Annotated in this window: 214 protein-coding genes, 2 tRNA genes and 1 pseudogene (2 of these 217 running past the window's edge); 139 read left to right on the top strand and 78 right to left on the bottom strand. The window is 67.4% G+C overall.

What is annotated here, in order from left to right; all coding sequences use genetic code 11:
- Window positions 1-62, bottom strand: partial view of a hypothetical protein gene (locus tag AC07OC_RS01720; RefSeq protein WP_218341057.1) — the beginning only. 853 nt of this gene lie to the left of the window's left edge; the window shows 62 of its 915 coding nt (coding positions 1-62); the start codon lies at window positions 60-62; its stop codon lies off the left edge, out of view.
- Complete coding sequence (locus tag AC07OC_RS01725; protein ID WP_218341058.1) at window positions 59-289, bottom strand: hypothetical protein; 231 nt, start codon at window positions 287-289, stop codon at window positions 59-61. The genes AC07OC_RS01720 and AC07OC_RS01725 overlap by 4 nt, the downstream gene beginning before the upstream one ends.
- On the opposite strand from AC07OC_RS01725, the gene AC07OC_RS01730 reads away from it, so the two are divergent.
- The 8 genes from AC07OC_RS01730 (at window position 288) to AC07OC_RS01765 (ending at window position 7378) form a co-directional block, all read left to right on the top strand.
- A complete protein-coding gene (locus AC07OC_RS01730; protein WP_218341059.1) occupies window positions 288-1016 on the top strand; it encodes an AAA family ATPase in 729 nt (242 codons plus the stop codon). The two genes, AC07OC_RS01725 and AC07OC_RS01730, sit on opposite strands and share 2 nt — an antisense overlap.
- A 113-nt stretch (window positions 1017-1129) precedes the next feature.
- Entirely contained in the window at window positions 1130-1771 is a 642-nt protein-coding gene (locus AC07OC_RS01735) for a peroxiredoxin (protein ID WP_494600340.1), read from the top strand.
- 66 nt (window positions 1772-1837) lie between these two features.
- Window positions 1838-2422 carry an RBBP9/YdeN family alpha/beta hydrolase gene (locus AC07OC_RS01740; protein WP_218294701.1) on the top strand — a complete coding sequence of 195 codons (585 nt, stop codon included), beginning with the start codon at window positions 1838-1840 and terminating at the stop codon, window positions 2420-2422.
- Window positions 2423-2651: 229 nt separating this feature from the next.
- Window positions 2652-3656 carry a sulfate ABC transporter substrate-binding protein gene (locus tag AC07OC_RS01745; protein ID WP_494600341.1) on the top strand — a complete coding sequence of 335 codons (1005 nt, stop codon included), beginning with the start codon at window positions 2652-2654 and terminating at the stop codon, window positions 3654-3656.
- A 157-nt stretch (window positions 3657-3813) separates the two neighbouring features.
- Window positions 3814-4665 (top strand): sulfate ABC transporter permease subunit CysT, encoded by an 852-nt coding sequence (gene cysT / locus AC07OC_RS01750; protein WP_494600342.1) that lies wholly within the window; start codon window positions 3814-3816, stop codon window positions 4663-4665.
- On the top strand, window positions 4662-5570 hold the full coding sequence (cysW, locus tag AC07OC_RS01755) for a sulfate ABC transporter permease subunit CysW (RefSeq protein ID WP_218295297.1): 909 nt from the start codon (window positions 4662-4664) through the stop codon (window positions 5568-5570). The genes cysT and cysW overlap by 4 nt, the downstream gene beginning before the upstream one ends.
- A gap of 12 nt (window positions 5571-5582) precedes the next feature.
- Complete coding sequence (locus AC07OC_RS01760; RefSeq protein WP_218341063.1) at window positions 5583-6707, top strand: sulfate/molybdate ABC transporter ATP-binding protein; 1125 nt, start codon at window positions 5583-5585, stop codon at window positions 6705-6707.
- A 143-nt stretch (window positions 6708-6850) separates the two neighbouring features.
- Complete coding sequence (locus tag AC07OC_RS01765; protein ID WP_218294705.1) at window positions 6851-7378, top strand: disulfide bond formation protein B; 528 nt, start codon at window positions 6851-6853, stop codon at window positions 7376-7378.
- Window positions 7379-7458: 80 nt separating this feature from the next.
- Here AC07OC_RS01765 and AC07OC_RS01770 read toward each other — a convergent pair whose 3' ends face one another.
- Together AC07OC_RS01770 and trhO are read right to left on the bottom strand one after the other, a co-directional pair.
- Complete coding sequence (locus AC07OC_RS01770; protein ID WP_492244998.1) at window positions 7459-8079, bottom strand: glutathione S-transferase; 621 nt, start codon at window positions 8077-8079, stop codon at window positions 7459-7461.
- A gap of 53 nt (window positions 8080-8132) precedes the next feature.
- The gene (trhO, locus tag AC07OC_RS01775; RefSeq protein ID WP_494600343.1) at window positions 8133-9137 is read right to left on the bottom strand and encodes an oxygen-dependent tRNA uridine(34) hydroxylase TrhO; all 1005 of its coding nucleotides are present in this window, start codon (window positions 9135-9137) and stop codon (window positions 8133-8135) included.
- Between the two features lie 92 nt (window positions 9138-9229).
- Here trhO and AC07OC_RS01780 point away from each other — a divergent pair, with 92 nt between their 5' ends.
- A complete protein-coding gene (locus tag AC07OC_RS01780) occupies window positions 9230-10861 on the top strand; it encodes an HD domain-containing phosphohydrolase (protein WP_492244864.1) in 1632 nt (543 codons plus the stop codon).
- Between the two features lie 175 nt (window positions 10862-11036).
- Here the strand turns inward: AC07OC_RS01780 and AC07OC_RS01785 are convergent, their stop codons facing one another.
- Complete coding sequence (locus AC07OC_RS01785; RefSeq protein WP_494600344.1) at window positions 11037-11768, bottom strand: Crp/Fnr family transcriptional regulator; 732 nt, start codon at window positions 11766-11768, stop codon at window positions 11037-11039.
- A 257-nt stretch (window positions 11769-12025) separates the two neighbouring features.
- Between AC07OC_RS01785 and AC07OC_RS01790 the strand changes: the two genes are divergently transcribed.
- From AC07OC_RS01790 to AC07OC_RS01805, 4 genes are read left to right on the top strand one after another with little or no spacing between them, the layout of a single operon-like run.
- Entirely contained in the window at window positions 12026-12592 is a 567-nt protein-coding gene (locus AC07OC_RS01790; RefSeq protein WP_218294709.1) for an ester cyclase, read from the top strand.
- Window positions 12589-13374, top strand: a complete 786-nt coding sequence (locus tag AC07OC_RS01795; protein ID WP_218294710.1) for an SDR family NAD(P)-dependent oxidoreductase — start codon at window positions 12589-12591, stop codon at window positions 13372-13374. Before AC07OC_RS01790 ends, AC07OC_RS01795 begins: the two co-directional genes overlap by 4 nt.
- A 26-nt stretch (window positions 13375-13400) precedes the next feature.
- Window positions 13401-14474 carry an MBL fold metallo-hydrolase gene (locus AC07OC_RS01800; RefSeq protein ID WP_218294711.1) on the top strand — a complete coding sequence of 358 codons (1074 nt, stop codon included), beginning with the start codon at window positions 13401-13403 and terminating at the stop codon, window positions 14472-14474.
- 54 nt (window positions 14475-14528) lie between these two features.
- Window positions 14529-15851 carry an MFS transporter gene (locus AC07OC_RS01805; protein ID WP_218341070.1) on the top strand — a complete coding sequence of 441 codons (1323 nt, stop codon included), beginning with the start codon at window positions 14529-14531 and terminating at the stop codon, window positions 15849-15851.
- Window positions 15852-15920: 69 nt separating this feature from the next.
- Here the strand turns inward: AC07OC_RS01805 and AC07OC_RS01810 are convergent, their stop codons facing one another.
- Window positions 15921-16796, bottom strand: a complete 876-nt coding sequence (locus AC07OC_RS01810) for a LysR family transcriptional regulator (protein WP_218341071.1) — start codon at window positions 16794-16796, stop codon at window positions 15921-15923.
- Window positions 16797-16894: 98 nt separating this feature from the next.
- On the opposite strand from AC07OC_RS01810, the gene blaACA reads away from it, so the two are divergent.
- Entirely contained in the window at window positions 16895-17809 is a 915-nt protein-coding gene (gene blaACA / locus AC07OC_RS01815) for an ACA family class A beta-lactamase (RefSeq protein ID WP_494600345.1), read from the top strand.
- Here the strand turns inward: blaACA and argA are convergent.
- The 4 genes from argA to AC07OC_RS01835 form a co-directional block, all read right to left on the bottom strand.
- The gene (gene argA, locus AC07OC_RS01820) at window positions 17796-19142 is read right to left on the bottom strand and encodes an amino-acid N-acetyltransferase (protein WP_218294715.1); all 1347 of its coding nucleotides are present in this window, start codon (window positions 19140-19142) and stop codon (window positions 17796-17798) included. The two genes, blaACA and argA, sit on opposite strands and share 14 nt — an antisense overlap.
- Window positions 19143-19227: 85 nt before the next feature.
- Window positions 19228-21258 (bottom strand): AAA family ATPase, encoded by a 2031-nt coding sequence (locus AC07OC_RS01825; RefSeq protein ID WP_255591472.1) that lies wholly within the window; start codon window positions 21256-21258, stop codon window positions 19228-19230.
- Between the two features lie 22 nt (window positions 21259-21280).
- Window positions 21281-21532 (bottom strand): hypothetical protein, encoded by a 252-nt coding sequence (locus AC07OC_RS01830; RefSeq protein WP_218294716.1) that lies wholly within the window; start codon window positions 21530-21532, stop codon window positions 21281-21283.
- A 360-nt stretch (window positions 21533-21892) separates the two neighbouring features.
- Window positions 21893-23761: a serine hydrolase domain-containing protein gene (locus tag AC07OC_RS01835; protein WP_218341073.1), complete on the bottom strand. Its 1869-nt coding sequence runs from the start codon at window positions 23759-23761 to the stop codon at window positions 21893-21895.
- A 198-nt stretch (window positions 23762-23959) separates the two neighbouring features.
- On the opposite strand from AC07OC_RS01835, the gene hrpA reads away from it, so the two are divergent.
- Window positions 23960-28042, top strand: a complete 4083-nt coding sequence (gene hrpA / locus AC07OC_RS01840; protein ID WP_494600346.1) for an ATP-dependent RNA helicase HrpA — start codon at window positions 23960-23962, stop codon at window positions 28040-28042.
- 66 nt (window positions 28043-28108) lie between these two features.
- On the opposite strand, the gene AC07OC_RS01845 is transcribed toward hrpA, so the two are convergent.
- Window positions 28109-28465, bottom strand: coding sequence for a hypothetical protein (locus tag AC07OC_RS01845; RefSeq protein WP_218341075.1), 357 nt, complete (start codon window positions 28463-28465; stop codon window positions 28109-28111).
- A 236-nt stretch (window positions 28466-28701) separates the two neighbouring features.
- Here AC07OC_RS01845 and AC07OC_RS01850 point away from each other — a divergent pair, with 236 nt between their 5' ends.
- The 25 genes from AC07OC_RS01850 to AC07OC_RS01970 all read left to right on the top strand — a co-directional run bounded on the left by AC07OC_RS01850 (window position 28702) and on the right by AC07OC_RS01970 (window position 51419).
- Window positions 28702-30387, top strand: coding sequence for a long-chain fatty acid--CoA ligase (locus AC07OC_RS01850; RefSeq protein ID WP_218341076.1), 1686 nt, complete (start codon window positions 28702-28704; stop codon window positions 30385-30387).
- Between the two features lie 625 nt (window positions 30388-31012).
- Window positions 31013-31273 carry a hypothetical protein gene (locus tag AC07OC_RS01855; RefSeq protein ID WP_218341077.1) on the top strand — a complete coding sequence of 87 codons (261 nt, stop codon included), beginning with the start codon at window positions 31013-31015 and terminating at the stop codon, window positions 31271-31273.
- A gap of 153 nt (window positions 31274-31426) precedes the next feature.
- A complete protein-coding gene (locus AC07OC_RS01860) occupies window positions 31427-31738 on the top strand; it encodes a hypothetical protein (RefSeq protein WP_218341078.1) in 312 nt (103 codons plus the stop codon).
- A 157-nt stretch (window positions 31739-31895) separates the two neighbouring features.
- On the top strand, window positions 31896-32096 hold the full coding sequence (locus AC07OC_RS01865; protein ID WP_494600347.1) for a hypothetical protein: 201 nt from the start codon (window positions 31896-31898) through the stop codon (window positions 32094-32096).
- Window positions 32097-32137: 41 nt separating this feature from the next.
- Entirely contained in the window at window positions 32138-32413 is a 276-nt protein-coding gene (locus AC07OC_RS01870) for a hypothetical protein (protein WP_218341079.1), read from the top strand.
- 197 nt (window positions 32414-32610) lie between these two features.
- Window positions 32611-33078 carry a Spy/CpxP family protein refolding chaperone gene (locus AC07OC_RS01875; RefSeq protein WP_218294725.1) on the top strand — a complete coding sequence of 156 codons (468 nt, stop codon included), beginning with the start codon at window positions 32611-32613 and terminating at the stop codon, window positions 33076-33078.
- A gap of 16 nt (window positions 33079-33094) precedes the next feature.
- Window positions 33095-33412 (top strand): hypothetical protein, encoded by a 318-nt coding sequence (locus tag AC07OC_RS01880; protein WP_218294726.1) that lies wholly within the window; start codon window positions 33095-33097, stop codon window positions 33410-33412.
- Window positions 33413-33421: 9 nt separating this feature from the next.
- Window positions 33422-34108: a response regulator transcription factor gene (locus tag AC07OC_RS01885; RefSeq protein ID WP_218341080.1), complete on the top strand. Its 687-nt coding sequence runs from the start codon at window positions 33422-33424 to the stop codon at window positions 34106-34108.
- A complete protein-coding gene (locus tag AC07OC_RS01890; protein ID WP_218341081.1) occupies window positions 34105-35511 on the top strand; it encodes a sensor histidine kinase in 1407 nt (468 codons plus the stop codon). The genes AC07OC_RS01885 and AC07OC_RS01890 overlap by 4 nt, the downstream gene beginning before the upstream one ends.
- A gap of 363 nt (window positions 35512-35874) precedes the next feature.
- A complete protein-coding gene (locus tag AC07OC_RS01895) occupies window positions 35875-36840 on the top strand; it encodes an ABC transporter substrate-binding protein (protein ID WP_218294729.1) in 966 nt (321 codons plus the stop codon).
- A 35-nt stretch (window positions 36841-36875) separates the two neighbouring features.
- Complete coding sequence (locus tag AC07OC_RS01900; RefSeq protein WP_218341082.1) at window positions 36876-37712, top strand: ABC transporter permease; 837 nt, start codon at window positions 36876-36878, stop codon at window positions 37710-37712.
- Entirely contained in the window at window positions 37709-38488 is a 780-nt protein-coding gene (locus tag AC07OC_RS01905; protein WP_218294731.1) for an ABC transporter ATP-binding protein, read from the top strand. The genes AC07OC_RS01900 and AC07OC_RS01905 overlap by 4 nt, the downstream gene beginning before the upstream one ends.
- A gap of 13 nt (window positions 38489-38501) precedes the next feature.
- Complete coding sequence (gene hutC, locus AC07OC_RS01910) at window positions 38502-39323, top strand: histidine utilization transcriptional repressor HutC (protein WP_218341083.1); 822 nt, start codon at window positions 38502-38504, stop codon at window positions 39321-39323.
- A 63-nt stretch (window positions 39324-39386) separates the two neighbouring features.
- The gene (gene hutH / locus AC07OC_RS01915; protein ID WP_218341084.1) at window positions 39387-40928 is read left to right on the top strand and encodes a histidine ammonia-lyase; all 1542 of its coding nucleotides are present in this window, start codon (window positions 39387-39389) and stop codon (window positions 40926-40928) included.
- A gap of 52 nt (window positions 40929-40980) precedes the next feature.
- Window positions 40981-42705, top strand: coding sequence for a urocanate hydratase (gene hutU, locus AC07OC_RS01920; RefSeq protein ID WP_218341085.1), 1725 nt, complete (start codon window positions 40981-40983; stop codon window positions 42703-42705).
- A 109-nt stretch (window positions 42706-42814) separates the two neighbouring features.
- Complete coding sequence (locus AC07OC_RS01925) at window positions 42815-43561, top strand: IclR family transcriptional regulator (protein ID WP_255591476.1); 747 nt, start codon at window positions 42815-42817, stop codon at window positions 43559-43561.
- A gap of 31 nt (window positions 43562-43592) precedes the next feature.
- The gene (locus AC07OC_RS01930) at window positions 43593-44342 is read left to right on the top strand and encodes a transporter substrate-binding domain-containing protein (RefSeq protein WP_218341087.1); all 750 of its coding nucleotides are present in this window, start codon (window positions 43593-43595) and stop codon (window positions 44340-44342) included.
- Between the two features lie 26 nt (window positions 44343-44368).
- On the top strand, window positions 44369-45037 hold the full coding sequence (locus AC07OC_RS01935) for an amino acid ABC transporter permease (protein ID WP_218341088.1): 669 nt from the start codon (window positions 44369-44371) through the stop codon (window positions 45035-45037).
- On the top strand, window positions 45034-45828 hold the full coding sequence (locus AC07OC_RS01940) for an amino acid ABC transporter ATP-binding protein (protein WP_255591477.1): 795 nt from the start codon (window positions 45034-45036) through the stop codon (window positions 45826-45828). The genes AC07OC_RS01935 and AC07OC_RS01940 overlap by 4 nt, the downstream gene beginning before the upstream one ends.
- A 55-nt stretch (window positions 45829-45883) precedes the next feature.
- On the top strand, window positions 45884-46753 hold the full coding sequence (locus tag AC07OC_RS01945; RefSeq protein WP_218341089.1) for a phytanoyl-CoA dioxygenase family protein: 870 nt from the start codon (window positions 45884-45886) through the stop codon (window positions 46751-46753).
- A 17-nt stretch (window positions 46754-46770) separates the two neighbouring features.
- Window positions 46771-47388, top strand: a complete 618-nt coding sequence (locus AC07OC_RS01950) for a HutD/Ves family protein (RefSeq protein WP_218341090.1) — start codon at window positions 46771-46773, stop codon at window positions 47386-47388.
- Between the two features lie 90 nt (window positions 47389-47478).
- Window positions 47479-48777, top strand: coding sequence for an imidazolonepropionase (hutI, locus tag AC07OC_RS01955; RefSeq protein ID WP_218341180.1), 1299 nt, complete (start codon window positions 47479-47481; stop codon window positions 48775-48777).
- Window positions 48767-50164, top strand: coding sequence for a formimidoylglutamate deiminase (locus AC07OC_RS01960; RefSeq protein WP_218341091.1), 1398 nt, complete (start codon window positions 48767-48769; stop codon window positions 50162-50164). The genes hutI and AC07OC_RS01960 overlap by 11 nt, the downstream gene beginning before the upstream one ends.
- Window positions 50165-50194: 30 nt before the next feature.
- Complete coding sequence (hutG, locus tag AC07OC_RS01965; protein WP_218341092.1) at window positions 50195-51016, top strand: N-formylglutamate deformylase; 822 nt, start codon at window positions 50195-50197, stop codon at window positions 51014-51016.
- 193 nt (window positions 51017-51209) lie between these two features.
- Complete coding sequence (locus tag AC07OC_RS01970) at window positions 51210-51419, top strand: hypothetical protein (RefSeq protein WP_218294742.1); 210 nt, start codon at window positions 51210-51212, stop codon at window positions 51417-51419.
- A 39-nt stretch (window positions 51420-51458) separates the two neighbouring features.
- On the opposite strand, the gene asd is transcribed toward AC07OC_RS01970, so the two are convergent.
- The 7 genes from asd to AC07OC_RS02005 form a co-directional block, all read right to left on the bottom strand.
- A complete protein-coding gene (asd, locus tag AC07OC_RS01975) occupies window positions 51459-52310 on the bottom strand; it encodes an archaetidylserine decarboxylase (protein ID WP_218294743.1) in 852 nt (283 codons plus the stop codon).
- A 64-nt stretch (window positions 52311-52374) separates the two neighbouring features.
- Window positions 52375-53088, bottom strand: a complete 714-nt coding sequence (locus AC07OC_RS01980) for an ABC transporter ATP-binding protein (RefSeq protein WP_218341093.1) — start codon at window positions 53086-53088, stop codon at window positions 52375-52377.
- 1 nt (window position 53089) lies between these two features.
- Complete coding sequence (locus AC07OC_RS01985) at window positions 53090-53866, bottom strand: ABC transporter ATP-binding protein (protein WP_218341094.1); 777 nt, start codon at window positions 53864-53866, stop codon at window positions 53090-53092.
- A complete protein-coding gene (locus tag AC07OC_RS01990) occupies window positions 53856-54860 on the bottom strand; it encodes a branched-chain amino acid ABC transporter permease (protein WP_218294746.1) in 1005 nt (334 codons plus the stop codon). The genes AC07OC_RS01985 and AC07OC_RS01990 overlap by 11 nt, the downstream gene beginning before the upstream one ends.
- 64 nt (window positions 54861-54924) lie before the next feature.
- Window positions 54925-55788: a branched-chain amino acid ABC transporter permease gene (locus AC07OC_RS01995; protein WP_218294747.1), complete on the bottom strand. Its 864-nt coding sequence runs from the start codon at window positions 55786-55788 to the stop codon at window positions 54925-54927.
- A gap of 18 nt (window positions 55789-55806) precedes the next feature.
- Window positions 55807-56448, bottom strand: coding sequence for a LysE family translocator (locus tag AC07OC_RS02000; RefSeq protein ID WP_369642641.1), 642 nt, complete (start codon window positions 56446-56448; stop codon window positions 55807-55809).
- A 155-nt stretch (window positions 56449-56603) separates the two neighbouring features.
- The gene (locus AC07OC_RS02005; protein ID WP_218294749.1) at window positions 56604-57791 is read right to left on the bottom strand and encodes an ABC transporter substrate-binding protein; all 1188 of its coding nucleotides are present in this window, start codon (window positions 57789-57791) and stop codon (window positions 56604-56606) included.
- Window positions 57792-58042: 251 nt separating this feature from the next.
- Between AC07OC_RS02005 and AC07OC_RS02010 the strand changes: the two genes are divergently transcribed.
- The 4 genes from AC07OC_RS02010 to AC07OC_RS02025 all read left to right on the top strand — a co-directional run bounded on the left by AC07OC_RS02010 (window position 58043) and on the right by AC07OC_RS02025 (window position 61007).
- Window positions 58043-59299: an HPP family protein gene (locus AC07OC_RS02010; RefSeq protein WP_494600348.1), complete on the top strand. Its 1257-nt coding sequence runs from the start codon at window positions 58043-58045 to the stop codon at window positions 59297-59299.
- A 224-nt stretch (window positions 59300-59523) separates the two neighbouring features.
- Entirely contained in the window at window positions 59524-59775 is a 252-nt protein-coding gene (gene infA, locus AC07OC_RS02015) for a translation initiation factor IF-1 (protein WP_218294751.1), read from the top strand.
- Between the two features lie 172 nt (window positions 59776-59947).
- Window positions 59948-60024 (top strand) — tRNA-Pro (locus tag AC07OC_RS02020).
- Window positions 60025-60209: 185 nt separating this feature from the next.
- Window positions 60210-61007, top strand: a complete 798-nt coding sequence (locus AC07OC_RS02025; RefSeq protein WP_369642640.1) for an acetyltransferase domain-containing protein — start codon at window positions 60210-60212, stop codon at window positions 61005-61007.
- A 144-nt stretch (window positions 61008-61151) separates the two neighbouring features.
- Here AC07OC_RS02025 and AC07OC_RS02030 read toward each other — a convergent pair whose 3' ends face one another.
- The 6 genes from AC07OC_RS02030 to AC07OC_RS02055 all read right to left on the bottom strand — a co-directional run bounded on the left by AC07OC_RS02030 (window position 61152) and on the right by AC07OC_RS02055 (window position 65908).
- Window positions 61152-61937 carry a foldase protein PrsA gene (locus AC07OC_RS02030; RefSeq protein ID WP_494600349.1) on the bottom strand — a complete coding sequence of 262 codons (786 nt, stop codon included), beginning with the start codon at window positions 61935-61937 and terminating at the stop codon, window positions 61152-61154.
- A gap of 67 nt (window positions 61938-62004) precedes the next feature.
- Window positions 62005-62265, bottom strand: a complete 261-nt coding sequence (locus AC07OC_RS02035; protein WP_492245375.1) for a BolA family protein — start codon at window positions 62263-62265, stop codon at window positions 62005-62007.
- A 13-nt stretch (window positions 62266-62278) separates the two neighbouring features.
- Window positions 62279-62827 (bottom strand): septation protein A, encoded by a 549-nt coding sequence (locus AC07OC_RS02040; protein WP_218294755.1) that lies wholly within the window; start codon window positions 62825-62827, stop codon window positions 62279-62281.
- Between the two features lie 24 nt (window positions 62828-62851).
- Entirely contained in the window at window positions 62852-63265 is a 414-nt protein-coding gene (gene msrB, locus AC07OC_RS02045; protein WP_492804946.1) for a peptide-methionine (R)-S-oxide reductase MsrB, read from the bottom strand.
- Window positions 63262-64743: a protein adenylyltransferase SelO gene (locus AC07OC_RS02050; RefSeq protein WP_492804948.1), complete on the bottom strand. Its 1482-nt coding sequence runs from the start codon at window positions 64741-64743 to the stop codon at window positions 63262-63264. Before AC07OC_RS02050 ends, msrB begins: the two co-directional genes overlap by 4 nt.
- A gap of 121 nt (window positions 64744-64864) precedes the next feature.
- Window positions 64865-65908, bottom strand: coding sequence for an AraC family transcriptional regulator (locus tag AC07OC_RS02055; RefSeq protein WP_218341100.1), 1044 nt, complete (start codon window positions 65906-65908; stop codon window positions 64865-64867).
- A 183-nt stretch (window positions 65909-66091) separates the two neighbouring features.
- Between AC07OC_RS02055 and AC07OC_RS02060 the strand changes: the two genes are divergently transcribed.
- On the top strand, window positions 66092-67798 hold the full coding sequence (locus tag AC07OC_RS02060) for a carboxylesterase/lipase family protein (protein ID WP_218294759.1): 1707 nt from the start codon (window positions 66092-66094) through the stop codon (window positions 67796-67798).
- Between the two features lie 30 nt (window positions 67799-67828).
- Here the strand turns inward: AC07OC_RS02060 and AC07OC_RS02065 are convergent, their stop codons facing one another.
- Window positions 67829-68515, bottom strand: a complete 687-nt coding sequence (locus AC07OC_RS02065; RefSeq protein WP_218341101.1) for a Crp/Fnr family transcriptional regulator — start codon at window positions 68513-68515, stop codon at window positions 67829-67831.
- 216 nt (window positions 68516-68731) lie between these two features.
- Between AC07OC_RS02065 and AC07OC_RS02070 the strand changes: the two genes are divergently transcribed.
- The 20 genes from AC07OC_RS02070 (at window position 68732) to AC07OC_RS02165 (ending at window position 89865) form a co-directional block, all read left to right on the top strand.
- Window positions 68732-70375, top strand: coding sequence for a 3-(methylthio)propionyl-CoA ligase (locus AC07OC_RS02070; protein ID WP_218341102.1), 1644 nt, complete (start codon window positions 68732-68734; stop codon window positions 70373-70375).
- Window positions 70376-70656: 281 nt separating this feature from the next.
- The gene (locus tag AC07OC_RS02075) at window positions 70657-71889 is read left to right on the top strand and encodes a branched-chain amino acid ABC transporter substrate-binding protein (RefSeq protein ID WP_218294762.1); all 1233 of its coding nucleotides are present in this window, start codon (window positions 70657-70659) and stop codon (window positions 71887-71889) included.
- Window positions 71890-71957: 68 nt separating this feature from the next.
- Window positions 71958-72911: a branched-chain amino acid ABC transporter permease gene (locus AC07OC_RS02080; RefSeq protein WP_218294763.1), complete on the top strand. Its 954-nt coding sequence runs from the start codon at window positions 71958-71960 to the stop codon at window positions 72909-72911.
- Window positions 72912-72915: 4 nt separating this feature from the next.
- A complete protein-coding gene (locus AC07OC_RS02085; RefSeq protein ID WP_218294764.1) occupies window positions 72916-74247 on the top strand; it encodes a branched-chain amino acid ABC transporter permease in 1332 nt (443 codons plus the stop codon).
- A gap of 2 nt (window positions 74248-74249) precedes the next feature.
- The gene (locus AC07OC_RS02090) at window positions 74250-75041 is read left to right on the top strand and encodes an ABC transporter ATP-binding protein (RefSeq protein WP_218294765.1); all 792 of its coding nucleotides are present in this window, start codon (window positions 74250-74252) and stop codon (window positions 75039-75041) included.
- Window positions 75042-75044: 3 nt separating this feature from the next.
- Window positions 75045-75740: an ABC transporter ATP-binding protein gene (locus tag AC07OC_RS02095; protein ID WP_218294766.1), complete on the top strand. Its 696-nt coding sequence runs from the start codon at window positions 75045-75047 to the stop codon at window positions 75738-75740.
- A gap of 309 nt (window positions 75741-76049) precedes the next feature.
- Complete coding sequence (locus AC07OC_RS02100; RefSeq protein WP_494600350.1) at window positions 76050-78149, top strand: 3-hydroxyacyl-CoA dehydrogenase NAD-binding domain-containing protein; 2100 nt, start codon at window positions 76050-76052, stop codon at window positions 78147-78149.
- 77 nt (window positions 78150-78226) lie between these two features.
- Complete coding sequence (locus tag AC07OC_RS02105; protein WP_218294768.1) at window positions 78227-79402, top strand: acetyl-CoA C-acyltransferase; 1176 nt, start codon at window positions 78227-78229, stop codon at window positions 79400-79402.
- Window positions 79403-79405: 3 nt separating this feature from the next.
- Entirely contained in the window at window positions 79406-79909 is a 504-nt protein-coding gene (locus tag AC07OC_RS02110) for a PaaI family thioesterase (RefSeq protein WP_255591479.1), read from the top strand.
- Window positions 79910-80053: 144 nt separating this feature from the next.
- Window positions 80054-80530 carry a hypothetical protein gene (locus AC07OC_RS02115; protein WP_218341104.1) on the top strand — a complete coding sequence of 159 codons (477 nt, stop codon included), beginning with the start codon at window positions 80054-80056 and terminating at the stop codon, window positions 80528-80530.
- 54 nt (window positions 80531-80584) lie between these two features.
- Window positions 80585-82438 carry an acyl-CoA dehydrogenase gene (locus AC07OC_RS02120; RefSeq protein ID WP_218341105.1) on the top strand — a complete coding sequence of 618 codons (1854 nt, stop codon included), beginning with the start codon at window positions 80585-80587 and terminating at the stop codon, window positions 82436-82438.
- Window positions 82438-82638, top strand: coding sequence for a hypothetical protein (locus AC07OC_RS02125; RefSeq protein ID WP_218294771.1), 201 nt, complete (start codon window positions 82438-82440; stop codon window positions 82636-82638). Before AC07OC_RS02120 ends, AC07OC_RS02125 begins: the two co-directional genes overlap by 1 nt.
- Before the next feature lie 145 nt (window positions 82639-82783).
- Window positions 82784-83575 (top strand): SDR family oxidoreductase, encoded by a 792-nt coding sequence (locus tag AC07OC_RS02130; protein ID WP_218294772.1) that lies wholly within the window; start codon window positions 82784-82786, stop codon window positions 83573-83575.
- Between the two features lie 153 nt (window positions 83576-83728).
- Window positions 83729-84160 carry a PaaI family thioesterase gene (locus AC07OC_RS02135; protein ID WP_218294773.1) on the top strand — a complete coding sequence of 144 codons (432 nt, stop codon included), beginning with the start codon at window positions 83729-83731 and terminating at the stop codon, window positions 84158-84160.
- Window positions 84161-84253: 93 nt separating this feature from the next.
- Window positions 84254-85270: an NADP-dependent oxidoreductase gene (locus AC07OC_RS02140; protein WP_218341106.1), complete on the top strand. Its 1017-nt coding sequence runs from the start codon at window positions 84254-84256 to the stop codon at window positions 85268-85270.
- Window positions 85270-85722 (top strand): GNAT family N-acetyltransferase, encoded by a 453-nt coding sequence (locus tag AC07OC_RS02145; protein WP_218341107.1) that lies wholly within the window; start codon window positions 85270-85272, stop codon window positions 85720-85722. The genes AC07OC_RS02140 and AC07OC_RS02145 overlap by 1 nt, the downstream gene beginning before the upstream one ends.
- Window positions 85719-87410, top strand: a complete 1692-nt coding sequence (locus AC07OC_RS02150; RefSeq protein WP_494600351.1) for an isovaleryl-CoA dehydrogenase — start codon at window positions 85719-85721, stop codon at window positions 87408-87410. The genes AC07OC_RS02145 and AC07OC_RS02150 overlap by 4 nt, the downstream gene beginning before the upstream one ends.
- 40 nt (window positions 87411-87450) lie before the next feature.
- Window positions 87451-88395: a glutathione S-transferase family protein gene (locus AC07OC_RS02155; protein ID WP_218294777.1), complete on the top strand. Its 945-nt coding sequence runs from the start codon at window positions 87451-87453 to the stop codon at window positions 88393-88395.
- Window positions 88392-89297 carry an SDR family oxidoreductase gene (locus tag AC07OC_RS02160; protein WP_218294778.1) on the top strand — a complete coding sequence of 302 codons (906 nt, stop codon included), beginning with the start codon at window positions 88392-88394 and terminating at the stop codon, window positions 89295-89297. Before AC07OC_RS02155 ends, AC07OC_RS02160 begins: the two co-directional genes overlap by 4 nt.
- Window positions 89287-89865, top strand: a complete 579-nt coding sequence (locus AC07OC_RS02165; protein WP_218294779.1) for a methylated-DNA--[protein]-cysteine S-methyltransferase — start codon at window positions 89287-89289, stop codon at window positions 89863-89865. Before AC07OC_RS02160 ends, AC07OC_RS02165 begins: the two co-directional genes overlap by 11 nt.
- Window positions 89866-89880: 15 nt before the next feature.
- Here the strand turns inward: AC07OC_RS02165 and AC07OC_RS02170 are convergent, their stop codons facing one another.
- Window positions 89881-90666, bottom strand: coding sequence for an IclR family transcriptional regulator (locus tag AC07OC_RS02170; protein ID WP_218341109.1), 786 nt, complete (start codon window positions 90664-90666; stop codon window positions 89881-89883).
- Between the two features lie 200 nt (window positions 90667-90866).
- On the opposite strand from AC07OC_RS02170, the gene AC07OC_RS02175 reads away from it, so the two are divergent.
- The 6 genes from AC07OC_RS02175 (at window position 90867) to AC07OC_RS02200 (ending at window position 97003) form a co-directional block, all read left to right on the top strand.
- Window positions 90867-91868 carry a TRAP transporter substrate-binding protein gene (locus AC07OC_RS02175; RefSeq protein WP_218341110.1) on the top strand — a complete coding sequence of 334 codons (1002 nt, stop codon included), beginning with the start codon at window positions 90867-90869 and terminating at the stop codon, window positions 91866-91868.
- 129 nt (window positions 91869-91997) lie between these two features.
- Window positions 91998-92447, top strand: a complete 450-nt coding sequence (locus AC07OC_RS02180; RefSeq protein WP_218294782.1) for a type II 3-dehydroquinate dehydratase — start codon at window positions 91998-92000, stop codon at window positions 92445-92447.
- A 189-nt stretch (window positions 92448-92636) separates the two neighbouring features.
- Window positions 92637-93215: a TRAP transporter small permease gene (locus tag AC07OC_RS02185; protein WP_218341111.1), complete on the top strand. Its 579-nt coding sequence runs from the start codon at window positions 92637-92639 to the stop codon at window positions 93213-93215.
- On the top strand, window positions 93212-94492 hold the full coding sequence (locus tag AC07OC_RS02190) for a TRAP transporter large permease (RefSeq protein ID WP_218341112.1): 1281 nt from the start codon (window positions 93212-93214) through the stop codon (window positions 94490-94492). The genes AC07OC_RS02185 and AC07OC_RS02190 overlap by 4 nt, the downstream gene beginning before the upstream one ends.
- A gap of 133 nt (window positions 94493-94625) precedes the next feature.
- Complete coding sequence (locus tag AC07OC_RS02195) at window positions 94626-95669, top strand: diguanylate cyclase (RefSeq protein WP_494600352.1); 1044 nt, start codon at window positions 94626-94628, stop codon at window positions 95667-95669.
- Between the two features lie 116 nt (window positions 95670-95785).
- Window positions 95786-97003: a multidrug effflux MFS transporter gene (locus AC07OC_RS02200; protein ID WP_494600353.1), complete on the top strand. Its 1218-nt coding sequence runs from the start codon at window positions 95786-95788 to the stop codon at window positions 97001-97003.
- Window positions 97004-97097: 94 nt separating this feature from the next.
- Here AC07OC_RS02200 and AC07OC_RS02205 read toward each other — a convergent pair whose 3' ends face one another.
- The 6 genes from AC07OC_RS02205 to AC07OC_RS02230 all read right to left on the bottom strand — a co-directional run bounded on the left by AC07OC_RS02205 (window position 97098) and on the right by AC07OC_RS02230 (window position 102775).
- Window positions 97098-98021 carry an NAD(P)H-hydrate dehydratase gene (locus tag AC07OC_RS02205; RefSeq protein ID WP_494600354.1) on the bottom strand — a complete coding sequence of 308 codons (924 nt, stop codon included), beginning with the start codon at window positions 98019-98021 and terminating at the stop codon, window positions 97098-97100.
- A gap of 9 nt (window positions 98022-98030) precedes the next feature.
- Complete coding sequence (locus tag AC07OC_RS02210) at window positions 98031-98798, bottom strand: histidine phosphatase family protein (RefSeq protein WP_218341116.1); 768 nt, start codon at window positions 98796-98798, stop codon at window positions 98031-98033.
- Between the two features lie 9 nt (window positions 98799-98807).
- A complete protein-coding gene (locus AC07OC_RS02215) occupies window positions 98808-99092 on the bottom strand; it encodes a hypothetical protein (RefSeq protein ID WP_218294788.1) in 285 nt (94 codons plus the stop codon).
- Between the two features lie 95 nt (window positions 99093-99187).
- Window positions 99188-100297 carry a DUF72 domain-containing protein gene (locus tag AC07OC_RS02220; protein ID WP_218341117.1) on the bottom strand — a complete coding sequence of 370 codons (1110 nt, stop codon included), beginning with the start codon at window positions 100295-100297 and terminating at the stop codon, window positions 99188-99190.
- Window positions 100298-100354: 57 nt separating this feature from the next.
- On the bottom strand, window positions 100355-100765 hold the full coding sequence (locus AC07OC_RS02225; protein WP_218294790.1) for a hypothetical protein: 411 nt from the start codon (window positions 100763-100765) through the stop codon (window positions 100355-100357).
- 285 nt (window positions 100766-101050) lie between these two features.
- Complete coding sequence (locus tag AC07OC_RS02230; RefSeq protein WP_218341118.1) at window positions 101051-102775, bottom strand: IPTL-CTERM sorting domain-containing protein; 1725 nt, start codon at window positions 102773-102775, stop codon at window positions 101051-101053.
- A gap of 405 nt (window positions 102776-103180) precedes the next feature.
- On the opposite strand from AC07OC_RS02230, the gene AC07OC_RS02235 reads away from it, so the two are divergent.
- The 3 genes from AC07OC_RS02235 to AC07OC_RS02245 all read left to right on the top strand — a co-directional run bounded on the left by AC07OC_RS02235 (window position 103181) and on the right by AC07OC_RS02245 (window position 107726).
- Window positions 103181-105550, top strand: a complete 2370-nt coding sequence (locus AC07OC_RS02235) for a Tex family protein (RefSeq protein ID WP_218341119.1) — start codon at window positions 103181-103183, stop codon at window positions 105548-105550.
- A 60-nt stretch (window positions 105551-105610) separates the two neighbouring features.
- Window positions 105611-106438 carry an HDOD domain-containing protein gene (locus AC07OC_RS02240; protein WP_218294793.1) on the top strand — a complete coding sequence of 276 codons (828 nt, stop codon included), beginning with the start codon at window positions 105611-105613 and terminating at the stop codon, window positions 106436-106438.
- 88 nt (window positions 106439-106526) lie between these two features.
- Window positions 106527-107726, top strand: coding sequence for a patatin-like phospholipase family protein (locus AC07OC_RS02245; RefSeq protein WP_218341120.1), 1200 nt, complete (start codon window positions 106527-106529; stop codon window positions 107724-107726).
- Between the two features lie 7 nt (window positions 107727-107733).
- On the opposite strand, the gene AC07OC_RS02250 is transcribed toward AC07OC_RS02245, so the two are convergent.
- Window positions 107734-110565, bottom strand: a complete 2832-nt coding sequence (locus tag AC07OC_RS02250; protein ID WP_218341121.1) for a bifunctional diguanylate cyclase/phosphodiesterase — start codon at window positions 110563-110565, stop codon at window positions 107734-107736.
- Between the two features lie 261 nt (window positions 110566-110826).
- A complete protein-coding gene (gene gbd / locus AC07OC_RS02255; protein WP_218294796.1) occupies window positions 110827-111963 on the bottom strand; it encodes a 4-hydroxybutyrate dehydrogenase in 1137 nt (378 codons plus the stop codon).
- A 59-nt stretch (window positions 111964-112022) separates the two neighbouring features.
- Between gbd and AC07OC_RS02260 the strand changes: the two genes are divergently transcribed.
- The 3 genes from AC07OC_RS02260 to AC07OC_RS02270 all read left to right on the top strand — a co-directional run bounded on the left by AC07OC_RS02260 (window position 112023) and on the right by AC07OC_RS02270 (window position 114807).
- A complete protein-coding gene (locus AC07OC_RS02260; protein WP_218341122.1) occupies window positions 112023-112901 on the top strand; it encodes a 2-keto-4-pentenoate hydratase in 879 nt (292 codons plus the stop codon).
- Between the two features lie 71 nt (window positions 112902-112972).
- The gene (locus tag AC07OC_RS02265; protein WP_218341123.1) at window positions 112973-113941 is read left to right on the top strand and encodes an alpha/beta hydrolase; all 969 of its coding nucleotides are present in this window, start codon (window positions 112973-112975) and stop codon (window positions 113939-113941) included.
- Between the two features lie 8 nt (window positions 113942-113949).
- On the top strand, window positions 113950-114807 hold the full coding sequence (locus AC07OC_RS02270; protein WP_218294799.1) for a YbgC/FadM family acyl-CoA thioesterase: 858 nt from the start codon (window positions 113950-113952) through the stop codon (window positions 114805-114807).
- A gap of 152 nt (window positions 114808-114959) precedes the next feature.
- Here the strand turns inward: AC07OC_RS02270 and ygfZ are convergent, their stop codons facing one another.
- On the bottom strand, window positions 114960-115868 hold the full coding sequence (gene ygfZ, locus AC07OC_RS02275; protein ID WP_218294800.1) for a CAF17-like 4Fe-4S cluster assembly/insertion protein YgfZ: 909 nt from the start codon (window positions 115866-115868) through the stop codon (window positions 114960-114962).
- 45 nt (window positions 115869-115913) lie between these two features.
- On the opposite strand from ygfZ, the gene mltG reads away from it, so the two are divergent.
- The 6 genes from mltG (at window position 115914) to AC07OC_RS02305 (ending at window position 120672) form a co-directional block, all read left to right on the top strand.
- Entirely contained in the window at window positions 115914-116897 is a 984-nt protein-coding gene (mltG, locus tag AC07OC_RS02280) for an endolytic transglycosylase MltG (protein ID WP_370627848.1), read from the top strand.
- A 74-nt stretch (window positions 116898-116971) separates the two neighbouring features.
- Entirely contained in the window at window positions 116972-117649 is a 678-nt protein-coding gene (gene tmk, locus AC07OC_RS02285; RefSeq protein ID WP_218294802.1) for a dTMP kinase, read from the top strand.
- Entirely contained in the window at window positions 117646-118668 is a 1023-nt protein-coding gene (locus AC07OC_RS02290) for a DNA polymerase III delta subunit-related protein (protein ID WP_218341125.1), read from the top strand. Before tmk ends, AC07OC_RS02290 begins: the two co-directional genes overlap by 4 nt.
- A 17-nt stretch (window positions 118669-118685) precedes the next feature.
- Window positions 118686-119045: a PilZ domain-containing protein gene (locus AC07OC_RS02295; protein ID WP_015013859.1), complete on the top strand. Its 360-nt coding sequence runs from the start codon at window positions 118686-118688 to the stop codon at window positions 119043-119045.
- Between the two features lie 149 nt (window positions 119046-119194).
- Window positions 119195-120001 carry a TatD family hydrolase gene (locus tag AC07OC_RS02300; RefSeq protein ID WP_218341126.1) on the top strand — a complete coding sequence of 269 codons (807 nt, stop codon included), beginning with the start codon at window positions 119195-119197 and terminating at the stop codon, window positions 119999-120001.
- Window positions 119998-120672 (top strand): ankyrin repeat domain-containing protein, encoded by a 675-nt coding sequence (locus AC07OC_RS02305; protein ID WP_218341127.1) that lies wholly within the window; start codon window positions 119998-120000, stop codon window positions 120670-120672. The genes AC07OC_RS02300 and AC07OC_RS02305 overlap by 4 nt, the downstream gene beginning before the upstream one ends.
- Before the next feature lie 38 nt (window positions 120673-120710).
- Here AC07OC_RS02305 and msbA read toward each other — a convergent pair whose 3' ends face one another.
- The gene (gene msbA / locus AC07OC_RS02310; protein WP_494600355.1) at window positions 120711-122519 is read right to left on the bottom strand and encodes a lipid A export permease/ATP-binding protein MsbA; all 1809 of its coding nucleotides are present in this window, start codon (window positions 122517-122519) and stop codon (window positions 120711-120713) included.
- 240 nt (window positions 122520-122759) lie between these two features.
- On the opposite strand from msbA, the gene tolB reads away from it, so the two are divergent.
- The 6 genes from tolB to AC07OC_RS02340 all read left to right on the top strand — a co-directional run bounded on the left by tolB (window position 122760) and on the right by AC07OC_RS02340 (window position 127382).
- On the top strand, window positions 122760-124079 hold the full coding sequence (tolB, locus tag AC07OC_RS02315) for a Tol-Pal system beta propeller repeat protein TolB (RefSeq protein WP_218341129.1): 1320 nt from the start codon (window positions 122760-122762) through the stop codon (window positions 124077-124079).
- Window positions 124080-124123: 44 nt separating this feature from the next.
- Entirely contained in the window at window positions 124124-124663 is a 540-nt protein-coding gene (pal, locus tag AC07OC_RS02320; RefSeq protein WP_218294808.1) for a peptidoglycan-associated lipoprotein Pal, read from the top strand.
- Between the two features lie 8 nt (window positions 124664-124671).
- Entirely contained in the window at window positions 124672-125460 is a 789-nt protein-coding gene (gene ybgF, locus AC07OC_RS02325) for a tol-pal system protein YbgF (RefSeq protein ID WP_370627849.1), read from the top strand.
- Window positions 125460-126290, top strand: a complete 831-nt coding sequence (locus tag AC07OC_RS02330) for a tRNA threonylcarbamoyladenosine dehydratase (RefSeq protein ID WP_218341131.1) — start codon at window positions 125460-125462, stop codon at window positions 126288-126290. The genes ybgF and AC07OC_RS02330 overlap by 1 nt, the downstream gene beginning before the upstream one ends.
- A 43-nt stretch (window positions 126291-126333) precedes the next feature.
- Window positions 126334-126409: transfer RNA gene (locus AC07OC_RS02335), tRNA-Lys, on the top strand.
- Window positions 126410-126779: 370 nt separating this feature from the next.
- Window positions 126780-127382 carry an IPTL-CTERM sorting domain-containing protein gene (locus AC07OC_RS02340; protein ID WP_218341132.1) on the top strand — a complete coding sequence of 201 codons (603 nt, stop codon included), beginning with the start codon at window positions 126780-126782 and terminating at the stop codon, window positions 127380-127382.
- A 296-nt stretch (window positions 127383-127678) separates the two neighbouring features.
- On the opposite strand, the gene AC07OC_RS02345 is transcribed toward AC07OC_RS02340, so the two are convergent.
- The 5 genes from AC07OC_RS02345 to AC07OC_RS02365 form a co-directional block, all read right to left on the bottom strand.
- Window positions 127679-128944 (bottom strand): DMP19 family protein, encoded by a 1266-nt coding sequence (locus AC07OC_RS02345; RefSeq protein ID WP_218341133.1) that lies wholly within the window; start codon window positions 128942-128944, stop codon window positions 127679-127681.
- The gene (locus AC07OC_RS02350) at window positions 128941-129276 is read right to left on the bottom strand and encodes a DUF4303 domain-containing protein (protein ID WP_218294813.1); all 336 of its coding nucleotides are present in this window, start codon (window positions 129274-129276) and stop codon (window positions 128941-128943) included. Before AC07OC_RS02350 ends, AC07OC_RS02345 begins: the two co-directional genes overlap by 4 nt.
- Window positions 129277-129873: a hypothetical protein gene (locus AC07OC_RS02355; RefSeq protein ID WP_218294814.1), complete on the bottom strand. Its 597-nt coding sequence runs from the start codon at window positions 129871-129873 to the stop codon at window positions 129277-129279. It abuts the gene before it with no gap.
- Window positions 129874-129997: 124 nt separating this feature from the next.
- Window positions 129998-130396 carry an SMI1/KNR4 family protein gene (locus AC07OC_RS02360; RefSeq protein ID WP_494600452.1) on the bottom strand — a complete coding sequence of 133 codons (399 nt, stop codon included), beginning with the start codon at window positions 130394-130396 and terminating at the stop codon, window positions 129998-130000.
- 12 nt (window positions 130397-130408) lie between these two features.
- Entirely contained in the window at window positions 130409-130537 is a 129-nt protein-coding gene (locus AC07OC_RS02365; RefSeq protein WP_255591499.1) for a hypothetical protein, read from the bottom strand.
- Between the two features lie 62 nt (window positions 130538-130599).
- Between AC07OC_RS02365 and AC07OC_RS02370 the strand changes: the two are divergent.
- A pseudogene (locus tag AC07OC_RS02370) lies at window positions 130600-131013 on the top strand (methyl-accepting chemotaxis protein); the annotation flags it as partial.
- 136 nt (window positions 131014-131149) lie between these two features.
- Here AC07OC_RS02370 and AC07OC_RS02375 read toward each other — a convergent pair.
- Window positions 131150-133126: an alkyl/aryl-sulfatase gene (locus AC07OC_RS02375; protein WP_494600356.1), complete on the bottom strand. Its 1977-nt coding sequence runs from the start codon at window positions 133124-133126 to the stop codon at window positions 131150-131152.
- A gap of 80 nt (window positions 133127-133206) precedes the next feature.
- Between AC07OC_RS02375 and AC07OC_RS02380 the strand changes: the two genes are divergently transcribed.
- On the top strand, window positions 133207-134130 hold the full coding sequence (locus AC07OC_RS02380) for a LysR family transcriptional regulator (protein ID WP_494600357.1): 924 nt from the start codon (window positions 133207-133209) through the stop codon (window positions 134128-134130).
- A 209-nt stretch (window positions 134131-134339) separates the two neighbouring features.
- On the top strand, window positions 134340-134558 hold the full coding sequence (locus AC07OC_RS02385; RefSeq protein WP_218294817.1) for a hypothetical protein: 219 nt from the start codon (window positions 134340-134342) through the stop codon (window positions 134556-134558).
- A gap of 158 nt (window positions 134559-134716) precedes the next feature.
- On the opposite strand, the gene AC07OC_RS02390 is transcribed toward AC07OC_RS02385, so the two are convergent.
- Window positions 134717-135781 carry an AI-2E family transporter gene (locus AC07OC_RS02390; RefSeq protein ID WP_218294818.1) on the bottom strand — a complete coding sequence of 355 codons (1065 nt, stop codon included), beginning with the start codon at window positions 135779-135781 and terminating at the stop codon, window positions 134717-134719.
- 233 nt (window positions 135782-136014) lie between these two features.
- Here AC07OC_RS02390 and AC07OC_RS02395 point away from each other — a divergent pair, with 233 nt between their 5' ends.
- The 5 genes from AC07OC_RS02395 (at window position 136015) to AC07OC_RS02415 (ending at window position 143604) form a co-directional block, all read left to right on the top strand.
- On the top strand, window positions 136015-138894 hold the full coding sequence (locus AC07OC_RS02395; protein ID WP_218341135.1) for a 2-oxoglutarate dehydrogenase E1 component: 2880 nt from the start codon (window positions 136015-136017) through the stop codon (window positions 138892-138894).
- 55 nt (window positions 138895-138949) lie between these two features.
- A complete protein-coding gene (gene odhB / locus AC07OC_RS02400) occupies window positions 138950-140212 on the top strand; it encodes a 2-oxoglutarate dehydrogenase complex dihydrolipoyllysine-residue succinyltransferase (RefSeq protein ID WP_218294820.1) in 1263 nt (420 codons plus the stop codon).
- Window positions 140213-140302: 90 nt separating this feature from the next.
- Window positions 140303-141730 (top strand): dihydrolipoyl dehydrogenase, encoded by a 1428-nt coding sequence (gene lpdA / locus AC07OC_RS02405; RefSeq protein ID WP_218341136.1) that lies wholly within the window; start codon window positions 140303-140305, stop codon window positions 141728-141730.
- A gap of 81 nt (window positions 141731-141811) precedes the next feature.
- Window positions 141812-142909 (top strand): cell division protein ZapE, encoded by a 1098-nt coding sequence (gene zapE, locus AC07OC_RS02410; protein ID WP_218294822.1) that lies wholly within the window; start codon window positions 141812-141814, stop codon window positions 142907-142909.
- Window positions 142906-143604 carry a hypothetical protein gene (locus tag AC07OC_RS02415; protein WP_218294823.1) on the top strand — a complete coding sequence of 233 codons (699 nt, stop codon included), beginning with the start codon at window positions 142906-142908 and terminating at the stop codon, window positions 143602-143604. Before zapE ends, AC07OC_RS02415 begins: the two co-directional genes overlap by 4 nt.
- Before the next feature lie 96 nt (window positions 143605-143700).
- Here the strand turns inward: AC07OC_RS02415 and AC07OC_RS02420 are convergent, their stop codons facing one another.
- Window positions 143701-144507, bottom strand: a complete 807-nt coding sequence (locus AC07OC_RS02420; protein ID WP_218294824.1) for a PP2C family protein-serine/threonine phosphatase — start codon at window positions 144505-144507, stop codon at window positions 143701-143703.
- A 107-nt stretch (window positions 144508-144614) separates the two neighbouring features.
- Here AC07OC_RS02420 and AC07OC_RS02425 point away from each other — a divergent pair, with 107 nt between their 5' ends.
- Together AC07OC_RS02425 and yoaA are read left to right on the top strand one after the other, a co-directional pair.
- Complete coding sequence (locus tag AC07OC_RS02425) at window positions 144615-144818, top strand: YdcH family protein (protein ID WP_218341137.1); 204 nt, start codon at window positions 144615-144617, stop codon at window positions 144816-144818.
- On the top strand, window positions 144818-146866 hold the full coding sequence (gene yoaA / locus AC07OC_RS02430) for a DNA repair helicase YoaA (protein ID WP_218341138.1): 2049 nt from the start codon (window positions 144818-144820) through the stop codon (window positions 146864-146866). The genes AC07OC_RS02425 and yoaA overlap by 1 nt, the downstream gene beginning before the upstream one ends.
- Here yoaA and AC07OC_RS02435 read toward each other — a convergent pair.
- The gene (locus AC07OC_RS02435) at window positions 146829-147626 is read right to left on the bottom strand and encodes an outer membrane protein assembly factor BamD (RefSeq protein ID WP_218294827.1); all 798 of its coding nucleotides are present in this window, start codon (window positions 147624-147626) and stop codon (window positions 146829-146831) included. The two genes, yoaA and AC07OC_RS02435, sit on opposite strands and share 38 nt — an antisense overlap.
- 181 nt (window positions 147627-147807) lie before the next feature.
- Between AC07OC_RS02435 and dnaE the strand changes: the two genes are divergently transcribed.
- The 3 genes from dnaE (at window position 147808) to clpA (ending at window position 154223) form a co-directional block, all read left to right on the top strand.
- Window positions 147808-151341, top strand: a complete 3534-nt coding sequence (gene dnaE / locus AC07OC_RS02440; RefSeq protein WP_218341139.1) for a DNA polymerase III subunit alpha — start codon at window positions 147808-147810, stop codon at window positions 151339-151341.
- Between the two features lie 107 nt (window positions 151342-151448).
- Window positions 151449-151817 (top strand): ATP-dependent Clp protease adapter ClpS, encoded by a 369-nt coding sequence (gene clpS, locus AC07OC_RS02445; protein WP_029414237.1) that lies wholly within the window; start codon window positions 151449-151451, stop codon window positions 151815-151817.
- Between the two features lie 57 nt (window positions 151818-151874).
- Window positions 151875-154223, top strand: a complete 2349-nt coding sequence (gene clpA / locus AC07OC_RS02450; protein WP_218294829.1) for an ATP-dependent Clp protease ATP-binding subunit ClpA — start codon at window positions 151875-151877, stop codon at window positions 154221-154223.
- Between the two features lie 151 nt (window positions 154224-154374).
- Here the strand turns inward: clpA and AC07OC_RS02455 are convergent, their stop codons facing one another.
- Window positions 154375-155754: a lytic murein transglycosylase gene (locus tag AC07OC_RS02455; protein WP_218294830.1), complete on the bottom strand. Its 1380-nt coding sequence runs from the start codon at window positions 155752-155754 to the stop codon at window positions 154375-154377.
- A 213-nt stretch (window positions 155755-155967) separates the two neighbouring features.
- Here AC07OC_RS02455 and sbcB point away from each other — a divergent pair, with 213 nt between their 5' ends.
- The 3 genes from sbcB (at window position 155968) to AC07OC_RS02470 (ending at window position 160151) form a co-directional block, all read left to right on the top strand.
- The gene (sbcB, locus tag AC07OC_RS02460; protein WP_218294831.1) at window positions 155968-157413 is read left to right on the top strand and encodes an exodeoxyribonuclease I; all 1446 of its coding nucleotides are present in this window, start codon (window positions 155968-155970) and stop codon (window positions 157411-157413) included.
- Window positions 157414-157554: 141 nt separating this feature from the next.
- Window positions 157555-158802 (top strand): cystathionine gamma-synthase family protein, encoded by a 1248-nt coding sequence (locus AC07OC_RS02465; RefSeq protein ID WP_218294832.1) that lies wholly within the window; start codon window positions 157555-157557, stop codon window positions 158800-158802.
- 29 nt (window positions 158803-158831) lie between these two features.
- Window positions 158832-160151: a protein kinase domain-containing protein gene (locus tag AC07OC_RS02470; protein ID WP_218341140.1), complete on the top strand. Its 1320-nt coding sequence runs from the start codon at window positions 158832-158834 to the stop codon at window positions 160149-160151.
- A gap of 9 nt (window positions 160152-160160) precedes the next feature.
- Here the strand turns inward: AC07OC_RS02470 and AC07OC_RS02475 are convergent, their stop codons facing one another.
- The gene (locus AC07OC_RS02475; protein WP_218341141.1) at window positions 160161-160868 is read right to left on the bottom strand and encodes a hypothetical protein; all 708 of its coding nucleotides are present in this window, start codon (window positions 160866-160868) and stop codon (window positions 160161-160163) included.
- A 247-nt stretch (window positions 160869-161115) separates the two neighbouring features.
- Here AC07OC_RS02475 and AC07OC_RS02480 point away from each other — a divergent pair, with 247 nt between their 5' ends.
- The 3 genes from AC07OC_RS02480 (at window position 161116) to AC07OC_RS02490 (ending at window position 163336) form a co-directional block, all read left to right on the top strand.
- Entirely contained in the window at window positions 161116-161607 is a 492-nt protein-coding gene (locus AC07OC_RS02480) for a DUF2753 family protein (RefSeq protein ID WP_218341142.1), read from the top strand.
- Between the two features lie 93 nt (window positions 161608-161700).
- On the top strand, window positions 161701-162324 hold the full coding sequence (locus tag AC07OC_RS02485) for a superoxide dismutase (RefSeq protein WP_218341143.1): 624 nt from the start codon (window positions 161701-161703) through the stop codon (window positions 162322-162324).
- Between the two features lie 67 nt (window positions 162325-162391).
- On the top strand, window positions 162392-163336 hold the full coding sequence (locus AC07OC_RS02490; RefSeq protein WP_218341144.1) for a ZIP family metal transporter: 945 nt from the start codon (window positions 162392-162394) through the stop codon (window positions 163334-163336).
- A gap of 188 nt (window positions 163337-163524) precedes the next feature.
- Here AC07OC_RS02490 and AC07OC_RS02495 read toward each other — a convergent pair whose 3' ends face one another.
- Window positions 163525-164754 (bottom strand): nucleoside recognition domain-containing protein, encoded by a 1230-nt coding sequence (locus AC07OC_RS02495; protein ID WP_218341145.1) that lies wholly within the window; start codon window positions 164752-164754, stop codon window positions 163525-163527.
- Between the two features lie 239 nt (window positions 164755-164993).
- Between AC07OC_RS02495 and AC07OC_RS02500 the strand changes: the two genes are divergently transcribed.
- From AC07OC_RS02500 to AC07OC_RS02530, 7 genes are all read left to right on the top strand, one after another.
- Complete coding sequence (locus tag AC07OC_RS02500) at window positions 164994-165707, top strand: YebC/PmpR family DNA-binding transcriptional regulator (protein ID WP_218294839.1); 714 nt, start codon at window positions 164994-164996, stop codon at window positions 165705-165707.
- Window positions 165708-165770: 63 nt separating this feature from the next.
- A complete protein-coding gene (locus AC07OC_RS02505; protein WP_218294840.1) occupies window positions 165771-166070 on the top strand; it encodes a DnaJ domain-containing protein in 300 nt (99 codons plus the stop codon).
- The gene (locus tag AC07OC_RS02510) at window positions 166067-166645 is read left to right on the top strand and encodes a hypothetical protein (RefSeq protein ID WP_218341146.1); all 579 of its coding nucleotides are present in this window, start codon (window positions 166067-166069) and stop codon (window positions 166643-166645) included. Before AC07OC_RS02505 ends, AC07OC_RS02510 begins: the two co-directional genes overlap by 4 nt.
- Window positions 166646-166795: 150 nt before the next feature.
- Entirely contained in the window at window positions 166796-167560 is a 765-nt protein-coding gene (locus AC07OC_RS02515) for a hypothetical protein (RefSeq protein ID WP_218294842.1), read from the top strand.
- 169 nt (window positions 167561-167729) lie between these two features.
- Window positions 167730-169025, top strand: a complete 1296-nt coding sequence (locus AC07OC_RS02520; protein WP_218341147.1) for a hypothetical protein — start codon at window positions 167730-167732, stop codon at window positions 169023-169025.
- A 158-nt stretch (window positions 169026-169183) separates the two neighbouring features.
- Window positions 169184-170452 (top strand): GGDEF domain-containing protein, encoded by a 1269-nt coding sequence (locus tag AC07OC_RS02525; protein ID WP_218294844.1) that lies wholly within the window; start codon window positions 169184-169186, stop codon window positions 170450-170452.
- Between the two features lie 176 nt (window positions 170453-170628).
- Window positions 170629-171276, top strand: a complete 648-nt coding sequence (locus AC07OC_RS02530; RefSeq protein WP_218341148.1) for a DUF1569 domain-containing protein — start codon at window positions 170629-170631, stop codon at window positions 171274-171276.
- Window positions 171277-171406: 130 nt separating this feature from the next.
- Here AC07OC_RS02530 and AC07OC_RS02535 read toward each other — a convergent pair whose 3' ends face one another.
- The gene (locus AC07OC_RS02535; protein ID WP_218341149.1) at window positions 171407-172063 is read right to left on the bottom strand and encodes a hypothetical protein; all 657 of its coding nucleotides are present in this window, start codon (window positions 172061-172063) and stop codon (window positions 171407-171409) included.
- Between the two features lie 157 nt (window positions 172064-172220).
- On the opposite strand from AC07OC_RS02535, the gene AC07OC_RS02540 reads away from it, so the two are divergent.
- From AC07OC_RS02540 to AC07OC_RS02550, 3 genes are read left to right on the top strand one after another with little or no spacing between them, the layout of a single operon-like run.
- On the top strand, window positions 172221-173288 hold the full coding sequence (locus AC07OC_RS02540; protein WP_218341150.1) for an HlyD family secretion protein: 1068 nt from the start codon (window positions 172221-172223) through the stop codon (window positions 173286-173288).
- Window positions 173285-176056 (top strand): ribosome-associated ATPase/putative transporter RbbA, encoded by a 2772-nt coding sequence (gene rbbA, locus AC07OC_RS02545; protein ID WP_494600358.1) that lies wholly within the window; start codon window positions 173285-173287, stop codon window positions 176054-176056. Before AC07OC_RS02540 ends, rbbA begins: the two co-directional genes overlap by 4 nt.
- Before the next feature lies 1 nt (window position 176057).
- Window positions 176058-177191 (top strand): ABC transporter permease, encoded by a 1134-nt coding sequence (locus tag AC07OC_RS02550; RefSeq protein ID WP_494600359.1) that lies wholly within the window; start codon window positions 176058-176060, stop codon window positions 177189-177191.
- Window positions 177192-177249: 58 nt separating this feature from the next.
- Here AC07OC_RS02550 and AC07OC_RS02555 read toward each other — a convergent pair whose 3' ends face one another.
- The gene (locus AC07OC_RS02555) at window positions 177250-178524 is read right to left on the bottom strand and encodes an amidohydrolase family protein (protein ID WP_494600360.1); all 1275 of its coding nucleotides are present in this window, start codon (window positions 178522-178524) and stop codon (window positions 177250-177252) included.
- A gap of 119 nt (window positions 178525-178643) precedes the next feature.
- On the opposite strand from AC07OC_RS02555, the gene AC07OC_RS02560 reads away from it, so the two are divergent.
- A complete protein-coding gene (locus AC07OC_RS02560) occupies window positions 178644-179036 on the top strand; it encodes a VOC family protein (RefSeq protein ID WP_218294851.1) in 393 nt (130 codons plus the stop codon).
- Window positions 179037-179100: 64 nt separating this feature from the next.
- On the opposite strand, the gene AC07OC_RS02565 is transcribed toward AC07OC_RS02560, so the two are convergent.
- From AC07OC_RS02565 to AC07OC_RS02580, 4 genes are all read right to left on the bottom strand, one after another.
- Window positions 179101-179835: an AraC family transcriptional regulator gene (locus AC07OC_RS02565; RefSeq protein WP_494600361.1), complete on the bottom strand. Its 735-nt coding sequence runs from the start codon at window positions 179833-179835 to the stop codon at window positions 179101-179103.
- Window positions 179836-179848: 13 nt separating this feature from the next.
- A complete protein-coding gene (locus AC07OC_RS02570; RefSeq protein WP_494600362.1) occupies window positions 179849-180235 on the bottom strand; it encodes a hypothetical protein in 387 nt (128 codons plus the stop codon).
- A gap of 83 nt (window positions 180236-180318) precedes the next feature.
- Window positions 180319-181242 (bottom strand): ABC transporter permease, encoded by a 924-nt coding sequence (locus tag AC07OC_RS02575; RefSeq protein WP_218341156.1) that lies wholly within the window; start codon window positions 181240-181242, stop codon window positions 180319-180321.
- On the bottom strand, window positions 181239-182300 hold the full coding sequence (locus tag AC07OC_RS02580; RefSeq protein ID WP_218341157.1) for an ABC transporter permease: 1062 nt from the start codon (window positions 182298-182300) through the stop codon (window positions 181239-181241). Before AC07OC_RS02580 ends, AC07OC_RS02575 begins: the two co-directional genes overlap by 4 nt.
- Before the next feature lie 101 nt (window positions 182301-182401).
- On the opposite strand from AC07OC_RS02580, the gene AC07OC_RS02585 reads away from it, so the two are divergent.
- Window positions 182402-182950, top strand: coding sequence for a hypothetical protein (locus AC07OC_RS02585; RefSeq protein ID WP_218341158.1), 549 nt, complete (start codon window positions 182402-182404; stop codon window positions 182948-182950).
- A 31-nt stretch (window positions 182951-182981) separates the two neighbouring features.
- Here the strand turns inward: AC07OC_RS02585 and AC07OC_RS02590 are convergent, their stop codons facing one another.
- The 8 genes from AC07OC_RS02590 to AC07OC_RS02625 all read right to left on the bottom strand — a co-directional run bounded on the left by AC07OC_RS02590 (window position 182982) and on the right by AC07OC_RS02625 (window position 192318).
- Window positions 182982-184553, bottom strand: coding sequence for an ABC transporter ATP-binding protein (locus AC07OC_RS02590; RefSeq protein WP_494600363.1), 1572 nt, complete (start codon window positions 184551-184553; stop codon window positions 182982-182984).
- Window positions 184550-185521, bottom strand: a complete 972-nt coding sequence (locus tag AC07OC_RS02595) for a 5'-methylthioadenosine/S-adenosylhomocysteine nucleosidase (RefSeq protein ID WP_369642549.1) — start codon at window positions 185519-185521, stop codon at window positions 184550-184552. Before AC07OC_RS02595 ends, AC07OC_RS02590 begins: the two co-directional genes overlap by 4 nt.
- Before the next feature lie 99 nt (window positions 185522-185620).
- Complete coding sequence (locus AC07OC_RS02600) at window positions 185621-186631, bottom strand: BMP family protein (RefSeq protein ID WP_218294858.1); 1011 nt, start codon at window positions 186629-186631, stop codon at window positions 185621-185623.
- Window positions 186632-186837: 206 nt separating this feature from the next.
- Entirely contained in the window at window positions 186838-187467 is a 630-nt protein-coding gene (gene upp, locus AC07OC_RS02605; protein WP_218294859.1) for a uracil phosphoribosyltransferase, read from the bottom strand.
- A gap of 177 nt (window positions 187468-187644) precedes the next feature.
- Window positions 187645-188637 carry a threo-3-hydroxy-L-aspartate ammonia-lyase gene (locus AC07OC_RS02610; RefSeq protein ID WP_218294860.1) on the bottom strand — a complete coding sequence of 331 codons (993 nt, stop codon included), beginning with the start codon at window positions 188635-188637 and terminating at the stop codon, window positions 187645-187647.
- A gap of 163 nt (window positions 188638-188800) precedes the next feature.
- Complete coding sequence (locus AC07OC_RS02615) at window positions 188801-189646, bottom strand: enoyl-CoA hydratase-related protein (protein ID WP_218294861.1); 846 nt, start codon at window positions 189644-189646, stop codon at window positions 188801-188803.
- Window positions 189647-189797: 151 nt separating this feature from the next.
- Window positions 189798-190604, bottom strand: a complete 807-nt coding sequence (locus tag AC07OC_RS02620; RefSeq protein WP_494600364.1) for a glycine-rich domain-containing protein — start codon at window positions 190602-190604, stop codon at window positions 189798-189800.
- A gap of 190 nt (window positions 190605-190794) precedes the next feature.
- A complete protein-coding gene (locus AC07OC_RS02625; RefSeq protein ID WP_492805030.1) occupies window positions 190795-192318 on the bottom strand; it encodes a helicase HerA-like C-terminal domain-containing protein in 1524 nt (507 codons plus the stop codon).
- An 80-nt stretch (window positions 192319-192398) separates the two neighbouring features.
- Here AC07OC_RS02625 and AC07OC_RS02630 point away from each other — a divergent pair, with 80 nt between their 5' ends.
- From AC07OC_RS02630 to rng, 7 genes are all read left to right on the top strand, one after another.
- Window positions 192399-193118, top strand: coding sequence for a YebC/PmpR family DNA-binding transcriptional regulator (locus tag AC07OC_RS02630; protein ID WP_218294864.1), 720 nt, complete (start codon window positions 192399-192401; stop codon window positions 193116-193118).
- 115 nt (window positions 193119-193233) lie between these two features.
- Window positions 193234-194511, top strand: coding sequence for a phosphoribosylamine--glycine ligase (gene purD / locus AC07OC_RS02635; protein ID WP_218294865.1), 1278 nt, complete (start codon window positions 193234-193236; stop codon window positions 194509-194511).
- Between the two features lie 139 nt (window positions 194512-194650).
- Window positions 194651-195619: an oxygen-dependent coproporphyrinogen oxidase gene (hemF, locus tag AC07OC_RS02640; protein ID WP_218338490.1), complete on the top strand. Its 969-nt coding sequence runs from the start codon at window positions 194651-194653 to the stop codon at window positions 195617-195619.
- Window positions 195620-195824: 205 nt separating this feature from the next.
- Complete coding sequence (rsfS, locus tag AC07OC_RS02645; RefSeq protein WP_218338491.1) at window positions 195825-196706, top strand: ribosome silencing factor; 882 nt, start codon at window positions 195825-195827, stop codon at window positions 196704-196706.
- Between the two features lie 73 nt (window positions 196707-196779).
- Window positions 196780-197247, top strand: coding sequence for a 23S rRNA (pseudouridine(1915)-N(3))-methyltransferase RlmH (gene rlmH / locus AC07OC_RS02650; protein WP_005798500.1), 468 nt, complete (start codon window positions 196780-196782; stop codon window positions 197245-197247).
- Between the two features lie 97 nt (window positions 197248-197344).
- Complete coding sequence (locus AC07OC_RS02655) at window positions 197345-197959, top strand: Maf family protein (protein ID WP_218294868.1); 615 nt, start codon at window positions 197345-197347, stop codon at window positions 197957-197959.
- 144 nt (window positions 197960-198103) lie between these two features.
- Window positions 198104-199591 (top strand): ribonuclease G, encoded by a 1488-nt coding sequence (gene rng, locus AC07OC_RS02660; RefSeq protein WP_218294869.1) that lies wholly within the window; start codon window positions 198104-198106, stop codon window positions 199589-199591.
- 26 nt (window positions 199592-199617) lie between these two features.
- Here rng and AC07OC_RS02665 read toward each other — a convergent pair whose 3' ends face one another.
- Complete coding sequence (locus AC07OC_RS02665; RefSeq protein WP_218294870.1) at window positions 199618-200226, bottom strand: glutathione S-transferase family protein; 609 nt, start codon at window positions 200224-200226, stop codon at window positions 199618-199620.
- 94 nt (window positions 200227-200320) lie between these two features.
- Here AC07OC_RS02665 and AC07OC_RS02670 point away from each other — a divergent pair, with 94 nt between their 5' ends.
- From AC07OC_RS02670 to AC07OC_RS02685, 4 genes are all read left to right on the top strand, one after another.
- On the top strand, window positions 200321-201274 hold the full coding sequence (locus tag AC07OC_RS02670; protein ID WP_218294871.1) for a helix-turn-helix transcriptional regulator: 954 nt from the start codon (window positions 200321-200323) through the stop codon (window positions 201272-201274).
- A 175-nt stretch (window positions 201275-201449) separates the two neighbouring features.
- Complete coding sequence (locus tag AC07OC_RS02675) at window positions 201450-202424, top strand: quinone oxidoreductase family protein (protein ID WP_218339044.1); 975 nt, start codon at window positions 201450-201452, stop codon at window positions 202422-202424.
- Between the two features lie 32 nt (window positions 202425-202456).
- The gene (locus AC07OC_RS02680) at window positions 202457-203404 is read left to right on the top strand and encodes a LysR family transcriptional regulator (protein ID WP_218338492.1); all 948 of its coding nucleotides are present in this window, start codon (window positions 202457-202459) and stop codon (window positions 203402-203404) included.
- A gap of 79 nt (window positions 203405-203483) precedes the next feature.
- On the top strand, window positions 203484-204398 hold the full coding sequence (locus tag AC07OC_RS02685) for a DMT family transporter (protein WP_494600365.1): 915 nt from the start codon (window positions 203484-203486) through the stop codon (window positions 204396-204398).
- 20 nt (window positions 204399-204418) lie between these two features.
- On the opposite strand, the gene AC07OC_RS02690 is transcribed toward AC07OC_RS02685, so the two are convergent.
- The 5 genes from AC07OC_RS02690 to lptF form a co-directional block, all read right to left on the bottom strand.
- Window positions 204419-205591, bottom strand: a complete 1173-nt coding sequence (locus AC07OC_RS02690; protein WP_218338494.1) for a pyridoxal phosphate-dependent aminotransferase — start codon at window positions 205589-205591, stop codon at window positions 204419-204421.
- Window positions 205592-205661: 70 nt separating this feature from the next.
- Complete coding sequence (locus tag AC07OC_RS02695) at window positions 205662-206603, bottom strand: CysB family HTH-type transcriptional regulator (protein WP_218338495.1); 942 nt, start codon at window positions 206601-206603, stop codon at window positions 205662-205664.
- Between the two features lie 43 nt (window positions 206604-206646).
- Window positions 206647-207030 carry a sirohydrochlorin chelatase gene (locus AC07OC_RS02700; protein WP_218338496.1) on the bottom strand — a complete coding sequence of 128 codons (384 nt, stop codon included), beginning with the start codon at window positions 207028-207030 and terminating at the stop codon, window positions 206647-206649.
- A 33-nt stretch (window positions 207031-207063) separates the two neighbouring features.
- A complete protein-coding gene (lptG, locus tag AC07OC_RS02705; RefSeq protein WP_218294877.1) occupies window positions 207064-208170 on the bottom strand; it encodes an LPS export ABC transporter permease LptG in 1107 nt (368 codons plus the stop codon).
- Complete coding sequence (lptF, locus tag AC07OC_RS02710; RefSeq protein ID WP_218294878.1) at window positions 208167-209270, bottom strand: LPS export ABC transporter permease LptF; 1104 nt, start codon at window positions 209268-209270, stop codon at window positions 208167-208169. Before lptF ends, lptG begins: the two co-directional genes overlap by 4 nt.
- A 73-nt stretch (window positions 209271-209343) precedes the next feature.
- On the opposite strand from lptF, the gene AC07OC_RS02715 reads away from it, so the two are divergent.
- The 4 genes from AC07OC_RS02715 (at window position 209344) to AC07OC_RS02730 (ending at window position 213145) form a co-directional block, all read left to right on the top strand.
- Window positions 209344-210873, top strand: a complete 1530-nt coding sequence (locus AC07OC_RS02715) for a leucyl aminopeptidase (protein ID WP_218338497.1) — start codon at window positions 209344-209346, stop codon at window positions 210871-210873.
- A gap of 7 nt (window positions 210874-210880) precedes the next feature.
- Window positions 210881-211315, top strand: a complete 435-nt coding sequence (locus tag AC07OC_RS02720; RefSeq protein ID WP_218294880.1) for a DNA polymerase III subunit chi — start codon at window positions 210881-210883, stop codon at window positions 211313-211315.
- Window positions 211315-211887 (top strand): hypothetical protein, encoded by a 573-nt coding sequence (locus AC07OC_RS02725; protein WP_494600366.1) that lies wholly within the window; start codon window positions 211315-211317, stop codon window positions 211885-211887. The genes AC07OC_RS02720 and AC07OC_RS02725 overlap by 1 nt, the downstream gene beginning before the upstream one ends.
- 130 nt (window positions 211888-212017) lie before the next feature.
- Window positions 212018-213145: a branched-chain amino acid ABC transporter substrate-binding protein gene (locus tag AC07OC_RS02730; protein ID WP_218294882.1), complete on the top strand. Its 1128-nt coding sequence runs from the start codon at window positions 212018-212020 to the stop codon at window positions 213143-213145.
- Window positions 213146-213277: 132 nt separating this feature from the next.
- Here AC07OC_RS02730 and AC07OC_RS02735 read toward each other — a convergent pair whose 3' ends face one another.
- From AC07OC_RS02735 to lexA, 3 genes are all read right to left on the bottom strand, one after another.
- Window positions 213278-214285 carry a D-2-hydroxyacid dehydrogenase family protein gene (locus tag AC07OC_RS02735; protein WP_218294883.1) on the bottom strand — a complete coding sequence of 336 codons (1008 nt, stop codon included), beginning with the start codon at window positions 214283-214285 and terminating at the stop codon, window positions 213278-213280.
- Window positions 214286-214539: 254 nt separating this feature from the next.
- Window positions 214540-215037, bottom strand: a complete 498-nt coding sequence (locus tag AC07OC_RS02740) for a hypothetical protein (protein ID WP_218338499.1) — start codon at window positions 215035-215037, stop codon at window positions 214540-214542.
- 156 nt (window positions 215038-215193) lie between these two features.
- Window positions 215194-215868: a transcriptional repressor LexA gene (lexA, locus tag AC07OC_RS02745; protein WP_218294885.1), complete on the bottom strand. Its 675-nt coding sequence runs from the start codon at window positions 215866-215868 to the stop codon at window positions 215194-215196.
- An 83-nt stretch (window positions 215869-215951) separates the two neighbouring features.
- Here lexA and AC07OC_RS02750 point away from each other — a divergent pair, with 83 nt between their 5' ends.
- The 3 genes from AC07OC_RS02750 to AC07OC_RS02760 are packed head-to-tail and all read left to right on the top strand — an operon-like array spanning window position 215952 to window position 217837.
- The gene (locus AC07OC_RS02750; protein ID WP_218338500.1) at window positions 215952-216908 is read left to right on the top strand and encodes an asparaginase; all 957 of its coding nucleotides are present in this window, start codon (window positions 215952-215954) and stop codon (window positions 216906-216908) included.
- A gap of 19 nt (window positions 216909-216927) precedes the next feature.
- The gene (locus tag AC07OC_RS02755) at window positions 216928-217347 is read left to right on the top strand and encodes a hypothetical protein (protein ID WP_218295306.1); all 420 of its coding nucleotides are present in this window, start codon (window positions 216928-216930) and stop codon (window positions 217345-217347) included.
- A gap of 19 nt (window positions 217348-217366) precedes the next feature.
- Window positions 217367-217837 carry a DUF6152 family protein gene (locus tag AC07OC_RS02760; RefSeq protein WP_218294887.1) on the top strand — a complete coding sequence of 157 codons (471 nt, stop codon included), beginning with the start codon at window positions 217367-217369 and terminating at the stop codon, window positions 217835-217837.
- Between the two features lie 151 nt (window positions 217838-217988).
- On the opposite strand, the gene adk is transcribed toward AC07OC_RS02760, so the two are convergent.
- The 7 genes from adk to AC07OC_RS02795 form a co-directional block, all read right to left on the bottom strand.
- Window positions 217989-218645: an adenylate kinase gene (gene adk / locus AC07OC_RS02765; RefSeq protein WP_218338501.1), complete on the bottom strand. Its 657-nt coding sequence runs from the start codon at window positions 218643-218645 to the stop codon at window positions 217989-217991.
- A gap of 237 nt (window positions 218646-218882) precedes the next feature.
- A complete protein-coding gene (gene kdsB, locus AC07OC_RS02770) occupies window positions 218883-219710 on the bottom strand; it encodes a 3-deoxy-manno-octulosonate cytidylyltransferase (protein WP_370627702.1) in 828 nt (275 codons plus the stop codon).
- Window positions 219707-219889 (bottom strand): Trm112 family protein, encoded by a 183-nt coding sequence (locus AC07OC_RS02775; RefSeq protein WP_056062396.1) that lies wholly within the window; start codon window positions 219887-219889, stop codon window positions 219707-219709. Before AC07OC_RS02775 ends, kdsB begins: the two co-directional genes overlap by 4 nt.
- Window positions 219890-219969: 80 nt before the next feature.
- The gene (lpxK, locus tag AC07OC_RS02780) at window positions 219970-221016 is read right to left on the bottom strand and encodes a tetraacyldisaccharide 4'-kinase (RefSeq protein WP_218338502.1); all 1047 of its coding nucleotides are present in this window, start codon (window positions 221014-221016) and stop codon (window positions 219970-219972) included.
- 6 nt (window positions 221017-221022) lie between these two features.
- A complete protein-coding gene (locus AC07OC_RS02785; protein WP_218294890.1) occupies window positions 221023-221457 on the bottom strand; it encodes an ExbD/TolR family protein in 435 nt (144 codons plus the stop codon).
- Window positions 221458-221629: 172 nt separating this feature from the next.
- Complete coding sequence (locus tag AC07OC_RS02790) at window positions 221630-222274, bottom strand: MotA/TolQ/ExbB proton channel family protein (RefSeq protein ID WP_218294891.1); 645 nt, start codon at window positions 222272-222274, stop codon at window positions 221630-221632.
- Between the two features lie 62 nt (window positions 222275-222336).
- Window positions 222337-222513: a hypothetical protein gene (locus AC07OC_RS02795; protein ID WP_494600367.1), complete on the bottom strand. Its 177-nt coding sequence runs from the start codon at window positions 222511-222513 to the stop codon at window positions 222337-222339.
- Between the two features lie 113 nt (window positions 222514-222626).
- Here AC07OC_RS02795 and xseA point away from each other — a divergent pair, with 113 nt between their 5' ends.
- A protein-coding gene (gene xseA / locus AC07OC_RS02800; RefSeq protein ID WP_218338503.1) for an exodeoxyribonuclease VII large subunit crosses the window boundary here: on the top strand, window positions 222627-223018 show its 5' portion. It continues 934 nt past the right edge of the window; the window shows 392 of its 1326 coding nt (coding positions 1-392); it begins with the start codon at window positions 222627-222629; its stop codon lies off the right edge, out of view.

The following is a 223018-nucleotide window of genomic DNA, read 5'->3' on the forward strand; positions in this document are numbered from 1 at the left end:
GCCAGTGCCAGCAAGGTGGCCAGCGCGGTGACTGCGGGAAGGGTGAATGAACCGGGTTTCATGGCAGCTCCATCAAAGTGTTGTTGGTGCTGAGTGAAACGAACGGGGCGGGTGAATGGGGTTGAAGCGCAGCAAAAATAATGGAAATATTTTTGAAGATCGCTAGAGACCCATTTCTGCAACGGGTTGCAGGGCCGACTCGGCCTGCCGGGACCGCCGGATAGAACGCCGCCTGCGGCGCTTTAGCAGTCTGCCGCTTGGCCATGCCACCCGTTAGCATGGCGCTCATGCTGTCTGCCAAACCCTACCTCCAGAGCGCCTGCGTCCGTCCGGATGCGGAGATCGACTACGACACCTACCCGTACAACATCCCCGCCATCCGCGAGTTAGGCCGGCTGGAGTTTCACTCGGACGTGACGTTCTTCGTGGGCGAGAACGGATCTGGAAAGTCCACACTGTTGGAAGGCATTGCCCTGGCCCTTGGCTACAGCCCCGAGGGTGGCACCCGTAACTTCCAATTGGCTACGGCAGGGTCGGAATCGTCCCTGCACGAGGTGCTGCGGCTGGCGCGCAGCTACCGCTCGCCGCGCGATGGCTACTTTCTGCGGGCCGAGAGCTTCTTCAACGTGGCGACCTACATGGACGAGGTGGGCTACCTGGACTCCTATGGCGGCAAATCGCTCCATGCCCGCTCGCATGGCGAAGCGTTCATGGCCCTGCTCACGCACAAATTCCAGGGCAAGGGCCTGTACCTGCTGGACGAACCCGAATCCGCGCTGTCCCCCAATCGGCAGCTGGCTGCGCTGTCGGCCATCCACCAGTTGGTAGAGGACAAGTCGCAGTTCATCATCGCTACGCACTCGCCCATTCTGCTGTCTTACCCGAACGCCAAGATCATCCAGTTCGACGGTGGCGGATTGTCCGAAGTGGCGTTCGAGGACACCGAGCACTATGTCGTGACGCAGGATTTCCTCAACAACTACCCGGAGCGGCTGAAACGCCTCTTGGAGGTGTGACGGGTCGTCTTGTTTTATAGACGTTTTGGCGATTAAGTAAGAGCAATATATTCGTTTGGGTTTTAAAGGCCGGATCGCAGAATGCCCCCTCAGACATTGAAGGAGCGTTTCACATGGTCACCTTGCGACTCGGCGACACCGCCCCCGACTTCACCCAGGAATCCACCGCCGGCACCATCCGTTTCCACGAATGGGCCGGTGATTCGTGGGTCGTGCTGTTCTCGCACCCCGCCGATTTCACGCCCGTCTGCACCACCGAACTGGGCAAAACGGCTGCCCTGGGCGGCGAATTTGCAAAGCGCAACGTCAAGCCCATCGCCGTGAGCGTGGACCCTGTCGATTCGCACAACCGCTGGGTGGGCGACATCAACGACACGCAGAACACCACCGTCAACTTCCCCATCCTGGCCGATGCGGACAAGAAGGTGGCCGACCTCTACGACATGATCCACCCCAACGCATCGACCACGGTCACGGTGCGCAGTGTGTTCATCATCGATCCCAAGAAGGTCATCCGCACCACCTTCACCTACCCCGCCAGCACGGGGCGCAATTTCGACGAGATCCTGCGCGTGATCGACTCGCTGCAACTCACCGACAGCCACAAGGTGGCCACTCCCGCCAATTGGAGGGACGGCGACGACGTGATCATCGTGCCCAGCCTGCAGGACCCGGCCGAGATCGCGCAGCGCTTTCCCAAGGGCTTCAAGGCGGTGCGCCCCTACCTGCGCATCACGCCCCAGCCCAACAAGTAAGCAGAAGAAGCAAGACACAACAGGGCAGGGCCGCGGCGCGAGGCTGTGGCGGGCCCTCTGATTTCCGTGAGCACCTCCACCTCCATCATCATCGTTCCCGGCTGGCGCGACTCCGGTCCCGGTCACTGGCAAAGCCTGTGGGCCGAGCGCATCCCGCACGCCCGCCGCGTGGTGCAGGACGACTGGATCACGCCCACGCGGTCTGCCTGGGTGGGCCAGCTTGAAAAGACCGTGCTCGCGGCGCCCGGCCCGGTGGTGATCGTGGCGCACAGCCTGGGCTGCATCGCCACGGCCCACATCGGCCCCGAAGCGGCTGCCCGTGTGTGCGGCGCGCTGCTGGTGGCCCCGGCCGACCCCGAGCGCCGGGCCGTGCTGAGCGACTTCGCGCCGGTGCCCTATGCCGCGCTGCCGTACCGCAGCATCGTGGTGGCCAGCAGCAACGATCCGTATTGCCCCATTCGCCTGGCGGGCGCCTATGCCCGTGCCTGGGGCAGCGAGTTCGTGCGCATGCAGAACGCCGGGCACATCAACATCGAGTCCGGCCATGGAGAGTGGCCCCTGGGCTGGGCGCTGCTGCAGTCGCTGGAGGGCGAACACGGCGCCCTGCCGCCATCCGCCGCCCATCCACACGCCACGTCGGCAGCATTCTGATTGCTATATTTTTAATAGCTTCCTGCGCTTGATCATCAAGCGCTGCGGGCCATTTTTTCTTGAAATCCGTCGCCAGGACGCTTGCCAGGCCCGCTGGCAATCACCGGCCGGCCCGCCATTGAAGATCTATATTCCAATAGCTGATTATTTAACAAGAATATATTCTTTTGAGTTTTAAGCACGGCTCCGCACAATGGAGCATCTCCAGTACTTTTCGGGCGAAGGCACCATGACCTCTTTGAAACTCAAGACCCTTCTGGCCACCGTGGCCCTGGCTGCCAGCGGCATGGCCGCTGCACAGAATTCGCTGCTCAACGTGTCGTACGACGTGGCCCGCGAGTTCTACAAGGACTACAACGTGGCCTTCGCTGCGCACTACAAGAAGACCACCGGCCAGGACGTGAAGATCGACCAGTCGCACGCCGGCTCCAGCGCCCAGGCGCGCGCCGTGAACGACGGCCTGGCGGCCGACGTGGTGACCATGAATACGACGACCGACGTGCAGTTCCTCGCCGACAGCGGCGTGGTCGCCAAGGACTGGGCCAAGAAATTCCCGCACGACGCATCGCCCACCACCTCGACCATGCTGTTCCTGGTGCGCAACGGCAACCCCAAGGGCATCAAGGACTGGGAAGACCTGATCAAGCCCGGTGTGCAGGTGATCGTGGTGAACCCCAAGACCGGCGGCAACGGCCGCTATGCCTACCTGGCCGCCTGGGGCGCCGTGCGCGAAAAGGGTGGCACCGAGGCGCAGGCCGCCGAATTCGTGGGCAAGCTCTACAAGAACGTGCCCATCCTGGCCAAGGGTGGCCGCGATGCCACCGCCACCTTCCTGCAGCGCAACCAGGGCGACGTGCTGATCACCTTCGAATCCGAAGTGGTCTCCATCGACCGCGAATTCGGCGCCGGCAAGGTCGATGCGATCTACCCGTCGGTGAGCGTGGTGGCCGAGAACCCCGTGGCAGTGGTGGAGCGCACCGTGGCCAAGAAGGGCACCGCCCAGCTGGCCAAGGCATACCTGGACTACCTGTACTCCGAGGAAGCCCAGGAAATCGCCGCCAAGCACGCGATCCGCCCGCGTTCTGAAACGGTGCTCAAGAAGTACGCCGATACCTTCAAGCCGCTCAAGCAGTTCACGGTGGCCAAGTACTTCGGTTCGCTGACCGAAGCGCAGAAGGTGCACTTCAACGACGGCGGCCAGTTCGACAAGCTCTACACGCCCGGCGCCAAGTAGTAGTGGACAACCCCCTGAGCCGCTGTGCGGCTTCCCCCTTCTCTGGGCTATCGCCGGGAAGGGGGACGACGCCAGCGCCGCGGGGCGGCCCTTGCGCGGCGTCTGCTGGCTTGGGTCGCGCCGGTTCCTACCGACGATGCGCAATGGATAACAACATATGAACGGTAAAAAAAGCGCACCAAGAAGCGCTAGGAGGGTATTGCCCGGCTTTGGGCTGACCCTGGGCTACACGCTTTTCTATTTGAGCATCATCGTGCTGATCCCGCTGTCGGCACTGATCTTCAAGACCTTCACGCTCACCTGGGACCAGTTCTGGGCGGCCATCAGCGCGCCGCGCGTGATGGCGTCGTACCGGCTGACCTTTGGCGCATCGTTTCTCGCGGCGCTGGTCAATCTGGTGTTTGGCCTGCTGATCGCGTGGGTGCTGGTGCGCTACAAGTTCCCGGGCAAGAAGATCGTCGATGCGCTGGTGGACCTGCCGTTCGCCCTGCCCACGGCGGTGGCCGGCATCTCGCTGACCGCCTTGCTGGCCGGCAACGGCTGGGTCGGCAGCATCCTGGAACCCCTGGGCATTCAGCTCGCGTTCAAGCCCGCGGGCATCGTGATCGCGCTCATCTTCATCGGCCTGCCGTTCGTGGTGCGCACCGTGCAGCCCGTGCTGGAAGACGCCGAAAAAGAGCTGGAAGAGGCCGCCACCTGCCTGGGCGCCACGCGTCTGCAGACCTTCACCAAGGTCATCCTGCCCTCCATCACGCCCGCGCTGCTCACCGGCTTTGCCATGGCATTCGCGCGGGCGGTGGGGGAATACGGCTCGGTGATCTTCATCGCTGGCAACATGCCCATGGTGTCTGAAATCACGCCGCTGATCATCATCGGCAAGCTCGAGCAGTACGACTACGCCGGCGCCACCGCCGTGGCCGTGGTCATGCTGGTCATCTCGTTCATCCTGCTGCTCATCATCAACGCACTACAGGCATGGCAGCGACGCCACGCGGGGGCTCCAGCATGAGCGGCAACAACTCCCGGACTATCCGCCGCGCACAGGCGGGCACGACTGAAGCGCCCTGGGTCCGCTACACGCTGATCACCATCGCGCTGGCCTTCATGCTGCTGTTCCTGGTGCTGCCGCTGGCCGCCGTGTTCGCCGAGGCGTTGCGCAAGGGCTTCGGGGCCTACCTCGAAGGCCTGCGCGAGCCGGATGCCTGGGCGGCCATCAAGCTCACGCTGATCACCGCTGTCATTGCCGTGCCGCTGAACCTCGTGTTCGGCGTCGCGGCCGCCTGGTGCATCGCCAAGTACGAGTTCAGGGGCAAGGCGTTCCTGACCACGCTGGTGGACCTGCCGTTTTCCGTCTCTCCCGTGGTGGCGGGCCTGATCTACGTGCTGATGTTCGGCGCGCAGGGCTGGTTCGGCCCCTGGCTGCAGGCGCATGACATCAAGATCATCTTCGCCGTGCCGGGCATCGTGCTGGCCACGGTGTTCGTGACCTTCCCGTTCATCGCGCGCGAACTGATTCCGCTGATGCAGGCGCAGGGCAACGACGAAGAGCAGGCCGCCATCGTGCTGGGCGCCACCGGCTGGCAGACCTTCTGGTACGTGACGCTGCCCAACATCAAGTGGGGCCTGCTGTACGGCGTGATCCTGTGCAATGCGCGGGCCATGGGCGAGTTCGGCGCGGTGTCCGTCGTGTCCGGCCACATCCGTGGGCAGACCAACACCATTCCGCTGCACGTCGAAATTCTCTACAACGAGTACCAGTCCGTGGCCGCGTTCGCCGCTGCATCGCTGCTGGCCTTGCTGGCCCTGGTCACGCTGGTCATCAAGACCATTGCCGAACACCGCAACGAGCAGGCCTTGAAAGCCGCCGCCGATTTGCCCCCCGAGCGGCCCGCACCCGCGCCAGCCGCCCGCTGAAGGAAGAAGACCATGAGCATTGAAATCCGTAACGTCAGCAAGCAGTTCGGCGACTTCCAGGCGCTGCGCGACGTGAGCCTGGACATCGCATCGGGCGAACTCATCGCGCTGCTCGGCCCCTCGGGCTGCGGCAAGACCACGCTCTTGCGCATCATCGCGGGGCTGGAGACGGCTGACGTCGGCACCATCCACTTCAGCGGCGAGGACACCACCGACGTGCACGTGCGCGAGCGCAACGTGGGCTTCGTGTTCCAGCACTACGCGCTGTTCCGCCACATGACCGTGTTCGAGAACGTGGCCTTCGGCCTGCGCGTGAAGCCCCGTGGCGAGCGCCCGAGCGAGGCGCAGATCAAGCAGAAGGTGACCGACCTGCTCAAGCTCGTGCAGCTCGACTGGCTGGCCGACCGCTACCCCTCGCAGCTCTCGGGCGGCCAGCGCCAGCGCATCGCGCTGGCCCGCGCCCTGGCGGTGGAGCCCAAGGTGCTGCTGCTGGACGAGCCCTTCGGCGCGCTGGACGCCAAGGTGCGCAAGGAACTGCGCCGCTGGCTGCGCCGCCTGCACGACGAGCTGCACGTGACCAGCATCTTCGTCACGCACGACCAGGAAGAGGCACTGGAGGTGGCCGACCGGGTGGTCGTGATCAACCAGGGCCGCATCGAGCAAAGCGGCTCGCCCCAGCAGGTGTGGGACCAGCCCGCGAGCCCGTTCGTCTACGGCTTCCTGGGCGACGTGAACCTGTTCCACGGCCGGGCGCACGAGGGCCTGGTGCACCTGGAGGGCATGCAGATCGATTCGCCCGAGCACCAGGGCGCGCAGAACGCCAAGGCTTTTGCCTATGTGCGCCCCCACGACCTGGATGTGGAGCGCTACTCCCCGGGCGCCGGGCTCGACGCCCAGGGCCGCCCGCGCGGCATCGTGGCGCAGTTGAGCCGTGCCATCGTGGTGGGCCCGATCGCGCGCCTGGAACTTATTCCATCCCAGGATCACAAACCAGCGGACAATGCGTCCCCGGAACACTTGATCGAAGCGCAGATACCTGCGCAGCAGTTCAAGGAGATGGGGTTCAAGGAGGGCGAAACGCTGGTGGTGACGCCGCGCCGCGCCCGTGTTTTTCTGGACCACGCCGCCGGGATCTGATTCCCCCCGAGCCGCTGCGCGTCTTCCCCCTGGGGGGACGTACCCGGTGGACTGGCGGGGCCAGATCCACGGGTGCACTGGTGCGGGGCACGCCCGTTTTACCGGCGGCACCGTTTGCAACGGCTATTGAAGAGGGATAAGAAATGAACTGGTTGACTGCGGCCCCGCGCCGTGTGCTGGCGCTGATCAGCGTGGCGTGTGTGGCGATGCTCGCCTTCGGCATGTACCTGCAGCATGTGGTGGGCCTGGAGCCTTGCCCCATGTGCATCGTGCAGCGTTATGCTCTCATTGGTGTAGCAATCTTCGCAGGTCTGGCAAGCGCCAGGGACGCTAAAGGCTGGTGGATGGGCTGGGGCGTGCTGGCCCTGGTGGCCTCGGGCTTTGGCGCCTTCGTGGCGGCCCGCCAGAGCTGGCTGCAGTGGTACCCGCCCGAGGTCGCCACCTGCGGCCGCGACTTCTACGGAATGATCGAGAACTACCCCATCAGCCGCGCCATTCCCATGATCTTCCGGGGCTCGGGCGACTGCGCGGCGGTGGACTGGACCTTCCTGGGGGGCTCGATCGCCAACTGGTCGTTTGTCTGCTTCGTGGGTTTCGCGGTGGTGCTGCTGGCGCTGCTGGTGCGCGGCATGCGCGGTGGCCGCCGTGGCGGCGGGCTGTCCATGGCCTGAGTTTTCCAGGCTTCGTTTCAAGGCAAAGGCGCCCCTCGGGGCGCCTTTTTTGTGGCTAGACCGCGTGGGCCCGCCCGGGCTCAGGCGAAATCTGCTTCGGCAAACGGAAACGCCACACCTTCCGTGCCATCCACCCACGCCGGCAGCTTCGGCATCACGCTGGCCAGCAGTGGTGATGACTGCCAATCAGCCAGCCAGGCCTGTAAATGCGGCCAGGGCTGGGCCGCCCACCAGCCCATGTCGATGCCCGCGAACTGGCGCACGAACGGGGCGATCGCCATGTCGGCCAGCGCTGCATGTGCGCCGAACAGGTGGGGCTGGGCGGACAGGCGCGCATCCAGCGTGCCCAGCCAGGCGGTGGCCGCCGCGCGTTCGGCCCCGATGTCCGCACCCGGGTGGCGGCTGGGGTACTTGCAGCGGTCCAGGGCCTGCTTGAAGGGGCCGTCGCATTCGGCAATCAGCGCCAGCATCTCTGGCACCGTGCCCCCGGCGGGCGCGAGCCAGCCTTGGGGGTCGTGCTGCTGCAGCGCCCACAGCATGATGTCCAGGCTCTGCTCCAGCACGCGGCCATCGGGCAGGATGAGCACCGGCACGGTGCCCTTGGGCGAGGCCTGCAGCAGGCCCTGGGGCTTGTTCTTGAGCACCACCTCGCGCAGTTCGCAGTCCTGGCCGCTCACGGCCAGGGCCAGCCGGGCGCGCATCGCATAGGGACAGCGGCGGAACGAATACAGAACGGGCAGGGCGGTGGCGGTGCTCACGCGGTGTCGTCCTTTTGGGGGGCGCCTTCCGGGGCTCCGCCGTGCACGCGCACTGGCGTGCCGGGCTGGCGCGCGCCGATGTGTTCCTGGCCGCGCCGGGCGGCCAGCTGCATCTGCCGCTCGCGCTCGGCCAGGGCGCGTTCCTGCTCGGGCGTGCGGGTGCCGTGGCAATAGGGGCAGCTCACGCCCGCCACGTAGTGCGGCGACTGCAGCTCCGCCGCGCCCAGGGGCATGCGGCACGAGCGGCACAGCTGGTGGTGCCCGGGCACCAGGCCGTGGCCCACCGACACGCGCTCGTCGAACACAAAACAGTCGCCATGCCAGCGGCTGGTTTCCTCGGGCACGGTCTCCAGGTACTTGAGGATGCCGCCTTCGAGGTGGAAGACCTCCTCGAACCCCTGCGATTTGAGGAACGCGGTGGATTTTTCGCAGCGGATGCCGCCCGTGCAGAACATGGCCACGCGGGGTTTGCCCGCCAGCACGCCGCCGGGCCCCGATTGCGCGGCCACCCAGGCCGGAAACTCCGCAAAGCTCCTGGTGTGCGGGTTGACGGCGCGCTCGAACGTGCCGATGCCCACCTCATAGTCGTTGCGTGTGTCCACCACCACCACGCCGGGGTCGTCGATGAGCGCGTTCCAGTCCTCGGGTTTCACGTACGTGCCCGCGTTGCGGGCCGGGTTCAGGCCCGGTACGCCCAGGGTGACGATCTCGCGCTTGAGCCGCACGCGCATGCGGTAGAACGGCATGCGCTGCGCGTGCGCCTCCTTGTGCTGCAGTGCTGCAAAGCGCGGATCGCTGCGCAGCCAGGCCAGCACGGCCAGCACATCGGCTGGCTCGCCCGCGATGGTGCCGTTGATGCCCTCGGGCGCCAGCAGCAGCATGCCGCGCACGCCAGGCTCGTCGCACAGGGCCTGCAGCGGCGCGCGCAGCGCGGCGCAGTCGGGCAGATCGACAAACTGGTAGAGGGCGACGGTGAGAAAGCGGGGTGTGACCGAGTGCACAAGAAATGGGAAAGCGGGAAACAGAAGGTCGATGATAGCCGTCACTTTTCGTTACGATGAGCGGTCGCCAACGCTGCACCCAAGGTGGTTTTATGGGCAAGGAATCCACAGTCAACCTGTTTCGCCGGCTGGAGCAGCTCAACGGCATCGGCGCCGCGCTCTCGCGCGAGCGGGACATCGACCGGCTGCTGGAGAACATCCTGGAGGCGGCCAAGGCCATCACCGGCGCCGATGGCGGCACGCTCTACAGCGTGACCGAGGACCAGTCGGCGCTCAAGTTCGAGATCCTGCGCACGGATTCGCTGGGCATCCGCCTGGGCGGCACCACGGGCAAGCCCATCGATTTTCCGCACCTGCCGCTGCGCAACGCCGATGGCTCGCCCAATGATTCGCTCGTGGCGGCGCACGCCGCCATCCACGACCGCACCGTGAACATCGCCGATGCCTACAGTGCCCAGGGCTTCGACTTCTCGGGCACGCGCGCCTTCGATGCGCGCACGGGCTATCACTCGCAGTCGTTCCTCACCGTGCCGATGAAGAACCACGACCATGAGCTCATCGGCGTGCTGCAGCTCATCAACCCCCGCGACCAGGAGACGGGCGCGGTCACGACCTTTTCCGAGGCCGACCAGGGCCTGGCCGAGTCGCTGGCCTCGCAGGCCGCGATCGCGCTCACGAACCGGCTGCTCATCTCGCAGCTCGAACGCCTGTTCGAGTCGTTCGTGAACCTCATCAACCTGGCCATCGACGAAAAATCGCCCTACACCGGCGGCCACTGCCAGCGCGTGCCGGCCCTCACGCTGATGCTGGCCGATGCGGTCAACGCCACACGGCAGGGGCCGCTGGCGAGCTTTCGCATGAGCGAGCGCGACCGCTACGAGCTCAAGATGGCCGGCCTGCTGCACGACTGCGGCAAGATCACCACGCCCGTGCACGTGGTGGACAAGGCCACCAAGCTGCAGACGATCTACGACCGCATCGGCCTGGTAGACACGCGCTTCGAGGTGCTCAAGCGCGATGCGGAACTGGCCGCGCTGCGCCGCCAGCTGGCGCTGCGCCCCGTGGTGGATGCGCGGGCCGAGGGCCAGGAGCTGCAGGCCCTGCAGCACGAGATCCAGGCGCTGGAAGAAGACCGCGACTTCCTGCGCCGCTGCAACACCGGCACCGAGGCCATGCGGCCCGAGGACCAGCAGCGCGTGCGCGACATCGCCGCCATGCGCCACTGGCGCAACCCGCAGGGCGTGCAGACGAGCTTCTTGACGGCCGAGGAGGTGGAGAACCTCACCATCCGCGCGGGCACGCTGACCCAGGCCGAGCGCGACACCATCAACTACCACATCGTCGCCACCATCAAGATGCTGGAGACGCTGCCCTGGCCGCGCCACCTCAAGAACGTGCCCGAGTACGCGGGCGGCCACCACGAGCGCATGGACGGCAAGGGCTACCCGCGCGGCCTCACGCGCGAGCAGATGTCGCTGCAGGCCCGCATGATGGGCATCGCCGACATCTTCGAGGCCCTGACGGCGGCGGACCGGCCGTACAAGAGCGGGATGACTTTGTCAGAGGCGCTGGCCATCATGTGCCGGATGCGGGACAACGGGCACATCGACCCAGACCTGTTCGAGGTGTTCGTGCGCGAGGGGGTGTATCTGCGGTATGGACAGGAGTTTCTGGAAGCGGGGCAGGTGGATGGGGTGGATGTGGGGGCATTGGGGTTTGTGTAGCTGGGGTTGCTAGCTGCTGTTGATAGCTTGTGCTGTTGTTGTGCTGTGCTTGTGTTGGGGGCGGGGGCCGGGCGCACACCCCGGCCTCCGCCCTTCGATCAGAAGCAGTAATTACTATAAAAACAATAGCGGCTGGCGCTTTCTATATAAGCGCACACGGCCCATTTTGATCAAATCACACCCCATCCCGCACACACCCCTCCAGCCTCCCCCGATCCATCACCTCCACCACCCGGTACCCCACCCGCAGGATTCCCTCGTCTTCCCACAGCTTCAACTGCCGGTTCACGCTCTGCCGTGACACCCCCAGCATGAAGGCCAGGTCTTCCTGCGACACCGCCAGCGTGGTCACCCCGGCTGAAGCCTCGGGCCGCGCGTCCAGCGTCAGCAGCCGGTGCGCCAGCCGCACGGGCAGCGGCTGCAGGATGGCGTCGTCGATCCACGCCAGCGCCTGGCGCAGCCGCATGCACACCAGCCTGGTCAACGCCATGTGCACCTGAGGCTGCGTGTTCACCAGGTGGTGGAAGTCGTCGGCATAGACCACCGCGATCTCGGTGGTATCGGCCGCGCAGGTGTCGTACACGCGCTCACGGCCCACGAAAAGGGAGACCTCGCCGAACCAGTGGCCGGGCTCCAGCACGGCGATCACGGCCTCGCGCCCGCCCGGGGCCACCACGCTCACGCGCAGCGAGCCGCTGACCACGCCGAACAGCGCATCGGGCGCCGAGCCCTTGAGGAACAGCGAATCGCCGCGCTGCAGCTGCTTGTGGTGCGCCACCCGCAGCAGTTGCTGCTGCACATCGTCCGGCAGGCGCAGGCGGTCGGCGGCGTCGGGCGCGGTCAGCGCATGGGGTGTGTCGGGGGACACGGTGGGGGAGCGGGGCGGGGGCGTGCGCAGGGGGGGCATGGGGCGATGGCGGGCGGTAGGGCGCGTGCGTACGGGTGGAGCGCGAGCAGGAAGGAGGCGGGCGGGGCGGGTGGCACGGTGTACCGCATGCGGCGCCCGGGTGGAAGGCCTGTGCGGGTTTGTCCGGGGCCGCAATTGCCAACAACGGACAGTCTGCACAACGCCGGCTGCGGATAGTCGGTGGCTGAGCAGCGCAGGGCGCAAGAAAACAAGCGCAGCGCCCTGACCCGAACCCTCTATCTGAAAGACGATCCGCGATGACCTCCACCCCCTCCACCTCCAGCATCCCCGCCACCCCACGCACCGCCCTGCAGGCCCTGCGCGAGAAAACCGTGCTGGACCATTTTGCCGACGAGACCCGCCAGGACTTCGACGCGGTGCTGGACACCTTTCCGCACCCGCACTACGAACTGATTCCCACCGGTGAGGTGCACGACGGCAACGATGCGGTGCGTGCCTACTACCTGGCTTCGCGCAAGGCCTTCCCGGACCAGCGGCACGAGATCATCCAGCTGCGCCACACCGACGACGCGGTGATCGTGGAGTTCTGGCTGCTGGGCACCCACCAGGGGCCGCTGGGCAACCTGCCGCCCACGGGCAACAGCTTCCGCTGCCGCATGATCGCGCTCTTCATCTTCGAGGGCGAGCGCCTGGTCTGCGAGCGCGTGTACTTCGACTCGATGACCATGCTGCGCCAGTTGCTGGCCGGCGTGCCGCCTGCGCAGCTGCCGGCCATTGTGGGTTCGCTGCTGGCGGCCGGGCCCACCAGCGCGCCCGCGGCCGCCCCGCGCCAGGCCGAACCCGCCGCCGCGGCGGCCGCATGAGCGCCGGGCTGGCGGGGCACCATGCCGTCATCACGGGGGGTGCCCAGGGCATCGGCCTGGCCATTGCCCGGCGCTTCCTGGCCGATGGCGCCCGTGTGTCCCTGTGGGACCGCGACGCCCGTGCGCTCCAGGCCGCCAGTGCCGCGCTGGATGCCGCCGGCCGCATCCACACGGCCCGGGTGGATGTGGCCCAGGAGGCCGATGTCGAGTCGGCCGCGCAGGCCAGCGAGGCGGCGCTCGGGCCCATCACCGTGCTGGTGAACAACGCCGGGGTGCTGGGGCCGCTGGCCCCGTTGTGGGAACACACCCCGGCGCAGTGGCGCCAGGTGATGGAGGTGAATCTCACGGGCGCCTTTCTGTGCTGCCGGGCCGTGGTGCCGCGCATGCTGCGGGGCCTGGCAGGTGAGCAGCCGCCCGGCCTGGGGCGGCGCATCGTCAACATCGCCTCGGTGGCGGGCAAGGAGGGCAACGGCCTGAACGCGGCGTACTCCGCGTCCAAGGCCGGGCTCATCGCGCTCACCAAGTCGCTGGGCAAGGAGCTGGCGGGGCCGGGCATCCTGGTCAATGCCATCACGCCCTCGGCGGCCGACACGGCGGTGTTCGACGCCGTACCGGCCGAGCACCAGGCCGCGCTGCGCCAGAGCCTGCTCGCGCGCGTGCCCATGGGCCGCTTCGTGTTGCCCGATGAAGTGGCCGCGATGGCGGCCTGGCTGGCCTCGGCCGACTGCTCGTTCAGCACCGGCGCGGTGTTCGACATCTCGGGCGGGCGTTCGCTCTACTGATCTGCCCATTTCTCCAGGAGAACTCCATGAAAAGAGACAACGCCCCTTCCGCCCTGGCGGCGGTCACGGACTTCGACGGCGCCCGCAGCGCGGCGTCGCCACAGGACCGCCTGCGTGCGCTGCGCCGCAGCGGCGCGCAGTTCCGCGAGTGGTTCCTCGACGAGCCGGCCGTGCGCTACGCCCGCAGCTTCGACCTGCTGCGCATTCCCTATCCGGCCTGGTATGCGTTCAGCGGCGTGTATTCGCAGCAGCTGCTCAAGCCGCACATGGTGCATCTGCTGGCGCGCACGGTGCTCATCCAGTTCGAGGACTTCGGGGGGCAGCTGCGCCACCTGCTGTTCACGCCGGCAGACCACGAGACGGGGCGCGACACGCCGTACTTCCGCCGCCTGAGCGAGCAGACACCGGCCTTCCTGCACGGCACCATCGCGCCCATCCACGGCACCGTGCTGGATGCCCTGGCCAGCGTGGGCGTGGCGCCCGAGCGCATCGACTACATCACCTACGACCACCTGCACACGCAGAACCTGCGGCGCTGGCTGGGCACGGACGGCGGGCCCGGCCTGCTGCCCAACGCGCGCCTGCTGGTGCACCGGCAGGAGCTGGCGAGCGTGGCGGGCCTCTTGCCCACCCAGGCCGACTGGTACTGCCCCGATGGCCTGCGCGGCGTGGCCGGCGACCGCATCGTGCCATTCGACGGCAGCGTACAGCTGGGCCGGGGCGTGGCGCTGGTGCACACGCCGGGGCACACCGAGGGCAACCATTCGCTGGTGTACCGCGTGCCGGACGGCCTGCGCGTGAGCAGCGAAAACGGTGTCTCGGCCGACAGCTGGGCGCCCGAGGTCTCGCGCCACAACGCCATCCGCCGCTTCGCCAAGGCGACCGGGGCCGAGGTGGTCCTGAACGGCAACACCCAGGAAAACAGCAACGACCAGTACCTCTCGATGGTGCTGGAGAAGACCATCGCGGGCACCTCGGCGTCGCACGGCTTCAGCAATGTGGTGCCGTCGAGCGAATGTTCGCCGCACTGGCTGTTTCCGGGCGCGCCCACGGGCCACCTCTGGGGCACCACCGAATCGGGACAGCTGCAGCGCGTGTGACGCCTGTGCACTGCAGGTGCACCACGCGACAAGAACAAACCCAGGAGACAACCCATGAACACGGCCACCTATGGCGCGGCTGCGGCGGCATCCGCTGCCACCGATGACACCGGCACCCACGCGCTCTACCGCAAGATCAGCTGGCGGCTCATACCGCTGCTGTTTGTCTGCTACATCTTCAACTACCTGGACCGCACCAACATCGGCTACGCGCAGCTGCAGATGAAGGCCGACCTGGGCTTCGGCGATGCGGTCTTCGGCCTCGGGGCCGGGGTGTTCTTCATCGGCTACGCGCTGTTCGAGATCCCCAGCAATGTGATGCTGGCGCGCGTGGGCATGCGGGCCACGCTGCTGCGCATCATGGCGCTGTGGGGTCTGGCATCGGCGGCCACCTTGTTCGTCACCACGCCCACGCAGTTCTATGTGCTGCGGTTCCTGGTGGGGGTTTTCGAGGCAGGCTTTGCGCCCGGCGTGCTGTTCTACCTCACGCTGTGGTTCCCGGCGCAGCAGCGTGCGCGGGCCACGGCGCTGTTCTTCATGGCCTACGGGGCGGCACCCATCGTGGCGGGCCCGCTGGCGGGGCTGACCATGACGTACCTGGATGGCGCCCTGTCCCTGCGCGGCTGGCAGTGGCTCTTCGTGGTGGAGGGCTTGCCGTGCGTGTTGCTGGGCGTGCTGGCCTATCGCTGGCTCGACAACCGCCCCGAGGAGGCTGGCTGGCTCACATCGCAAGAAAAAGCCCAGGTGCGGCGCGATCTGGCGCAGGAGCAAGCCATCGGTGGCGGCGCCCCGCAGTCCTTTGGCAGCGCATTGCGCAACCCGCAGGTGTGGCTGCTGGGGTTCATCTCGTTCCTGGTGATCCTGGGTATCTACGCCATGTCGTTCTGGCAGCCCACCCTGCTGCAGTCCATGGGGCTGTCGGTGCTGCAGATCGGGTTCTACTCGGTGGTCCCGGCGGCGCTGGGCATCGCTGCCACGCTGGTGGTGGCGCGGCATTCGGATCGCACGCAGGAGCGGCGCTGGCACTTCGCGGTGGGCGCGGTGCTCGGGGCCGTGGGGTTGTCGCTGACGACCCTGTTCATGCACAGCCCCTGGGCGGCCGTGGCCTGCCTGTCGCTGTCGGCCATGGGGGTGTCCAGCGCCTTCGCGGTGCTGTGGGCGGTGCCCGCCAGCCTGCTGGCCAAGGACGCCGCGGCGATGGGCATTGCGCTCATCACCACGCTGGGCGGCACGGCGGGCGTGGTGGCGCCGGTGATGGTGGGTGCCATCAAGTCGGCCACGGGGAGCTTCAGCCTGAGCCTGTACATCCTGAGCGGCGCGCTGGTGCTGGCGGCGGCGCTGATGGTGGCCGTGGGGCCCCGCAGGCGTGTTGCCTGACGGGATGCATCTGCTATTGTTGTGATAGCTGCTAGCGCTTGATGAACAAGCGCTGGAAGCCAATTTCCTTCATATTTCTTCCGCCGCCATGCGGGCCTGGGCCCGGAGCCAGTCGCTGAACGCCAGCAGGGCGTCCGTGGCCGGGCGCGACTGCAGCCGCGTGAGCCAGTAGGCGCCCCGGTGCAGTTCTTGCGCAAAGGGCCGCACCAGGCGGCCTTGCTGCAGTTCGCGCGTGAACATGCGCACCGGCAGCAGCGCCATGCCCGCGCCCTGTGCCGCTGCTTCCGCCAGGGTGAGGGACGAGTCGAACACCGCGCCGCGCACCACGGGGCAGGGGGCGCCCGCGGCCTCGAACCACGCCGCCCATTCATCGGTGCGGTAACTGCGCAGCAGTGGTTGCCGTGCCAGGTCGGCCGCCGTGCGCAGGCCGTGGGCCAGCGCGGGCGAACACATCACGGACATGGGCGCGTCCATGATGCGTTCGGCATGCGTGCCATGCCAGGCGCCGTCGCCAAAGCGGATCGCGCAGTCCAGCCCTTCGCCCGCCATGTCCACCCGGTTGTTGTGCGTGAGCAGGCGCAGATCTACAAAGGGGCAGGCCTGCTGGAAGTCGCGCAGCCGGGGCAGCAGCCAGCCCACGGCAAAGGTGCCCACGGCGCCCACGGTCAGCACCTCGCGCGGGCGGGTGTCGCCCAGCTTTTCCAGCGCACGTTCCAGGCTGGCGAACGATTCCACCACCACCGGCAGCAGCGCCTGCCCCTCGTCCGTCAACGCCAGGCCGCGCGGCAGGCGGCGGAACAGCGGCTTGCCCAGGCGGTCTTCGAGCTTGCGGATGTGCTGGCTCACGGCGGTCTGGGTGACGTGCAGTTCCTCGGCCGCCCGCGTGAGGTTCAGGTGGCGCGCCGAGGCTTCGAACGCGCGCAGGGCATTGAGCGGAAGATGCATAAGTTTTTCTGGGGGCTGGCGGCAATTATTGTCGATGGTGCTGGGGGCTGTATCACCGTATCGTTCGGTCCTTGCTTCAACTCACCCCTCCATCTCTTATGCAAAGACGACAGTTTTCCTTGGGTTTGATGGCTGCCACCGCCCTGCCTATCTGGGGCTGCGCCGCCGCCGGCACCGCGGCGGACCGCGGCACCACGGCCCGCCAGTGGAATGACACGCTGGCCGGCATCGAACGCGCCGCCGAGGGCCGCCTGGGCGTGGCCATGCTGGACACCGGCTCGGGCCTGGCGCTGGGCTGGCGCCAGGACGAGCGTTTTGCCATGGCCAGCACCTTCAAGGCGGTGCTGGCGGGCTGGATGCTGGCGCTGGTGGACCAGGGCAAGGAGCGGCTGGACCACCGCCTGCACTACGGCCGCGAGGCCGTCATCGCGCATTCGCCCGCGAGCGGCCCGCGCGCGGGCGACGGCGGGGGCCTCACGGTGGGCGAACTCTGCGCCGCCACCGTGAGCCTGAGCGACAACACCGCCGCCAACGTGCTGCTGGCGCGCCATGGCGGGCCGGCCGGGTTCACCGCCTTCGTGCGCTCGCTGGGCGACACCACCACGCGCCTGGACCGCACCGAGCCCACGCTGAACGAAGCCAAGGTGGGTGACCCGCGCGACACCACCACGCCGCTGGCCATGCTGCAGACCCTGCAGAAACTGGTGCTGGGCGATGTGCTCACACCGGCGTCGCGCGCCTGGCTGCAGCGCTGGCTGGTGGAGACGAGCACCGGCGACCAGCGCCTGCGCGCCGGCGTGCCGGGCTGGAAGGTGGGCGACAAGACGGGCACGGCCGGCGACAGCGGCACGGCCAACGACATCGGCGTGTTGTGGCCCCCGGGCGGCGGCGCGCCGGTACTGGTGACCTGCTACCTCACGCGGTCCGCCGCCGCGCCGCAGCAGCGCGACGCGGCCATTGCGCAGGTGGCGCGCGCCGTGGCGGCGGCGCGCGAAACACTCAGAGCCTCTTGACCAGCACCTGGCTGCGGCGGTCCCAGTTGTACTTGCGCTTGCGCGCGTCGGGCAGCCAGTCCGGGTCCACGGGCTGGAAGCCGCGCTTGATGAACCAGTGCATGGTGCGGGTGGTCAGCACGAAGATGCTGTCCAGCCCCTGCAGGCGCGCGCGCTGCTCGATGCGCTTGAGCAGCTTCTCGCCGTCGCCCGTGCCCTGGCTTTGCGGGGACACGGTCACCGCGGCCATCTCGGCCGTCTTGGCCTCGGGGTAGGGGTAGAGCGCCGCGCAGCCGAAGATCACGCCGTCGTGCTCGATGATGGTGTAGCTGGCGATGTCGCGCTCGATCTCGGTGCGGTCGCGCTTGACGAGGGTACCGTCCTTCTCGAACGGCTCGATCAGCTGCAGGATGCCGCCCACGTCGTCGATGGTGGCTTCGCGCAGCTCTTCGAGCTTCTCGTCGATCACCATGGTGCCGATGCCGTCGTGCACGTACACCTCCAGCAGCAGCGAGCCATCCACCGCGAATGGCAGGATGTGGCTGCGCTCCACCCCGGCCTTGCAGGCCTTCACGCAGTGCTGCAGATAGAAGCCCGTGTCGGTGGGCGTCTGCGCGGTGGGCAGCGTGGCCAGCAGGGCCTGCGCGGCGGCCAGGGGCAGCTCGGTGTCGATGGGGTTGTCCTCGCTCTCGGGTTCGCCGGGCAGCATGCGGATGCCCGGCACCTCGGTCAGGAAGATCAGCTTGTCGGCGCGCAGCTCGATGGCCACGCTGGTGGCCACTTCTTCCATGCTCAGGTTGAAGGCCTCGCCCGTGGGCGAGAAGCCGAACGGCGAGAGCAGCACCAGCGCGCCCATGTCCAGCGTGCGCTGGATGCCGGCCACGTCCACCTTGCGCACCAGGCCCGAGTGCTGGAAGTCCACGCCGTCCACGATGCCCACGGGCCGCGCCGTGAGGAAGTTGCCCGAGATCACCCGCACCGTGGCGCCCGCCATGGGCGTGTTGGGCAGGCCCTGGCTGAACGCGGCCTCGATCTCGTAGCGCAGCTGGCCCGCGGCTTCCTGCGCGCAGTCCAGCGCCACCGAATCCGTGATGCGGATGCCGTGCGAGTATTTCGCCGCATGGCCCTTGGCCGCGAGCTGCTCGTTCACCTGCGGGCGAAACCCGTGCACCAGCACGATGCGCACGCCCATGGCCTGGATCAGCGCCAGATCCTGCGCGATGTTGTGCAGCTTGCCCGCCGCGATGCCTTCGCCCGTGAGCCCGATCACGAAGGTCTGGTTGCGGAACTTGTGGATGTAGGGCGCCACCGAGCGGAACCAGGGGACGAAGGTGAAGTTGAAAACGGCGGACATGGGCGGTGGAGGGCGGTGGGGTGGCCTTGGAGCGAGGGGAAAACCGGCAACGGCGGGCGGCCGCGTGCGGCCGCCAAGTCGCGCATCATAAGCATGCAGGGCTTTCGCTGTCCGGGGCAGGTGCGGGTTGGCTCCCGGTTTGTTGCCGAAACGCGGCCAGCCGGGCCGCGAAGGGCTCCAGGATCAGGGCTTCGTCGGGCCCTGTGTGGGCTGCCACCGCAATGGCGACGCCACTTCGGGCCATCAGCGTCTGCATCTCGGGCTGGGCGATCATGCCGTGGTCCAGCAGGGCCTCCACCAGGCGGGTGAGGGCCTCCCGGTGCTGGCGCAGCAGGGCGCTGGCGCGCTGGTACTGGGACTGCAGCAGTTGCTCGATGGCCGCATTGCTGGGTTCCACGTCGGTGTTGAGGTGGTTGTCCAGCTCCACCGTCACGTCGGTGCGGGACAGGCGCGTGCCAAAGCCGTGGTGGCGGATGAAACGCGCCGCTTCGGCCGTGACCTGCTTGTAGTCCTGCTCGGCGCCGGTCGTGCAGGCCATTTCGCCAAACACCAGCTCCTCGGCCACCCGGCCCGCCAGGCCCACGCACATCATGTCGAGCGCGTTCTGCCGCGTGGTGACCTTCAGGCCCGCGAAGCTGTTGTAGCCGCCCTCGAACGAGGCGATGTTGATCTTTACCTCCTGCGGGGCCTGGCCGAACAGCAGGCAGTACACCAGTCCGTGGCCGGCTTCGTGCACCGCCAGCAGGGCGCGGAAGTCGGCATTGGCGCGCTGCTTGAGGCGGTTGAGCTCCAGCGCCACCGCAAACTGCGCCTGCCGCGCCTCGCCCTGGCCGCCGAGGCCGCGCACCACCAGGTGGCGCTTGTCGGCCGCCAGCGTGATGGCGACGTCCTGTGCCAGGGGCAGCTGCTGCTCCAGCGCCCACAGCGCGGCGTTGACCAGGTTGGCGCTCAGGATCGCGTGCACCGACGAGAACAGCGGCCGCGTGCCCTGCGCCGGAAACACCGCGTTGGCATACAGCTCGTCCAGCACGTCCTGCCCGATGGCAAAGCGCACGCCGCACTGTGCGGCGATGTCGTCGCAGTACCGCGCGCACAGGTTGCGGATGAGCTGCTCGTAGGTGGCCTTGTTGAACGAGGGGTAGATCACGTGCTCGTTGCCCAGCCGGGCGATCTGCTCGGGCTTGAAGCGTTCGCTCAGGGCCTTCTTCACGTCGATGAGCGAGAGCTTGCGCGTGAGGCGGTGGAAGATGTCGGCGTCGGTGTCGCAGTCTTCCACGCGCTGCGCGGTCTCGTGGTACATCTCGTCGAGGTTGCCGCAGACGAACACCAGCAGCTTGCTGTAGTCGGTCTCCCAGGACGACAGCGACTGCTGGAACCGCGTGAACAGCGCCTGCACCTGCGCGGGCGGCCACTGCATGATCTCGGCCAGGGGCTCCGAGAGCTTGAGCATGCGCTTGAGCTCCTGGGCATCCCAGGCGTCGAGCTGGAAGCGGTAGGGCTTCTTGCCGGCGCGCTCGTCCTCGTTGTCGTCGGCGCGTTCGGCTTCGTAATGCGCGTCGGCCAGCTTGCGTTCGATGTTGGTGAGGGCGCTCAGCGCGGGCGGCAGGCGCCCGTCGGACAGCAGCGTCCACACGTCCTGGTAGCGCTCCACCTTCACGTCGGCGCCTTTGGTGTCCACCGTGCGAAAGCGCTGGAACTCGTCCAGCACCAGCATGCCCGGCGCGCCCTCGTGGATGCCGGAGTCCGCGAGCATGCCCGAGATGGACGAGCTGCGGTAGCTCGCGCCGTGGCTGAAGCCGTCCATCTGCACCTCCACGAAGCGGTCGTAGAAGCCCAGCAGCTGCGCCAGGCGCCTCGTGAGCTGCGTCTTGCCCGTGCCGGTCAGGCCCCACAGGCACACGATCACGGGCCGGGTGATGAGCTGGGGCAGCACGTACCAGGCGCGGATGGCGTCGACCACGCGGTCGATCACGTCGTCGATGCCAAACAGCTCGGCCTTGAGCTGCGCTGCGGCCAGCGCCAGCGCCTGCTGGCGCTGGGCCAGCAGCTCCCGCTGCGCGATGGGCGGAGCGGGCCGCTTGTGCGGCGTGTCTTCGGAAAGGGTGGAAAGGTCCATGGTTTTCAATCGTTGTGTCGCATCAGTCGCTTTCGGTGAAGCGGGATGTCTGGATCGCCTTGCGCAGGGCGACGTTGTCCGCGCGGCGCTGGGCCCCGCGGGCTCGGATGTGCTTGCCTGCCGCGCTCGACAGGCTGCGCCGGGCCAGTGCGGTGGCCACGGGATTTCGGGGCGGGCCCGAGGACTCGAGAACTACGACCAGGGGCTGCTTCATGCGGCGCAGCTTCTTGATCTCACCCTGGGCATAGGCCCGGGACAATTTTTTGGCACTCATGTGCACTCCACAAACAAAAAACCCCGGCAATGGAGCCAGGGCTTGCGGAGCGCGTGGGGGCGCCGGGGGCCAAGGCTGGACAGTGCGTGCGCACACAGTCCAGCCGGGGCGGTGGACGGTGGTCAGGCGGGAGCGGACAAGGGAACAAACATAGCGGTGACCTCCAGTGTTTTCAGGGGCTGCCGTGGCGGCGGGCACATGCCTGAAAGAAAGAAGCGCGAATTGTGGCGAGGCCCCCGGGGCTTGGCAAGCGCAAGGGGCCGCGAACGGCTGCATTTGTCGTGTGAAAGGAACAGTACCGGGCAGCCCGTGCCCTGCGCCTGTGTGCTGCGGTGGCTGCGGGGCGGGCAGGGCCGGCGCTCAGCCCTGCCGGCGGTAGGCCCAGCCGGCGGCGTGCATCCATTCCTCCTTGTCGCGGGTTTCCACGACCAGCTCCACCAGATCGCGGCCGTCGTTGAGCGGCACCTGCACCGCCATGCCGGCGCGGTCCGGCGACAGGGGCAGCAGGAACTGGCTGTCGTCCCAGAAGAGGTAGCCGGGAAGCTCGGGCAGCTCGCGCAGGGCGGCCGCCCCCACACCCAGGGCCAGCGGAATGGATTCGGACGCTTCGTTCGCGAGCAGCCAGGTGCTGTCCAGCCGCGATATCCACTGCGCAGGGAGCGCGGCGGCGGCGCGCGGCATCTGCTGGCCCACGGGCATGGTGACCCAGTAGTGTCCCGCCGTGGCGGGCTCGCGCGAAAGCAGGTAGCGGCGGCCGTCGGCCATCTCCCAGCGGTAGTGGGTGCGGGGCTGGGCATCCGACCACCACCACCCGTCGCTGCGCGGGCGAAGCCCCGTGCACAGCGGTGCCCAGTCCTTCGCCGGCGCGGACCAGATCCACAAGTCGATCTGCTGGCTGTCGGGCGAGAGGACTTTCAGGGGTTTCGAGGAGCGGCCATAGATGCCGAGCACCGCATCGACCGCGCTGGACGACGAGGTGGCCAGCGCGGGGGCGGCGGTGGACACCTTGGGCGGCAGCGCAGGGAGCTGGCCGGTTTCCTGCAGCGCGCGCAGCAGAATGCCCTCGGCGATGGGCCCGGGCTTGAAGCTGGAGGCGCTGCCCGTGAGCAGCAGGGCCAGGCCCGCCTGCGGCAGCACGTGGAAGTCGCTGGCGTAGAACATCGTGCTGCCGCTCTTTTGCCATGCGAGGACGCCCGCGGCGCCCAGGCCCTGATGCCGCGTGCTGTCCCACCCCAGGCCGGCGTGCCAGTCTGGCGTGAGGTGAAGGTGCGTGCCCTGGCCCTGGTCGCGGCCCATTTCCAGCACGGCGGCTTTCGAGACGATGCGCCGGCCGTCGTATTCACCGCCCTGCAGGAGCATCGCGGCGAGCTTCATCATGTCGCCCGGCGTGGTGCACAGCCCGCCGGTGGCGTAGCCCATCACGAACTCCTGGCCCTGGCGCACCTTGTGGATGTACCCATGGGCGAAGCTGCCTTCGGGCAGGGGCAGCAGCGTGTAGCCCGAGCGGGCCATGGCCAGCGGGTTGAAGAGGACCGATTGCACGAATGCCGGGTAGCTTTGCCCGGTGACCGCGAGCACGATGCGCTCGACCAGCGTGAAGCCGTCGTTGCAGTAGGTCGCCAGCGCCCCGGGCGCATGTTTGAGGTGCACGCCGGCCAGCGCCGCCTCCAGCCCCGCCGCATAGCCTGACAGCGGCGCAAAGGAAAACATGTTGTGCGCGTGGGTGCCCGGCAGCCCGGAGGCATGGCTCAGCAGGTGGCGGACGGTGATGTCGCGGTAGTCTTCCGACAGCATCGTGAACCGGGGCAGATAGCGCACCACGGGGGCGTCGAGCTGCACGAGCTGGCGGTCCACCAGCACCATGACGGCCAGCGCCGCGAGCACCTTGCTGACGGAGCCGACATTGAAGCGCGTGTCGGGCGTTGCCGGGGTGGCGGACGTGTCGTCCAGCACCCCGAACGCCTCTTGCCAGACGAGGCGGTCGCCGTGCAGCAGCGCGACGGAAGCGGCCCGCGCATCGCTGCGCAGCATGGCCTGGCGTATTTCGTTGCGGCCCCAGGCCATGGTGGCCGACATCGCGGGGCCGGGGTTGCCGGTGCCCCCGCAGGCCGGCAGCAGGGGGCCCAGGGCTGCGGTGCCGGCCCATGCGAGCCAGTCGCGGCGCGAGGAGGGCGGTGGGGTGGCGCTGTCGCGGGCGGAAAAATTCGGGGCAGATGTCTGCGGGAGCATGCGGTCATTCCGGAGGGCACCCGCCACGCAGACATCTTCGGGGCGGAACCGGGGTATTACATACTGAAATCCCCGGCACCAAAAAGTGGCGTTTGACAAAAGACCGCGCAAGGGAGGAAGCGCGGGGTGCTCCGTTTGGCCGCGCGCATGGCCTGTGTTGCACGGGGCCAACGTCCGCCTCGGATAATGCGTGGCTTCATGACCGAATCCGCGCCTCCCACTCCCCCCCGATCCGCCCCGCGAACCGCGCCGCTGCGCATCACCTTTCCCGAATCGTTGCCCGTATCTGGCAAGCGCGACGAGATCATGGAGGCCATCGAGAAGCACCAGGTCGTCATCGTCTGCGGCGAAACCGGCTCGGGCAAGACCACGCAGCTGCCCAAGATCGCGCTGGCCCTGGGCCGGGGCAAGTGCAATGCGCCCGCAGGCCAGAAGGGCCAGTTGATCGGCCATACCCAGCCGCGCCGCATCGCGGCCAGCAGCGTGGCCAAGCGCATCGCCGAAGAGCTGCAAACGCCGCTGGGCGACGTGGTGGGTTTCAAGGTGCGCTTCCAGGACCGGCTCTCGCGCGACGCCTCGGTCAAGCTGATGACGGACGGCATCCTGCTGGCCGAGACGCAGACCGACCCGCTGCTCAAGGCCTACGACACCATCATCATCGACGAGGCGCACGAGCGCAGCCTGAACATCGACTTCCTGCTGGGCTACATCCGCCAGATCCTGCCGCGCCGGCCGGACCTCAAGGTGGTGGTGACCTCGGCGACCATCGATGCGGACCGGTTTGCCAAGCACTTCGAGTCGGCCAAGGGGCCGGCGCCGATCATTTATGTCTCCGGCCGCACCTTTCCGGTGGAGCAGCGCTGGCGGCCGTTCGAGGACACGCGCGACTACGGCCTCAACGAAGCCATCGCCGATGGCGTGGATGAACTCTGGCAGGGCAATGCGGCCGGTGACATCCTGATCTTCCTGCCCGGCGAGCGCGAGATCCGCGAGGCCGCCGACCACCTGCGCAAACACCTGGCCCACCAGCCGGTGATGCGCAATGCCGAGGTGCTGCCGCTGTTCGCCCGCCTGTCGCAGGCCGAGCAGGACCGCATCTTCGACGGCCACACCGGCCGCCGCCTGGTGCTGGCGACCAATGTGGCCGAGACCTCGCTCACGGTGCCGGGCATCCGCTACGTGATCGACGCAGGCACGGCGCGCGTGAAACGCTATTCTTTCCGTAGCAAAGTGGAGCAGCTGCTGGTCGAGCCCATCAGCCAGGCGGCCGCCAACCAGCGCGCGGGCCGCTGCGGCCGGGTGGCCAACGGCATCTGCATCCGCCTGTACGACGAGGCGGACTTCAACGCCCGCCCGCGCTTCACCGACCCCGAAATCTTGCGGTCATCGCTGGCCGGCGTCATCCTGCGCATGAAGTCGCTGCACCTGGGCGACGTGGTGCAGTTCCCGTTCATCGAAGCACCCTCGGGCCGCGCCATTGCAGACGGCTACCAGCTGCTGGGCGAACTCGGCGCGGTGGACGAGGCCAACGAACTCACGCCCATGGGCGTGGAGCTGTCACGCCTGCCGCTCGACCCGCGCGTGGGCCGCATGATCATCGAGGCGCGCGACCGCAAGGCGCTCGATGAGGTGCTGGTGATCGCCAGCGCGCTGAGCGTGCAGGACGTGCGCGACCGGCCCATGGAAGCCCAGCAGCAGGCCGACCAGGCGCACGCCAAGTTCGACGACGAGAAAAGCGAGTTCAGCGGCTACCTCAAGCTGTGGAAGTGGATCAACGAGGCACGGGGCGGGGCGCCCACGCTGCCTTCTGCCCGCGCGCAGAAGGCCATGGCCCACCAGCGCGCACCGTCGCAGGCCCACCTGCCCGTGGCCCAGCGGCTGGTGGCCGCGGCGGCACCCGCGCCCGCGGTGGCCAGTGCCACCGCACCGGCGCCCACCCACAAGCTGAGCAACCGCCAGTACGAGCAGTTGCTGCGCCAGAACTTCATCAGCATCCGCCGCCTGCGCGAGTGGCGCGACATCCATACGCAGCTGCTCACCGTGGTCGCCGAGCACAAGTGGCCCATCAACACGCAGCCCGCCAGCTACGAGCAACTGCACCTGTCCATGCTCGCCGGGCTGCTGGGCAACATCGGCGCGCGCAGCGAAGAGGAAGACTGGTACCTGGGCGCGCGCGGCATCAAGTTCTACAAGCACCCGGGCGCCCACTTGAACAAGAAGCCCGGCCGCTGGATCGTGGCGGCCGAGCTGGTGGAGACCACACGCCTGTTCGGGCGGGGCATCGCCGCCATCGAGCCGCAGTGGATCGAGCAGGTAGGTGGTCACCTGCTGCGCAAGCAGCTGCTCGACCCGCACTGGGAGAAGAAGTCGGCCGAGGTCACGGCGCTCGAACGGGCCACGCTCTACGGCCTGGTGGTCTACAACGGCCGGCGCATCAACTTCGGCAAGATCGACCCGCACGCCGCGCGCGAGATCTTCATCCGCGAGGCCCTGGTGGGGGGCAACTGGGAGAGCAAGCTGCCCTTCCTGGCCGCCAACCAGAAGCTCATCGCCAAGGTGGAGGAGCTCGAACACAAGTCGCGCCGCCAGGATGTGCTGGTGGACGACGAGCTGATCTATGCCTTCTACGACCAGCAGCTGCCACCCGACGTGTGCAGCGGCCATGGCTTCGAGGCCTGGTACCGCGAGGCCTCCCGCCAGCAGCCCGATCTGCTCAAGCTCACGCGCGAAGAGCTCATGCGCCACGAGGCGGCCGGCATCACCAGCAACGCGTTTCCCAAGACCGTGCGCCTGGGCGGCGTGGACTGCGCCGCCAGCTACCTGCACGAGCCCGGCGATGCGCGCGACGGCATCACCGTGACCATCCCGCTCTTCGTGCTCAACCAGGTGAGCGACGAGCGCTGCGAATGGCTGGTGCCCGGCATGCTCAAGGACAAGATCCAGGCGCTGCTCAAAAGCCTGCCACAGCGCCCACGCAGCCGCTTCGTGCCACTGCCCGAGTCCGCTACCCGCCTGGCCGAGCTGCTGGGCACGCCCGAACGTTTTGGCACCGGCAGCCTGACCGATGTGCTGCTCAAGCAGGTGCGCGACGAGACCTCGCTCGATGTGAAGCGGGCGGACTTCAAGCTCGACATGCTCAGTCCGCACCTGTTCATGAACTTCCGCGTGGTGGACGAGCATGGCCGCCAGCTCGGCCATGGCCGCAACCTGGGCGCGCTGAAAGCGGAGTGGGGCGCCAAGGCGCGCGGGGCATTCCAGGCGCTGGCGGGACTCAAGCTCGGCGGCGCGGCGGCAGAGGGTGCGAAATCTGATTCAAATATGCCTCCAGCGCTTGATGGTAAAGCGCAAGCAGCTATTAAATCAGGAGTAAGAGGTGCCGCGCGGCCCGCCCAGCCTGCGAAACCCGCCAGCGCCACGCCGTCGGCCCCCGCAGGCCAGCGCTACGCCACCTGGACGTTCGGCGAGCTGCCCGAGCTGATGGAGATCAAGAAGGCGGGCCAGACGCTGATCGGCTTCCCAGCGCTCATCGATGGCGGTGACGCCGTGACCATCGAAGTGTTTGACGAGCCCGAGGTGGCAGCGGCCAAACACCGCGCGGGCCTGCGCCGTCTGTTCGCTCTGCAGATCAAGGACGCGCTCAAGTACCTGGAAAAGAACATTCCCGACCTGCAGAAGATGGCGGTGGCCTACATGCCGCTGGGTACGCAGGAAGAGCTGCGCACCCAGATCATCGACGTGGCGCTGGACCGGGCCTTCTTGCTCGACCCGCTGCCCACCGACGAGTTCGCCTTCAAGCGCCGCGTGGAGGAGGGCCGGGGCCGCCTCACGCTGATCGCCAACGAAGTGGCGCGCCTGGCCGCCACCATCCTCACCGAATACGCGGCGGCCGCCCGCAAGATCAAGGACACCAAGAACGCCCCCGAGGCCACGCAGGACGCGCAGCAGCAGCTGCAGCGCCTGGTGCCCAAGAACTTCATTGCGGCCGCCCCGTGGACACAGCTGGCGCACTATGCCCGCTACCTCAAGGCCATCACGCTGCGCCTGGACAAATACCGCGCCGACCCCGCCCGTGACGCTGCCAAGCTGGCCGAGCTGCGCCCGCAAGAGCAGCGCTACTGGCGCCTGGTGGCCGAGCGCAAGGGGCAGGTTGATGCGCGCATGCAAGAGCTGCGCTGGCTGCTGGAGGAGCTGCGCGTGAGCTTCTTTGCGCAGGAGCTGCGCACGCCCCAGCCGGTGAGCGTGAAGCGGCTGGACAAGCTGTGGGCGCAGGTCAATAGCTGACGGCCGGGGCCGGTGGAGCCGGTTCCGGCGGGCACCTGCCGCCATTTCAGGTGCGAGAGCAGGGCCTCATGCCCTGAACCAGATCTTGAGGGCCACGTACATCGTGTAGCCCAGGGCCAGCACCATCCACACCACAAAAAACAGGTTGGCCCAGTACTGGCCGGAATGCTCTGCCAAGGTGTAGATCTGGCCTGCGCAGCCTTTCCCGACGCACGGAATCTTGCCCAGCACCAGGGCGCGCAGGGCCTCGAACAACAGATAACACGCCACACCGCCGATGAGCACAAAACCGATGGGCCCGACAGGCGGCTTGGTGAACTCATCGTTCTCGTCGCGCAGGCCCTTGTCGAGCAGTTTCTGCCCATACCTGTACCAGGCGTATCCGACCAGGAGCATCAGGGCGTAGTAAGTGGCGGTGAGCATGCGTCAACTCGTCGTTGCTGGAAGGGAAACAAAGCGGCTTCGCAAGGATGGTATCCGAGACCTCCTCATTCCCCAGCTGCCTCAGCTGCCCCCGCTGCGTGTCCGCTGCCGGTGCGGTGCGGCGCGGCGCGGCGCGGCGCCTCGGCGTCACATGCGCGACCCGGCATCAGTGGCATCCCCAATGCCACGCGGGTGCAGGGCCTCTAGGCTGCGGGTTCAAAGGAACCGAATCACCCATGCGCCCTCACTACAAGTTCTGGCCCCAGCGTCTGCCCCGCTCCATCACCCTGCCGTCCACCTCGCTGTGGGACAACCTGGCCATCAGTGCCCGCCGGTATCCGGACAAGACGGCCCTGGTGTTCTTTGGTGCTTCGCTGAGCTACCGCGCCCTGCTCGAAGGCGCCGAGCGCCTGGCGGCGAAACTGGTGGCCCTGGGGGTGCAGCGTGGCGACCGCGTGGTGCTGTGCATGCAGAACTGCCCGCAACTGGTGATGGCGCACTTCGCCATCCTGCGTGCCAATGCGGTGGTGGTGCCGGTCAACCCGATGAACCGGGCGGAAGAACTCAAGCACTACATCACCGATCCCGACACCCGGGTGGCCTTCACCACGGGCGACCTGGCTCCGGAGATGGCCAAGGCAAGCAACGCGCTGCCCGCGGGCGAACGCCTGGCACACCTGGTGGTGACGCAATTCACGGATGCGTTCGATGCGCAGGTGACGGGCACGGATGCGCCGCCCGAGGCCTGGCGGGAGTGGCTGGGCACGCGCCACCCGCTGCCTGCCCTGGAGGGCGGCCAGGCCCATGCCTGGACGGACGCCCTGGCCTGCGCGGAGGCCCCCCCGGAGCTGGTGGTCGGGCCAGACGACCTGGCGCTGCTGCCCTACACCAGCGGCACTACGGGCCTGCCCAAGGGCTGCATGCACCTGCACCGCAGCATCATGCACAACGCGGCGGCTGGCGCCCTGTGGGGCACGGGTTCGGTGGACAACGTGACGCTGGCCGTGGTGCCCATGTTCCACATCACCGGCATGGTGAGCGTGATGCACACCGCCATCTACTGCGCCGCCACCCTGGTCATCATGCCCCGCTGGGAGCGCGACCTGGCCGGGCGCCTCATCTCGCGCTACCAGGTCACCAACTGGACCAACATCCCCACCATGGTCATCGACCTGCTGGGCAGCCCGAACTTCGCAAGCTACGACCTCTCCAGCCTGGTCTACATTGGCGGCGGCGGCGCGGCCATGCCGCAGGCCGTGGCGCAGCGTTTGCTCGAACAGTACGGACTGCGCTACTCGGAGGGCTACGGCCTCACCGAAACGGCCGCGCCCTCGCACTCGAACCCGCCCGACCACCCCAAGCAGCAGTGCCTGGGCATCCCGTTCATGAGCACCGATGCGCGGGTGGTCGATCCCGACACGCTGCAGGAAGTGCCTGTCGGCGAACAGGGCGAGATCATCATCCATGGCCCCGAGGTGTTCGAGGGCTACTGGAAGCGCCCGGATGCCACCGCCTCGGCCTTCATCGAGTTCGAGGGCAAGCGCTTCTTCCGCTCGGGCGACCTGGGCCGCATGGACGAGGACGGCTACTTCTTCCTGACCGACCGCTTGAAGCGCATGATCAACGCGAGCGGCTTCAAGGTCTGGCCGGCGGAGGTCGAGGCGCTGATGTTCCGCCACCCCGCCATCCAGGAGGCCTGCATCATCTCCGCCAAGGACAGCTACCGAGGCGAGACCGTGAAGGCCGTGGTGGTGCTGCGCGCATCGCACAAGGACACCACCGAACAGCAGATCATCGACTGGTGCCGCGAGAACATGGCGGTGTACAAGGTGCCGCGCATCGTGCAGTTCGTGAATGCACTGCCCAAGAGCGGCAGCGGTAAGGTGATGTGGAGGCAGCTGCAGGAGCTGGAAGCGGGCTGAAAAAAATAGCCCGCACGGGGCGGGCTAAATCATTGCATCACTCGCACAGGGAGGGGCGAAACCGCCAGGGATTTGACGGTAGGTGCATCCTAGGTCCGATTCTGGCCGCCCGCCCGCCCGTGTGCGGCGCAACCGTGAAATAAGTCCGGTTTGGATGGGGCAGCGACCCTTGCCAGGGTTAGAGCCTCGAAGGCTCGGGGGCAGCGGTGATGGAGCCGCCGGCAGGCGCGGGTGGGGCTCAGATGCCCACGATCGCGGCGGCCAGCGCCACGGCGATCAGTTGGATCCCGAAGAAAATCACGACGATTGGCATGGCCATCCCCTTTGATGAAGCAAGGATGCTAGGTGTGCGTACTCCAGGCCGGGGTGCGACAACAGCGAAGGACCGCGTAGGCGGTTTCCTACGGTAAGACCGGTATGGATGGTGCGGGATTTGTTACAAAAATCCGAATGGCAACAATATCGGCAGGGGTTTGCGCGGCTGCCAGCGGGGCGCCCAGCCGCGCTGGTGCTTCATTTGGGGCCTCTGGCTGCCGGGCCCGCAAGGTTGTAGCTTCGTGTATCAATCCTTGAACCCGGGGGGCTCGCGCCGCACAATATTCCTTCATTCACGCCGGAGGCCGCCATGCCAATGGAGTATCTAAGGGAGCTGGAGCGCGATGCGCTTCCCCTGATTGAATCGGACGTGGTCAACATCGACAAGCTGCGCGTGTTGCGGGCGGCCGGTATGGTGGAAGTGCAGCTCCCGCCCGTCGATTCGCCACAGCAGAAGGCGCAGGTGCTGTACATCACCGGCCTGGGTTGCGCGACGCTCAGAGCCTATCGATCCCGCGTGAGGGCGCCCCGCCCGCAGGCGCACACCGATCTGGAGGCTTCATACGACTGATGGGCCGTGCCACGTATCCGGCCTCATGCCCGTAAACCCCGCTCGGAGTCACTGTCCTACAAATTGATGCGCCGCACCAGAAGTGCCGCGGCCGCGCTGCGTAAATACGATGGGCCATCCGTATTTACTGGCACGGCCAGGTGAAAGGCGCATATGAGCAGTTGGTACAAATTGGCACTCGGCAATGATGATCAGGCCTTTGAGCCCACGCTGCGCATCCAGCAGATGTTCATGTCGAAGTTCCTGATGTGCCCCCCGGGGTCCGGCAGGGCGCTCTTTTCCTGCTATGACAAGGAAAAGGACAACCTCTGGCTCTATTTCTCTCCCGCCGCCCAAGACATAGCCTTGCGCGTCTATGCCGAGCCCTGCGATCCGCCGACGGCCCTGGACTGCATCGGCCTTCTGGCGGGCGAGGGCGATGCCCTGGGGGTCGGGGAATCCCCGCTGCTGGCAAAGGCCGCCTGACGGCGCCCAGGGCTTTGCGATCCTGCCGGCGGGACGGCGCCCGCATCCACGTCAGTGTTGTCCTACACCTGTCTTCACGGGGTTCCGACATGCGTGTGTTCGGGCCCATGCCTCAATCACCACCGGGCCAGTGCGGTGCCCGTGCGAGGAGTTCAGCATGTTTTCTTTCGATCCCCCCTCCCATCATCTGGAAGCGTGGCCAGAAGCGCCTGCCTTGCAAATGGGGCAGCCGATGGAGCGGGTTTTCCAGCGCCAGCAAACCGACGATCTCGCGCCTTGGCGGGGAGACAGCCATGGCATGGAGCGGGAATTGCAGTCTGCAGACCTGGAATACCGCGAACCCCAGGCGATGGGTTGACGACAGGCCTGAGTGCGCCCCGGTGCGTGCAGCGAGAAACCATGCGCGTGTTGACACTGCACATTCGGCCCGAGGGCACCGCGCAATACCTGGCCCGGGTGTTTGACGGAAAGGTCCTGGTCGGCACTCCCACCCTGCATGCCGAAATTGACGAGGCCATCGAGGCCTATGGTCACGCCGACGGGTTCCCCGGCGTGACGGCCTTCAACATCTGGTATGGCGGGGGCAGCGTGGGCACGGTTCCACTCATCCAGATGCGCACCGACGCCGTGGAGCTGTCGAACCGGCTGGTGGTGCTGTCCGCCGTCCTGCGCTGAGATTCCGCCTGTCTCGATCTGGCTGCTGCACCCCACCTGCGGGCGCGGCTTGAAGCGCTCCAAAAGGACCTGGGCCTTTGCCAGCGCCTTATCCCGCGAAACAAAATGAAATAAACCGAAACTGCGTCGAGACCACTCCCGAAGCACCTGCCGGCACCATCAGGGCCATGTTCAACACCGTCCCGAAAGGACTGATCATGAAACCCTGGATCAAGAGAACGCTGGTAGGAATCTTTGGCGCATCCATCATGGTGGGTGGTCTGACGGCCTGTTCCAGTGGAGCCCACCGCCACGGGCCCATGAGCCCGGAGAAAATGGCGGAGGTGCGCGCCAAGGTGGTCGACCGGGTCAGCGGCAAGCTGGATCTGAACGATGCGCAGAAGCAAAAGCTCAATGTGCTGGCGGACAGGATGGAGGCACAGCGCACGGCCTTCCTGGGCAAGACAGCCGATCCGCGCGCGGAAGTGCAGGCCATCGTCGCGGGCGACAAGTTCGACCGTGCACGCGCGCAGAGCCTGCTGGAGGAGAAGACCCGCGCGGTACAGGCGAACAGCCCTGAAGTGATCAATGCGCTGGCGGACTTCTACGACAGCCTGAATCCGGACCAGCAGCAGAAGGTGCGCGAGCTGATGCAGCGGCGCAGGGGCTGGATGGCGCGCGGCTGAGGCAGGAGCATTTTCCATGTCACCGATGCTGGATCCCATCCACCACTTGACGCAGGAAGTGCGCATGCACGGCCCTGTGCTGCTGGCAGGCATGCCCGAGCCCCATGACGAGTTGATGTCGCTGGTATGGGGGCCGCGCTTTGACAGGGAGCATGCGCTCGGGCTCGTGGCGCGCCAGCCCGCCGCCGCCGCGCCCGCCCTGCCTGCGCTGCTCGCGGCCGCGGACGCCTTCGATGCGCTGCACCTGCCTGCGCAGCACCGCCTGCGGGAGCTCATCCGGCGGCACCGCGCATTGCTTGCTCCGCCGGTGGCCGGCAGCGGCCTGCCAATGTAAGAATCGCGCATGCACCGCATCCTGCTCATTGACGACGACGCCCAACTGGGTCCGCCGCTTGCCATCTATTTCCAGCGTTTCGAGCTGGAACTGGTCCATGCGCTCAAGCCCAGCGAAGGCCTGGCCCGGCTCGGGGCGGGCGGCTTTGATGCCGCCATCCTTGATGTCATGCTGCCCGAGATGGACGGCTTTGAACTGTGCCGCACCATCCGCAAGCAGGGGGACCTGCCCATCGTGATGCTCACGGCCAGGGGTGAGGTGATGGACCGCGTGGTGGGCCTGGAGCTGGGTGCCGACGACTACCTGCCCAAGCCTTTCGAGCCGCGCGAGCTGGTGGCCCGGCTGCAGACCGTGCTGCGCCGCAGCCGCGCGCCGGGGCAGGGCGGCGATTCGGGGACGCTGGAGTTTGAAGGCCTCAGCATTGATGCCGCGCGCCGCAGCGTGCTGCGACAAGGGGGCATCGTCGAGCTGACCGGCACCGAATTCGACCTGCTGCATCTGCTGGCACGCGAACCGGGCAAGGTGTTCAGCCGCGATGACATCCTGAACCAGTTGCGCGGGCACGAGGCCGAGCTGTACACCCGCGCCGTCGATATCGTGGTGAGCCGCCTGCGCAAGAAGCTGGAACCGCTCGACTGCATCAAGACCTTGCGCAACGCGGGCTACTCGCTGGCCCTGCGGCGGGCGGCGCCATGAGGTTCTGGCGGCGTTCGCGCCCTGGCGAGGGGGCCGAAGACGGGCACGATTGCCCCTGGCACCGCCGCGCGCGGCGCGCGGTCGGGTATTCGCTGCGCATCCGGCTGGTGCTGGTGTTCATGGCGCTCGCGGTGACGGTGGCCGTCACCTTCATGGGCGGAGTGCAAAAGGCGGTGTCCGTGGGCTGGCGCGAGGCGGCCAGGCCCCTGCTGATGGACTACGTGGACCGCCTCGCGGACGAGATCGGCAGCCCGCCCAGCATCGAGCGGGCGAAGGCCATCGCCAGCCGGTTGCCGGTCACGCTGCGCATTGACGGGCCGGTGGTCCACTGGGAATCCCACCCCGATCAGCCGCGCAGCGACTGGATGAGCGACAAGTTCCAGCGCGAGGAGCACTGGAACGGCCATGGCAGCGACGACCAGGGCCGCCGGCTCCTGCAGCGCACCACGGCGGACGGACACAGCATCGAGTTCGGGCTCAATGCGCTGTCCTGGGAAAAGCGCCCGCGCATTGCGTGGGGCACGCTCACGGTGCTGTTGCTGCTCACCGCGCTGGCCTATGTGTACGTGCGGCATCTGCTGCGCCCGCTCGACGACATCCGCCGGGGCGCGCAGCGGTTTGGCGAAGGCAATTTCGCCCAGGCGATCCCCGTGCGGCATGCCCACCGGCCCGACGAGCTGGGGCAACTGGCGGCCACCATCAATACCATGGGGGATGACATCCACCAGATGCTGGAGGCCAAGCGGGCCCTGCTGCTGGCCATGAGCCATGAATTGCGCAGCCCCCTGACCCGCGCCCGCCTGAACACCGAGCTGCTGCCCGAGACCGCCGACGTGCAGGCCCAGCGGCAGGCCCTGATGCGCGACCTGAGTGAAATGGCCGGACTCATCACCGACCTGCTCGAAAGCGAGCGCCTGGCTGGACGCCACGCCGCCCTGCACCGCGAGCCCGTGGACCTGGCTGCGCTGGCGCGGGAGGTGGTGGCCGAGCTCGGCGGCCGCCATGCCGGCGCGGCGGGGATCACCCTCCATGCACAGCAGGGCATGCCGCCGCTGTCGCTTGACCGCTCCCGCATGCGCCTGCTGCTGCGCAACCTGCTGGACAACAGCCTGCGCCACAGCAGCGATCCGGCCGCGCCGCCGCCCGAGTTGCATCTGCGCCTCGCGGCGCAGACGCTCGAACTGGAGGTGCGCGACCACGGACCGGGTGTTCCCCCAGAGCACCTGCCGCACCTGGCGCAGGCGTTCTACCGGCCCGACACGGCGCGGCAGCGCACCACCGGCGGCGTGGGCCTGGGCCTGTACCTGTGCCGGCTGGTGGCACAGGCGCACGGCGGCACGCTGCAGATGCGCAACGCCGGGCCCGGTCTTTCGGCCACGGTGCGCCTGCCGATCGTCGCCTGAGCTGGGTGCCCCGCGGCCCCCCGGCCTGCTGGGGGCGCCGCACTGCACCGCGATGGTGCGTTGGCGTGGCGCGGTGTTTTTCTTCGTACGGTTTCGCGAAGCGCAAATGGATGACAGACCGGCGTGGGCATACACCTGCCATGGATCGTTTGCTATCAATTTCTGATTTTCACCAGCGGTCGCCGGCGTGGGGTACTTACGTTGGCCTCATTCTTGCTTAGACTGGCTACCGGCCCCTTTTGGGGACTCTTTAGCGTTTACCCTGTATATACAGGTATGCTGCGGCTGTCATCATGGCGGCTGGAATGCGGGTGCGACCCGGCCGGGATGGGCTAAGGTACTTTCTTCAAACAGGAGCAGATGATGACTCGATCGGTTGTGAAATGGACGTCGCTGGCAGCGGCAACGGCATGCGTGATGGCCCTGGCCGCCCCGGCCCAGGCGCAGGAAACCAAGATTGTGCTGGGCATGTCCGGCTGGACGGGTTTCGCGCCGCTCACCCTGGCCGACAAGGCGGGCATCTTCAAGAAGAACGGCCTGGATGTGGAGATCAAGATGATCCCGCAGAAGGACCGCCACCTGGCCCTGGCCTCCAAGTCCATCCAGTGCGCCGCCACCACCGTCGAGACGCATGTGGCCTGGAACGCCAACGGCGTGCCCATCGTGCAGATCTTCCAGATGGACAAGTCCTACGGCGCCGACGGCATCGCGGTGCGGGGCGACATCAAGGGCTTTGCCGACTTGAAGGGCAAGACCATCGGCGTGGATGCTCCCGGCACCGCCCCGTACTTCGGCCTGGCCTGGATGCTCAGCAAGAACGGCATGAGCCTCAAGGACGTGAAGACCACCACGCTGTCGCCCCAGGCGGCCGCGCAGGCCTTCGTGGCCGGCCAGAACGATGCCGCCATGACGTACGAGCCCTATCTTTCCACCGTGCGCGACAACCCTGCCGCCGGCAAGATCCTGGCCACCACGCTCGACTACCCCATGGTGATGGACACCGTCGGCTGCGACCCCACCTGGCTCAAGGCCAACGGCAAGGCCGCGCAGGCCCTGGCCAATTCGTACTTCCAGGCGCTCGACATGATCAAGGCCGACCCCACCAAGTCCAACGAGATCATGGGCGCGGCCGTCAAGCAGACGGGCGAGCAGTTCGCCAAGTCGTCGTCCTTCCTGCGCTGGCAGGACAAGGCCGCCAACCAGAAGTTCTTCGCGGGCGAGCTGACCACGTTCATGAAGGATGCCACCGGCATCCTGCTGGAGGCCGGCATCATCCGCAAGGCGCCTGAAGATCTGGCCGCCACCTTCGACGCGAGCTTCATCAAGTAACAACTGAGTTTTCCCGAGCCAAAGAAGAGCGCGCCATGTCTGCAGTGCAACCCCTGTCCGTTACCGAGTCCCACGCTCCCGTGCGCCGGCGCTCGCTGGCTCCCCTGGAGCCCGTGAGCAGCCGTGCCCGCTGGATGCTGGGGCTGGCCTTCTTCGTCGTGTTCGTGGCGGTGTGGGCGTTCTTCACGCTGGGCGGCTTCGTGTCGCCCACCTTCCTGGCCAGCCCCATCACCATGGCCAAGGAAGGCTGGCTGCTGTTCACCGAATACGGCTTCATCAAGGACATCGGCATGACCATCTGGCGCGTGGTCGGTGGCTTTGTGCTGGCCGCAGTGATCGCCGTGCCCCTGGGCATCGCCATGGGCGCCTACAAGGGCATCGAGGCGTTCTTCGAGCCCTTCGTCTCGTTCTGCCGCTACCTGCCCGCGTCGGCCTTCATTCCGCTGCTCATCCTGTGGGCCGGCATTGGCGAGACGCAGAAAATCCTGGTCATCTTCATCGGCTCGGTCTTCCAGATCACGCTGATGGTGGCCGTGACCGTGGGGAGCGCCCGGCGCGACCTCGTGGAGGCCGCCTACACGCTGGGCGCCGGCCACAAGGGCATCGTGACGCGCGTGCTCATCCCGGGCGCCGCGCCCGAGATCGCCGAGACCCTGCGCCTGGTGCTGGGCTGGGCCTGGACCTACGTGATCGTGGCCGAGCTGATCGGTTCTTCGAGCGGTATCGGCCACATGATCACCGACAGCCAGTCGCTGCTCAATACCGGCCAGATCATCTTCGGCATCATCATCATCGGCCTCATCGGGCTGGTGTCCGACTTCGCCTTCAAGGCGCTCAACCACCGTCTGTTTGCCTGGAGTTTTGTGCGATGAGCCGCGTATCCATCCAAGCCGTTTCGCGCGTCTTCGAGACCGCCAAGGGCCAGCGCACGCAGGCGCTGCAGCCGGTCGACTTCGAAGTGCAGGACAACGACTTCGTCACCATCCTGGGCCCCTCGGGCTGCGGCAAGTCCACGCTGCTGCGCATCGTCGCGGGGCTGGACCACGCCACCAGCGGCCGCGTGCTGCTCGACGGCGCGCCCGTGGAAGGCCCGGGCGCCGAGCGCGGCATGGTGTTCCAGAGCTACACGCTGTTCCCCTGGCTCACCATCGAGCAGAACATCCGCTTCGGCCTGCGCGAGCGCGGCATGCCCGAAGCCCAGCAGAAGGAACGCGCCGCGTACTTCATCGCCAAGGTGGGCCTGCGCGGCTTCGAGCAGCACTTTCCCAAGCAGCTGTCGGGCGGCATGCAGCAGCGCACCGCGATTGCGCGCGCGCTGGCCAACGACCCCAAGATCCTGCTGATGGACGAGCCCTTCGGCGCGCTCGACAACCAGACCCGCGTGCTCATGCAGGAGCTGCTGCTGAGCATCTGGGAGGCCGAGCGCAAGACCGTGCTTTTCGTCACCCACGACATCGACGAGGCCATCTTCATGGCCAACCGCGTGGCCGTGTTCAGCGCGCGGCCCGGCCGCATCAAGACCGAGCTGGCGGTGGACCTGCCGCACCCGCGCCATTACACGATCAAGACCAGCCCCGAGTTCATGGACCTCAAGGCGCGCCTGACGGAAGAGATCCGCGCCGAATCCATGGCGGCCGATCTGCACTGAACGCCTTCGTCCCATGAGCGCCCGTCCTTCCCGCCGTCCCGCAGCAGCTGCCCCGCGCAGCGCGCCGCTTGCCGCTCCGGCCAGGGTGGTGGCGGCCGTGGCGGCGCCCGCACAGGCGATGGCGCTGTACGAGCAGATCAAGGACCATATCTCGCGCAAGATCCAGGAAGGCATCTGGCGCGCGGGCGACCGACTGCCGTCCGAGAATGAGCTGGTCACCCAGTTCGGCATCTCGCGCATGACGGTGAACCGCGCGCTGCGCGAACTGGTGGAGCAGGGCCGCATCGTGCGCGTGGCCGGCGTGGGCAGCTTCGTGGCGGAAGACAAGCCACAGTCCACGTTGCTGCAGATCGCCAACCTCGCGAGCGAAATCCGCCAGCGGGGGCACGACTACCGCTGCGACGTGCTGGCCGTGGAGCGCATCTCGGCCACGCTCGAAGTGGCGGCAGCGCTGGACCTGCGCACGGGGGAGTCGGTGTTCCACTCGCTGTGCGTCCACCGCGAGGACGGCCTGCCCGTGCAGCTGGAAGACCGCCACGTGAACCCGCGCCAGGTGCCCCAGTTCGCCGCGCAGGACTTCACGCTGCTGCAGCCCTCCGAATACCTGGTGCGCAACGTGCCGTTCGACCAGATCGAGCACGTGGTCGATGCCGTCATGCCCACCGCCGAGCAGGCCACGCTGCTGGAGATGTCGCCGCAGGAGCCCTGCCTGCTGCTCACCCGCCGCACCTGGTCTCGCGGGATTCCCATCACCGTGGTGCGTTGTTTGCACCCCGCTACCCGCTACCGCCTGGGCAGCCGCTTTAGAGCCGACGGCAACCCGGTCGCTGGTTGAACGCTTGCCTGAAGAGCACGATTTTTTCCGCTTGTACCTACTTGTATATACAGGATCAACGCCATGACAAAAACCACCGCTTCCTCTCTGATCTTGCACCCCGGCCGGGTCACGCTGGCTGAATTGCGCAGCATCCACGCCGCGCCCGTGCAGCTGTCGCTGGACCCGTCCGCGCGTGCCCTCATGCAGGCGTCGCTGGCCACGGTGCAGCGCATCGTGGGTGAGGACCAGGTGGTCTACGGCATCAACACCGGCTTCGGCAAGCTCGCCAGCACCAAGATCGCCCACGAGCGCCTCGCCGAGCTGCAGCGCAACCTGGTGCTGTCCCACAGCGTGGGCACGGGCGATGCGCTGCCCGATCCCGTGGTGCGCCTCATCCTGGCCACCAAGGCCATCAGCCTGGCGCGTGGGCATTCGGGCATCCGTCCCGAGATCGTGGATGCGCTGCTGGCCATGGCCAACGCCAACGTGCTGCCCGTGATTCCGGCCAAGGGTTCGGTGGGCGCGTCGGGCGACCTGGCGCCGCTGGCCCACCTGGCCTGCGTGTTGATCGGCGAAGGGCAGGCCAAGGTCGATGGCACGGTGGTGTCTGGGGCCGAGGCCATGCGCTCCATCGGCCTTGCGCCGTTCGTGCTGGGCCCCAAGGAAGGGCTGGCGCTGCTCAACGGCACGCAGGTATCCACCTCGCTCGCGCTGGCGGGGCTGTTCGGCGCGGAGAGCGTTTTCGCCGCCGCGCTGGTCGCAGGCTGCCTGTCGCTCGAGGCCATCAAGGGCTCGGTCAAGCCGTTTGACGCACGCATCCACGAGGCGCGCGGCCAGGCGGGGCAGATCGCCGTGGCGGCCGCCGTGCGCGCATTGCTGGATGGCAGCGCCATCGACCCTTCGCATCCCCACTGCGGCCGCGTGCAGGACCCGTACTCCATCCGCTGCGTGCCGCAGGTGATGGGCGCGTGCCTCGATAACCTGCACCACGCCGCGCGCGTGCTGGCCATCGAGGCGAACGCCGCGTCCGACAACCCCCTGGTATTCGACAACGGCGACGTGATCTCGGGCGGCAACTTCCACGCCGAGCCCGTGGCCTTCGTGGCGGACATCATCGCGCTGGCCGTGGCCGAGATCGGGGCCATCTCCGAGCGCCGACTGTCGCTGCTGCTCGACCCCGGCCTGTCGGGCCTGCCGGCCTTCCTGATCCGCGACAGCGGCGTGAACTCGGGCTTCATGATCGCCCAGGTCACCGCCGCCGCGCTGGCGGCCGAGAACCAGTGCCTGGCCAACCCCAGCAGCGTGACCAGCCTGCCCACGTCGGCCAACCAGGAAGACCACGTTTCCATGGCCACCTACGGCGCACGCCGCCTGGGCGACATGGTGCGCAATGCGGCGGTGATGGTGGGCATCGAGGCCATGGCCGCCGCGCAGGGCATGGAGTTCGACCGCAGCCTGAAATCTTCTGTGCTCATCGAAGACCAGTTCGCTGCCATCCGCCAGCGCGTGGCCTACCTGGAGCAAGACCGCTTCCTGGCCACCGACATCGAATCCATGCGCGAATGGGCCTCGGAGACGCCATGGCCCGCGCCGCTGCTGCAGTGCCTGCCCAGCCATTCCTGATTTTTTCCTTTCTTTCTCTCTTTGCCACGCCACCCATTCACAGGAGCCCACCATGAACGCCAACGACGCCATCATTGCAGCCGCTTCCAACACCGATCCCCGCCACGACGCCAGCCGCGTGATCCGCGCGCCGCGCGGCAGCCAGCTCACCTGCAAGAGCTGGCTCACCGAAGCCGCCTACCGCATGATCCAGAACAACCTGGACGCCGAAGTCGCCGAGCGCCCGCAGGACCTGGTGGTGTACGGCGGCATCGGCCGCGCCGCGCGCAACTGGGAATGCTATGACCAGATCCTCGCCTCGCTCAAGGACCTGAACGACGACGAAACCCTGCTCATCCAGTCCGGCAAGCCGGTGGGCGTGTTCAAGACCCACGCCAACGCGCCCCGCGTGCTGCTGGCCAACTCCAACCTGGTCCCCAAGTGGGCCAACTGGGAGCACTTCAGCGAGCTGGACCAGAAGGGCCTGTTCATGTACGGCCAGATGACCGCCGGCAGCTGGATCTACATCGGCACGCAAGGCATCGTGCAGGGCACGTACGAGACCTTTGCCGAAGCCGGCCGCAAGCACTATGGCGGCTCGCTCGAGGGCAAGTGGATCCTGACCGCGGGCCTGGGCGGCATGGGCGGCGCGCAGCCGCTGGCCGCCACCTTCGCGGGCGCGGTGTCGCTCAACATCGAATGCCAGCAAAGCAGCATCGACTTTCGCCTGCGCACGCGCTATGTGGACAAGCAGGCGCGCGACATCGACCACGCCATCGCGCTCATTCAGCAGCACACGGCGGCCGGGGAGGCCATCTCCATCGCTCTGCTGGGCAATGCGGCCGACGTGCTGCCTGAACTGGTGAAGCGCGCCCAGGCGGGTGGGTTGAAGCCCGACCTCGTCACCGACCAGACCTCCGCCCACGACCTCGTCAACGGCTACCTGCCCAGCGGCTGGACGGTGGAGCAATGGCGCGCGGCGCAGCAGGATGTGGCGCAGCACGAAGTCCTCAAGAAGGCCGCAGCCCGCTCCTGCGCGGTGCATGTGCAGGCCATGCTCGACTTCCAGGCCATGGGCATTCCCACGGTGGACTATGGCAACAACATCCGCCAGGTGGCGTTCGACGAGGGCGTAAAAAACGCGTTCGACTTCCCCGGCTTCGTACCCGCGTACATCCGCCCGCTGTTCTGCGAAGGCAAGGGCCCGTTCCGTTGGGTAGCCCTGTCGGGCGACCCCGAGGACATCCGCAAGACCGACGCCAAGATCAAGGAGCTGTTCCCGGAGAACAAGCACGTGCACCGCTGGCTCGACATGGCGGGCGAGCGCATCGCCTTCCAGGGCCTGCCCGCGCGCATCTGCTGGCTGGGCCTGGGCGAGCGCCACATCGCGGGCCTGGCCTTCAACGAGATGGTGAAGAGCGGTGAGCTGAAGGCGCCCATCGTGATCGGCCGCGACCACCTCGATACCGGCAGCGTGGCCAGCCCCAACCGCGAGACCGAAGGCATGAAGGATGGCACCGACGCCGTGAGCGACTGGCCGCTGCTCAACGCACTGCTCAACACCTCGGGCGGCGCCACCTGGGTCAGCCTGCACCACGGCGGCGGCGTGGGCATGGGCTACTCGCAGCACTCGGGCATGGTCATCGTGGCCGATGGCACCGATGCGGCGGCCGAGCGCCTGGCGCGCGTGCTGGTCAATGACTGCGGCAGCGGTGTGATGCGCCATGCCGACGCAGGCTACGAACTGGCGGTGGAAACGGCGAAGAAGCAGGGCCTGAACCTGCCCATGGTGAAGTGAAACAGCGTCAGCAAGGAGGTGTGACAGGGATGTGAAAAAAGGGAACGGAATTCCCATTCGGTGGGAATGTTGGGTTTGAATGCCGCTGCAATCCTTTGATACTGAGTCCATGCCCACCCGTGGACCGACCTCCGTTGCCGCCGCCGACCGTGTTCTGCACGTGCTGGCGGTGCTGGCGCAGCATGGCCAGCCCATGTCGGCCGTCGAGCTGATGGAGGCCACGGGCCTGGCGCGCAGCACGCTGTACCGGCAGCTCGCGCGGCTCAAGCTGTGGGGCTTCGTGCTGGAGAGCAGCGGGCACTACGCGCCCGGGCCGCTGAGCCTGCAACTGGCCCTGGGCTTTGACATGGCGTCGCACCTGGTGCACCACGCACGGCCGGACATGCAGGCCCTGGCCCGGCAGTCCCATGAAAGCGTGGGGCTGGTGGTGGCCGTCAACGACAGCGTGGTATGCCTGGACATGGTGGACAGCACGCAGGCCCTGCGCTGCTCGTTCGAAAAGGGGCGCAGCGTGCCGCTGCGCGCCGGCGCCTCCGCCAAGTGCCTGCTGGCCCATGTGGCCCCGGCCACGCGCAATGCCATTCTGGACCTGCACTACGGCGCGGGCACCCCCGAGCGCCAGGCGGCGCTGGCCGAGCTGGAAGGCATTGCCAAGGCGGGCTACGCCGTCAGCTCCGGCGAGGTGGATGCCGGTGTCTGGGGTGTCAGCGTGCCCGTGTTCGGCTCTCCCCGGCAGGCCGCGGGGGCCATCACCCTGATGGCCCCGATCTTGCGAGCCCAGGGGCAGGAGGCCGCGCTCACCGGCATGGCCGTCATCGCCGCCGCGCGCATCTCCCGCCAGCTCACTTCTCCCTGATTTCCCTCACCCCTCCCCAGGAGCTTTCCCCATGAACCTTCGTCGCAACCTTCTTCTGGCCAGCCTGGCCGCCGCCGCCTTTTGCACCACGGGTGCGCAGGCCCAGGACAACGTCCTGCGTGTGGGCACCGATGCCACGTTCCCGCCCATGGAGTTCGTCGAGAATGGCAAACGCACGGGCTTTGACGTCGAGCTGGTGGAAGCGATCGCCAAGGCCATGGGCAAGCAGGTCGAATGGGTGGACATCGACTTCAAGGGCCTGATTCCCGGCCTGATCTCCAAGCGCTTCGACATGGCGGTATCGGCCATCTACATCACCGACGAGCGCAAGAAGGTGGTGGACTTCACCGACTCCTACTACGCCGGCGGCCTGGTGGTGATGGTGAAGGCCGACAACAAGACCATCCACAAGCTGGCCGACCTGGATGGCAAGAAGGTCAGCGTGCAGGTGGGCACCAAGTCGGTGGCATACCTGACCGAAAAATTCCCCAAGGTGCAGCGCGTCGAGGTCGAGAAGAACCAGGAGATGTTCAACCTGGTGGACATCGGCCGGGCCGATGCCGCCGTGACCGGCAAGCCCGCCGCGTTCCAGTACGTGCGCACCCGCCCGGGCCTGCGTGTGCTCGATGAGCAGCTCACCACCGAGGAATACGGCATGGCCCTGCGCAAGGACACGCCCGAGCTGACGAAGGCCGTCAACGGCGCCATCACCAGGCTCAAGGCCGACGGTACCTATGCGGCCATCGTCAAGAAGTGGTTCAGCAACAGCGCTGCCAAGTAAGCCACGGACCGTTGCCGGACTGAACCATGGAACTCGATTTTTCTCCTGTCTGGGCCGGGCTGCCCCAGTTGCTGGCGGGCGCGCTGGTCACCGTGGAAATCACGGCCGCCTCGCTGCTGCTGGGCTGCGTCATGGGCCTGCTGGTGGGCATTGGCCGCCTGAACCCCAGGCGCCGCGTGGTCTACGCCCTGTGCACCGCCTACGTGGCCGCGATCCGCGGCACGCCGCTGCTGGTGCAGCTGTTCATCCTGTTCTTTGGCCTGCCGCAGTTCGGCATCCTGCTGCCTGCTTTCGTGTGTGGCGTGATCGGCCTGGGCATCTACTCGGGCGCCTATGTGTCCGAGGTGGTGCGCGGCGCCATCCAGTCCATCGACAAGGGGCAGATGGAGGCGGCGCGCTCCATCGGCATGTCCTCGGGCCTGGCCATGCGCACCGTGGTGCTGCCGCAGGCGGTGGTGCGCATGATTCCTCCGCTGGGCAATGAGTTCATCGCACTCATCAAGAACTCGGCGCTGGTGTCGCTGCTCACCATCCACGACCTGATGCACGAGGGGCAGAAGATCATCAGCGTGTCGTACCGTTCGCTGGAGGTGTACCTGGCGATCGCGGTGGTGTATTTCATTCTGACCGGGGCCACCACGCTGGTGCTGCGCCGCATGGAACTGCGCCTGCGCGCCGGAGGGATGGTGCAATGAAGACAACGTCTGCAGTGACCGGCGCGAACCCGGCTTCCGAGCCCATCGTGCGCATTCGCAGCCTGCGCAAGTCGTTTGGCAGCCATGTGGTGCTCAGTGGCATCGACTTCGACGTGTTCCCATCGCAAGTGGTGGTGGTCATCGGGCCCAGCGGCTCGGGCAAGAGCACCTTCCTGCGCTGCTGCAACGGCCTGGAGCAGCCCGAGGGCGGCACGGTCGAGATCTGCGGCCGCACGCTGGTGCAGGACGGCCGCATGCTGCCCGACCATGACCTCAACGCGCTGCGCGAGGAGGTCGGCATGGTGTTCCAGTCGTTCAACCTGTTCCCGCACCTGTCGGTGCTCGACAACGTGACGCTGGGCCCACGCAAGCTGCGCGGCCTCTCGCGCAAGGAGGCCGACGAGCGTGCCCAGGCCCTGCTGGCCAAGGTGGGGCTGGCGCACAAGGCGTCGGCCATGCCCGCCAGCCTGTCCGGCGGGCAAAAGCAGCGTGTGGCCATTGCCCGTGCACTGGCCATGGAGCCGCGCGTGATGCTGTTCGACGAACCCACCTCGGCGCTCGATCCGGAGCTGGTGGGCGAGGTGCTGCAGGTCATGAAGCTGCTGGCCAGCGAAGGCATGACCATGATGGTCGTCACCCACGAGATGGACTTCGCGCGCGAGGTGGGCGACGTGGTCGTCGTCATGGACGGCGGTGGCATCATCGAGGCCGGCGCCCCCGCCACCATCTTCACCAACCCCACGCAGGAGCGCACGCGCTCCTTCCTGCAGGCCGTGCTCACCCGCGCCTGAGGCGCTGCGCGGCGCTGTGCACGGTTGCCGTCAACCCCAGAGGAGGAAACCCCCGATGTCCCCGCTTTCACCCGTGATGCAGCAGCGCCTGCAAGAGCGCCTGACCCAGGACGACATTGCCCGCTTCGACCGCGACGGCGCGCTGTGCATCAAGCAGTTGCTCACGCCCGGGGAGGTGGCGTTGCTGCGCGAAGGCATCGACGCCAACCTGGCCGCGCCCAGCCCGCGCGCCAAGGTGGCCAGCCGCCCCGACGACCCGGGCCGTTTCTTCGAGGACTTCTGCAACTGGCAGGACATCCCGCAGTTCGGCCGCTTCGTGCGCGAGACGCCGCTGGCCCTGGCCGCGCAGCGCCTCATGCGGTCGCGCACCGTGCGGCTGTACCACGACCATGTGCTGGTGAAGGAGCCCGGCACGCGCCAGCGCACTCCGTGGCACCAGGACCAGCCGTACTACAACATCGAAGGCCTGCAGAACATCAGCATGTGGATTCCGGTCGATCCGGTGTCGCGCGCGGCCACGCTTGAATTCGTGGCCGGTTCGCACAAGGGGCCCTGGCTCATGCCGCGCACCTTCATGGACAACCAGGCCAAGTGGTTCCCTGAAGGCAGCCTGCAGGACCTGCCCGATGTCGAGGCCCGCCGCGAGGCTTTCCCCATCGTCGGCTGGGAGATCGAGCCCGGCGATGTGGTGTGCTTTCACATGCTCACCCTGCACGCCGCGGGCGGGGTGGAGGGCGTGAACCGCCGGCGCGTGTTTTCGGTGCGCTTTCTGGGCGACGACATCCGCCACGCCCCCCGGCCCTGGAAGACCTCGCCCGAGTTTGCGGGCCTGACCGACGTGCTGCCCGCCGGAGCCGAGATGGACCACGCGCTGTTTCCGCTGCTGGTGGCCGAAGCGGTGCAGGCCGGGGAGGGTGCGCGATGAGCGGGGCACCGATGGGGATGCCAGTCTTCTTTGACCTTGCCGCCACCCCCGCCACGCCCTGGAAGAATGGCGGCGGCAGCACGCAGGAACTCGCCTGCTGGCCGCCGGGAGCGGACATGAACGCCTTCGAGTGGCGGGTCAGCCTGGCCACGGTCGACCGGCCCGGCCCGTTCTCGGTCTTTCCGGGCATCGACCGCCAGATCATGCTGCTGGGAGGCGACGGCCTGCACCTGCGCGGCCCGGGCTGGGAGCACGGGCTGGACCAGCGCTGGCAGCCGTTCGCCTTCCCGGGGGACGACGCCGTGGACGGCGCCATGCTGGGCGGCACCTCGAAGGACTTCAATCTCATGCTGCGCCGGGGCGCCTGGCACGGCGCGCTGCAGGTGGCAGGCGAGGCGCGGGCGCCCGCGGGCGTGCGCGCCGGCCTGTGCATGGTGCTGCAGGGTGGCTGGCGATGGGTGCCGGGAGAGCAGGGCGGCGAGCCCCGCGTGCTGCACGCAGGGCAGGGCTTCTGGTGGGTGCAGGAGGGTGCTGCCTTGCAGGGGCGCCTGGAGCCCGCCCATGGCGGCAGTGCGGCGGATGCGCCGGCGCTGGCCTGGATCGCGCTGGAGCGTGGTTCCAGCACAGAATTTTGATAAAAATGGCCTCTGGCGCTTGCTGAATAAGCGCTGGCAGCTATTGTTTGCATAGCAATTGATACCATGAACCTTCCGGCAGACAAGCAGATGCAGCAGGCGCGGCCCGGTGGCCCGGCCGGCGAGAGCGCCGAGGGCGTGTGGGTGAATCTGAAGCCCGTGGCCGGACTCGTGGCGGCCGATGTGCCCGTGCCCGAGGGCGAACCCACCTGCGTGGTGGTGCAGGACGGCCGCATGGCCTGGATCGGGCCCGAGGCGCACCTGCCGCCGGCCTTCCATCCCCTGCACCGCTGGGATGGGCAGGGCGCGCTGGCCACGCCCGGCCTCGTGGACTGCCACACCCACCTGGTCTACGGCGGCCAGCGCGCCAACGAGTTCGCGATGCGGCTGGCGGGTGCCACGTACGAGGAAGTGGCCAGGGCGGGTGGCGGCATCGTGTCGTCGGTGAAGGCCACGCGCGGGGCGTCGGAAGACGAGCTCTTTGCCCTGGCCGCTCCGCGCCTCTCGGCCCTGCTGGACGAGGGCGTGTGCGCCATCGAGATCAAGTCCGGCTATGGGCTGGCCCTCGCGCACGAGCGCAAGCAGCTGCGCGTGGCCCGCCGCCTGGGCGAGGCATTCGGCGTGACGGTGCGCACCACCTTTCTGGGCGCGCACGCGCTGCCGCCCGAATACGCAGGGCGCAGCCAGGACTACACCGACCTCGTCTGCAACGAGATGCTGCCCGCGCTGGCGGCAGAAGGCCTGGTGGATGCGGTGGATGTGTTCTGCGAACGCATCGCCTTCACGCTGGCCGAGACCGAGCAGGTGTTCCAGGCCGCGCAAAAACTGGGCATCCCGGTCAAGCTGCATGCCGAGCAGCTCTCGGACATGGGCGGCGCGGCCCTGGCCGCGCGCTACGGCGCGCTGTCGTGCGACCACATCGAACACCTGTCGCAGGACGGCATCGCCGCCATGAAGGCCGCGGGCACCGTGGCCGTGCTGCTGCCGGGTGCCTACTACACGCTGCGCGACACGCACCTGCCGCCCATTGCGCAGCTGCGCGAGGCCGGCGTGCCCATGGCGGTGTCCACCGACCACAACCCCGGCACCTCGCCCGCGCTCAGCCTGCTGCTCATGGCCAACATGGCGTGCACGCTGTTCCGCCTGACGGTGCCCGAGGCCCTGGCCGGCATCACCACACACGCCGCGCGCGCGCTGGGCTTGCAAGATTCCCACGGCCTGATCGCATCAGGCAGGCCCGCCAATTTTGTGCTGTGGCCGCTGGGCGATGCGGCCGAGCTGGCCTATTGGTACGGCCACAAGCCCGCTTGCACCGTCGTGCGGCAGGGGCAGGTGGTGGCCGATGGCATGGGCATCCAAACACAGCAGGGGGCCCGCCATGGCGCTTGACGCTTCACACAGCCTTTTTGCGGCCGATGCGCTGCTGCCCACCGGCTGGGCGCGCAATGTGCTGGTGCAGTGGGATGGGGCAGGGTGCATCACCGGCGTGGCCGCCGATGCTGCGGTGCCAGCAGGCACGCCGGTGGCTGCTGGCCCGGTGATCCCCGGCATGCCCAACCTGCATTCGCACGCCTTCCAGCGCGCGTTTGCCGGGCTCACCGAGTACCGGGCAGAAAGCCAGGACAGCTTCTGGAGCTGGCGCAACCTCATGTACCGCTTTGCCGCCCGCATCACGCCCGAATCGCTGGAGGCCATCGCCACCTGGCTGTATGTGGAGATGCTGGAGGCGGGCTACACCTCGGTGTGCGAGTTCCACTACGTGCACCACGACCAGGGTGGCACACCCTATGCCGACGACGCCACGCTGTCGCTGGCCCTGCTGCGCGCCGCCCGCAACGCGGGCATGGGCATCACGCTGCTACCGGTGCTCTACCAGACCAGCGGCTTTGGCGCCAAGCCACCACGGGCCGACCAGGCGCGCTTCATCCGCAGCACCGGCAATATGCTCTCTTTATTGGAGCGCCTGGCGCCCGCTGCACGGGCGCAGGGGGCCGTTCTGGGCCTGGCCCCTCACTCGCTGCGTGCCGTGCCGCCCGAGAGCCTGACCGCCGCCGTGCAGGGCCTCGCCGCCCTCGATCCCCACGCACCCATCCACATCCACATCGCCGAGCAGACGCAGGAGGTGGACGACTGCATCGCCTGGAGCGGCCAGCGCCCCGTGCGGTGGCTGCTCGACCACGCCCCGGTGGACGAACGCTGGTGCCTGGTGCACGCCACCCACATGACGCCCGATGAATACGCCGGCGCCGCGCGCAGCGGCGCCGTCGCTGGCATCTGCCCCACCACCGAAGCGAACCTGGGCGACGGCATCTTCGACATGCCGCTGTGGCTGCAGCAGGGTGGGCGCTGGGGCGTGGGCTCGGACAGCCATGCCTGTGTGAATGCGGCCGAAGAGCTGTTGATGCTGGAGTACAGCCAGCGCCTGTCACGCCGGCAGCGCAATGTGCTGGCCTCCGCCGCGCAGCCCGAGGTCGCAACCGCCATGACCTTGCAGGCCGTGGCTGGCGGGGCGCAGGCCGCGGGGCGGGCCGTTGGCGGCATCGCGGTGGGCCAGCAGGCCGACATGGTGGCGCTGGACGCGCAGCATGTGGCGCTGCGCGATCTGCCTGCGCACAGCATGCTCTCGGCCCATGTGTTTGGCAGCCACCGGACCTCGGCCATCGGCAGCCTCTGGGTGGCGGGCGTGCGCCGCGTGTCCGGAGGCCGGCATGTACTCCACGAATCGGCGGCCCGGGCCTTTGTGGCAGCCCGGTCGGCCACCATCGCGCCGGATTGAGGCTGTCTTTGTTTTATTTCTGAACCCACCATGACCGACACCGCACCATCTCCGTTTGTCTTTCACCAAGGCACCCAGCCGCTGCTGATCTCCATGCCCCACGCGGGAACCTACGTGCCGCCCGCGCTGGCCGCGCGGTTTACCGAAGAGGCCCGCCAGGTGCCCGATACCGACTGGCACATGGACCGGCTGTACGGTTTTGCGCGCGACATGGGCGCTTCCATCCTGGTGGCCACGCACTCGCGCTACGTGGTGGACCTGAACCGTCCGCCCGACGGCGCGAGCCTCTACCCCGGCCAGAGCGTCACCGGCCTGTGCCCGGTCGATACCTTTGACGACACGCCCATCTACGCCCAGGGCGACGTGCCGGGCGAAGCCGAAGTCGCCGCGCGCCGCGATGCCGTCTGGGCGCCGTACCACGCGCAACTGCGCGCCGAGCTCGATCGCATCCACGCCCTGCATGGCGTGGCCGTGCTGTGGGACGCGCATTCGATCCGCTCGGTGCTCCCGCGCTTCTTCGAAGGCAAGCTGCCGGACCTGAACCTGGGCACGGCCAACGGCGAAAGCTGCGATCCCGCACTGGCCCGGGAGCTGCTGGCCATCGCGGAGGCCGCGGGCGGCTACACGGCGGTGCTCAACGGCCGCTTCAAGGGGGGGCACATCACGCGCCACTATGGCCAGCCGGGGCAGGGCGTGCATGCCGTGCAGCTGGAGATGACGCAGTGCAGCTACATGCAGGAGGCCTTGCCGTTCGACTACCTGCCCGACGTGGCGCAGCGCGTGCAGCCGCATCTCGAACGCATGCTGCGGGCCGCGCTGGCATTCGCGCACGCGCGCCAGGCTCCGCGCTGATCCACGGGTCCGCAGGGCCCCCAACGGTGCGGCGGTGTGCCCCTCTGCTCGAATTCTTGTAGCGGCATGGGCCAGGGTGGCGGGGGTTCGGTGCTAGTATGGCTGCAGCGATGGTTCGAATCGCCCGGCGGGCGCCCCCTGTTTTCACCACCCTGTGCCCGGTCAGCCAATGCGGAAGGAGCCGCACCCCCTCATGGATCCAGCGGCCTACTACTACATGCCCCTTTTCAAGCCCGGAGCCTCCGTGCAATGGGGACAGCAGCGCGAGACGGTCAGCCACGTGGTGGTGCGCCGCAACGCGATGATGATCTACCTGGTGGGGCACGATGCGCCGGTGCACCCCGATGCCCTTCGGGTGGAGCCCACGGCCTTCCACCTCACGCGCGTTCCCGACCGGTTCTGACGCGGCGCCCGGCGCGCCGCCACCGCGGGCTGACGAACCTCAGCGTGCGCCGAACTGCGCCATCGCCTCGCCCAGCTGGATGGGCCGGGCGGGCGCCCACTGCGGGTTGAACTGCAGCGGGCCCTGGGGAAACAGCATCACCACGGTCGAACCCAGCAGGAAGCGCCCCATTTCCTCGCCCTGCCGCAGGCTCACCTGTCCCTGGGCATAGTCCCATTGGCGCGGCGTGCCCGGACGCGGTGGATTCACCTGCCCATGCCATACCGTGGCCATGCTGCCGACGATGGTGGCCCCCACCAGCACCAGCACGAACGGCCCCTGGGCCGATTCAAAGAAGCACACCACACGCTCGTTGCGGGCAAACAGCCCGGGCACGCCGCGCGCCGTGGTGGGGTTCACCGAAAACAGGTCGCCAGGCACATGCACCATGCGCGTGAGCTCGCCCGCGCAGGGCATGTGGATGCGGTGGTAGTCGCGCGGGCTCAGGTACAGCGTGGCGAAGTGGCCGTTGTCAAACCGCGCCGCGGCGGCGGCATCGCCGCCCACCAGCGCGGTGGTGGAGTAGGTGTGGCCCTTGGCCTGGAAGATCTGGTCCTTGGCGATGGGGCCGAACTGGCTGATGGCGCCGTCCACGGGGCAGACCAGATCGGCCTGCGCCAGCGGGCGGGCACCAGGCTTCAACGCACGCGTGAAGAAGTCGTTGAACGATGCGTAGCTGGCGATGTCAGGGTTGGCCGCCTCGGCCATGTTGACGTTGTAGCGGGCCACGAAGCGGCGGATCACCGAGGTCGTGAGGCCACCCAGCCGGGCCGACGCAAATTTGCCGGCCAGGGTGGTCAGGGCCTGCTTGGGCATGAGGTATTGCGGCAGGACTGCCAGGCGATCAGACACGGGTGGGGGCCCTTCAGGAGGAAAGCGGATGATTCTATCGGCGCGGGCTGCCGCCACCGGGGCTTCATACCCCCAGGTACTGCTCCAGCAGCTGCGGCTGCGCATGCAGGGCGTCGGAGCTGCCCTCGAACACCACCTGGCCCTTGACCAGGATGACGTTGCGGTCGGTGATCTGCGTGACGTGTTTCCAGTTCTTGTCCACGATCACGCTGCTGATGCCGCTGTCCTTGATGAGGCTGCAGATGCGCCAGATCTCGCGCGCGATGAGCGGCGCCAGGCCTTCCGTGGCCTCGTCGAGAATGAGCACGTCGGGGTTGGTCATGAGCGCCCGGCCGATGGTCAGCATCTGCTGCTCGCCGCCGCTGAGCTGCTGGCCGCCGTGGCCCAGGCGCTCCTTCAGGCGGGGGAAGGTCTCCAGCACGCGTTCGTAAGTCCAGTCCCGCTGGCCCCGGGTTCCCGCGCGCGCGGCCATCTGCAGGTTCTCGACCACGCTGAGGTTGCCGAAGATGCCGCGCCCCTCGGGCACGTAGGCCACGCCCAGGCGCGACACTTCGAAGGGCGGGCGGCCGGTCATGTCGCGGCCCGCGACGGTCACCGAGCCGGAGCGGGGCTTGACCAGGCCCATCAGCGACTTGAGCAGCGTGCTCTTGCCCATGCCGTTGCGGCCCATGAGGCCGATGGTCTCGCCCTGGCCGACGGTGAAGTCCACGCCTTGCAGGATGTGGCTGGGACCATAGAAGGTGTGGATGCCGCGCGCATCAATCCAGGGAGTCGCCATGTCAGTGATCCTCCCCCAGGTATGCGGCTTGCACCGTGGCATCGGCGCGCACCTCGGGGGGCGTTCCGTGGGCGATGACTTCGCCGTTGACCATCACGGTAAGGTGGTCGGCCAGCGCGAACACGGCATCCATGTCGTGCTCCACCAGCATGATGGCGTGGGCGGGCTTGAGGCGCTGCAGCAGCTCGACCATGCGTTCGGCCTCGGCCACGCCCATGCCGGCCAGGGGCTCGTCGAGCAGCAGCACCCGCGGCTCGGTGGCCAGGGTCATCGCGATTTCGAGCTGGCGCTGCTCGCCGTGGCTCATGGCGCCTGCAATCGCCATGCGCCTGTCCTTCAAGCCAGAAAGCTCGATGGCGCTTTCCAGGCGGGCGTGGGTAGCTCTGTTTTTGATAGTGTTGGCGCGCGTGTCCTGCCACCAGCGCAGCGGATTCCAGGGCTGCTGCGCATCGCGCGACTGGGCGGCCAGGCGCACATTTTCGTGCACCGTGAGCGGCAAGAAGATGTTGGTCTTCTGGTAGCTGCGGCCCAGGCCCTGGCGCGAGATGCGCTCGGGGGCCCACCCGGTCACCTCGGTGCCGCCAAGCTGCACCATCCCGGAGGTGGGCGCCAGATCGCCCGAGAGCAGGTTGGTCAGCGTGGACTTGCCCGCGCCGTTGGGGCCGATCACGGCATGGATGCGGCCACGCCACAGGTCCAGCGACACTCCGTTGACGGCGGCCAGGCCGCCGAACCGCTTGGTGAGCTGGCGGGCCGAGAGCAGGGTTTCATCGGCCATGGTGCGGACCCTCCTCCTGCGCCCTGGCGGCCCGGCGCTGCCCCAGCATGCCCAGCAGCCCGCGCGGCGCGGCCACCACCACCAGCACGATGAAGCTGCCCATCAGCAGCTGCCAGTGCTTGGTGATGTCCTTGAACACGTGCAGCAGGTACTCGAACGCGAAGGCGCCCACGATGGCGCCCGCGAAGTTGCCCATGCCGCCCAGGATGATCATCATGATGGCGTGGGCACTCATGTGAAAGCCCATCAGCTCCGGGTTCACATAGCCCGTCTGCGCGCCCCACAGGTAGCCCGCCAGCCCCGCGAGCGCACCCGCCACGGTGAAGGCGGTGAGCTTGTAGCCGCGCGTGCCAAAGCCCATGGCGCGCATGCGGTGCTCGTTGATGCGGATGCCCGAAAGCGCGCGGCCCAGAGGACTCCAGAGCAGGCGGCGCAGCAGCACATAGACGATGACCACCAGGGCGAGGGTGAAGTAGTAGAAGGTCTTGCGGCCTTCCAGGTCGAACGGCAGCCAGCCGAAGATGGAGGCGTCGGGCCGGAAGTTGATGTACAGGCCATCCGAGCCGCCCAGGACCTTGTTGTCGAAGAACAGATAGAACACCATCTGCGCGAACGCCATGGTGACCATGATGAAGTAGATGCCGTGCGTGCGCACCACGAAAAAGCCGATGAACAGCGCCACCAGCCCCGCGCCGGCCACGGCCAGCGGCAGCGACCACCACAGGCTCACCGGCATGTCGGCGGGCGTGAGGAACGCGAGCGCGTAGCCCGCCACGCCAAAGTAGGCGGCATGGCCCAGCGAGACCAGGCCGGTCACGCCCTGCAGCAGGTCCAGGCTCATGGCGAAGATTGCCATGATCATCATGCGCGTGACCATCTGCACGTAGAAGTCGCTGCCGACGACCGGGAACAGCAGCAGCGCAGCCAGCCCCAGTGCCAGGGCGAATTGCACGCTGCGCGGCAGCACCTCGATGTTGGCGCGGGGCGTGCTCATGCGCTGCCGCCGGGGCGCCCCGGGGCGGGCAGCGAAATACACGAAGTGATGAACGTGGGGGGCATCATTGCTTGAAAAGACCTTCAGGTTTCCACAGCAGCACAGCCGCCATCAGCATATAGACCAGCATCCCGGCCATGGAGGGCAAGAGCACCTTGCCGAATGTATCGACAAAGCCCACCAGCAGCGCCGCGATGAGTGCGCCGCGCACGGAACCGATGCCGCCGATCACCACCACCACGAAGCACATGATGAGCACCGAGGAGCCCATGTTGGGATAGACGCTGGACACCGGCGCGGCCACCATGCCCGCGACAGCGGCCAGCCCCACGCCGAGGGCGAACACGATGGCATGGATGAGCTTGATGTTCACGCCCAGCGATTCGGCCATGTCGCGGTTGAACGCGCCGGCGCGGATCTTCATGCCCAGCCGGGTCCTGGAGATCAGCAGGTACAGGGCCAGCGCCAGCGCGATGCAGACCCCGGAAATGAAGAGCCGGTACACGGGGTAGGAAAGGGTGTCGGTGAGCGGGATGGACCATTCCAGCACCGGCGGAATCGCCACGCCGTGCACGTCGTCGCCCCAGAGGATGGAGCGCAGTTCCTCGAAGATGTAGATGAGGCCGAAGGTGAGCAGCACCTGGTCCAGGTGGTCGCGGTGGTAGAAGTGGCGAAACAGCAGCCACTCCAGAGCCAGGCCAAAGACCACGGCCAGCACCGTGCCGCCAAGGATGGCGAGCGTGAGGCTGCCGAAGTAGCCCGACAGCGAATAGCCTAGGTAGGCTCCCAGCATGTAGAAGCTTCCATGCGCGAGGTTCACCACGCCCATGATCCCGAAGATCAAGGTGAGGCCCGCCGCCAGCATGAACAGCAGCAGCCCGTACTGCACGCTGTTGAGCAGCTGGATCAGGAAAGTGGCGAAGTCCATGGCGTGCTGGCGCAAGGGTCAGGCGGCGCGGCGCGTGGCCAGCAGGAGCGCGCCCATCAGCGTGAACAGGCCGCCCGAGACGCGGTTGAACCAGCGCATGCGGATGCCGGAACGCAGCACCGGTGCCAGGCGCGCCACGCCCAGGGCGCACAGCGTGAGCACCGTGAATTCAAAGGCCACAAAGGTGCTTGCCAGCACGGCGAACTGTGGCGCCCACGCCGCTGCCGGATCCAGAAACTGGGGAAAGAACGCGGTGAAGAACAGCAACGCCTTGGGGTTGCTGCCGCCCACGATCAACCCCTGGACGTAGAGCTTGCGCGCAAAGGCCGTGGCCTTGGACTGGTCGCCCTTCGCGGGCATGTGGTCGAACACCGTGGTCTGGCTGCGGAACGTCTTGATGCCAAGCCAGATCAGGTAGGCCGCGCCCGCGGCCTTGAGCACCCAGAATGCGGTTTCGGAGGCCGCCAGCAGCGCCCCCAGCCCCAGGGCGGACAGCAGCATCGTGCCCAGAACCGCTGTCACGCTGCCTGCCGCCGCGGCCAGGGCCTTGCGCGGGCCGTGCTGCAGGGAACTGGTCATGCACATGAGCATCGTCGGTCCGGGGGACAGGACCAGCAGGGCCACTGCGGCGAGGTAAAGCAGGTAGGTACTGAGCGACATGGAAGGAGGTTCGAGGAAGGTGGCCGCAAAGTCCGGGCGCACGGCAGACGGGCCTGCCCCCGGGCAGCCCCTTGGTGCATTGTGTCAAAGTCGCGGGTTGCCGCCACGGAAGGCGGGGCGCGCCTTGGGCGGGCCGTCCGCGGCGCGCGGGGGCTTCAGCCCATTCGGCATCCTGCGCCGCTGTCGGCCAGGGCCTTGGCGGCCACGCCGATCACCTTGTTTTCCTTGTTCTCCACGCGGCGCAGGTAGATGTCCTGCACCGGGTTGTGCGACTTGCTCATCGTCCACTTGCCGCGCGGGCTGTCGATGGTGGCGTTTTCCATGGCCTTGATGACGGCGGGCTTGGCAGACAGATCACCCTTCACGGCATTGGCGCCCTGCACCAGCAGCAGGCCCGTGTCGTAGCCCTGCACCGCGTAGACGTCGGGCTGGCTGCGGAACGCCTTGGCGTATTCCAGGCGGAACTGCTTGTTGCGCGGCGTGTCCAGCGAATCGCTGTAGTGCATGGTGGTGATGATGCCGTCGGCCGCAGGGCCCGCGGCGTCCAGCACGCCTTCGGTCAGGAAGCCCGACCCGTACAGCGGAATCTTGTCCTTGAGGCCTGCCGCCGCGTAGTCCCGGATGAACTTGGCGGCGCCCCCGCCGGCGAAGAAGCAGGCCACGGCATCGGGCTTGAGCGCGGCGATCTCGGTCAGCAGCGCCTGGAATTCCACGTTGGGGAAGGGCAGGCCCAGCTCCTTGACGATGGTGCCGCCCGCGGCGGTGTAGCTTTGCTTGAAGCCTTCGAAGGCCTCGTCGCCGGCCGCGTACTTCCAGGTGATCCAGACGGCCTTCTTGTGGCCCTTCTCGACCATGGCCTTGCCCAGGGCCAGCGTGGGCTGGGAATTGCTGAAGGAGGTTCGGAACACGTTGGGGGCGCACAGGGCGCGCGTGGCGGCATGCACGCCCGCGTTGGGGATGAGGTTGAGCACGCCGGTGTCGCGCGCCACCTTCTGGATGCCCATCTGCACGCCCGAGTGCACGGTGCCGATCAGCACGTCCACCTTGTCGCGCTGCACCAGCTTGCTGGCGTTTTCGACGCCCTTGCTGGGCTCGGACTCATCATCCACCTTGAACCACTCAATCTCGCGCCCGCCGAGCTTGCCGCCTTGCTGGTCGATGGCCAGGCGCACGCCGTTCTCGATGGCCACCCCCAATTGGGCGAAGGTGCCGGTGTAGGGCAGCATGAAACCCACCCGTACCTTGCCGCTTTGCGCACGCACGATGGAGGGCAGCAACAGGCCCGTGGATGCGGCGCCAACGAGGGCGGCGCTGCGGCTGATGACGAGGCGGCGGGTGGTCATGGAATGGAGCTCCTTTGTTTAGGCTTAAAGCAATTTACCCCAACGTCCCCTGCAGGAAACCTATGGCTTACCCGTACCGGGGACACAGCGATGGGGGCTTGGTGGGGCGCCCCGGGATCGCCTGGCATGAAGGCGGCAAAATAGGGGTTGTCCAGAACCTCCTTTCGAACGCCCGCGCCTCATGCCCCTCGTGACGGCGAGGGACTCCGCCCTGAAGCGGTTGCGTTGCCGCGAACCGCTGCTGCTGCTCCATGCCCCCATCCGACTCCGATCATTCCGTGTCTTCTTCTGCCGCCATGGAGGGGGCAGACGCATCTGCGTATGTCCGGACCCTGCGCTGGCTTCGCAATTTCTGGCCTGCGCCGCTGGGCATCGACGGGCGTGAACGCCTGCGCTTTATCGCCGGTGCCGTGATCGGGGTTCTCATCACGGCATTGCTCAGCCGGTGGTGGGCGGGCGATGCGGCCTCGGGCCCCTGGATGGTGGCGTCCCTGGGGGCCAGCGCCGTGCTGGTGTTCGGCATGCCGTCGAGTCCCCTGGCGCAGCCGTGGCCGGTGCTGGGCGGCAGCACGCTGTCGGCGCTGGTGGGGGCGCTGTGCTCGGCGGTGGTGCCTGACCCCGTGATATCCGGCGCCCTGGCCGTGGGACTGGCCATCGCGCTCATGGTGCCGCTGCGCTGCCTGCACCCGCCTGGCGGTGCCATGGCCCTGTATGTGGTGCTGACGGCGGGCGATGGCTTGCATCTGGCCGTGTTTCCCATCCTGTTCAATGTCGTGATCCTGCTGATCGCGGCCATGGTCTACAACGGTCTCACCGGGCGCCGGTATCCTCATCCACAGCGGGTGGCGCCCAGAACCCACGTCGCCAAAGGCGCGTTCACCGCCTCTGACGTGGACGCGGCGCTGGCCCACTACAACCAGGTGCTCGATGTCAGCCGGGCCGACCTGGAGGGCCTGCTCCATCTGGCGGGGCGTGCCGCGTTCCAGCGCACGCTGGGAGATGTGCGCTGTGCGGACATCATGTCCAAGCCTCCGTTCGCGGTGGAGGCGGGTGTCTCGCTCAAGGAGGCATGGACGTTGATGCGCAGCGAGCAGATCAAGGCGCTGCCCGTGGTCGATATGCAGCGGCAGGTCATCGGGATCGTGACCGTGGCGGATTTCATGCGGCTCGCCAACCTGGACCTGCATGAAGGCCTGGGCCAGCGCCTGCGTGCGCTGGTCATGGGCCGCAGCGGCCAGCCCACTGCGGTGGACCAGATCATGTCCCACCCGGTTCAGGTGGCCCGGACCGGGCAGCACGCCATGGACCTCGTTCCCCTGTTTTCGCAGGGGGGCCACCACCACATCCCCATCGTGGACGAAGAAGACCGCCTGGCGGGCGTCATCACCCAGACCGATCTGGTGCGGACCCTCGCCGTGGCCGTGCAGGGGCGCGCCGAAGATGGCATGTCTGCGCCGCCCCGGGCGCCTCGTGCGCAGGCCTCCCCGGCCGTCCAGGCAAGACCGTAGGCAGATTGCTGCACATCGCGGTACAATTGACAGGCTTTGCACAGCGCTCTGCCTGTCCATTGACGCCGTCTCCCCCGGCCCTCTGCCTGATCTGCGCCCCGGGTGCAGCGACTCCCACCGCCCGCAATGCACCGTGTGTCGAGCACCGTCCCACGCGGCAGCTGCCGTGGTGGATGCACGAATCAGGGGCCGATCACAGAATATTTGTTTTGAAGAGATAGAACATGGCCAAAGAAGAACTCATTGAAATGCAAGGCTCCGTGACGGAAGTCTTGCCCGACTCGCGCTTTCGCGTCACGCTGGACAACGGTCACCAACTGATCGCATACACCGGCGGAAAGATGCGCAAGCACCACATCCGCATCCTGGCGGGTGACAAGGTATCCCTGGAAATGTCGCCCTATGACCTGACCAAGGGGCGCATCACCTTCCGCCATCTGGCCGGCCGTGGCCCTGGCCCTTCCAGCAACCGCTGATCCCCTGGGCTTGAGGTCCGCTGGTTTTCTTGCTGTTCCCGTGACCGCGCGCTGCTTCGCACGGGGTGTGATACCTGTCGGTGCCGGTCCCCATGAATTGCTTTCAGAAAAATCACAAAAAGCGGGCATCGAGCCAAAAACAGGCAAATTCCCGGGTTAGAATACGAGCTGTCGGAGCGTAGCGCAGCCTGGTAGCGCATCTGCTTTGGGAGCAGAGGGTCGCGAGTTCGAATCCCGCCGCTCCGACCAATGTTTGAAGGCCTTGCAGCACATGCTGCAGGGCCTTTTTTCTTGCCTGCTGGTTTTCCCGGTTCCTGGTTGCGGTTCCACGCGGCTGCCGCGGCGGCATCGGATTTCCGTACCATCGGGGCTCGCCGTGGCGAGCTGCCATCCGCACCCCCGTCACCGCTCGCCGCCCCTTCGCCTGCAATGCAATGAACCGCGTGCCTTCCCCTTTACCCGCTTCGTTTTCCCATTCGTCGCCGCGCTATGACAGCGTCGATGCCCTGCGCGGCCTGGCGATGGTGTGGATGACGGTTTTTCATTTTTGCTTTGACCTGAGTCATCTGGGTTTCTGGCCCCAGGATTTTCGGGGCGATCCGGTCTGGACCCTGCAGCGCACGGCGATCGTGAGCCTGTTCCTGTTCTGTGCCGGCCTGGGGCAGGCCATTGCACTGCAGCAGGGGCAGGGGTGGCGACGGTTTGGGCGGCGATGGCTGCAGATCGCCGGCTGCGCGCTGCTGGTGTCCGCGGGGTCGTTCGTGATGTTCCCGCGCAGCTTTATCTATTTTGGCGTGCTCCACGGCATGGCGGTGATGCTGCTCATCGCCCGAGGCACGGCGGGCTGGGGGCGGTGGCTGTGGCTGGCAGGGCTGGTGGCGGTGGCGCTTCCGCCGCTGGCGCAGCAGCTTCTGGCCAGCGCATGGTCCGAGGCCGCGCCGTGGTTCAACGGACGTGCCCTCAACTGGCTGGGCCTGGTTTCTCGCAAGCCGTTCACGGAGGACTACGTGCCGGTGCTGCCCTGGCTGGGCGTGCTGTGGTGGGGGCTGGCCGCTGGCCAATGGGCCATGGCGGCGGGGGCGCGGGCCGGGGGGGCGCCGTTTGGGCGGCTTCCGGGGGCTTTTCAGCCCCTGGCACTGCTGGGCCGGTGGAGCCTGAGCTACTACATGCTGCACCAGCCCGTGATGATCGGACTGCTGATGGCCATGGCCTGGATGACGACGAAGGGCTAGCTAGCGCGCGGGGAGCAGGGGGGCGCTGATGCATGCGCTGCATGCGGCATCGACAGAAACGCGGCTGTGCCACCATGAAAAAACGCGGCCTGGGCCGCGTTCGTTTCGGGCGGGCATCGCAGCAATGCGATGCGGCGGGACCCGTTACTCGACCTTGGCCTTCGCGCGCAGGTCTTCCTGGAACTTCGCCAGCTTTTGCTGTTGCAGCTGCTGTGCCACCTGGGGCTTCACTTCTTCCAGCTTGGGCAGTTCTGCCTGGCGCACATCGTCCAGGCGGATGACGTGCCAGCCGAACTGGCTCTTCACCGGAGCGTCGGTCATCTTGCCCTTCTCGAGCTTCACCAGGGCTGTCGTGAACTCGCTCACATAGCTGGAGGGGTTGGCCCAATCGAGATCGCCACCCTTGGCACCAGAACCTGGGTCCTTGGATTGCTTCTTGGCGATGTCTTCAAACTTGGCGCCCTTCTTGATGGAAGCGATGATGGCCTTGGCATCCGATTCCTTTTCCACCAGGATGTGACTGGCCTTGTATTCCTTGCCGCTGTTGGCCGCGACGAACTTGTCGTATTCAGCCTGGATCTCGGCATCGGTCACCGGGTTCTTCTTCTGGTAGTCGGCGAACAGTTCGCGAATCAGGATGGTCTGGCGGGCCAGATCCATTTGCGCCTTGTAGTCCGCCGAGCCTTCCAGGCCGCGCTTTTGCGCTTCCTGCATGAAGATTTCGCGGGTGATGACTTCTTCCTTGATCTGGCCTTCGATGTCCGGTGTCACGGGGCGGCCCGAGCGCTCCACTTGCTGCTTGAGTGCCTCGACGCGCTCTTTCGGCACGGCCTTGCCGTTGACGATGGCGACATTCTGGGCGGAAACGGGCAGGGCCATCGTGCCCAGCACGGCGGCGGCCACGAGGCCGGACAGGAGCTGTTTCTTCATGCGGAATCCAAAAAATGAGAGGTTGTTTGCCAGCTGAGTTCCGGCAACTGGGGACATGGGGGCCGGTTCAGAGAACTTCAATGGCAAGGGCGTGAACCCCTTGGTCAATAAATTCTTGCAGCGCATCATACACAAGGCGGTGCTGCGCGACCCGGGCCTTGCCTGTAAACAAAGGTGACGAAATGCGGACCCGGAAATGGGTGCCGAAACCAGTGCCGTTGGCTCCCGCATGTCCCGCATGGGCGGCGCTTTCGTCGAGCACTTCCAGGGCCGTGGGCGTGAGGCGGTCCGCCAGGGCCTGGTGCATCTGCTGCGCGAGTATGGTCATGGCAGGTCGTCCTTCAGGCTGCGGGCTCATCGCCTTCGTCGCCCTTGAGGTGGGGCGCCACATAGATGCCCTGGCCCACCAGGAAGACCAGCGGGAAGGCATACCCCCAGAGCTTGAAGTCCACCCAGGCCTCAGTGCTGAAGTTGACGACGACATACGCGTTGATGGCCGACATGAACGCGCAGTACACGATCCAGGCGACGTTCAGCCGGTGCCACACACCCTCTGGCAGGGTCAGCTGGCTGCCCAGCAGCATCTTGAGGAAGTTCTTCTTCATGATCCACACCGCCACCGCGAGCGCGACGGACATGGCGCCGTACAGCACGGTGGGCTTCCACTTGATGAAGCGGTCGTCCTGCAGCACCAGCGTGAGCGTGCCGAACAGCAGGATCAGCACCAGGGTCACCTTGTGCATGGTCTGCAGGCGCCGGTCGATGGCGTAGATCAGGGCCATCTGCGCGACGGTGGCGCCCATGAGCACCGCGGTGCCCACATAGATGCCGTACAGCTTGTAGGCCCCGAAGAACAGCAGGATGGGGAAGAAGTCGATCAGGATTTTCATGGGGTCAGGGGCGGGTCTCGGGGCTCAGTCCTTGTCGGATTCGAAATCCAGCGAGGCCGAGTTCATGCAGTAGCGCAGGCCGGTGGGGGTGGGGCCATCTTCGAAGACATGGCCCAGGTGGGCCCCGCATTGTGCACACACTGTCTCGGTGCGGACCATGCCATGGCTGCGGTCCACGATCTCGGTGATCGCCCCGGGGATGGCCTCGGAGAAACTGGGCCAGCCGCAGCCGGCATCGAACTTGGTCACCGAATCGAACAATTTCGCGCCGCAGCAGATGCAGTGGTAGCTGCCATCGGCCCAGTGGGCCTCGTATTTGCCGGTGAAGGGGCGTTCGGTGGCGGCATGGCGCGTCACCTGCAGGGCGGCGGGTTCGGCGCCCTTGCCCTGCAGGATGGCTTGCCACTCGGCTTCGGTCTTCTGGACGGGGTAGGTCATGATGAACAGCTGATCTCGATGGAAGACGCCCAGTCGGGCGGGAAGGCTGCGTAGGCGTCGTGCCCGGGGTGCTCGTCGAAGGGGTACTCCAGCAGCCGCTGAAGGGTTTGGAGTTCACTGAAGTCGCCAAGTTTCGCCGCACGGATGGCTTGCTCGCCCAGGTGGTTGCGCAAGACGAACTTGGGATTCGTTTTCAGCATTAAATCGGCTGCTGGCGCTTGCCCATCAAGCGTCAGTAGCTCTGAATAGGATAGCAACCACTGGTCCAGGGCGGCGCGGTCGGCAAACAGGTCCCGCACGGGCTCGAAATCGCGCCCGGCCACTGCATGCGACAGGCGGCGCCAGAAGATCGTGTAGTCCACACCGTTGCGGGCGAGCAGCTGCAGGATGCCGTCGATCAGTTGCCCATCGCCTTCGCTGGCGCCCGCAAGCCCCAGCTTGGCGCGCATGCGGGCCATGAATTCCTCGGGGAACACGCTCTTGTAGGACTCCAGGGCCTGCTTGGCCAGTTCCTGGTCGCCGATCAGGGGCAGCAGCGCCTGCGCCAGGCAAAACAGGTTCCAGTACGCCACGTTGGGCTGGCGGTTGTAGGCATAGCGGCCCTGGGTATCGCTGTGGTTGCACACGTGGCCGGGCACGAAGGCATCCAGAAACTGGAAAGGGCCGTAGTCGATGGTCAGGCCCAGGATGCTCATGTTGTCGGTGTTCATCACCCCGTGGCAAAACCCCACGGCCTGCCACTGCGCCATCAGCCTGGCCGTGCGCTCGCTCACGGCCTGCAGCAGCGCGGCGTAGGCATTGCCGCCGACCTCGGTGGTGCCCCGGCATTCGGGGTAGTAGCGGTCGATGACATAGTCGGCCAGGGCCCGAAGCTGTGGCTGCAGGTCGTTGGCGGCGAAGTGCTCGAAATGGCCAAAGCGCACGAAACTGGGGGCCACGCGCGTGACCACGGAGGCTGTTTCGATCTCTTCGCGGCGCACGGGCGCGGGCGAGCCGGTGATGCACAGCGCGCGCGATGTCGGAATGCCCAGGCCATGCATGGCCTCGCTGCACAGGAATTCGCGGATGCTGGAGCGCAGCACGGCCCGCCCGTCGCCCATGCGGGAGTAGGGCGTGCGCCCCGCGCCCTTGAGCTGGATTTCCAACCCGCCGGCGGTTTCCCCCAGCAGGATGGCCCGGCCGTCGCCCAGCTGGCCGGCCCAGACGCCGAACTGGTGCCCGCTGTAGACGCTTGCAAGGGGCCGCGAGCCAGCGAGCAGCACGTTGCCCGTGAAGGCCTGCAGGGCTTCGTCGCTCTCCAGCCATGCAGGGTCCAGGCCGATCAGCCGCGCCACGGCGGCGCTGGTTCCCACCCAGTGCGGCGCGGGCAGCGGGGTCGGGCGCAGTTCGGTGAAAAAGTCCGGTCCCAGGGCCGCGAAACCATGGTTCCAGGCCAGGCCGATGTCGGCGGTGGTGTCGCTGTCGGCGGGCAGGTTCATGGGGTCGATTGTCTCGCACCGGTGATGCCCCGGCCCCGGCAGGGCCATGGGTGGGGGAGGGTGGAACCCGTTGCGCCGCGCGCAGGCCGCCGCGCGGCCCGCGTGGGTTCGCCGGGTGTTCTCAGGCGCCCTGTTCGGATGCCGTGCTTTCGGGCTCCGCGTGCAGTACGTGGGCCCGGTACTGGCCGGGCGGCATGCCGAACCAGCGCTTGCACGCCCGAAACAGGTTGCTCTGGTCGGCGAACCCCAGCAGATCGGCCACCTCCGCCAGGCTGCGGCGCTCATCGCTCAGGTACTGGCCGGCCAGCTCGCGCCGCGTGTCGTCCAGCAGTTGCTGGTAGCTCACGGATTCGGCCTGCAGGCGCCGCTGCAGCGTGCGGTCGGTCAGGTGCAGGCGCGCCGCCACGTCTTCGCGGCGGGGTTCGCCCAGGTGCAGGATGCGGGCCACCTCGGTGCGCACGCGCGTGCTGGCCAGCGTCTGGCCCAGGTGGTCCAGTTCGGTCTCGACCAGTCTTTCGTGCAGGGCCCACAGGCTGGGGTTGTGGGTGGGAATGGGGGCCAGAAGGTCGGCCTCGGCCAGCAGGAAGCGGTTGGCGGGCTGGCTGAAGTGCGGCAGCAGGCCGAAGGCGGAGCGGTAGCGCGCCTCGTCCGCGGGCGGCGGGGTGATGAGTTCGACCGCCAGCGGCGTGAGCTCGCGGCGCGTCAGCCAGCCGCACAGGGTCAGCAGGGTCAGCACGGCGAACTCGACCCGCTGGCGCGGAATGGGCCGTGTGGCGCCGATGTGGCTCAGGACGAGCCAGTACCCGCGCGGCCCGCGCTCCATCTCGAAGGTGGTGGCGTCCGAGATCACCGCCATGTGCCGCTGCAGGTGCTGAAACCCAACAAGGAGATTGGGGCCCGACGCCAGCGCATAGCCCACCAGATCCACGTTGCCGTAGCGCCCGGTCAGGTTGCGGTCGAGCCCCAGCCCCGGCTTGCCATACTGCGCCGCGGCCAGCTCCCACAGGCGGCTCACTCGGTCCACGTCGACGCGGGTCTGGGGCAGGTGCAGCGCGGCCAGGTCGATGCCCGCCTCGGTGCACAGCTGCGCGGCCGGCAGGCCCTCGGCCGCGAACATGTCCGCGATGCCCCGCACCCAGGCGGCCGAACTGGTGCGTGGGGTCATGGGTGGTTTTTCCCCTCAGGGTTAACTCTAGGGTGGTGTTCTGAAGTCACTGTTTTGGCGAGGTTGCGATAGTGGGCCGAAGGCGAAGCATTCACACAATCGTCGCTGAGGACGGGCCCTGCCGCAAGTGTGACGCTTCAGAGAGGCCCGCCCCATTCCTGAAAACCCCAAAGGAGACAAAACATGCCCGATTTTCAGTGGTGTCTGCGGTGGAGTGCCGCCGTGCTGTCGGTGTTGGCGACAACGGCGTGTGGCGGTTCGGACGGCAAGCCCCCCGAGCTGCGGGAAACCCGCTACGGCATGGTGCGTGGCGTGGACGACAGCGCCGCCACCGGCACCTATGCCTGGAAGGGCATTCCCTTCGCGAGGCCGCCGGTGGGCGAGCTGCGCTGGCAGCCGCCGGTGGAGCCCGTGGCGTGGTCGGGCGAACGCAATGCCAGCCAGTTCGGCAATGCCTGCCTGCAGATGGGCCGCATCTACGGTCCCGGCGCCAACAACCGGTTCGACGACACCATCGGCCAGACGCTCAACACGCCCGTGGGGAACGAGGATTGCCTGACGCTCAACATCTGGCGCCCGGCCACGTCGCAGGACAACCTCCCCGTGCTGCTGTTCCTGCACGGCGGCAGCGCCATCTCGGGCTACACCGCCGATCCCGTGTACGACGGCGCGGCGCTGGCCCGCGCGGCCAATGCCGTGGTGGTGACCGCCAACTACCGCCTGGACGTGCTGGGGTTCATGCAGCTGCCCCAGCTGCACGGCGGCGGCCAGCCCTATACAGGCAACTACGCCCTGCTCGATAACGTGCAGGCACTGCGCTTCATCCAGAACAACATCGCCGGTTTTGGCGGCAACGCGGGCAATGTCACCCTGATGGGGCAGTCGGCGGGCGCCATCAATGCGCTGGCGCTGCTGACGGCGCCCCAGGCTGCTGGGCTGTTCCACAAGCTCCTGCCGGTGAGCGGGGGGATTTCGCTGGCGGCGAATCTGCCGCCCGGCTCCATTCCCACGCTCAATCCTGCATCCCGGTATGCCACCCAGTCCGGCATGCTGCTGGCGCATCTGGCGCTGGCCGACGGCCTGGCGCCCGCGTTGCCCGCGGCCCAGGCGCTGGTCGCGGGCTGGCCCGCCTCCCAGGTGGCCGGCTACCTGCGCGGCAAGGATGCGAGCGTGATCCTGCAGACGCTGCTCAAGAACGGGCTCACCGGGTCTGGCCCCATCCCCGACGGCGTGGTGGTGCCCGCCGATCCGATCGCCGAACTGGGGGCCGGGCGCTATCACAAGGTGCCTGTCCTGTCCGGCTACACGGCGGACGAGGGCAAGCTGTTCGCGCCGTTCCTGGCATTGCTGGGGGGCAAGCCAGGGATGAAGATTTCCGACGCGGACCGCTTCGCGATGATGCAGAAGTTCAACCCCGACGCGCCCACCACGCTCACGGCCGGCGACATCCTGGATGCCTCCTATCTGCCCGTGACGGCGCCCGGCACGGGCTACAACGCGCGCACCCGCCTGCTGGGCAGCGTGTTCATCGACCCGAGCCGCGACAACCTGCTCAACACCCTGCGCAGCCAGCAATCCGCGGTATGGAGCTACCAGTTCAACTGGGCGCAGCAGCCCGCGCCCTGGAACGACGTGTACGGCGCGGCGCATGCGTTCGACCTGCCGTTCCTGTTTGGCAACTTCGGGCCCTCGGTCTTTGCCAGGGCCACCAACAGCGCGGCCAACCAGCCAGGGCGCCTGGCGCTCTCCAAGGCCATGATGGACAGCGTGCGCGCCTTCGTCCACACGGGAGATCCGAACAACGCGACGGTGAACCAGAACTGGAAGCCGTGGCCCAGCCGGCTCCTGTTCGACGCTGACCAGAAGGCCGTGCGCCTGAGTGTGCAATAAGGTGAGGGTGCCAGTGCGATCTGCAGGGTGTCAGCGCGCCGCGGTGGCGGCGAGGTACGCGTTCAGCGCCTCGTCGTCCACGATGGCCACACGTCCGAAGTCCAGCGACACGATGCCCATGCCTTCCAGCGCGCGCAGCACCTTGTTCACCGTCTGGCGCGACAGGCCCACCAGCTGGCCCAGCTCGTCCTGCGTGAGGTTCAGCCGCCGCGTGCTGCGCCAGAACAGGCGGCTCAGGTACAGCGCGACGCGGTGCTCGGTGGACTGGGTCCGTCCGGCCTCGATGATCGTCATGGCCTGGCCCAGCCGCATGTTCAGGTGCAGCACCAGAAACTGGTTGAACGCCAGGCTGCTCTCGCGCAGCGTTGCGAACAGCGGCAGCGGCAGGCACAGCAGCGTGGTGGGGCGCAGGGCGACCACGTGGTACCGGCGGGGCTCGGGCTTCATGGCCGATCCTTCGCCGAACCATTCACCATCGGGCACGCCGATGAAGGCCGAGGAGCGCCCCTGGCTGGCGGGGCTTTGGAGCATCACCAGGCCGGACAGCACCGCGTGCCAGCCTTGCACGGCACTGCCGGCCGGCATCATCACTGCGCCCTTGTCGCCGTGCGTGGCGAATACCTCGGCGCGCAGGCGCTCCTGCAGGGCTGCGGGCACGCTGGCAAACCAGGGCTGGGCCGCGATGAACCGTGGGGCGGAGGGGGCGGAACTGAGCATGGGCGTGATTGTCACCGCCCACGCCAGGCGTTCAGGGTATTCCCTTGGCCTTTGTCAATGGGACGACAGGTGTTGGCAGGCGCGGCCGCCGCGCGCACACTGCGGCCCTGTTGCATGTGCGCCGGCCGGCCAGTCCGCTTGCCCTGGGCGACACCGCAATGAGACACGCCGCGCTACGATGACCATTCCATTCACCACAACATCCAAGGAGCACACATGCTGGGCCTGATGCAGAGCCAACCGTTGCTGATTTCGTCGTTGATCGAGTTCGCAGAGCGCCACCATGGCGATGCCGAAATCGTGTCGCGGCGGGTCGAGGGCGACATCCACCGCTACACGTACCGCGATCTGGGCGCGCGTGCACGCCGGTTGGCCAATGCGCTGGACGAGCTCAAGCTCGCGTTCAGCGACCGCGTGGCCACCCTGGCCTGGAATGGCTACCGCCACATGGAGATGTATTTCGGCGTGAGCGGCTCTGGCAGGGTGCTGCACACCGTGAACCCGCGCCTGCACCCCGACCAGATCGCCTGGATCATGAACCATGCCGAAGACCAGGTGCTGTGCTTTGACGTGACGTTCCTGCCCCTGGTGCAGGCCGTGCATGCCCGGTGCCCCACGGTGAAGAAATGGGTGGCCCTTTGCGATGCGGACAAGCTGCCCGCGGATTCCGGCATCCCCGGCCTCACGAGCTACGAAGCCTGGATCGGCGCGCAGTCGCCGGACTACGCCTGGCCCGCGTTCGACGAGAACTCGGCATCGAGCATGTGCTACACCAGCGGCACCACGGGCAACCCCAAGGCCGCGCTCTACAGCCACCGCTCGACCACGCTGCACGCCTATGCCGCCGCGCTGCCGGACGTGATGTGCCTGTCGGCACGCGACTCGGTGCTGCCCGTGGTGCCCATGTTCCACGTCAATGCCTGGGGCATCCCGTACTCGGCGGCGCTCACGGGCTGCAAGCTGGTGTTCCCCGGCCCGGCCATGGATGGCAAGTCGATCTACGAACTCATCGAATCCGAGAAGGTCACCTACGCGGCCGGCGTGCCCACCGTGTGGCAGATGATGCTGGGCCACATGAAGCCGGCCGGCCTGAAGTTCTCCACGCTCCGGCGCACCGTCATCGGCGGCTCGGCCTGCCCGCCCGCGATGATCCATGCGTTCAAGGAAGACTTCGGCGTGGAAGTCCTGCACGCCTGGGGCATGACCGAGATGAGCCCGCTGGGCACGCTGTGCACGCTCAAGAACAAGCACCTGGCCATGTCCAAGGACGACCAGATGAAGATCCTGCAGAAGCAGGGCCGCGCGATCTACGGCGTGGACATGAAGATCGTGGGCAGCGACGGCAGCGAGCTGCCCTGGGACGGCAAGACCTACGGCGACCTGCTGGTCAAGGGGCCGTGGATCGTGGACAGCTACTTCAAGGGCGAGGGCGGCCATCCGCTCATCCAGGATGCCCAGCGCCGGGGATGGTTTCCCACCGGCGACGTGGCCACCATCGATGCCGACGGCTTCATGCAGATCACCGACCGCAGCAAGGACGTGATCAAGTCCGGCGGCGAATGGATCAGCTCCATCGACATCGAGAACATCGCCATGGCGCACCCCGCGATTGCGATGGCGGCCTGCGTGGGCATGCCGCATCCCAAGTGGGATGAGCGCCCCATCGTGGCCGTGGTCAAGCGCCCCGGCACCGAGGTCACGCGCGAGGAGCTGCTGGCCTTCTACGAAGGCAAGACCGCCAAGTGGCAGATCCCCGACGACGTGGTGTTCGTCGAGGCCATTCCACTGGGCGCCACCGGCAAGATGCTCAAGACCAAATTGCGCGAGCAATTGAAGGACTACAAGCTTCCGGGCCTTTGAAGAAAGCTTGACGGCGGTGGCCTCAATGCATCGCCGTCGTCGTGGCCGTCGAATCTGGCGCAGACCAGACCAGGCCAGGCCAGTGCACCCGTGGAACCGGCTTTGCCGGGCCACCGGGTGCGTCCCCCTCCCGCGCAGCGAGAGAGGGTGAAGGCGCGCAGCGCCACAGGGGGTGACACCGATTCCAGTCACGTGTGCGACGCTGGTAGGGGCAATCCCTGAGCATCGCTTTGTTGCAACGCGGTACGCTGCGTTGTGTTGATTTACAAGGAGACAAGACCATGAAATTTGCTATTAAGGCTGTAGCAGCCTCGGTACTGTTGGCAAGCGCTGGCGGGGCATTCGCTCAAAAGGGCGAGACGGTGAAGATCGCTTGGCTCGACCCGCTCTCCGGCCTGATGGCGGCAGTGGGAACGAACCAGCTCAAGAGCTTCCAGTTCATCGCTGAAGAGTTCAACAAGAAGAACCCGGCGGGCGTCAAATTCGAGATCATCGGCATCGACAACAAGCTCAGCCCCCAGGAGACCACGAGCGCCCTGCGTTCGGCCATGGACCAGGGCGCACGCTACGTCGTGCAGGGCAACGGCTCCGGTCCGGCCCTTGCCATCATGGACGCGCTGGAAAAGCACAACGCGCGCAATCCCGGCAAGGAAGTGCTGTTCCTGAACTACGCGGCCGTGGACCCCGACCTGACGAACAGCAAGTGCAGCTACTGGCACTTCCGTCTCGATGCAGACACCTCCATGAAGATGGAAGCGCTGACGACCTACATGAAGGACTTGCCTGAAGTCAAGAAGGTCTACCTGATCAACCAGAACTACTCGCACGGCCACCAGGTGGCGAAGTTCGCCAAGGAAATGATGCAGCGCAAGCGCCCCGACGTGCAGTTCGTCGGCGACGACCTGCACCCCCTGGCCCAGGTGCGCGACTTCTCGCCCTACATCGCCAAGATCAAGCAGTCGGGTGCCGACAGCGTGATCACCGGCAACTGGGGTTCTGATCTGGCGCTGCTGATCAAGGCGGCCAACGACGCGGGCCTGAACAACGTCAACTTCTACACCTACTACGGTTCCGTCACCGGCAGCCCCACGGCCATGGGCGCCGCCGCGGCGGGCCGCGTGTACATGGTGGCCTATGCGCACATGAACCTGCCGGGTGAGCTCAACAAGATCGTGGTGGACTACAAGAAGAAGTTCAACGACGACATGTACACCGGTGCCGTGTACCACGCGTTCACCATGCTGTCCGAAGGCTTCGCCAAGGCCAAGTCCACCGACCCGGTCAAGGTGGCCGCCGTGTTCGAAGGCATGAAGTTCAAGAGCTTCAACGGCGAGGTCGAGATGCGCAAGACCGATCACCAGCTGCAGCAGGGCCTGTTCATCTCCAAGTGGGAAAAGGCGGGCGCCAAGTTCCCGATCGACTCGGAGAACACCGGCTACACCTTCGTCCCTGTGAAGTACTACGAGCCCTATGTGGCCAGCACGCCCACGTCGTGCCAGATGAAGCGCCCGTAAATCCGGTTCCATCGCTTCGAGGCCCGACCTACTCGGGCCTTTTTTTTACCTTGCAATGAAAAATTCCAATGAATCCTGAGTTTTTCGTGATTTCCCTGCTGAACGGCGTGAGCTACGGGCTCCTGCTCTTCATGCTGAGCTCGGGCCTCACGCTGATCTTCAGCATGATGGGGGTGCTCAACTTTGCGCACACCAGCTTCTACATGCTGGGGGCTTATTTCGCGTTCACCATCTCCGGGGTGGTGGGCTTCTGGCCGGCGCTGGTGCTGGCCCCGCTCGTCGTGTTCGCGCTGGGCGCCGCCTTCGAGCGCTACTGCCTGCGCCGGGTGCACAAATTCGGGCACGTGCCCGAACTGCTGGTCACCTTCGGCCTTTCGTACCTGATTCTTGAAGTGGTGCAGCTGGTGTGGGGACGCTCCACCGTGCCCTATGGTCTTCCGGAGCAACTGCAGGGACCCCTGTTCTCCCTGTATGGCACGCAGTTTCCCAAGTCGCGCTCTTTCGTGATGCTGGTGGCGTTGCTGATGCTGGTGTCGGTGTGGCTGCTGCTCACGCGCACACGCATCGGCCTGGTGATCCAGGCGGCACTCAAGTACCCCGAGATGGTGGAAGCGCTGGGCCACAACGTGCCGCGCGTCTTCATGCTGGTGTTCGGCGGCGGCGCCGCGCTGGCCGGCCTGGCCGGCGTGATCGGCGGCAACACCTACGTGACCGAGCCCGCGATGGCGGCATCGGTGGGCTCCATCATCTTCGTGGTGGTGGTGGTCGGCGGCATGGGCTCGCTGGCGGGGGCCTTCCTTGCGTCGCTGCTCATCGGCCTGGTGCAGACCTTCGCCGTGGCGCTCGACTATTCGCTGATCCATGTCTTCCAGGCCGTGGGCGTGGCGGTGACCGACCAGACCTTCGGCTATCCCTTGCTCAAGCTCACGATTTCCCAGGTGGCGCCCATCCTGCCCTATCTGTTCCTCGTGCTGATCCTGATCTTCCGCCCCAAGGGCCTTCTGGGCACGCGGGAGGACTGATGCCATGAATTCCACTACGACAACCACCCCCGCTGTTTCCAGCGCCACCTCCTACTACCGGTTCAAGCCGTGGAACGTGGGCCGGTTCATGATCTGGACCCTGTTCGCGGTCATGCTCATCGTCGCGCCCATGCTGTTTCGCAGCAGCCTGGCGCTGACCATGCTCTCGCAGATCGGCTACCTGATCATCATCTGCCTGTCCTACAACATCCTGCTGGGGCAGGGGGGGATGCTGAGTTTCGGCCACGCGGTGTACACCGGGCTGGGTTCGTTCATCGCCATCCACGCGATGAACATGGCGACCAAGGGCTCGGTCAACATTCCCCTGGTGTTCATCCCGCTGGTCGGCGGCCTGGCCGGAGCGTTCTTCGCCATCCTGCTCGGTTTCGTGACGACCAAGAAGTCGGGCACCACCTTCGCCATGATCACGCTGGGCATTGGCGAACTGGTCGCCTCCATGGCGCTGATGTTCCCTGAGTTCTTTGGCGGGGAGGGCGGCATTACCACCGACCGCGTGTATGGCAAGGCCTTCTTCGGCCTGAACTTCGGCTCGGGCATGCAGGTGTACTACCTGATCGCAGCCTATTGCTTCGTCTGCACCGCCGCCATGTTCGCGTTCACCGGCACGCCGCTGGGCCGCATCCTGAACGCCGTGCGCGACAACCCCGAGCGCGTGGAGTTCATCGGCTACAACACGCAGCGCGTGCGCTACTTCGCGTTCATCATCGCGGGCTTCTTCGCGGGCATTGGCGGGGGGCTGGCCACCATCAACTTCGAGATCATCACGGGCGCCGACAGCCTGAGCGTGATCCGATCCGGCGGCTACCTGCTGTTCACGTTCCTGGGCGGTGCCACCTTCTTCTTCGGGCCCATCATCGGCGCGGTGCTGCTGGTGCTGGCGTCGGTGCTGCTGTCCGAGCTGTCCAAGGCCTGGCTGCTGTACCTGGGCCTCGTGTTCCTGTTCATGGTGATGTATGCGCCCGGCGGCATCGCCAGCCTGATCATGATGAACCTGCGGCTGGCCAAGTACGGCAAGCTGCGCCCGCTCTGGAGCTCCTACCTGGCCCTGGCCGGCACGGCGCTGGTGGGCGTGATGGGTGCGGCCTGCATGATCGAGATGACCTACCACCTGCAGCTCAACGCAGCGCTGGGGCCTGAGCTGACGTTCCTGGGCGCGACACTCAATGCCAAGGGCTTCACGAGCTGGTTCGGCGCCATTTTCGTGATGGTCACGGGCTTTGGACTCTTTGAACTCTGCCGTCGCCAGTTCGTGCGCCAGTGGAGCACGATCCAGGAAGAGATCGAACATGAAATCAAGCGTGGGGAGGCGCTGTAAACATGGCGGCTGACAACGCAACCAATACCTATGCGCTCGAACTGCGCGACCTGCGCAAGAGCTTTGGCAAGACGGAAATCATCCGTGGCGCGAACCTGGCGGTCGCTCCGGGCGAACGCGTGGCCATCATCGGCCCCAACGGCGCGGGCAAGTCCACGCTGTTCAACCTCATCAGCGGGCGCTTCGCACCCACCAGTGGGGACGTGATCCTCAACGGCCAGCGCATCAACGGCCTGGCACCGTACGAGATCAACCGCAAGGGGCTGTCGCGCAGCTTCCAGATCACGAACATCTTTCCCAAGCTCTCGGTGTTCGAGAACCTGCGCTGCGGCGTGCTGTGGAGCATGGGCTACCGCTACACCTTCCTGCGTTTCCTGTCGAACCTGCACGACGCCAACGAGCGCGCCAAGCAGCTCATGGAGATGATCAAGCTCGACAAGAAACGCGACACGCTGGCCATGAACCTCACGTATGCCGAGCAGCGCGCTCTCGAGATCGGCATCACCATCGCGGGCGGCGCCAACGTGATCCTGCTGGACGAACCCACGGCCGGCATGAGCAAGAGCGAGACCACGCGCTTCATCCACCTGATCAAGGAGGTGACCGAGGGCCGCACCCTGCTCACGGTGGAGCACGACATGGGCGTGGTGTTCGGCCTGGCCGACAAGATCGCCGTGGTGGTGTATGGCGAGGTGATCGCTTTCGATACACCCGAGAAGGTGCGCGCCAATGCGCGCGTGCAGGAGGCCTACCTGGGATCGGCCGTGGCCGACGAGCAGGGCGCGGGACACTGACTTATGCTGAAAATAGACAATCTCCACGCCTACTACGGCAAGAGCCATGTGCTGCATGGCGTGAGCTTCGACGTGCAGCCCGGCGAGATCGTGGCGCTGCTCGGGCGCAACGGCTCGGGCCGCTCCACCACCGCCAAGGCCATCATGGGACTGGTGGACTGGGAGGGCACGCTGCAGTTCAAGGGCCAGGACCTCAATGGCAAGAAGGCCTATGAGATCGCCCACCTGGGCCTGGGCTACGTGCCCGAGAGCCGGGACGTGTTCCCCAACCTCACCGTGCACCAGAACCTGCTGCTCGGCCAGAAGGGCAACGGCAAGGGCAGCCGCTGGTCGTTCGACGACATGTACGAGATGTTCCCGCGCCTCAAGGAGCGCCAGCACACCGAGGCGGGGGTGATGTCCGGCGGCGAGCAGCAGATGCTCACGCTGTGCCGCACGCTCATGGGCGACCCGGACCTGATCATCATCGACGAGCCGACCGAGGGCCTGGCGCCCAAGATCGTCGAGCTGGTGGGCCAGTACCTGCAGACCATCAAGGCGCGCGGCATCTCGGTGCTGCTGATCGAGCAGAAGCTGACCATCGCCATGAAGATCTCGGACCGCGCGCTGGTGATGGGGCATGGCTCCATCGTCTTCCAGGGCACGCCGGACAGCCTGCGGGCCGACAACTACATCCGCAAGGAATGGCTGGAGGTATGAAGGCCCCCCTGAGTCGCTTCGCGCCATCCCCCCACGGGGGGGACGCTCCCAGCGCGGCGGGGCGGCCCTTGCGCGGGAGCGCTGGCCTTGGCCGCGTCCGATTCAAAGGCCATGAGCCCTGCTACAGCCTGTGATTGGCCGAGAGAGGCGCCTGGACTGACCTGGCGCCTCTTTTTTTGCCCGAAGAGACGGGTTGGCGGCCAGGAGCCATGTCCCCACCGGGACAAATTGACACGCCAGCGCCGCGCGAAGTCTCTACAATAAAAACGCACGATCGTTCTTTTTCACTCTCCAAGGAACAACAGCACCATGACCGCTGAATACAAAGTCCACGGCTCCGTTGCCGTGATCACCATGGCCAATCCCCCCGTCAACGGACTCGGTCTGGCGACCCGCCAGGGCATCGTGGACGGCCTCGGCCGTGCCAATGCCGATGCAGCGGTCACTTCCATCGTCATCACCGGCGCTGGCGGGGCCTTCTCCGGGGGGGCCGACATCAAGGAGTTCGGCACCGACAAGTCGCTGCAGGAGCCCAACCTGCTGTCGGTGATCGCCGCCATCGAGAACTCGGCCAAGCCCGTCGTCGCCGCCATGCACACGGTCGCCATGGGCGGCGGCCTGGAGCTGGCTCTGGGTTGCCACTACCGCATTGCCGCGCCTGGCTGCGCCATCGCGCTGCCGGAAGTCAAGCTGGGCCTGATCCCCGGCGCGGGGGGCACGCAGCGCCTGCCGCGCGTCATCGGCGTGGAGGCGGCGCTCAACATGATCGTGAGCGGCGAGCCCGTCAAGAGCGAAATGATTGGTGGCGTGCCCGGCCAGAAGCTGTTCGACAAGATGGCCGCGTCCGCCGACTCCCTGGCGCAGGAAGCCCTGGCCTTCGCCCAGAGCGTGGCTGACGCCCGTCCGCTGCCCCTGGTGCGCAATTTCCCCTGCAAGCATCCCGAAGGCGACGCGTACTTCCAGTTCGCGCGCAACATGGTCAAGGGCATGGCCAAGAACTTCCCGGCGCCCGCCAAGTGCGTGGACGCGGTCGAAGCCGCCACGAAGAAGAAGTTTGCCGAAGGCATGCTGGTCGAGCGCGAGATCTTCATCAACCTGATGTGGACGGCCGAGTCGCGCGCGCTGCGCCACCTGTTCATGGCCGAGCGTGCGGCCAGCAAGATTCCCGACGTGCCGTCCGACACCCCCAAGCGCGACATCAAGCTGGTGGGCGTGATCGGCGCCGGCACCATGGGCGGCGGCATCTCCATGAATTTCCTGAACGCGGGCGTCCCCGTCAAGATCCTGGAGATGAAGCAGGAAGCCCTGGACCGTGGCGTGGCCACGATCAAGAAGAACTACGAAGCCCAGGTCAAGAAAGGCAAGCTCAAGCAGGACAAGTACGAGCAGCGCATGGCCCTGCTGAGCACCACGCTGAGCTACGACGACTTGAAGGACTGCGACCTCATCATCGAGGCCGTGTTCGAAGAGATGGGCGTGAAGGAAGCCGTGTTCAAGCAGCTCGACGCCGTGGCCAAGCCCGGTGCCATCCTGGCCTCCAACACCTCCACGCTCGACGTGGACAAGATCGCCGCCTTCACCCAGCGCCCGCAGGACGTGGTGGGCATGCACTTCTTCAGCCCCGCCAACGTGATGAAGCTGCTGGAAGTGGTGCGCGGCAAGCAAACCGCCAAGGACGTGCTGGCCACCGTGATGGCCATCGGCAAGAAGATCAAGAAGACCTCGGTGGTCTCGGGCGTGTGCGACGGCTTCATCGGCAACCGCATGATCGAGCAGTACAGCCGCCAGGCCGGCTTCCTGCTGGACGAAGGCTGCACTCCGCAGCAGGTGGACAAGGCGGTCGAGAAGTTCGGCTTTGCCATGGGTCCGTTCCGCATGGGCGACCTGGCCGGCAACGACATCGGCTGGGCCATCCGCAAGCGCCGCGCCGTGGAGCGCGCCGACATGAAGTACAGCCGCACGGCTGACAAACTCTGCGAGCTGGGCCGCTTTGGCCAGAAGACAGGCGCGGGCTGGTACGACTACCAGGCCGGCAAGCGCGATGCGATCCCGAGCGACCTGGTCAACAAGATGATCGAAGACCACCGCAAGGAACTGGGCATCACGCCGCGCAAGATTTCGGACGAAGAGATCGTGCAGCGCCTGGTGTTCGCCCTGGTCAACGAAGGCGCGCACATCCTGGAAGACGGCATCGCCAGCAAGTCGGGCGACATCGACATGGTGTACCTCACGGGCTACGGCTTCCCCATCCACCGTGGCGGCCCCATGCACTACGCCAGCGAAGTGGGCCTGTTCAACGTGGTGCAGGCCATGGACCGCTTTGCCAAGAACCCCAACGACGATGCGGCGTTCTGGAAGCCCGCCCCGCTGCTGGCCAAACTCGCCGCAGAAGGCAAGGCGTTCAACTGACATCGATGCGAAGCCGCACCGCGTGCGCAGGCCGCAGGCCGCCACGGGTGCGTTCCACCCCCTGAAAGGATTTCCCCATGACCTCCGCAGTGATTGTTTCCACCGCCCGCACCCCGCTCGCCAAGAGCTGGAAGGGTTCCTTCAACATGACCCACGGCGCCACGCTGGGCGGCCATGCCGTGCAGCACGCCGTGGCGCGCGCCGGCATCGACGGCGCCGATGTCGATGACGTCATCATGGGCTGCGCCACGCCCGAAGGCGCCACCGGCAGCAACATCGCCCGCCAGATCGCGCTCAAGGCCGGCCTGCCCATCACGAGCTCGGGCGTGACGGTGAACCGTTTCTGCTCCTCCGGGCTGCAGACCATCGCCCTGGCCGCCCAGCGCATCATCGCGGGCGAAGCCGACGTGTTCGTGGCCGGCGGCGTGGAGAGCATCTCCTGCGTGCAGCAGGAGATGAACCTGCACATGATCCAGGACCTGGCCCTGGCCAAGCAGAAGCCCGAGATCTACTGGAGCATGCTGCAGACCGCCGAGCAGGTGGCCAAGCGCTACAACATCGGCCGTGAAGCCATGGACGAATACGGTGCCGCCAGCCAGCAAAAGGCCTGCGCGGCGCAGGCCGCCGGCCTCTTCGACGCCGAGATCGCCCCCATCACCGTCACTGCCGGCGTGGCCGACAAGACACTGGGCCTGATCACCAGGCAGGTCACGGTGAGCAAGGACGAAGGCACGCGGGAAGGCACCACGGTCGAGGCGATCCAGGGCCTGCGCTCGGCGCTGCCCGGCGGCCTGATCTCGGCCGGCAATGCCAGCCAGTTTTCCGACGGCGCGGGCGCCTGCGTGGTGACCAGCGAGGAGTACGCCAGCAAGAAGGGCCTGAAACCCCTGGGCCGCTTCCTGGGCTTCGCGGTGGCGGGCTGCGAACCCGACGAGATGGGCATCGGCCCGGTCTTCGCCGTGCCCAAGGTGCTCAAGAAGCTGGGTCTCACGGTCAACGACATCGACCTGTGGGAGCTCAACGAAGCCTTCGCGGTGCAGGTGATCTATTGCCGCGACAAGCTGGGCATTCCGGCGGACCGCCTGAACGTGAACGGGGGGGCCATTGCCGTGGGCCATCCCTACGGCGTGTCGGGCCAGCGCCTCACGGGCCATGCGCTCATCGAAGGCAAGCGCCGCGCCGCCAAGCGCGTGTGCGTGACGATGTGCATTGGCGGCGGCATGGGTGCCGCAGGCGTGTTCGAGGTGTTCTGAGGCATGGCCTCGGACCGCCCCACCGACATGCGGTCCGGGATGGCCTCGCCCGAGGCCTTCCTGGCGCTGGGCCGGCAGGTGCTGGCCAGCCAGCCCTTCAGCGTGCTGCTGGGGGCGGAGCTGGCGGCGCTGGCGCCGGGCCGGTGCGAGCTGTCCCTGGCGCTCACGCCGCAGCTGCTCCAGCAGCATGGTTTTGCGCACGGCGGGGTGGTGAGCTATCTCGCGGACAACGCGCTCACCTATGCCGGCGGAACGGCCATGCAGGTGCCGGTGGTCACGTCCGAGTTCAAGATCAACTACCTGCGGCCCGCGGTGGGCGAACACCTGCTGGCCCGTGCCGAGGCGGTGCACCATGGCAAGAGCCAGGCCGTATGCCGCTGCGAGGTGTTTGCGGTCCGGGGCGGGCAGGAAAAGCTCTGCGCCGTGGCGCAGGGCACGAGTGCGGCATTGCCCGCTGCGGCGGGGCAGGGCGTGCCGGGCGAAGGGGCCGCGGCGGGCGAAGACTGACGGGATGAAGGGGCGGACTACAAATTGTTTCTTTGTCGGGGCGTGACGTGGAGGTCCGGTGCCGGCCGCACGGGCAGAATCCCCGCGGCCACCGGTGTGCTGGTGGCCCTGGCCTCCGTCCTCCACCCCAACCCGGTACCTTCCATGCGTTGCCTGCTTCCTTCCGCCCCCCTTCTTGTCGCCCTGTCGGCCCTGGCCGTGGCATGTGGCGCCCACGCCCAGAGCTTCAAGCTCCAGCTGCCGCTGGAGTCCGATCCTGACGTGGTGCTGCAGGACATCGTGCTCGACGCGCGGCAGACGCGTGTGACGCTGCTGGTGAAAAACACCACCGACGAGGCGTTTGAGGCCTGCGCGCAGCCCACCGGCTCGGCCGATGCGTTCACGCTCAAGGACCTGGGCAGCGGCGCCGTGCTGCAGCAGCAGGCGATCAGCGGCCTGACGTTCTGCAATGTGAAGATGGATGTGGTGAAGCCCGGCCGCACCAAGATCCTCAAGATCACCTTCCCGCCGCTCCCCGCGGGTGCATCGCGCCTGCAGCTGGGCGAGGCCAGTTGCCAGCCCAGGCCCGATTCGGACATGGACTACTGGTGTTTCAAGAATATTGTGCTGCCCGCACGCTGAGCCCCTGAACGCAGGGGCCGGACCGGGCATTGCACGCAGTGACAAGGAGACCTTATGACCCTGCGTTCCACCCTCGACTTCCTGCTGTACGACTGGCTTGATGCCAAGGCCCTCACGGCCCGCACGCGTTTTTCCGACCATTCGCGCGACACCTTCGACGCGGTGCTCGACACCTGCGAGCGCATCGCGCGCGAGAAGTACGCGCCCTTCAACCGCACGGTGGACATCGAGGAGCCTCATTTCGACGGCGAGAAGGTCACGCTGCCCCAGTGCACGCACGATGCGCAGAAGGCCTACGCGGCCTCGGGCATGCTCAGTGCCGCGCAGGACTACGACATTGGCGGCATGCAGCTGCCCTACACGGTGGAGGCCGCGGCCAACAGCTTCTTCGCCGTGGCGTCGATCAGCATGGGCTCGGGCCTGCTCACGGTGGGCAATGCCAACCTGTTGATGGTGCATGGCACCGAGGCGCAGAAAACCGTGTTCGCGCTCAACGAATTCTCGGGCCGCTTCTCGGGCACCATGTGCCTGTCGGAGCCGCAGGCGGGTTCGTCGCTCAGCGACGTGGCCACGCGCGCCGTGCCCGATGGCGAGGGCTTCGAGAGCGACCCGCTGGGCCCGCGCTACCGCTTGAAGGGCAACAAGATGTGGATCTCGGCCGGCGAGCACGAGCTCACCGAGAACATCATCCATCTGGTGCTGGCCAAGATCCCCGGGCCCGACGGCAAGCTCGTGCCCGGCACCAAGGGCATTTCGCTCTTCATCGTGCCCAAGAAACTGGTGGACACCGAGGGCAAACTCACCGGCGTGCGCAACGACGTGGCGCTGGCGGGCCTGAACCACAAGCTCGGCTGGCGCGGCACGACCAACACGCTGCTCAACTTCGGCGAGGGCAAGTACCCGGTCGATGGCGAGGCCGGCGCCGTGGGCTACCTGGTAGGCCAGCCCGGCAAGGGCCTGCACTGCATGTTCCACATGATGAACGAGGCGCGCATCGGCATCGGCATGGCCGCTACCATGCTGGGCCTGGCGGGCTACTACGCGAGCCTCGACTACGCGAAGAACCGCCCCCAGGGCCGTCCGGTGCAGGGACCCAAGGATGGCGCCGCTGCCGTGGTGAAGGACGTGGCCCAGCCGCAGGTGCGCATCATCGAGCACGCCGACGTCAAGCGCATGCTGCTGGCGCAAAAATCGTACGGCGAGGGCGCACTGGCGCTCAACCTGTTCTGCGCGCGCCTGGTGGACGAGCAGGCCACGGGCGATTCGGCCGCCGCCGACGAGGCGCGCCTGCTGCTGGAGGTGCTGACTCCCATCGCCAAGAGCTGGCCCAGCGAGTGGTGCCTGGAGGCCAACAGTCTGGCCATCCAGATCCACGGCGGCTACGGCTATACGCGCGATTTCCCGGTGGAGCAGTACTGGCGCGACAACCGCCTGAACATGATCCACGAGGGCACGCACGGCATCCAGGCCATGGACCTGCTGGGCCGCAAGGTGCTGATGGAGGGCGGGCGTGGCCTGCAACTGCTGGCCGGGCGCATCAATGCCACCATCGAACGCGCGATCCAGGTGCCCGCGCTGGCGGCGCATGCCAACGCGCTGGGCGCGGCGCTGCAGCAGGTGGGCGCCGCCACCAAGGCCGCATGGGCCACGGGCCAGCCCGCCGACGCGCTGGCCAATGCCGTGCCCTACATGCAGGCCTTTGGCCACATGGTGCTGGCCTGGGTGTGGCTGGACGTGGCGCTGGTCACGCTGGCCGCCGATGCACAGCTGGCCCGGCCGACCAGCGTGGGCCGCATGGGCGCGATGCGCTTTTTCTTCCACTACGAGCTGCCCAAGATCGGTGCCTGGCTGCAGGTGGTGAGCGCGCGCGATGCGACCTGCGCCGCCTTTCCCGAAGAGGCGTTCTGATGGTGGCACCCCGAACGCTGCAACGCCTGCACAAGCTCATCTGGACACTCATCTACGGCGGCCTGCTCACGCTGGTGCTGGGCATCGCCACGGGGCGCACCGATGGTGCGCTGGGCTGGAGCCTGGTGGTGGGCGGCGCCCTGGTGGCCGTGGTGGGCGTGGCGCTGATCGCGGTGCGCGCGCGCCTGAAGGCGGGCTGACCCCGCCGGCCGACGCGGTGGCGACACAATGGCCCCGCGTTGCGCCGCACAATCATTGACTGATTTCCCCTGCCGGAACAGCGCGGCGCGTGGCGCCCCCGTTCCGGGCAGACGACCCATCCAGAGCAACCCAAGGAGACAACCCATGACCCGCACCATCCAACAATTGTTTGACCTGACTGGCAAGACCGCGCTCGTCACCGGCGGCTCGCGCGGCCTGGGCCTGCAGCTGGCCCACGCGCTGGGCGAGGCCGGCGCCAAGATCGTGCTGAGTTCGCGCAAGGCGTCCGACCTGGAAGAAGCCGCCGCCGACCTGCAGGCCGCCGGCATCGACGCCCGCTGGATCGCCGCCGACTGCGCCAACGAGGCCGACATCCGCCGCCTGGCCGACGAGACGCTGGAGCGCCTGGGCCACGTGGACATCCTCGTGAACAACGCGGGCGCCGCCTGGGGCGCACCGGCCGAGGACCATCCCGTGGAGGCCTGGGACAAGGTGATGAACCTCAACGTGCGCGGCTATTTCATCCTCTCCCAGCACATCGCCAAGCACAGCATGATCGGCCGCCGCGGCGGCAGCATCATCAATGTGGCATCCATCGCCGGCCTGGGCGGCAACCCCAAGGGCATGAATACCATTGCCTATAACACCTCCAAGGGCGCGGTGATCAACTTCACCCGTGCGCTAGCGGCAGAATGGGGCGCCTACAACATCCGCGTCAATGCCATCTGCCCAGGCTTCTTCCCGAGCAAGATGACGGTGGGTACCCTGAAGGCCATGGGCGAGGAAGCACTGGCGGCGCATGCTCCCCTGGGCCGCCTGGGCGACGATGAGGATTTGAAGGGCCTGTGTGCGCTGTATGCGTCCGATGCCGGCAAGCACATCACGGGCCAGTGGCTTGCGGTCGATGGCGGCGTGAGCATCGTCACGGGCGGCTAGTTGGAGTACAACCCCCCGAGGCGCTTCGCGCCTTCCCCTTTCTCTCGGCTTCGTCGGGAAGGGGAACACCGCCAGCGCGGCGGGGCGGCCCTTGCGCGGCGGTCGCTGGCTGGGGCCGCGCCAGTTTTTGAGTTTGTGTACTGAGGAAATGCCGTGAAAAGTTTTGGTGTCGAAATTCCCTTTGTCAGCCACCTTGGCTTCACCCTGCACCGCATGGAAAAGGGCGAATCCGAACTGCGCTACGAAGCCAGGCCCGAACACCTGAACTCCTTCGACGTGACCCACGGCGGCGCGTCGATGACGCTGCTGGACGTGACCATGGCCACGGCCGCGCGCAGCGAGACGCCCGACATGGGCGTGGTCACCATCGAGATGAAGACCAGCTTCATGCAGCCCGCCCGCGGCCCGCTGGTGGCCAAGGGGCGGCTCATCCACCGCACCGCCACCATGGCATTCACCGAAGGCACGGTGTACGACGCGCAAGGCAAGGTGTGCAGCCACGCCACCGGCACCTTCAAGTACGTGAAGCGCCTGCCGGTGGACAGCCGCACCGCGAATGGCCTCAAGGTGATTTCCACCGACTGAGTCCGCTCAGAATTTGAGTAAAAATGGCCACTAGCGCTTGATGGATAAGCGCTGGAAGCTATCAAAATAGTAGCAATGTTCAAGGAGCTTCCCATGCCACGCAACCAACAGATCGTTCTCGACAACCGCCCCCAGGGCGAGGCCGTGGCCAGCAACTTCAAGCTGGTGGCGGTGGACACGCCTGCGCTGCAGGACGGCCAGGTGCTGGTGCGCCATCACTACCTGAGCCTGGACCCCTACATGCGTGGCCGCATGAACGAGAGCAAGAGCTATGCGGCGTCCCAGGGCCTGGGCGAGGTCATGATCGGCGGCACCGTGGGCGAGGTGGCCGAGAGCCGCCACCCCAAGTACGCCGTGGGCGACAAGGTGGTGGGCATGGGCGGCTGGCAGGAGTACAGCGTGGTGGACGGCAATGCCGTGGGCGCGCTGCGCAAGGTGGACACCACCCATGTGCCGCTGTCGCACTACCTGGGCGCCGTGGGCATGCCCGGCGTGACGGCGTGGTACGGCCTGGTGAAGATCATCGCCCCCAAGGAAGGCGACACCGTGGTGGTGAGCGCCGCCACCGGCGCCGTGGGCAGCGCCTTCGCCGCGCTGGCCAAGGCGCGCGGCTGCCGCGCGGTGGGCATTGCCGGCGGTGCCGACAAGTGCCGCTATGCGGTCGAGGAACTGGGCTTCGACGCCTGCATCGACTACAAGGAACACAGCGAGGTGAAGGCCCTGTCCAAGGCCTTGAAGGAAGCCTGCCCGAACGGCATCGATGGCTACTTCGAGAACGTGGGCGGCTGGATCATGGACGCCGTGATGCTGCGCATGAACGCCTTCAGCCGCGTGGCGCTGTGCGGCATGATCGCCGGCTATGACGGCCAGCCCCTGCCCATGGCCAACCCCGCGCTGATGCTGATCAACCGCATGAAGATCGAGGGCTTCATCGTGAGCGAACACATGGAAGTGTGGCCCGAGGCGCTCAAGGAGCTGGGCACCCTGGTGGGCACCGGCAAGCTGCGCCCGCGCGAGACGGTGGCGCAGGGCATTGCCGCCGCGCCCGAGGCCTTCCTGGGCCTGCTCAAGGGCAAGAACTTCGGCAAGCAACTGGTGAAGCTGATCTGATGACGCTCCGTTGGGTCTGGGCCCGCTTCGATGACCTGGGCGTGCACGCGCTGCATGACGCCCTGGCCCTGCGCTGCAGGGTCTTCATCCTGGAGCAGGGCCCGTACCAGGACCCGGACGGCGCGGACAAGCAATCGTGGCACCTGCTGGGCTATGGCGAGGCCGGTGCGCTGCAGGCCTGCCTGCGCGTGGTGGACCCGGGCGTGAACTACCCCGAGCCGTCCATCGGCCGCGTGGTCACGGCCCGGGAGGCGCGCGGCAACGGCACGGGCCGGGCGCTGATGCTGGAAGGCATCGCCCGTTGCAGCGGTGCGTGGCCCGGCCAGTCCATCCGCATCAGTGCGCAGGCCCACCTGCAGCGCTTTTACGGCAGCCTGGGCTTCGCGGCCGTGTCGGACGAATACCTCGAAGACGATATCCCCCATATCGAAATGTTGTGGAGCCCATCATGACCACTGCCGCTGCCCGCCCCGCCAGCACCCATGAGGTGTTCAACCAGAGCACCCCCTGGGCCGACGTCAATCTCTTCACCACCAACCGTCCCTTGCAGGATGCGCTGCGCCTGCACAGCCCGGCGCTGCCGCTGGAAGGCCTGACCGCGCTGGGCGCCGAGATGGGCTCCGCCGAGATGCAGGCCCATGCCCGCCTGGCCAACACCTGGCAGCCCCAGCTGCGCACGCACGACCGTTTCGGCCACCGCACCGATGTGGTGGAGTTCCATCCCAGCTACCACGCGCTCATCGGCGCGGCACTGCGCCACGGGCTGCACGCCACGCCCTGGTCGCGCAAGGATGCCGCGGGCGCGCCGGTGCCGCATGCCCACATCGAGCGCGCGGCGGGCTTCATGCTGTTCACCGAGGCCGAGCCCTCGGTGCTGTGCCCCGTCTCCATGAGCTACGCCGTCACGCCCGCGCTGCGCGGCAACCCCGCCGTGTGGGCCGACTGGAGCGCGGGCCTGACCAGCACGCGGTACGACCCGCGCCTGGCCCTGTTCTCGCAAAAAACCGCGCTCACCATGGGCATGGGCATGACCGAGAAGCAGGGCGGCTCGGACGTGCGCGCCAACACCACGCAGGCGGTGCCTGATGGCGAGGACGCCTGGGGCCCGCGCTACCGCATCACCGGGCACAAATGGTTCTTCTCGGCGCCCATGTGTGATGCCTTCCTGATCCTGGCGCAGGCGCCCGGCGGGCTCACCTGCTTCTTCCTGCCGCGCGTGCTGCCCGGTGAAGGGGAGGGGTCCGTCAACACCATCCGCATCCAGCGCCTGAAGGACAAGCTGGGCAACCACGCCAACGCGAGTTCCGAGGTCGAGTTCATCGATGCGATGGCCTGGCGCGTGGGCGAGGAGGGGCGTGGCGTGGCCCAGATCCTGGAGATGGGCACCATGACGCGCCTGGACTGCGCCCTGGGCACCAGTGGCCTCATGCGCCAGGCGCTGAGCATCGCGCTGCACCACACGCGCCAGCGCTCGGCCTTTGGCAAGAAGCTCATCGACCAGCCGCTCATGCGCAATGTGCTGGCCGATCTTGCTCTTGAAAGTGAAGCGGCTACCGCACTATCCATAAGGCTTGCCAGCGCTTTTGATCAAAAAGACAGCAGTGGGCACGAGGCCGTGATGGCCCGCCTGCTCACGCCCGTGGCCAAGTTCTGGGTGTGCAAGCGCGGCAGCGCGTTCGCCCAGGAGGCCATGGAGTGCCTGGGCGGCAACGGCTATGTGGAGGAGGGCGGCGAAGGCACCATGGCCCGCATCTACCGCGAGATGCCGCTCAACTCCATCTGGGAAGGCGCGGGCAACATCATGGCGCTCGATCTGCTGCGCGCCGTGCGCCGCGCCGACACGGCGGCGGCCCTGGCGGACGAGCTGGCCCCGGCGCGCGGCGCCCACCCGGCACTCGACCGCATGGCCGGCGCGCTGCCGCTGCGCGTGGACGCGATGACCACCGAGGCCGAGGCCCGGCGCCTGGCGCAGGACGTGGCCCTGGCCGTGCAGGCCGCGCTGCTGTACAGGAGCGCGCCGGCCAGCGTGTTCGGCGCCTTCTGCGATGCGCGCCTGGGCGGCGACTGGGGCTACAGTTTCGGCACGCTGGGCGCGGGCGTGGATTTCGACGCCCTGCTGGACCGCGCGCTGCCTGCATGAGCGGCACCCCCACCACCACAGCCTTGCCGGAGAGCCCCCGATGACCACCTCCCTGATCCTGCACCACTACCCCTCGTCCCCTTTCTCGGAAAAGATCCGGCTGGCGCTGGGCTACAAGCAACTGGCCTGGAAGTCGGTGATCATCCCCAGCATCGCGCCCAAGCCCGATGTGGTGGCGCTCACGGGCGGCTACCGCAAGACGCCGTTCCTGCAGATCGGTGCCGACATCTACTGCGACTCGGCCCTGGTCTGCGACGTGCTCGAGCACGTGCAGCCCGAGCCCGTGCTCTACCCGCCACACCTCAAGGGCGTGGCGCGGGTCTTCGCCCAGTGGGCCGACACCACGCTGTTCTGGGCCGCCATGGCCTACAACCTGCAGCCCAAGGGCGCATCGGCCATGTTCGCCAACTTGCCGCCGGCCGCGGCCCAGGCCTTTGGCGAAGACCGCCGCGAGATGAGCGCCGGCATGCAGCGCCTGCGCCCGGCCGATGCCACGGCAGCCTACCGCTCCTACCTGCGCCGCATCGCGCACATGGCCGAGGAGCATGACTTCCTGTTCGGCGCCGAGCCATGCCTGGCCGACTTTGCCGCCTACCATCCGCTGTGGTTCACGCGCCAGTGCGTGCCGGTGATGGCCGACATCTTTGCCGCCACGCCCGCGTTGCTCGAATGGATGGACCGCGTGGCGGCCCTGGGCCATGGCCGCATGGAAAAGCTGAGCGCCGAGGACGCCATCACCGTGGCGGCGGGGCTGGACCCGCTGCCCCTGGCGGACGACGTGTTCCAGGACGAGCACGGCATCCCGCTCGGCAGCCCGGTGACGATTGCCGCCGAGAGCTTCGGCACCGAACCCACGGAGGGCGAACTGATCGCCGCCACGCGCACGCGCTACACCCTGCGCCGTACCGACCCACGTGCGGGCACGGTGCATGTGCACTTCCCCCGGATTGGCTACACATTGCGAAAGGCCGAAGCCACCAAATGATCGACGATTTCAAAGGCAAGACAGCCGTTCTCACCGGCGCGGGTTCGGGCTTCGGCCTGGAATGCGCGCGCATCGGCGCGCGCCTCCACATGAACCTGGTGTTGGTGGATGTGCAGCAGGACGCGCTCGACGCGGCCGCCGCCGAGGCGCAGGCCGCCGGTGTCCAGGTGCTGGCGCGCAAGGTGGACGTGTCCGACGCAACGCAGATGGAGCAGCTGGCGGCGGACGTGGAGCAGCGCTTTGGCGCGCCGCACCTGGTGTTCAACAACGCCGGCGTGGGCGCGGGCGGCCTGGTGTGGGAAAACACCGCCAAGGACTGGGAGTGGGTGCTGGGCGTGAACCTCTGGGGCGTGATCCACGGCGTGCGCCTGTTCACCCCCATGATGCTCGCCGCCGCGAAGAAAGACCCGGCCTGGCGCGGCCACATCGTCAACACGGCCAGCATGGCCGGCCTGGTCGATGCCCCCAACATGGGCATCTACAACGTCAGCAAGCACGCGGTGGTGAGCCTGTCCGAAACGCTGTACCAGGACCTGGCCCTCGTCACCGACCAGATCTGCGCCAGCGTGTTGTGCCCGTACTTCGTGCCCACCGGCATCGCCCAGAGCCACCGCAACCGCCCAGGCGAGCTGCAGGCCGGCAAGCCCACGCGCAGCCAGCTCATCGGCCAGGCCATGAGCGACAAGGCCGTGGGCAGCGGCAAGGTGACGGCGGCCGAGGTGGCGCAGAAAGTGTTCGACGCGGCCTCGCAGGGCCAGTTCTACATCTACAGCCACCCCAAGGCGCTGGCTTCCGTACAGACGCGCATGGAGGACGTGCTGCAGGGCCGCAACCCCACCGACCCCTTCGCGGGCAAGCCCGAGATCGGCGCCCAGCTCAAGGCCGCCCTGCGTGCTGACTGAAAAACGCGGGCCTGCAGCAGCCCAGGGCTTCGCGCTGTTTTCGACGGCGGTGGGGCACTGTGGCCTGGCCTGGAATGGCCCCTTGCTGGTCGGTGTGCAGTTGCCCGAGGACGAGGGCGAGGCGCACACGCGTGCGCGCATGCAGCGGCGCTTTCCGGGTGCGCCTGAATCGCCCATGCCACCCGAAGTGGCCGCCTGGGCGGCCCGCGTGGTGGCCTTGCTCGCGGGCGCGCACGACGACCTGCTCGACGTGCCCTTGGCCACCGAGGGCGTGCCGCCCTTCAATGCCCGTGTCTACGAGCTGGCCCGGCGCATACCGCCCGGCAAGACCATGACCTATGGCGAAATGGCCGCCGCCCTGGGCGAGCCCGGCGCCGCGCGCGCCGTGGGGCAGGCGCTGGGCCACAACCCCTTCGCGCCCGTGGTGCCCTGCCACCGCATCCTCGCGGCGGGCGGCAAGACCGGCGGCTTCTCGGCCGGTGGGGGGGCCGCCACCAAGATGCGCATGCTGGAGATCGAGGGCGCGTTCGCCCATGAGACCCTGGCGCTCTTCGCGCCACGGGACTGATGCCGGCCTCAGGGCCTACCCGCGTTTTCTGAGCAGGGCCGAGCCGCTGCTGGCCATGGCGAGTTCTTGCGTGGTGGCCAGCAGAGCGGGGCCCAGGGCCAGCATGCGCTCCTCGGTCAGGCGCACCAGAGGCCCCGCGATGGTGACCACGCCGATCACCGCGCCGTTGTGGCTGCTGCGGATGGGCGCGGCCATGGCGGTCATGGCGGGGGCGAACACTTCCACGATCATGCTGAAGCCGCGCTCGCGCGCCGCCTGCAGGTAGGCCAGCAGCGCCTTCACGGTGGTGGGCGCATTGGGGCCGTAGTCCTCGGGCTTGCCAAAGCCACGCCTGGCGACCAGCGCCAGGGCTTCCTCGTCGGTCATCGTGGACAGCCAGGCATGGCCGGCCGAGCTGCACGACAGGTTCACCGACAGGCCCATGTCCGGGTCGTAGCGCAGACCGCGCATCGCCCCCTGCGCCTTGGCCACGAAGGTCAGTTCGTCGCCATCCACCACCGCGAGGCGCACCAGCTCGCCCGATTCGGCGGCCAGCCGGTCCAGCAGAGGCTGCGCAATGTCCACGATGCCGCTGGCGCTCAGGAACCCGAGGCCCAGCGACACCAGCTTGATCGTCAGCATGTAGTTGCCCTGGTTGTGTTCCTGGCGCACATAGCCGCAGCGGACCAGCTCGGCCAGCAGCCGGTGCGTGGCGCTCAGCGGCATGTCCAGTTCGGACGCGAGGTTCGACAGCGCCTTGCCTTCAGGGTGGGGCGCGAGGTGTTCCAGGACTTTGAAGCTGCGCTCGAGGATGCTGCTCATGGGCAATGGCTTTCGAAGATTTGTGCGGACGCACGCTGGGAGCGTCCGCACCGGTTCGGCAGCAATGTACCAAAAATTGTTAAAGGGTTTCTACTATGGAAACACTTTCCACTTTTTTCTACGATGCGTCCCAAGTGCTGCGGCGGCGACTTCGGTTGCGCCCTGGCAAGCCTTGGTCCCTTTTTTGATGGAGATCCCCCGTGAAGAAAACTGCCTGCCTGCTGGCCACCGCCGGCCTGTCCCTGTTGCTGGCCCTGCCTGCCGCTGCGCAGCAAGAGCGCGTGATCCGCTTCGGCCATCTGAACAATGCGGACCATCCGGTGAGCTTTGGCGTGAAGCGCTTTGCCGAACTGCTGGCGGCCAAGAGCGGCGGCAAGCTCAAGGTGCAGGAGTACCCCGCCTCGCAGCTGGGCAACGAGCTGCAGCAGCAGTCGGCCCTGCAGGGCGGCGTGCAGCAGATGTCGGCACCGGCGACCACCTCGCTGGCCGGCATCGTCAAGGAATTCGGGCTGGTGGACTTTCCGTTCGCCGTGGCCAATTTTGCGCAGGCCGATGCCCTGCTCGACGGCCCGCTGGGCCAGGCACTGATCGCCAAGTTGCCTGAAAAGGGCCTGGTGGCCCTGGGCTATTGGGACCTGGGTTTCCGCAACGTGACCAACAGCAAGCGCGCGATCACCAAGGCCGACGACTTCGACGGCCTCAAGCTGCGCGTGATCCCCAACCCGGTGTTCCTTGAGACCTTCAAGGCCTTCAAGGCCAACCCCGTGCCCATGCCGTTCGCCGAGCTGTACGGCGCGCTGGAAGCCAAGGCGGTGGACGGCCAGGAGAACCCGTACGCGGTGATCCTGTCGAACAAGATGTTCGAGGTGCAGAAGTACGTGAGCGCCACCAACCACGTGTACGCCGCCAACATCGTGCTCGTGAGCAAGAAGTTCTGGGACCAGCTGTCGCCCGCCGAGCAGAAGATGATGAACGACGCCGCCAACGAGGCGCGCGGCTACCAGCGTCAGGTGAGCCGCGCCGCAGCGCAGCGCTCGGTGGGCGACCTGCAGGCCAAGGGCATGGCCTACAACGAGATCGCGCCGGCCGAGCTGGCGCGCATGCAGCAGATCGCCAAGCCGGTGATCGAGAAGTTCGCGGCCACCTATGACCCGGCCGTGGTGAAGCTCTACAACAGCGAACTCGCCCGCATCCGCAAGTAAGAGCGCCTGGCAAAACTCTTCTGGCGTCGTTGCTGCGTCTTGTCGTGCTATTCGCACTGCCTTCGACGCAGCGCCTAGCCAGAACCGCTTCGCTGAGCTTTGTCAGCCGCTCCCAACCCTGAACACCCCATGAAAATCCTCGTCCTCCACGGCCCCAACCTCAACCTGTTCGGGCGCCGCGAACCCCATATCTACGGCACCACCACGCTGGCGCAGATCAACGAGCGCCTGCAGAAGCTCGCCGCCGAGCTCGGCGTGGAACTCGGCATCCTGCAGTCCAACCACGAAGGCGCGCTGATCGACTTCCTGCACGAGCACATCGACGCGGCGCAGGGCGCGCTGGTGAACCCTGCCGGCCTCACACAGCACGGCGTGCCGCTGCACGACGCGATCAAGGCCATGCCCTTCCCGGTGATCGAGGTGCACATGTCCAACATCGCCGCGCGCGAGGCCTGGCGCGCGCACTCCATCATCTCGCCGGCCGTCAAGGCCACGGTGCAGGGCTTCGGCCCGCATTCCTACCTGGCGGCGCTGCGCTCGCTGGTGGAAAGCCTGCGCGAAGCCTCCCAGCCCGCCTGAGCGCCGTTCCGCCAGGATTCACTGCGCTGCGCGTTGCGCGCAACGGACAAAACTGGTGCAGCCCAAGCCAGGGCCCCCGTGCAAGGGCCGCCCCGCCGCACTGGGGGCGTCCCCCTCCCGACTCGCGCAGCGAGACGAGAGGGGGGGAAGGCGCGAAGCGCCTCAGGGGGTGTTTTTAGGACATACAACATGCATAGATGGATGGACCGCGCCTGTCGCGGCCTGGAGGCGGTGATCGCCGCCCTGCTCGCGCTGATGGTGGTGCTGGTGTTCGGCAACGTGGTGCTGCGCTATGGCTTCAATTCGGGCATCACCGTGTCGGAGGAAGTGTCGCGCTGGCTCTTCATCTGGATGACCTTCCTCGGTGCCATCGTCGCGCTGCGCGAGCATGGCCACCTGGGGGTGGACATGGTGGTGCAGCGCCTGCCCGCGCTGGGCAAGAAGATCTGCCTGGCCCTGGGCCATGGGGTGATGCTCTACATCGTCTGGCTGCTGTTCCAGGGCAGCCTGGCGCAGGCGCGCATCAACTGGGACGTGACGGCGCCGACCACGGGCGCGTCCATGGCCATCGTCTACGGCGCGGGCCTGGTGTTCGCCGTCTGCGCGGCGCTGATCCTGGCCATCGACCTGTACAAGCTGCTCAGCGGCCAGATCGCCGAGGAGGACCTGGTGATGGTGCAGGAGTCCGAAGAGGCCGTGCAGCTGCAGCAGATCCTGGGCTCGGCAGGCACCACCGATGCGCCGCACGGCAAGGAGGCCGCGCGATGACCATCTTCGTCTTTGTCGGATCGCTGCTGCTGGCCATGGCCATGGGCATCCCGATCGCGTTCTCGCTGCTGGCCAGCGGCGTGGCGCTGATGTGGCACCTGGACCTGTTCGACGCGCAGATCCTCGCGCAGAACCTGATCGGCGGGGCCGACAGCTTTCCGCTGCTGGCCGTGCCCTTCTTCATGCTGGCCGGCGAAATCATGAACGTGGGCGGCCTGTCGCGCCGCATCGTGGACTTCGCGCTGGCGCTGGTGGGCCATGTGAAGGGGGGCCTGGGCTACGTGACCATCATGGCCGGCTGCCTGCTGTCGGCCCTGTCGGGCTCGGCCGTGGCCGATGCGGCGGCGCTCACGGCGCTGCTGCTGCCCATGATGGTCAAGGCCGGGCACGACAAGTCGCGTGCCGGCGGGCTGATCGCGGCCACCGGCGTCATCGGCCCGGTGATCCCGCCCAGCATCGGTCTCGTGATCTTCGGGGTGGCGGCCAATGTGTCGATCTCCAAGCTGTTCCTCGCGGCCATCGTGCCGGGCATCCTGATCGGCGCCGCGCTGTGGCTCACCTGGGCCTTCCTGGTGCGGCGCGAGAAGATCGTGCCGCCGCCGCGCAAGTCCGCTGGCGAGATCCTCACGGCCCTGCGCAAGGCCCTCTGGGCGCTGATGCTGCCGGTGATCATCCTCGTGGGCCTGCGCATGGGGGTGTTTACGCCCACCGAGGCGGCTGTCGTGGCGGCGGTGTACGCGCTCTTCGTCTCGGCAGTGATCTACCGCGAGATCACCTGGCGCGACCTCTACGGCATCTTCGTCGCCGCCGCCAAGACCAGCGCCATCGTGATGTTCCTGATCGCCGCCGCCATGGTCAGCGCCTGGCTCATCACCGTGGCGGACCTGCCGTCCAAGGTGGTGGGGTTGCTGCAGCCCTTCATGGACAACAAGATCCTGCTCATGGCGGCCATCATGGTGCTGGTGATGGCGGTGGGTACCGCCATGGACATGACGCCCACCATCCTGATCCTCACGCCCGTGCTGATGCCGGTGGTCAACGCGGCAGGGATCGACCCGGTCTACTTCGGCGTGATGTTCATCATCAACAACTCCATCGGCCTCGTCACCCCGCCCGTGGGCACGGTGCTCAACGTGGTGGCGGGGGTGGGCAGGATGTCGATGGACGATGTGACCAAGGGGGTCGTCCCGTTCATGGTCGCGGAGTTCGCCATCATGTTCCTCATGGTGGTCTTTCCCTGGCTGGTGACCTGGCCCGCGAAGTGGTTCCACGGCTGAAGCGGGGCGTGGAGGATGCAGGGTAGTTCCGTGTTTTCGCGGGGACAGGGCGGGTGTTACATTCAAAACATGCCTGCTGGCGCGGGCCGCGCGCGGCGGCGCATCCCCCCAGCACCCGACAAGGACCCACCGCATGTCACCGGAACGCGAGCGACTGACCCGCATGCTCTTCGATGAGTACATCGAGATGTATGCCGCGCGCGATGCCCGGCTGCTGGCGCGTTTCAGCGAGAATTTCAGCGGCTTCGCGGGCAGCAGCGACCAGCTGATCAAGACCCGTGCCGGATGGCTCGAGGTGACGCAGCAGGATTTCGCGCAGGTTCCAGCGCGCATCGGCATCGAGATGGTCGAGCTTTTCGTGCAGGACCTGGGGGCCGACCTGCTTGCCGCCACCGCCTTCTTCCACATCCACCTGCCCATTCCCGACGCGCTGTTTGCCCGCGAGACCGCGCGCAAGGTGGTGCTGTTCCGGCGCGAGGGCGGCCAGGAGGCGGGAGGCGACTGGAAGATCGCGCACGTGAGCGTCTCCATCCCGTTCGGCAAGGCCCGTGGCAGCGAGGTGTACCCCATCGAGGAGCTGCGCCAGCGCAACCGCGAACTCGAGGCGCTGGTGCAGGAGCGCACCCAGGCCCTGGCGCAGGCCAATCAGCGCCTGGAGCTGCTGAGCAATACCGACGGTCTCACGGGCATCGCCAACCGCCGGCACTTCGACGATGCCCTGGCGCGTGAATGGGCACGCGCGCAGCGGGCCCGCACGCCGCTGGCCCTCATCATGCTGGATGTGGATGTGTTCAAGCACTTCAACGACCACTATGGCCACCTCGCGGGCGATGCCTGCCTGCAGGCGCTGGCCCTCACGCTGGCGCAGACGGGCGCGCGGCGCGAGGGCGAGCTGGCCGCGCGTTTTGGCGGCGAGGAGTTCGTGGTGCTGCTGCCCGGCTCCGACCTGCAGGCCGCGGCCGACGTGGCGCGCCACATCCAGGAGGCGATCCACCAGTTGGCGCTGCCGCACGAAGGGGCGCCGCTGGGCATCGTCACCGTGAGCTTCGGGGTGGCCAGCGTGCCGCCGCAGCGCGACGAGTTGCCCGAGATGCTGGTGCGCCTGGCCGACCGCGCCATGTACCGCGCCAAGCAGGGCGGGCGCAACCGGATCGAACTGGCCGACGGGGCGGGCTGACAGGCAGCGCGCGCGGGCCCGGCGCCTTGCGTCGCAACTGGGGGGCGGCCGCGCTGTTGCGGGTTTTTGCAGGGTTAACCCGCAGGCTTGCACCAAACTGGTGACAATGGCCTGCTATGCATGCTTCCCGTTTCTTCAAGATGGCCCTGATCCTGGGCCTGCTGTCGGCCATCGGCCCCTTTGCCATCGACATGTACCTGCCGGCGCTGCCCGAGATCGGCGCGAGCCTGGGCGCGGAGGTGGGCGCCGTGCAGTGGAGCCTGACGGCGTTCTTCATTTCGCTGGGCGTTGGCCAGCTGTTCTATGGTCCGGTGTCGGACATGGTGGGCCGCAAGCCGCCGCTGTACGTGGGTCTGCTGCTCTTCACGCTGGCGAGCGTGGGCTGTGCGCTCGCCACCGACATCCAGACCCTGGTGGTCCTGCGTTTCGTGCAGGGGCTGGGCGCCGCTGCCGGCATGGCGATTCCCCGCGCCGTGGTGCGCGACCTGCACACCGGCACCGAGGCCGCGCGCCTCATGTCGCTGCTGATGCTGGTGTTCAGCATTTCCCCGCTGCTGGCGCCGTTGGCGGGCAGTGGCGTCATTGCGCTGACGGGGTGGCGCGGGGTGTTCTGGGCCGTGGCGGTGGCGGCGGTCGCCGGCCTCCTGCTGGTATCCCGGGGGCTGCGCGAAACGCGGCCGGCAGCCGACCGCCTCGAAAGCAGCCTGGCGGGCGCGCTCTCGGGCTACTGGCTCCTCCTGCGCGACGGGCACTACCTCGGCCTCGTGTTCATCGGGGGCTGCTCGATGGCGGGGTTCTTTGTCTACCTGGCGGGCTCGCCCTTCGTGCTGATCAACCACTACGGCCTCACGCCCGTGCAGTACAGCCTGGCGTTCTCGGTGAATGCCGCCGCATTCTTTGCCGCCGCGCAGTTCACCGCTCGGCTGGGGCGCCGCTTTGGACTGGTGCCCACTGTCAAGGTGGCGGTCACCGGTGCGGGCGCCGTGATGGTGGCCATGCTGGCTTACTACCTGGCGGGCGGCGACCGGCTGGAAGTGCTGCTGGGCCTGTATTTCGTCGCCAGCGGCCTGATGGGCCTGGTGATTCCCACCACCTCGGTGCTCGCCCTGGAGGAGCACGGCGCCATCGCGGGCACCGCCTCGGCGCTGCTGGGCACGCTGCAGATGCTGATCGGCGCTGCCGCCATGGGCGTGGTCGGTGTGTTCGCCAATGGCAAGCCGCTGCCCATGGTGGTGGGCATGGCCAGCGGCGCGCTTTTGGGCCTGCTGCTGACCTGGGTCACTCTGGGCGGCGAGCGCGCGGCACGGCCGCTGGCCAAGGGCAACGCACCGTAGCCCGATTGCTATTGAATTGATCGCTTTTTGCGCTTGTGCATCCAGCGCAGGCGGCCTTTTTCGTTCAAACCGCGTGATGCGGGCGCCCTGTGGATCACTTCGGCCCGGCATGGCGCCGTGGGGTGGCGCGCGGGCCCAGGGCACGGATCAGCGCAGGCACCTGCGCCGACAGTTCGCGCGCCAGGTAGCCCAGCGTGCCCTGGTCCCGCGCCAGCGCGCTGCCCGCGCGTGCATGCAGGAGCACGCCCCAGGCCGTGGCATGCAGCGGCGGCGCGCCGCGCGCGGCCAGGCCGCCGATGAGGCCCGCCAGCGTATCGCCCGAGCCCGACGTGGCCAGCCCCGGGGTACCGCCCGCAAACCGCAACGAACAGCCGTCGGGCTGCGCGATGCAGGTGGTGCTGCCCTTGAGCGCCACGCAGGCGCCCCAGCGTTGCGCGCCCGCCCGGGCGGCGGCCAGCGGGTCGGCCAGCACGGCGTCCTTGGATGCACCGGTCAGGTGGGCCATCTCCCCGGCGTGGGGCGTCATGACGACGGGCTGGTCGAACGCCGCGCCGACTGCGGCCGACATGGCGTAGGCGTCCAGCACCACCGTGCTGCGGCGAAACAGCGGCAGCATCGTGCGCACGAAGGCCACGCTGCGGGCTTCATCCAGCATGCCGGGGCCCAGCACCACGGCGCTCACCTGGTCGGACAGGGGCCCGAGCCGGTCGCAGTCGCGCGCGGCAAAACCCCCGGCCCGCGTCTCGGCAAGCCCCATCACGCGCGCCTCGGGGATGGCCAGTGCCAGGCCCTGCGCCACGCGCTCCGGTGCGGCCACGGTGAGTTTGCCGGCCCCCGCACGCAGCGCGGCGATGGCCGCCAGCAGCGCCGCGCCGGGCATTTCATGGCTGCCCGCGACCACCAGCACGTGCCCGCGCGCTTCCTTGTCCGCATCGTCGCCGGGATGGGGCAGGGGCCAGCGCCGAAGCAGTGCCTCGGTCAGGGCTCTGGGCCGGGGCCAGGTAGGGTTGCGGGGCATGGCGTGCCGTCAGGGCTTGGGGGCGGTGGCGGCGTCGGGCTCCCGCGTCACCGGTGTCCGCGCGTCGCGCAGCGGGGCAAGGAAGTTGGCCTGGATCAACTGCATGGCCTCGTCGGTGCGCCCCTCGTGCGCCCCATGGGCGCGGTAGATCGTCACCGCGCAGTTGGGCACGTCGCCCTGGCGGTCGATCTCCAGGATCTGCTGCTCGTCCATCTGCTCGATGAGGTAGCGCATGCAGTTGACGATGACCTGGTGCGCGACTACCAGCACCCGTTGCCCCGCGTATTCGCGCGTGACCATCTCCTGCAGGCTGCGCAGCCGCAGGATCACGTCGCACCAGCTTTCACCGCCGGGCGGCCTGAAGTAGAACTTTCCCACGTGGGTGCGTTGCTCATGCAGCTGGGCGTGCTGCTGCTGGATGCCGAACTTGGTAAGCCGGTCCAGGATGCCGAACTCCTTTTCCCGCAGCCGCTCGTCCAGCCGCAGGGTGACATGCTCCAGACGGCTGTACCGCGCCACCAGACGGGCGGTCTGCAGCGCGCGCACGTAGGGCGAGCACAGGATGACCTGCGGCTGCCCATCCACGGGCTGGCGTCCAAACCATTCCCCCAGCGCCACCGATTGCGCGGTTCCCAGGTCCGACAGCGGCACATCGATGTCCCGCCATGCGAGGTCGATGGTCTGAAGCCCCGCCGCCTCGGCCGCGTCGCGCGCGACATTGCCGGCGCTTTGTCCATGCCGCACCACCCACAGCCGCGCGGGCCAGCGTGTTTCCATGGCCTCGGGCTACCGAGGGGCGCGAAGGCGGGCCCTGCCCACGGCGCCAGCCGCCGGGGCCTTTTCCGCCGCCCGTGCCAGCTTGCCGGCCACCCCGTCGCGCCCCGATGCGGCGCGCGCGATGAGGGCGCTGCCCAGGGCCCGGCCGGCTGCGCGGCGCACCAGGCCACGGCTGCGGCTGGCGCCGCGCAGCACCAGCAGGCCCGCACCCAGCACCAGCCAGTGCTCGCCCGGAAAACCGGCACGTTCGGCGTCCCATTGGCGCACGCCGCGGAGTTTTTGAAGAAGGTTCATGTGACGGGCCCTGACGTTGACAGCATGCCGCCATCGTCGCGCAGGGTACGGCCGCCCGGTGTCAGCGCACGGTTTTGGCGCGGGTGCTCCGCGTCCTACACCACGGGTCCGGGCGCTGCGGCGGGCGCCGGGCCGCCAAGCTGGGCCGCCACGCATTCGGCCAGCGCCTGCACGGTGCGCGGCGCGCAGCCTTCCGCATGGTTGCTGATGGCCACGAAGGCGTTGTGCCCCCGCCCGGTGACGCCCGCGATCAGGCTCGCCAGCGCGGCCCGCGTGCCAGGGTCGGGGTGGTGGAGCCGGTCATAGGGCGCATAGTTCTTTTCCGCGTCTTCATAGCCATAGGGGCCGTGGATGGGGTGGAGATTCCAGCGGCACACCAGCGGACCGGGCCAGAGCGCGCGCAGCATGGGCAGCTGTTCCTGCAGCGGCGGCATCTTTGCGTGCAGGCCCAGGCAGTAGGTGGCCCCGGCCTCGCGCAGCACCGCCGCGAAGCGCGGGGTGAGCCATTGGGGATCGCGCACCTCCACGGCCATCACGCCGTCCGGCGCGGTGGGGTGCAACGCAGGCTGCGCGCACAGCATGGCGCGCAGGCGCTCCAGCAGCTCGTGCATGCGGTCCAACTGCGCCAGGGGCAGGGGGCTGATCTGGAACACCAGCGCCCCCAGCTTGTGCCCCAGCCCTTGCAGCGCGGGTTCCACGAATTCACTGAGGGCGAGTTCGGGGCTGAGGAAAGCCGGATTGGGCTGGCGCCCCCGCCCGTCCTCGCTGCGCACGAGGGCGTCGGTCACCAGGCTGGGCGCCTTCACCACGAAGCGGAAGTCATCGGGCACCTGCGCGGCATAGCGCTCGTACTGGCTCACCGTGAGCGGCCGGTAGAAGCTGCGGTCGATGCTCACCGTGCGCAGCAGCGGGTGCTGGGCGTAGACGGCCAGCCCCTGCTTGGAGAGCATGGACTCGGAATGCTCGCCTTCCCACACCAGTCCCTTCCATCCGGGGTATGTCCATGACGACGTGCCCAGCCGCAGTTGGCGGGGGAGGGCGGCGGCCAGGGCGCGCAGACCATCGTGCCCGGGGGCCGGATGCACCCCGGTGCGGCGCGGCCTGGCCGCCGCGGGCTCATCTGCATCGGCCGCGAAGCCAGCGGCGGCGGCCTTGTCGGTGGGAGGGGGCGGCACCGGCGGGCCGCCGAAAAGGTCGTCTTGCATGTGAGGGACGCGGATGGTGTGGCGGGCGCGAGCCGGAATGGGGTGCCGCAGAGGAGGTCACAGGCCCGCGAACAGTCCACCTTCATTCAGCAGTTCGTAGGTGATTTCCGGGTGCTGGTCCATGCTCTTGCGGATCGCGGCGGGAATCGCCTGGCGGGTCTTGCGGCACAGGCCGGGCTGCTCCAGCACCAGGATCGCAATGCCCCGCAGGCTGCGCACCTCGTGGGGGCTGGGGGTGATGGAAAGGCGCACGCCCAGCTGGTCTTCCATGCGGCCCAGCAGGCGGCGCAGGTCGCTCAGGCTGGTGAGGTTTTCCAGTCGTTCGAGCAGTTTTTTTTCCTCGTTGCGCGTGAGGCGCAGGATGCGGACATCCCCGCCCGGCGCCTCCAGCAGTGCATCCCGGCCGCACACGCAGGTGCCGGGAGGGCATTCGGTGCGGATGGGGAAGGCAAGAGGGGCGGCGTCCATGCGTGTGCTCGGGGTGGCTTGGTGGCCCGGCACATTCTAAGAGCGGCGGTGCGGGCGTTCGCGGCGTGGTACTTCTTCGGGCCGTTGCTGTGCCCGCACCGGGTGGAGCCTCGCCCTTTGCCGGTGTCCGCTTTCGGTGATGGCCGTGCCCTGCCGCGCCTGCGCGCCCGGGGGACGCTACCGCTCCAGCGCTTGCGCACCGTTGCCAGAAACGACCGGCGCGCCTCGAAGGCGCGCCGGTCTGTTCAATGTCGATGCATCAGCCTCTCGTGAGAGAGACCCGGGTCAGCGAAGGTTGCCCCGCTTGCGCTGTAGCCACACCCCGCCCATCAGGGCCAGGCCCAGCAGCATCATTCCGTACTCGCTCAGGGTGGGGATGTTGCTGACCACCGCGCCGCCACGGGTGAGGGTGTAAGACTCGCCGGTAGTGAAGTTTCCATTGCCCGCACCCGCGCCACCGAGGAGCAAGCTTGCGGGTGCCGGACCCATGATGGAATCGTTGTCCGCGACATCCAGTCTCAAGGTGCCACTGCCGGTTCCTGTATTGACAGTGACGGTGTAAACGGCTCCTGAGCCGCTGACGCCCGTCACTGAAGCGCCTGCAATGGTTCCAGTCGACGTCAACACGAAATCCGAAGCATCCACCCCGGTGACCGACTGGTTGAAAGTGACGGTGTAGTTGACGGATGCCGCCGTGGTGGGATCGGGATCAGCCCGCGCAATGGATTGCACGTTTACCGCACAGTTGGAGTCCGTGCAGCCTGCTATTTCAAACATGGTGCCGCCTTCTGGCAGGCCTTCGATGATGACACCCAGCTTGTAGGCACCCGTCTGCTGAATGCCCATCAGGAAGCGCAGATCAAGGGTCGCACCCGCGGCCAAGGGTGTGCCAAGGGTCACGGTGCCAGACGACAGCGTCGAATTGAAGCCACCGCCGTTCGGCTGGGAAGGAGGCTGCTCCAGCGTCGTGCCTTGGACCGTGACGTTGCTGGTGCCGGATCCGCACGGTGCGCGGTCCACAGTGACCACGACCGCCGTGGATGTGCGGGGGCGCAGGTCTGCGATGCCGGAGGGCGCGGGGAAGGTCGTCAGGTCAATGATCTTGTAACGCAACCGTGTCAAGTTGCTGCCGCTGGTGTTTGTGAGGGTACGTCGGATGTCCAGGGTTCCGAAGGTGGAGTTGTTGGCAGGGTCGCTGGTGAAGTCTCTCACCGTATTGGGGGGTGAAGAGGGCGCCACGCAAGGATCCAGCAGGGCTGGGCTTGCGATGCTGCCAATCACGGGGCTGGACAGATTGGCTGGCGACGGCGCGCCCAGCCGCTGGCCACCACCAGCTGAGGTCCCATTGGTGTCTACAAAATAGAAATCGGTGGCATTGTTGTTCGTATCCAGCGCCACCCCGGCGGTCAGGCACCCGTTGAAGGACGTGATGGAGCCTTGTTTTCCGCAGATATCGCGGGTCCAGGCGTAGTCGATGGAGAACGGCGTGAGGGCCGGGTAGCCTGCGCCTTCCTTGTACAGCGTATTGGCTTCCGACGTGGAGCCCACGGCGTCAAGGCGGTTTGGCAGGGTGAAGTCCACAGCGACGCTGGTGTTGAACAGCGCGATACCTGCATTGTCGGGAATGTCGGTGGTGTATGTGGCGTCGCCGGTGGCCGTGGTGCCATTGCCCGCTGGATAGGCAGCCAGCGAGTAGCCGACACTATTCACGCACAGGTAGTAGCCAAAGCCAGGAATCACCGTGCCGTTGGGAACAACGCAGCGTGCCACGCCATCCGAGGCCGCGACGGCAAAGCCCGTGCCGCCGCCCGCCACTGTCAGCGGCGAGGCGGTTTCGTTGTAGAGCTTGATGAATTCATCGTTGGCACCGTTGGGGCCGCGGACCCGGAACTCTCCGATGATCAGCGCGGAGGCCTGCGGGGCAGCCACGCACAGCAAGATGAATGCAACCGCGCTGAAGCGTCGGTGCAGGAGATCCAGAAATGCCCGTACCAGGTATTGAAATCCCATAGTGCCTCCGAAAACGCCTTCGGCGTGGTTGCTGTTTGTTACCAATTGACAATTGTTGCCTAATTTTTCGCTGGCGAACAGGATTTAACGGAACTTTCTCAAATCTTCCCTGTAGGACGGCACCGCCTCCCGGTCAGACGGTATGCCAGCCACATGGCGGCAGGAGCAAATGCAGCCTTCATCCCCTTCGGGAGCAGGGGCGCGGGTCGAGTGTGCTCACAGAATTCTCGGTGCATTGTTTTCACGTTTCCATGCGCTGTGGGGTGGGGGACGTGGGCCCTCCGGTAACGCGCGGGGCGCCTGGTAGCCCGGAGAAGTTTGCTGGCGCCTGTCACCCAAAGTCCCTGTGGCAAACTCGCGCGCTTCGCGTTTTGTTTGATTGAGTCTCAGAGAGTTCGCCCACCCATGCAGCAGATCGTCCGGCAGTTGGCCGCAGAAATCAAAGTCAGTGAATCCCAGGTGCGCGCAGCGGTGGAGCTGCTCGATGGCGGCGCCACGGTGCCGTTCATCGCGCGCTACCGCAAGGAAGTGACCGGCGGGCTGGACGACATCCAGCTGCGCGAACTCGAAGCGCGCCTGTCGTACCTGCGCGAACTGGAAGACCGCCGCGCCGCCGTGCTCAAGAGCATCGACGAGCAGGGCAAGCTGACCGATGCCCTGCGCCTGGCCATTGCACAGGCGCCCACCAAGCAGGAGCTGGAAGACCTCTACCTGCCCTTCAAGCAAAAGCGCCGCACCAAGGGCCAGATGGCCCGCGAGTTCGGCATCGAACCGCTGGCGGACAAGCTGTTTGCCGACCCCACGCTGGACCCGGCGACCGAGGCCGCGGCCTTCACGCGGCCGCCCGAAGTGCTGGACGACGGCAAGACGGGCGCCGATTTCTCGACCGTGCCGGCCGTGCTGGACGGTGTGCGCGACATCCTGTCCGAACGCTGGGCCGAAGACGCCGTGCTGGTGCAGAACCTGCGCGAATGGCTCTGGGCCGAGGGCTTGCTGCGCAGCAAGAAGGTGGAGGGCAAGAACGAGAACGATCCCGAGGTCTCCAAGTTTCGCGACTATTTCGAATACGACGAACCCATTGGCCGCGTGCCGTCGCACCGCGCGCTGGCCGTGTTCCGTGGCCGGGGGCTGGAGATCCTGGAAGCCAAGCTGGTGCTGCCCGTGGAGCCCGAGCCCGGCAAGCCCAGCCTGGCCGAAGGCAAGATCGCCCTGCACCTGGGCTGGAGCCATGCAGGCCGCCCGGCCGACGACCTGATCCGCAAGAGCGTGGCCTGGACATGGCGCGTGAAACTGAGCCTCTCGACCGAGCGCGATCTGTTCGCCCGCCTGCGGGACGACGCCGAGAAGGTCGCCATCAAGGTGTTTGCCGACAACCTGCGCGACCTGCTGCTGGCGGCGCCTGCAGGCCCGCGCGTGGTGATGGGGCTGGACCCCGGCATCCGCACCGGCGTGAAGGTGGCCGTGGTCGATGCCACGGGCAAGCTGGTCGAGACCGCCACCGTGTTCCCGCACGAGCCGCGCCGCGACTGGGAAGGTTCTTTGCACACCCTGGCCAAGCTGGCCGAGAAGCACGGCGTGAACCTGATCGCCATCGGCAACGGCACGGCCAGCCGCGAGACCGACAAGCTGGCGGCCGACCTCATCAAGCTGGCGGCCAAGGTGGACCGTGTGATTGAAAAGGTGGTGGTGAGCGAAGCCGGTGCATCCGTCTATTCCGCCAGCGAATACGCGTCGCAAGAGATGCCCGATGTGGACGTGAGCCTGCGCGGTGCCGCCTCCATCGCCCGCCGCCTGCAGGACCCGCTGGCCGAACTGGTGAAGATCGATCCCAAGAGCATCGGCGTGGGCCAGTACCAGCACGACGTGAACCAGAGCGAGCTGGCCCGTACCCTGGGCACCGTGGTCGAGGACTGCGTGAACTCGGTGGGCGTGGACCTGAACACGGCCAGCGTGCCGTTGCTCAGCCGCGTGTCGGGCCTGTCGGGCAGCGTGGCCAAGGCCGTGGTGCGCTGGCGCGAGGCCAACGGTGCGTTCAAGAGCCGCAAGCAGCTCATGGACGTGGCGGGCCTGGGTGCCAAGACCTTCGAGCAGAGCGCAGGCTTCCTGCGCATCCGCGGTGGTGACAACCCGCTCGACATGACCGGCGTGCACCCCGAGACCTACCCCGTGGTCGAGCAGATCATGGAGAAGACGGGCAAGCCCGTGGCCGAGATCATGGGCCGCGCCGACATGCTCAAGACGCTGAAGCCCGAGCTGTTCGCCAACGACAGGTTCGGCGTCATCACCGTCAAGGACATCCTGGGCGAGCTGGAAAAGCCCGGCCGCGACCCGCGCCCGGACTTCAAGGTGGCGCGCTTCAACGACGGCGTCGAGGACATCAAAGACCTCAAGGAAGGCATGATCCTGGAAGGCACCGTGAGCAACGTGGCCCAGTTCGGCGCCTTCATCGACCTGGGCGTGCACCAGGACGGCCTGGTGCACGTGAGCCAGCTGGCGCACAAGTTCGTGAACGACGCGCGCGAAGTGGTCAAGACCGGCGACATCGTCAAGGTCAAGGTCATGGAGGTGGACGTGGAGCGCAAGCGCATCGGCCTGTCGATGAAGCTCGATGCCGCGCCGCCGCGCCGGGGCGGGGAGCGGGGCGCGCCCCGCGACAACCGGTTCGAGGGCGCTGGCCGGGGCTACGCGCAGCCGCAGCGCCGTGCCCCCGAGCCCGCGCAGCAGTCGGCCATGGCGTCGGCATTCGCCAAGTTGCAACAGGCGAAGGGCCGTTGACGGATTGGGGGGTGATGGGGGCCATAATCGCCAGCAATCGAAACTCTGGCGCCTGACCCCATGGAGTTGAACGCATTGCTGGCACAACCAGTGGCTCTGCCCAGCCTTCCGCGTGCGGTGGCGCTGCTGATGAGCGAACTGGCCCATGAAGAGCCCAGCCTGCGGCGCCTGAACCAGCTCTTTGGCACGGACCCGGCCCTGGCCGGGCGGCTGCTGGAGCTGGCCAATTCCCCCACCTTCCAGTTGCCGCGCCAGATCGCGGGCATCCCGGAGGCCCTGGCGCTGCTGGGCACGGCCCAGGTGCGCTCGCTGGTCAATTCGGCACCGCTGGGCACCACCTCCCGCTCGGTGCCCGGAGTGAACATGCAGCAGTTCTGGCGCTACAGCCTCAACACGGCCAAGCTGGCGCGGTCGCTGGCGGGTATCGCGCAGCAGGACCAGATCGCCGCATACACCGCGGGCTTGCTGCACGCGCTGGGCGAGCTGGTCATTCACCTGGCCGACCCGGAAAAGGCGCAGTCGGTCAACACGCTGGTGGCGCCATTCGATCTGCGGCGCGGCAAGATCGAGCAGCGCATCTTCGGCTACTGCTATGGCCATGTGACGGCCGGGCTGGCACGCCGCTGGCAGCTTCCCGAGGTGGTGGTCGATGCGCTGCAGCACCAGAGCGTGCCGTTCGACAACAACGCCTACGAGCCCCTGGCGGGAGTGATCCACCTGGCCTCCTGGCGCGCGCGGGCCCGCGAGGCGGAGCTGGGCGAGAAGGAGATGGCCGTATCGTTCCCCGGCGAGGTCGGCCTGACCCTGGGGCTGGACATCGACATGGTGCTGCAGCAGGACCCCATCGACTGGACGGCCCGGCCCGAGGCCGCCGACTACGTGGTCTGACGGCGGGTTTGCGAACCGGGATGCTTGCGCCCGGCCCGGGCACCTTGCGCGACACGCCGGGGCGCGGTGCTTTGCGACAATGCCGTCCATGAAAGCCCTGCGCATCCATGCCGGCCCCCGCGCCCGGCAGCACCTTGAAAACCACGGCCTGCGGCCGGGCGACGTGGGCGTGATCCCCGCGGCGGCCGGTGGCCCCAAGGGGCTCATCCTGGGCCCCCTGGACCGCTTCATCTTCGGCGAATGGCTGGCCCAGTCGCGCCAGCCGGTGGACCTGGTGGGCGCGTCGATCGGCGCCTGGCGCATGGCCACGGCCTGCCTGCAGCAGCCGGTGGCGGCCTTCGAGCGGCTGGAGCACGACTACATCCACCAGGACTACGACCTGCCGCCCGGAAAGAAGCGCCCGTCGGCGGCCCACGTGAGCGAGCGGTTTGGCCTGAACCTGCAGGCGTTCTATGGCGGGCGTATCGACGAGGTGCTGAACCACCCGCGCTACCGCCTGCACATCGTCACCTCGCGGGGGCGGCACCTGCTGGGGCGCGAGCACCGCGTGGCCACGCCGCTGGGCTATCTGGGCGCCTTTCTGACGAACACGGTGCACCGCAAGGCGATGGGGGCGTGGCTGGAACGGGTGGTGTTCTCCTCGTCCGATGCGTCCAGTACCTCCGCCGAGGGGGCGGGGGCTGCGTGTGCTGCATTGCCCTTTGGCACCTCGGACTACCGCACGCGGCAGGTGCTGCTCAGCAACGGCAACTTCATGGAGGCGCTGCAGGCCAGCTGCTCGATCCCGTTTGTGCTACAGGCGGTGCACAACATTCCGGGTGCGCCCCGTGGGGCGTATTGGGACGGGGGCATCACCGATTACCACCTGCACCTGGCCTACGGCCGGCAGAAACAGAATGCTATTGAATTAATAGCTTGTGGCGCTTGTCCATCCGGCCCTGGCGGCCAAAAAGACTTGAATTCCGCCTCCGTGGTCTCGCCCGGCCTGGTGCTGTACCCGCATTTCCAGCACCGCGTGGTGCCCGGCTGGCTGGACAAGGGACTCAAGTGGCGGCACCGCTCCACGCCTGCGCTGGACAACATGGTGGTGCTGTCGCCCAGCCCCGACTGGGTGCGCAGCTTGCCCAATGCCAAGCTGCCCGACCGCAACGACTTCACGCACTACGGCGCCGACAGCGTCGCGCGCGCCAAGGCCTGGCTGGCGGCCACGCGGGCCAGCCAGCAGCTGGTGGACGAGTGGCAGGCGTGGCTGGCGCGGCCGGACATGAACGCCGTGCACCCGCTATAGGGGCCGCTCAGGTCGCTGCAGGCCGCCGTGCCGCATCCTGCACGGCCCGGGCCGCGTGGCGGGCCGTGTGTTGCCGTGCCCAGGTCAGTACCTCGTGCGCGGGCATGGGCCGGGCGATGCCAAAGCCCTGGGCACGCTCGCAGCCCAGCTCCAGCAGCCGTGCGGCCTGCTCGGCGGTCTCCACCCCTTCCGCGACCACGTGCCGCTGAAAGGCCGTGGCGAGCGCGACGATGGCTCCCACGAGCGTGAGGTCGTCGCCGTCTTCCAGGATGCCGCGCACGAACGACTGGTCGATCTTGATGGTCTCGGCCGGCAGGCGCTTGAGGTAGGACAGCGAGGAGAAGCCGGTGCCGAAGTCGTCCAGGGCGAAGCGCACGCCCAGCAGCTGGCAGTTCTGCATCATCTGGCGCATGTACTGCATGTCCTGCAGGGCCGCGGATTCCAGGATTTCCAGTTCCAGGCGGGTGGGCGAGACCTCCGGGCAGGTGTGCAGGATGTCCTTGAGCCGCTCGACGAAGTTGGGCCGGTGGAAGTGTGGCGCGGAGATGTTCACGCTCACCTCCCACTGCATGCCGGCATCGGTCCATTGCCGCATCTGCGCCAGGGCCTGGCGCAGCACCCATTCGCCCAGTTCCACCTCCAGCTCTGCGTCCTCGATCAGCGGCAGCACGTGCTGCGGGCCCAGCAGGCCGTGGTCGGGATGCTGCCAGCGCAGCAGGGCCTCCAGCCCCAGGATCTCGCCGGTGCGCAGGTGCACCTTGGGCTGGTAGTGCAGCACCAGCTCGCCCCCGTGCAGGGCCTGGGCCACGCGCGTCTGGCGGGTGTGCTGCGTCTGCACGGCATGGTCCAGCTGCACGTCGAACACGTGCATCTGGTTGCGGCCGAAGCCCTTGGCCTGGCACATGGCCTGGTCGGCGTGGCGCAGCAGGGTGTCGGGGTTGGCGTCGTCCTGCGGGAACACGGCCACGCCCACGCTCACGGTGGTGTGCAGCACGCGGTCGTCGATGGCGTAGGGGGCGGCCAGCTGCTGCATGAGCACGCCCACGCGGGCCTCGATGGCGGGCACGTCCGGCAGCTCGCCCAGCAGCAGCACGAACTCGTCGCCCCCCATGCGCGCCACCGCGTCCTGGGGCGTGATGAACGCGCCCAGGCGCCGCGCGGTTTCCTTGAGCAGCCGGTCGCCCACGCGGTTGCCGTGGGTGTCGTTCACGGCCTGGAAATGGTCCAGGTCGAGCATGCACACGGCCAGCAGCAGGCCTTTCTGCCGGGCGACGAAGATCGCGTGCGTGAGGCGCTCGGCCAGCGCCGTCCGGTTGTACAGGCCTGTGAGCGCATCGTGGCGGGCATGCCACGAGATCTGGTGGCGCAGGTTGCGCGTCTCGGTCACGTCGCGGAACACCAGCACGCAGCCCACGGCCGTGCCGTCGCCCTTGCGGATCGCCGACGCGGTGTACTCGATGGCGTAGCGCTCGCCGGAGCGGTGGATCAGCACCTCGTGCGCGACCTGGTGGAGGGCGCCCGGCACGGTCTCGCGCTCCGCGGCCGAGCTGGCATTGCGGCTCGCGAGCTCCTGGTACAGCCGGAACACGTCGTCCAGCTGACGGCCCAGGGCCTGGTCCGCCGTGAAGCCGGTCATGAGCTGCGCGGCTTCGTTGATGGTCTCGATGCAGCCGGCCAGGTCGGTGGTGATCACGCCGTCGCCGATGGAGGCGAGCGTGACCTCGGCACGCTCCTTCTCGGCGCGCAGGGCCTCCTGCGCGCGCTTGCGTTCGGTCACGTCGACCAGCGTGCCGATGGTGCCGGCGAGTGTGCCCCGCGTGGTGGTGAACGGGGCTTCGTAGTAGGCCATATCCCGGGGCGGCTGGTGGTTGGCGGGGTGGATGCGGATCTCGTTGTCCTGCGCCTGCGCGATCTGCGCGGAGCGCGCGGGCGCCAGCTCTTCGGGGTACGCCGGGGGGGATGCGGGGGCCGTGCCCGCGCTGGCGGGCGTGTGAAAGAGCCGTTGCCAGGCCCGGTTGACTTCCAGGTAGGAGCCATTGGCGTCCCGCACGAAGACGGGCAGGGGCAGCGCGTCGATCAGCTGGCGCGTGAAATGCAGCTGCTCGCTTTGCAGGTGCTGGGTTTCGCGCAGCGACAGCACGAGCGACTGGACCTTGCCGGCCATGTCGTTGAAGGTGGCCGCCATGGCGCGTGATTCGAGCGTGCCGGTCACGTCCATGCGCGTGTCCAGATGGCCGTGGCGGAACGCGTCCGTGGCTTCGGCCAGCCGCCGCAGCATGCGCGCATTGGCCCGCAGCAGCAGCGTGAGCAGGAACAGGATCGTGAAGATATTGAGCGCCGAGATGCGCAGCTGCACCACGACGGTGCTCCAGATCTGGCCCACGAGGGGCGCGGATTGCAGCGTCACCGTCAGCCGTCCGGTCTGGCCGCCGGGCACGGCCTGCCCGAACTGCTGCGTGGGCGGCGCGATGCGCACCCACTCTGAGAACCATCCCGGGGCCGATGCGCGCAGGGGCGGCGCCTGGACATCGATGACGGGTCCGCCGCCCACCTGCCATTTCACCGACTGAACGCCTGGCCCGAAGCGGGCGACCCCTTCATGCAAAAGCGTGGCCTGGGCTTCGTGCTCCGAAGCGGGCAGGGCCGCCACCCCGGGCAGCAGCGCATCGCCCGCCCGGCGCAGCTCGGTGGCGGCATGGCGGCGGACTTCGTCGGTTTCCGCGGCCACCAGGTAGTGGTAGCGCACGGCGCTGACCAGCAGGATGATCAGGACAATCGGAACGTACAGCCGGGGATAGGTGCCCCGCAGGAGCCAGGTACTGAGATTTCCGGTGCGCATCGGTCGTGGCCCTCCCCCCAAAACCCCAGGGTAATGAATTGTTAATTAATTGTTGACCGACCGGAGTCTAGCGTGTGGGCAGGGGGTGTGCGGCACCCGGGGTAGCGCAATCCCGCCGGGCTTCGCCAGGGGGAAGGCTGGGGGTGCGTTGCGGGCGCGCGGGCACGGCGAAGGAGGGCCGCCGCCCGCTGGCCGCGCGCCGCGCCAGCGGGGCAGGCGCGGCGGGGGGCTGGTGAAAAGCCGGGGGGACGGGAGCGGGCCCTACAGCGACTGGCTCAGGATCTCGCGGTACTCCTCGGGCGTGGCGATGCGCGGGTTGGTCTTGTGGCAGTGGTCGGCCAGCGCGCCCCTGATGATGTCGTCGAACATGCCTTCGGTCACGCCCATGGCGGCAAGGCCCGTGGGCAGGCCCAGGCGGGCGTTCATGTCGCGGATGGCCTCGGGGATGTCGCCCGCCGCGCCCAACCCCATGGCGTGGGCCATGCGCTCCAGGCGTTTTTCGTTGCGCACCGATTCGGCGCCGGCATTGAACCGGACCACGGCGGGCAGGAACATGGCGTTGAGCGTGCCATGGTGCAGGCGCGGGTTCACGCCACCCAGGCTGTGGCTGAGCGAGTGCACGGCGCCCAGTCCCTTCTGGAAGGCCATGGCGCCCTGCATGCTCGCGCTCATCATGTGCAGGCGCGCCTCGCGGTCGCTGCCGTTGCGCGTGGCCGGCTCGATGTGGGCCCAGCCACGCGTGAGGCCGTCCAGGGCAATGCCGTCGGCCGGCGGGTTGAAGGCGGCCGACATGAAGGTTTCCATGCAGTGGGCGATCGCGTCCATGCCCGTGGCGGCGGTCAGCATGGGCGGCAGGCCCAGCGTGAGCTCGGGGTCGCAGATGGCGGTCTTGGGCACCAGGTTCCACGAGTGGAACCCGAGCTTGCGGTGGTCGTCCACGATGATGATGGCGCCGCGCGCCACCTCGCTGCCGGTGCCGCTGGTGGTGGGCACCGCGATCAGCGGCGCGGCGCGCTCGGTGATGCGGGGCGAGCCGCCTTCGATGGTGGCGTAGTGCGTGAGCGGCCCGTCGTGCGTGGCGGCGATCGCGATGCCCTTGGCGCAGTCGATGGCCGAGCCGCCGCCCACGGCGATCAGGCCGTCGCAGCCCTCGGCCTGATAGATCGCCACGGCGGCGCGCACGGCGGCCTCGGTGGGGTTGGAGGGCGTCTGGTCGAACACCGCCACGGTCATGCCAGGCAGGGCGTCCAGCGCCTTTTGCAGGACACCAGCGGCCTTCACGCCGGGGTCCGTCACGAGCAGGGGGCGTGTGATGCCGACGCGCTCGCATTCCTGCCGCAGCAGCTTGACCGCGCCGAACTCGAACTGGATCTGGGTGACGTAGTAGATGAAAGCCATGGTGAAGGTGGAAGTTACGTTTACGATTGCTGCAAAGACTCTACAACCCGGAGGCACCGATGACCACGAAGCAAACCCTCATTCCGCTCGCACTGGCCGGTGCATTCGTCGCGTTTGCGACATCCGCGCAGGCCGGCTGCCTGACCGATGCCCAGGCCGCCGAGCTGGTGGCCCACTACACCGCGAAGTCCCCGGCCGCCAACCCCGAGGACCTGTCGGACGCCGATGGCGCCTGCACCCGCGCCAAGGTCAACCAGTTGCTGGCGCAGCGTCTGGGCAAGGTCGTGGGCTACAAGGCCGGCCTTACCAATCCTGCGGTGCAAAAGCGCTTCAACACCGACAAGCCCGTGTGGGGCAAGCTCTATGAAGGCATGGTCCTGCCCAGTGGCGCCACCGTGGACGCGGCCTTCGGCGCCCGGCCGCTGTACGAAGCCGACATGCTGGTGCGGGTGAAGAGCACCGCCATCAACCATGCCAGGACGCCGATGGAGGTGCTGGAAGCAGTGGACCAGGTCATCCCCTTCATCGAACTGCCTGACCTCATGGTGCAGGCGCCGCCCAAGCTCAATGGCGCCGGCGTGACGGCCATCAACGTGGGTGCGCGGCTGGGCGTGGCAGGCGCGCCGCTGCCCGTGCCGGCCTACCGGGCCGAGCGCTTCGCGATGCTGCAGGCCCTGGCCGACATGAATGTGTCGCTGGCCGACGGCGCGGGTGCGCGCCTGGGCGGCGGCAAGGGCAGCGACATCCTGGACCATCCCCTCAATGCCGTGGTGTGGCTCGCGGGCGCCCTCGCGCAGGAGGGGCTGGCGATGCAGCCGGGCGACCTGATCAGCCTGGGTTCGTTCTCGCCGCTGCTGCCGCCCAAGGCGGGCCTGGCGGTGACAGCGACCTACGAAGGCCTGCCGGGCGCCGCGCCCGTGCGCGTGACCTTCAAGTAACAACAAACAAACAAACGACCCGCGGGCTGCCCGCCTGCGCGGGCTTCCTCCTGTTGCCGAGATCCTGACCGTTGGCCGAACTGCACATCCACCACACCCGCCTGACCCCCCAGATGCGCAGCGTGCTTGAGCGCATGGCGCGCGCGGGGCACCCCCCGCTGCACACCCGCTCGCCCCAGGACGCACGCACGGCTTACCAGGCGGGCGCCGATGTGCTGGAGGTGCCCAAGGCGGCCCTGGCGCGGGTGGAGGACCTGCACATCCCCGCGCGCGACGGCCATGCGCTGCCCGCGCGGCTGTACGCACCGACCACGGAAGCGGGCCTGCCAGTGCTGTTGTACACCCACGGCGGCGGCTTCACCATCGGCAGCATTGCCACGCACGACATCCTGTGCCGCGAGCTGGCGCGCCTGGGCCGCTGCATGGTGGTGTCGCTGGACTACCGGCTCGCGCCCGAGCACCGGTTTCCCACCGCGAGCAACGATGCCTGGGATGCGCTTGCATGGCTTGCTGCCCACGCCCGCGAACTGGGCGCCGACCCGGCGCGCGTGGCCGTGGGCGGAGACAGCGCGGGCGGAACACTGGCCGCCGTGAACGCCATCCTGGCGCGCGACGCGGGCCTGCCGCTGGCGCTGCAGCTGCTGTTCTACCCGGGCTGCGCGGCCCACCAGGACACGCCCTCGCATGCCACGTTCGCGCGCGGCCTGGTGCTGGAAGAGCCTGCCATCAGCTGGTTCTTTGGCAACTATGTGCGCAGCCGCGCCGAGCGCGAGGACTGGCGCTTCGCCCCGCTGCACGCCCCCGACGTGGACGGCGTGGCCCCCGCCTGGATCGGCCTGGCCGAATGCGACCCGCTGGTGGACGAGGGCGTGGACTATGCGGACAAGCTGCGGCTCGCGGGCGTGCCCGTGGACCTGGAGATCTACCGCGGGGTGACCCATGAATTCATCAAGATGGGCCGTGCCATTCCCGAGGCGCGCACCGCCCATGCCGACGCGGCCCGGGCGCTGCGCCAGGCGTTCTTTCAAACCACGGAGTGAATCTATCCATGCAACGCAGTGACTTCCGCTGTTTTCACCGCCTGCGCGTGCGCTGGGCCGAGGTGGACATGCAAAAAATCGTGTTCAACGCACACTACCTCATGTACATCGACACGGCGATGTCCGACTACTGGCGGGCGCTGGCGCTGCCGTATGAAGCGGGCATGCTGGCCCTGGACGGCGAGATGTACGTGAAGAAGGCCACGCTGGAATACCATGCGTCGGCGCGTCTGGACGACACGCTGGACGTGGGCCTGCGCTGCGCCAGGGTGGGCAATTCGTCCAGCCTGTTCCAGGCGGGCATCTTCAGCGGCGACCAGCTGCTCGTCTCGGGCGAGCTGGTCTATGTGTTCGCCGACCCGGCCACGCAGACTTCGCGCCCGGTGCCTGACAGCCTGCGCTCCATCTTCGAGGGCTTCGAGGCCGGCGCCGCGATGGCCGAGGTCAAGACCGGCGACTGGAACACGCTGGGCCGCGATGCCGGGCGCCTGCGCACCGCGGTCTTCGTGCGCGAGCAGGGCATTCCCGCGGACATCGAGGCCGATGCCCTGGACGCCAGCGCGCGCCACGCCGTGCTCTACAACCGCCTGGGCATGCCCGTGGCCACGGGGCGGCTGCTGCAGGAGGCGGCCGGCGTGGGCCGCATCGGGCGCATGGCGGTGGACCGCTCCGTGCGCGGCGCGCAGTGGGGCCAGCAATTGCTGGAAGCCTTGGTGGCCGCCGCGCGGGCCCGTGGCGACGGCGAGGTGCGCCTGCACGCCCAGCGCAGCGCGGAAGGCTTCTACCGCCGCGCGGGGTTCGCCGTGGTGGGCGAGCCCTGGGAAGAGGCGGGCATCGCCCACATCGCGATGGCGCGGCGCTGGTAGATTCTGCTATCAAAAAGAAAGCGCCTCGCGCTTTCCTGCAAACGGCCCTGGGGGGATTCGTATCTGGATCCGCCCTGCATCAAGCGCGGGATGCTCCTGAATGCATAGCGGCGTGGCCTGATCCCGCAGCGGCCCGGTCCTGCCCGCGGGCGTCAGATGTCCGCGAGCAGCTCGTACGGCAGGGGCGCCAGTGCCAGCGGCACGCCCTGCACGTTGCCCACCTGCAGGGCACCACCCTGCGCGGCGGCGATCTGCAGCGACACGAGGGCGTCGGTGCCGCCACCGGGTGCCGGGGCGGCCTGCACGACGGTACCGCAAGGCTGTTCCAGGTCCGGCACGGCGAACACTTCGGCCCCCACCGCCACATCGGCCGGGGCGTGGGCAATGTAGGTGCGGCGCTTGAGCGTGCCCCGGAACTGGCTGCGCGCCACCACCTCCTGCCCGGGGTAGCAGCCCTTCTTGAAGTTCACGCCGCCCACGGACTCGTAGTTGAGCATCTGGGGCACGAAGGCCTCGACAACCGGGGTGGTCAGCGTTGCCACGCCGCTGCGCACTTCACTCCAGAGCCACAGGGCGGGTTCCATCGCGGGACCGGCGGGCGCGGGTTCTCCCGCGGGGGCCACCCAGAGCGCGCGCGGCCGGCCGTCGGCGGGATACAGGTGGACCACCGAGGCGGCACCCACGTCGGCCTTGGTCCAGGCGGGCTGGCCGCCGCCGGGCACCACATCGCCCGCCAGGCCGTACAGGGCGAAGTCGGCGGTGGCGTCGGTCAGCCTGGCCTTGGAGCGCAGCACGAACATCGACAGGCGCTTGAGCGTGGGCGGCAGCAGGTCGCGGCTGCAGACCAGCAGGATCTCGCTGGCGCTGCGCTTGAAGCCGATGAAGGTGGCCTGCATGCGGCCCTTGGCGGACAGGAACGCTGCCAGGCGGGCCTGGTCCATGCCCAGCAGGGCGAAATCCTGGGTGAGCTGGCCGTGCAGGAACTTGGCGGCGTCTTCGCCTTCCACGCGAATCACGCCCAGGTGGGACAGGGGGGCTATGCCGTTCAAGGGGGTAGTCATCGCTGAATTATGATGCCCGGTTCTACACACACATTCATCAGGGTTGTGCGACGTCTATTGGCTTTGATTGCGTTGGTTCTGATCGCCTCGGGCGGTGCGGCCTTCTGGTGGCTGCACCAGCCGTTGGTGACGGGCAGCGAACCCCTGGAGCTGGCCATCGAGCCCGGCACCACGCCCCGGGGCATTGCGCGCGACGTGGTGGCCGCGGGGGCGCGGGTCGATGCGCGCATGCTCTACGCATGGTTCCGCTTCTCGGGCCAGGACCGCGCCATCAAGGCCGGCAACTATGAAATCCCGCCCGGAACCACCCCACGGGGCCTGCTGCAGAAACTGGTGCGCGGCGAGGAAACCCTGCGCGCGCTGACCCTGGTGGAGGGCTGGAACTGGCGCCAGGTGCGCCAGGCCCTCGCCAGGGAAGACCAGCTCAAGCCCGACGCGGCGAACCTGAGCGACGAGGCGCTGATGGCCCAGCTGGGCCGCCCGGGCGTGCCTCCCGAGGGGCGGTTCTTTCCGGACACCTACGCCTATGCCAAGGGCTCCAGCGACATCGCCCTGCTGCGCCGGGCGCTGCACGCCATGGACCGCCGCCTGGAGGCCGCCTGGGCCCAGCGCGCGGCCGACACGCCGCTCAAGTCGGCCGATGAAGCATTGATACTGGCCAGCATCGTCGAGAAGGAAACCGGCCGTCCGGGCGACCGCGCCCAGATTGCCGGGGTTTTTGCCAACCGCCTGCGCGCCGGGATGCTGCTGCAGACCGACCCCACCGTCATCTACGGCCTGGGCGAGCGGTTCGACGGCAACCTGCGCCGGCGCGATTTGCTGGCCGACACGCCGTGGAACACCTACACCCGGGCCGGCCTGCCTCCCACGCCCATCGCCATGCCCGGCAAGGCCGCCCTGCTCGCGGCGGTGCAGCCCGAGCCCACGCGTGCGCTGTACTTCGTGGCCAAGGGCGACGGCACCAGCCATTTCAGTGCCTCGCTGGAAGAGCACAACCGTGCGGTCAACCGCTACCAGCGCGGCCAGTAGCGCATGCGGCCTGGTGCGCGGGCGGCCGCGGCGCCCCGAGCCATGCGCCCCTGCAGATTCAACCCAAGGCTTTCATGTCACGACCCGGTCTTTTCATTACCTTTGAAGGCATCGACGGCGCGGGCAAGTCCTCGCACATCGAGGGCCTGGCGGCGGCTTTCCGTGCGCAGGGCCGCGCGGTCACCGTGAGCCGCGAGCCCGGTGGCACGCCGCTGGCCGAAAAACTGCGCGAGATGGTCCTCAACGACCCGATGGACCCGCTCACCGAATCGCTGCTCATCTTCGCCGCGCGCCGGGACCACCTGCGCAATGTGATCGAGCCCGCCCTCGCGCGTGGCGACGTGGTGCTGTGCGACCGTTTCACCGATGCCACCTTCGCCTACCAGGGGGCCGGCCGGGGCTTCGATCTTGGCGTGCTATCGATATTGGAGCGGCTTGCGCAGACGGGTCTTTCGCCAGAGGCCGATCTGATGCGTGAGCCCGATCTGACCGTGTGGTTCGATCTGGCGCCGGAAGTGGCTGCCCAGCGCCTGGCCGGCGCCCGCGTGCCCGACCGTTTCGAGGCCCAGCCGGCCGAGTTCTTCCGCCGGGTGGCCCAGGGCTATGCCGACCGCGCGGCCGCCGCACCCCAGCGGTTTGCACGGCTGGACGCCGCGCAGGACCGCCACCGCGTGTGGCAGCAGCTCACCAGCGTCTTTGTGCGCAAGGGCTGGCTGGCCATCATGGTGGCCACCCAGGGAGGGGCGGCATGAGCGAATCCGCCAACGCCCCTGCGACGGCCCTCGCGCCCTGGATCGCCGCACAGCGTGCCAGCCTGCTGGCCCAGCGCGGGCATGCCTGGCTGCTGCAGGGCCCGTCGGGCATGGGCCAGTACGCGCTGGGCATGGAGCTGGTGCGCGCCTGGCTGTGCGATGCACCGACCGCGCAGGGTGCCTGCGGCCAGTGCGGCAGCTGCCATGCGGTCAACGTGCGCACGCATGCCGACCTGTGCGTGCTGATGCCCGAGGTGCAGATGATGGCGCTGGGCTGGCCCCTGTCGGAGAAGGCCCAGGCGGACATCGACGACAAGAAGCGCAAGCCCAGCCGCGAGATCCGCGTGGAAGCGATGCGCGACGCGGTGGAGTTCTCGCAGCGCACCTCGGCCCGTGGCCGGGGCAAGGCCGTGCTGGTGTATCCCGCCGAGCAGATGAACCACATCACGGCCAATGCCTTGCTCAAGACCCTGGAGGAGCCGCCGGGAGATGTGCGCTTCGTCCTGGCCAGCGAGGCCGCGCACCAGTTGCTGCCCACCATCCGCAGCCGCTGCCTGGGCCACACGATGGTCTGGCCCGCCGAGGACCAGATGCTGCAGTGGCTGCAAGGGCAGGGCGTTGCCGGCGCCGCCGCGACGGCGTTCCTGCGCGCCGCCGGCGGGCGGCCCGACGATGCGCTGGCGCTGGCCCAGTCGGGGCGCAGTCCGCAGGCCTGGTCCGCGCTGCCCCAGGCCGTCGCCAAGGGGGATGTGACTGCGCTCGGGGACTGGGCGCCTGCGCAGGCCATCGATGCGCTGCAAAAGCTCTGCCATGACCTGCTGGCGGCGAGCGTGGGCGCCGCTCCGCGCTACTTCGCGGCGACGGACCTCCCGAAGGCGCTGCCGCCGCTGGGCGCGCTGACACGCTGGTCGCGCGCGCTGGCCAAGGCCGCACGCACGGCGGACCATCCTTTCAATGCCGGCCTCATGCTGGAGGCGCTTGTCGCCCAGGCGCGAAACACCCTACACTCCAAGCACTGAGCCGTACCCACCCATCCATGAGCAGTCCATCCACCGCCCCCCGCCCCAGCGTCATGCAGCTGGCCATCAAGGAAAAGGCGGCCCTGTACGCGGCCTATATTCCCTTTTTCGCCGAAGGGGGCATTTTTGTCCCCACCCAGCGGGACTACAAGCTGGGCGATGATGTCTATGTGCTGCTGACGCTGCCGGACGACACGCAGCGCTATCCGGTGGCCGGCCGCGTGGCCTGGGTCACCCCGGCGCGGGCTGCGGGCAACCGGACGCAGGGCGTGGGCATCCAGTTTCCCAAGGACGAGAAGTCGCGCCAGCTCAAGGCCAAGATCGAGGAACTGCTCGGCACGGCGCTGGGGTCCGACCGGCCGACACAGACCATCTGAGCCGGCACCCGCCCACCGTGCCGACCCGTGCCAGGCGGGTCGGCATTTTTGTTTGCTGGCTGCGGCGTGCGGGGTTGCCGCCCACCCCGGAGGCTGCGATGGCCACCGGTGGCCCGCGTGGCGCGCAAACACGATTATTTTGAAACCGCATGTTCACTGATTCGCACTGTCATCTCAATTTTCCCGAACTGGCGAGCCAGCTGCCCGCCATCCGCCAGGCCATGGCCGACGCGCGGGTGGACCGGGCCTTGTGCATCTGCACCACCCTGGAAGAGTTCGAGGGCGTGCATGCCCTGGCCATGGCGCACGACAACTTCTGGAGCACGGTGGGCGTGCACCCGGACAACGAAGGCATCGCCGAGCCCACGGTGCAGGACCTGCTGGAGCGCGCCGCCTTGCCGCGCGTGGTGGCCATTGGCGAGACGGGGCTCGACTACTACGGCATGGAGGACCGCAAGGGAGGGCGCAGCATCGCCGACCTGGAGTGGCAGCGCGAGCGCTTTCGCAACCACATCCGCGCGGCGCGGGCGTGCGGCAAGCCGCTGGTCATCCACACCCGCAGCGCGTCGGACGACACGCTCTCCATCTTGCGCGAGGAGGGTGAGGACGGCCCCGGCAACCGCGCGGGCGGCGTGTTCCACTGCTTCACCGAATCGATGCAGGTGGCGCGCGCGGCGCTCGATCTGGGCTACTACATCTCCTTTTCGGGCATCGTCACATTCAAGAGCGCCCAGGAACTGCGCGACGTGGTGGCCTTCGTGCCGCTGGACCGCACCCTGATCGAAACCGACAGCCCCTACCTCGCGCCCGTGCCATACCGTGGCAAGACCAACAACCCGTCGTATGTACCCTACGTGGCCAGGCAGGTGGCCGAAACCAAGGGGCTGGCGCTCGAGGCGGTGGCCGAGGCCACGAGCCGCAACTTCGACGCCTTGTTCAAGGGAGTGACCGAATGATCCACCATCGCCGCAACGTGTTGGCGACCCTGGCGCTGGGGCTGGCTGCTCCCGCTATCTGGGCAGGAGCCTACGAGGATTTTTTTGCCGCCATCCTGCGCGATGACGGTGGCGCCATCACCGGGCTGCTGCGCAGGGGGTTCGACCCTGATACGCGCGACCCGAAAGGCCAGGTGGGCCTCACCATCGCCTTGCAAAACGGCGCTTCCAAGGCCTTCTTTGCGCTGCTGGCCGCACGGCAGGTGAATGTGGATGCACGGAACGCACAGGACGAGAGCCCCTTGATGATGGCCGCGCTCAAGGGCAACGTGGAGGCCGTGAAGGCGCTTCTTGCACGCGATGCGGATGTGAACAAGACGGGCTGGACGCCCCTGCACTACGCGGCGTCCGCCGGCTCGCCCCAGCATGCGGCGATCATCGCGCTGCTGCTGGAAAACCATGCGTACATCGATGCCGCTTCGCCCAACGGCACGACCCCCCTCATGATGGCGGCGCACTACGGCTCCATCGAGTCCGTGCAGCTTTTGCTGGACGAGGGCGCCGACCCCACGCTCAAGAACCAGCTGGGCCTGACCGCCACGGACTTCGCCATGCGCGTGAGCCGCACCGATTCTGCGGAACGGATTGCCGCTGCCATACGCAAGCGCCAGCCCAACCGGGGCAGGTGGTAGGGCTCCTGCGAGGGTTTCCCGCGCGGGGTGGCGCGGGTTCAGTGGAGTGCGGCGGTTTCGCCCGAGGCCGGCCGCGCCTGCAGGCGCGCGTACAGCCCGCCCCGCGCCATCAGTTCGCCATGGGTTCCTTGCTCGGCAATGCGTCCACGCTCCATGACGATGACCCGGTCCGCATGTTCGATGGTGGACAGGCGGTGGGCAATGACCAGCGTGGTGCGCCCCTGCATCAGGCGCTGGAGGGCGTCCTGCACCAGCCGCTCCGATTCGGTGTCCAGCGCCGAGGTGGCCTCGTCCAGGATCAGGATGGGGGCATCCTTGTACAGCGCCCGGGCAATCGCCAGCCGCTGCCGCTGCCCGCCTGACAATTGGGTGGCGTTGTGGCCCACCACGGTGTGGATGCCCCGTGGAAGCGCCGCCACGTGTTCCGCCAGGTTCGCGGCCGCCAGGCATTCCTGCACGCGCAGGTCGTCCACCTCGCGCCCCAGCGCCACGTTGGCGGCGATGGTGTCGTTGAACATCACCACGTCCTGGCTCACCATTGCGAACTGCGACCGCAGCGATCCCAGGTCCCACTCGGGCAGGGGGCGGCCATCCACCAGGATGTCGCCCGACGCGGGCATCACGAACCGTGGCAGCAGGTTGACCAGCGTCGTCTTTCCGGCGCCGGAGGGGCCGACCAGGGCGACGATTTCACCGGGCTCCACGCACAGGCTGACCTGGTCCAGTGCCGGGGCATGGTCGGAGCCGTACGACACCGTCACCCGGGACAGCTCCAGCGCGCCCCGCACGCGGTCCGTGCGGTACTGGCCGCCTGTTTCGGCGCCGGTGTCGCCCAGCAGCGCGAGTCCCCGTTCAAGGGCCGCCACCCCCCGGGTGATCGGGCTGGCGACATCGGCCAGGCGGCGGATGGGAGCTATGAGCATCAGCATGGCCGTGATGAACGACACGAAGCCGCCCACCGTGACGTCCTTCGCGTCCACCGCGCCACGGCTTTGCCACAGGGCGATGCAGATCACCACGGAGAGCGCCGCGGCGGCCAGCAACTGCGTGAGCGGTGTCATGGCCGCGGACGCAATCGTCGACTTGATGGCCAGGCGGCGCAGGCTCTGGCTCAGCCCGGCGAAGCGCCCGGCCTGGCCGGCCTGCGCGCCGTGCAGCCGCACCATGCGGTGCGCCAGCACGTTTTCCTCCACCACGTAGGCCAGCTCGTCGGTCGCCTGCTGGCTGCTTTTTGTCAGGTGGTAGAGGCGCCGGGAAAGTGTCTTCATGATCCAGGCCACGCCCGGCACCACCACCGCCACGATCAGCGTGAGCTGCCAATTGAGGTACAGCAGGTAGGCCAGCAGCGCCACCAGCGTGAACCCGTCACGCGATACGCCCAGCAGGGCTTGCACGAGCAAGGTTGCGCCGGTCTGCACTTCGTACACCACGGTGTTGGACAAGGTGCTGGCCGACTGCCGCGAGAACAGGCCCATTTCCGCCGCCAGGACCCTGTCGAACAGCGATTGCCGCAGCGTCAGCATGCCCTCGTTGGCTATGCGTGCCAGCGCGTACTGGCCGACGAACTGCGCGACGCCGCGCACGAAGAAAACGCCCAGGATGGCCAGGGGCACCATCCACAGCTGCAGGGTTCCCTGGGTGAAGCCGCGGTCCAGCAAAGGCTGCAGCAGCGCGGGAATCAGGGGCTCGGTCACGGCGCCCACGAGGGTGGCGACAACGGCAAGGCTCCAGGCCATCCGCTGGTTGCCGAAGTAGACCGATAGCCGCTGAAGGCGCGTGGTCAGGCTTGCGGCAGGAGGAGGAGGGGGGGCGGGCGTGGCGCCCGGGCCTGAATCTGTGGCTTGCATGTGGCCCGGATTCTACGGTCGCGGGCTGCCAGGGCCTGCACGCTCCTCTGAGCGGTGCCAGATTGATCGGATGCGGGCCGGCGCGGCAGGAAAAAGCCAGCACCGAAGGCCATGCGCACGGTTGGCTCGAAATCAAGGCCGATGGCCCTGGTGGCCGCACAGTTTGTCACAGGGGTTTTCCCGCTGTGTGTAACATTCGGGTTTGCCCTTCGGCATTTGTTCGGCTACCGCTGGATGCCAATGACCACAGATCGAATCTCTACACACCCATCTCCTGCGGCTTTGCCGCATCCCTTGCGCCGCCAGATACTGGCCGCGCTCATTGCCACTCCCGCCCTGCCAGCACTGGCGCAATTTCGCGTCGAGGTGACGGGCGTTGGCCTGACCCAGCTGCCCATTGCGATCGCTCCGTTCCGGGGCGAGGCGCAGGCGCCCCAGAAGATGTCGTCCATTGTCCAGGCCGACCTGGAGCGCAGTGGCCAGTTCCGTGCGGTGGATGCGTCGGGCGCGGTGCTGGACGAAACCGCGCGCCCCGATGTGGCCCTGTGGCGCCAGAAAAGCGCGGATTCCCTGGCAACCGGCAGCATCACGCGCCTGGCGGATGGCCGCTTCGACATCCGCTTTCGCCTTTGGGATGTGGTGAAGGGGCAGGACCTGGGCGGGCAGAGCTTTGTGGTCACGCAGGGCGATCTGCGCCTGGTGGCCCACCGCATCGCCGATTTCATCTATGAAAAGCTGACGGGTGAACGCGGAATTTTCTCGACCCGCATTGCCTACGTCACCAAGACCGGCCCCCGCTACAGCCTGTGGGTGGCGGACGCCGACGGCGAGAATGCGCAGTCGGCCCTGTCGAGCCCCGAGCCCATCATCTCGCCCGCTTGGTCGCCCAATGGCGGCCAGCTCGCCTACGTCTCGTTCGAATCACGCAAACCCGTTGTCTACGTGCACGACGTGGCCTCCGGCCGCAGGCGCCTGATCGCCAATTTCCGGGGCTCCAACAGCGCGCCCGCCTGGGCTCCGGACGGACGCTCCCTGGCCGTGACGCTGAGCCGTGATGGCGGCTCCCAGCTCTACACCATCGACGCCAATGGCGGCGAACCGCGCCGCCTCATGCAGAGCTCGGGCATCGATACCGAACCCGTGTTCTCCGGCGACGGCCGCAGCATCTACTTCGTGAGCGACCGGGGTGGCGCACCGCAGATCTACAAGGTCCCTGCCTCTGGCGGCAATGCGGAGCGTGTCACTTTCACGGGCAGCTACAACATTTCCCCCAGCATCAGCCCGGATGGCCGCTGGCTGGCCTATATTTCCCGCGTTGGCGGGGCTTTCAAGCTGCACGTCATGGACCTGTCCTCCGGCACCGTGAATGCAGTCACGGACACCACGGCGGACGAGAACCCCAGTTTTGCTCCCAATAGCCGCCTCATCGTCTATGCCACCCAGCAGCAAGGGCGCGAAGCGCTCATGACCACCACGCTGGACGGCAAGATCAAGGCCCGGCTCGCGGGGCAGGCGGGAGATATCCGCGAGCCCGACTGGGGCCCATTTCAAAAGCAATGAACTTATCCGCACTTTCAGTTACCAAGCTTTCAGGAGAATTTTGGATGATCAAACGCATTACCCTTGCCCTTACCGTTGTCGCATTGATGGCCGGATGCAGTTCCGGCGTGAAGCTGGATGACGTGCCTGTCGAAGACAAGAACGCCACGTCCACCATGGGCACCAACAGTGGGGCCAACTCCGGCAACACTGCCCAGAGCGGCGTGGCCGGCGTGGACCTTGGCCAGTCGGGCCGCGATGCAGCCGGCCCCGTGGGTGTGAGCCGCATCGTCTATTTCGACTACGACAGCTACGTGATCAAGCCTGAATTCCAGTCCCTGATCGAAGCGCATTCCCGCTTCATCAAGTCTGGCAACGGCCGCAAGGTCATGATCGAAGGCCATACCGACGACCGTGGTGGCCGCGAGTACAACCTGGCCCTGGGCCAGAAGCGCGCCGAAGCCGTGCGCCGTTCGCTGGCGCTGCTGGGTGTGCCAGACAACCAGATGGAAGCCGTGAGCTTTGGCAAGGAAAAGCCCGCCGCCCAAGGCAATAGCGAAGACGTGCACGCACAGAATCGCCGGGCAGAACTGTCCTATCGTTGATGCGCACGTTGTCTTTTCCTGTGTCCTACCTGTTCAAGGCACTGGCGGCCGGGGCGCTGTCGGCGGCCTTGCTGCCCGCGGCGCATGCAGCCCTTTTTGAGGACGACGAGGCCCGCCGCGCCATCATCGAAATGCGCCAGCGTGTTGACGGGCTGCAAATGTCCCAGCAACGCGCAGCCGAAGAAATGCGCAGGCTTGGCGAAGAGAACGGCCAGCTCCGGCGCAGCCTGCTTGATCTGCAGGGGCAGATCGAGACGCTGCGCATGGAGCAGTCCAAGCTTCGGGGCCAGAACGAGCAGTTGCTGCGGGATGCTGCGGACCTGCAGCGGCGCCAGAAGGACATTGCCCAGGGAGTGGATGAGCGCCTGAAGCAGTTTGAGCCGGTGAAGGTGACGGTGGACGGCCAGGAGTTCCAGGCCGACCCCGCCGAAAAGAAGGACTTCGAAGCGGCCCTGTCCGTGTTCCGTTCGGGCAAGTTTTCCGATGCGAGTTCGGCATTTGCGGCGTTTGTGCGGCAGTACCCGCGCAGTGGCTTCGTGCCTTCCGCCCGCTTCTGGCTGGGGAACGCCCAATATGCCACCCGCGAGTACAAGGAGGCCATCAACAACTTCAAGCTGATGCTGGCTGATGCCCCCTCCCATGCCCGCGCGCCGGAAGCGGCCCTGTCTATCGCCAACTGCCAGATCGAACTCAAGGACACGCGGGCCGCGCGCAAGACGCTGGAAGATCTTCTGCGCGCCTACCCGCAATCTGAAGCTGCGATGGCGGCCAAAGAACGCCTTTCCCGCTTGAAGTGATGCCCGGCGCACCGTCTGTTCAAGCGGCGCCGTACCCCATTGTCGTGCCTGAGTCCGCCGCCCCGGATCGCCGTTTCGGCGGACTGGAGCGGCTGTACGGCGTGCAGGGCGCCGCCCGGATCCGCCAGGCACACATCGCGGTGGTGGGGATTGGTGGCGTAGGCTCATGGGCCGCCGAGGCCTTGGCGCGCAGCGGGGTGGGGCAGATCACCCTGATCGATCTCGACCATGTGTCCGAGTCAAATATCAACCGCCAGATTCATGCGCTCACCGGGACCATTGGACAAGCCAAGGTTCTGGCGATGCGGGATCGGATCGCACAGATTCACCCGGAGTGCACGGTCCATTGCATCGAGGACTTCGTGGAGCCGGAAAACTGGCCTGGGTTGCTTCCCGTGCCCGTTGATGCGGTGATCGATGCCTGCGATCAGGTCAAGGCCAAGACGGCCATTGCGGCATGGGCCCAGGCCAGCGGGGTGCTGCACATCACCGTGGGTGCGGCGGGTGGCAAGCGGCATGCGCACAAGGTGGATGTGGACGACCTCGCGCGGACGACCCACGATCCTTTGCTGGCGCAACTGCGCTATCGCATGCGCAAGCACCACCGTGCCGCACGCGAGGGCAAGAAGATCGGCGTGGACTGTGTCTTCAGCCGAGAGGCTGTGGCTCCGCCGGATGCGTCATGCCAAATCGATGGGGATGGCTCCCTGAATTGCCATGGGTATGGTTCGGTCGTCGCCGTGACGGCCACCTTCGGCCAGTGTGCCGCGGGCTGGGTGCTGGACAAACTTGCCGCAACTTCCAGGAAGGCCGTAAAAACAACGCTATAATCCAAGGCTTTGCAGCCATCGACCACGATTGCTGCAACAGGTCGGGACGTTAGCTCAGTTGGTAGAGCAGCGGACTTTTAATCCGTTGGTCACAAGTTCGAATCTTGTACGTCCTACCACCCGATTTCTTGCGTGATATGAAAAGCCTGCTATTGAATAAATAGCAGGCTTTTTTGTTTTGGGTTCAGGAATAGCCTCAGATGGGCTCATCACTACCCAAAAAAGGTAGCGTGCTACCCGGCGCCCCGGTAGGGTCCCCGTACCATGGCAAGCATTCAAGAAAGACCGGGTGGCGAATGCGGCTGTCAGCGGTCATCAGGATCGCGGCCCGAACCCTTTCAGCTACACCACTGCGGGTCGGACCGAGAAAGGTCTGCCGGCGGAAGTGGCTTGGCGCTGCGTGCCGCCATGGCAGCTCCCTATAGGTAGCAAGTGAATTCAACCGTCCGATACACTTGAACACATATGTATTCATATGGAGGAGCGGAGATGAACTTGCGCAGTGCCTGCGTCGGCTTGGCGTTCTTGGCCGCGGCGAACGCGGCCCAAGCCATTTACACGATCAACATCGATCAGGTGGGCGCGGATGTTGTGATGACAGGCTCCGGCTCGCTCAATACGAGTTCAATGTCTGCGTTGACAACCATCGGGTTGTGCGCTGCAGGACACGGGTTGATCCACAACAACGCTATCTGCATCGGGACGGAAACGACTGCAGACATGTTCAGCGGTGTGCTATTCCCAAGCTTGACTGGCGTAGCCTCCACACCACAAGCCGGCACTGGTTCCATGGGGCCTGGCGTCTACATTCTCGGTGCCGATCTTTATTTGCCCGAGAACTACATCTCTGAGGCTTCCATCTCGAACTCAACGACGTTCGCGGGGACAACCCTCGCGGGAGCGGGGCTGACCGTCGGAACCCGAACGCTCTTCTTGCCCTCGGGCGACGAGATCATCATCAACATCGGGCTGGCTCCGCCGCCAGTTGTCCCCGCCGCCAGCATTCCTACCTTGAGTGAGTACGCCTTGATGGCCATGGCGTCAATGATGGCCATGCTGGGCATCGCAGCAGTGAGACGCAGGCGGGGCTGAAGGCTGCCCGGGCTTTCCAGCAGGAACCCCGATCAGCGGCAGCGCCACTGCCGGGCCCCAGCTATGCACACAGGACCCGAAGTTGACGTGTCGGTTGACTTTTGAGGTTGGCGGCTGCACGCCATCTGGCAGTTTCAGGTTGCTTGCTGCTGCCAATCAACCAACGTCCGCCCCAGGTCTTTTGGGTGGCCACAAGGACCGCAGCGTGTTCCTGGATCGCTGCGGGCCAGCTTCCGCACATCGACAACAGCCACGGCATCGCGCCGCGGGGGAACCTCCAGGCGGCGTGCACAGCGCTAGGCCACACGGCCATTCTTGAAGAACGTGCGCTCGGTTTCGCGCGGCTGGCTGCCGTCGGGCTGGCTTGCCATGCGCACCACGGGGCCCTGCAGAAAGCCTGCCACCAGTTGGCCTTCGCGCCATTGGCGCATGTCGGCATCGAGGCTCAGCATTTCGAACAGGCGCCCCGTGCCCTGGGGGGCCAGGTCGTTTCCCTGCGCGTCCAGGCAGCGCAGGTAGCGCGTGGCGCCATCATGGCCCTCGATGCTTTCGGTGTTGAGTGCGCCGCTGGGCCAGTAGCGCAATTGATGTTCGCCCTTGTCTTGGCGCCTGCAGCGCAGCAGTGGTGCGCCACAGGGGTAGAAGTGCTCGCTGCACAACTCCTCTCCGTACCAGTACAACTGCGTGCTTTCGCGCTGGCCCTGGGCGTCGAAAGCCTCATGCAGGCCATGGTGGCCCAGGCCCAGTGCCAGCCGGTCGCTGCGCACGGACTGCAGGGCGCCACTCATGAAGTGCTCGCCGCTGGTCCAACTGTTGCTGGCCTGGCTGGGGTAGTGGATCCAGTGGCGACTGCGCTCATTGCCAAAGCCCTGTGTCTCGCACTGCAGCAGCGTGCGGTCGGGCGAGAACCAGACCACGTCGCAACCGCAGTCCTGATTCTCGAAGACGTTGGGGCCGATGGGAAAACCATCCACGAAGCGCAGGCGGTGCGCACCGTCTGCAAGCGTCACATGCTCGACACCGCTGCCACGCAACCCGGGCACGGCCGCCAGGGAGAAATAGCGGTGTGGGTCGCGCACGATGTCCTGCTCCAGCCGCTGGCGGACGGCGTGGTGCAGGGCGAAGAATTCGGTGGCGATGGCTGCAAGGCGCTCCCCGTGCGGGGCGAGCAGATCCTGGTAGGCATCCCAGGCATCTTCGTCACAGCCTTCTTCTCCCTCATCGTCATCATTTTCTTGGTCCGGATACGCCTGCGCGACCATATTCCAGATCGCGTGCACTTCCTCGATCAGCGGCAGCACGGACGCATAGATGGGATTGGCCGCGATGATGCCCGGCACCGCGCTTGCATCGTCCAGATGCGCGGCCACGTTGTCGAAGTATTGATCCACGCCGCCGTTGGAGACCTGCGCGTCGAACAGGTCGAAGTAGTACACCGCCCGCGCCAGTGGCGCGAAGCCGTCAGGTCCGGATGCGTGCAGCGCATCGACGATGGCACGGCTGAAGTACGGGGCGCAGCGCAGCAGCGCGGGCCAGTCGGCAAGGGGCAGTCGTGGGCTCATTCCATGTCCTTGTGCTGTTTCAGGAAGGTCTCGCAGACCTCGGGCCGGTTCAGCCACCGGGCCGATTGGTCCTCCATCGCTTCGGCATCATCGGAGCCGGGCGAGGTGATGAACAGAACCGCAGCGTTGGCCCCCTGGCGGTGCCGGCCCAAGAAGCCCTCGTTGTCCAGCCGCTTCAATGCCTCGATCAGGGCGTGAGGCTCCTGGGCCTTGACGGTGTCGGATGAAGCCACGTCACCGGAGCCATGGCCCTGTCCATGGTCTTCATTCTTTATGCTCCCGTATTGATAGCTGCTTGCGCTTTGTGGACGGGCGCTGGTGGCTATTTTCATTTACGTCACCTGTACGAAGAAGAGGCCGCTGCAGTCGGTGCTCTCGTTGGCCTGCGTGGGCAGGTACAGGTAGCCTACCCCGTCGGCCAGGTAAAACAGGTTGCGCAGCGGCGCGGGCAGGTTGCCGCCGTCGATCTGCAATGCGAAGGCCAGGCCGCCGAGTTCCAGGTCTTCGTTTTGCAGCCATTGCGGCGCACCGCCGATGAAGGACCGCGCGTCCCCGCCGGCCTGCACGTGGATGCCGTGCGGGGGCAGTTCCAGCGCGCTCTGCACCAATGTGCCGGCCTTGTGCACCAGCACTTGCGTGGTGCCCCGGCGCAGCAGTGCCAGTTCGGCCGGGTCGCCGTGGTAGGTGATCTCGTCGAGGAAGTACGTGCCCGGCGCGTAGGTGGTGAAGACCGAAGCGATGCGGCCCGCGCCGATGTCAATGCCCGCATGCTCGGCCAGGAATGCCGCGGGCAGCGATGCGGCGAGCACCAGCGGCCGGCCCGAGGGGCCGTGCGGCCAGTGGGCCACGCCGCCGATCAGCGCGCCGCCGCCCAGGCGGGGCGCCAAGGGGTGAACGCCGTCAGGGGTGATGGTGAGGGGTGTCGGCATGGTTTTGCTTCACATGTGATGGCTGCTTGCGCTGGCTGGGAGGGTGGTGGAGGTCGGTTTAGATCAAATCACTTCTTTCATCACACGTAGCGCCAGCAGTGCATACGGTACTGGGAGATGCTGGTCAATCGCAATCTGCGAAGCAAGGTGCGAAGTAGTCTTCGTAGAAGTCGATAAAGCTGGGTCCGGTGCGATCGACATGGCCGCTGTGCGAGCTGGGGTAGAAGTGCACCACGGGATTTTCGCCGTCCACCACGCGCGATGTGTCCAGGCAGGACGGCTCGTTGTCGTCCCCATTGCACTGAATGGCCACGAGGTAGCAGTGGCGTGAACCCGCGTCTTGCCGCCAATGCAACGTGTCGTCGTGCGCGGTGCCGCGCCCGCCCAGTGGCTCGCCCACGGGTAATGCGGAAATCGGGAACAGATCCAACCCACCGTCGCCGGTGCGCAGGATGAAGTTGCGGACTGAGCCGGAGATGCGCAGGTTGAGTGCCGCCTCGACGTTGGCGATGGCCTGCTCGATGCTGGCACCGGCTCAGCTGACTTCGGCATCGGTATCCTGTCGCGCAAGATCATGCAGACGGATAACCAAAGTGCCGATGCGTTCACGGGAGCGTGAATTCCTGATGTTCTCTTTGGCAGTGGCATCTGATCTGGGGTTCATGGCACATCCTGCCTCCGTGCCTCCAGACCCAGGCTGGCGCCAAAGGTCCGGCGTGGATGTGGCGCAGCGCGGAGGCTGCCAAGGAAATCAAGATGCTGATTGGTGAAAGCGTTTCACGGGTTGGCCAGGGCGCCACACTGGTTGACCAGGCCGGCACAACGATGACCGAAGTGGTCAGCGCCATCAAGCGCGTGACGGACCTCATGGGAGAGATCAGCGCCGCCAGCGAGGAACAGAGTCAAGGCGTGGCGCAGGTGGGAGAAGCGGTGATGCAGATGGACCAGGCCACCCAACAGAATGCGGCGCTGGTCGAAGAGATGGCGGCAGCGGCTAGCAGCTTGAACAATCAGGCGTCAGAGTTGGTCAATGCGGTAGCGTTTTTCAAATTGTCAGGCGCAGATGGAGCCGTCGTGCGCAGCCGCAAAACCGAGTCGTTCCCCGAACAACGACCTACCGTTGCCGCTCGTCTAAGGTAGCTCGCCGAGGAGGGGACCGCCTTGGTCGATGGCCAGGCGCGGACGGCAGGCATCCTCCACGACGGCTTTCAGCGATCCCATCCCGCGCGCCCGCAACTGTCATCTCCGGGCCCTCCAGGGGCATATCCAAGATTGCCTACCTCCTCGGCTCAACCACCGGGAACATCGTCTCGAAGCTGTCGAACATTGCCAGCAGCTCGCCAAGCTTGGCGCGGTCACCCTCGACCTTGATCTGCCCGGTCTGCACCGCTTCGGGGAAGGTGGTCTGCCTGAGCGTAATTGCGTCCAGCGTGGCACGGCTCAGGGTGAGGGTTGTGTCTGCATTGCGGGCTTGGCCACTGGCATGGGTGAGCGCCGAGTTCTCCAGCGTCAGCGCGAACTGCTGCTTGGAATCGGTGAAGTTCCAGTTGATCACCATCTTCTTGCCTTCGGCCTTGGCCGCATCAAGGCGCACAGCCAGGTAGTCGAAGTACAGCTCGTTGCTCACCGCCTTGAGCGTGTCGGGGGTGCTGCTGCTGCGCGCAGGGATCTTCGGTACTCCGCCGCGCAGTTCCATCGCACCCGCCAGGTAGGCGTTGCGCCAGGTGCTGGCCTCGGACTGATAGCCCAACTGCTCCAGGGCGTCGGCGCCCAATTGGCGCGCCGCGCTGTTGTCCGGATCGGCAAACACCAGCTGATTCATCACGCTGGCCACCCAGCGGTACTCGCCTTTCTTGAAGTCATCGCGGGCACGGGCCAGCACGGCATCAGCGCCACCCATGTATTCGACCGTCTTTTTCGCATGGGGCACGGGTGGTAGCGGGTCCAGGTTGGCCGGGTTGGCGTCGTACCAGCCCAGGTACTTCTGATAGACCGCCTTGGCGTTGTGGCGCAGTGTGCCGTAGTAGCCGCGTGCCGACCATTCACGCTCCAGGCTGGCGGGCATGCGCAGTTGCTCGGCGATGTCTTGCGGCCCCAGGCCGTGGTTGAGCAGGCGCAGCGTCTGGTCGTTGATGAACTTGTACATGTCGCGCTGCTTCTTCAGCAGGTCGGCGACACGCTCGCGCCCCGTCACCGGCCAGTGGTGCTGCGTGATCATCACGTCGGTCTTGTCGCCGAAATCCAGGCGTGCGCGATCAATGTATTTGGCCCACAGGTTGCCGTCGCGCACCTCTGCGCCGCGGATGGTGTAGAGGTTGTGCATCGTGTGCGCCACATCCTCTGCCATGTTGAGCACGCGCTGTTGCGGCAGGTGGATCAGCATCTCTGCTGGAGCCTCTGAACCCGGCACCAGCTGGAACACGAAGGCCACGCCGTCGATGGTGCGCTCCTCCGTGGTTTTTTCGATAGTGCTGGTAGGCGCGATCAGGGTGGTGGTGCCGCTGGCCAGACGTTTGCCCAGGCCGGCGTCGACCTGGCCGCGCGGGCCCGAGGGCAGCAACACGCCGAACTGGTAGTGCGCACGGCGGCTCATCGCGGTGCCGGCCAGGATGTTCTCGGCCACGGCCGACTCCATGAAGCCCGACGGCGCGATCACCTGTACCTTGCCGGCCGCGACATCGGCCTCGCTGACCACGCCCTTGACGCCACCGAAGTGGTCGGAGTGGCCGTGGGTGTAGATGACGGTGCCCACTGGTTTCCTGGGGCGGTGCTGGTAGTAAAGATCGAGCGCGGCGCGGGCGGTCTCCACGGAAAGCAGCGGGTCGATCACGATCAGGCTGGTGTCGCCTTCAACAATCGTCATGTTCGCGAGGTCAAAGCCGCGCACCTGATAGACCTTGTCGACCACCTTGAAAAGGCCGTGGATGAGATTGAGCTGGGCCTGGCGCCAAAGGCTCGGGTTGACGCTGTCAGCCGGCGCGTCGGCCTTCAGGAAGTCGTAGGGCTTCAGGTTCCAGACCGGGCGCGCGCCGGTACCCGGCACCAGCGCATCGGGCACCGTTCCGATGAAGCCGCGCATCGCATCCTCGAAATCCTGGCGATCGGCGAAAGGCAGCGCCTTCGCCATCTCTGCATTGGCCTTCAGCGTGGCGGGCTCGGGCGCCTTGGGGGCGGTCTGCGCCAGGACCGGCGCGGTGGCCAGCATGCAGGCCCAGGCGGCGAAGGCAATGGGAAGGAGGGAAGAACGGGGCATGGTTGTCTGCTTATGTGAACGAGGAACAAGCGAGCGACCCATTCTCGAGAGCATTCAAATCGTTGGCAAATGCAAAATACGTGCTGACATTTAAAGAAAAACGCAAAATGCAACTACGACAGCTCGAACACCTTGTTGCCCTCGCCGACCACGGCAGCTTCGGCCGCGCCGCGCTGGCGGTGCATTTGTCGCAGCCCGCGCTTTCGCGCAGCATCGACACCCTCGAGGACAGTCTGCAGGCGCGCCTGGTCGACCGCGCCTACGGCACCGTGCGCTTCACGCAAGCTGGAGAGCTGGTGCTCGCGCGCGCCCGCGAATTGATCGCCGATGCGCAGCAGATCCGGCGCGATGTACTGCAGCTCGAAGAGCTCGCAATCGGCCGCCTCGCGGTCGGGCTGGGCCCGTTCGCGGCTGGCACGCTGGGCCGTGCGGCGTTGTCGCTGATGGCGCAGCGTTATCCGCAGCTGACGATGCAGGTGGAAGTGGCACATGCGAATTCGCTGTGTGAACGGCTGTACAACCGACAGCTGGACCTGTTCGTGGCCGACACACGAGACCTGAAGAAGCAGCCTGGCCTGAAGATCGCGCGTCTGCCCAACCAGCCGGTCTCGTTCTTCGTGCGGCCCAAACATCCGCTGAGCCAGCTCAAGCAGGTCACGCTGGCGCAGGCCATGCAATATCCCATGGCCGGTCCGCACCTTCCTGCCGAAGTGGCCATTCAATTCCATCGGCAGTTTCCTCGGGCTGACCGGGCTGTCTTCAACGTGGCCTGCGACGACGAAGGCACACTGCAGCACCTTGCCCTGACCGCGGATGCGGTGATCCTCGCACCGCATGCCGCGGCACTCAAAGCGAATACCGACACTCTCGTGCAGTTGCGGATCGTGGGCTTCACGGACATGCAAACGCACTACAGCCTGGTGACGCTTGTGGGACGCACGCCTTCGGCCGCGGCCAGCGCCTACATCGGCGTCCTGGCCGAATTGCTCGGGCCTGCAAGGTAGCGTGCGCACAGGCCGCGGCGCCGGCAGATTGGTCAAGTGAGTTTTTGCTGCACGCCCAGCCGCACCGGCTGGGAAGAATGGACCTTGGCACCGTACCCGCTGCGCGGGGACTGGGCGAACGATAGTGGCCAGCTTGCGATGTTTTCTTACAAAGCACTGGTTCACATAGCGTTGACAATTTTTCCTCCACACGCCACCGGAGGTTGGTCATGCCATTTGAGTACCTGCAAGAACTCGCCGCTTGCGAGCTTCCATTGACTGTCCACGACCCTGCCTGCATTGACAAACTCAGGGTACTTCGGGCGGCCGATCTTGTCGCGGTGCTGGTGTCCAATGATGAAAGCCCGGTGCCATTTGCACGGGTGCTCTCGCTCACGGACAAGGGGCGAACGATGCTGGCCCAGGGCGAGGCGCGTGAAATCCTGTGACCGGGTATGGGGTGGGCAGCTCTGTGCCTGCGGTGTGGACCTCTCCGTGCGACCCCCTGCGACAAGGGCCCCGACGATGTCGGCCGATGGAAACCCCGCCAGGCGGCGATGGCCTGGTCACGCAGGCCGTCGCCCTGGCTCTTCAGGCAAGCGCCATGTCATTCTGTCGACGCTGATCCCGTCGTGCTGGGGGAGAAGAGATCCCAGCTGGCGATGAACAGGGCGGCGATGACAGGGCCGATCACGAAGCCTGTCAGGCCAAAAAGCGCCATGCCGCCCAGGGTCGAAATGAGCACAACGTAGTCAGGCATCTTGGTGTCCTTGCCCACCAGAATCGGCCGAAGGACGTTGTCCACCAGGCCGATGACCCCGATGCCGAACGCGGTCAGCACCACCCCTTGCCATACAGCGCCGGTGGCCAGGAAGTAGATCGCCACGGGCACCCAGATCAGTCCTGCGCCCACGGCGGGCAGCAGCGACAGGAATGCCATCGAAACGCCCCACAGCACGGGTCCCTGGATGCCCAGGATCCAGAAGATCAATCCGCCCAAGGCGCCCTGCGACGCGGCCACGACGATGTTGCCCTTGACCGTTGCGCGGATCACGGTGGTGAATTTGCTGACCAGCTGCCGCTTGTGCGTGTCATCCAGCGGTGTGGCCTGGCCGATGCGCAGCGCGAGGCTTGATCCATCGCGCAGCAGGAAAAACAGCAGGTACAGCATGATGCCGAAGCTCACCAGGAACTGCAGCGTGTTCTGCCCGATGCTCAATGCTTGCGCGGCCACGAACTGGCTCGCCTGGACGGCGACCGACGAGAACTTCTGTTGCAGTTCGCCAACGGTTGTGAGGTTCAGCCGGTCCAGCAGGTTGGCCGCCCAGGCGGGCAGGGCGGCGATCACCTGTTGCAGATAGAGCCCGAAATTGAGCTGGCCGGAGCGCATCCGCTCATAGATCACCGTGGCCTCTTGCACCAGCGACACCGTGATGGCGGTCATGGGCAGGATGACCACGATGAGGCACAGCCCCAGGGTGCACAGTGCGGCGAGATTGCGCCGCCTGGGCATGCGCCGCAGCAGCTTGCGGTGCAGGGGGGCAAAGAGAATCGCCAGGATGACACCCCAGAAGACGGCCCCGTGAAACTGCCACAGGATCGCCCCGAAGGCAATGGTGACAAGGGCCAGCAACAGCAAGAAGGCCTTGTTCTGGGGGGTGGGTGGTGTCATGTTGGTGCGTGGCAATGGGATACCCGGAATGTACGCGAGCGCGGGGTGCCGCTGCTGGCCGGCCCGCTCGTGAAAACCTTTCCCGTTGGGCGGCACGCTGTTCGGTGGCACAATGGCGCCCGTACCAAGGCCCTTCCCCAGCCACAGTCGCATCCGCCAATCGGTTCAGCCGTGTCGCGGAAGGTTTCTCAACCAGCTAATGCTTTCCCAAGGAAAGCGGAGGTCAGCGGAATATGAGCGATACGACGTCCGTCTATCAAGCCTACCAAGGCAACACCTACCTCTTCGGCGGCAATGCGCCCTATGTCGAAGAGATGTATGAGAACTACCTCGCCAATCCAGGCAGCGTGCCAGACAACTGGCGCGAATACTTTGACGCACTGCAAAACGTGCCCGCGGTGGACGGCAGCAATGCCAAGGACGTTCCCCATCTCCCCGTGGTCAATGCCTTTGCCGAGCGCGCAAAGCAGGGTGGAACCAAGGTCGTCGTCGCCACCGGCGCGGATTCGGAACTGGGCCGCAAGCGCACCGCCGTCCAGCAGCTGATCGCCGCTTACCGCAACGTGGGCCAGCGCTGGGCCGATCTGGACCCCCTGAAGCGCACCGAGCGCCCCGCCATCCCCGAGCTCGAACCCTCCTTCTATGGTTTCAGCGATTCCGACCAGGAAGTCGTGTTCAACACCAGCAACACGTTCTTCGGCAAGGAGTCGATGCCGCTGCGTGAGCTGATCAACGCCCTGCGTGAAACCTACTGCAGCTCCATCGGTGCCGAGTACATGTACGCCACCGACCAGAACCAGAAGCGCTGGTGGCAGGAAAAGCTCGAAACCATCCGCAGCAAGCCCAGCTTTGGCGCGGACAAGAAAAAGCACATCCTCGACCGCCTGACCGCGGCCGAAGGCCTGGAGCGCTTTCTCCACACCAAATACGTCGGCCAGAAGCGTTTCTCCCTCGAAGGGGGCGAAAGCTTCATTGCCGCCATGGACGAACTGATCCAGTCCGCCGGCGCCAAGGGCGTGCAGGAAATCGTGATCGGCATGGCCCACCGCGGGCGCCTGAACGTGCTGGTCAACTCCCTGGGCAAGATGCCTGCGGACCTGTTTGCCGAGTTCGACCACACCGCTCCCGAAGACCTGCCATCGGGCGACGTGAAATACCACCAGGGCTTCAGCTCCGACGTGACCACCCCCGGCGGCCCGGTCCACCTGTCGCTGGCGTTCAATCCGTCGCACCTGGAAATCGTGAACCCCGTGGTCGAAGGCTCCGTGCGTGCCCGCATGGACCGCCGCGCCGACCCCCATGGCAAGCAGGTGCTGCCCGTGCTGGTGCACGGCGACGCGGCCTTTGCCGGCCAGGGCGTGAACCAGGAAACGCTGGCGCTGGCGCAGACCCGTGGTTATTCCACGGGCGGCACGGTGCACATCATCATCAACAACCAGATCGGGTTCACCACCTCCGACCCGCGCGACGCACGCTCCACGCTGTACTGCACCGACATCGTGAAGATGGTCGAGTCGCCCGTGCTGCACGTGAACGGCGACGATCCCGAAGCCGTGGTGCTGGCCACCCAGCTCGCCCTCGAATTCCGCATGGAGTTCCAGAAGGATGTGGTCGTGGACATCATCTGCTTCCGCAAGCTGGGCCACAACGAGCAGGACACGCCTGCGCTGACCCAGCCGCTCATGTACAAGAAGATCGGCCAGCACCCCGGCACGCGCAAGCTGTACGCCGACAAGCTGGCCACGCAGGGCCTGGGCGAAACGCTGGGCGACGACATGGTCAAGGCCTACCGTGCCGCCATGGATGCGGGCAAGCACACGGTCGACCCGGTGCTGACCAATTTCAAGAGCAAGTACGCCGTGGACTGGAGCCCGTTCCTGGGCAAGAAGTGGACGGACGCTGGCGACACCGCCATTCCCCTGGCCGAGTGGAAGCGCCTGGCCGAGAAGATCACCACCATCCCTGAAAGCGTGACGCCGCACCAGCTGGTCAAGAAGGTGTACGACGACCGCGCCGCCATGGGCCGTGGCGAGATCCCCGTGGACTGGGGCATGGGCGAGCACATGGCGTTTGCTTCGCTGGTGGCCAGCGGCTACCCCGTGCGCCTGTCGGGCGAGGACTGCGGCCGCGGCACCTTCACGCACCGCCACTCGGTGATCCATGACCAGAAGCGCGAAAAGTGGGACATCGGCACCTACACGCCCCTGCAGAACGTGGCCGAGAACCAGGCACCGTTCGTTGTCATCGACTCCATCCTGTCCGAAGAAGCCGTGCTGGGCTTCGAATACGGCTACGCGTCGAACGATCCCAACACCCTGGTGATCTGGGAAGCCCAGTTCGGCGACTTCGCCAACGGCGCGCAGGTCGTGATCGACCAGTTCATCGCCTCGGGTGAAGTGAAGTGGGGCCGTGTCAACGGCATCACGCTGATGCTCCCCCACGGCTACGAAGGCCAGGGCCCCGAGCACAGCTCGGCCCGCCTGGAGCGCTTCATGCAGCTGTCGGCCGACGCCAACATGCAGGTGGTGCAACCCACCACGGCCAGCCAGATCTTCCACGTGCTGCGCCGCCAGATGGTGCGCGATCTGCGCAAGCCGCTGATCATCATGACGCCCAAGTCGCTGCTGCGTAACAAGGATGCGACCTCGCCGCTGTCCGAGTTCACGAAGGGTGCTTTCCAGACGGTGATCCCTGAGCAGAACGACGCCATCGTGAAGAAGGCTGCCAAGGTCAAGCGCGTGATCGCTTGCTCGGGCAAGGTGTACTACGACCTCGTGAAGAAGCGCACCGAGCGCGAAGACGATGACGTGGCCATCATCCGCGTGGAGCAGCTCTATCCCTTCCCGCACAAGGCGTTTGCCGCCGAACTCAAGCGCTACCCCCATGCCACCGACGTGGTGTGGTGCCAGGACGAGCCGCAGAACCAGGGCGCCTGGTTCTTCATCCAGCACAACATCCACGAGAACATGCTCGAAGGCCAGAAGCTGGGCTACTCCGGCCGCGCGGCATCGGCGTCGCCTGCCGTGGGTTACTCGCACCTGCACCAGGAACAGCAAAAGGCGCTGGTGGACGGCGCGTTTGCCAAGCTCAAGGGGTTTGTCCTGACCAAGTAAGGCCAGCTACCCGAACGAACACAGAACAAACAGAACCCTACTGAAAGAATTCAAAATGGCTATCGTAGAAGTCAAAGTCCCCCAGCTGTCCGAATCCGTGGCGGAAGCCACCATGCTGACCTGGAAGAAGAAGGCCGGTGAGGCCGTGGCCGTGGACGAAATCCTGATCGAGATCGAAACCGACAAGGTCGTGCTCGAAGTGCCCGCGCCGTCGGCTGGCGTGTTGTCCGAAATCATTCAGGGCGACGGCGCCACCGTGGTGGCCGAACAGCTCATCGCCAAGATCGACACCGAAGGCAAGGCTGGCGCAGCCGCCCCCGCACCGGCTGCCGCTGCGCCGGCTCCCGCGGCCGCAGCGCCCGCCGCCGCACCAGCGGCTGGCGGTTCGAAGGGCGATGTGGCCATGCCCGCAGCCGCCAAGCTGCTGGCCGACAACAACCTGTCGGTGTCGGCCGTGGCCGGCACGGGCAAGGATGGCCGCGTGACCAAGGGCGACGTGCTGTCCGCCGTGGCCGGCGGCGCCAAGGCTGCTGTGGCTCCGAGCGTGATTCCCACGGGCGTGCCGACCAAGACGCTGCCCCAGGTGTCCGCGCCTGCCGCCAAGGAAGACCTGAGCGGCCGTCCCGAGCAGCGCGTGCCCATGAGCCGCCTGCGCGCCCGCGTGGCCGAGCGCCTGCTGCAGTCGCAGTCGACCAACGCCATCCTGACCACGTTCAACGAAGTGAACATGGCCCCCGTGATGGATCTGCGCAAGAAGTTCCAGGACTCCTTCACCAAGGAACACGGCACCAAGCTGGGCTTCATGTCCTTCTTCGTGAAGGCCGCCGTGCACGCCCTCAAGAAGTACCCCGTGCTGAACGCCTCGGTGGACGGCAACGACATCGTCTACCACGGCTACTTCGACATCGGTATCGCCGTGGGTTCGCCCCGTGGCCTGGTGGTGCCCATCCTGCGCAATGCGGACCAGATGAGCTTCGCCGACATCGAGAAGAAGATCGCCGAGTTCGGCAAGAAGGCGTCGGAAGGCAAGCTGGGCATCGAAGAAATGACCGGCGGCACGTTCTCCATCTCCAATGGCGGCACGTTCGGCTCCATGCTGTCCACCCCCATCATCAACCCGCCCCAGTCGGCCATTTTGGGCGTGCACGCCACCAAGGACCGCGCCGTGGTGGAAAACGGCCAGATCGTCATCCGCCCGATGAACTACCTGGCCATGTCGTATGACCACCGCATCATCGACGGCCGCGAAGCCGTGCTGGGCCTGGTGGCCATGAAGGACGCGCTGGAAGACCCATCGCGCCTGCTGTTCGACATCTGATCCCCTGACTGTATCGACCCACCCGCGTGGCCCGGCCTCTGGTCCTGCCCGCCGGTGGGTCTTTCTCCAACTGACTGAACGAGATTTCCCATGAGCAAACAATTTGATGTGATCGTCATCGGTGGCGGCCCCGGCGGCTACATCGCCGCCATCCGCGCTGCCCAGCTGGGCTTCAACGTGGCCTGTATCGACGAGTGGAAGAACGAGAAGGGTGGCCCCGCGCCCGGCGGCACCTGCACCAACGTGGGCTGCATTCCGTCCAAGGCGCTGCTGCAATCGTCCGAGCACTTCGAGCACGCCAACAAGCACTTCGCCGAACACGGCATCACGGCCACCGGCGTGAAGATGGACGTGGCCAAGATGATTGCCCGCAAGGACACCGTCGTGAAGCAGAACAACGACGGCATCCTGTACCTGTTCAAGAAGAACAAGGTCAGCTTCTTCCACGGCCGCGGCTCGTTCGTGAAGGCCGCCGAAGGCGGCTACGAGATCAAGGTGGCCGGCGCCGCCGAAGAGTCGATCATGGGCAAGCAGATCATCATCGCCACGGGCTCCAACGCGCGCGCGCTGCCCGGCACGCCGTTCGACGAAGAGTTCGTGCTGTCCAACGACGGCGCGCTGCGCGTGGGCGCAGTGCCCAAGAAGCTCGGCCTCATCGGCTCGGGCGTGATCGGCCTGGAAATGGGCTCGGTGTGGCGCCGCCTGGGTGCCGAAGTCACCATCCTCGAAGGCCTGCCCACCTTCCTGGGCGCCGTGGACGAGCAGATCGCCAAGGAAGCCAAGAAGGCGTTCGACAAGCAGGGCCTGAAGATCGAGCTGGGCGTGAAGGTCGGCGAGATCAAGACCGGCAAGAAGGGCGTCTCCATCGCCTACACCAACGCCAAGGGCGAAGCCCAGGCGCTGGAGGTGGACAAGCTCATCGTCTCCATCGGCCGCGTGCCCAACACCATCGGCCTGAACACCGAAGCCGTGGGCCTGGCCCTGGACGAGCGCGGCGCCATCGTCGTCGATGCAGACTGCAAGACCAACCTGCCCGGCGTGTGGGCGGTGGGCGACGTGGTGCGCGGCCCGATGCTGGCGCACAAGGCGGAAGAAGAGGGCGTTGCCGTGGCCGAGCGCATTGCCGGCCAGCACGGCCACGTGAACTTCAACACCGTGCCCTGGGTCATCTACACCAGCCCCGAGATCGCATGGGTGGGCCGCACCGAGCAGCAGCTCAAGGCCGACGGCGTGAAGTACAAGGCCGGTACCTTCCCGTTCCTGGCCAACGGCCGCGCGCGCGCGCTGGGCGACACCACCGGCATGGTCAAGATGCTGGCCGATGCCGACACCGATGAGATCCTGGGCGTGCACATCGTGGGCCCGCAGGCCAGCGAGCTGATCTCCGAAGCCGTGGTGGCCATGGAGTTCAAGGCCAGCAGCGAAGACATCGCGCGCATCTGCCACGCGCATCCGTCCCTGAGCGAAGCCACGAAGGAAGCGGCCCTGGCCGTGGACAAGCGCACGCTGAACTTCTGATATTTGAATAAAAACCGGCTCCAGCGCTTGACCATCAAGCGCTGGCAGCTATTAAATTCATAGTATCAGGACAACCACCACGTGACCGTCAAACAGGCTTACCTGGCCGAGCTGGCCGCCAAAGGCTTTCAAAGCGACCCTGCCCAGCTGCGTGCCGTGGATGCCCTCCAGCGCTGCGCCGATGAATGGGCGGCCTACAAGGCCCGCCGCTCCAACGCGCTCAAGAAGCTGATCAACCGGCCGGACATTCCGCGCGGCGTGTACATGTATGGCGGGGTGGGGCGCGGCAAGAGCTTCCTCATGGAGTGCTTCTTCGACGCCGTGCCCCTGAAGCGCAAGGTGCGCCTGCATTTCCATGAATTCATGCGCGAGGTCCACCGCGAGCTGGCGGCGCTGCAGGGCACGGTGAACCCGCTGGACGTGCTGGGCGAGCGCATTGCGCGGCGCTACAAGCTCATCTGCTTCGATGAGTTCCACGTTGCCGACATCACCGACGCGATGATCCTGCACCGCCTGCTGGCGGCACTATTCGACAACGGCGTGGGTTTTGTCACCACCTCCAATTTCAAGCCCGACGACCTGTACCCCGGCGGCCTGCACCGCGACCGCATCCTGCCCGCGATCGCCCTGCTCAACGAGCGGCTGGAAGTCGTCAATGTCGACAACGGCACCGACTACCGCCGGCGCACCCTGGAGCATGTGAAGCTGTACCACACGCCACTGGGGCCCGAGGCGGACGCCGAGATGGGCCAGGCCTTCGACCAGCTGGCCGAAGTGCACGACGAAGACCCGGTGCTGCACATCGAGGCCCGCGAGATCCGCGCCCGCCGCAAGGCCGGCGGGGTGGTGTGGTTCGACTTCAAGACGCTGTGCGGCGGTCCCCGTTCGCAGAACGACTACCTGGAGATCGCGACGCAGTTCCATACCGTGCTGCTGTCCGACGTGCCCCACATGCCCGTGAGCATGGCGTCGCCCGCGCGGCGTTTCACCTGGCTCGTGGACGTTCTCTACGACCGGCGGGTCAAGCTCATCCTGTCCGCGGCGGTGCCGCCCGAACAGCTGTACACCGAAGGCCCCCTGGCGCACGAGTTCCCGCGCACGATTTCGCGGCTCAACGAGATGCAGTCCAAGGAATTCCTGGCGCTGGAGCGCCGCACTGTCGATACGGGGCTGACATGATCATGCTGAAGCGCCTGGCCCTTGTTGCCCTCGCAGGCTTTGCCTGTGTTTTCGCGGCCCCTGCACCGGCGCAATCCGGTGCGCCAGCGGGTGTGCCGCAGGGCAGCCCACAGGCCGCGGCCGCCCAGCGCAAGGCGGAGCACGACCGTATTCGCCACGAGCGCGATGCCGTCAAGGCCCGGCGCCAGCAGGACGAAGCGGCCTGCTACCAGCGCTTCTCGGTGGAGGACTGCCTTCGCGGTGTCCGTGCGGGAGCGCGTGACGCGGAGTCCCGCCTGCGTGCCCAGGAGATCGAACTCAACGACGCGGAGCGCAAGGAAAAGGCGGCGGAGCGCCTGAAGTCGATCGAGGAAAAGCAGCGGGCGGTGGTGCCGGAGGGGCCGTCGGCGGGTGCCAGCGCGCCGGATGCCTTGCTGCGCAAGCCGCACGATCCGCAGGGCATGAAGTCCCAGCGCGACCAGGAGGCAGGGCAACGGGCGCAGCAGCAGCGCGACCGGGTGCAGAAGCAGGCAGAGGAACGGGCTGCCCACAATGCCACGAATGCCGAGCGTGCCGCGCAGGCGCGCGAACGCCACGCGGCCGCGCTCAAGGCCGCGCAGGAACGCCGCGCACGGATAGAAAAGTCGCAGGCAGAGGCTGCTGCCCAGGGGCGCAAACCCGCCGCGCCGCTACCCGCTGCTTCGGCGGCGCGCTGAGAACGGTTCTGGCGTAGGGCATGCGCAGGCGCCGCGCAGGGATCTGGCGGGGTGGCCTGGGCCCACCAACCAGCGTCAGCCGGGCCCCGGGGCGTATCAGGGCCGGCCTGCGTCGGCGGGGACCAGGCGCGCCACCTTCTTTTCTTCCACCAGCGCTTCCATCTTCACGATGACCAGGGAAAGGTTGTCACCGCCGCCGCGCGCCCGGGAACGGGCTTTCTCGATCAGGAACTCCGTGGCTTCCCGTGGCGACAGCGAGTCCACCACGGAACCCAGTTCGGTGGGCGAAAAGTAGTGCCACACGCCGTCGCTGCAGGCCATGAGCACGTCGCCCGGCTGCAGCTGAGGAATCACATGGGTGGTGATGGGCGGGTCGCTTTCGGTCCCCAGGCAGCCCACCAGGATGTTGGAATGCGGGTGGTTGTTGGCCTCCGCCTCGGTGAGCTCGCCCCGGTCCACCAGTGCCTGGACATAGGAATGGTCGCTGGTGCGAAACACCATGCGCGCGCCCTGAAAGTGGTAGATGCGCGAATCGCCCGCGTGCACCCAGTGGCAGTCGCCGCGCGGGTTGATGAGGAAGGCCGCGATGGTGCTGTGCGGCTCCTGCTCGGCCGCGATGGCCGTGAGGCGGATGACGATGTGGGCTTCCTCGACCATGCTCTTGAGCATGGCCACCGGGTCGTCGGTGTCCGGAGAATAGCGTTCGAACAGCTGGCGCGCCGTCATCATGACCTGGTCGGATGCCTTGCGCCCGCCGCTGCGGCCGCCCATCCCGTCGGCAATCACGCCCAGCACGCAGCCGTTGTGCCGCTCGTGCGAGATCAAGGTCACCTGGTCTTGCTGGTACTCCCGGTCACCCTTGTGGATACCGGTGGACGCGATGAGGCGAAACGCTTTGGTCATGCTGGTGATTGTGGGGGCGCGTACGCAAACGGCCGTCGCGGAATGCGGGCCAAGCGCGTATTATCCGCCCGCCTGTGGCATTTTTGCCATCCTGCGGCCCCCACGCCTTGAACCTCAGCCTCCATTCTCCGCACCGGCAGCTCATTGCACTGCGCATCGAACATGCCGATCTCGATGCCCTGATCGACCTGTGTGCTCCAGACGGGGCACCTGACGAATTCACACTGCGCAGCCTCAAGAAGCGCCGCCTTGCGCTGCGCGATGCCATGCACCGCCTGGAGCGGGCCCTTCAACCCCAAGAGCCCGCCTGATGGCGCTGGCGGAAATGGTTCAGGAGGTGTTCGCCGCCGATGGCGTGCTGGCGCGGGCGGACGTGCATTTCCAGCCCCGCGCGGGACAGACGGACATGGCGGTGGCCGTGGCGCGCACCATCGAGGCCGGTGGCGCCCTGGTCGTGGAGGCGGGCACGGGGGTGGGCAAGACCTTCTCCTACCTTGTGCCGGCGCTGCTCAGCGGCGAGCGCGTGCTGCTGTCCACCGCCACCAAGGCCCTGCAGGACCAGCTGTTCGCGCGCGATCTTCCGCGCCTGGCCCAGACGCTGGGCCTGCCGGTGCGCATGGCGCTTCTCAAGGGCCGGGCGAGCTATCTGTGCCTGTACCGCATGGGGCTGGCGCGCCAGGACGTGTCTGCCCGTGAGCCCGGCGTGGCGCGCGTGCTGGCCAAGGTGGAGAGCTGGTCGCACGGCACCCGCTCGGGCGATCTGGCGGAGCTGACAGGGCTGGACGAGCGGTCGCCCGTGATACCGCTGGTCACATCCACCCGGGAGAACTGTCTGGGCTCCCCGTGCCCGCGTTTCCGCGAATGCCACGTGCATCTGGCACGGCGGGAGGCGTTGGCGGCGGACATCGTGGTCATCAACCACCACCTCTTCTTTGCCGACCTGGCGGTCCGCGAATCCGGCATGGCCGAGCTCTTGCCGTCGGTGCGCGTGGTGGTGTTCGACGAGGCGCACCAGATCAACGAGACCGGCGTGCAGTTTCTGGGGCTGGCGCTGTCCACGGGCCAGCTGATGGACTTCGGCAGGGACCTCCTGGCCGTGGGGCTGCAGCATGCGCGCGGCCTGGCGGACTGGACGGGGCTGGCCAGCCTGGTGGATCTTTCGGCCCGGGACTTGCGCCTGACGGTGGGAGAGCGGCGGGGCGGGGCGAAGCTGCGCTGGACGGATGAGGCGCCGCAGGGCGTGGCGGCTGATGCGTGGCATGCGGCCATCCGCGGCGTGGCGGTCGCCTGCGCACAGGCCCAGGAGGCGCTCGACACGGTCAGCGAAATGGCGCCCGACTTTGTGCGGCTGTACGAGCGCGGGACCGAACTGCTGGCGCGGCTGGCGCATTTCGCCGGCCCTGGCAACCCTGACGCCGTGCGCTGGATCGATGTGGGCGCGCAATTGCGCCTGATGGAGTCGCCCCTGGACATCGCCGAGGCCATGCGCACCCGCCTGCTGGCCTCGCCGGCCGAACCGGCGGGCGAAGATGGCTGGCCCGAGGAGTCCGCGGCGGGCCCCGGCAGGGCATGGATCTTCACGTCGGCCACGCTGGGCGATGACGAGCGGCTGAGCTGGTTCACGGAGCGGGCCGGCTTGCAGGATGCCGAGATCCTGCGGGTCGCTAGCCCCTTCGACTATGCGTCGCAGGCGGCACTGTACGTCCCGCGCCACCTGCCGTCGCCGGCCGACCCCGCGCACAGCGGCATGCTGGCGCAATGGGTGGCCCAGGCGGCGGAGCAGCTCGGTGGCCGCACGCTGGTATTGACCACCACGCTCAAGGCCCTGCGCACGATCGGCGATGCGCTCGGAGACCGGTTTGCGGCATCGGGCAGCCTGGAGGTCCTGGTGCAGGGCGAGTGGCCCAAGCGGCGGCTGATGGAGCGTTTTCGGGAAGGTAGCGAGCACGGACAGCGGGGCTGTGTGCTGGTGGCGTCGGCCACGTTCTGGGAAGGATTTGATGTGCCCGGCGACGCATTGCAGCTTGTTGTCATCGACAAGCTGCCTTTTCCGCCTCCGGGCGATCCCCTGGTGGAAGCGCGCACGCAGCGCATCGAAGAAGCGGGCGGGAAGGCGTTCAAATCCTACGCGCTGCCGGAGGCGGCCGTCGCGCTCAAGCAGGGAGCGGGGCGCCTGATACGCCGCGAGTCCGACCACGGCATTCTCGTGGTGGGCGACACCCGCCTGGTCACCATGGGCTATGGCAAGCGCCTGCTGGCGGCGCTGCCGCCGATGCGGCGCCTGGAATCACAGCAGGAATTCGAGGCCGCGGTTCAGGCGCTTACCAGAACTTCCACCACGGATCGGCCTTGGCCCTGAGGCCGCCGCGCACGTACTCGCTCTGGGGGTACGAGGTGTCCATCACCCGGCGCGCATCGTCGCGCAGTTGCGTCATGCCCAGCGCGTCATAGGACTGGATGAGGATGTACAGCGCTTCTTCCAGCGCGGGCACGCCCTGGTAGTCGGCCAGCGCCACCTGCGCGCGGCTGATGGCCGCCACATAGGCGCCGCGCTGGAAGTAGTAGCGCGCCACATGCACTTCGTATTGCGCGAGCGAATTGACGATGTAGGTCATGCGCTGGCGCGAGTCCTGCGCGTAGCGCGATTCCGGAAAGCGGGTGACCAGCTCGCTGAAGGCTTCGAACGAATCCTTGGCGGCTTTCTGGTCGCGCTCGGAGAGGTCCTGGCGTGAGATGAACGAGAACAGGCCCAGGTTGTCGTTGAAGTTCACCAGGCCCTTGAGGTACAGCGCGTAGTCGAACGCCGGACTGGCGGGGTGCAGCTTCATGAAACGGTCCAGCGTCGCGATGGCCTGGGCCTTCTCGCCGGCCTTGTAGTGCGCATACGCCTTGTCGATCTGGGCCTGCTGCGCCAGCGGAGTGCCTGCCGCGCGGCCCTCCAGCTTTTCCAGCAGGGGAACGGCCTTGTCATAGGCGCCGCTGTTCATCTCGTCCTGCGCTTCCGAATGAATGCGGTTGGGGCTCCAGTTGGCCGTTTTGTCTTCGGTCGTGCTGGAGCAACCCGCCAGCAGACCGGCAAGCAGCAGGGCGGAAACGAGGGGCAGTGGGGCACGCAGCATCGCAAGCAGCTTTCAGCAAAAGAGGAGACAGGGGGTGCAGGATATCTGCGCCGGTCCAGCGGGCCGGGCGCCGTTGGCATCCGGGGCACGGAAAGGCATTGTACCGGCGGCCGTCCCTGTCAAGAGGCGCCGTGCGGCTGGCTTTCGTGGCGAGGCGCGTGGGGCTTTCTACAATGCTCCCATGTTTGTTCACCTGCGCCTGCACACCGAGTTTTCCGTCGTCGACGGTACCAATCGAATCGATGAGGTGGCCAAGGCCGCCGCCAAGGACGGCCAGCCCGCGCTGGCCATCACCGATCTCAACAACCTTTTTGGCGCGATCAAGTTCTACAAGGAGGCGCGGGGCAAGGGCGTCAAGCCCGTCCTGGGGGCCGAGATATTTCTGGAGGGCGAGGCGGGCGCAGCGCCCTCGCGCCTCATCGTGCTGGTGCAGAACCGCCAGGGCTACCTCAATCTGTCTGAACTGCTGGCGCGCGCCTGGACGCGCAATGTCGTCAAGAACCTGGCGCTGTGCACCTGGGACTGGCTGCAGGAGCTTTCGGAGGGGCTGATCGCTCTGGCCGGGGCACAGGCAGGGCCCGTGGGGCAGGCCCTCCTGAAGGGGGATGAGTCGGGCGCCGCCCAGGTGGCCTTGCGCCTGGCGGGGCTGTTTCCACACCGGTTTTACATCGAGTTGCAGCGGGCGGGCCGCGTGGACGATGAAAGCCACGTGGTGGCCGCGGCGCAGCTGGCGGCGCGCCTGAGCTTGCCCGTGGTGGCGACGCATCCGGTGCAGTTCGCCACGGCGGACGACTACGAGGCGCACGAAGCGCGCATCTGCATCGCTGAGGGCGAGATCCTGGCCAATCCGCGCCGCGTGCGCAAGTTCACGCGCGACCAGTACTTCAAATCGTCCGCGGAGATGGAGGCGCTGTTTGCGGACGTGCCCTCGGCCATCGCGAACACGGTGGAAATCGCGCAGCGCTGCAACCTCACCCTGGTGCTGGGCAAGCCGCAGCTGCCGGACTTTCCCACACCCAACGGCATGCCGATCGACGAGTATTTCGGGCTTGCATCGTTCGATGGCCTGGAGGCGCGGCTGAAACTGCTGTTTCCCAAGGAGGCCGAGCGCGACCAGCAGCGCCCGCGTTACGTGGAGCGGCTGGAGTTCGAGATCGGCACCATCCTCAAGATGGGCTTTCCGGGTTACTTCCTCATCGTGGGGGACTTCATCCAGTGGGCCAAGGCCAACGGCTGTCCCGTGGGGCCGGGCCGGGGCTCGGGCGCCGGCTCGCTGGTGGCCTATGCGCTCAAGATCACCGACCTGGACCCGCTTCAGTACAACCTGCTGTTTGAGCGCTTCCTGAACCCCGAACGGGTGTCCATGCCCGACTTCGACATCGACTTCTGCCAGTCCAACCGGGACCGGGTGATCGACTACGTGAAGGACAAGTACGGCAAGAACGCGGTGAGCCAGATCGCCACCTTCGGAACCATGGCCGCCAAAGCGGCCATCCGCGACGTGGGCCGGGTGATGGACATGAGCTACATGTTCTGCGACGGCATCTCCAAGCTGGTGCCGGGCAAGCCCGGCATGTCGTACACGCTGGCCTACCCGCCCGAGGTGAAGAAGGAAGGCGACAAGAACAACTACGCGCTGGAACTGGAGCCGCAGCTGTACGAGCGCGTGCAGAAGGAAGAGGACGTCAAGACCATCATCGAGATGGCCCAGAAGCTCGAGGGCATGACGCGCAACATCGGCATGCATGCGGGCGGGGTGCTGATCGCGCCGGGCAAGCTCACCGACTTTTGCCCGCTGTACCAGCAGCCGGGCAGCGAATCGGCCGTGAGCCAGTACGACAAGGACGACGTGGAGGCCATCGGCCTGGTGAAGTTCGACTTCTTGGGCCTGGCCACGCTGACCATCCTGGAGATCGCGCGCGAATTCATCATGAAGCGCCACAAGGGGCAGGAGAACTTCACGTATGAAGCCGTCCCGCTGGACGACGGGCCCACCTACCGCCTGTTCTCGGAAGGCAAGACCGAGGCGGTGTTCCAGTTTGAAAGCCGGGGCATGCAGGGCATGCTCAAGGAGGCGCGCCCCAGCCGGCTGGAGGATCTGATCGCGCTCAACGCGCTGTACCGCCCGGGCCCCATGGACCTGATCCCCAGCTTCGTGAACCGCAAGCACGGCAAGGAGGTCGTGGAATACCCGCACCCGCTGGTGGAAAAGGTGCTCGCCGAGACCTACGGGATCATGGTGTACCAGGAGCAGGTGATGCAGACCGCCCAGGTGCTGGGGGGCTACAGCCTGGGCGGCGCCGACATGCTGCGCCGCGCCATGGGCAAGAAGAAGGCCGAGGAGATGGCCGAGCACCGCGAGATCTTCCGCAAGGGGGCCGCCGAGAAGGGCATTGGCCAGGAGAAGGCCGACGAAGTGTTCGACCTGATGGAGAAGTTCGCCGGCTACGGCTTCAACAAGTCGCACGCTGCCGCGTACTCGCTGCTGGCGTACCACACCGGCTGGCTCAAGGTGCACTTCACGGCCGAGTTCTTCTGCGCCAACATGACCGTGGAAATGGACGACACCGACAAGCTCAAGGTGCTGTTCGAGGACGCGCAGAAGATGGGGCTCTCGTTCGAGCCGCCGGATGTCAACCGGGGCTTCTACCGCTTCGAGCCGGTGACCGACAAGATCATCCGCTACGGCCTGGGGGCCGTCAAAGGCACGGGGCAGCAGGCCATCGAAGCCATCGTGGCCGCGCGCGAGGGGCGGGGCGAGGGGCCGCAAGGCTCGACCACCGGCCCGTTCAAGAGCCTGTTCGACTTCTGCGTGCGGGTGGACCGGGCGCGCCTGAACAAGCGCACGGTGGAGGCGCTGATCAAGGCGGGTGCGTTTGACTCGCTCCACCTCAACCGTGCCTCCCTGGTGGCTTCCATCGACCGCGCGTTCGATTTTTCGGCGGCCACGCTGGCCAATGTGAACCAGGGGGGGCTTTTCGACATGATGGGCGACGACGCCCATGGCTCGAGCACGCAGGAGCCGGATCTGGTGGATGCCATGCCCTGGGGCATCAAGGAGCGGTTGACGCAGGAGAAAACGGCGGTCGGCTTCTACCTCTCCGGCCATCTGTTCGACGAAGTCGCCACCGAGGTGCGGCGCTTCGTGCGCACCTCCATCGACGAGCTGCTGGACAGCCGAGAACCCCAGGTCCTCGCCGGGATCATCAGCGACTTCCGGGTGATCAATGGCCAGCGCGGCAGGCTGGGCCTCTTCCGCCTGGACGACAAATCCGGTGTCATCGAAGCCTCCGCGGACGAGGCACTGCTCAACACCTACCGCAACCAGCTCAAGGAAGACGAGTTCGTGGTGATGATGGGCCGCCTGCAGCTGGACCATTTCAGTGGCGGGCTGCGCGTGAAGGTGCAGCAGGTCTGGGATCTGGCCGGGGCGCGCTGCCGCTTCGGCAAGTATCTGCATGTGCTGGTGGGCGACAAGGGGCCGGATGTGCCCCGGCTGGTGCGGGAATTTCCCGCCCGCCGCGAGGAGATCGCGGAGGGCGAACTGGTCCATGGCCTGCGGGTGCGCATGGGCGTGCGCTGCGTGGCGGGCGACGCGGCGGCGGTCGCGGAGCTGCAACTGGGAGAAAGCGCCCGTTTCTATCCCACCGACGCGGCGCTCGCGGCCTGGACGGCCCAGGCTGGCAGCGGGTCCGCCACCGTGGTCTACGAATAGGGCGGGCCCGCGACACCAAAGAGTGAATATCCGGCGCGCCATAGCTTGAAAAAAACAGGATCAACGTCAGATTTCTCTCACGGCATCACCCCGCGCGGATCGCTAGAATGATTTTCATGGCAACAAAACCACCTTCACCCCCCACCGCGCCGCCCGTGACCCGGCCAGCGCGGGATGATGGCGGTTCGGTCGTGCTCGAAAGACGCACACAAAAGACCCAGCCGCCCCAGATGTACCAGGTGGTCATGCTCAATGACGACTACACCCCCATGGAGTTCGTCATCGTGGTGCTGCAGGAGTTTTTCAGCAAGGACCGCGAGCAAGCCACCCAGATCATGTTGAAGATCCACCTCGATGGCAAAGGCGTCTGCGGCGTTTACTCCCGCGATGTGGCTGCCACCAAGGTGGAACAAGTGCTTGACGCCGCCCTCAAGGCGGGCCACCCACTGCAATGTGTCAGTGAGCCTGTTGAATAACAGGTTTTTGATCCCGATCTACAGTTATCCCTTCCACGCAAGCACAAAGGAGTTCACATGATTGCCCAGGAACTGGAAGTCAGCTTGCACATGGCCTTTGTTGAGGCCCGTCAGCAGCGCCACGAGTTCATCACCGTGGAGCATCTGTTGCTTGCATTGCTCGATAACCCCAGCGCAGCGGAGGTGCTGCGCGCTTGTTCTGCCAACATCGATGATCTGCGTTCATCGCTGGCGAACTTCATCAAAGACAACACGCCCCAGGTGGCTGGCACCGACGAGGTGGACACGCAACCCACGCTGGGCTTCCAGCGTGTGATCCAGCGCGCCATCATGCACGTGCAGTCCACGGGCAATGGCAAGAAGGAAGTCACGGGCGCCAACGTGCTCGTGGCCATCTTCGGCGAGAAGGATTCCCATGCCGTGTATTACCTGCACCAGCAGGGCGTGACGCGGCTGGACGTGGTCAATTTCATCGCCCACGGCATCAAGAAGGGCGAGCCGCCAGAGCCCGCCAAGGCGGAAAACCAGGCCGAAGGCGAAGAGGGCGGTGGCTCCGAGCGCAACGAGAAGGCCTCGCCGCTGGAGCAGTTCACCCAGAACCTGAACCAGGCCGCCAAGGAAGGCAAGATCGATCCGCTGATCGGGCGCCACTACGAGGTGGAGCGCACGATTCAGATCCTGTGCCGCCGCCGCAAGAACAACCCGCTGCTGGTGGGCGAAGCCGGCGTGGGCAAGACCGCGATCGCCGAGGGCCTGGCCTGGCGCATCACGCAGAACGACGTGCCGGAGATCCTGGCGGAGGCCACCGTGTACTCGCTCGACATGGGCGCGTTGCTGGCGGGCACCAAGTACCGGGGTGACTTCGAGCAGCGCCTCAAGGGCGTTCTCAAGTCGCTCAAGGACAAGCCCAATGCAATCTTGTTCATTGACGAGATCCACACGCTGATCGGTGCGGGCGCCGCGTCGGGTGGCACGCTGGATGCCTCGAACCTGCTCAAGCCGGCGCTTTCGAGCGGCCAGCTCAAGTGCATCGGCGCGACGACCTTCACGGAGTACCGCGGCATCTTTGAAAAAGACGCCGCGCTGTCGCGCCGCTTCCAGAAGGTGGACGTGGTGGAGCCCAGCGTGGCCGAAACCATCGACATCCTGAAGGGCCTGAAGTCGCGCTTCGAAGAGCACCACAGCGTGAAGTACGCCGCGGCCGCGCTGCAGGCCGCCGCCGAGCTGAGCGCCAAGTACATCAACGACCGCCACCTGCCCGACAAGGCCATCGACGTGATCGACGAGGCGGGCGCCGCGCAGCGCATCATGGTGCCGAGCAAGCGCAAGAAGACCATCGGCAAGGCCGAGATCGAGGAGATCGTCGCCAAGATCGCGCGCATTCCGCCGGCCAACGTCTCCAACGACGACCGCGGCAAGCTGCAGACGCTGGAGCGTGACTTGAAGAGCGTGGTGTTCGGCCAGGACAAGGCCCTGGAAGTGCTGGCCAGCGCGGTCAAGATGGCGCGTTCGGGCCTTGGCAAGGGTGACAAGCCCATCGGCTCGTTCCTGTTCAGCGGCCCCACGGGCGTGGGCAAGACCGAGGCGGCCAAGCAGCTGGCCTACATCATGGGCATCGAGCTGATCCGCTTCGACATGTCGGAGTACATGGAGCGCCACGCCGTGAGCCGCCTGATCGGCGCGCCTCCAGGTTATGTCGGTTTCGACCAAGGTGGTCTGCTGACGGAAGCCATCACGAAGAAGCCGCACGCGGTGCTGCTGCTCGACGAGATCGAGAAGGCGCACCCGGACATCTTCAACGTGCTGCTGCAGGTCATGGACCATGGCACGCTGACGGACAACAACGGCCGCAAGGCCGACTTCCGCAACGTGCTCATCATCATGACCACGAACGCCGGTGCCGAGACCATGAACAAAGCGACGATCGGCTTCACCAACCCGCGCCAGGCGGGCGACGAGATGGGCGACATCAAGCGCCTGTTCACGCCCGAGTTCCGCAACCGGCTGGATGCCATCGTCAACTTCAAGGCGCTCGACGAGCAGATCATCCTGCGCGTGGTGGACAAGTTCCTGCTGCAACTGGAAACGCAGCTGGCGGAGAAGAAGGTGGAAGTCACTTTCACCGATGCCCTGCGCAAGCACCTGGCCAAGAAGGGTTTCGATCCGCTCATGGGCGCGCGGCCGATGCAGCGCCTGATCCAGGACACCATCCGCCGTGCACTGGCCGACGAGCTGCTCTTCGGCCGCCTGACGGAAGGGGGCCGCCTGACGGTCGACATCGAGCTCAAGACCGACGACAAGGGCGTGGAAACGTCGGAGGTGCTGCTGGACATCCAGCCCTTGCCCAAGAAGGAGCGCTCGGCCAAGTCCGAACCTGCCGAGCCGGAAGAGGCCACGGCGGACTGACACGCGGCGGCGCGGCCGCCCTGGCCGCGTGCGTGCCGGCCAGGTAAAAGCCCACGGTGTATGCCGTGGGCTTTTTTTTGGCCGGATTCGCGGAAGCTTGCGCTTTTCGCGCTGTCCGTGGGGGCGTGCAGCCGGGCGGGGCCCTGCGGGGTCAGGGCGCCTGCAGGCGCTGCAGCATTTCCAGGGTGGGATAGCCGTCCGCCACGCTGCCGGTGCTGCGCTGGAAGGCGCGCAGCCCTGCGCGGGTGGCGGGGCCCATCACGCCGTCCGGGGTGCCGGCCGCGAAGCCCTTGCGGTTCAGTGCCTCCTGCAGGGCCTGCAGTTGGGTGCGCGACAGGGGCTCCAGGTCGCGTGGCCAGGGCGCGGCGATGGGGCCGCCCCCGCCGATCTGCCGGGACAACAGTGCGACCGCCAGGGCGTAGTTGACGGAGTTGTTGTAGCGAAGAATCGCCCGGAAGTTCGCCCCCACCAGAAAGGCGGGCCCGCGCGCTCCGGCAGGGGTCGCGATGGAGGCCGCGCCCAGGGGGGGCAGCGGCTGGCCCCCTGGCGTGCGCACGCCCTCGGCCTCCCATTGCGCGCTGGTCTGGCGCACCGCCGGGTCCGCGCGCGCGTGGTCGAAGGCCGCCGGCAACTGGACCTCGGCGCCCCAGGGCTCGCCGGATTGCCAGCCCGAGCGGGACAGGAAGTGGGCGGTGGATGCCACCACGTCCGGGATGCTGCCCCAGATGTCGCGGTGTCCGTCGCCGTCGGCATCCACGGCGTAGGCCAGGAAGACGGAAGGAAGGAACTGCGTGTGTCCCATGGCGCCGGCCCAGGAACCCAGCATGCGCTCCGCCGGGATGTCGCCCTGGTCCACGATGCGCAGCGCCGCGAGCAGCTCCGCCTGGGCCCAGGTGCGCCGGCGCCCTTCGTAGGCCAGCGTGGACAGCGCGTCCACGGTGCGAAACGTGCCGAAATTGCTGCCGTAGTTGCTCTCCATGCCCCAGATCGCCGTGATGAGGGTGGCCGGCACGCCGTAGCGGGCGGCGGCCGCCTCGAGCGCGGCGCTGTGTTCGGCCAGCTTGGCCTGGCCCTGGGCGATGCGCTGCGGGGAGACCGCGTTGTCGAGGTAGGACCACGGCGTGCGGGTGAATTCGGGCTGCGCGCGGTCCAGTTCCACCACGCGGGGCTGCCATTGCGCCTGGCCCAGCACGCTGCGCACCGTGCCGGGCTGGATGCCGGCCTCCAGGGCCTGCGCGGAAAAGGCGGCGCGCCAGGCAGCGAAGCCCGCTGCGTGGTCCACCATGTCGGCGGCGGGGCCGCCGGGGGAGGATGCGGGGGTGTCCGGGCCGGTTGCAGCGGGGGGCGCCACGCGGGCGGCTGCCGCCTGCGGCGCCGTCCCTGCGCTAGGGCGGTGGGAGGGGGACGGGGCGGCGGCGCAACCCGCCAGCGCCAGGGCGGCCGCCCAGGCCGCCAGCGGGAGCCGGAGTGGGGACGCGAGGGAGATAGGGTGCCGCAAGAACGGGAAAGGTGCTCGGTGGGTGCTGTGCATGCGCCATTGTCCCGTGCCGCAGCGCGGGAGCCGGGCCACAGGTGTATCACGGCGTGAAGCGGCCGCGGAGGCGGTGGCCTTCGATTACTACTATTTTGATAGCTGCCAGCGCTTGAACGGTATGCGCTGCGGGCTAAAAATGCCTGCAAATCAGGTTACAGTTCGCTGTTTCCCCTGCCTTGTTCCCGTCCCGCCCCTGTTTGCCCACCGACCATGGCCCCCCACACCTTCCTCTGGCACGACTACGAAACCTTTGGTGCCAACACGCGCCGCGACCGGCCCGCGCAGTTCGCGGCCATCCGCACCGATGCCGAGCTCAATGAAATCGGCGAGCCGCTGATGTTCTATTGCCAGCCGGCCAGCGACTACCTGCCGGATCCGCAGTCCTGCCTCATCACCGGCATCACGCCGCAGCTGTGCCTGGAAAAAGGCGTGCCCGAGCACCAGTTCGCCGCCCGCATCGAGGCTGAATTCGCGCAGCCCGGCACCATCGGTGTGGGCTACAACACCATCCGCTTCGACGACGAGATCACGCGCTTCATGTTCTGGCGCAACCTCATCGATCCGTACGCGCGCGAATGGCAGAACCAGTGCGGGCGGTGGGACCTGCTGGATGTGGTGCGCATGACGTACGCGCTGCGGCCCGACGGCATCCAGTGGCCCCGGAAGGAGGACGGCTCGCCGAGTTTCAAGCTCGAGCATCTCTCGAAGGCCAACGGTCTGGTGCACGAGGCGGCGCACGATGCGCTGTCGGACGTGCGCGCCACCATTGCGCTGGCGCGGCTCATCCGCGAGCGCAACGCCAAGCTCTTCGACTTCGCGCTCTCGCTGCACAAGAAGGACCGCGTGGCCACCGAGCTTCGCCTGCCCGCCACCGCCATCACGGCCCGGCCGTTCCTGCACGTCTCGGGCATGTTCCCGGCCGAGCGCGGGTGCCTGGCCGTGATGTGGCCGCTGGCCAGCCATCCCACCAACAAGAACGAACTCATCGCCTGGGATCTCTCCCAGGATCCGGCGGCCCTCGCCACCATGGGGGCCGACGAGATCCGCCTGCGCATGTTCAGCAAGGCCGACGCGCTACCCGACGGCGTGACGCGCCTGCCGGTCAAGACCATCCACCTCAACAAGTCGCCCATGGTGGTGGGCAACGTGAACACGCTCACGCCCGCGCTGGCCCAGCGCTGGGGCATCGACCTGGCCCAGGCCGCCCAGCATGCCGAGGTGGCCCGCGGCCTGCCCGACATGAGCGGCATCTGGCCCGCCGTGTTCGCCCGCCCGCCCGAGGCCACGCCCGATGTGGACCAGGACCTGTACGGCGGCTTCGTCGGCAACAACGACCGCCGGCTGCTCAACGACCTGCGCACTATGAGCGGCGAGAAGCTGGCCCGCTCCCGCGCCGCGTTCGACGACCCGCGCCTGGCCGAGCTGCTGTGGCGCTACCGGGCGCGCAACTTCCCCGCTACGCTGTCGCCTGAAGAAGCGCAGCAGTGGGAGGCGCACCGCGCAGCCTGCTTGTTCGACGGGCAGGGCGGGGCACGCACGGTGGAGCAGCTGTTCACCGAAATCGACACGCTGTCGGAGACCGCCGAAGACGACCGCACGCAGGACATCCTGGGGGCCCTGTACGATTACGCGGAGCACATCGCGCCGGAGCGGTGACTCCCCCTGAGGCGCTGCGCGCCTTCCCCCTGAGGGGGACGCACCCGGTGGCCTGGCGGAGCCAGTTCCACGGGTGCGCTGGTATGGGGGCGCGCCGGTTTTTGGGCGCCAGTGCCTTTCACATAGACATCGCTTCTTGTTATGACGACACCGCAGACCAACCATTTCACGACCGAGATCCTGCACGCCGACCGCCAGGGCGGCGCGGAGCATGGGGCCATCCACAAGGCGATCCACACCTCCGTGCAGTACGGCTACGACAAGGTCGAGGACCTGATCGCCGTGTTCCAGGGCACGAGCAAGGGCGGCTTCAACTACGCGCGCCAGGGCACGCCCACCACCGCCGCACTGGAAGCCAAGCTCACGCAGATGGAAAAAGGGCAGGGCACCATCGTGTTCGCCACCGGCATGGCGGGCATCTGCGCGATCTTTCTCACGCTGCTCAAGGCGGGCGATCACCTGGTGGCCAGCCAGTTCGTGTTTGGCAACACCAACAGCGTGTTCGGCACGCTGGCCGACCTGGGCATCGAGGTGACCCTGGTGGACGTGACGGACGCCGCCCACGTGGCCGCCGCGGTGCGGCCCAACACCCGCATGGTGTTTGTCGAGACCATCGCCAACCCCGGCACGCAGGTCCCCGACCTGGACGGCGTGGGCACGGTCTGCCGCGAGCGCGGCCTGCTGTACGTGGTGGACAACACCGTGGCGTCGCCCTACCTGTTTCGCGCGTCCACGGTGGGCGCGGGGCTGGTGCTCAACTCGCTCACCAAGAGCATCGGCGGGCAGGGTGCGGCGCTGGGCGGCGCGGTGACCGACACCGGCCTGTTCGACTGGAGCACGTACCCCAACATCTTCGCCCCCTACCGCAAGGGCGACGCCAAGGGCTGGGGCCTTCAGCAACTGCGCAAGAAGGGCCTGCGCGACATGGGGGCCACGCTGTCTTCCCACGCCGCGCACCAGATCGCGCTGGGCGCTGAAACCCTGTCGCTGCGCATGGACCGCACCAGCGCCACGGCCCTGGCCCTGGCGCAATGGCTGGAGCAGCACCCGGCGGTCTCGCGCGTGCTGTACCCCGGCCTGCCGTCGCACCCCCAGTACGCGTTTGCCCAGAAGCACCTCAAGGCCGGTTCGTGGCTGCTGTCGTTCGAGCTGCGCGACCCCGGGCAGTGCCTGCCCGTGTGCAACCGGCTGCAGCTGCCGATCAAGGCCACGGGCCTGGCGGACACGCGCACGCTCATCATCCCGGTGGCCCACACCATCTTTTGGGAGGCCGGCCCGGCCGTGCGCGCCGCCATGGACATCGCCGACAGCATGATCCGGCTGTCGGTCGGGCTGGAAGAGGTGGAAGACCTGCTCGCGGACTTCGAGCAGGCCCTGGCCGGCTGCTGAGGCGGCACCCCGCAACCTGTCAGCGCGCCATGGCCACCACCACCTCGGCCCCGCCCGCCAGCATTGGCAAGTACCGCATCGAGCGCGAGCTGGGCCGGGGCGCCAGCGGCATCGTGTTCCTGGGGCTGGACGGTTTTCGGGGCCGCAAGGTGGCCATCAAGCAGACCCACGCGCACCTGCTCAGGCAGCCCGAGCAGGCCGAGCGCTACCGCAAGCTGCTGCGCAACGAGGCCGCCTTGTCCGGCCGCCTGCGCCACCCCAACATCGTGCGCCTGCTCGATGCGGACGAAGAGGCGCTGCCGCCGTACCTGGTGCTCGAATACGTCGACGGACAGCCCCTGTCGGCGTTTGCGACGCCCGACGCGCTGCTGCCCGTGCCCCAGGTGCTGGACATCGCGTTCAAGTGCTGCAACGCGCTCGAATACGCCTACCGCGAGGGCCTGGTGCACCGCGACATCAAGCCCGCCAACCTGATGCTGGCCCAGGGCGGCGACGTCAAGCTCACCGACTTCGGCGCGGCGCTGTCGCTGCGCAGCGATGCCACGCAGCTGTCGGGCCTGGTGGGCTCGCCGTCGTACATGTCGCCCGAACAGGTGCGCGAGCAGGACCTCACCCACCACAGCGACATGTTCTCGCTGGCCGTGGTGGTGTACGAACTGCTCACCGGCCGCCGCCCCTTCGACGGCGACACGGATTTCGCGACCCTCTACAAGATCGGCAACGAAGCCCCCACGCCGCCCAGCCTGCTGCGCGCCTCGCTGCCCGGCCATGTGGACGACGTGCTGCTGCGCGCCCTGGCCAAGCAGCCCGCAGACCGCTTTGCCACCTGGCAGGATTTCGCCCAGGCCCTGCTCGCCGCCCACCAGGGCCTGCCGCGCCAGCGCTCGCAGGACACCGAGGCCGAACGCTTCGCGCGCCTGCGCGCACTGCCGTTCTTCGCCGACTTCCACGACGTGGCGCTGTGGGAGCTGATGCGCCTGGGCAGCTGGCGCCGGCTGGAGCGGGGCACCGTGCTCATGCGCGAGAACACGCCTGGCGACTCCTTCTGCATCCTCATCGAGGGGCAGGTGGCCGTGAGCCGCCAGGGCTGGACCCTCAGCACCCTGGGCCCGGGCGTCACCCTGGGCGAGATGACCTACCTGCGCCCGGAGAACAGGAAGCGCACCGCCACCGCCGTGGCAGAGACCGAGGTGCTGGTGCTCAAGGTGCGCAACCCGGCGCTGCGCGGAGCGTCGGAAGACCTGCAGTCGCACTTCGACAAGGCGTTCATCAAGCTGCTGGTGGGGCGGCTGATTGCCACCAGCGAGCAGCTGGCGGAGTGGGAACAGGGCCTGAGCGGGCCGGAGTGAGGCCGCCGCTCATCGCACCGCTGGTTCCCGCGCCGCGCGGCGCCGGCTCCACCCGGCGCCCGCTGCCGCCACGCCCAGCGACAGGGCCAGCAGCGCCGGGAGGGACAGCGTGGGGATGGCGGCGGGCCCGGCGGGTACCGCGCCGCTGTCGGTGATGCGCAGCAGCACGCTGTTCGTATCCGCCACCCAGCTGGCGCCAGCGTCGACGGTGTAAAACGTGTCACCGGCGTCCGCCGCCGTGCCCCAGCGGAAGGTGTCCCCGGCCACGGCGGCCTTGGCCACCACCCAGAGGTGCTGCCCGGCCGGCGCGGCGTAGCTGCCCGTGAACCGTACGGGTTCCAGTGACGACGAGATCGGACCGACGGGTGCGAACGCCGCGCACGATGGCCCGGGCGCCGTGCCGCCAGGGCCATCGTCGCAGACCTGCAGGTTCACCGTGCCGATCGCGCTGACGCCGCCGCCGTTGCTGAGCAGCAGCGTGACCTCGGCCACGGAGAAGCCGGCACCTCCGACGGGGATGCGCACGGCGGTGAACTGGGTGAAATTCAACCCGTTGAACCAACCCAGTCCCCCCATCCCCAGGTTGTCATGCAGCGTGGCGGCGCCAGCCGCCAGGGGGGCGGCAGCCAGCGCGGCAGCGGCGGCTGCCAGGGCCACGCGCCAGCGGCAGGCGCGCAAAAGGGACCGGGGTCGAAGCAGCAGGGGCGAAAAATGCATGGCAAACAGTGGTGGAACGATGGAGGGGGGCCGGGCGGTGTCTCTGACGGCACCACGGCGGCGACGGGTTGAGCGGAGGCGGAGTGCGGGCGGCGGATTGACTGGCTATCCCGCCGGCCTTTGACCCGGCATTTCCGGGATGGCGCCCCATCTCGACAATATGAATGAGAATCAGTATCATTTAAATGCCTGAGTACGCCACACCCGTCCACCGCAAAAGGCTTGTCCTTCTTCAAGGAGCATTGCCATGGACACCGGCGTACACACCAACTCCCACCAGAGCGCAGCCGTGCACCACGCGCCCGCCACGCTGGCGCGGTGGCAGCATGCAGTGCAGCGCGCACGGGCAGCGCAGCAGACGGGCCAATGGCGCATGGCGACCGCCTATCAGCACCAGGCCCTCGCGTTGTCGCTGCGGCTGCTGGAGCACACGCCGCCACCGGGGCGCGAGGACGACTGCGTGGCGGCGGTCGTGGTCTCGCACCTCAATGTGGCCGACCTGCAGGTGCAGGCGGGCGCCGTGGACGACGCCACCCAGATCCTGTGCCGCGCCCATGCCGTGCTGCTGGGCCTGATGGCCGATGCGCGCCACGGCGCGGGCCTGCAGCAGGCCGCGTGGCGCCACAGCCGCGAAACCCATGCCGCCTTGCTGCGCCATGTGCAGGCCCATGGCGCGCACCCGTCCGTCACGCAGGCCCTGGCCTCGGCCCATTTGGCCCACGGCCCGGGGCCGCACTGAAGGGCGTGCCGCTTCCTTGCCGTGCGGCGCCGTGGCCCGAAGGACGACGCGCTCCGGCCTTTTTATCCACTCCGTTTCCGATCCAAGGACACCATGCCCCATACCTTGCCCGCCTTGCCCTATGCCTATGACGCGCTCGAGCCCCACATCGATGCCCGCACGATGGAGATCCACCACACCCGGCACCACCAGACCTACATCAACAACCTGAACGCCGCGCTGGAAGGCACGCCGCACGCCCACCTGCCCATCGATGAGCTGGTGGCGCGGCTGGTGCTGCTGCCCGAGAACCTGCAGGGCCCGGTCCGCAACAACGGCGGCGGCCATGCCAACCACAGCCTCTTCTGGAGCGTGATGTCGCCCCGGGGCGGCGGCCAGCCCCAGGGAGAGCTGGCGCGGGCCATCGATACGGATCTGGGCGGGTTCGGCGCCTTCAAGGAGGCCTTCACCAAGGCCGCGCTCACGCGCTTTGGCAGCGGCTGGGCCTGGCTTTGCGTGACCAAGGCGGGCCAGCTGGTGGTGGAAAGCACGGGCAACCAGGACAGCCCGCTCATGGCGGGCCCGATGTCGGGCCACACGCCCGTGCTGGGGCTTGATGTGTGGGAACACGCCTATTACCTGCAATACCAGAACCGGCGCCCCGAATACATCGCCGCGTTCTACAACGTCATCGACTGGGCCGAGGTGGCCCGCCGCCATGCGCTTGCCCGGGCCTGACGGGCCATCGCGCCCGCTCCACCACCCGCATTCTGAAAACCGCCCCCCGACAACCCCAGGAGCCGCCATGCAGACCCCGTCCGCTTCCACCCATACGGTTCTCGAACCGCTGGCGCGTTCCGCCTCGGCGGCCCGCCGCGTCGCCACCCTGCGTGGGCGGCAGTGGCTCGGGCTGGGCATCGTGCTGCTTGGCATCGTGGCGGGCTCGGCGCAGGCATGGGCCTGGATCGCCGGCCAGCCGGTGGTGCTGGGTGCGCTCTGGGCCGGCCTGGCGGCAGCGCTGGCCACGGCGCTGGGCACCGCGCCGGTGCTGCTCTCGCAGCGCCTTTCCGAGCGCACGCAGGACACGCTGTTCGGCTTCGGCGCGGGCGTGATGCTCGCCGCCTGCTCGTTCTCGCTCATCATCCCCGGCATCCAGGCGGCACGCGCGGGCGGCGCCGGTGCCTGGGCGGCCGGGGGCACGGTGGGGGCGGCCATCCTGCTGGGCGCGCTGGTGCTGCTGATGATGGAGCGGCTGCTGCCGCACGAGCACTTCATCAAGGGCGTGGAGGGCGGGCAGGCCTCGCGCACGCTGCGGCGCACGTGGCTGTTCGTCTTCGCCATCGGGCTGCACAACCTGCCCGAGGGGCTGGCGATCGGGGTGGCCTACGCGGGCGGCGATGCCCTGCGCGCCAGCGCCCTGGCCACCGGCATCGCGATCCAGGACGTGCCCGAGGGCCTGGTGGTGGCCGTGGCGCTGCTCGCCGCGGGCTACCGGCGCTTGCTGGCCGTGGGGCTCGGGATGGCCTCCGGGCTGGTGGAGCCCGTGGGCGCCGTGCTGGGTGCGGCCGTGGTCAGCTACTCCGCAAGCCTGCTGCCCTGGGGGCTGGGTTTCGCGGCCGGGGCCATGCTGTTCGTGATCAGCCACGAAATCATCCCCGAGTCGCACCGCAAGGGCCACGAGGCCTGGGCCACCGGCGGCCTGATGCTGGGCTTCGTGATCATGATGCTGCTGGATACGGCGCTGGGGTGAATTTTGCTATCGAATTAATAGCTTTCGGCGCTTTCCTGTCAAGGGGGAGGTGCCGATTTGATCCGTAGTGCAGGGAATGCAGGACTGGCACCGCCCCCGCTGCCTCCGCCCGGCGCGGTCCGCACCCGTGCCACCGCGAAGCCGGCTTGCCGGGGGGAGGGGCAAGACATGCCGGGGGACCTTTTTCCCTACCCAAAGAACCGGTAGCACACCACGATGGCCGCCACCACGCCCGCCAGCTCGGCCAGCAGCGCGCAGCTGACGGTGTGGCGGGTGCGCTGGATGCCCACCGCGCCGAAGTACACCGCCAGCACGTAGAAGGTGGTCTCGGTGCTGCCCTGGATGGTGGCCGCTGCCAGCGCGGCAAAGCTGTCCACGCCCTGGGCCTGCATGGTCTCGATGAGCATGGCGCGCGCGGCGCTGCCGGAGAATGGCTTGACCAGCGCGGTGGGCAGCGCATCGACGAACCGGGTGTCCGCGCCCAGCACCTGCACGCACCAGCGGATGCCGTCGAGCACATAGCCCAGCGCCCCCGATGCCCGGAACACCCCCACGGCGCACAGCATGGCCACCAGGTACGGCAGCAGGCCCTTGGCCACATCGAAGCCTTCGCGCGCACCCTCGATGAAAGCCTCGTACACGGCGACCTTGCGCCAGGCGCCCAGGGCCACGAACAGCACCACCAGCATGAACAGCGTGAGGTTGCCGAGCAGGGAAGACAGCTGCGACAGCGCCGCCGCGCTCAGCGTGGTCAGGAGTGCCATGAAACCGCCGAGCACCAGCGCCACGGGCAGCAGGTAGGCCAGCACCACGGGGCTCCACAAGGGCAGGCGCTGCACCACCGCCACGCTGAGCAGGCCCACGAGGGTGGATGCGGACGTGGCCAGCAGGATGGGCAGGAAAACGAGTGTCGGGTCGGGCGCGCCCTGCTGCATGCGGTACATGAAGATCGTCACCGGCAGCAGCGTGAGCGAGGAGGCATTGAGCACCAGGAACAGGATCTGCGCATTCGTGGCGGTCTCTGGCTCGGGGTTCAGCTCCTGCAGGGCTTTCATGGCCTTCAGGCCCATGGGGGTGGCCGCGTTGTCCAGCCCCAGCGCGTTGGCCGCGAAGTTCAGCGTCATGAGACCCAGGGCCGGGTGGCCGCTGGGCACGCCGGGCATGAGGCGGCGGAACAGCGGCGCCAGCCAGCGCGCGAGGGCGTCCACGATGCCCGCCTTCTCGGCGATGCGCAGGAAGCCCAGCCAGAGCGTGAGCGTGCCGAACAGCAGCACCATCACCTCGACCGAGAGCCTGGCCATGGCGAACAGCGCCTCGACCATGGCGGCGAAGATCTGCGCGTTGCCCGCCACGAGCCACTGCGCCAGCGCCGCCACCGCGGCGGTCAGGAAAAAGCCCAGCCACAGGGTGTTGAGCATCAGGGGGTACCGGGAAGAGTGGGGGGATCAGCCTGCATGCCGCCAAGGTTACCCGGCTTGCCGCGCAACACCCGCCGATACCGTGGCTGGCAGGCAACGGATGGGTCAGTGGTACCCTATAGGGTTCGGTTTACCGCCGTGCGGGGGCTTTGGGAAGCGCTTTTCCCGCGCCTGCGGGGGCCGCACCACACATCCTCAGGCGCCTGGCGCGCCGCAACACCAACGAAAAGAGATCCAACATGGGCGCGCAGTGGAAAGCAAAAGGCAAGGCACAGGTGGCGGATGCCAAGGGCAAGCTGTTTGGCAAGCTGGTCAAGGAAATCACCGTGGCCGCGCGCGGCGGCGCCGATCCGGCCAGCAATGCGCGCCTGCGCCTGGTGGTCGAGCAGGCCCGCAAGGCCTCGATGCCCAAGGACACGCTGGAGCGCGCCATCAAGAAAGGCTCGGGCACGGGCGCCGACGCGGTCAACTACGAGCGCGTGATCTATGAAGGCTTCGCGCCCCACCAGGTGGCGGTGATGGTCGAATGCCTGACCGACAACGTGAACCGCACCGCGCCCGAGATGCGCGTGCTGTTCCGCAAGGGCCAGCTGGGCACTTCGGGATCGGTGGCCTGGGACTTCAACCATGTGGGCATGATCGAAGCCGAGCCCGCCACGCCCGATGCCGACCCCGAACTGGCTGCCATCGAGGCGGGCGCGCAGGATTTCGAGGCCGGCGACGAGGAAGGCACCACCACCTTCTGGACCGACCCCACCGACCTGGACCTGGTGAGCCGCGCGCTGCCCGCCCATGGCTTCAATGTGCTGTCGGTCAAGCTGGGCTACAAGCCCAAGAACCCCGTGAACCCGGCCAACCTCTCGCCCGAGCAGCTCGAAGAGGTCGAGAACTTCCTGGCGGCCATCGACTCCAACGACGACGTCCAGAACGTGTTCGTGAGCCTGGGCGGCTGATGCCGGTGCGCCGGCTTCGCGGCCGGGCCCGCTCCCTGCATCGCCCTCGCAATTGACTTGTCCATGACCGCAGACCACTACGCAGCCCTCGGGCTGGCGGCCAACGCGTCGCTCGCCGACATCAAGAAGGCCTTTCGCCAGAAGGCGTCGTTCTACCACCCGGACCGCAACGACGCGCCCGACGCCGCCCAGCGGTTCCAGGCCGTGCAGAAGGCCTACGAAGTGCTGTCGGACGACACCGCCCGCCAGGCCTACGACGACAACCGCCGCCGCAACCTGCTGGACGACCCGCTGCAGACCGCGCAGGAGATCTGGCAGGCCTACTCCTCGCGCATCCTTTCCTCTCCTTCTTCCGCTTCGTGAAACTATCTCCCTACTTCTACGATCTGCGCTCCGCCTACCAGGCCGAGCTGGATGACCTGGTCTCCGACTCCGAGGGCAAAGACGTCCTGCGCAAGCGCCTGGCGGAAAAGCGCAACGAGATCGCCTTTCTGGTGCAGATGATGGAGCTGGCCCCCGAGATGGTCGCAGTGGTCTTTCACCACGGCTTTCGCTTCACCAAGCCCGGCGCGGTGGAGCACCTGCTGGGCCTGGCGGTGGACGAACTGCCCGACTGGCACAGCCTGGCCCATGCCGTCACGCTCGAGCCCTGGGCCCAGAGCCTGGCGCAGACCGTGCTGCGCGAGCCGCAGGGCGCCCGGTTCATGGCGGTGGCGGCCGGGCTCGAGTACCTGCACCTGCATGCCCGCATGGCCCCCGCGGCGCACGCGGCCGAGGGCGACGGCGACCAGGGCGAAGACGCTGCGGATGCGGCGGAACACGATGACGATTTCAGCGCCCTGAGCGCCGACGACGCCGTGGACCCGCAGAACAGCCGCACCCGCGAGGAAGCCAGCTCCAACTGGCTGGCCGATGTGGGGTTCGACAGGAAGGACTGAGGCCCTCCCGAGGCGCTGCGCGCCATCCCCGCGAGGGGGCCGCCTGCTGCGGACCGGCCACGCCGGACCAAGGCAAGGCGGCGCTGGCGACGGCGGCGCACCAGTTTTTAGGGGTCTGCGCCCGGCGCAGCGACACACCAAGGAATACGCATGAGCAGCAACAACACCCACCTCGCCCTGATCACCAGGACCACCAGCCTGATCGCGGCCGGCGACATCGTGGGCGCCGAGTCGGCGCTGGCCGAGCTGGCCGATACCGACGGGGACGGCGCGCTGATGGTGGTGCTGGACCAGCTCGCGCCCAAGGACATCCTGGCCGTGATGCGCGAGTACGACGACTCCAAGGCCTCGGTGGTCAACCTGCTGGTCACGCCCGAGCAGTTCGCGCGCGCGATGGTGCTGGAAAAGCAGTACAAGGACCTCACGCACACGCACCTGCGCAACATGGTCAATGCCGTCATCTTCCGCGACGACGCCGATCCCGTCGAGTTCCTCACGGCCATCGGCGACCTGGAAGGCGGCGCCGAGGCACTGGCCAACTACTTCGCCGAAAAGTGGAGCCGCATCGAGGCCTTTGCCCGCACCGGCACGTTCGACGCGGTGGAAGACTACGGCCCCACGCTGACCGACGACGAACTCCTCGCCTCGGGCTATGTGCAGCCGCGCATCGACCAGGACGAGGTGGCGGACCGCGACTGGATGCAGATGGCCTGGCTGCTGCGCTACGAGTGCCGCGACCTGTTCATCGAAACCTTGCTGGTGCTGCGCGCCAAGGCCCGCGCCTTTGACCTGGGCCTGGAAGAGGGCGACGAATCGCCCGCCGAGGAAGACGACGGCAAGTTCGAAACCAGCGAAACCGACCGTGGCAAGGCCACGCCCGCCGCCCGCACGTCCGACGAAGAATCCGCGATTTAGATGACAACCCCCTGTGGCGCTTCGCGCCTTCCCCCTTCTCTCGAATGGCTGCGCCATTCGGGAAGGGGGACACCGCCAGCGCGGCGGGGCGGCCCTTGCGCGGCGGTTCTGGCCTGGAGCGTGCCAGTTTCATGGCCCATGAGCACTGCGAAGCGCGATAGATACTGATATGACTGTGCCCAACACGCCTTCTTCAACGACTGACGAGATTGCAGCCGCCAACGCGCTGCAGCTCCACGACGCCCGCCCGTTCTTTGAAAAGGCGCTGGCGCATGGTGTCCAGCACGGCGTGATTGGCGCCGACAAGCTCGCGGCCATCAACACCGATGCGCCCAAGGGCATGGTGCAGATCGCGCGCTACTTTGGCAGCGAGTTTCTGCGCCCCGAGCTGGAGAAGGCGCGCGACCGCATGGTCAACCTCATCAGTCTGTACCTGCTGGACACCACCGGGGGCGACCTGCACGAGGCCGCCGTCTCGCTGCGCGACCATTCGTTCCTGTCGCGCTCCAAGGGGGGCTCGGACATGCTCAAGCGCCTGATCGCCATGCCCGAGAGCAGCAATTTCGGCATGGCCGGCTATGCCGATGCCGAAACCCCGCTGCTGGCCGTGTGGTCGCTGCGCAGCCACGCCGACTACCGGGCCGAGCTGGCGCGCCGCACGCAGATTGCGCAGGCCATCCAGGCCGCCCAGTGGCTGGCCGGGCAGTTCGACCTGGACCCCGACGAGCTGGAAGCCGCGGGCGCCGACGCGGAAGCCGTCATCCGCGCTGGCTTGCTCATGGTGGCCCTGGCGCCCAAGGCCATGGACCTCGGCGAGTGGCCCAACACCGTGTCGTTCGAAAAAGTGCTGATGGCACAGCGCAAGAAGAAGCTCGCGCCGCCCGTGCAGCTGCGCCTGCCTGCCGGCTTGCCTGCCGAACTGCGCGAGGTGGTGCAGGCGCATTGCGCCAGCGTGCTGGCCGACCTGCCCAAGCTGCTCGACGCGGCCACACCGGTGCGCACGCTGCTGCGCCCCACCGGCGCTTTCCGCGCGCGCTACTTTCTGCTGGACGACCCCTTGGCCGAGGTGGACAACTTCCACCGCAGCCTGGATGCGCTGGAGGAGGGTGAGGAACCCCCGCTTCCCGCGAGCAAGACCTGGACGAGAACGGTGCAGGGCAACGATGACGAACATTCGCTGCTCACGCTGTTCCTGTGCCTGGCGGCCGGGGCCCCCAAGAAGACGCTGCTGACCGAGAAGACCGCCGCGAGCCTCGTCCGAAAGATCCGCAAATCGGGCCTGCAGCCCGCGCTGGCGGCCGACTTCATCCGCGCCCATGCGCCCGGCGTGCACCAGCAGGACTACATCGCCCTGTGGACCGGCTTCGTGCAGGACGCGGAAAAAACCCTGCTCAGCGACATGGACTACCAGATGCACGACGCCCTGGCACTGCTGCGCCGGGAGTGCAACGTGGTGGGCGACTGAGCACCAAGGAAGAGGTGGCCGGCCGCGGCCTGGGCATGGGCGCTGGCACCGGCGGCCCGCGCCCGTGGCGCCGCCGCGTGGCCCCGCGCGATAGTTCCTGCATTTCGCAACGGCTCGGTTAACATTCAGCGCGTTTCTTGTCCTGCCGCAATCCCTTCATGCCAGCCCCGCGGGGCTCCCTTACGCCGCTGCCCCGTTCCGTCTCCGTGCACAGCCCCACACTCGTCATTCTCGCGGCCATCCTGTCGGCGCTGGTTACCGCAGTGCTGTATGCCGTGTGGCATTTCAACAAGAACATCCCGGGCCTGCGGCTGTGGACGCTGTCATTCCTGGGCGCGTCGGTGTTCTGCGCCACGCTGCTGGCGCGCGAGCGGATGCCCGAAGTGCCGGCCGTGGTGCTGGCGCAGGGGGCCAATGCGCTGGCGGCCTACCTGTGCTGGCTGGGCAGCCGCGCCTACATGGGGCGCCCGCCCATCGCCCACCGGTATGCCGCGGCCGCCATCGTGTCGCTGGTGGCGCTGTCGGTGTATTTCACGGTGGCGCAGCCCCATCCCGGCGCGCGGTTCGCCCTGGCGGGCTGGTTCGCGGGCGTGTGCTTCCTGCTCACGGCGCGCACGCTGGCGCAGGGTGGCTTTCGCCGTGTGCCGGCGCGTTACCTGCTCGCGGGCGTCATGGCCTTCCATGGGGTGTGCGTGCTGGTGCGCCCCGTGATCTTCCGGCTGGCCGCCCCTTCGGATGCCGGCCTGCTGACGCAGCTGTCGCAGTTCGTGGTGCTGGAGGCCACGGTGGCCCTCGTGATGATCGCGTTTGGCGTGCTGATGCTGACCAATGAATTCGTGACGAGCGAGCTGCGCCACCTCGCCGAGATCGACCCGCTCACCAGCGTGTTCAACCGCCGCGCCTTCATCACGCTGCTGGACAAGGGCCTGAGCAATGCCCAGCGCACCCGGGCCGCGCTGCCCGTGCTGGTGATGGACCTCGACCACTTCAAGAAGATCAACGACACCGGCGGCCACCAGTGCGGGGACGACGCGCTGCGCCACTTCGTGGACCTGGCCCACCGCTGCCTGCGCCGGGAGGATGTGATGGGCCGCCTGGGTGGGGAGGAGTTCGCCATCTTCCTGCCCAACGCTGACGGCCCTGGTGCCGCCGGCGTGGCCGAACGCCTGCGGGCGCTGGTCGAGTCCGAGCCCATGGATGCCGAACGGCGGCGCGTGGCCCTGACCGTGAGCATCGGCATCACGCTGTCCACTAGCGGGGATTCGGCCGAGGCGGTGCTGCAGCGGGCGGACGAGGCGATGTACCTTGCCAAGGCGCGCGGGCGCAACCGGGTGGAGGTCGTGGCGCTGCCGGACGATCCCGTGCCGTTGAAGTGGCCGCGCCCCGCGGAGCGGCCAGGCACTGCGCGCAGCGCGGCGGTGCTGTAGCCAGCTTCCACCAGGCGCGCGTGCGGTCGCGCCGCCGGGCCCTGCCGCTTGCCTGATGGGCCTGAAACGCTGCCTGTGTCGGCTGCCCGACCTTCGGGCGTGCCGCCGCGCAGCGCGCCGCCGCACAATGGTGGCCTTGCCTCGTCCCGTCCATTCCCAGACCACCACCATCCCCCATGGCATTGAATCCCCACGGCAGCAACCCGCTCGGCGGCGCGGGCCCCGGCACCGCGCCCGGTGCATCGCCGTCGGCGCCCGCAGCGCAGCGCAGGGCGTTCCTGGCATCCGGCACGGGGCTGGCCGCCTTGGGTGTGGCGGCGGCCGCCGGGGCAGGCTACCTGCTGTACCGGCCGGGCAACGACCGGCAACTCGTCTTTGGCACCCTGGCGCGCGCCATGCAAGAGGTCGAGCGCCTTGCGGGCGCGGCGGTCCAGCCGCTGGCGCCCGCCACGGCCTGGAACTGGCCGCAGACGCTGGAGCACTGCGCACAGAGCATCGAGTTCTCGCTGCGGGGCTTCCCGGCGCCCAGGTCGGCGCTGTTCCAGAACACCCTGGGTGCGGCTGCTTTCAACGTGTTTGCCCTGCGCGGCCGCATGAGCCACGACCTGGCGGAACCCATCCCGGGCGCGCCCGCGCTGGATGCGTCCACGCCCGGGGCGTCGGCGGCCCTGGCCCGGCTGCGCCAAGCCGTGCAGGACTTCTCCGTGCACGCGGGGCCGCTGCACCCGCACTTCGCCTACGGGGCGCTGGACAAGGCGCAGTACGAGCAGGCGCACGCCATGCACCTGGCCAATCATCTGTCGGCGTTTGACGCAGGGGGCTGAGCGCGGGCTGCGCGGCCCTGTGCAGTTCCATGCCATGCGGATGCCGGCTGGATGCTATTGAAGTTATAGCTTTTTGCGCTTGTCCAGCAAGCGCCAGAGGCATATTTCAACCGAATGTGCCCATTCTCTCTCAGCCCAGATCGTCAAAATCCCATTGGGCGCAGAGGGCGTCAAAGCGCAGGGCGTCCAGCACGCTCAGGAACACACCGGGTTCCGCAAGCTCCCCCTCGGAGTGCAGGTACCACACCAGCGCCTGCGGGCCCACGGTGAAGATGCGCAGCCCCGCCATGTCCACGACGGGCCGCGCCCGCAGGGCGTCCAGCAGCGACGCCAACTCGCCGGGCGTTGAGGACGCCCCGCCCGTGCGCATGCCGCAGAACGGATAGCCGCCCTGTGCCATCTGGTAGTAGGCGACGGTGTGCAAAAACGCCTCCAGGCCCACGGCTTCCTCGAACCAGTCCGGGGAATCCAGGTCGGTGGTTTGCCACACCCGCTGCCGGGAATCGGTGGCCCACCAGCACACGCCCTGGTTCTCTTCCAGAAACAGCAGCTTGTCGCCCAGGCACTCCCAGTCTTGCGGCGGCGCAAACCGCTGAAAACCGGCCATCAAATCGGCACGCCTGCCCACGGCGGCGTAATAAGCGTGCAGGGCAGGGGGCACTGGGCCACCCAGGCGATGGCTTGCGGCGGCCAGTTCATCTTCCGGCAGCCCGTCTTCGGGGCTGACAGGGCGGCCCAGCAGCCAGGCCAGGGTGTCTGAAAGGGGCGGGGTGGTGAGGGCAGTCATGGGTGTCGGTTCAAGGGGCCGCCACGCGCGGCAGGTGCAGGCCGGATGTTCGGGTGGCGATTGATGCAGGTCAAGGGAGGGCGTGCTGCGGCTTGGGGTAACGCGGGGTGCAAAGCTACCATCCCCCGACGGGCCCAAGTGCCCACAAGGATGGACCATGAGCAAGCAATGGAAGATCGCTGCGGCTTTGGCCGTGGTGCTGCTGGGGGGAGGGCTGCTGCTGCGCTGGGCGCCCTGGCAGGCCAAAGGGCCAGGCCCCGGCTTCGTGAGCGGCAACGGCCGCATCGAGGCCACCGAGATCGCCGTGGCCACCAAACTCGCGGGCAAGGTGCTCGATGTGCTGGTGGCCGAGGGCGATTTCGTGAAAGCCGGGCAACCCCTGGCCCGCATGCAGATCGACAGCCTGCAGGCCCAGCGCGAAGAGGCCGTGGCCCGGCTGCAGCAGGCGCAGCTGGCCATCAGCAGTGCCCAGGTGCAGGTGGCCCAGCGTGATAGCGACTACCAGGCCGCGCTGGCCGTGGTCGCGCAGCGCGAGAGCGACCTCGACACCGCCCGCCGCCGCCTGCCGCGCTCCGAGCAGCTGGCGCGCGAGGGCTTTTTCTCCAGCCAGTTGCTCGACGACGACCGCGCCAAGGTGCGCAGCCAGCAAGCCGCTGTGACCGCTGCAAAAGCCCAGGCGAAGGCCGCGCAGGCGGGCATCGGTGCGTCGCGCACGCAGGTGACCAGCGCCGAGGCCAATGTGCGCGCGCTGCAGGCCACGCTGGCCCGCATCGATGTGGAGCTGGCCGACAGCGAGCTCAAGGCGCCGCGCGATGGCCGCGTCCAGTTCCGCGTGGTGCAGCCCGGCGAGGTGGTGGGTGCGGGTGCGCGCGTGCTGCAGCTGGTGGACCTGAGCGACGTGTACATGACCTTCTTTTTGCCCGAAACCGTGGCGGGCCGCGTGGCGCTGGGCAGCGAGGTGCGCATCGTGCTCGATGCCGCGCCGGGCTTCGTGATCCCGGCCACCGTGTCGTTCGTGGCCAGCACCGCGCAGTTCACCCCCAAGACGGTGGAGACCGCGAGCGAGCGCCAGAAGCTCATGTTCCGCGTGCGCGCGCAGATCGACAAGGCGCTGCTGCTGCGCCACCAGGAACAGGTCAAGACCGGACTGCCCGGCGTGGCCTGGTTGCGGGTGGACCCTGCGGTGGAGTGGCCCGCAGAACTCGCCGTCAAGGCTGGCCAGTGAACCCAGCGGCCGGCGCTGCACCCGTGGCCCGCCTGCGCGGCGTGGGCCAGCGCTACGGGCGCACGGTGGCGCTGGAGGGCATCGACCTGGAGGTGGCCGCCGGCCGCATGGTGGGCCTGATCGGGCCGGATGGCGTGGGCAAGTCCAGCCTGCTGGCCCTGGTGGCGGGCGCGCGGGCGGTGCAGCAGGGCACCGTGGAGGTGCTGGGCGGCGACATGGCCCAAAGCCGCCACCGCAGCCGGGTGTGCCCCCGCATCGCCTACATGCCCCAGGGCTTGGGCAAGAACCTGTACCCCACGCTGTCGGTGGAAGAAAACCTGCAGTTTTTTGGCCGCCTGTTCGGGCACGACGCGGCCGAGCGGCGCCGCCGCATTGACGAACTCACGCGCAGCACGGGGCTGTATCCGTTTCTGGCGCGGCCTGCGGGCAAGCTCTCGGGCGGCATGAAGCAGAAGCTGGCGTTGTGCTGCGCGCTCATCCACGACCCCGACCTGCTCATCCTGGACGAACCCACCACCGGCGTGGACCCGCTGGCGCGCGCCCAGTTCTGGGATCTGATCGGCCGTATCCGCGCCGCACGGCCGGGCATGAGCGTCATCGTGGCCACGGCCTACATGGAAGAGGCCCAGCGTTTTGAATGGCTGGTGGCCATGGACGAAGGGCGCATCCTGGCCACCGGCACACCCGCCGAGCTGATGGCCCGCACCGGGCACGATGCGCTGGAGCAGGCCTTTGTGGCCCTGCTGCCCGAGGCCAAGCGCCGGGGCCATCAAGCGGTGCAGATTCCGCCGCTGGACCGGTCGCAGGCCCATGATGCCGCCAATGTGGCCATCGAGGCGCGCGACCTGACCATGCGGTTTGGCGACTTTGTGGCGGTGGACCATGTGAGCTTTCGCATCCAGCGGGGCGAGATCTTTGGCTTTCTGGGCAGCAATGGTTGCGGCAAGTCCACCACCATGAAGATGCTCACAGGCCTGCTGCCCGCCAGCGACGGGCAGGCCTGGCTGTTTGGCCAGCCGGTGGACCCCAAGGACATGGCCACGCGGCGGCGCGTGGGCTACATGTCGCAGGCGTTTTCGCTGTACAGCGAGCTGTCGGTGGAGCAGAACCTGGTGCTGCATGCCCGGCTGTTCCACGTGCCCGAGGCCGAGGTACCCGCGCGCGTGACGGCCATGCTCGAGCGCTTTGACCTGCAGGCCGCCCGCAGCGCACTGCCCATGAAGCTGCCGCTGGGCATGCGCCAGCGCCTGTCGCTGGCCGTGGCCATGGTGCACCAGCCCGAGCTGCTGATCCTGGACGAGCCCACCTCGGGCGTGGACCCGATGGCGCGCGACAACTTCTGGCGCCTGATGGTGGAGCTGGCCCGGCGCGACAAGGTCACCATCTTCATCTCCACCCATTTCATGAACGAGGCCGAGCGCTGCGATCGCATCTCGCTGATGCACGCGGGGCGTGTGCTGGAGAGCGCCGCGCCGCAGGACATCGTGGCAAAGCGCGGCGTCGCCACGCTGGAAGAAGCCTTCATCGGCTACCTGGAAGATGCTGCAGGCAATGCACTGGTCCAGGCCACCGTGGACGCTTCCGAGCGCCCCGCGCCATCCCCGGCGCCCATCCCCAACGCCCCCACCTGGCGCACCCGCCTGCGCCAAAGCCTGGCCCGCATCCACAGCACCCAGTGGCGCGAATCGCTGGAGCTGCGCCGCGACCCCGTGCGGGGCGCCATGGCGCTGCTGGGCTCGCTGATCCTGATGTTCGTGATGGGCTACGGCATCAGCATGGACGTGGAGAACCTGCGCTTTGCCGTGCTGGACCGCGACCAGACCGCGCTGAGCCGCGCCTACACGCTGAACCTCGCGGGCTCGCGCTACTTCACCGAGCAGCCGCCGATTGCCACCTACGCCGAGCTGGACGCGCGCATGCGCTCCGCCGAGATATCGCTGGCGCTGGAGATCCCACCCGGCTTTGCGCGCGACGTGGCACGCGGCCAGCCGGTGCAGATCGGTGCCTGGGTGGACGGGGCCATGCCCCAGCGCGCCGAAACCGTCATCGGCTACGCCCAGGGCCTGCACCAGCAATGGCTGGTGGAGCAAAGCCGCAGCCGCACGGGCGTGGTGCCCCGGGGCCTGCTGGAGGTGGAGCCGCGCTACCGCTACAACCCCGACGTGCGCAGCCTGCCGTCCATGGTGCCTGCCGTGATCCCGCTGCTGTTGCTCATGCTGCCCGCCATGCTCACCGCCCTGGCCGTGGTGCGCGAGAAGGAACTGGGCTCCATCATCAACCTGTATGTGACGCCCACCACGCGCACCGAATTCATGCTGGGCAAGCAGCTGCCCTATGTGCTGCTGGCGCTGTTCAACTTTGGCTTGATGTGCCTGGCAGCGGTGACGGTTTTTGGCGTGCCGATGACGGGAAGTTTTGCCACATTGACGCTGGCCGCCGTGGTGTTCAGCCTGTGCTCCACGGGCATGGGCCTCTTGGCCTCCACCGTCACGCGCAGCCAGATCGCGGCGATGTTCTTCGCCATGGTGGGCACCATCATTCCCGCCGTGCAGTTTGCGGGGCTCATCAACCCGGTGTCGTCCATGACGGGGTTTGCGCGCTGGGTGGGCGAGGTCTACCCGGCCAGCCACATGTTCACCATCAGCCGGGGCGTGTTCAACAAGGCGCTCTCCCTGCAAGACCTGCAGGCCGAGTTCTGGCCCATGCTGGTGGCGGTGCCGGTCATCGTTGGTGTCGCCATTGCCTTGCTGAAGAAGCAGGAGACCTGACATGGCGCTGCGTGGACGGTGGTCCAACATCTTTCGGTTAGGCATCAAGGAGCTTTGGAGCCTGTGGCGCGACCCGGCCATGCTGTTCCTCATCGTCTACACCACCACACTCGCGGTGTACTCTGCGGGCATGGCGCAGCCCGAGACGCTGCACCACGTGCCCATTGCCATCGTGGACGAGGACGACTCGGCCTTGTCCCAGCGCATCGCCACCGCGTTCTACGCCCCCCAGTTCACGCGCCCCGCCATGATCAGCATGCGCGAGGTGGACCCGGGCCTGGACGCCGGCCGCTTCACGCTGGTGCTGCACATCCCCGCCCACTTCCAGCGCGACGTGCTGGCGGGCCGGGTGCCGCAGGTGCAGCTCAACATCGACGCCACGCGCATGGGGCAGGCGTTCGCGGCCAATGGGGCTGTGCAGCAGATCGTGCAGCTGGAGGTGGCCGAGTTCGTGCAGCGTGACCGCACCGTGGCCGAGCAGCCCATCGAGCTGACGGTGCGCTCGCGCTTCAACACGGCGCTGAACCCCGCGTGGTTCGGCTCGCTCATGGAGCTGATCAACATCGTGACCATGCTCTCCATCATCCTCACCGGCGCCGCGCTGATCCGCGAGCGCGAGCATGGCACGGTGGAGCATTTGCTGGTGATGCCCGTCACCCCGGGCGAGATCATGCTGGCCAAGGTCTGGGCCATGGCGCTGGTGGTGCTGGTCGCCACGTGGATTTCGCTCACGGCGGTGATCCGCTGGGCGATTGGCGTGCCCATCGAGGGTTCGGTGCCGCTGTTCCTGCTGGGCGCCACGCTGCACCTGTTCGCCACCACGTCCATGGGTATCTTCATGGCCACGGTGGCGCGCAGCATGCCGCAGTTTGGCTTGCTGATGGTGCTGGTGATGATGCCGCTGCAGATGCTGTCGGGCGGCGTCACCCCGCGCGAGAGCATGCCGCTGTGGGTGCAGTACGGCATGGCGCTGGCGCCCACCACCCACTTCACCGAACTGGCCCAGGCCATCCTCTACCGGGGCGCGGGCTGGGCGGTGGTGTGGCCGTCGCTGGTGTGGCTGCTGGGGATTGGGGCGGTGCTGTTCAGCCTGGCGCTGGCGCGGTTTCGCAAGACGATTGCGCGCATGGCGTAGATGCTTGCAATGCTATTAAATGTGTAGCTGTTTGCGCTTGATACATAAGCGCGAGAGGCTAATTTGATGTGAAATTCACGTTGTCGGGCCGCCCCGGCAGGTGCAGTTGCGCCACGGGTGCCGGGCTGCTGGCCAGCAGCCTGCCGCGCCGCCACACGCCCAGGCGCGCTGCGCGCAGGCGGATTGCTTCCACGGGATTGCGTGCGTGCAGCAGCACGAAGTCGGCATATGCGCCCGGCTCGATGCCGTAGCCCTCCAGCCCCAGCAACCTGGCGGGATTCACCGTCACCGCATCAAAACACTGCCGCATCGCGGCCTGGCTGGTCATCTGCCCCACGTGCAGGCCCATGTGCGCGGCCTCCAGCATGTCGGCGCTGCCGCCGCTGTACCAGGGGTCCAGCACGCAGTCGTGGCCGAACGCCACGGTCAGGCCGGCAGCCATCAGCTCGGGCACGCGGGTCATGCCCCGGCGCTTGGGGTAGGTGTCGTGGCGGCCCTGCAGCGTGATGTTGATGAGCGGGTTGGCCACCACGCCCAGGTCGGCCTCGGCCATCAGCGGGATGAGCTTGCTCACGTAGTAGTTGTCCATGCTGTGCATGGAGGTGAGGTGCGAACCCGTCACGCGGCCCTGCAGGCCCAGGCGCTGGGTCTCAAAGGCCAGGGTTTCGACGTGGCGTGACAGCGGATCGTCGGATTCGTCGCAGTGCATGTCCACGCGCTTGCCCTGGCTTGCCGCCAGTTCGCAGAGGACCTTCACGCTCTCGGCGCCCTGGGCCATGGTGCGCTCGAAGTGCGGGATGCCGCCCACCACGTCCACGCCCAGGTCCAGCGCACGTTTGAGGTTGTCGAGCCCGCCGCGCGCGCGCAGCACGCCGTCTTGGGGGAAGGCCACCAGCTGCAAATCCAGGTACGGCGCCACGCGCTGCTTCACCTCCAGCAGGGCCTGCACCGGCAGCAGGCTGGCGTGGCTGGTGTCCACATGGCTGCGAACGGCCAGCAGCCCGCGCGCCACGGCCATGTCGCAATACCGCAGGGCGCGCTCCACGATGGCATCGTGCGTGAGGGTCGGCTTGAGTTCGCCCCACAGCGCAATGCCTTCGAGCAGCGTGCCGCTCTCGTTCACGCGCGGCTGGCCGTAGCTCAGGGTCGAATCCATGTGGAAATGCGCGTCCACGAACGGCGGGCTGACGAGCAGGCCGCCCGCATCCACTGTTTCGTGCGCGGGGGCTTGCAGGCCCTCGGTCACCTCGGCGATGCGGCCGTCCTGCACGGCAATCGACATCTTCTGGCGGCCGTCGGGCAGGGTGGCGTGGGTGATGAGCAGGTCGAGCATGGTGGGGGCGTCTGGTGTCGGGGTGTCGGGTTTTTTCAAGACCGTGGCGGGCTTTGTGCCTAAGCTGGGTGTCTCACAGGGCGCATCTATTTCAGCGCATTTTTGCAAAGGCAGTCTTCATGCAATTTGGCTACACCATTCTCTACGTCGAAGATGTTCCCAGGACCATCGCTTTTTATGAGGCCGCCTTCGGCTTCACCCGCCGCTTCGTGCACGAGGCCGGCGACTTCGGGGAGCTGGACACGGGCGCCACCGCGCTGGCCTTCTCGTCGCTGCGGCTGATGGCCGAGCTGGGCAAGAACCCGCAGCGCGCGTCGGCCGAGGCGCCCAGTTTCGAGATCGCGTTCACCACCACCGACGTGGCCGCTGCCGTGCAGCGCGCGGTGGATGCCGGTGCCCGGCTGGTGCAGGCGCCCGGGCAGATGCCCTGGGGCCAGACGGTGGCCTATGTCGCGGACATCAACGGCGCGCTGGTGGAGCTGTGCACGCCCATGGGGCCGCCAGCCGTTTGAACGGTCGTGGTGGCGCAGGCGTAGACGGTGGTGCCGGCCCCGGGGCGTGGGTTTCACATGCAATTCAGCCATAGCCCGCCTGCGCCACCGTGGCCAGCAGTTGTGGTGTGCGGCGCAGCGCTGCAGGCGTCTGCCCAAGCCAGCGCAGACAGTCGCGGTGGAAGTGGGCTTGGTCGGCGTAGCCGTTGTCGGCTGCAATCTCCGCCAGCGGTTTGGCCGTGCCGAGCGCCTGCGCTGCACGGCGCACGCGGGCCAGCGCGCGCCAGAAGCGGGGCGATTGGCCGGTGGAGCGTTGGGTCAGGCGCTCCAACGTGCGTTCGGACACCCCTAGGCCGTGTGCTGCCGCGCCCACCGTGGCTGCATGCGCCAGCGCGTGTAGCGCCTCTTGGACGCGTGGATCCCTGTCGGTGTGGTGGTCGATGGCCTCCAGCAGCAAGGCTTCCAGCGCCGTGGTGTCGTGGCCCAGGCCGCAGGAGCGTGGCCCAGCGCGGCGCCTGTGCTGGTGCCAGATGGCCCGTGCGGACTGCAGCAATGCTGCTGCATCGATGGTGGTGCCGGGACACAGGCGGTAGCCCAGCCATTGCTCGCCAGCGCGTCCGGGCACCTCCATGGCAGCGTCGGCCAGTGGTGAGATATGCCAGGCGGAGTGCCCGCAAGCGTCCACATGCAGGATGAGGTCGCTGCAGCCATCGGGCAGCACCGTGGTGGCACTGGCATCGGTGGTGTCGAACTGCCAGCGCGCCAGCACGGTCAGTGGCAGCAAGGGGCTGGTGCTGAGAGAAGGCGGCACGTCTGGCATGGCAGGCCCGCCGTCAGCGCTTTTGTGTGGTGCGAAAGCGCACCTCGCCCGGGTTGTGTCCTGCGTCGATGGTGATACGGAACACACTGTTGTCATGGCCAGACTGCGCCCGCGCTGTGAAGCGAATGCCCCGGCGCGTGGGCAGGCAGCTCATCTGGCTCAGGGTGATGGCGGCATGGTCGTTGTTGATCTGCGCAAAACCCTCGGTGTGAACCGCGGCGGCGCTGTCGGTGCGGTCCCGCGCGATCCACTGCAGGTAGAGAAAAGACTGCGCGTAGCGCGTGGCGTGCACGATGCGGTACGTGCCGCCGCCTTCACCCGGCTGCACCGGGGCGGGCCACTGACCGCAAACCTTGACCCAGTCCACATCGGGCGCGGCGGTGAAGGATTCATGCGGCATGTCTTGCCCCAGAGCGTGGGCATGCCCCGCACAGGCCAGCAGCGCGGCCGCCAGCCAAGGCGCGATGGGGCTGGGCGCGCGCCTCACCGCTCGCCCTTGCGGTAGGGCTTCATCAGCGCCTGCGGGTACGCTGCCTTGCGCGCCACCAGCACCAGGGCCAGTATGGAGAGCAGGTAGGGCAGCATCAGATACACCTGGTACGGAAGCCACGCGCCGCCCGCCTGCTGCAGCCGAAGCTGCAGCGCATCGAAAAAAGCGAACAGCAGCGCGCCCAGCAGTGCCTTGCCGGGGCGCCACGAGGCGAACACCACCAGCGCGACGCAGATCCAGCCGCGCCCGTTCACCATGTTGAAGAAGAAAGCGTTGAACGCCGACAGCGTGAGGAAGGCACCCGCCACACCCATCAACGCCGAGCCCGCCACGATGGCCCCCGTGCGCGTGGCCGCCACCGGGATGCCCTGGCCCTCGGCGGCCTGCGGGTTCTCGCCCACCATGCGCACGGCCAGGCCCAGCGGCGTGCGCATGAGCACCCAGGCCAGTATCGGCACCAGGGCCAGCGCCAGCAGCGTGAGTGGCGTCTGCGCTGAGAGAATGGGCACGCCCAGCCAATCCATGGCGGCGAAAGGCTCGATGGTGGGCGGCGTGTTCACCTTCGGAAAGCTCACGCGGTAGCCGTAGTAGCTGAGCGCTGTGGCCAGCAGCGTGATGCCCAGGCCCGAGACATGCTGCGACAGCGCCAGCCCCACCGTGAGCCAGGCATGCAGCAGCCCGAACACGCCCCCCGTGAGCGCCGCCACCAGCACCCCGGTCCACAGGCCGTGCCCGGCGTACACCGTGAGCCAGCCCGTGAAGGCGCCCGCCACCATGATGCCCTCGATGCCCAGGTGGAGCACGCCGGCGCGCTCGCACAGCAGCACCCCGAGCGTGCCCAGGATGAGCGGCGTGGCCACGCGCAGCGTGGCGATCCAGAAGGCCGGATTGGCCAGGATGTCGAGGAGTTCGGTCATTTCCACCTCACCCGGTACTGCGTGAGCAGGGTGGCGACGAGCACCGCTATGAGCGAGGTGGCCACGATCACGTCGGCGATGTAGGTGGGCACGCCCACCGCGCGGCTCATGCTGTCGGCACCCACCAGCACGCCGGCCACGAAGGTGCCCGCCGCGATCACGCCCAGCGGGTGCAGCCCGGCCAGCATGGCGATCACGATGCCGCTGTAGCCATAGCCCGGCGACATGTCGAGCGTGACGTAGCCGGTGCGGCCCGCCACCTCGATGGCACCGGCCAGCCCCGCCAGCCCGCCCGAGAGCAGGGCCACCAGCACCACGGTGCGGGTGATGGGCACGCCGGCAAACGCGGCGGCCCGCGCATTGGCACCGGCCGCGCGGATGTCGAAGCCCGGCACCGTGCGCCGCAGGATGGCCCAGAGGATCAGTGCCAGGCCGATGGCCCACAGCAGTCCCGTGTGCAGGCGCGTCTGCGGCACCAGCCTGGACAGCTCCAGGTCTCCCTGCAGCGCCACGCTCTGCGGCCAGCCCATGGACAGCGGGTCTTTCATGGGACCGTCGAGCAGGGCCGAGACCAGCAGCAGGGTGATGAAGTTGAGCAGCAGCGTGGTCACCACCTCGTCCACCCCCAGGCGCGACTTCATGAGCGCCGGGCCCAGCAGCAGCAGGGCGCCGGCCAGGGCCGCCGCCAGCATCATCGCCGGGAACAGCAGCCAGGGCGACCATTCCAGCCCCGTGCCGCCATGCAGGCCGCCCACGGCCACGGCGGCCAGCGCGCCGGCATACAACTGCCCCTCGGCACCGATGTTGAACAGCCGTGCGCGAAAGGCCACCGCCGCGGCCAGCCCGGTCAGGATCAGCGGCGTGGCGCGCGTGAGCGTTTCGGTCAGCGCGAAGACCGAGCCGAAGGCGCCCTTGACGAGCAGTGCATAGGTCTGGCCCACGGGCGCGCCGGCCCACAGCACCAGCAGGCCGCTGATGAGCAGGGTGAACACCACGGCGCCTACCGGCGCCGCCACGTAGGCGGCGGGGGAGATGTGGTTGCGTTTCTCAAGCCGCATGGGTCGGCGCTTCGTGGGGAATGGAGGGCATCGGATTACCATCCGCGGCGGAGAGGTTCGGCTTGCACCACGCAGGCCGCCAATAACGGGAGAGAGAGATCATGCAAAACCTGGTGTGGGGATGGCTTGGGCGCCTGTTGCTGTGCGGCGCGCTGGCGCTGGGCTGCGCAGGTGCCATGGCACAGGCATTGACCGGCGAGGGCCCGGCAACGGCTGCGCCGGTCGCCCCGCCGGACCTGCCGCTGAAGAACGAAGCGGAATACACCGCCGACATCAACGAATGGCTGGACCACACACGCAGGCTGCAGGAAGAAGGTCGGGTGCGGCACAGGCGCATCACCATCGGCGTGGTGTCAGCCCTGGTGGCAGGCTTTCTCGGCCTGCTGCTGCATACCTGGCGCAGCGGCCGGCCCATGGCCTTCAAGATCAGCCGCGTGCTGCTGTGGGCGCCCCTGTTCCTGTTGGCGGGGGTGTGGTTCTTTCCATCCATCATCCTGATGGTGATGGGGTGTGCGCCCGTGATGCTCGGCGTGTGGTGGCGGCGCGCCCTGTCGTGGTGGGAGCTGTCCATCGCCTCCGCGCTGTACCTGCCGGCCCTGGTGTTCACCTGGCTTGTCTTCAGGACACTGGCTGGCATGGGCGGCGGGTAAGGGCCCGGGCGCTGAATCGGCGCCTGCGCAGTCACGGGGTTTCCTCCGCGCTGCTGGCGGCGCCCGCCATCGCCAGCCCGATGGCCTCGCGCGTCCAGCCCTCTGCGGGCCGCGCTGCGCTCAGGTGCCCCTCGTGCATCACCGCCACGCGGTCGCCCAGGGCCAGCACTTCGTCGAGGTCGTCCGAGATCAGCAGCACGGCCGCGCCGCCGTCGCGGGCGTTGATGAGCTGCTGCTGCACGAAGGTAACGGCGCCGATATCGAGGCCCCAGGTGGGCTGGTGCGCCACGATGAGGCGCGGGGCCGGCGCGCTTTGCTGGGCATCATAGGGCGGCAGCAGGGCGCGGCCCAGGATGAGCTTTTGCATGTTGCCGCCCGAGAGCGCGCGGGCAGGGATGTCGGGCCCGCCGCCGCGCACGTCGAAGGTCTCGGCCACGCGCTGGGCATGCTGGCGCGCGGCGCCGCGCTTGACCCAGAAGGCCCGGAACCAGGGGTGGGCGAACCAGTGGCTGCGCAGGCGTTCGGACACGGCGTTCTCCCACACCGGCAGGTCGCCCACCACGCCCACGGCATGGCGGTCCTCGGGGATGCGGGCCACGCCCTGGTCCACCACCCAAGCCGGGCGGGCCTGCAGCGGCGTGCCCAGCAGCGTGACCTGGCCGGCGGTGGCGGCGCGCACGCCGCACAGCACATCGGCCAGCGCCACCTGGCCATTGCCCGAGACACCGGCGATGGCGACGATCTCGCCGGCGTTCAGGGTGAGCGATACCCCCTGCAGCCGGTCGCGCCCGGTGGGGGCGGTGGACACATCGGCCAGCGTGCACACCGGCGCACCCACGCTCCGGGCGGGGCGGCGTTCGCTGGCCTCGATGGCATGGCCCACCATCCACTGCGCGAGCTGGCCTTGCGTGGTGCCCTGCGCGGGCGCCTCGGCCACGAGCTTGCCCTGGCGCAGCACGGCCACGCGGTGCGATACGCGCAGCACCTCGGCCAGCTTGTGGCTGATGAAGATGATGGACAGGCCCTGCGCCACCATCTGCGCGAGCGTGTCGAACAGCGCTTCGCTTTCCTGCGGCGTGAGCACGGCGGTGGGTTCGTCCAGGATGAGGATGCGCGCGCCCCGGTACAGCGCCTTGAGGATCTCCACGCGCTGGCGCTCGCCGACCGAGAGGCCGCCCACCAGCGCCTCGGGCCGCACGGGCAGGCCGAACTGGCGGGACACCGCCAGCAGGCGCTCGCGCGCACCCGCACGCCGTGAGAAGGGCTGCCACAAGGGTTCGGTGCCCAGCAGCACGTTGTCCAGCACCGTGAGGTTGTCGGCCAGGGTGAAATGCTGGTGCACCATGCCGATGCCCGCCGCCAGCGCCGCGCGTGGCTGGCCGGGCGGCAGCGGCTGGCCGAAGACCTCGATGTGGCCCGCGTCGGCCACGTAGTGGCCGAACAGGATGGACATCAGCGTGGACTTGCCCGCCCCGTTCTCCCCCAGCAGTGCCAGCACCTCGCCGCGCTGCAGCGCAAGGCTGATGCCGTCGTTGGCCACCAGCTTGCCGAAGCGTTTGGTGATGCCCTGCAGCCGCAGGACGGGGCCGGAGGGGTCCGTCATTTCCAGTTCGAGAGAAAGGCCAGCAGCACCTTGGCGGAATTGGCCGCCGCCAGGCCCATGAAGGTGCCCATTTCATTCTCGCCTTCGCCACCACCGGCCAGATCGCTCAGCGAGCGAAAGGCGATGTAGGGCACGCCGTTGCTGTGGGCCACCATGGCGGTGGCGGCGGTCTCCATGTCGAGCACATTGGCCTCGAAGGTCTTGAACGCGTATTCGCGGAAAGCCTTGTTGTCCACGAAGGCCTGGCCCGACACGCCGTTGCCGCCCACCACGAGCTGCGGGCGCTGTTTCAGGCAGGTGCTGGCCAGGCAATGCGCCAGGCCCACGTCCTGCAGGCCGCGCGCGGTGGCCAGCATTTGGGGGTCCGCCTCAAACCAGAACTGTCTGGTGATGCCGGGCTTGGCCGCCGACCTCACCTCGACCGGGCGCGGGTGCATCATGCCGAAGGCGGGCATCGTCAGCTCGCTTTTCATCCACGCGGGGGCGCTGTACTGGCCGGGCTGGTCTTCACGCGCCATCAGCCATTCCATGTACTGTCCCCACTGCGCGGGCACGGTCACGTCGCCAATGTGCAGGCCGGGGTTCACGCCACCGGCGATGCCGGAAAAGACGATGTGGCTCACGTTGAAGCGGTCCAGCACCAATTGCGTGTTCATGGCCGCGTTGGTCATGCTGATGCCCGACAGGAACACCACCACGGGCTTGCCCGAGAGCGTGCCGGTGGTGAATTCCACGCCGTTGACGCTGTGCCTGGCCGGCTGCTGCACCTGGGGCAGCAGCACCGTCAGCTCGGGTGCAAAGGCCGAGATGACGGCGATGCGCGGCGTGCTGTCCAGCCGTGCCGCCTGGCCCGGCGCGACCGCGGCGCATCCCGCCACCAGCGTGGCCAGGGCCAGGGCGCCCAGCAGGCGCATGCACCGCGCGGCCAGGGCGGTTGTCTCGGGGCGGTGGGAAAGCGGTGCGGGCATGGCGTTCCTTGTCGGGAAAAAGAAGAAAAGGAAAAATCGTACAGCGCAGCGCACGGCGGCGTAGGCCACAGCGCAGCCGGTGCCCGCGCGCCGGGGTGCCTACCTGGCCGTGGACTTGGGCTGGCTGTCGTCCACCTTCACGCTGAACTTGCCGGCCAGGATGTCGGCCTCCTTGGCCTTGACCTTGGCCACGATGTCGGCGGGCACCTTCTTCTCGAACGTGCCCAGCGGCGCCAATTCAGAGCCCTTGTGCTTCATCATCGAGTAGGGGCCGTAGTCCTCGGCCGTGAACTTGCCGTCCTTGACCAGCTTGAGGGCGCGTTCGATGCTGGGCTCCATGTGCCACAGCGCGGAGGCGACCACGGTGTCGGGGTACTTGTCCTGGGTGTTGATCACGTTGCCGATGGCCAGCTTGCCCTTCTCCTTGGCCGCGTCGGACACGCCAAAGCGCTCGGCATAGAGCACGTCGGCGCCCTTGTCGATCATGGCGAAGGTGGCTTCCTTGGCCTTGGGCGGGTCGAACCAGCTGTTGATGAAGGTGATGGTGAACTCGACCTTGGGGTTGGTCTCCTTCGCGCCGGCCATGAAGGCGTGCATCAGGCGGTTGACCTCGGGAATGGGGAAGCCGCCGACCATGCCGATCTTGTTCGTCTTGGTCATGCCGCCCGCGACCATGCCGGACAGGTAGGCGGGCTCCTGGATGTAGTTGTCGAACACGCTGAAATTGGGCGCCTGCGGCTTGCCCGAGGAGCCCAGCAGGAACGAGGTCTTGGGGAAGTCCTTGGCCACCTTGCGGGCGGCGGTCTCCACCGCGAAGGCCTCGCCCACGATGAGCTGGTTGCCGCCGGTGGCGTACTCGCGCATCACGCGCTCGTAGTCGGCGTTGGAGACGTTCTCGCTGGCCTTGTATTCGATCTCGCCGCGCGCTTCGGCGGCCTTCAGGGCCTTGTGGATGCGGCTCACCCACTGCTGCTCGTAGGGCACCGTGTAGATCGCCGCGACCTTGAGCTTGGACTGCGCGTGGGCCAGCGAGGGCGCCAGGCCCATGGCGGCCGAAAGGGCCATGGAAGTGCAGAGCAGGCGTCCGGTGAAGATGCGGCGAGTGGTCATGGTGGGGTCCTTCAGACAGGCAAACAAGGAGGAATGGGTGTCAGCAGCCAAGCAAGGAGCGCGCCAATGGGCAGCCGCCCGGTGGCACGAGGCCGGAGGCAAGTCTGCCAGAGGAAAGCCACCAGTTGGTAAAAAAATGACGCGCCAAAAAAACCACCGGAGGGCCTGGCCCCGCGGTGGCTGGTTCGCGATGGCGTGCCGTGCGCCTACTTGGTGCCGAAGATCCGGTCCCCCGCATCCCCCAGCCCCGGCAGGATGTAGCCGTGGTCGTTCAGTTCGCGGTCGATGGCGGCGGTGAAGATCGGCACGTCGGGGTGGGCCTTTTGCAGCGTGGCCACGCCTTCGGGGGCGGCCAGCAGGCACACGAACTTGATGGAGCGGGGATTGAGTTTTTTCAGGCGGTCCACGCAGGCGGCGGCCGAGTTGCCGGTGGCCAGCATGGGGTCCACCACGATGATGTCGCGCTCGTCCATTTCGGACGGCATCTTGAAGTAGTACTCCACCGGCTGCAGCGTGGCCGGGTCGCGGTACAGCCCGATGTGGCCCACGCGGGCGCCGGGCACCACGTTGAGCATGCCGTCGAGGAAGCCGTTGCCCGCGCGCAGGATGGAGACCAGTACCAGCTTCTTGCCGTCGATCACCTGGCCGGTCATGGTCTCCAGCGGGGTTTCGATCTGCACGTCCTGCAGGGGCATGTCGCGCGTGACTTCGTACGCCATGAGCGTGCTGAGCTCGCCCAGCAGGCGGCGAAAGCTGTTGGTGCTGGCGTCCTTCTTGCGCATCAGCGTGAGCTTGTGCTGGACGAGGGGGTGGTTGATGACGGTGACGTTGCTCATGGCTGGGCCTGTGTTTTGGGGGATGGAAAGAGGCGCGCCCGCATTTTTACCTGACAGAGGCGCTGGCGGCAGGCACTGTCAGGGTTGCGGGCTGCCGTGCTGCCGTGTGGCTGGCCGTGGCGGGCCGCTGGCGTCGCCCTCTGGGGCTGGTGGCGGCGGCGCGGCGCATGGGTGAGTCTAATCCGACAGGAACCGCGCATAGCGCGCCAGGTCCACATTGCCGCCGCTGATGATGACACCCACCCGTTCGCCCTGCAGCAGCTTGCCGCCGTCATCGACACCCGAGAACGCGTGCGCGCCCGCATAGGCAAGGGCGCCCGTGGGCTCCACCACGATCTTCATGCGCTCCGCGAAGAAGCGCAGGGACTGCATGAGCTGGGCGTCGCTCACGCTCAGGATGTCTTCCACCCGCTCGCGGATGATGGGAAAGGTGAGCTCGCCCAGCGCCTGGGTCTGCGCGCCATCGGCGATGGTGTGTGGCGTCGGGATGCGCACGATCTGCCCCGCCCGCAGCGACTGCTGGCCGTCGTTGCCGTTTTCGGGCTCCACGCCGATCACGCGGCAGCGCGGTGCCAGGGCGCCCGCGGCCAGCAGGCTGCCTGCCAGCAGGCCCCCGCCGCCCACGCACACGAACAGGTAGTCGAGGTCGGGCACTTCTTCAAAAAGCTCCAGCGCCGCGGTGCCCTGGCCCGCGATGACGTGGGGATGGTCGAACGGAGGCACCAGCGTCATGCCGCGCTCCAGCGCCAGGCGGCGGCTGATGGCCTCGCGGTCCTCGGTGTAGCGGTCGTAGGTGACGACCTGGGCTCCATAGGCGCGCGTGGCCGCCATCTTGGAGGCGGGCGCGTCTTCGGGCATGACGATGGCGACGGGCATGTCCAGCAGGCGGGCCGACAGCGCGATCGCCTGCGCATGGTTGCCGGCCGAGAAAGCCAGCACGCCGCGTTCGCGCTGCTCGTCGGTGAACTGGGCGAGCGTGTTGAAGGCGCCGCGGAACTTGAACGCGCCCGTGCGCTGCAGGTTCTCGCATTTGAAGAAGAGCTGGGCGCCCAGCATTTCGTCGGCGGTGGTGGAGCGCAGCACCGGCGTGCGGTGCGCGATGCCCTTGAGCCGGTGCGCGGCGGCGGCCACGTCGTCGTAGGTGGGCGGGGTCAGACTGGGCAATGTCATGGCGGCGTCCTCGGGGCAGGGGCGGGCAAGGGGTTGCCCGTGTTCGCCACATGATAGCCCCAGACGCGATCGCCGCGCGCCGAAAAGGCCTCTGCCGGTTGTCCTGTCAGCGCGGGCAGCTATCAATTTTGACTTTTCGCGCCGGTCTCGCGGCGCGGCGCTCTCAGCCCAGTTCGCTGAACCGTACCAGCGGCGCCAGGGCCGGGAAGTCGCCCGCGCGCTTTTGCTTCATGGCCGTGACCGACTCGCGCACGTGCTGGTTGCTCCAGATGGCGCCCTGCAGCCAGCCCATCTGGCGCAGGCTGTCTTCCACGCTGTGGTCGCGCGCGTAGTTCACGGCCTGCTTGGTGCCCCAGATGGCGACGGGGGGCTTGGCGGCGATCTCCTGGGCGCATTGCAGGGCGGCGGCCAGCATGGCCTCCTGCGTGTCGAACACCTCGTTGACCAGCCCGTGGCCCAGGGCCCTGGCGGCGCCCAGGCGGCGGCCGGTGTAGGCCAGTTCTTTCACCACGCCCAGCGGGATGAGCTTGGGCAGGCGCTGCAGCGTGCCCACGTCGGCCACCATGCCGATGTTGATTTCCTGGATGCAGAAGAACGCATCCGCCGTGGCGTAGCGCACGCAGGCCGCCGTCACCATGTCCACCGCGCCGCCGATGCAGCCGCCGTGGATGGCCATGATCACGGGAATGCGCAGGTTCTCGATGCGGGTGAAGGTGGCCTGCATGTCGGTGAGCAGGTCGAAGATGGCGGCGCGGCCTTCGGGGCTCTGGTCGTCCATGGTGATGGCGCCGCCGAAGGTCTCCAGCGCCATGCCCGCGCTGAAATGCTTGCCCGTGCTGCTGATGACCAGCGCGCGCGCCTCGCCCGCCTGTTGCAGGTGGGCCAGCACCTCGTCCAGCTCGCGCCAGAAGGTGGGGTGCATGGTGTTCATGGCCTCGGGCCGGTTCATCACCAGGTGGGCGACATGCTGGGAGATGCCGAGGCTGAAGCAGGTGAGGGTCTTGTTCATGGGGTGCCACTGTAGACCCGCTGGCCCCGGCAGTGTCGTCGCCTGGGTGACTTTGGACGATTTTGGCTTCAATCCCTTATCTATCAAGCGCCAATAGCTATCAAATAAGGAGCGTTTGCACGAGGGTGGCAGACGGCCGTGGCATGGCCCGTCAATCGCCGCCCCCGCCGCCGCAGCCGCCGCCATCCCCTGCGCCGTCGCTCCCGCCTCCATCCGAGCTGTCGGCGCCGCCGAAGTCTCCCGAGCTGCCGCTGTAGCCGCCGTCCGAGAAGCTGGTGCCGCAGTAGCTGTCGCCGCCGCTGCCGCCAGCATCGCTCTTGCGGGCGATGTCGGAGCAGTCAGGCACGTAGGCAAAGCCGCCCGGGATGGCGAACTTGGCATCCAGCGCGAACAGCAGGGGCAGGCGGCTGGGGGCCTTGGGGTCGATGGATTCCTCCTTGCACACCCAGTACCAGCAGCGGCGCAGGCCGTCGTTGTGCCGGGCCTTCGCGCCCAGCGCCTTGGCGGGCGTGTGGTGCAGGAAGAAGCCCAGCGCATGGTGGCACCAGTGCTTGTAGGCCTGGGTGTGCAGGATGAACTCATGCCACAGCACATCGACCGCCCTGGAGGGCATGGCCACAAACTGCTTGTTGCCGCGCAGGCAGGCCATGAAGAACTGGCGCAGGCCCCGCTCCACCAGCTCGCAGTCGCGCGTGCTCAGGTGGGGGTAGGTTTGGCGCAGCTTGCGCTGCAGAAAGCGGGGCAGGGGGGCTTCGCGGATGGTGCGCTGGCGCACCGCGCGGGTCCACTGGATCGCCAGGGCCGTGATGATGACCGTGGCAAGGAAATACAGGAGCCAGGGCCAGCGCAGGCGCCAGGCGCCGCCCAGGAGCCCGGCGATGGCAACCACCCACGCGGCAATCGCCAGCGGCACGACCTTGCTTGCCCACCACAGCAGCATGTTGTCGATGCGTTTCATCGTCCCTCCTTTTTTGTTGTTGTGTGGCGATTTCACGGCGGTTTTGTGACCGATTGATGACACTTCGGGTGGTGTCGCCAGGGGGCACGGCTGGTGTGCCCGCCGCACCATCACCACCCTGCTGCAGCCGCGGCGACAGTGCCGCGCCGGGGACGCAGGGCAGGGGCGGGAATCTGCGCCCCGCCCGTGGTCAACGGCGCTTGCTGCCGCCGAAGATGCTGCCCAGCACCCCGCGCAGGATCTCCTTGCCCAGCGAGGTGCCCATGGTGCGCACGGCCGACTTGGCCATGGTCTGGGCCAGGCCATCGCGTTTGCCGCCGCGCGGGCCGGTGGTGCCAAACAGCACGTCGTTGAGCCCGCCCATCAGGCCGCCGCCGCTGTCTTCCGTGTTGGCGGGCGTGCCTTTGCTGCCATTGGCTGGCGCCTGGGCACTGGCTTCGGCCGCGCGGCCCTTGAGTTTTTCGTAGGCCGACTCGCGGTCCACCACCTTTTCATACACGCCCGCGACCAGCGAGTTGGCCACCAGCATCTGGCGCTGCTGCGGCGTGATGGGACCGAGCTGGCTGCCGGGCGGCAGCACGAACACCCGTTCGGTGATGCTCGGGCGGCCCTTGGCATCGAGAAAGCTCACCAGCGCCTCGCCCACGGCCAGTTCGGTGATGGCGGTCTCGATGTCGAGGCCCGGCTTTTGCCGCATGGTGGTGGCCGTGGCCTTGACGGCCTTCTGGTCGCGTGGCGTGAAGGCGCGCAGCGCATGCTGCACGCGGTTGCCCAGCTGGGCCAGCACGCTGTCCGGGATGTCGAGCGGGTTCTGGGTGACGAAATACACGCCCACGCCCTTGGAGCGCACCAGGCGCACCACGAGTTCGATGCGCTCGATGAGCACCTTGGGCGCCTCGTTGAACAGGAGGTGGGCCTCGTCGAAGAAGAACACCAGCTTGGGCTGCTCGGGGTCGCCGATCTCGGGCAGTTGCTCGAACAGCTCGGACAGCATCCACAAGAGGAAAGTGGCGTACAGGCGCGGCGAGTTCATGAGCTTGTCGGCCGCCAGGATATTGACGACACCGTGGCCATCGACGGTTTGCATGAAGTCCTGGATATTGAGCATGGGCTCGCCGAAGAACTCGCTGCCGCCCTGCTGCTCGATCTGCAGCAGCCCGCGCTGGATGGCGCCCACGCTGGCGGCGCTCACGTTGCCATATTCGGTGGTGAACTCCTTGGCGTTGTCGCCCACGTACTGCAGCATGGCGCGCAGGTCCTTGAGGTCCAGCAGCAGCATGCCGTTGTCGTCGGCGATCTTGAACACCAGGTTGAGCACGCCCAGCTGGGTTTCATTGAGGTTGAGCATGCGGCCCAGCAGCAGCGGGCCCATGTCGGACACGGTGGCGCGCACCGGGTGGCCCTGTTCGCCGAACACGTCCCACAGCGTGGTGGGGCAGGCCAGGGGGGCGGGCAGGGGAAGGCCGCGCTCCTTGAGCACGGCGGCCAGCTTGTCGCCGATCTTGCCGGGCTGGCTGGCGCCCGTGAGGTCGCCCTTCACATCGGCCATGAACACCGGCACGCCGATGCGCGAGAAGTTCTCGGCCAGGGTCTGCAAGGTCACTGTCTTGCCCGTGCCGGTGGCGCCGGTGATGAGCCCGTGGCGGTTGGCCAGCCCGGGAAGCAGGTGGCATTCGATGGTGTCGTGCTTGGCAATCAGCAGGGGGTCGGCCATTTGGGGTTTCCTCGGGGGTACAGGTTCGGCAAAAAGTAAAATCGCGCTCAGTAGATTAAATCAATACAAAAGGATCTCTCGTGGCAGGACACAGCAAATGGGCGAATATCCAGCACCGCAAGGGGCGGCAGGATGAAAAACGCGGCAAGATCTGGACCCGCATCATTCGCGAAATCACCGTGGCTGCCCGCTCGGGCGGCGGCGACCTGTCTGCCAACCCCCGCCTGCGCCTGGCGGTGGACAAGGCCAAGGCGGCCAACATGCCCGCCGACCGCATCAAATACAACATCGACAAGGCCACGGGCAACGCCGAAGGCCTGACCTACGAGGAAATCCGCTACGAAGGCTATGGCATTGGCGGCGCGGCCATCATGATCGACACCATGACCGACAACCGGGTGCGCACCGTGGCCGAAGTGCGACACGCGTTCAGCAAACACGGTGGCAACATGGGGACCGAAGGCTCGGTGGTGTTCCAGTTCAAGCACTGCGGCCAGCTGATCTTTGCCCCTGGCACCAGCGAGGACAAGGTGATGGAAGTGGCGCTGGAGGCGGGCGCCGAAGACGTGGTGACCGACGATGATGGCGCCGTGGAGGTGCTGACCGCTCCGGCCGACTTCGAGGCCGTGAAGAACGCGCTGGAGGCGGCGGGCCTCACTGCGGAGGTGGCGGGCGTGACCATGCGGCCCGAGAACACCATTGAACTGACCGGCGACGACGCCGCCAGGATGCAAAAGCTGCTGGACGTGCTGGAAGACCTGGACGATACGCAAGAGGTCTACCACAACGCCGCGCTCTGACCTCTGCGCCCCTGGATCGCCGATTTTTTCTTGCGCTGACCTGTTTTCCGACTGATATTTCCCCGAACCCCGCCACGCAGCCCGGTGCTGTGGGCCGGGTTCACCAAAGGCTCCTATGAAAGTACTTGTGATTGGTGGCGGCGGCCGTGAACACGCGATGGCGTGGAAACTGAGCCAGTCCCCCAAGGTGACCAAGGTGTATGTGGCGCCCGGCAACGGTGGCACCGCGCTGAACCCCAAGCTCGACAACGTGGCCATCTCCGACGTGCGCGAGCTGCGCGTGTGGGCGCAGGCCGAGAAGATCGCGCTGACCGTGGTGGGCCCCGAGGCGCCGCTGGCCGCCGGCGTGGTCGATGAGTTCCGTGCCAACGGCCTGCGCATCTTCGGCCCCACCAAGGCCGCCGCGCAGCTCGAAAGCTCCAAGGCCTTCTCCAAGGCCTTCATGCGCCGCCATGGCATTCCCACGGCCGACTACGACACCTTCACCGACCCGGCCGCCGCCCACGCCTTCGTGGACCGCCTGGGTGCCCCCATCGTCATCAAGGCTGACGGCCTGGCCGCTGGCAAGGGCGTGGTCGTGGCCATGACGCTGCAGGAGGCCCACGATGCCGTGGACTTCATGCTCGTGGACAACAAATACGGCGTGACGCACAACGAAGGTGGCGCGCGCGTGGTGATCGAGGAATTCCTCGAAGGCGAGGAAGCCAGTTTCATCGTGCTGTGCGATGGCAAGAACGTGCTGGCGCTGGCCACCAGCCAGGACCACAAGCGCCTCAAAGACGGCGACGAAGGCCCCAACACCGGCGGCATGGGGGCTTACTCGCCCGCGCCCGTGGTCACGGCCGACGTGCACGCCCGCGCCATGCGCGAGATCATCCTGCCCACCATCCGGGGCATGGAAAAGGACGGCATTCCCTACACCGGCTTTCTGTATGCCGGGCTGATGATCGACGCCAAGGGCCACCCCAAGACGCTCGAATTCAACTGCCGCATGGGCGATCCCGAGACCCAGCCCATCCTGATGCGCCTGAAAAGCGATTTCAGCGATGTGATGGCCGCCGCGGCCGATGGCAAGCTCGACCAGATGGAGCTGCAATGGGACCGCCGCACCGCGCTGGGCGTGGTCATGGCAGCCCATGGCTACCCGGAGAACCCGCGCAAGGGCGACCCCATCACCGGCCTGCCCGCCGAGGCCGACGATGCCGTGGTGTTCCATGCGGGCACGCAGCTGAAAGACGGCGTGGTCAGCGTGACCGGTGGCCGGGTGCTGTGCGTGACGGTGCTGGCCGACAGCGTCAAGCAGGCGCAGCAGCGTGCCTACGACGTGGCGCGTGGCATCCAGTTCGATGGCGCGCAGTACCGCCGCGACATTGGTTTCCGCGCGGTGAAATAACCCCTTCCTGAGTCCCCTGCGGCGCCTTCCCCCGCAAGAGACGACGCCCACGCGGGGGCGGCCCTTGCTGGGCGTCCCTGGCCTGGGCCGCGCCAGTTTTACCGGCAGCGCATGGCGCCGATGGCAATGGACAACTGAAATGCAACAACCTGGATTGAATCCGGCCACGACCGTGGCGACCGTACGCAGCTACTTGCAGGGCCTGCAGGCGCGCATCACCGATGCGCTCGAGGCCGTGGAAGGAGAGGGCGGTGCACGCTTTCTGGCCGATGCCTGGAGCAAGCCGCCCGGCGAGCCGCTGCAGGGTGACGGCATCACCAAGATCCTGGAGGGCGGCCGGGTGTTCGAACGCGCGGGCTGTGGCTTCAGCCATGTGCGCGGCCCGCAGCTGCCACCCTCGGCCACGCAGCACCGGCCCGAGCTGGCCGGTGCGCCGTTCGAGGCCATGGGCGTGTCGCTGGTCTTCCACCCGCGCAACCCCTATGTGCCTACCGTGCACATGAATGTGCGCATGATCGCGGCGGGCCATCCGGGGCAGGCGCCGACCTGCTGGTTTGGCGGTGGCATGGACCTCACGCCGTACTACGGCTTCGAGGAAGACGCGGTGCACTTTCACCGCACTTGCCGCGATGCGCTCAGCGCCTTTGGCGACGACAAGTACCCACGCTTCAAGCAGTGGTGCGACGAATACTTCTACCTCAAGCACCGCGGCGAGCAGCGTGGCGTGGGCGGGGTGTTCTATGACGACTTCTCGGAGCTGGGCTTTGACCAGAGCCTGGCCATGACGCAGTCGGTGGGCGACGCCTTCCTCAAGGCCTACCTGCCCATCGTGGAGAAGCGCCAGAACCTGCCGTTTGGCGAGCGCGAGCGCGACTTCCAGCTCTACCGCCGGGGCCGCTATGTGGAGTTCAACCTGGTGTGGGACCGGGGCACCCACTTTGGCCTGCAGTCGGGGGGGCGCACCGAGTCCATTTTGTTGTCCATGCCGCCGCTGGTGTCGTGGTCGTACCAGCGCTCCGATGCCGCCGATTCGGCCGAGGCGGCGCTGTTGCAGAGGTTCCTGGTGCGCCGCGACTGGCTTGCCGAAGGTGCCGCCCCCACCGCCTGAAAGCCGGTCCCAAGGGTGTGAACACCGCAAAAGCTATAATTTCAATAGCTGCCCGCGCTTTTCACACCAGCGCAAGAGGCCAAAAACACCTCAAACTGCTGCAGCGCCAAAGCACAACACCAGCGCAACACCCAAGGCTCAGCCCGCTGGCTGTGCGCTGCGTTGCACGCTATATTGATTCCATTCCCTCTCTATTCACCGCCTGATGACCACCTCCACCAAATCGGAAACCGCCGCCAAGAAAGACGTCACCAAACTCCAGCGCGCCATCGTCGATGGCCTGGAGGACGTCAAGGCGCAAGACATCCAGGTCTTCAACACCGAGCATCTCTCGCCGCTGTTTGAACGGGTGATCGTGGCATCGGGCACCTCCAACCGCCAGACCAAGGCCCTGGCCGCGAGCGTGCGCGACGCGGTGAAGGAAGCCGGTTTCACCAAGCCGCGCATCGAGGGCGAAGACAACGGCGAATGGATCATCGTGGACTGCGGCGCCGCCGTGGCGCACATCATGCAGCCCGCCATCCGCCAGTATTACCGCCTGGAAGAGCTGTGGGGCGACACGCCCGTGCGCCTGAAGCTCGGCGCGGCCAAGCCGGTCTCCAGCGCGGCCACCGAGCTGGCCGAGAAGAAGTCGGCCCAGAAGGCGGCGAAATCCGACGCCAAGGCCGCTGGCAAGGCGCCTGCAAAAAAGACGGCGGCGCCCACCGTGGCGGCCCGTTCCGGCAAGGCCACGGTGAAGGCCGTGGCCAGGACCGCCGCCAAGACTGCCGCGGCTGCGCCGGCCAAGTCTGCTGCCGCCAAGCCGGCTGCGAAGACCCACGTTGGCAAGCCCGCCGCCAAACCCGCCAGCAAGACCGCGGGCAAGGTTGCCGGCACGGCAGCCGCCAGGAAGCCTGCAGCGCCCAAGGCACCCGTCAAGACCGTGGTCGTGAAGCCAGGCGGCGCGAAAAAGCCCGCAGCCAAGAAATCATCGGCCCCCGTGGGCAAGGCGCCTGCGCGCGCCGCCGCCAAGCCGGCGTCCAGGACCGCTGGCGCCGCCGCAGCGGCCAAGCCCGCGGCCAAGAAGGCTCCAGCCCGCAAGGGCTGATGCGTGGGCGGGGCTGTGTGCTGGCCGCTACGCCTGCGCACGGCGCCCCCTCTGAACCCCAGGTGCACATCACATGAAGCTGCTTATCGTGGCGGTCGGGCAGCGGGTGCCTGACTGGGCGCAAACGGCTTACGACGACTACGCCAAACGCTTTCCGCCCGAACTCAAGGTCGAACTCAAGGCCGTCAAGACCGAACCGCGCGGCTCCAAGACCCTGGAGACGCTGTACGCCGCCGAGCGCGAGCGCATCGAGGCGGCCATCCCGCGCGGCACGCGCGTGGTGGCGCTGGACGAGCGCGGCACCAGCCTCACCACCAAGGCCCTGGCCGAACGGCTCAAGGGCTGGCAGCTGGGTGGCGACGACGTGGCACTGGTCATCGGCGGCCCGGACGGGCTCGATCCGGCGTTTCGCCAGGGCGCGCACGAGCGCATCCGCCTCTCGGACCTGACTTTGCCCCACGCCATGGTGCGCGTGCTGCTCATCGAGCAGCTGTACCGCGCCTGGTCGGTGAACGCCGGGCACCCCTACCACCGCGAGTGAGGGCTGGATCGGCGTGCGGGCGAAATACTATATTTTTTATAGCTGCTAGCGCTTGATGGATAAGCGCTAGAGCCGGTTTTCTTCTCAAAATCCGTTCATGCCCGACTTCATCTACCTTGCCTCCCAGAGCCCCCGCCGGCGCCAGTTGCTCGAACAGCTGGGCGTGCGCCACGAACTGCTGCTGCCCAACGTGGACGGCGACGAGCCCGAAGACGCCGAGGCCATCGAGGCGGTGCTGCCCGGCGAGGCGCCCACGGCCTATGTGGAGCGCGTGACCGGCCTCAAGCTGGATGCCGCCGTGGCCCGGCGCGCGCGCCGGGGTTTGCCGGATGCGCCCATCCTGTGCTCCGACACCACCGTGGCCCTGGGCCGCACGATTTACGGAAAACCCGACGACGCACAACACGCTGCGCGCATGCTGGCCGAACTGGCAGGGCACGAGCACCGCGTGCTCACCGCCGTGGCGCTGCAGGTGGGCCCCAGGCGCCTTTCTGCGCTGTCGGTGTCGCGCGTGACCTTCGCCGCCATGACGCCCGCGCAGATTGATGCCTACGTGGCCACGGGTGAGCCACTGGGCAAGGCCGGGGCTTACGGTATTCAGGGCCGGGCTGCTGCCTATGTGGAGCACCTGGCTGGCAGCTATTCGGGCATCATGGGGTTGCCGATGTACGAGACAGCGCAACTCCTGCGCGCCGCCGGGTTTCAGATATGACCCTCCTGAGTCGCTTGCGGCGCCTTCCCCCCAGGGGGATGCTGCCAGGGGCCTGGCAAAGCCAGTTCCCCGGCGGCCCTGGCGTAGCGCCCCGGTGATTCCAACAGCAGCAAGAACGCGACCGATTTCAGAAAAGAAGAAGCCATGCAACAAGACATCCTGATCAACTGGTCGCCCCAGGAAACCCGCGTGGCCGTGGTGGAGCATGGCGCCGTGCAGGAGCTGCACATCGAGCGCACGCTGGAGCGCGGCCTGGTGGGCAACGTCTACCTGGGCAAGGTCTCGCGCGTGCTGCCGGGCATGCAGTCGGCCTTCATCGACATCGGGCTGGAGCGCGCGGCCTTTTTGCACGTGGCCGATGTGTGGCAACGCCAGCCCGATGGCGAGCCGCCGGCATTCGCCCGCAAGAACGAGCCGCAGGTACCCATTGAAAAGCAGGTGTTCGAAGGCCAGTCGCTGATGGTGCAGGTCATCAAGGACCCGATCGGCACCAAGGGCGCACGCCTGTCCACGCAGATCAGCGTGGCCGGGCGCCTGCTGGTGTTTCTGCCGCAGGACGACCATGTGGGCGTGTCGCAAAAAATCCCCGGCGCGGAGCGCGATGCGCTGCGCGCGCGGCTGCAGGCGCTGGTGGGCGACAAGGCCACGGGCGGTGGCGGCGGCTTCATCCTGCGCACCAACGGAGAGGATTCGACCGACGCCGAGCTGGCGGAGGACATCGCCTACCTGCGCAAGACCTGGGCGCGCATCAAGGAGGCATCGCTCAAGCTGCCCGCGATGTCGCTGCTGCACCAGGACCTGGACCTGCTGCAGCGCGTGCTGCGCGACCTGGTGGGCGACCACACGCAGACCATCCGGCTCGACTCGATGGAGCAGTTCCAGCGGCTGCGGGCGTTTGGTGTGGAGTTCATGCCCGCCGCCGCCGGCAAGCTGCAGCACTACAAGGGCGAGCGCCCGATCTTCGACCTGTACTCCATCGACGAGGAAGTGGCGAAGGCGCTGGGCCGGCGCGTCGATCTGAAATCCGGCGGCTACCTCATCGTGGACCAGACCGAGGCGCTGACCACCATCGACGTGAACACCGGTGGCTACGTGGGCGCGCGCAATTTCGACGACACCATCTTCAAGACCAACCTGGAGGCCGCGCAGGCCATTGCGCGCCAGCTGCGCCTGCGCAACCTGGGCGGCATCATCATCGTGGACTTCATCGACATGGTGCGCGAGGACCACCAGCAGGCCGTGCTGGCGGAGTTCCGAAAGCAGCTTGGCCGCGATCGCGTGAAGACCATGGCGGGCGGCTTCTCGCAGCTGGGCCTGGTGGAGATGACGCGCAAGCGCACCCGCGAATCGCTGGCCCACATGCTGTGCGAACCCTGCGAGGCCTGCCAGGGCAAGGGCAGCGTGAAGACCGCGCGCAGCGTGTGCTACGACATCCTGCGCGAGATCCTGCGCGAAGCCCGCCAGTTCAACCCGCGCGAGTTCCGCGTGGTGGCCTCGCCGCGGGTGGTGGAGCTGTTCCTGGACGAGGAAAGCCAGCACCTGGCCGGTCTCTCGGACTTCATCAAGAAGCCGATCTCGCTGCAGTCCGAAAGCGCGATGGGGCAGGAGCAGTACGACATCGTGCTGCTCTAGCCCTGGCCGCCTTTTTCGCCGCCAGCTCAGCTTTCGATCTGCATCGCCGGACGCGCCTGCACGCGCGCCAGCCAGGCCTGCACGTGGGGGTGTGCGTTGACGGGCGCACCCAGGTACACGCTGTAGCCCAGGACCGAGCCCACCACCAGGTCCACCAGCGAGTAGTCCGCGCCCAGCATCCAGGGCTGCGCGGCCAGCCGTGCATCCAGCAGCGCCAGCAGTTCGTTCAGCCCCCGGGTGGCGGCCTCGGCGTGCGCGGGGCTGCGCAGGGCCTCGTCGCCTTGCGTGGCCACCTGCAGGCGCACCAGGACCGTGCCGTAGGTGACATAGGCCCAGACGCACCACGACAGGGCCTGCAGCGCCTCTGGCGTGCCCGCGGCGGGCCACAGCCCCCGCTCGATGCCGTAGCGGTGGCCCAGCCACAGGTGGATGGCCAGCGCCTCGAACATGGGGGCGCCGTCCACGGTCAGGGTGGGCACCTTGCCGTTGGGGTTGAGGGCCAGGTACTCCGGGCGGCGCTGCTCGCCAGTGCGGATGTCGATCTTCACGCGCTCGTGGGGCACGCCCAGTTCGGCAAGGGCGCAGGCAATGGGGCTGGCGCTGGACATGGGGTGCCAGTAGAGGACGATGGACATGGAAAACTCCTTGGTGGTGGTGGAAGAAAAGGTGGTGCCACTGTAGATTCCATTGCGGACAGTTTCGGTCCTCAATAAAAAGTACAGTCGCACCATGCTCACGTCATCGACCCGTCTTTTGCGCCTGCTGTCGCTGCTGCAGACGCGCAACCACTGGATGGGGCCAGAACTGGCCGAGCGCCTGGAGGTGCACCCGCGCACCCTGCGGCGGGACATCGACCGCCTGCGCCAGCTGGGCTACCCCGTGCACGCAAGCAGCGGTGTGGCGGGTGGATATGCCTTCCGGGCCGGGCAGGCGCTGCCGCCCCTGCTGCTGGACGACGATGAGGCCCTGGCCGTGTCGATCGCGCTGCGCACCGCCACGGCCGGCGCGGTGGGCGGCATCGAGGAGCCCGCGCTCCGGGCGCTGGTCAAGCTGGAGCAGGCCATGCCCGCGCGCCTGCGCAAACGCGTGGACGCGCTGCGTTCGGCCATCCTGCCGCTGGACCGCACCGGGCCGGTGGTGGAAGCATCGCTGCTGGCCACGCTGGCGTCCGCCTGCCGCGACCAGCTGCGCATCGAGTTCAGCTACGAGGACGGCAAGGGCCGCAGCGCACAGCGCCAGGTGGAGCCGCAAGGCGTGGTGCACACCGGCGAGCGCTGGTACCTGGTCGCCTGGGACCGGGTGCGCACCGACTGGCGCACCTTCCGCATCGACCGCATCGTGGGCGACCCCCAGGTGGGCGCGCATTTCGCGCCCCGGGCCTCGCCTGACGGCGGCGATCTGAAGGGCTACGTTGCGCGCTCCATCTCGGCGCCGCACCACGCCGAGCAGGCGCGCGTCGTGCTGCATGCGCCGTATGCGGTGATGTCGCGCCGCATTCCCAAGTCCGCGGGCGTGGTCTCCACCCTGGGCAAGGGGCTGCGGTGCCAGCTGGAGTGCGCGGCCAATGACTCCCTGGTCTACTGGCTGATGGCGCTCGATGTCGAATTCGAGGTGCTCGCGCCGGCATCGCTGAAGGAGCGGCTGCGGGTGGCGGGCGAGCGGGCGTTGCGCTGCACGGCATGAGCCCTTGGGGGGCTGTGGCAGGCATCGATGGCCGATCCCGCTCCGGCCACCAGAGCCGGGCCCTTCCTGGCAACTGCTGCACCCGTTGCAGGAGTCAACTGCATGCCCCCCGATTGCTGGATACGGCACCACAATTTACGCTCTGTGCATGGAATCAACCGACAAGGAAAAACCCATGCACCACCGCGTGCGGATCGATGCAGCCGGAGGGCCCGATGCCCTACGGCTGGAAGGGGTGGAGCCCCAGGCGCCCGGCCCAGGCCAGGTGTGGCTCGCGCAGGCGGCCATCGGCGTGAACCCGCTGGACGTGAGCCAGCGCAAGGGCGCGGTGCCCATCCCGTTCCCGTCCGGCCTGGGGCTGGAAGGCGCGGGGCAGGTGGCGGCCGTGGGGCCGGGGGTGCTGAATGTGGCGGTGGGCGACCGTGTGGGCTACGCCACCGGGCCGCTGGGGGCCTATGCCAGCGCGCGCCTGTTCCCGGCCGAGCGGCTGGTCAGGCTGCCCGATGCGCTGGGGTTGGACGAGGCGGCGGCGGTGCTCTTCAAGGGCATCACGGCGCAGTACCTGCTCAAGACGACATATTCCGTGGCCCCGGGCTCGAAGGTGCTCATTTATGGCGCGGGCGGCGCGCTGGGCCAGCTGATGTGCGCCTGGGCCCGTCACCTGGGCGCCTTTGTGATGGGCGTGGTCTCCCGGCCCGGGAGCGTGGAGCGCGCCCGGGCGGCGGGCTGCGACGCGGTGTTCGTGTTCGACCCCGCCACGCTGGCGGGCCAGGTGCGCGAGGCCACGCACGGCAGCGGGGCCGACGTGGCGTACGACCCCATCGGGCGGGCCACGCTGGAGGCCTCGCTCGACAGTCTGCGCCCGCGCGGCCTGCTGGTGTCCTTTGGTGCCACCTCGGGCGTGCCGGCGCCCATCGCGGTGGGCACGCTCAATGCCAAGGGCTCGCTGTTTCTCACGCGCCCCTCGCTGGCCGCGCACACGGCCACGGCGGCGGAGTACCAGGAGCGCGCCCAGGACGTGCTGCGGGCCGTGGCGGACGGCGTCATCACGCCGCGCATCTGGCGCCGCTACGCGCTGGCCGATGCGGGCACCGCGCATGCCGACCTGGAGCAGGGGCGCTCGCAAGGTGCGATCATCCTGGCTCCGTAGCCTCTGCGCTCCCATGGCGCTTTTGATACCCGATGGACCTGCTCGACAGCCAGCACGCCGGTGAACTGGCCACCCTTATTGCCCTGAGCGACGCGGGTTCGTTCGCGGCGGCGGGCCGCGCGCTGCAGCGCCACCCCTCGGTGCTGTCCAAGCGCCTGAACGCGCTGGAGCGCCGCCTGGGCGTGAGGCTGGTCGAGCGCACCACGCGCCAGCTGCACCTGACGCACGAAGGCCAGCGCCTGGTCGAGAAGGTGCGCGAGGCGACGGATTTGATCGCACAGGCCCAGAAGGAAGCGGCCGATGGCGCGGCGCAGGTGCGCGGGCGGCTGCGCGTGTCGGTGCCCGCTGCCATGGGGCGGCGCCTGCTCAGCCCGATGGTGGCCGAATTTGCGCTGGCCCATCCGCAGGTCACGCTGGAGCTGGAGTACGCCGACCGGCTGGTGGACATCGTGGGCGAGCGCTTCGACGCCGCGATCCGCATCGGCCAGCTGGCCGACAGCCGGCTGGTGGCCACGCGGCTGTGCAGCCACCGCCGCATCATGGCGGCGGCGCCGGGCTACTTGGCGAAGAACGGCACCCCGCAGGTGCCCGCGGACCTGGCGCAGCACAACTGCCTGGGCTTCACCGGCCTGCAGTCCTACCCTGAATGGCAGCTCACGCAGGCGGGGGCGAGCCACAGCGTGGTGGTGCGCGGATCGCTGGTCAGCAACGACAATGAGGCACTGCTCGCGGCCGCCATCCTGGGCGTGGGCATCCTGGCGGGCGGCGACTGGCTGATCGACCCCGGCATCGCATCGGGCCAGCTGGTGCAGGTGCTGCCGCAGTGGCAGCTCAACACCGACGCGGGGATCTATCTGGTGCGGCCCTCGGCACGCTTCAGCACGGCGGCGATGGCGGCCTTTCGCGCCTGGGTGGTGGACTGGTTTGCCGCGCGGGCGGACAACGGTCATGACCAGGCCACCGTGGATGTGCCCCCGTGAGCTTGGCGTCCTTGTGTTGTCAACTTCGTCTTGTTTCGGCTGTGATGCCGGTCCGCGCTTCTTCCTCTATTGACATTCCATGACCCAGGCAACGCCCCAGCCCCAGCAGCACCCCACCGCCACGCCGGGCACGCTCGACGCGCTCATTCCCCTGCTCTTCGTCGCGCTGTGGAGCACCGGCTTCATCGGCGCCAAGCTGGGGCTGCCGTATGTGGAGCCGCTCACCTTTTTGGCCATTCGTTTCGCGATCGTCGCCGTGCTGATGATGGCGGTGGTGACGCTGGTGCGTGCTCCGTGGCCGCCATCGGGCAGGGCCTGGCTGCACATCGGCGTGTCGGGCCTCTTGGTGCACGGGGTGTACCTGGGCGGGGTGTTCATCGCCATCGGCCACGGGCTGCCGTCGGGCATCACGGCGCTGGTGGTGGGGCTGCAGCCGCTCTTGACCGCGCTGGTGGCGGGCGCCCTGCTGGGCGAGAAGGTGCGGCCCGCGCAGTGGGCGGGCCTGGCACTGGGGTTTACCGGCGTGGCGCTGGTGGTGGCCGGCAAGGTGGCCACCGTGCCGGGCGCTGCGCTGGTGGGCATGCTGCTGCCGGCCGTGGTGGCGCTGCTGGGCATCACGGCCGGCACGCTGTACCAAAAGCGCTTTTGCCCCGCGTTCGACCTGCGCACCGGCTCGGTCATCCAGTACCTGCCGTGCGTGGTGGCCATGGCCGTGCTGGCATACGCGACGGAAACCATGGCCGTGCAGTGGAGCGGCGAGTTCCTGTTCGCGCTGGGCTGGCTGGTGCTGGTGCTGTCCCTGGGCGCCGTCAGTTTGCTGAACCTGCTGATCCGCCGTGGTGGCGCGGTGAACGTGGCCAGCCTGTTCTACCTGACCCCGCCCACCACCGCGCTGATCGCCTGGGCCGTGTTTGGCGAGACGCTCGGCGGCTGGGCGCTGGCGGGCATGGCGCTGGCGGTTCTGGGTGTCTGGCTGGCCCGGCAGACCCGGTAGGGCCGGGGGCAGTTGCCTGGTCAGAGCTTGCGCAGCCGCTCCAGCGCGGCGCGCAGCGTGTCGTCCTTCTTGGCAAAACAGAAACGCACCACGCGCTGGTCAAACCCGTCGCCGTAGAACGCCGACAGCGGAATCGCCGCCACGCCCACCTCGCGGGTGAGCCACTGGCAGAAGTCCGATTCGTTCAGGTCGCTCACGGCCGAGATGTCCACGCACTGGAAGTAGCTGCCGGTGCTCGGCAGCAGCTTCAGGCGCGAGCCCTCCAGGCCCTGGCGGAACAGGTCGCGCTTGGCCTGATAGAACGCGGGCAGTTGCAGGTAGGGCGCCGGGTCCTGCAGGTAGGCGGCCAGGCCGTGCTGCATGGGCGTGTTCACGGTGAACACGTTGAACTGGTGCACCTTGCGGAACTCGGCCGTCAGCGCTGCGGGGGCGGCCACGGTGCCGACCTTCCAGCCGGTGACGTGAAAGGTCTTGCCAAAGCTCGACACGATGAAGGCGCGTGCCGCCAGGCCGGGAAAGCGCGCGGCGCTTTCATGCTCGGCGCCGTCGAACACCATGTGCTCGTACACCTCGTCGCTGATGAGCAGGATGTCGGTGGGCGCGAGCAGGTCTTCCAGCTGGCGCATCTCCTGGGCCGTCCAGATGGTGGCGCTGGGGTTGTGCGGGCTGTTGATGAGGATGGCGCGCGTGCGCGCCGTGATGGCCGCACCGATCTTGCCGAAGTCGGGGCGGAAGGTGCCCGGCGTGAGCGGCACGCGCACCGCCTTGCCGCCCGCCAGTTCGATGTTGGGCACGTAGCTGTCGTAGCAGGGGTCGAGCACGATGACTTCATCGCCCGAGTGCACGATGGCCAGGATGGCGGTGATGATGGCCTGCGTGGCGCCGGCCGTGATGGTGATCTCGGTGCCCGGGCTGTACCGGCGGCCGTGCAGCGCCGCGATCTTGCTGGCGACCGCCTCGCGCAGGGCCGGGATGCCGGGCATGGGCGGGTACTGGTTGTGGCCGGCCTGCATGGCCCGCGTCACGGCATTCACCAGCTCCGGGGCGCATTCGAAGTCAGGAAACCCCTGGCCCAGGTTGACCGCGCCGTGCTCGGCCGCCAGGGCCGACATCACGGTGAAGATGGTGGTACCCACCTGGGGCAGCTTGCAGGGGAAGGCGGGTGTGCGGGCGGTGTCGGTGGTCTCAGTCATGGCGCTGTGGCGGAAGGTCAGGCTGGGAAGCAATGGGGCGGTGGAATGGGCAATCGGGCGGGTGCCGGTGTCAGAGTTCGTAGTCGTTGACGTGGCCGGTCATCGCGCGGGCGATGAGCTCGCGGCTCAGCCGGTCGCTGAGCAGTTCGGCGAACTTGTAGACGAAGTTGCGCAGGTACGCACCCCGCTTGAAGGCCACCCGCGCCACGCTCTGGCCGAACAGGTGCCCCACGGGACGCACGGCAAGGTCACCCACGGGGTCGTCGCGCATGGCCATTTCGGCCACGATGCCGATGCCCAGGCCCAGGCGCACGTAGGTCTTGATCACGTCGGAATCGATGGCCTCGAGCACGATGCGCGGCTGCAGCTTGCGTGCGGCAAAGGCATGGTCGATCTTGCCGCGGCCGGTGAAGGAGGGGTGGTAGGTGATCAGCGCCTCGTGGGCCAGGTCGTCCAGCCCGATGCGCTCCTTCTGCGCCAGCGGGTGATCGTTGGGCACCACCAGCACGTGCTGCCATTCATAGCAGGGCAGGGTGACGAGTTCGGGGTAGTCGGCCAGGGATTCGGTGGCCATGCCGATCTCGGCCACTTCATCGATCACCATGCGCGCCACTTCGTGCGGTGTGGCCTGGTGCAGGCTGATGTTGACCTTGGGATAGGCCTCGCGCAGGCGCGCCACGGGCACGGGCAGCACGTAGCGGGCCTGGGTGTGGGTGGTGGCGATGCTGAGGGTACCGCTGTCCTGGGCGCTGAACTGCTCGCCGATGCGCTTGAGGTTGCCCACCTCCCGCATGATGACCTCGATGCTCTTGAGCACGTGCTGGCCGGGTTCGGTGATGCGCTTGAGGCGCTTGCCATGGCGCGCGAAGATGTCCACGCCCAGTTCTTCTTCGAGCTCGATGATGGCCTTGGACACGCCCGGCTGGGAGGTGTGCAGGGCCTTGGCCGCTTCGGTCAGGTTGAGATTGCGGCGCGCAGCCTCTTGAACGAAGCGGAATTGGTGCAGATTCATATCTGATATCGCCTAAAGAGTTGCATCATTATGCTGCAGCTATCTAAGGGATTTCAGCGGAAGGCACCTCACAGGCAATTTCTGCCATCAAAGCCGTCATGCGCGGGTCTTCGCCAATGGCGGGCTGCACATGGAACCGCACGGCGGGATGGGCCGCTCGCAACTCCTCCACCAGCAGCGGCAGGTCGTTCCGCGCATGCTTGCCCGTGCCAAGGAACATGGGCACGACCGTGACATGGGCCGCTCCCTGCGCGACGAGCTGGTCCGTGGCCTGTGCCAGCGTGGGGGTGCACAGCTCCAGGTACGCGCAGGCCACAGGGCGGCCCGGGTGCTGCCCCCCGATGTGGGCGGCCACGGCCTCCATGGGCGTGCGCCACAGGGGGTCGCGCGAGCCGTGGGAGAACAGGACGATGGCGCGGTGGTTCATGGGTTGCAGATCGGGGCAGGGTGACAGCCCGGGCTAGCGCCGGAGCACCAGCCATCCAAAAGCCGCGAGCGAAAGCACGGAGTAGATCAGTCCGGGCGCGGCCGCCGTGAGCCACGGCGACCAGTTCTGCAGGTTGCCCGCATAGCCAAACACGTTGTTCAGCAGGAAGAAGCTGATGCCGGCCATGACGCCGCCAAACACATAGCCCGCGATGCCGCCCGAGCGGAAGTGCAGGTAGGCAAAAGGCAGGGCCAGCACCACCATCACCAGGCAGCTGAGGGGATAGAACACCTTGCGCCAGAACTCGATCTCGTAGCGCTGGGCGGACTGGCCGTTGGCGTCGAGGTGGCGGATGTACTGGAACAGGTCGATGGTGGCCATGCGGTCGGGTTTGAGCAGCGAGGCGGCCACCATGTCGGCGCTGATGCGGGTGGGCCATTGCAGGGTGGGGGCATCCAGGTGCTCCACGCGCGCTTCGTCGCCGCCGCGCTGCTCGAAGCGGCTGCGCTGCACCTTCTCCAGATTCCACGCGCCATCCGGCCCAAACTGGCCCGCCGCCGCCCGTGTCTGCGATGCCAGCCGGCCCTTGGCATCGAACTCGAAGATGCGCACGTCCAGCATGCCGCCGTTGGTCGTGAGCGCGCGCACGTTCACCGCATAGGAGTGGTCGTCCTGGCGCTCCTTGAGCCAGGCGCCGGTGGCGCCCGTGGTCAGGCGCCCGAGGTACCGCACCTTGACCAGCTGGGCGGCGCGGTCGGTCAGCGGCGCAATGTAGTCGCCCACGGCGAAGGTCAGAAGCACGAAGAAGCCGCCCAGCGCCACCAGCGTGCGCAAGGCACGCCAGGGGCCCATGCCGCTCGTGCGCATGATGGTGAACTCGGAGCTTTGGGCGAGCCGCGCCATCACGAAGATGGTGCCGATGAGCACCGTGATGGGCAGCAGCTCGTACAGGTGGCTGGGAATGCTCAGCACCACGAACAGGAACGCGTGCGAGAGCTGGTAACCCTCGGCGCCGGTGCGGCCCACCCAGCGCAGTTCGTCCACCAGGTCAAAGAAGAAGAACAGCGCCAGAAACCCGGCGGTGACGAAAGCGACCGCGAACAGGGCTTCGCGGTGGATCAGGCGGCGGATGGTTTTCATGCGGGGCTCCCTGGCGGCGTGGGCTGCCAAAGCCGCCGCAGCGTCCAGTGGTTGTGGCGCGCGGCCAGTACCAGCAGCGACATGAGCAGCATGCCGCCGTGCAGCAGCACCATGAAGCTCACCAGGCCGAGCCGGCCCGCGCCCACCCAGCTTTGCCCCAGCGTCATGAGGTTGTAGTACACGATGAAGGCAAAGAGCGCGAACACCAGGCTGGTGCTGCGCGCGGCGCGCGGGTTGACGCTGGCCACGGCCAGCCCCAGCACCACGAAGTTGAGCGCTGCCAGCGCCAGCCCCAGGCGCCAGCCCAGCTCGGCCCTGTAGGCGGGCAGGGGCTGCATGAGCAGCTCGTGCGTGGCGCGGGTCTTGACGGAGAGCTCTTCGGCCGAGCCCGCGGGCGCGGAGCCAATGCGGGTGCCGTATTCGACGAACTCACTGATTTTCACGCCGGGTTTGTCGCGTGAGGTCTCCAGCCGCTGGCCCTCGCTCAGCACGGCCATGCGCTCGCCGCCCCGTGTCTCCAGCCGGGCGCTGCGCGCAGAGGTGACGGATTCGCGGGCACCGTCGGTGGCGGCGATGAAGATGTTGTTGCCGGCCTGGGTGTCCGGGCTGTCCTTGTCGATGAAGAACACCCGGCTGCCATTGGAGGATTCCTGGAACTCGCCGGGTGCGATGCGGTCGATGTCGCTGCGCTGTTCATAGCGCGTCTTGAGTTCCTGGATCTGGGAATTGGCCCAGGGCCAGACCAGCAGCGACAGCACGGCGATGATGACCATCACCGGCCAGGCAAAACGCAGCAAGGGCCGCAGCAGGCTGACCAGCCCGCGGCCGCTGGCGAACCAGATGACCATTTCACTGTCTCGGTACATGCGCGACAGCGTCCCGACCACGGCGATGAAGAGGCTCAGGCTCAGGATGGTGGGCAACTGGCCCAGCACCGTGAACCCCATGACCAGCATGACATCGGAAGGGCTCACGCTGCCCCGCGATGCCTGGCCCAGGGTGCGGATGAGCATCATGGTCATGACCACGGTCACCAGCACCACGAGGGTCGCACCGAAGCTGCGCGCCAGCTCCTTGCGGATGGATGAATCGAATAACATTGGCTAGGAGCGCGCTATGCACTTTTGCGTGCATGTCAAAGTGCATAGCACGCTCAAAAGGAAAACACCGATTATGAACTTTGATCTCAAGACCCTTGACCTTGCTGCGGCAGCTTCGGAAAAATGCGACCTGCTGGTCGTCCTGCTTCCCGAGGGCTTCAAGCCCGGCAAGGATGCGCTGTCTGCCCTGGCGGCGCTGGCGCTCAAGAACGGAGATCTGTCCACCAAGGCAGGCAAGCACCTGCAGCTGTACCAGGTGCCTGCCGTTGCGGCCCGCCGGGTGGTGCTGGTCGGGCAGGGCGACGGCGCGGCCCGCGCCACGCGCCAGGCCCTGCAGGCGGTGGGATCGGCCATCAAGGCGCCGCAGACCAAGCGGGTGGCGCTCTGTTTTGCGGGTGCTGCGCAGCCAGCGGCCGTCAGTGCCGCCGTGCAGGCCGTGGCCGAAGCGAGCTACGTCTATACGACCACCAAGACAAAGGTGGAGGCGCGCAGCCTGAACCGCTGCGTGGTGGGCGTGCACAGCGTCCCCGAGGTGCGCGAGGATTTCGATGCCGGCGTGGCACTGGTCGCCGGGGTCGAGTTCGCGCGGGAATGGGGCAACCGCCCCGCCAACCACGCCACGCCCAGCCTGCTCGCCGATGCGGCCAAGACACTGGCCAAGCTGCCCCGCATTCAGTGCAAGGTCCATGGCCCGGCCGAGGTGGCCCGCCTGGGAATGGGCGCCTTCCTCGCCGTGGCGAGGGGGTCCGAGGAGCCTTTGCGGTTCATCGAGCTGCGCTACAGCGGCGCGGCCAAGGACCAGGCGCCTGTCGTGCTGGTGGGCAAGGGCATCACGTTCGACACGGGGGGCATCTCGATCAAGCCCGCGCCGGAGATGGACGAGATGAAGTTCGACATGTGCGGCGCCGCCAGCGTGCTGGGAACGTTCCGCGCGCTGGGCGAGCTGCAACCCGCCATCAACGTGGTGGGGCTGATCCCCGCCTGCGAGAACATGCCCGACGGCCGTGCTGTCAAGCCCGGCGACGTGGTCACGAGCATGAGCGGCCAGACCATCGAGATCCTCAACACCGACGCCGAAGGCCGGCTGGTGCTCTGTGATGCGCTCACCTATGCGTCCCGCTTCAAGCCCGCCGCCGTGGTGGACATCGCCACGTTGACCGGCGCGTGCGTGATTGCGCTGGGTGGCGTGCGCAGCGGGCTGTTTGCCAACAACGATCCCCTCGCAGCCGCGCTGCAGGAGGCCGGGGAGTCCGCGCAGGACCCCTGCTGGCGCATGCCGCTGGACGACGATTACGCGGATGGCCTCAAAAGCAATTTCGCGGACATGGGGAACGTGGCGGGCCGCGCGGGCGGTTCCATCACCGCGGCCAAGTTCCTGCAGAAATATGTGGGTGACCTGCCCTGGGCCCATCTGGATATCGCGGGGACGGCCTGGAAGGGTGGGGCCGCCAAGGGGGCCACGGGGCGGCCGGTCGGGCTGCTGGTGCATTACCTTCTGAGGCAGGCGGCCAACACCAAGCCCGCCTCCAAGGCATCTTCGGCGGCGCGTGCGGCCTCCCCCAGGCCGGCGACGGTGAAGGCGCCGCGCGCCAAGCTCGGCTGATCTCGCCATGACCGAGGTCGCGTTTCACTTCAATGCGCCGGACAAGCTGGCCTATGCATGCCGCTTTGCGCGCAAGGTGCAGCGCAGCGGTGCACGGCTGGTGATTGCAGCACCGGCCGAGACGCTGGCGGTGCTGGACCGCATGCTCTGGGTGCTGGCGCCGCAGGATTTTGTGGCCCATTGCCTGGGCGGTGCCGACGAAGAACTGGTCCATGCATCGCCCGTGCTGCTGACGGCCGACGCGCGTTCCGCCGCGCACCACGAGGTGCTGTTGAACCTGCACGCCGAAGTGCCGGAAGGGTTTGGCCGGTTTGATCGCCTGGTCGAGGTGGTGAGCGCGCAGGATGAGGCCGATCGCGGCGAGGCGAGGTCGCGCTGGCGCCACTATGCCTCACGCGGGTATGAGATCACCCGCCACGACCTGGTGCTGAAAGCCGGCTGATGGCGCTGCCCCCCAAGACGCCTCCGCGCTTTGTCCCCACCCTCACCGAAGTGGTGCGGGCGCCGGATTCCGCCCCATCGCAGGCCGCGGCCGCTGCACCATCGCGCACCACGGTCATGCATCCCTCCATGCTGCCCGAGGCGCGGCCGGCGGCGAACGCCGTGCACCAGGCGGCGCAGCCGCCGGGTTCCTTCGTGCATGGCGCCCATCGGCCCGCCGTGGCCCCGCCAAGGCCCGCCGCCCCGCCGGGCATCGTTCCCGCGCCGGCCCGCAATGCTCCGGCAGCGGGCACCGTGGCGCCGCCCGTGTCCGTGGGGGCCGTGAGTCCGGTTGCGCTGACCCGACCATTGCCGGAGGGCATGGAGGAATATATGGTGCACAGGGTCATGCAGCGCGTGGACGTTGTGCTGGATCAACGTTTGCGCGAAGCGATCGCCACGGTGGTGCAGGAGCAGACACGATCGGTGCTGCCACGGCTGCGCGAAGAGATTGAATCGGTGGTCCGGCACGCTGTGTACGAGGCGGTGGCGGATGAGCTGGCCAGCGGGACGCCCTCGGTGCCAAAGGGATGACAGGGTATTCCCCTGTGGTTTCTCTCGCTTTTAATCGTGTTCCCTAATGATCTGGCCCGTAAATTGCGATATGTTCGCCTGCGTTGAGACACAAGAATATTCTCAGCGTTTATCTTTACTGGAGATTGATATGCAATTGAAGTTGAAACTGACCGTGGTTGCTGCTATCGCGGCTGCTGCTGGTGTGGCCTCTGCACAAGAGCAGGTGGTCAAGATCGGCCACGTGGCTCCGGTTTCCGGTGCCCAAGCCCACTACGGCAAGGACAACGAAAATGGCGCCCGCATGGCCATTGAAGAGCTGAACGCTCAAGGCGTCACCATCGGCGGCAAGAAGATCAAGTTCGAGCTGCAGGCCGAAGACGATGCAGCCGATCCAAAGCAGGGCACGGCCGCTGCACAGAAGCTGTGCGACTCCAAGGTCGCAGGCGTTGTCGGTCACCTCAACTCCGGTACCACCATCCCCGCATCCAAGGTCTACAACGACTGCGGCATTCCGATGGTGACGGGCGCTGCGACCAACCCCAACCTGACCAAGCCAGGCTACAAGACCACCTTCCGCATCATCGCCAACGACAACGCCCTGGGCGCTGGCCTGGCTTTCTACGCGGTCGACACGCTCAAGCTCAAGACCGTTGCCATCATCGACGACCGTACCGCTTACGGCCAAGGCGTGGCAGACGTGTTCAAGAAGACGGCCACGGCCAAGGGCATGAAGGTGGTGGACGAGCAGTTCACGACCGACAAGGCCACCGACTTCATGGCCATCCTGACCGCCATCAAGTCCAAGAACCCTGATGCCGTGTTCTACGGCGGCATGGACCCACAAGCCGGCCCCATGCTGCGCCAGATGGAACAGCTGGGCATGGGCAACGTGAAGTACTTTGGTGGTGATGGCGTCTGCACGTCGGAAATCGCCAAGCTGGCCGCCGGTGCCAAGACCCTGGGCAACGTGATCTGCGCCGAAGGCGGTTCTTCGCTGGCCAAGATGCCTGGCGGCACGGCCTGGAAGGCCAAGTACGACGCCAAGTACCCCAACCAGTTCCAGGTGTACAGCCCCTACACCTATGACGCCACGTTCCTGCTGGTGGACGCCATGAAGCGTGCCAACTCCGTGGACCCCAAGGTGTACGTGAACGAACTGGCCAAGGCCAGCTTCAAGGGCGTGACCTCCACCATCGCCTTCGAACCCAACGGCGAAATGAAGAACCCCGCCATCACCCTGTACGTCTACAAGGACGGCAAGAAGACCCCGCTGTAATTAGTCAGCGCGGTACCGCGCTGCAGGGCCCCTGTGCCCTGCCGGGCTCAAAAAAGGCTTCCCTCGGGAAGCCTTTTTTATTGGGCACCCGCGCCGTCGATGGCGCAAGCGGCCCGGTTGTTGCCCTGCTGGCTAGCGTCTTACCTGAAGCGAGCCTGGATTCACGATATTGGTGGGCGTGCCCTTGATGAAATTCACCACGTTGTCGAATGCCGCGCCAAAGTACAGCTCATAGCTGTCCTGCTCGACATAGCCAATGTGGGGCGTGCAGATGCAATTCTCCAGCCGCAGCAAGGCGTGGCCCTGAAGGATGGGTTCGCTCTCGAACACATCGACCGCCGCCATGCCGGGACGGCCCCGGTTCAACGCTGCGATCAACGCGTCGGGCTCGATCAATTCGGCCCGCGATGTGTTGACGAGAAGGGAGGTGGGCTTCATGCAAGACAGGTCTTCCAGCGAGACGATGCCGCGCGTTTCATCGTTGAGGCGCAGGTGCAGCGAGATCACGTCACACTGCGAGAAGAACTCCTCGCGCGTGGTCGCGGCCTGGTAGCCGTCCGTCAAGGCCTGGGCGCGGGACGCCTCGCGGCCCCAGATACGCACGTTCATGCCGAAAGCGCGTCCGTAGCCAGCCACGAGCTGTCCGATGCGGCCATATCCCCAAATGCCCAGCGTTTTGCCGCGCAGCACGTTGCCAAGGCCGAAGTTGGCGGGCATGGATGCGGTCTTCAGCCCCGACTGCTGCCAGGCGCCGTGCTTGAGGTTGGCGATGTACTGCGGCAGCCTGCGCATGGCTGCCATCACGAGGGCCCAGGTCAGTTCGGCCGGGGCCACCGGGGACCCTATGCCCTCGGCCACGGCAATGCCCCGCTCCGTGCACGCCGTCACGTCGATGTGACTGCCGATCTTGCCGGTTTGCGCGATCAGTTTGAGGCGGGGAAGCTTTTCCACCAGTTGGCGCGTGATCTGTGTGCGCTCCCGCACCAGAACGATGATGTCGGCATCCTTCAGGCGGACAGAAAGCTGCCCAAGTCCTTTGACGGTATTGGTGTAGACCTTGGCGGTGTACGCGTCGAGCCGGGATGCGCAGTGCAGCTTGCGGACTGCGTCCTGGTAGTCGTCGAGAATCACAATGTTCATCCCGATATTGTGCCTTGGTGGCGCCACCGGCATTCACCGGGCCGCCGTCCTGGGGCATCAAAGTACGGGGCTTTTGGTGACGGAGTGTTGGCGCATCCCGCAAAACGCTGCCGCCCATGGCAGGACGTGGCGGGGCCGTGCCATCGCTCCCCGGCCGTTTTTCTCACGCCCGCAGATCCATCTCTTTCGAGAAGGAACGCCACACGCCAACGAGGACCGTGCCGTTGGCCCGTGATGAAGGAAGTATCTTGGTCTCAAGAGGCCTGCAGGGCTCCCTCGCAGGCCACCATGCGGTCCAGTTCCGCGCACACGTCGGCCATCCTGCCGGCGATCACCAGCCGGCCCGTGCCGGGGGCTGAGATCCTGCGCAAGACCTTGGCGGTCCGGCGGCCCGATCCATCGGTGGGCCGCGGCGCGGCGCAGGCGCTGCGGCTTCCTGCGGGCGGTACCGGCATCGCGGGCGGTGCTCTGCGGGTGGCGGCCTGCCGCCCGGGACTTTCGGCGGGGGGCGTCTGGGGCGTGTTGACCGTGAAGGGCCAGTTGCCGCGCAGCGGACGTGGGCCAGGGAGACCCTGCGGGCGGTGGATGCTCCTGGAGCCGGCCGTGCCCCGGCCGTCGCCGCGGTCCGTGCCATCGTGGGGGGAACGGGGTGGGGGCGAACCTGCCGCAGACGGCACCGCGAGCGCGGCGGTCGAGTGAAACCAGCGCGTCAGCGAGCGCAGCGGCACGGAGAAGGCGGATAAGGTGGTCAAGGCAATTCCCATGTGAAAACTCCGAAGGTCGGGGGTTGGACATAGGCAGGATTGCAAATTGAACCCGCACCGCAGGGCTGGCGTGCCGGTTTGCCCGGCACACCAAACGCCCGCCACCTGCAATGCGGTAGTGAATGGACCAGCAGCCGGGACCGGCTACATCAGCATGGTGTTGCGAATGAGGCCTACCGCGAGACCTTCGATTTCGAAAGGTTCGCCAGGCTGTACCACGATGACCGGGTAGTCCGGGTTTTCAGGCAGCAGCTCGATGGCCGTGGCGGTGCGCCGCAGGCGCTTGACCGTCACGTCGTCTCCCAGGCGGGCCACGATGATCTGGCCGTTGCGCGCCTCGCGGGTGGACTGCACGGCCAGCAGGTCGCCGTCCATGATGCCGGCATCGCGCATGGACATGCCACGCACCTTGAGCAGGTAGTCGGGCTTGTGCTGGAACAGGCTGTTTTCCACGCTGTAGGTCTGGTCGACGTGTTCCTGCGCGAGAATGGGCGAACCCGCCGCCACACGCCCCACCAGGGGCAGGACCAGTTGGGAGAGCCCGGGAATGGGCAGGTGGAACTGGCTGCCGCGCGCTGCATTGATGGAGCGCAGCGTGTCGCTGCGCAACCGGATGCCCCGCGATGTGCCGCTCACCAGTTCGATCACGCCCTTGCGTGCGAGGGCCTGCAGATGTTCTTCTGCCGCATTGGCCGACTTGAAGCCCAGTTCAGCCGCGATTTCGGCGCGGGTGGGAGGCGCCCCTGTGCGTGCAATGGCGGTCTGGATGAGGTCCAGGATCTGTTGCTGGCGGGCCGTGAGTTTCGGGTTGTCGAGCATGGTGGTTTCCGGTGGAGGCGGCTACAGTGAAGGACAACTGTTTTTTAATCCAGTAACTGTATTTTTTACCAGTTTTTCGGAGTATGCAAGTGAGTGGGCAAAAAATTGTGGTTTTGGGCACTGGAGGAACCATTGCCGGCACGTCGGCACAGGCGGGCGACAACATCGGGTACACCGCCGCGCAGGTCGGGGTGGAGCAGCTGCTGGCAGCGGTCCCCGGATTGCAGGAGGCGGCCGGTGGCATGCTCGTGGCGGAGCAGGTGGCTCAGATCGACAGCAAGGACATGGACGGCGGGGTGTGGCAGGCCCTGGCGCTGCGCTGCGCCCATCACCTCCAGGACGCCTCCGTGCGCGGGGTGGTCATCACCCACGGCACCGATACGCTGGAGGAGACGGCCTGGTTCCTGAACCAGGTGCTGGATACCCGGCTGAAACCCGTGGTGCTGACCTGTGCTATGCGCCCGGCCACGGCGCTCACGCCCGACGGGCCGCAAAATCTCCTGGATGCCGTGGCGGTCGCGGTGGCTGCGGGTGCCCGCGGCGTGCTCGCAGTGGCCGCTGGCGAGGTCCACGGCGCACAGCAGGTCCAGAAGGTGCATCCGTACCGTGTCCATGCGCTCAGTTCGGGCGAGGCCGGGCCTTTGGGGTGGGTGGAGGAGGGCGCCATTCGCCTTGCGCAGGATTGGCCGATACCGCCCGCCAAGCATGCGTGTGGTGCTCTGCAAAATATAGCAAATGCAGCGGCCTGGCCCCGCGTGGAGGTGATCATGAGCCACGCGGGCGCCACGGGCGCCATGGTGGATGCGCTGGTGCGTGACGGCGTCCAGGGGCTGGTGGTGGCATGCACCGGCAACGGCACCATCCACCACCTTCTGGAAGCCGCATTGCTGCGCGCGCAGGAGGTGGGCGTGCGGGTGGTCCGGTCCACGCGCTGCGCCGAGGGGCGGGTGCTGCCCAAGCCTGGTGACCTGCTGCCTGATTCCGGCGGGCTGCCGCCCCTGAAGGCCCGGATCTCGCTGATGCTGGACCTGATGCGCTGAGTGCGAAGGCTGTCCAGTGTTGTTTGCAGCCCTCAAGACACACGCCTGGGCCTACCCGGCGCTGGAAGTGGTGCACATCGTTGGCATTGCCCTGCTGCTGGGCAACCTGGTGCTGCTGGAGTTGCGCGTGTTTGGCCGGGGGGCGGCGCTGCCCGTCAAGGACCTTGCGCGGCTCAGCCTGTCGCTGGCATTGTGCGGCTTTGGCCTGGCGGCGGCATCGGGCCTGCTGATGTTCGCCACCCAGCCTTCCGAGCTGCTCGCCAGCCGCGCATTCACCTTGAAGATGCTGCTGTTAATGCTTGCGGGCTGCAACGCCGCGTGGTTCCATGGGCGTGGATCGCTGGCGCGCCTGGACGCCCTGGCCCGGGTGCAGATGCTGGCGTCCACGCTGATCTGGCTGGCCGTGGTGGTCTGTGGCCGCTGGATCGCCTATCTGTGACCTGACAAGGAGAGAACCGATGAGTCTGCAACGCCGCCGCCTGCTCCTGGCCACTGCGATGGTTCCGCTCTGGGCGCGCGCCCACCATGGCTGGAGCAGTTTTGATGCCGAGCGCCCCATCTATCTGGAAGGCACGGTGCGCAAGGTGCGCTGGCAAAACCCCCATGCCGAGCTGGAGCTGGAGCTTCCCGCGCAGTTGCGGCTTCCCGCGGACCTGGCGCAGCGCGCGGTGCCCGCCCAGGCCTCGCCCGTGGACGGCAAGGCCTTGCTGGCCAAGGCGGTGCTGCCCACCCGCAAGGACCGCCGCTGGGAGATCGAGCTGGCGCCCCTGACACGCATGCAGGCCTGGCAGGTGCAGGAGATCAAGCCCGGCACGGACCTGTCGGTGGTGGGCTTCACCCTGCGCGATGAGAAGGGCGATGCGGTGCTGCGCGCGGAATACCTTTTCGTGGACGGCAAGGCCTACGGCCTGCGCTCCAGTCCGGCCTGAACAAAACCAGGATGGGTGGCAAGGCCGGGGCCATGAGGGTCTGGCCCGCTGGTGCCACGGCGCGCCTGACGGGGCCACCGGCACCTCCCAAAAGAAAAGCGACGCCCTGGTGCCCCATGGCGTCGCTGGTCCTGGGGCGTGACCCTCGCGCTCAGCTGGCCAGCGCCTGGAGCGCGCGCGCGGTGATTTCTTCCACGCTGCCCGTGCCGCTGATGGCGCGGTACTTGGGGGCGGCGTCGGGCTCGGCCTGGGCCCAGCTGCTGTAGTAGTCCACCAGGGGGCGCGTCTGGTCGCTGTAGACCTGCAGGCGCTTCTTGACAGTTTCTTCCTTGTCGTCTTCGCGCTGGATCAGTTCCTCGCCCGTCAGGTCATCCTTGCCTTCCACCTTGGGGGGGTTGAACTTGACGTGGTAGGTGCGGCCGCTGGCAGGGTGCGAGCGGCGGCCGCTCATGCGTTCGATGATGGCGTCAAAAGGCACATCGATTTCGAGCACGTAGTCGAGCTTGACGCCCGCCGCCTTCATGGCGTCGGCCTGGGGAATGGTGCGGGGAAAGCCGTCGAACAGGAAGCCGTTGGCGCAGTCCGCCTGCGTGATGCGTTCCTTCACGAGACCGATGATGATGTCGTCGCTGACCAGGGCACCCGAATCCATCACGGCCTTGGCCTGCAGGCCCAAGGGCGTGCCCGCCTTCACCGCCGCCCGCAGCATGTCGCCGGTGGAGATTTGCGGGATGCCGTATTTCTGGCAGATGAACGTGGCTTGCGTGCCCTTTCCGGCGCCAGGCGCGCCCAACAGAATCAGTCTCATGGAAGTCCTCGAAGGTTAGAAATCGGTTGGCGCCGCTGGCGGGGACGTTCGAAGGGCGCCTGAAGCCGTTCTGTGCGCCCGGGATGCGGTGCTCTCGTTGCGGGCGAGGATAGCATGCGACCACCTTGCGCTGACTTACACGCCGTACCGCGCGGCGGCCAGGGTGTCGCGGTGCGGATAGTGCCCTGCACGGTGGCGCGGGCAGGTCCCCGCGCCACGGGGCCGCCGGGGCGTCCGTCAGCGGAAAAGGCTGCGGACCCGCTCCAGATCCTCGGGGGTGTCCACGCCAGGCCCCGGGGCGGTGCTGGCCAGGTGCACCGCGATGCGGTGGCCGTGCCACAGCGCGCGCAACTGCTCCAGCGCTTCCACGGCTTCGGTGGGGGCTGGCGCCAGCGCCGGAAATTCCCGCAGGAAGCCGGCACGATAGCTGTAGATGCCCACATGCCGCAAAGGCGCGAACCCCGCCAGGGCGGCGACGCCGGGTGTGGCCGCCTGGGCGGCGCCTTGCCACCAGGGCGTTGCGGCATGGTCGCGGGCGAAGGGGATGGGCGCCCGGCTGAAGTAGTGCGCCAGGCCCCGCGCGTCCAGCACCACCTTCACCACGTTGGGGTTGGCGTAGTCGGCTTGCGACGCAATGGCGTGCGCGGCCGTGCCCATGCTGGCCTCGGGGCGGGCCGGCAGCAGTTGCGCCACGGCATGGATGAGGCCGGGGTCCATCAGGGGTTCATCCCCCTGCACGTTGACGACGATGTCGGCGCCATCCAGCCCCAGCTGGACGCAGGCCTCTGCCAGCCGGTCGCTGCCGCTGGCATGGTCGGCGCGGGTCAGGATCGCCTCCACGCCGTGGGCCGCGCAGGCCTGCAGGATGCGGTTGTCGTCGGCGGCCACCACGACCCGGGTGGCGGCGCTCTGGGCCGCGCGGCGGGCAACCCGCACCACCATGGGCAGGCCGGCGATATCGGCCAGGGGTTTGTCGGGCAGCCGGCTCGATGCCATGCGGGCCGGGATCAGCACCGTGAAGCGGCTGTCCGGTGCCACGGCGCCGGGGGCGGGCACAGCGCTCACTGCTCCAGTTCCTCGTCGGTGAGCGTGCGGGCTTCGTTTTCGAGCAGCACCGGGATGCCGTCGCGCACCGGGTAGGCCAGCCGCGCGCTGCGGGAGACAAGTTCCTGCGCCTCGCGGTCGTAGGTCAGCGGGCCTTTGGTGACAGGGCAGACCAGCAGTTCAAGCAGTTTGGGATCCATGATGGCGGTGCTTCCGGGAGGTTCGTTCGGGCAGGCAGCGATGATAGCGGCGGCCAGCCCCGCGGGACCGCCGGTGCGCGCTAAAGACCACCCGGTGCCGGCAGGCGCGCATCCAGGGCCGCGAAAAAGGCTGGATCCATGTGCAGTTGCAGGGGCACGGCCAGTGCGTCCGGGTGGCGGGGCCACAGCTTGACGGCATCTTTTTCAGTGCAGATCAGCGTGTAACGGTTGTCTGGTGAGCGGTTCCAGCTATCAAAATCATAGTGATCCGGCAGGGCCTGCGCGTGCGCCAGTTGCAACGCCTGGGCCTGCAGCATCGCAAAGAAGTCCCGGGGGCGTGCGACGGCCGCCACCGCGTGCAAAGGCTGCCCCCGCAGGCTGGACAAGGGCACGCGGGTGCCGTCCGAGCGCACGGCCCAGGGGGCCAGGCGCCGTTGCAGCGCATAGGCCTCGAAGTCTCCCCGGGGCGGTACGCCACCCGCATGGAGCACCAGGTCCACCGGCCGCGGCCAGGGCTCGCGCAGCGGGCCCGCAGGCAGCAGGAAGCCGTTGCCGACGCCCTGGTCGTTGAAGATGCAAACCTCCACATCGCGCGCCAGGGCCAGGTGCTGCAGCCCGTCGTCGCAGACGATCACGTCGGTGTGCGGGTGCGCCGCCAGCAGGGCGCGGGCCGCGGCGATGCGGCGCGGCGCGACGAAAACCGGCACCCCGCAGCTGCGCGCGATCAGCGCGGGCTCATCGCCCACCTCGCGGGCGGGGCTGTCGGGCGCCACCGCCCGGCAATCGGTGGTGCTGCGGCCATAGCCGCGCGAGATCACCCCGGGGCGCAGGCCGCGAGCCTGCAGATGTTTCACCACGGCGATGACCACGGGCGTCTTTCCGGCGCCTCCGGCGATCACATTGCCCACCACGACGACGGGACGGCCCGGGTGTTCGGCCTTGAGCACGCCAGCGCGGTAAAGCCCCCGGCGCAGGGCCACCAGCGCCAGGTACAGCAGGGAGACAGGCCACAGCGCCCAGGCGGCCGGGCCGCGTGCCTGCCAGATCTTCTGCAGCCCGGAGGCCGGGGAAGGGGCGCCGCCGCGCGCCGCGGACCGGGGGGGCGGCTGCGGCCCGGGGCCAGCCATGCCGTGTCAGCGGCCGGTGCTGCGCGCCGCGGCCGACGACTGCGTGGCAAACGTGATCTGCGTGAGGCCCACGCGGCGCGCCGCCTCCATCACCGAGACCACGGACTGGTGCGGGGACATGGCGTCGGCGCTGATGATCACGACACTGTCGCGCCCGGCGGTGGCGGCGCCGCGCAGGGCCTGCGCGATGGCGTCCACGCTCTTGCCGTCCACGCCGTTCTTGTTGACGGCATAGCGGCCGTCGGCGGCCACCGAGACGATCACTTCCTTGGGGTGGTCGCGCTGCTGCTCGGCGTCGGCCACCGGCAGGGTGAGCTGCAGCTCCGTGAACTTGCTGTAGGTGGTGGTCAGCATCAGGAAGATGAGGATCACCAGCAGCACGTCGATGAACGGGATCAGGTTGATCTCCGGCTCTTCCTTGGCGCGGGGGCGAAAATTCATGTCGACGATCCAATGGGCGGTACGCGTTGCCCGCGAAGTTTGGAAACCGGCGGCGTCAACGCAGGCGGGCGTGGCGCAAGGGTCGCCCCGCCGCACGGGCGGCGTACCCCTGCCCGCGGTGCATGGCGCTGCGAGGAGCAGGGAAGGGCGCGGCCGCGCCTCAGGGGGGAGTTCACTTCTTCCTCAGGCGCAGGATGTGGCGGACGAACTGCTCGGAAGCCAGCTCCAGCGTGAGCAGATAGGCATCGACGCGGGCGCGGAAGTAGCGCCAGAAGATCAGCGCCGGGATCGCCACGATCAGGCCGAAGGCCGTGTTGTACAGCGCCACCGAGATGCCATGCGCCAGCTGCGCGGGGTTGCCGCCGCCCATGGCCTGGCCCACGCCGCCGCTGCCGGCCTGCGAGCCGAAGATCTCGATCATGCCGATCACGGTCCCCAGCAGGCCCAGCAGGGGCGCGGCCGATGCGATGGTGGCCAGCGCCGCGAGGTACTTCTCCAGCCGGTGGGCCACGGCCCGGCCGGCGCCTTCCATGGCCGAGCGCAGGTCGGTCTCGCTGCACTGGGGGTTGCTGTTGAGGGTGCGCAGGCCGCTGGCGAGCACCTCGCCCAGGGCGGAGTTCTGCGCGAGCTGGTTCACCACGTCGGGGGTGGGCACGGCCTTGGAGGACACCGTGATGGCTTCATCGAGCAATTTCGGAGGAGCGACGCGGGCCGTCTTGAGGGCCACGAACCGTTCGAAAATCAGCGCCATTCCCAGGATGGAACACGCAATCAGGGGCCAGATCGGCCAGCCTGCGGCTTGTATGATGGACAGCAAATCTCTCTCCGCGCAGATGAAAGCAATCGGCGATTATGGCCCAGCTTCCTGCCGCCTCCGCGTCACAAACAGTTACCTTGCCGGGTGGCCGCCGCATCGGCGGTGTCACCCACAAAAACTGTGGATAACTTTGTGGGAAACCCGGTTCGTGCGCCGCGCAAAGTGGCGTCCCGCCGTGCTTGCAACAGATTGATGAAAAATTGCGCAGTGAAAAAATCATATAAATCAATAACTTGCACGTGCAACCGTGTTTTGCGGCCAGTTTTGCCGGGCGCGCTGCCGTCCTGGGTCGCTCGGGCGGTTCTGTGGAGTACTCGCCCCTGGAGCGCGCCGCGAAAGCCCGCCGTATCTCATGTTTGAGCGCCCGGGCCTCGCGGCGGCGCCGCGCGTATGGGAAGTTGGCGCGCTATGCCGCGCCATTGCTGATGCGCTGGAGGCGCGGTTCAATCCTGTCGCGGTGCGCGGGGAGATCACGGGCTTCTCGCGCGCTTCCAGCGGTCATTGCTACTTCTCGGTCAAGGACGCGAATGGCCAGTTGCGCTGTGCCATGTTTCGCCGCGCGGCCAGCCTGCTTGACTTTTCTCCACGCGATGGCGAATTGGTGGAAGTGCGCGGCCGTCTTGGCGTGTACGAAGCGCGTGGCGACCTGCAGTTCATCGTGGAAAGCATGCAGCGGGCGGGGCAGGGTGCGCTGTTCGAGCAGTTCCTGCGCCTGAAGGCCCAGCTGGAGGCCGAAGGCCTTTT

Source organism: Acidovorax sp. GW821-FHT10E04 (genome assembly GCF_059415185.1).

Excerpts from the sequence above, each read along its gene's own strand:
- cysT (WP_494600342.1), top strand. The coding sequence starts at position 3,814 with ATGAACGGTAAAAAAAGCGCACCAAGAAGCGCTAGGAGGGTATTGCCC.
- AC07OC_RS02610 (WP_218294860.1), bottom strand. The coding sequence starts at position 188,637 with ATGACATTGCCCAGTCTGACCCCGCCCACCTACGACGACGTGGCCGCC.
- AC07OC_RS01800 (WP_218294711.1), top strand. The coding sequence starts at position 13,401 with ATGAAAAGAGACAACGCCCCTTCCGCCCTGGCGGCGGTCACGGACTTC.
- AC07OC_RS02385 (WP_218294817.1), top strand. The coding sequence starts at position 134,340 with ATGCCATTTGAGTACCTGCAAGAACTCGCCGCTTGCGAGCTTCCATTG.
- rlmH (WP_005798500.1), top strand. The coding sequence starts at position 196,780 with ATGAAGCTGCTTATCGTGGCGGTCGGGCAGCGGGTGCCTGACTGGGCG.
- AC07OC_RS01735 (WP_494600340.1), top strand. The coding sequence starts at position 1,130 with ATGGTCACCTTGCGACTCGGCGACACCGCCCCCGACTTCACCCAGGAA.
- AC07OC_RS01865 (WP_494600347.1), top strand. The coding sequence starts at position 31,896 with ATGTTTTCTTTCGATCCCCCCTCCCATCATCTGGAAGCGTGGCCAGAA.
- AC07OC_RS01950 (WP_218341090.1), top strand. The coding sequence starts at position 46,771 with ATGCCAGTCTTCTTTGACCTTGCCGCCACCCCCGCCACGCCCTGGAAG.
- AC07OC_RS02665 (WP_218294870.1), bottom strand. The coding sequence starts at position 200,226 with ATGTCCATCGTCCTCTACTGGCACCCCATGTCCAGCGCCAGCCCCATT.
- AC07OC_RS02490 (WP_218341144.1), top strand. The coding sequence starts at position 162,392 with ATGCAGACCCCGTCCGCTTCCACCCATACGGTTCTCGAACCGCTGGCG.
- lpdA (WP_218341136.1), top strand. The coding sequence starts at position 140,303 with ATGAGCAAACAATTTGATGTGATCGTCATCGGTGGCGGCCCCGGCGGC.
- AC07OC_RS01790 (WP_218294709.1), top strand. The coding sequence starts at position 12,026 with ATGACCTCCACCCCCTCCACCTCCAGCATCCCCGCCACCCCACGCACC.
- lpxK (WP_218338502.1), bottom strand. The coding sequence starts at position 221,016 with ATGGCTGGCCCCGGGCCGCAGCCGCCCCCCCGGTCCGCGGCGCGCGGC.
- clpS (WP_029414237.1), top strand. The coding sequence starts at position 151,449 with ATGATTTTCATGGCAACAAAACCACCTTCACCCCCCACCGCGCCGCCC.
- AC07OC_RS01900 (WP_218341082.1), top strand. The coding sequence starts at position 36,876 with ATGTCTGCAGTGCAACCCCTGTCCGTTACCGAGTCCCACGCTCCCGTG.
- AC07OC_RS02055 (WP_218341100.1), bottom strand. The coding sequence starts at position 65,908 with ATGACCCCACGCACCAGTTCGGCCGCCTGGGTGCGGGGCATCGCGGAC.
- clpA (WP_218294829.1), top strand. The coding sequence starts at position 151,875 with ATGATTGCCCAGGAACTGGAAGTCAGCTTGCACATGGCCTTTGTTGAG.
- AC07OC_RS02180 (WP_218294782.1), top strand. The coding sequence starts at position 91,998 with ATGAAAATCCTCGTCCTCCACGGCCCCAACCTCAACCTGTTCGGGCGC.
- AC07OC_RS01760 (WP_218341063.1), top strand. The coding sequence starts at position 5,583 with ATGAGCATTGAAATCCGTAACGTCAGCAAGCAGTTCGGCGACTTCCAG.
- AC07OC_RS02500 (WP_218294839.1), top strand. The coding sequence starts at position 164,994 with ATGGGCGCGCAGTGGAAAGCAAAAGGCAAGGCACAGGTGGCGGATGCC.
- AC07OC_RS02330 (WP_218341131.1), top strand. The coding sequence starts at position 125,460 with ATGCCCGGCGCACCGTCTGTTCAAGCGGCGCCGTACCCCATTGTCGTG.
- hemF (WP_218338490.1), top strand. The coding sequence starts at position 194,651 with ATGCAACAACCTGGATTGAATCCGGCCACGACCGTGGCGACCGTACGC.
- AC07OC_RS02555 (WP_494600360.1), bottom strand. The coding sequence starts at position 178,524 with ATGCTCGACCTGCTCATCACCCACGCCACCCTGCCCGACGGCCGCCAG.
- AC07OC_RS02345 (WP_218341133.1), bottom strand. The coding sequence starts at position 128,944 with ATGAGCCCACGACTGCCCCTTGCCGACTGGCCCGCGCTGCTGCGCTGC.
- AC07OC_RS01995 (WP_218294747.1), bottom strand. The coding sequence starts at position 55,788 with ATGGACTTCGCCACTTTCCTGATCCAGCTGCTCAACAGCGTGCAGTAC.
- AC07OC_RS02470 (WP_218341140.1), top strand. The coding sequence starts at position 158,832 with ATGGCCACCACCACCTCGGCCCCGCCCGCCAGCATTGGCAAGTACCGC.
- AC07OC_RS02145 (WP_218341107.1), top strand. The coding sequence starts at position 85,270 with ATGACGCTCCGTTGGGTCTGGGCCCGCTTCGATGACCTGGGCGTGCAC.
- AC07OC_RS02540 (WP_218341150.1), top strand. The coding sequence starts at position 172,221 with ATGAGCAAGCAATGGAAGATCGCTGCGGCTTTGGCCGTGGTGCTGCTG.
- AC07OC_RS02245 (WP_218341120.1), top strand. The coding sequence starts at position 106,527 with ATGAAAGCCCTGCGCATCCATGCCGGCCCCCGCGCCCGGCAGCACCTT.
- hutU (WP_218341085.1), top strand. The coding sequence starts at position 40,981 with ATGAACGCCAACGACGCCATCATTGCAGCCGCTTCCAACACCGATCCC.
- AC07OC_RS01940 (WP_255591477.1), top strand. The coding sequence starts at position 45,034 with ATGAAGACAACGTCTGCAGTGACCGGCGCGAACCCGGCTTCCGAGCCC.
- AC07OC_RS02475 (WP_218341141.1), bottom strand. The coding sequence starts at position 160,868 with ATGCATTTTTCGCCCCTGCTGCTTCGACCCCGGTCCCTTTTGCGCGCC.
- yoaA (WP_218341138.1), top strand. The coding sequence starts at position 144,818 with ATGGCGCTGGCGGAAATGGTTCAGGAGGTGTTCGCCGCCGATGGCGTG.
- AC07OC_RS02725 (WP_494600366.1), top strand. The coding sequence starts at position 211,315 with ATGGCGCTGCCCCCCAAGACGCCTCCGCGCTTTGTCCCCACCCTCACC.
- AC07OC_RS01765 (WP_218294705.1), top strand. The coding sequence starts at position 6,851 with ATGAACTGGTTGACTGCGGCCCCGCGCCGTGTGCTGGCGCTGATCAGC.
- AC07OC_RS02420 (WP_218294824.1), bottom strand. The coding sequence starts at position 144,507 with ATGACCAAAGCGTTTCGCCTCATCGCGTCCACCGGTATCCACAAGGGT.
- AC07OC_RS02140 (WP_218341106.1), top strand. The coding sequence starts at position 84,254 with ATGCCACGCAACCAACAGATCGTTCTCGACAACCGCCCCCAGGGCGAG.
- AC07OC_RS02455 (WP_218294830.1), bottom strand. The coding sequence starts at position 155,754 with ATGCACAGCACCCACCGAGCACCTTTCCCGTTCTTGCGGCACCCTATC.
- AC07OC_RS02505 (WP_218294840.1), top strand. The coding sequence starts at position 165,771 with ATGACCGCAGACCACTACGCAGCCCTCGGGCTGGCGGCCAACGCGTCG.
- AC07OC_RS02530 (WP_218341148.1), top strand. The coding sequence starts at position 170,629 with ATGGCATTGAATCCCCACGGCAGCAACCCGCTCGGCGGCGCGGGCCCC.
- AC07OC_RS02695 (WP_218338495.1), bottom strand. The coding sequence starts at position 206,603 with ATGAATCTGCACCAATTCCGCTTCGTTCAAGAGGCTGCGCGCCGCAAT.
- blaACA (WP_494600345.1), top strand. The coding sequence starts at position 16,895 with ATGCAAAGACGACAGTTTTCCTTGGGTTTGATGGCTGCCACCGCCCTG.
- AC07OC_RS02620 (WP_494600364.1), bottom strand. The coding sequence starts at position 190,604 with ATGAAACGCATCGACAACATGCTGCTGTGGTGGGCAAGCAAGGTCGTG.
- AC07OC_RS02095 (WP_218294766.1), top strand. The coding sequence starts at position 75,045 with ATGCTGAAAATAGACAATCTCCACGCCTACTACGGCAAGAGCCATGTG.
- gbd (WP_218294796.1), bottom strand. The coding sequence starts at position 111,963 with ATGGCTTTCATCTACTACGTCACCCAGATCCAGTTCGAGTTCGGCGCG.
- AC07OC_RS02120 (WP_218341105.1), top strand. The coding sequence starts at position 80,585 with ATGACCCTGCGTTCCACCCTCGACTTCCTGCTGTACGACTGGCTTGAT.
- AC07OC_RS01905 (WP_218294731.1), top strand. The coding sequence starts at position 37,709 with ATGAGCCGCGTATCCATCCAAGCCGTTTCGCGCGTCTTCGAGACCGCC.
- AC07OC_RS02210 (WP_218341116.1), bottom strand. The coding sequence starts at position 98,798 with ATGGAAACACGCTGGCCCGCGCGGCTGTGGGTGGTGCGGCATGGACAA.
- AC07OC_RS01885 (WP_218341080.1), top strand. The coding sequence starts at position 33,422 with ATGCACCGCATCCTGCTCATTGACGACGACGCCCAACTGGGTCCGCCG.
- lexA (WP_218294885.1), bottom strand. The coding sequence starts at position 215,868 with ATGCTCGACAACCCGAAACTCACGGCCCGCCAGCAACAGATCCTGGAC.
- AC07OC_RS01835 (WP_218341073.1), bottom strand. The coding sequence starts at position 23,761 with ATGCTCCCGCAGACATCTGCCCCGAATTTTTCCGCCCGCGACAGCGCC.
- AC07OC_RS01935 (WP_218341088.1), top strand. The coding sequence starts at position 44,369 with ATGGAACTCGATTTTTCTCCTGTCTGGGCCGGGCTGCCCCAGTTGCTG.
- AC07OC_RS01875 (WP_218294725.1), top strand. The coding sequence starts at position 32,611 with ATGAAACCCTGGATCAAGAGAACGCTGGTAGGAATCTTTGGCGCATCC.
- cysW (WP_218295297.1), top strand. The coding sequence starts at position 4,662 with ATGAGCGGCAACAACTCCCGGACTATCCGCCGCGCACAGGCGGGCACG.
- AC07OC_RS02735 (WP_218294883.1), bottom strand. The coding sequence starts at position 214,285 with ATGAACATTGTGATTCTCGACGACTACCAGGACGCAGTCCGCAAGCTG.
- AC07OC_RS02570 (WP_494600362.1), bottom strand. The coding sequence starts at position 180,235 with ATGCCGCATGAATCCTTCACCGCCGCGCCCGATGTGGACTGGGTCAAG.
- AC07OC_RS02150 (WP_494600351.1), top strand. The coding sequence starts at position 85,719 with ATGACCACTGCCGCTGCCCGCCCCGCCAGCACCCATGAGGTGTTCAAC.
- AC07OC_RS01980 (WP_218341093.1), bottom strand. The coding sequence starts at position 53,088 with ATGGCGACTCCCTGGATTGATGCGCGCGGCATCCACACCTTCTATGGT.
- AC07OC_RS02720 (WP_218294880.1), top strand. The coding sequence starts at position 210,881 with ATGACCGAGGTCGCGTTTCACTTCAATGCGCCGGACAAGCTGGCCTAT.
- AC07OC_RS02560 (WP_218294851.1), top strand. The coding sequence starts at position 178,644 with ATGCAATTTGGCTACACCATTCTCTACGTCGAAGATGTTCCCAGGACC.
- msbA (WP_494600355.1), bottom strand. The coding sequence starts at position 122,519 with ATGCAAGCCACAGATTCAGGCCCGGGCGCCACGCCCGCCCCCCCTCCT.
- AC07OC_RS02655 (WP_218294868.1), top strand. The coding sequence starts at position 197,345 with ATGCCCGACTTCATCTACCTTGCCTCCCAGAGCCCCCGCCGGCGCCAG.
- hutH (WP_218341084.1), top strand. The coding sequence starts at position 39,387 with ATGACAAAAACCACCGCTTCCTCTCTGATCTTGCACCCCGGCCGGGTC.
- dnaE (WP_218341139.1), top strand. The coding sequence starts at position 147,808 with ATGTTTGTTCACCTGCGCCTGCACACCGAGTTTTCCGTCGTCGACGGT.
- AC07OC_RS02290 (WP_218341125.1), top strand. The coding sequence starts at position 117,646 with ATGAGCGAATCCGCCAACGCCCCTGCGACGGCCCTCGCGCCCTGGATC.
- AC07OC_RS01895 (WP_218294729.1), top strand. The coding sequence starts at position 35,875 with ATGACTCGATCGGTTGTGAAATGGACGTCGCTGGCAGCGGCAACGGCA.
- AC07OC_RS02215 (WP_218294788.1), bottom strand. The coding sequence starts at position 99,092 with ATGAACCTTCTTCAAAAACTCCGCGGCGTGCGCCAATGGGACGCCGAA.
- tolB (WP_218341129.1), top strand. The coding sequence starts at position 122,760 with ATGACCACAGATCGAATCTCTACACACCCATCTCCTGCGGCTTTGCCG.
- AC07OC_RS02675 (WP_218339044.1), top strand. The coding sequence starts at position 201,450 with ATGCACCACCGCGTGCGGATCGATGCAGCCGGAGGGCCCGATGCCCTA.
- AC07OC_RS02715 (WP_218338497.1), top strand. The coding sequence starts at position 209,344 with ATGAACTTTGATCTCAAGACCCTTGACCTTGCTGCGGCAGCTTCGGAA.
- AC07OC_RS02760 (WP_218294887.1), top strand. The coding sequence starts at position 217,367 with ATGAGTCTGCAACGCCGCCGCCTGCTCCTGGCCACTGCGATGGTTCCG.
- AC07OC_RS02520 (WP_218341147.1), top strand. The coding sequence starts at position 167,730 with ATGACTGTGCCCAACACGCCTTCTTCAACGACTGACGAGATTGCAGCC.
- AC07OC_RS02220 (WP_218341117.1), bottom strand. The coding sequence starts at position 100,297 with ATGCAAGACGACCTTTTCGGCGGCCCGCCGGTGCCGCCCCCTCCCACC.
- AC07OC_RS02105 (WP_218294768.1), top strand. The coding sequence starts at position 78,227 with ATGACCTCCGCAGTGATTGTTTCCACCGCCCGCACCCCGCTCGCCAAG.
- tmk (WP_218294802.1), top strand. The coding sequence starts at position 116,972 with ATGTCACGACCCGGTCTTTTCATTACCTTTGAAGGCATCGACGGCGCG.
- AC07OC_RS02065 (WP_218341101.1), bottom strand. The coding sequence starts at position 68,515 with ATGCTCAGTTCCGCCCCCTCCGCCCCACGGTTCATCGCGGCCCAGCCC.
- AC07OC_RS01725 (WP_218341058.1), bottom strand. The coding sequence starts at position 289 with ATGAGCGCCATGCTAACGGGTGGCATGGCCAAGCGGCAGACTGCTAAA.
- lptG (WP_218294877.1), bottom strand. The coding sequence starts at position 208,170 with ATGAAAACCATCCGCCGCCTGATCCACCGCGAAGCCCTGTTCGCGGTC.
- AC07OC_RS02115 (WP_218341104.1), top strand. The coding sequence starts at position 80,054 with ATGCGTTGCCTGCTTCCTTCCGCCCCCCTTCTTGTCGCCCTGTCGGCC.
- AC07OC_RS01960 (WP_218341091.1), top strand. The coding sequence starts at position 48,767 with ATGGCGCTTGACGCTTCACACAGCCTTTTTGCGGCCGATGCGCTGCTG.
- rng (WP_218294869.1), top strand. The coding sequence starts at position 198,104 with ATGCAACAAGACATCCTGATCAACTGGTCGCCCCAGGAAACCCGCGTG.
- infA (WP_218294751.1), top strand. The coding sequence starts at position 59,524 with ATGGCCAAAGAAGAACTCATTGAAATGCAAGGCTCCGTGACGGAAGTC.
- AC07OC_RS02495 (WP_218341145.1), bottom strand. The coding sequence starts at position 164,754 with ATGCTCAACACCCTGTGGCTGGGCTTTTTCCTGACCGCCGCGGTGGCG.
- AC07OC_RS02690 (WP_218338494.1), bottom strand. The coding sequence starts at position 205,591 with ATGACTGAGACCACCGACACCGCCCGCACACCCGCCTTCCCCTGCAAG.
- hutG (WP_218341092.1), top strand. The coding sequence starts at position 50,195 with ATGACCGACACCGCACCATCTCCGTTTGTCTTTCACCAAGGCACCCAG.
- AC07OC_RS02185 (WP_218341111.1), top strand. The coding sequence starts at position 92,637 with ATGCATAGATGGATGGACCGCGCCTGTCGCGGCCTGGAGGCGGTGATC.
- AC07OC_RS01850 (WP_218341076.1), top strand. The coding sequence starts at position 28,702 with ATGCGCCCTCACTACAAGTTCTGGCCCCAGCGTCTGCCCCGCTCCATC.
- AC07OC_RS02670 (WP_218294871.1), top strand. The coding sequence starts at position 200,321 with ATGCTCACGTCATCGACCCGTCTTTTGCGCCTGCTGTCGCTGCTGCAG.
- AC07OC_RS02100 (WP_494600350.1), top strand. The coding sequence starts at position 76,050 with ATGACCGCTGAATACAAAGTCCACGGCTCCGTTGCCGTGATCACCATG.
- AC07OC_RS02590 (WP_494600363.1), bottom strand. The coding sequence starts at position 184,553 with ATGACGGACCCCTCCGGCCCCGTCCTGCGGCTGCAGGGCATCACCAAA.
- AC07OC_RS01970 (WP_218294742.1), top strand. The coding sequence starts at position 51,210 with ATGGATCCAGCGGCCTACTACTACATGCCCCTTTTCAAGCCCGGAGCC.
- argA (WP_218294715.1), bottom strand. The coding sequence starts at position 19,142 with ATGTCCGCCGTTTTCAACTTCACCTTCGTCCCCTGGTTCCGCTCGGTG.
- AC07OC_RS02525 (WP_218294844.1), top strand. The coding sequence starts at position 169,184 with ATGCCAGCCCCGCGGGGCTCCCTTACGCCGCTGCCCCGTTCCGTCTCC.
- rsfS (WP_218338491.1), top strand. The coding sequence starts at position 195,825 with ATGACCACCTCCACCAAATCGGAAACCGCCGCCAAGAAAGACGTCACC.
- AC07OC_RS01830 (WP_218294716.1), bottom strand. The coding sequence starts at position 21,532 with ATGAGTGCCAAAAAATTGTCCCGGGCCTATGCCCAGGGTGAGATCAAG.
- AC07OC_RS02350 (WP_218294813.1), bottom strand. The coding sequence starts at position 129,276 with ATGAAAATAGCCACCAGCGCCCGTCCACAAAGCGCAAGCAGCTATCAA.
- AC07OC_RS02240 (WP_218294793.1), top strand. The coding sequence starts at position 105,611 with ATGGAGTTGAACGCATTGCTGGCACAACCAGTGGCTCTGCCCAGCCTT.
- AC07OC_RS01985 (WP_218341094.1), bottom strand. The coding sequence starts at position 53,866 with ATGGCCGATGAAACCCTGCTCTCGGCCCGCCAGCTCACCAAGCGGTTC.
- AC07OC_RS01925 (WP_255591476.1), top strand. The coding sequence starts at position 42,815 with ATGCCCACCCGTGGACCGACCTCCGTTGCCGCCGCCGACCGTGTTCTG.
- AC07OC_RS01745 (WP_494600341.1), top strand. The coding sequence starts at position 2,652 with ATGACCTCTTTGAAACTCAAGACCCTTCTGGCCACCGTGGCCCTGGCT.
- AC07OC_RS02030 (WP_494600349.1), bottom strand. The coding sequence starts at position 61,937 with ATGAAGAAACAGCTCCTGTCCGGCCTCGTGGCCGCCGCCGTGCTGGGC.
- AC07OC_RS02235 (WP_218341119.1), top strand. The coding sequence starts at position 103,181 with ATGCAGCAGATCGTCCGGCAGTTGGCCGCAGAAATCAAAGTCAGTGAA.
- AC07OC_RS02375 (WP_494600356.1), bottom strand. The coding sequence starts at position 133,126 with ATGCCCCGTTCTTCCCTCCTTCCCATTGCCTTCGCCGCCTGGGCCTGC.
- AC07OC_RS02195 (WP_494600352.1), top strand. The coding sequence starts at position 94,626 with ATGTCACCGGAACGCGAGCGACTGACCCGCATGCTCTTCGATGAGTAC.
- hrpA (WP_494600346.1), top strand. The coding sequence starts at position 23,960 with ATGACCGAATCCGCGCCTCCCACTCCCCCCCGATCCGCCCCGCGAACC.
- AC07OC_RS02085 (WP_218294764.1), top strand. The coding sequence starts at position 72,916 with ATGAATTCCACTACGACAACCACCCCCGCTGTTTCCAGCGCCACCTCC.
- AC07OC_RS01770 (WP_492244998.1), bottom strand. The coding sequence starts at position 8,079 with ATGCGCGCCCGGCTGGCCCTGGCCGTGAGCGGCCAGGACTGCGAACTG.
- AC07OC_RS01890 (WP_218341081.1), top strand. The coding sequence starts at position 34,105 with ATGAGGTTCTGGCGGCGTTCGCGCCCTGGCGAGGGGGCCGAAGACGGG.
- AC07OC_RS01780 (WP_492244864.1), top strand. The coding sequence starts at position 9,230 with ATGGGCAAGGAATCCACAGTCAACCTGTTTCGCCGGCTGGAGCAGCTC.
- AC07OC_RS02435 (WP_218294827.1), bottom strand. The coding sequence starts at position 147,626 with ATGCTGCGTGCCCCACTGCCCCTCGTTTCCGCCCTGCTGCTTGCCGGT.
- AC07OC_RS02480 (WP_218341142.1), top strand. The coding sequence starts at position 161,116 with ATGGACACCGGCGTACACACCAACTCCCACCAGAGCGCAGCCGTGCAC.
- AC07OC_RS02535 (WP_218341149.1), bottom strand. The coding sequence starts at position 172,063 with ATGACTGCCCTCACCACCCCGCCCCTTTCAGACACCCTGGCCTGGCTG.
- AC07OC_RS02160 (WP_218294778.1), top strand. The coding sequence starts at position 88,392 with ATGATCGACGATTTCAAAGGCAAGACAGCCGTTCTCACCGGCGCGGGT.
- hutC (WP_218341083.1), top strand. The coding sequence starts at position 38,502 with ATGAGCGCCCGTCCTTCCCGCCGTCCCGCAGCAGCTGCCCCGCGCAGC.
- AC07OC_RS02485 (WP_218341143.1), top strand. The coding sequence starts at position 161,701 with ATGCCCCATACCTTGCCCGCCTTGCCCTATGCCTATGACGCGCTCGAG.
- AC07OC_RS02340 (WP_218341132.1), top strand. The coding sequence starts at position 126,780 with ATGAACTTGCGCAGTGCCTGCGTCGGCTTGGCGTTCTTGGCCGCGGCG.
- adk (WP_218338501.1), bottom strand. The coding sequence starts at position 218,645 with ATGAGACTGATTCTGTTGGGCGCGCCTGGCGCCGGAAAGGGCACGCAA.
- hutI (WP_218341180.1), top strand. The coding sequence starts at position 47,479 with ATGCAGCAGGCGCGGCCCGGTGGCCCGGCCGGCGAGAGCGCCGAGGGC.
- AC07OC_RS02625 (WP_492805030.1), bottom strand. The coding sequence starts at position 192,318 with ATGGCCGACCCCCTGCTGATTGCCAAGCACGACACCATCGAATGCCAC.
- AC07OC_RS01855 (WP_218341077.1), top strand. The coding sequence starts at position 31,013 with ATGCCAATGGAGTATCTAAGGGAGCTGGAGCGCGATGCGCTTCCCCTG.
- msrB (WP_492804946.1), bottom strand. The coding sequence starts at position 63,265 with ATGACCTACCCCGTCCAGAAGACCGAAGCCGAGTGGCAAGCCATCCTG.
- AC07OC_RS02080 (WP_218294763.1), top strand. The coding sequence starts at position 71,958 with ATGAATCCTGAGTTTTTCGTGATTTCCCTGCTGAACGGCGTGAGCTAC.
- AC07OC_RS02585 (WP_218341158.1), top strand. The coding sequence starts at position 182,402 with ATGCAAAACCTGGTGTGGGGATGGCTTGGGCGCCTGTTGCTGTGCGGC.
- AC07OC_RS02005 (WP_218294749.1), bottom strand. The coding sequence starts at position 57,791 with ATGACCACCCGCCGCCTCGTCATCAGCCGCAGCGCCGCCCTCGTTGGC.
- AC07OC_RS02025 (WP_369642640.1), top strand. The coding sequence starts at position 60,210 with ATGAACCGCGTGCCTTCCCCTTTACCCGCTTCGTTTTCCCATTCGTCG.
- AC07OC_RS02260 (WP_218341122.1), top strand. The coding sequence starts at position 112,023 with ATGACCACGAAGCAAACCCTCATTCCGCTCGCACTGGCCGGTGCATTC.
- AC07OC_RS02090 (WP_218294765.1), top strand. The coding sequence starts at position 74,250 with ATGGCGGCTGACAACGCAACCAATACCTATGCGCTCGAACTGCGCGAC.
- pal (WP_218294808.1), top strand. The coding sequence starts at position 124,124 with ATGATCAAACGCATTACCCTTGCCCTTACCGTTGTCGCATTGATGGCC.
- upp (WP_218294859.1), bottom strand. The coding sequence starts at position 187,467 with ATGAGCAACGTCACCGTCATCAACCACCCCCTCGTCCAGCACAAGCTC.
- AC07OC_RS02700 (WP_218338496.1), bottom strand. The coding sequence starts at position 207,030 with ATGAACCACCGCGCCATCGTCCTGTTCTCCCACGGCTCGCGCGACCCC.
- AC07OC_RS02595 (WP_369642549.1), bottom strand. The coding sequence starts at position 185,521 with ATGCCCGCACCGCTTTCCCACCGCCCCGAGACAACCGCCCTGGCCGCG.
- AC07OC_RS02125 (WP_218294771.1), top strand. The coding sequence starts at position 82,438 with ATGGTGGCACCCCGAACGCTGCAACGCCTGCACAAGCTCATCTGGACA.
- AC07OC_RS02685 (WP_494600365.1), top strand. The coding sequence starts at position 203,484 with ATGACCCAGGCAACGCCCCAGCCCCAGCAGCACCCCACCGCCACGCCG.
- AC07OC_RS02000 (WP_369642641.1), bottom strand. The coding sequence starts at position 56,448 with ATGTCGCTCAGTACCTACCTGCTTTACCTCGCCGCAGTGGCCCTGCTG.
- AC07OC_RS02010 (WP_494600348.1), top strand. The coding sequence starts at position 58,043 with ATGCCCCCATCCGACTCCGATCATTCCGTGTCTTCTTCTGCCGCCATG.
- AC07OC_RS02750 (WP_218338500.1), top strand. The coding sequence starts at position 215,952 with ATGCAAGTGAGTGGGCAAAAAATTGTGGTTTTGGGCACTGGAGGAACC.
- AC07OC_RS01845 (WP_218341075.1), bottom strand. The coding sequence starts at position 28,465 with ATGCTCACCGCCACTTACTACGCCCTGATGCTCCTGGTCGGATACGCC.
- AC07OC_RS02110 (WP_255591479.1), top strand. The coding sequence starts at position 79,406 with ATGGCCTCGGACCGCCCCACCGACATGCGGTCCGGGATGGCCTCGCCC.
- AC07OC_RS01795 (WP_218294710.1), top strand. The coding sequence starts at position 12,589 with ATGAGCGCCGGGCTGGCGGGGCACCATGCCGTCATCACGGGGGGTGCC.
- AC07OC_RS02040 (WP_218294755.1), bottom strand. The coding sequence starts at position 62,827 with ATGAAAATCCTGATCGACTTCTTCCCCATCCTGCTGTTCTTCGGGGCC.
- AC07OC_RS02680 (WP_218338492.1), top strand. The coding sequence starts at position 202,457 with ATGGACCTGCTCGACAGCCAGCACGCCGGTGAACTGGCCACCCTTATT.
- AC07OC_RS01880 (WP_218294726.1), top strand. The coding sequence starts at position 33,095 with ATGTCACCGATGCTGGATCCCATCCACCACTTGACGCAGGAAGTGCGC.
- AC07OC_RS02365 (WP_255591499.1), bottom strand. The coding sequence starts at position 130,537 with ATGAACCCCAGATCAGATGCCACTGCCAAAGAGAACATCAGGAATTCA.
- AC07OC_RS02050 (WP_492804948.1), bottom strand. The coding sequence starts at position 64,743 with ATGAACCTGCCCGCCGACAGCGACACCACCGCCGACATCGGCCTGGCC.
- AC07OC_RS02270 (WP_218294799.1), top strand. The coding sequence starts at position 113,950 with ATGCAACGCAGTGACTTCCGCTGTTTTCACCGCCTGCGCGTGCGCTGG.
- AC07OC_RS01990 (WP_218294746.1), bottom strand. The coding sequence starts at position 54,860 with ATGAGCACGCCCCGCGCCAACATCGAGGTGCTGCCGCGCAGCGTGCAA.
- AC07OC_RS02550 (WP_494600359.1), top strand. The coding sequence starts at position 176,058 with ATGGCGCTGCGTGGACGGTGGTCCAACATCTTTCGGTTAGGCATCAAG.
- AC07OC_RS02200 (WP_494600353.1), top strand. The coding sequence starts at position 95,786 with ATGCATGCTTCCCGTTTCTTCAAGATGGCCCTGATCCTGGGCCTGCTG.
- AC07OC_RS02075 (WP_218294762.1), top strand. The coding sequence starts at position 70,657 with ATGAAATTTGCTATTAAGGCTGTAGCAGCCTCGGTACTGTTGGCAAGC.
- AC07OC_RS02730 (WP_218294882.1), top strand. The coding sequence starts at position 212,018 with ATGCAATTGAAGTTGAAACTGACCGTGGTTGCTGCTATCGCGGCTGCT.
- AC07OC_RS02575 (WP_218341156.1), bottom strand. The coding sequence starts at position 181,242 with ATGACCGAACTCCTCGACATCCTGGCCAATCCGGCCTTCTGGATCGCC.
- AC07OC_RS02775 (WP_056062396.1), bottom strand. The coding sequence starts at position 219,889 with ATGGATCCCAAACTGCTTGAACTGCTGGTCTGCCCTGTCACCAAAGGC.
- AC07OC_RS01930 (WP_218341087.1), top strand. The coding sequence starts at position 43,593 with ATGAACCTTCGTCGCAACCTTCTTCTGGCCAGCCTGGCCGCCGCCGCC.
- AC07OC_RS02515 (WP_218294842.1), top strand. The coding sequence starts at position 166,796 with ATGAGCAGCAACAACACCCACCTCGCCCTGATCACCAGGACCACCAGC.
- ygfZ (WP_218294800.1), bottom strand. The coding sequence starts at position 115,868 with ATGACTACCCCCTTGAACGGCATAGCCCCCCTGTCCCACCTGGGCGTG.
- AC07OC_RS02390 (WP_218294818.1), bottom strand. The coding sequence starts at position 135,781 with ATGACACCACCCACCCCCCAGAACAAGGCCTTCTTGCTGTTGCTGGCC.
- AC07OC_RS02035 (WP_492245375.1), bottom strand. The coding sequence starts at position 62,265 with ATGACCATACTCGCGCAGCAGATGCACCAGGCCCTGGCGGACCGCCTC.
- lptF (WP_218294878.1), bottom strand. The coding sequence starts at position 209,270 with ATGTTATTCGATTCATCCATCCGCAAGGAGCTGGCGCGCAGCTTCGGT.
- AC07OC_RS02300 (WP_218341126.1), top strand. The coding sequence starts at position 119,195 with ATGTTCACTGATTCGCACTGTCATCTCAATTTTCCCGAACTGGCGAGC.
- AC07OC_RS01825 (WP_255591472.1), bottom strand. The coding sequence starts at position 21,258 with ATGGACCTTTCCACCCTTTCCGAAGACACGCCGCACAAGCGGCCCGCT.
- AC07OC_RS02225 (WP_218294790.1), bottom strand. The coding sequence starts at position 100,765 with ATGGACGCCGCCCCTCTTGCCTTCCCCATCCGCACCGAATGCCCTCCC.
- AC07OC_RS02190 (WP_218341112.1), top strand. The coding sequence starts at position 93,212 with ATGACCATCTTCGTCTTTGTCGGATCGCTGCTGCTGGCCATGGCCATG.
- AC07OC_RS02130 (WP_218294772.1), top strand. The coding sequence starts at position 82,784 with ATGACCCGCACCATCCAACAATTGTTTGACCTGACTGGCAAGACCGCG.
- AC07OC_RS02600 (WP_218294858.1), bottom strand. The coding sequence starts at position 186,631 with ATGACCACTCGCCGCATCTTCACCGGACGCCTGCTCTGCACTTCCATG.
- AC07OC_RS02355 (WP_218294814.1), bottom strand. The coding sequence starts at position 129,873 with ATGCCGACACCCCTCACCATCACCCCTGACGGCGTTCACCCCTTGGCG.
- AC07OC_RS01810 (WP_218341071.1), bottom strand. The coding sequence starts at position 16,796 with ATGCATCTTCCGCTCAATGCCCTGCGCGCGTTCGAAGCCTCGGCGCGC.
- AC07OC_RS01870 (WP_218341079.1), top strand. The coding sequence starts at position 32,138 with ATGCGCGTGTTGACACTGCACATTCGGCCCGAGGGCACCGCGCAATAC.
- AC07OC_RS02465 (WP_218294832.1), top strand. The coding sequence starts at position 157,555 with ATGACGACACCGCAGACCAACCATTTCACGACCGAGATCCTGCACGCC.
- AC07OC_RS02060 (WP_218294759.1), top strand. The coding sequence starts at position 66,092 with ATGCCCGATTTTCAGTGGTGTCTGCGGTGGAGTGCCGCCGTGCTGTCG.
- AC07OC_RS01860 (WP_218341078.1), top strand. The coding sequence starts at position 31,427 with ATGAGCAGTTGGTACAAATTGGCACTCGGCAATGATGATCAGGCCTTT.
- AC07OC_RS02070 (WP_218341102.1), top strand. The coding sequence starts at position 68,732 with ATGCTGGGCCTGATGCAGAGCCAACCGTTGCTGATTTCGTCGTTGATC.
- AC07OC_RS01805 (WP_218341070.1), top strand. The coding sequence starts at position 14,529 with ATGAACACGGCCACCTATGGCGCGGCTGCGGCGGCATCCGCTGCCACC.
- AC07OC_RS02580 (WP_218341157.1), bottom strand. The coding sequence starts at position 182,300 with ATGCGGCTTGAGAAACGCAACCACATCTCCCCCGCCGCCTACGTGGCG.
- AC07OC_RS01945 (WP_218341089.1), top strand. The coding sequence starts at position 45,884 with ATGTCCCCGCTTTCACCCGTGATGCAGCAGCGCCTGCAAGAGCGCCTG.
- AC07OC_RS02295 (WP_015013859.1), top strand. The coding sequence starts at position 118,686 with ATGAGCAGTCCATCCACCGCCCCCCGCCCCAGCGTCATGCAGCTGGCC.
- purD (WP_218294865.1), top strand. The coding sequence starts at position 193,234 with ATGAAAGTACTTGTGATTGGTGGCGGCGGCCGTGAACACGCGATGGCG.
- AC07OC_RS02785 (WP_218294890.1), bottom strand. The coding sequence starts at position 221,457 with ATGAATTTTCGCCCCCGCGCCAAGGAAGAGCCGGAGATCAACCTGATC.
- AC07OC_RS02155 (WP_218294777.1), top strand. The coding sequence starts at position 87,451 with ATGACCACCTCCCTGATCCTGCACCACTACCCCTCGTCCCCTTTCTCG.
- AC07OC_RS02170 (WP_218341109.1), bottom strand. The coding sequence starts at position 90,666 with ATGAGCAGCATCCTCGAGCGCAGCTTCAAAGTCCTGGAACACCTCGCG.
- AC07OC_RS02250 (WP_218341121.1), bottom strand. The coding sequence starts at position 110,565 with ATGCGCACCGGAAATCTCAGTACCTGGCTCCTGCGGGGCACCTATCCC.
- AC07OC_RS02615 (WP_218294861.1), bottom strand. The coding sequence starts at position 189,646 with ATGAACAAGACCCTCACCTGCTTCAGCCTCGGCATCTCCCAGCATGTC.
- AC07OC_RS02305 (WP_218341127.1), top strand. The coding sequence starts at position 119,998 with ATGATCCACCATCGCCGCAACGTGTTGGCGACCCTGGCGCTGGGGCTG.
- odhB (WP_218294820.1), top strand. The coding sequence starts at position 138,950 with ATGGCTATCGTAGAAGTCAAAGTCCCCCAGCTGTCCGAATCCGTGGCG.
- AC07OC_RS02395 (WP_218341135.1), top strand. The coding sequence starts at position 136,015 with ATGAGCGATACGACGTCCGTCTATCAAGCCTACCAAGGCAACACCTAC.
- AC07OC_RS02230 (WP_218341118.1), bottom strand. The coding sequence starts at position 102,775 with ATGGGATTTCAATACCTGGTACGGGCATTTCTGGATCTCCTGCACCGA.
- AC07OC_RS01730 (WP_218341059.1), top strand. The coding sequence starts at position 288 with ATGCTGTCTGCCAAACCCTACCTCCAGAGCGCCTGCGTCCGTCCGGAT.
- sbcB (WP_218294831.1), top strand. The coding sequence starts at position 155,968 with ATGGCCCCCCACACCTTCCTCTGGCACGACTACGAAACCTTTGGTGCC.
- AC07OC_RS02565 (WP_494600361.1), bottom strand. The coding sequence starts at position 179,835 with ATGCCAGACGTGCCGCCTTCTCTCAGCACCAGCCCCTTGCTGCCACTG.
- AC07OC_RS01785 (WP_494600344.1), bottom strand. The coding sequence starts at position 11,768 with ATGCCCCCCCTGCGCACGCCCCCGCCCCGCTCCCCCACCGTGTCCCCC.
- AC07OC_RS02205 (WP_494600354.1), bottom strand. The coding sequence starts at position 98,021 with ATGCCCCGCAACCCTACCTGGCCCCGGCCCAGAGCCCTGACCGAGGCA.
- AC07OC_RS02415 (WP_218294823.1), top strand. The coding sequence starts at position 142,906 with ATGATCATGCTGAAGCGCCTGGCCCTTGTTGCCCTCGCAGGCTTTGCC.